This is a genomic window from Mesorhizobium sp. WSM3873 (genome assembly GCF_001672445.1).
Classification (GTDB): domain Bacteria; phylum Pseudomonadota; class Alphaproteobacteria; order Rhizobiales; family Rhizobiaceae; genus Mesorhizobium.
The window spans coordinates 1-196,202 of the sequence record NZ_LYTM01000005.1; the positions used below are offsets into that span (position 1 = coordinate 1).

The 196,202-nt window shown below is 60.1% G+C and carries 155 protein-coding genes, 31 pseudogenes and 1 riboswitch; of the genes and pseudogenes, 90 read left to right on the top strand and 96 right to left on the bottom strand.

All coding sequences use genetic code 11. The annotated features are described in order from the left end of the window. From A9K71_RS04565 to A9K71_RS31885, 4 genes are all read right to left on the bottom strand, one after another. Positions 1–1,973 (bottom strand): amino acid adenylation domain-containing protein (locus tag A9K71_RS04565; protein WP_245299517.1); only part of this gene is annotated, 1,973 nt, incomplete at its 3' end. Between the two features lie 736 nt (positions 1,974–2,709). Beyond that, positions 2,710–3,096, bottom strand: a complete 387-nt coding sequence (locus A9K71_RS04570) for an ectoine synthase (protein ID WP_066991018.1) — start codon at positions 3,094–3,096, stop codon at positions 2,710–2,712. A 576-nt stretch (positions 3,097–3,672) separates the two neighbouring features. Beyond that, positions 3,673–5,592 (bottom strand): potassium transporter Kup, encoded by a 1,920-nt coding sequence (locus A9K71_RS04575; protein ID WP_066991021.1) that lies wholly within the window; start codon positions 5,590–5,592, stop codon positions 3,673–3,675. Positions 5,593–5,643: 51 nt separating this feature from the next. Beyond that, positions 5,644–6,195: a hypothetical protein gene (locus tag A9K71_RS31885; protein ID WP_197504180.1), complete on the bottom strand. Its 552-nt coding sequence runs from the start codon at positions 6,193–6,195 to the stop codon at positions 5,644–5,646. A 767-nt stretch (positions 6,196–6,962) separates the two neighbouring features. On the opposite strand from A9K71_RS31885, the gene A9K71_RS31125 reads away from it, so the two are divergent. From A9K71_RS31125 to A9K71_RS04630, 14 genes and pseudogenes are all read left to right on the top strand, one after another. Beyond that, positions 6,963–7,127 carry a hypothetical protein gene (locus A9K71_RS31125; RefSeq protein ID WP_156752582.1) on the top strand — a complete coding sequence of 55 codons (165 nt, stop codon included), beginning with the start codon at positions 6,963–6,965 and terminating at the stop codon, positions 7,125–7,127. 131 nt (positions 7,128–7,258) lie between these two features. After that, positions 7,259–7,849 (top strand): annotated as a pseudogene (locus A9K71_RS32975) (ATP-binding cassette domain-containing protein); the annotation flags it as partial. Continuing rightward, positions 7,835–8,897, top strand: a pseudogene (locus A9K71_RS32980) (DUF4158 domain-containing protein); the annotation flags it as partial. The pseudogenes A9K71_RS32975 and A9K71_RS32980, both read left to right, overlap by 15 nt. A gap of 261 nt (positions 8,898–9,158) precedes the next feature. Next, positions 9,159–9,257: a winged helix-turn-helix transcriptional regulator gene (locus A9K71_RS29775; RefSeq protein WP_082980336.1), complete on the top strand. Its 99-nt coding sequence runs from the start codon at positions 9,159–9,161 to the stop codon at positions 9,255–9,257. Positions 9,258–10,386: 1,129 nt separating this feature from the next. Beyond that, entirely contained in the window at positions 10,387–10,854 is a 468-nt protein-coding gene (locus tag A9K71_RS04585) for a GIY-YIG nuclease family protein (protein WP_156752583.1), read from the top strand. Then, entirely contained in the window at positions 10,851–12,101 is a 1,251-nt protein-coding gene (locus A9K71_RS04590; protein WP_066991027.1) for a DNA sulfur modification protein DndB, read from the top strand. Before A9K71_RS04585 ends, A9K71_RS04590 begins: the two co-directional genes overlap by 4 nt. Further along, positions 12,101–13,324: an HNH endonuclease domain-containing protein gene (locus A9K71_RS04595; protein WP_082980338.1), complete on the top strand. Its 1,224-nt coding sequence runs from the start codon at positions 12,101–12,103 to the stop codon at positions 13,322–13,324. The genes A9K71_RS04590 and A9K71_RS04595 overlap by 1 nt, the downstream gene beginning before the upstream one ends. A gap of 10 nt (positions 13,325–13,334) precedes the next feature. Then, positions 13,335–14,285, top strand: a complete 951-nt coding sequence (locus A9K71_RS04600) for a DUF4007 family protein (RefSeq protein WP_066991033.1) — start codon at positions 13,335–13,337, stop codon at positions 14,283–14,285. Continuing rightward, positions 14,278–17,742 (top strand): hypothetical protein, encoded by a 3,465-nt coding sequence (locus A9K71_RS04605; protein ID WP_066991036.1) that lies wholly within the window; start codon positions 14,278–14,280, stop codon positions 17,740–17,742. The genes A9K71_RS04600 and A9K71_RS04605 overlap by 8 nt, the downstream gene beginning before the upstream one ends. Continuing rightward, complete coding sequence (locus tag A9K71_RS04610) at positions 17,739–18,557, top strand: phosphoadenosine phosphosulfate reductase family protein (protein WP_197504181.1); 819 nt, start codon at positions 17,739–17,741, stop codon at positions 18,555–18,557. The genes A9K71_RS04605 and A9K71_RS04610 overlap by 4 nt, the downstream gene beginning before the upstream one ends. Beyond that, positions 18,554–20,413, top strand: a complete 1,860-nt coding sequence (locus A9K71_RS04615; RefSeq protein ID WP_066991042.1) for a hypothetical protein — start codon at positions 18,554–18,556, stop codon at positions 20,411–20,413. The genes A9K71_RS04610 and A9K71_RS04615 overlap by 4 nt, the downstream gene beginning before the upstream one ends. After that, a complete protein-coding gene (locus tag A9K71_RS04620; protein ID WP_082980339.1) occupies positions 20,410–21,978 on the top strand; it encodes a hypothetical protein in 1,569 nt (522 codons plus the stop codon). The genes A9K71_RS04615 and A9K71_RS04620 overlap by 4 nt, the downstream gene beginning before the upstream one ends. Position 21,979: 1 nt before the next feature. Then, positions 21,980–27,217, top strand: a complete 5,238-nt coding sequence (locus A9K71_RS04625) for an FtsK/SpoIIIE domain-containing protein (RefSeq protein WP_066991047.1) — start codon at positions 21,980–21,982, stop codon at positions 27,215–27,217. Between the two features lie 5 nt (positions 27,218–27,222). Continuing rightward, entirely contained in the window at positions 27,223–28,362 is a 1,140-nt protein-coding gene (locus tag A9K71_RS04630) for a cysteine desulfurase family protein (RefSeq protein WP_066991050.1), read from the top strand. A 231-nt stretch (positions 28,363–28,593) separates the two neighbouring features. On the opposite strand, the gene A9K71_RS04635 is transcribed toward A9K71_RS04630, so the two are convergent. Next, positions 28,594–29,349 carry a hypothetical protein gene (locus tag A9K71_RS04635; protein WP_156752584.1) on the bottom strand — a complete coding sequence of 252 codons (756 nt, stop codon included), beginning with the start codon at positions 29,347–29,349 and terminating at the stop codon, positions 28,594–28,596. 98 nt (positions 29,350–29,447) lie between these two features. On the opposite strand from A9K71_RS04635, the gene A9K71_RS04640 reads away from it, so the two are divergent. After that, a complete protein-coding gene (locus A9K71_RS04640; protein ID WP_082980340.1) occupies positions 29,448–29,864 on the top strand; it encodes an HIT family protein in 417 nt (138 codons plus the stop codon). A 110-nt stretch (positions 29,865–29,974) separates the two neighbouring features. Further along, positions 29,975–30,100, top strand: coding sequence for a hypothetical protein (locus A9K71_RS32830; RefSeq protein WP_280940511.1), 126 nt, complete (start codon positions 29,975–29,977; stop codon positions 30,098–30,100). Positions 30,101–30,126: 26 nt separating this feature from the next. Here the strand turns inward: A9K71_RS32830 and A9K71_RS32325 are convergent. Both A9K71_RS32325 and A9K71_RS32330 read right to left on the bottom strand, forming a co-directional pair. Next, positions 30,127–30,279 (bottom strand): annotated as a pseudogene (locus tag A9K71_RS32325) (helix-turn-helix domain-containing protein); the annotation flags it as partial. A gap of 2 nt (positions 30,280–30,281) precedes the next feature. Continuing rightward, a pseudogene (locus tag A9K71_RS32330) lies at positions 30,282–31,059 on the bottom strand (transposase family protein); the annotation flags it as partial. Positions 31,060–31,255: 196 nt separating this feature from the next. Here A9K71_RS32330 and A9K71_RS04650 point away from each other — a divergent pair. Further along, entirely contained in the window at positions 31,256–31,771 is a 516-nt protein-coding gene (locus tag A9K71_RS04650; protein ID WP_066991055.1) for a hypothetical protein, read from the top strand. Between the two features lie 41 nt (positions 31,772–31,812). Here the strand turns inward: A9K71_RS04650 and A9K71_RS04655 are convergent, their stop codons facing one another. Both A9K71_RS04655 and A9K71_RS04660 read right to left on the bottom strand, forming a co-directional pair. Beyond that, positions 31,813–32,529, bottom strand: a complete 717-nt coding sequence (locus A9K71_RS04655; protein WP_066991058.1) for an SMC-Scp complex subunit ScpB — start codon at positions 32,527–32,529, stop codon at positions 31,813–31,815. A gap of 3 nt (positions 32,530–32,532) precedes the next feature. Beyond that, positions 32,533–33,468: a DUF1403 family protein gene (locus A9K71_RS04660; protein WP_245299518.1), complete on the bottom strand. Its 936-nt coding sequence runs from the start codon at positions 33,466–33,468 to the stop codon at positions 32,533–32,535. Positions 33,469–33,745: 277 nt separating this feature from the next. Between A9K71_RS04660 and A9K71_RS04665 the strand changes: the two genes are divergently transcribed. Then, a complete protein-coding gene (locus tag A9K71_RS04665; RefSeq protein WP_245299519.1) occupies positions 33,746–34,789 on the top strand; it encodes a tyrosine-type recombinase/integrase in 1,044 nt (347 codons plus the stop codon). Between the two features lie 31 nt (positions 34,790–34,820). Here A9K71_RS04665 and A9K71_RS04670 read toward each other — a convergent pair whose 3' ends face one another. From A9K71_RS04670 to A9K71_RS04680, 3 genes are read right to left on the bottom strand one after another with little or no spacing between them, the layout of a single operon-like run. Next, positions 34,821–35,390: an RES family NAD+ phosphorylase gene (locus A9K71_RS04670; protein ID WP_066991064.1), complete on the bottom strand. Its 570-nt coding sequence runs from the start codon at positions 35,388–35,390 to the stop codon at positions 34,821–34,823. A gap of 8 nt (positions 35,391–35,398) precedes the next feature. Next, on the bottom strand, positions 35,399–35,737 hold the full coding sequence (locus tag A9K71_RS04675; protein WP_038655373.1) for an antitoxin Xre/MbcA/ParS toxin-binding domain-containing protein: 339 nt from the start codon (positions 35,735–35,737) through the stop codon (positions 35,399–35,401). 4 nt (positions 35,738–35,741) lie between these two features. Beyond that, complete coding sequence (locus tag A9K71_RS04680; protein ID WP_066991067.1) at positions 35,742–37,034, bottom strand: hypothetical protein; 1,293 nt, start codon at positions 37,032–37,034, stop codon at positions 35,742–35,744. Between the two features lie 228 nt (positions 37,035–37,262). On the opposite strand from A9K71_RS04680, the gene A9K71_RS04685 reads away from it, so the two are divergent. Both A9K71_RS04685 and A9K71_RS04690 read left to right on the top strand, forming a co-directional pair. Next, the gene (locus A9K71_RS04685; protein WP_066991070.1) at positions 37,263–38,360 is read left to right on the top strand and encodes a hypothetical protein; all 1,098 of its coding nucleotides are present in this window, start codon (positions 37,263–37,265) and stop codon (positions 38,358–38,360) included. Between the two features lie 9 nt (positions 38,361–38,369). Continuing rightward, a complete protein-coding gene (locus A9K71_RS04690; RefSeq protein ID WP_066991072.1) occupies positions 38,370–39,539 on the top strand; it encodes a tyrosine-type recombinase/integrase in 1,170 nt (389 codons plus the stop codon). A gap of 334 nt (positions 39,540–39,873) precedes the next feature. Here A9K71_RS04690 and repC read toward each other — a convergent pair whose 3' ends face one another. The 4 genes and pseudogenes from repC to A9K71_RS32340 all read right to left on the bottom strand — a co-directional run. Next, on the bottom strand, positions 39,874–41,079 hold the full coding sequence (gene repC, locus A9K71_RS04695) for a plasmid replication protein RepC (protein WP_066991398.1): 1,206 nt from the start codon (positions 41,077–41,079) through the stop codon (positions 39,874–39,876). A gap of 156 nt (positions 41,080–41,235) precedes the next feature. After that, positions 41,236–42,270 (bottom strand): plasmid partitioning protein RepB, encoded by a 1,035-nt coding sequence (gene repB, locus A9K71_RS04700; protein ID WP_066991076.1) that lies wholly within the window; start codon positions 42,268–42,270, stop codon positions 41,236–41,238. Continuing rightward, a complete protein-coding gene (gene repA, locus A9K71_RS04705; protein ID WP_066991080.1) occupies positions 42,267–43,448 on the bottom strand; it encodes a plasmid partitioning protein RepA in 1,182 nt (393 codons plus the stop codon). The genes repB and repA overlap by 4 nt, the downstream gene beginning before the upstream one ends. 1,171 nt (positions 43,449–44,619) lie before the next feature. Then, positions 44,620–45,299 (bottom strand): annotated as a pseudogene (locus A9K71_RS32340) (hypothetical protein); the annotation flags it as partial. A gap of 121 nt (positions 45,300–45,420) precedes the next feature. Here A9K71_RS32340 and A9K71_RS04715 point away from each other — a divergent pair. Next, positions 45,421–45,810, top strand: a complete 390-nt coding sequence (locus A9K71_RS04715; protein WP_066991083.1) for an MbcA/ParS/Xre antitoxin family protein — start codon at positions 45,421–45,423, stop codon at positions 45,808–45,810. Further along, complete coding sequence (locus A9K71_RS04720) at positions 45,807–46,325, top strand: RES family NAD+ phosphorylase (protein WP_066991086.1); 519 nt, start codon at positions 45,807–45,809, stop codon at positions 46,323–46,325. Before A9K71_RS04715 ends, A9K71_RS04720 begins: the two co-directional genes overlap by 4 nt. A gap of 42 nt (positions 46,326–46,367) precedes the next feature. On the opposite strand, the pseudogene A9K71_RS32345 reads toward A9K71_RS04720, so the two are convergent. The 3 genes and pseudogenes from A9K71_RS32345 to A9K71_RS04730 all read right to left on the bottom strand — a co-directional run. Then, positions 46,368–46,520 (bottom strand): annotated as a pseudogene (locus A9K71_RS32345) (integrase); the annotation flags it as partial. A gap of 20 nt (positions 46,521–46,540) precedes the next feature. After that, positions 46,541–46,708 (bottom strand): annotated as a pseudogene (locus tag A9K71_RS29785) (ATP-binding protein); the annotation flags it as partial. A 122-nt stretch (positions 46,709–46,830) separates the two neighbouring features. After that, on the bottom strand, positions 46,831–48,348 hold the full coding sequence (locus tag A9K71_RS04730) for an ISNCY family transposase (RefSeq protein ID WP_066991092.1): 1,518 nt from the start codon (positions 48,346–48,348) through the stop codon (positions 46,831–46,833). Between the two features lie 88 nt (positions 48,349–48,436). Here A9K71_RS04730 and A9K71_RS04735 point away from each other — a divergent pair. Next, positions 48,437–48,913: pseudogene (locus tag A9K71_RS04735) on the top strand (IS21 family transposase); the annotation flags it as partial. A 214-nt stretch (positions 48,914–49,127) separates the two neighbouring features. After that, positions 49,128–50,420, top strand: coding sequence for an LLM class flavin-dependent oxidoreductase (locus A9K71_RS04740; RefSeq protein WP_245299520.1), 1,293 nt, complete (start codon positions 49,128–49,130; stop codon positions 50,418–50,420). 1,155 nt (positions 50,421–51,575) lie between these two features. Here A9K71_RS04740 and A9K71_RS04750 read toward each other — a convergent pair. From A9K71_RS04750 to A9K71_RS31910, 3 genes and pseudogenes are all read right to left on the bottom strand, one after another. Continuing rightward, positions 51,576–52,385 carry a class I SAM-dependent methyltransferase gene (locus A9K71_RS04750; RefSeq protein WP_156752586.1) on the bottom strand — a complete coding sequence of 270 codons (810 nt, stop codon included), beginning with the start codon at positions 52,383–52,385 and terminating at the stop codon, positions 51,576–51,578. Between the two features lie 229 nt (positions 52,386–52,614). Next, positions 52,615–52,777 (bottom strand): annotated as a pseudogene (locus A9K71_RS32985) (integrase); the annotation flags it as partial. 24 nt (positions 52,778–52,801) lie between these two features. Next, positions 52,802–52,969, bottom strand: a complete 168-nt coding sequence (locus A9K71_RS31910; RefSeq protein WP_197504182.1) for a hypothetical protein — start codon at positions 52,967–52,969, stop codon at positions 52,802–52,804. Between the two features lie 179 nt (positions 52,970–53,148). Between A9K71_RS31910 and A9K71_RS29800 the strand changes: the two are divergent. The 4 genes and pseudogenes from A9K71_RS29800 to A9K71_RS04770 all read left to right on the top strand — a co-directional run. Continuing rightward, positions 53,149–54,094 (top strand): annotated as a pseudogene (locus A9K71_RS29800) (ISAs1 family transposase); the annotation flags it as partial. A 237-nt stretch (positions 54,095–54,331) separates the two neighbouring features. Further along, positions 54,332–54,555: pseudogene (locus tag A9K71_RS29805) on the top strand (transposase domain-containing protein); the annotation flags it as partial. After that, positions 54,555–54,889, top strand: a pseudogene (locus tag A9K71_RS04760) (hypothetical protein). The pseudogenes A9K71_RS29805 and A9K71_RS04760, both read left to right, overlap by 1 nt. 931 nt (positions 54,890–55,820) lie before the next feature. Then, a complete protein-coding gene (locus tag A9K71_RS04770) occupies positions 55,821–56,918 on the top strand; it encodes a pyridoxal-phosphate dependent enzyme (RefSeq protein WP_066991111.1) in 1,098 nt (365 codons plus the stop codon). Positions 56,919–57,033: 115 nt separating this feature from the next. Here the strand turns inward: A9K71_RS04770 and A9K71_RS32350 are convergent. From A9K71_RS32350 to A9K71_RS32375, 8 genes and pseudogenes are all read right to left on the bottom strand, one after another. Further along, positions 57,034–57,228: pseudogene (locus A9K71_RS32350) on the bottom strand (transposase); the annotation flags it as partial. A gap of 55 nt (positions 57,229–57,283) precedes the next feature. Continuing rightward, a complete protein-coding gene (locus tag A9K71_RS32355; RefSeq protein WP_245299521.1) occupies positions 57,284–57,496 on the bottom strand; it encodes a transposase in 213 nt (70 codons plus the stop codon). Between the two features lie 123 nt (positions 57,497–57,619). Beyond that, positions 57,620–57,799 (bottom strand): transposase, encoded by a 180-nt coding sequence (locus A9K71_RS32360; protein ID WP_245299522.1) that lies wholly within the window; start codon positions 57,797–57,799, stop codon positions 57,620–57,622. A gap of 531 nt (positions 57,800–58,330) precedes the next feature. Continuing rightward, positions 58,331–58,528 (bottom strand): hypothetical protein, encoded by a 198-nt coding sequence (locus tag A9K71_RS04775; RefSeq protein WP_066991114.1) that lies wholly within the window; start codon positions 58,526–58,528, stop codon positions 58,331–58,333. Then, a complete protein-coding gene (gene ehuB, locus A9K71_RS04780; RefSeq protein ID WP_066991117.1) occupies positions 58,525–59,415 on the bottom strand; it encodes an ectoine/hydroxyectoine ABC transporter substrate-binding protein EhuB in 891 nt (296 codons plus the stop codon). The genes A9K71_RS04775 and ehuB overlap by 4 nt, the downstream gene beginning before the upstream one ends. 261 nt (positions 59,416–59,676) lie before the next feature. Continuing rightward, positions 59,677–59,886 (bottom strand): hypothetical protein, encoded by a 210-nt coding sequence (locus A9K71_RS32365; protein WP_245299534.1) that lies wholly within the window; start codon positions 59,884–59,886, stop codon positions 59,677–59,679. A gap of 56 nt (positions 59,887–59,942) precedes the next feature. Further along, a pseudogene (locus A9K71_RS32370) lies at positions 59,943–60,065 on the bottom strand (hypothetical protein); the annotation flags it as partial. A gap of 108 nt (positions 60,066–60,173) precedes the next feature. After that, positions 60,174–60,707, bottom strand: a complete 534-nt coding sequence (locus tag A9K71_RS32375) for a transposase (protein WP_245299523.1) — start codon at positions 60,705–60,707, stop codon at positions 60,174–60,176. Between the two features lie 198 nt (positions 60,708–60,905). On the opposite strand from A9K71_RS32375, the gene A9K71_RS31915 reads away from it, so the two are divergent. From A9K71_RS31915 to A9K71_RS04815, 6 genes are all read left to right on the top strand, one after another. Then, complete coding sequence (locus tag A9K71_RS31915; protein WP_197504199.1) at positions 60,906–61,691, top strand: hypothetical protein; 786 nt, start codon at positions 60,906–60,908, stop codon at positions 61,689–61,691. Between the two features lie 315 nt (positions 61,692–62,006). Continuing rightward, entirely contained in the window at positions 62,007–63,176 is a 1,170-nt protein-coding gene (locus A9K71_RS04795; protein WP_066991124.1) for a M24 family metallopeptidase, read from the top strand. Between the two features lie 138 nt (positions 63,177–63,314). Beyond that, entirely contained in the window at positions 63,315–63,974 is a 660-nt protein-coding gene (locus A9K71_RS04800; protein WP_066991405.1) for an amino acid ABC transporter permease, read from the top strand. After that, a complete protein-coding gene (locus A9K71_RS04805; RefSeq protein WP_082980343.1) occupies positions 63,964–64,626 on the top strand; it encodes an amino acid ABC transporter permease in 663 nt (220 codons plus the stop codon). Before A9K71_RS04800 ends, A9K71_RS04805 begins: the two co-directional genes overlap by 11 nt. Before the next feature lie 25 nt (positions 64,627–64,651). Further along, positions 64,652–65,434 (top strand): amino acid ABC transporter ATP-binding protein, encoded by a 783-nt coding sequence (locus A9K71_RS04810; RefSeq protein ID WP_280940513.1) that lies wholly within the window; start codon positions 64,652–64,654, stop codon positions 65,432–65,434. A 178-nt stretch (positions 65,435–65,612) separates the two neighbouring features. Next, a complete protein-coding gene (locus tag A9K71_RS04815) occupies positions 65,613–66,356 on the top strand; it encodes a GntR family transcriptional regulator (protein WP_197504185.1) in 744 nt (247 codons plus the stop codon). A 1,072-nt stretch (positions 66,357–67,428) separates the two neighbouring features. On the opposite strand, the pseudogene A9K71_RS31145 reads toward A9K71_RS04815, so the two are convergent. Continuing rightward, positions 67,429–67,551 (bottom strand): annotated as a pseudogene (locus tag A9K71_RS31145) (IS630 family transposase); the annotation flags it as partial. 427 nt (positions 67,552–67,978) lie between these two features. Here A9K71_RS31145 and A9K71_RS04820 point away from each other — a divergent pair. From A9K71_RS04820 to A9K71_RS04850, 5 genes and pseudogenes are all read left to right on the top strand, one after another. Further along, positions 67,979–68,860: a GHMP kinase gene (locus tag A9K71_RS04820; RefSeq protein WP_066991130.1), complete on the top strand. Its 882-nt coding sequence runs from the start codon at positions 67,979–67,981 to the stop codon at positions 68,858–68,860. A gap of 39 nt (positions 68,861–68,899) precedes the next feature. Continuing rightward, on the top strand, positions 68,900–70,525 hold the full coding sequence (locus A9K71_RS04825) for a pyridoxal-phosphate dependent enzyme (RefSeq protein WP_197504186.1): 1,626 nt from the start codon (positions 68,900–68,902) through the stop codon (positions 70,523–70,525). Between the two features lie 429 nt (positions 70,526–70,954). Continuing rightward, positions 70,955–71,645, top strand: a pseudogene (locus A9K71_RS29820) (transposase); the annotation flags it as partial. 686 nt (positions 71,646–72,331) lie between these two features. Further along, positions 72,332–72,760 (top strand): aspartate 1-decarboxylase, encoded by a 429-nt coding sequence (gene panD, locus A9K71_RS04845; RefSeq protein WP_066991139.1) that lies wholly within the window; start codon positions 72,332–72,334, stop codon positions 72,758–72,760. A gap of 157 nt (positions 72,761–72,917) precedes the next feature. Further along, the gene (locus tag A9K71_RS04850; protein WP_066991142.1) at positions 72,918–74,018 is read left to right on the top strand and encodes a D-alanine--D-alanine ligase; all 1,101 of its coding nucleotides are present in this window, start codon (positions 72,918–72,920) and stop codon (positions 74,016–74,018) included. A 256-nt stretch (positions 74,019–74,274) separates the two neighbouring features. Here A9K71_RS04850 and A9K71_RS04855 read toward each other — a convergent pair. Both A9K71_RS04855 and A9K71_RS31920 read right to left on the bottom strand, forming a co-directional pair. Beyond that, positions 74,275–75,366, bottom strand: a pseudogene (locus A9K71_RS04855) (transposase). 1,080 nt (positions 75,367–76,446) lie between these two features. Beyond that, entirely contained in the window at positions 76,447–76,746 is a 300-nt protein-coding gene (locus A9K71_RS31920; RefSeq protein WP_245299524.1) for a hypothetical protein, read from the bottom strand. Positions 76,747–77,073: 327 nt separating this feature from the next. On the opposite strand from A9K71_RS31920, the gene A9K71_RS32380 reads away from it, so the two are divergent. After that, the gene (locus A9K71_RS32380; protein ID WP_245299525.1) at positions 77,074–77,271 is read left to right on the top strand and encodes a recombinase family protein; all 198 of its coding nucleotides are present in this window, start codon (positions 77,074–77,076) and stop codon (positions 77,269–77,271) included. 312 nt (positions 77,272–77,583) lie between these two features. Beyond that, complete coding sequence (locus A9K71_RS32385; RefSeq protein ID WP_066991151.1) at positions 77,584–78,510, top strand: hypothetical protein; 927 nt, start codon at positions 77,584–77,586, stop codon at positions 78,508–78,510. Here the strand turns inward: A9K71_RS32385 and A9K71_RS29835 are convergent. Further along, positions 78,449–79,025: pseudogene (locus A9K71_RS29835) on the bottom strand (DDE-type integrase/transposase/recombinase); the annotation flags it as partial. The gene A9K71_RS32385 and the pseudogene A9K71_RS29835 overlap by 62 nt on opposite strands. A gap of 34 nt (positions 79,026–79,059) precedes the next feature. On the opposite strand from A9K71_RS29835, the gene A9K71_RS29840 reads away from it, so the two are divergent. Both A9K71_RS29840 and A9K71_RS04890 read left to right on the top strand, forming a co-directional pair. Next, positions 79,060–79,362, top strand: coding sequence for a hypothetical protein (locus A9K71_RS29840; protein ID WP_156752587.1), 303 nt, complete (start codon positions 79,060–79,062; stop codon positions 79,360–79,362). 429 nt (positions 79,363–79,791) lie between these two features. After that, positions 79,792–80,913, top strand: coding sequence for a P1 family peptidase (locus A9K71_RS04890; RefSeq protein WP_066991157.1), 1,122 nt, complete (start codon positions 79,792–79,794; stop codon positions 80,911–80,913). 80 nt (positions 80,914–80,993) lie between these two features. Here A9K71_RS04890 and A9K71_RS04895 read toward each other — a convergent pair. From A9K71_RS04895 to A9K71_RS04930, 8 genes and pseudogenes are all read right to left on the bottom strand, one after another. Next, positions 80,994–81,544 (bottom strand): annotated as a pseudogene (locus A9K71_RS04895) (transposase). Between the two features lie 269 nt (positions 81,545–81,813). Further along, positions 81,814–82,815, bottom strand: a complete 1,002-nt coding sequence (locus tag A9K71_RS04900; protein ID WP_066991160.1) for an ABC transporter ATP-binding protein — start codon at positions 82,813–82,815, stop codon at positions 81,814–81,816. Beyond that, complete coding sequence (locus A9K71_RS04905; RefSeq protein WP_066991163.1) at positions 82,808–83,815, bottom strand: ABC transporter ATP-binding protein; 1,008 nt, start codon at positions 83,813–83,815, stop codon at positions 82,808–82,810. Before A9K71_RS04905 ends, A9K71_RS04900 begins: the two co-directional genes overlap by 8 nt. Further along, positions 83,812–84,744 (bottom strand): ABC transporter permease, encoded by a 933-nt coding sequence (locus A9K71_RS04910; protein ID WP_066991166.1) that lies wholly within the window; start codon positions 84,742–84,744, stop codon positions 83,812–83,814. Before A9K71_RS04910 ends, A9K71_RS04905 begins: the two co-directional genes overlap by 4 nt. Beyond that, entirely contained in the window at positions 84,741–85,736 is a 996-nt protein-coding gene (locus A9K71_RS04915) for an ABC transporter permease (protein ID WP_066991417.1), read from the bottom strand. Before A9K71_RS04915 ends, A9K71_RS04910 begins: the two co-directional genes overlap by 4 nt. 6 nt (positions 85,737–85,742) lie before the next feature. Beyond that, the gene (locus A9K71_RS04920; protein WP_066991169.1) at positions 85,743–87,416 is read right to left on the bottom strand and encodes an ABC transporter substrate-binding protein; all 1,674 of its coding nucleotides are present in this window, start codon (positions 87,414–87,416) and stop codon (positions 85,743–85,745) included. Positions 87,417–87,997: 581 nt separating this feature from the next. Further along, positions 87,998–89,422: an amidase family protein gene (locus A9K71_RS04925; protein WP_066991171.1), complete on the bottom strand. Its 1,425-nt coding sequence runs from the start codon at positions 89,420–89,422 to the stop codon at positions 87,998–88,000. Positions 89,423–89,697: 275 nt separating this feature from the next. Next, positions 89,698–90,219: pseudogene (locus A9K71_RS04930) on the bottom strand (transposase). Between the two features lie 292 nt (positions 90,220–90,511). On the opposite strand from A9K71_RS04930, the gene A9K71_RS04935 reads away from it, so the two are divergent. After that, the gene (locus tag A9K71_RS04935) at positions 90,512–91,741 is read left to right on the top strand and encodes an acetyl-CoA carboxylase biotin carboxylase subunit family protein (protein ID WP_066991420.1); all 1,230 of its coding nucleotides are present in this window, start codon (positions 90,512–90,514) and stop codon (positions 91,739–91,741) included. Between the two features lie 731 nt (positions 91,742–92,472). Here the strand turns inward: A9K71_RS04935 and A9K71_RS04940 are convergent. Further along, positions 92,473–93,529, bottom strand: a pseudogene (locus A9K71_RS04940) (IS110 family transposase). 252 nt (positions 93,530–93,781) lie between these two features. On the opposite strand from A9K71_RS04940, the pseudogene A9K71_RS04945 reads away from it, so the two are divergent. Further along, positions 93,782–94,815, top strand: a pseudogene (locus A9K71_RS04945) (IS110 family transposase). Between the two features lie 591 nt (positions 94,816–95,406). Here A9K71_RS04945 and gfa read toward each other — a convergent pair. From gfa to A9K71_RS05000, 11 genes are all read right to left on the bottom strand, one after another. Continuing rightward, on the bottom strand, positions 95,407–95,976 hold the full coding sequence (gfa, locus tag A9K71_RS04950; RefSeq protein WP_066991174.1) for an S-(hydroxymethyl)glutathione synthase: 570 nt from the start codon (positions 95,974–95,976) through the stop codon (positions 95,407–95,409). 70 nt (positions 95,977–96,046) lie between these two features. Continuing rightward, a complete protein-coding gene (locus tag A9K71_RS04955; protein ID WP_066991177.1) occupies positions 96,047–97,174 on the bottom strand; it encodes an S-(hydroxymethyl)glutathione dehydrogenase/class III alcohol dehydrogenase in 1,128 nt (375 codons plus the stop codon). A 228-nt stretch (positions 97,175–97,402) separates the two neighbouring features. Next, positions 97,403–98,281 carry an alpha/beta hydrolase gene (locus tag A9K71_RS04960; RefSeq protein WP_156752588.1) on the bottom strand — a complete coding sequence of 293 codons (879 nt, stop codon included), beginning with the start codon at positions 98,279–98,281 and terminating at the stop codon, positions 97,403–97,405. A gap of 25 nt (positions 98,282–98,306) precedes the next feature. Next, the gene (locus tag A9K71_RS04965; RefSeq protein ID WP_082980347.1) at positions 98,307–99,524 is read right to left on the bottom strand and encodes an FAD-dependent oxidoreductase; all 1,218 of its coding nucleotides are present in this window, start codon (positions 99,522–99,524) and stop codon (positions 98,307–98,309) included. Positions 99,525–99,586: 62 nt separating this feature from the next. Continuing rightward, a complete protein-coding gene (locus A9K71_RS04970) occupies positions 99,587–99,904 on the bottom strand; it encodes a 2Fe-2S iron-sulfur cluster-binding protein (protein WP_066991182.1) in 318 nt (105 codons plus the stop codon). Between the two features lie 11 nt (positions 99,905–99,915). Continuing rightward, positions 99,916–101,139 carry a cytochrome P450 gene (locus A9K71_RS04975; RefSeq protein ID WP_082980348.1) on the bottom strand — a complete coding sequence of 408 codons (1,224 nt, stop codon included), beginning with the start codon at positions 101,137–101,139 and terminating at the stop codon, positions 99,916–99,918. Positions 101,140–101,615: 476 nt separating this feature from the next. Next, the gene (gene ehuA / locus A9K71_RS04980; protein ID WP_066991190.1) at positions 101,616–102,431 is read right to left on the bottom strand and encodes an ectoine/hydroxyectoine ABC transporter ATP-binding protein EhuA; all 816 of its coding nucleotides are present in this window, start codon (positions 102,429–102,431) and stop codon (positions 101,616–101,618) included. Position 102,432: 1 nt separating this feature from the next. Beyond that, complete coding sequence (gene ehuD, locus A9K71_RS04985; RefSeq protein WP_066991192.1) at positions 102,433–103,098, bottom strand: ectoine/hydroxyectoine ABC transporter permease subunit EhuD; 666 nt, start codon at positions 103,096–103,098, stop codon at positions 102,433–102,435. A gap of 3 nt (positions 103,099–103,101) precedes the next feature. Next, positions 103,102–103,767 carry an ectoine/hydroxyectoine ABC transporter permease subunit EhuC gene (gene ehuC, locus A9K71_RS04990; RefSeq protein ID WP_066991195.1) on the bottom strand — a complete coding sequence of 222 codons (666 nt, stop codon included), beginning with the start codon at positions 103,765–103,767 and terminating at the stop codon, positions 103,102–103,104. Between the two features lie 61 nt (positions 103,768–103,828). Beyond that, entirely contained in the window at positions 103,829–104,674 is an 846-nt protein-coding gene (locus tag A9K71_RS04995) for a transporter substrate-binding domain-containing protein (protein ID WP_066991198.1), read from the bottom strand. Between the two features lie 167 nt (positions 104,675–104,841). Then, positions 104,842–106,014, bottom strand: a complete 1,173-nt coding sequence (locus tag A9K71_RS05000) for an amidohydrolase (protein ID WP_066991426.1) — start codon at positions 106,012–106,014, stop codon at positions 104,842–104,844. Between the two features lie 247 nt (positions 106,015–106,261). Here A9K71_RS05000 and A9K71_RS05005 point away from each other — a divergent pair, with 247 nt between their 5' ends. The 3 genes from A9K71_RS05005 to A9K71_RS05015 all read left to right on the top strand — a co-directional run bounded on the left by A9K71_RS05005 (position 106,262) and on the right by A9K71_RS05015 (position 109,227). Further along, complete coding sequence (locus A9K71_RS05005; RefSeq protein ID WP_066991201.1) at positions 106,262–106,717, top strand: Lrp/AsnC family transcriptional regulator; 456 nt, start codon at positions 106,262–106,264, stop codon at positions 106,715–106,717. A 298-nt stretch (positions 106,718–107,015) separates the two neighbouring features. Next, positions 107,016–107,975 (top strand): aminotransferase class IV, encoded by a 960-nt coding sequence (locus A9K71_RS05010; protein ID WP_066991203.1) that lies wholly within the window; start codon positions 107,016–107,018, stop codon positions 107,973–107,975. A gap of 67 nt (positions 107,976–108,042) precedes the next feature. After that, the gene (locus A9K71_RS05015; protein ID WP_066991429.1) at positions 108,043–109,227 is read left to right on the top strand and encodes a glycine C-acetyltransferase; all 1,185 of its coding nucleotides are present in this window, start codon (positions 108,043–108,045) and stop codon (positions 109,225–109,227) included. 65 nt (positions 109,228–109,292) lie between these two features. On the opposite strand, the gene A9K71_RS05020 is transcribed toward A9K71_RS05015, so the two are convergent. The 3 genes from A9K71_RS05020 to A9K71_RS05030 form a co-directional block, all read right to left on the bottom strand. After that, on the bottom strand, positions 109,293–110,462 hold the full coding sequence (locus tag A9K71_RS05020; RefSeq protein ID WP_066991206.1) for a Xaa-Pro peptidase family protein: 1,170 nt from the start codon (positions 110,460–110,462) through the stop codon (positions 109,293–109,295). Positions 110,463–110,654: 192 nt separating this feature from the next. Next, a complete protein-coding gene (locus tag A9K71_RS05025; RefSeq protein WP_066991209.1) occupies positions 110,655–111,086 on the bottom strand; it encodes a heme-binding protein in 432 nt (143 codons plus the stop codon). A 36-nt stretch (positions 111,087–111,122) separates the two neighbouring features. Beyond that, positions 111,123–112,361 (bottom strand): D-amino acid dehydrogenase, encoded by a 1,239-nt coding sequence (locus tag A9K71_RS05030; RefSeq protein WP_066991212.1) that lies wholly within the window; start codon positions 112,359–112,361, stop codon positions 111,123–111,125. Between the two features lie 45 nt (positions 112,362–112,406). Beyond that, a riboswitch (glycine riboswitch) is annotated at positions 112,407–112,503 on the bottom strand. Between the two features lie 1,248 nt (positions 112,504–113,751). On the opposite strand from A9K71_RS05030, the pseudogene A9K71_RS05035 reads away from it, so the two are divergent. Then, positions 113,752–114,387: pseudogene (locus tag A9K71_RS05035) on the top strand (plasmid pRiA4b ORF-3 family protein); the annotation flags it as partial. Here A9K71_RS05035 and A9K71_RS29850 read toward each other — a convergent pair. Next, positions 114,303–115,340: an alpha/beta hydrolase family protein gene (locus A9K71_RS29850; protein ID WP_082980350.1), complete on the bottom strand. Its 1,038-nt coding sequence runs from the start codon at positions 115,338–115,340 to the stop codon at positions 114,303–114,305. The pseudogene A9K71_RS05035 and the gene A9K71_RS29850 sit on opposite strands and share 85 nt — an antisense overlap. Next, positions 115,330–116,943 carry a hypothetical protein gene (locus A9K71_RS05040; RefSeq protein WP_066991215.1) on the bottom strand — a complete coding sequence of 538 codons (1,614 nt, stop codon included), beginning with the start codon at positions 116,941–116,943 and terminating at the stop codon, positions 115,330–115,332. Before A9K71_RS05040 ends, A9K71_RS29850 begins: the two co-directional genes overlap by 11 nt. 122 nt (positions 116,944–117,065) lie before the next feature. Between A9K71_RS05040 and A9K71_RS05045 the strand changes: the two genes are divergently transcribed. After that, positions 117,066–117,410, top strand: a complete 345-nt coding sequence (locus A9K71_RS05045) for a hypothetical protein (RefSeq protein ID WP_066991218.1) — start codon at positions 117,066–117,068, stop codon at positions 117,408–117,410. On the opposite strand, the gene A9K71_RS31160 is transcribed toward A9K71_RS05045, so the two are convergent. The 3 genes from A9K71_RS31160 to A9K71_RS05055 are packed head-to-tail and all read right to left on the bottom strand — an operon-like array spanning position 117,407 to position 118,726. Continuing rightward, positions 117,407–117,571, bottom strand: a complete 165-nt coding sequence (locus A9K71_RS31160; RefSeq protein ID WP_156752590.1) for a hypothetical protein — start codon at positions 117,569–117,571, stop codon at positions 117,407–117,409. The genes A9K71_RS05045 and A9K71_RS31160 overlap by 4 nt on opposite strands. Next, a complete protein-coding gene (locus A9K71_RS05050; protein WP_082980351.1) occupies positions 117,568–118,068 on the bottom strand; it encodes a hypothetical protein in 501 nt (166 codons plus the stop codon). Before A9K71_RS05050 ends, A9K71_RS31160 begins: the two co-directional genes overlap by 4 nt. 37 nt (positions 118,069–118,105) lie before the next feature. Next, positions 118,106–118,726: a hypothetical protein gene (locus A9K71_RS05055; protein ID WP_066991224.1), complete on the bottom strand. Its 621-nt coding sequence runs from the start codon at positions 118,724–118,726 to the stop codon at positions 118,106–118,108. Between the two features lie 88 nt (positions 118,727–118,814). Here A9K71_RS05055 and A9K71_RS05060 point away from each other — a divergent pair, with 88 nt between their 5' ends. From A9K71_RS05060 to A9K71_RS05125, 13 genes are all read left to right on the top strand, one after another. Continuing rightward, entirely contained in the window at positions 118,815–119,492 is a 678-nt protein-coding gene (locus tag A9K71_RS05060; protein ID WP_066991227.1) for a lytic transglycosylase domain-containing protein, read from the top strand. An 18-nt stretch (positions 119,493–119,510) separates the two neighbouring features. Next, a complete protein-coding gene (locus tag A9K71_RS05065; RefSeq protein ID WP_066991230.1) occupies positions 119,511–119,825 on the top strand; it encodes a TrbC/VirB2 family protein in 315 nt (104 codons plus the stop codon). A 3-nt stretch (positions 119,826–119,828) separates the two neighbouring features. After that, a complete protein-coding gene (locus A9K71_RS05070) occupies positions 119,829–120,122 on the top strand; it encodes a VirB3 family type IV secretion system protein (protein ID WP_066991233.1) in 294 nt (97 codons plus the stop codon). Next, a complete protein-coding gene (locus A9K71_RS05075) occupies positions 120,119–122,521 on the top strand; it encodes a VirB4 family type IV secretion system protein (protein ID WP_082980352.1) in 2,403 nt (800 codons plus the stop codon). Before A9K71_RS05070 ends, A9K71_RS05075 begins: the two co-directional genes overlap by 4 nt. Then, positions 122,505–123,665, top strand: coding sequence for a transglycosylase SLT domain-containing protein (locus A9K71_RS05080; RefSeq protein WP_066991239.1), 1,161 nt, complete (start codon positions 122,505–122,507; stop codon positions 123,663–123,665). Before A9K71_RS05075 ends, A9K71_RS05080 begins: the two co-directional genes overlap by 17 nt. A 9-nt stretch (positions 123,666–123,674) precedes the next feature. After that, complete coding sequence (locus A9K71_RS05085) at positions 123,675–124,409, top strand: type IV secretion system protein (RefSeq protein ID WP_066991242.1); 735 nt, start codon at positions 123,675–123,677, stop codon at positions 124,407–124,409. Between the two features lie 212 nt (positions 124,410–124,621). Next, complete coding sequence (locus A9K71_RS05095; RefSeq protein ID WP_066991248.1) at positions 124,622–125,629, top strand: type IV secretion system protein; 1,008 nt, start codon at positions 124,622–124,624, stop codon at positions 125,627–125,629. A gap of 72 nt (positions 125,630–125,701) precedes the next feature. Continuing rightward, entirely contained in the window at positions 125,702–126,421 is a 720-nt protein-coding gene (locus A9K71_RS05100; RefSeq protein ID WP_066991251.1) for a type IV secretion system protein, read from the top strand. Next, on the top strand, positions 126,418–127,218 hold the full coding sequence (locus tag A9K71_RS05105; protein WP_066991254.1) for a TrbG/VirB9 family P-type conjugative transfer protein: 801 nt from the start codon (positions 126,418–126,420) through the stop codon (positions 127,216–127,218). The genes A9K71_RS05100 and A9K71_RS05105 overlap by 4 nt, the downstream gene beginning before the upstream one ends. Beyond that, positions 127,219–128,691, top strand: coding sequence for a type IV secretion system protein VirB10 (gene virB10, locus A9K71_RS05110; RefSeq protein WP_066991257.1), 1,473 nt, complete (start codon positions 127,219–127,221; stop codon positions 128,689–128,691). It begins immediately after the preceding gene. A 38-nt stretch (positions 128,692–128,729) separates the two neighbouring features. After that, positions 128,730–129,710: a P-type DNA transfer ATPase VirB11 gene (gene virB11, locus A9K71_RS05115; RefSeq protein ID WP_348626975.1), complete on the top strand. Its 981-nt coding sequence runs from the start codon at positions 128,730–128,732 to the stop codon at positions 129,708–129,710. A 12-nt stretch (positions 129,711–129,722) separates the two neighbouring features. Then, positions 129,723–131,891 (top strand): type IV secretory system conjugative DNA transfer family protein, encoded by a 2,169-nt coding sequence (locus A9K71_RS05120; protein WP_066991262.1) that lies wholly within the window; start codon positions 129,723–129,725, stop codon positions 131,889–131,891. 302 nt (positions 131,892–132,193) lie between these two features. Then, on the top strand, positions 132,194–135,121 hold the full coding sequence (locus A9K71_RS05125; protein WP_066991265.1) for a TrlF family AAA-like ATPase: 2,928 nt from the start codon (positions 132,194–132,196) through the stop codon (positions 135,119–135,121). 247 nt (positions 135,122–135,368) lie between these two features. Here A9K71_RS05125 and A9K71_RS05130 read toward each other — a convergent pair whose 3' ends face one another. The 4 genes from A9K71_RS05130 to A9K71_RS05145 all read right to left on the bottom strand — a co-directional run bounded on the left by A9K71_RS05130 (position 135,369) and on the right by A9K71_RS05145 (position 139,617). Next, positions 135,369–137,624, bottom strand: coding sequence for a relaxase/mobilization nuclease domain-containing protein (locus tag A9K71_RS05130; protein ID WP_066991267.1), 2,256 nt, complete (start codon positions 137,622–137,624; stop codon positions 135,369–135,371). After that, positions 137,621–138,034 (bottom strand): hypothetical protein, encoded by a 414-nt coding sequence (locus A9K71_RS05135; RefSeq protein WP_156752591.1) that lies wholly within the window; start codon positions 138,032–138,034, stop codon positions 137,621–137,623. Before A9K71_RS05135 ends, A9K71_RS05130 begins: the two co-directional genes overlap by 4 nt. A 498-nt stretch (positions 138,035–138,532) precedes the next feature. Then, positions 138,533–138,940 (bottom strand): hypothetical protein, encoded by a 408-nt coding sequence (locus A9K71_RS05140; RefSeq protein ID WP_156752592.1) that lies wholly within the window; start codon positions 138,938–138,940, stop codon positions 138,533–138,535. Continuing rightward, complete coding sequence (locus A9K71_RS05145) at positions 138,937–139,617, bottom strand: ParA family protein (protein ID WP_066991278.1); 681 nt, start codon at positions 139,615–139,617, stop codon at positions 138,937–138,939. The genes A9K71_RS05140 and A9K71_RS05145 overlap by 4 nt, the downstream gene beginning before the upstream one ends. A gap of 299 nt (positions 139,618–139,916) precedes the next feature. Between A9K71_RS05145 and A9K71_RS05150 the strand changes: the two genes are divergently transcribed. Then, positions 139,917–140,348, top strand: a complete 432-nt coding sequence (locus tag A9K71_RS05150; RefSeq protein ID WP_245299526.1) for a hypothetical protein — start codon at positions 139,917–139,919, stop codon at positions 140,346–140,348. A 284-nt stretch (positions 140,349–140,632) separates the two neighbouring features. Here A9K71_RS05150 and A9K71_RS05155 read toward each other — a convergent pair whose 3' ends face one another. The 3 genes from A9K71_RS05155 to A9K71_RS05165 are packed head-to-tail and all read right to left on the bottom strand — an operon-like array spanning position 140,633 to position 141,952. Further along, on the bottom strand, positions 140,633–141,004 hold the full coding sequence (locus A9K71_RS05155; RefSeq protein ID WP_066991283.1) for a hypothetical protein: 372 nt from the start codon (positions 141,002–141,004) through the stop codon (positions 140,633–140,635). Positions 141,005–141,006: 2 nt separating this feature from the next. Beyond that, positions 141,007–141,321, bottom strand: a complete 315-nt coding sequence (locus tag A9K71_RS05160) for a single-stranded DNA-binding protein (protein ID WP_066991286.1) — start codon at positions 141,319–141,321, stop codon at positions 141,007–141,009. Between the two features lie 55 nt (positions 141,322–141,376). Continuing rightward, the gene (locus A9K71_RS05165) at positions 141,377–141,952 is read right to left on the bottom strand and encodes a hypothetical protein (protein ID WP_245299527.1); all 576 of its coding nucleotides are present in this window, start codon (positions 141,950–141,952) and stop codon (positions 141,377–141,379) included. Positions 141,953–141,980: 28 nt separating this feature from the next. Here A9K71_RS05165 and A9K71_RS05170 point away from each other — a divergent pair, with 28 nt between their 5' ends. Further along, on the top strand, positions 141,981–142,613 hold the full coding sequence (locus A9K71_RS05170) for a helix-turn-helix transcriptional regulator (RefSeq protein WP_245299528.1): 633 nt from the start codon (positions 141,981–141,983) through the stop codon (positions 142,611–142,613). A 60-nt stretch (positions 142,614–142,673) separates the two neighbouring features. Here A9K71_RS05170 and A9K71_RS31165 read toward each other — a convergent pair whose 3' ends face one another. Both A9K71_RS31165 and A9K71_RS05180 read right to left on the bottom strand, forming a co-directional pair. Then, a complete protein-coding gene (locus tag A9K71_RS31165; protein WP_156752593.1) occupies positions 142,674–143,423 on the bottom strand; it encodes a hypothetical protein in 750 nt (249 codons plus the stop codon). Between the two features lie 433 nt (positions 143,424–143,856). After that, on the bottom strand, positions 143,857–144,183 hold the full coding sequence (locus A9K71_RS05180) for a DUF736 domain-containing protein (RefSeq protein ID WP_065010517.1): 327 nt from the start codon (positions 144,181–144,183) through the stop codon (positions 143,857–143,859). 697 nt (positions 144,184–144,880) lie between these two features. Between A9K71_RS05180 and A9K71_RS05185 the strand changes: the two genes are divergently transcribed. Continuing rightward, on the top strand, positions 144,881–145,135 hold the full coding sequence (locus tag A9K71_RS05185; RefSeq protein ID WP_066991430.1) for a WGR domain-containing protein: 255 nt from the start codon (positions 144,881–144,883) through the stop codon (positions 145,133–145,135). Positions 145,136–145,366: 231 nt separating this feature from the next. Here the strand turns inward: A9K71_RS05185 and A9K71_RS05190 are convergent. Beyond that, positions 145,367–145,750, bottom strand: a pseudogene (locus A9K71_RS05190) (RES family NAD+ phosphorylase); the annotation flags it as partial. 323 nt (positions 145,751–146,073) lie between these two features. On the opposite strand from A9K71_RS05190, the gene A9K71_RS05195 reads away from it, so the two are divergent. After that, positions 146,074–146,391, top strand: coding sequence for a hypothetical protein (locus A9K71_RS05195; protein ID WP_066991300.1), 318 nt, complete (start codon positions 146,074–146,076; stop codon positions 146,389–146,391). A 356-nt stretch (positions 146,392–146,747) separates the two neighbouring features. On the opposite strand, the gene A9K71_RS05200 is transcribed toward A9K71_RS05195, so the two are convergent. Next, complete coding sequence (locus A9K71_RS05200) at positions 146,748–147,149, bottom strand: single-stranded DNA-binding protein (RefSeq protein ID WP_066991303.1); 402 nt, start codon at positions 147,147–147,149, stop codon at positions 146,748–146,750. 248 nt (positions 147,150–147,397) lie between these two features. Here A9K71_RS05200 and A9K71_RS31170 point away from each other — a divergent pair, with 248 nt between their 5' ends. Continuing rightward, positions 147,398–147,574, top strand: coding sequence for a hypothetical protein (locus tag A9K71_RS31170; protein ID WP_156752594.1), 177 nt, complete (start codon positions 147,398–147,400; stop codon positions 147,572–147,574). A 381-nt stretch (positions 147,575–147,955) separates the two neighbouring features. On the opposite strand, the gene A9K71_RS05205 is transcribed toward A9K71_RS31170, so the two are convergent. Together A9K71_RS05205 and A9K71_RS05210 are read right to left on the bottom strand one after the other, a co-directional pair. Continuing rightward, positions 147,956–148,234, bottom strand: a complete 279-nt coding sequence (locus A9K71_RS05205; RefSeq protein WP_066991432.1) for a DUF2285 domain-containing protein — start codon at positions 148,232–148,234, stop codon at positions 147,956–147,958. Positions 148,235–148,330: 96 nt separating this feature from the next. Next, complete coding sequence (locus tag A9K71_RS05210) at positions 148,331–149,257, bottom strand: zincin-like metallopeptidase domain-containing protein (RefSeq protein ID WP_066991306.1); 927 nt, start codon at positions 149,255–149,257, stop codon at positions 148,331–148,333. Positions 149,258–150,557: 1,300 nt separating this feature from the next. On the opposite strand from A9K71_RS05210, the gene A9K71_RS05220 reads away from it, so the two are divergent. Together A9K71_RS05220 and A9K71_RS05225 are read left to right on the top strand one after the other, a co-directional pair. Then, positions 150,558–150,860 carry a type II toxin-antitoxin system Phd/YefM family antitoxin gene (locus tag A9K71_RS05220; protein WP_065006339.1) on the top strand — a complete coding sequence of 101 codons (303 nt, stop codon included), beginning with the start codon at positions 150,558–150,560 and terminating at the stop codon, positions 150,858–150,860. Beyond that, entirely contained in the window at positions 150,857–151,330 is a 474-nt protein-coding gene (locus A9K71_RS05225; RefSeq protein WP_065006340.1) for a type II toxin-antitoxin system VapC family toxin, read from the top strand. Before A9K71_RS05220 ends, A9K71_RS05225 begins: the two co-directional genes overlap by 4 nt. 83 nt (positions 151,331–151,413) lie before the next feature. Here the strand turns inward: A9K71_RS05225 and A9K71_RS05230 are convergent, their stop codons facing one another. The 5 genes and pseudogenes from A9K71_RS05230 to A9K71_RS05245 form a co-directional block, all read right to left on the bottom strand. Next, positions 151,414–152,001 (bottom strand): hypothetical protein, encoded by a 588-nt coding sequence (locus tag A9K71_RS05230; RefSeq protein WP_066991312.1) that lies wholly within the window; start codon positions 151,999–152,001, stop codon positions 151,414–151,416. 478 nt (positions 152,002–152,479) lie between these two features. Further along, a pseudogene (locus tag A9K71_RS29855) lies at positions 152,480–152,814 on the bottom strand (hypothetical protein). After that, positions 152,811–153,696: pseudogene (locus A9K71_RS05235) on the bottom strand (hypothetical protein). Before A9K71_RS05235 ends, A9K71_RS29855 begins: the two co-directional pseudogenes overlap by 4 nt. After that, on the bottom strand, positions 153,696–154,166 hold the full coding sequence (locus A9K71_RS05240) for a hypothetical protein (protein WP_066991315.1): 471 nt from the start codon (positions 154,164–154,166) through the stop codon (positions 153,696–153,698). Before A9K71_RS05240 ends, A9K71_RS05235 begins: the two are co-directional and overlap by 1 nt. Before the next feature lie 90 nt (positions 154,167–154,256). Further along, a complete protein-coding gene (locus A9K71_RS05245) occupies positions 154,257–155,945 on the bottom strand; it encodes a ParB N-terminal domain-containing protein (RefSeq protein ID WP_066991319.1) in 1,689 nt (562 codons plus the stop codon). A 472-nt stretch (positions 155,946–156,417) separates the two neighbouring features. Between A9K71_RS05245 and A9K71_RS05250 the strand changes: the two genes are divergently transcribed. The 3 genes and pseudogenes from A9K71_RS05250 (at position 156,418) to arsC (ending at position 157,897) form a co-directional block, all read left to right on the top strand. Then, the gene (locus tag A9K71_RS05250) at positions 156,418–156,765 is read left to right on the top strand and encodes a metalloregulator ArsR/SmtB family transcription factor (protein WP_066991322.1); all 348 of its coding nucleotides are present in this window, start codon (positions 156,418–156,420) and stop codon (positions 156,763–156,765) included. Between the two features lie 32 nt (positions 156,766–156,797). Next, entirely contained in the window at positions 156,798–157,496 is a 699-nt protein-coding gene (locus tag A9K71_RS05255) for an MIP/aquaporin family protein (RefSeq protein ID WP_066991325.1), read from the top strand. Next, a pseudogene (gene arsC, locus A9K71_RS05260) lies at positions 157,493–157,897 on the top strand (arsenate reductase (glutaredoxin)). Before A9K71_RS05255 ends, arsC begins: the two are co-directional and overlap by 4 nt. A gap of 198 nt (positions 157,898–158,095) precedes the next feature. On the opposite strand, the gene A9K71_RS05265 reads toward arsC, so the two are convergent. Further along, positions 158,096–159,316: an ISNCY family transposase gene (locus tag A9K71_RS05265; RefSeq protein ID WP_197504188.1), complete on the bottom strand. Its 1,221-nt coding sequence runs from the start codon at positions 159,314–159,316 to the stop codon at positions 158,096–158,098. A 192-nt stretch (positions 159,317–159,508) separates the two neighbouring features. Here A9K71_RS05265 and A9K71_RS05270 point away from each other — a divergent pair, with 192 nt between their 5' ends. Further along, positions 159,509–160,294 (top strand): DUF3800 domain-containing protein, encoded by a 786-nt coding sequence (locus tag A9K71_RS05270; protein ID WP_197504189.1) that lies wholly within the window; start codon positions 159,509–159,511, stop codon positions 160,292–160,294. Position 160,295: 1 nt separating this feature from the next. Here A9K71_RS05270 and A9K71_RS05275 read toward each other — a convergent pair whose 3' ends face one another. The 7 genes from A9K71_RS05275 to A9K71_RS05305 form a co-directional block, all read right to left on the bottom strand. Then, positions 160,296–165,392, bottom strand: coding sequence for an N-6 DNA methylase (locus A9K71_RS05275; protein WP_066991328.1), 5,097 nt, complete (start codon positions 165,390–165,392; stop codon positions 160,296–160,298). A gap of 90 nt (positions 165,393–165,482) precedes the next feature. Next, a complete protein-coding gene (locus tag A9K71_RS05280; protein WP_066991332.1) occupies positions 165,483–165,881 on the bottom strand; it encodes a DUF3085 domain-containing protein in 399 nt (132 codons plus the stop codon). A 10-nt stretch (positions 165,882–165,891) separates the two neighbouring features. Next, a complete protein-coding gene (locus A9K71_RS05285; RefSeq protein ID WP_066991335.1) occupies positions 165,892–166,494 on the bottom strand; it encodes a DUF1419 domain-containing protein in 603 nt (200 codons plus the stop codon). Positions 166,495–166,637: 143 nt separating this feature from the next. Further along, positions 166,638–167,594: a DUF3991 and toprim domain-containing protein gene (locus A9K71_RS05290; RefSeq protein WP_348626976.1), complete on the bottom strand. Its 957-nt coding sequence runs from the start codon at positions 167,592–167,594 to the stop codon at positions 166,638–166,640. Between the two features lie 303 nt (positions 167,595–167,897). Continuing rightward, positions 167,898–168,083 carry a hypothetical protein gene (locus tag A9K71_RS29865; RefSeq protein ID WP_082980354.1) on the bottom strand — a complete coding sequence of 62 codons (186 nt, stop codon included), beginning with the start codon at positions 168,081–168,083 and terminating at the stop codon, positions 167,898–167,900. Between the two features lie 516 nt (positions 168,084–168,599). Next, on the bottom strand, positions 168,600–168,839 hold the full coding sequence (locus A9K71_RS05300) for a DUF982 domain-containing protein (RefSeq protein WP_066991344.1): 240 nt from the start codon (positions 168,837–168,839) through the stop codon (positions 168,600–168,602). A gap of 246 nt (positions 168,840–169,085) precedes the next feature. Continuing rightward, positions 169,086–169,376: a DUF982 domain-containing protein gene (locus tag A9K71_RS05305; protein ID WP_066991437.1), complete on the bottom strand. Its 291-nt coding sequence runs from the start codon at positions 169,374–169,376 to the stop codon at positions 169,086–169,088. Positions 169,377–169,799: 423 nt separating this feature from the next. On the opposite strand from A9K71_RS05305, the gene A9K71_RS05310 reads away from it, so the two are divergent. Continuing rightward, entirely contained in the window at positions 169,800–170,261 is a 462-nt protein-coding gene (locus A9K71_RS05310; RefSeq protein ID WP_066991347.1) for a MucR family transcriptional regulator, read from the top strand. A gap of 92 nt (positions 170,262–170,353) precedes the next feature. Here the strand turns inward: A9K71_RS05310 and A9K71_RS29870 are convergent, their stop codons facing one another. Then, positions 170,354–170,569: a cold-shock protein gene (locus A9K71_RS29870; protein WP_082980360.1), complete on the bottom strand. Its 216-nt coding sequence runs from the start codon at positions 170,567–170,569 to the stop codon at positions 170,354–170,356. A 348-nt stretch (positions 170,570–170,917) separates the two neighbouring features. Here A9K71_RS29870 and A9K71_RS29875 point away from each other — a divergent pair. The 7 genes and pseudogenes from A9K71_RS29875 to A9K71_RS05345 form a co-directional block, all read left to right on the top strand. Beyond that, a pseudogene (locus A9K71_RS29875) lies at positions 170,918–171,315 on the top strand (MFS transporter); the annotation flags it as partial. Between the two features lie 296 nt (positions 171,316–171,611). Beyond that, positions 171,612–171,908 carry a co-chaperone GroES gene (groES, locus tag A9K71_RS05320; RefSeq protein WP_019863563.1) on the top strand — a complete coding sequence of 99 codons (297 nt, stop codon included), beginning with the start codon at positions 171,612–171,614 and terminating at the stop codon, positions 171,906–171,908. A 62-nt stretch (positions 171,909–171,970) separates the two neighbouring features. After that, positions 171,971–173,626: a chaperonin GroEL gene (gene groL / locus A9K71_RS05325; protein WP_066991352.1), complete on the top strand. Its 1,656-nt coding sequence runs from the start codon at positions 171,971–171,973 to the stop codon at positions 173,624–173,626. Between the two features lie 626 nt (positions 173,627–174,252). Then, the gene (locus A9K71_RS05330) at positions 174,253–176,214 is read left to right on the top strand and encodes an EAL domain-containing protein (RefSeq protein ID WP_066991354.1); all 1,962 of its coding nucleotides are present in this window, start codon (positions 174,253–174,255) and stop codon (positions 176,212–176,214) included. 341 nt (positions 176,215–176,555) lie between these two features. Beyond that, positions 176,556–176,924 (top strand): hypothetical protein, encoded by a 369-nt coding sequence (locus A9K71_RS31925; protein ID WP_190234421.1) that lies wholly within the window; start codon positions 176,556–176,558, stop codon positions 176,922–176,924. Between the two features lie 22 nt (positions 176,925–176,946). Continuing rightward, on the top strand, positions 176,947–179,367 hold the full coding sequence (locus A9K71_RS05340; RefSeq protein ID WP_066991358.1) for a bifunctional diguanylate cyclase/phosphodiesterase: 2,421 nt from the start codon (positions 176,947–176,949) through the stop codon (positions 179,365–179,367). Between the two features lie 630 nt (positions 179,368–179,997). Beyond that, positions 179,998–180,459, top strand: coding sequence for a phasin (locus A9K71_RS05345; RefSeq protein ID WP_066991360.1), 462 nt, complete (start codon positions 179,998–180,000; stop codon positions 180,457–180,459). Positions 180,460–180,726: 267 nt separating this feature from the next. Here A9K71_RS05345 and A9K71_RS31175 read toward each other — a convergent pair whose 3' ends face one another. After that, entirely contained in the window at positions 180,727–181,161 is a 435-nt protein-coding gene (locus A9K71_RS31175) for a hypothetical protein (protein ID WP_156752595.1), read from the bottom strand. Between the two features lie 58 nt (positions 181,162–181,219). Between A9K71_RS31175 and A9K71_RS05355 the strand changes: the two genes are divergently transcribed. Continuing rightward, the gene (locus A9K71_RS05355) at positions 181,220–182,869 is read left to right on the top strand and encodes an MFS transporter (protein ID WP_066991365.1); all 1,650 of its coding nucleotides are present in this window, start codon (positions 181,220–181,222) and stop codon (positions 182,867–182,869) included. 850 nt (positions 182,870–183,719) lie between these two features. Here A9K71_RS05355 and A9K71_RS29885 read toward each other — a convergent pair. Then, positions 183,720–184,079, bottom strand: a pseudogene (locus A9K71_RS29885) (flavin reductase family protein); the annotation flags it as partial. A gap of 126 nt (positions 184,080–184,205) precedes the next feature. Between A9K71_RS29885 and A9K71_RS05360 the strand changes: the two are divergent. After that, entirely contained in the window at positions 184,206–184,418 is a 213-nt protein-coding gene (locus tag A9K71_RS05360) for a hypothetical protein (protein ID WP_066991369.1), read from the top strand. Between the two features lie 401 nt (positions 184,419–184,819). On the opposite strand, the gene A9K71_RS05365 is transcribed toward A9K71_RS05360, so the two are convergent. Next, the gene (locus A9K71_RS05365) at positions 184,820–185,284 is read right to left on the bottom strand and encodes a ProQ/FinO family protein (protein ID WP_066991372.1); all 465 of its coding nucleotides are present in this window, start codon (positions 185,282–185,284) and stop codon (positions 184,820–184,822) included. Between the two features lie 564 nt (positions 185,285–185,848). Then, on the bottom strand, positions 185,849–186,361 hold the full coding sequence (locus tag A9K71_RS32990) for a hypothetical protein (RefSeq protein ID WP_348626977.1): 513 nt from the start codon (positions 186,359–186,361) through the stop codon (positions 185,849–185,851). A 675-nt stretch (positions 186,362–187,036) separates the two neighbouring features. Between A9K71_RS32990 and A9K71_RS05375 the strand changes: the two genes are divergently transcribed. The 6 genes and pseudogenes from A9K71_RS05375 to A9K71_RS29895 form a co-directional block, all read left to right on the top strand. Continuing rightward, positions 187,037–188,461 carry a trehalose-6-phosphate synthase gene (locus tag A9K71_RS05375; protein ID WP_245299531.1) on the top strand — a complete coding sequence of 475 codons (1,425 nt, stop codon included), beginning with the start codon at positions 187,037–187,039 and terminating at the stop codon, positions 188,459–188,461. 478 nt (positions 188,462–188,939) lie between these two features. Next, entirely contained in the window at positions 188,940–189,893 is a 954-nt protein-coding gene (locus tag A9K71_RS05380; protein ID WP_197504196.1) for a LysR family transcriptional regulator, read from the top strand. A 132-nt stretch (positions 189,894–190,025) separates the two neighbouring features. After that, entirely contained in the window at positions 190,026–190,874 is an 849-nt protein-coding gene (locus A9K71_RS05385; RefSeq protein ID WP_245299532.1) for an AraC family transcriptional regulator, read from the top strand. Between the two features lie 132 nt (positions 190,875–191,006). Continuing rightward, a complete protein-coding gene (locus A9K71_RS05390; protein ID WP_066991381.1) occupies positions 191,007–191,882 on the top strand; it encodes a hypothetical protein in 876 nt (291 codons plus the stop codon). Between the two features lie 364 nt (positions 191,883–192,246). Then, positions 192,247–192,945, top strand: coding sequence for a glycoside hydrolase domain-containing protein (locus tag A9K71_RS05395; RefSeq protein ID WP_066991384.1), 699 nt, complete (start codon positions 192,247–192,249; stop codon positions 192,943–192,945). Positions 192,946–193,444: 499 nt separating this feature from the next. After that, positions 193,445–193,736: pseudogene (locus A9K71_RS29895) on the top strand (IS1595 family transposase); the annotation flags it as partial. A 130-nt stretch (positions 193,737–193,866) separates the two neighbouring features. On the opposite strand, the pseudogene A9K71_RS29900 reads toward A9K71_RS29895, so the two are convergent. From A9K71_RS29900 to A9K71_RS05405, 3 genes and pseudogenes are all read right to left on the bottom strand, one after another. Then, a pseudogene (locus tag A9K71_RS29900) lies at positions 193,867–194,105 on the bottom strand (transposase); the annotation flags it as partial. A gap of 59 nt (positions 194,106–194,164) precedes the next feature. Then, complete coding sequence (locus tag A9K71_RS05400) at positions 194,165–194,776, bottom strand: 4'-phosphopantetheinyl transferase superfamily protein (RefSeq protein ID WP_065012153.1); 612 nt, start codon at positions 194,774–194,776, stop codon at positions 194,165–194,167. Positions 194,777–194,988: 212 nt separating this feature from the next. After that, positions 194,989–196,202, bottom strand: a 1,214-nt coding sequence (locus tag A9K71_RS05405; protein WP_245299533.1) for a thioesterase domain-containing protein, incomplete at its 5' end; no start/stop codon positions are given.

Here is a 196,202-nt window from a genome sequence, read left to right on the forward strand (position 1 = left end):
CGGTCCTGGCGCGCCACAACCACCGCCTCACGCACCCAGGCATGCTCGCAAAGCCGCGCCGCGATCTCGCCCGGCTCGATGCGGAAGCCGCGGATCTTCACCTGCTCGTCGTTGCGGCCCAAAAACTCCAGATTGCCGTCCGGCAGATAACGCCCCAGGTCGCCAGTCTTATACAGCCGGTCGCCCTCCACAAACGGGCTGGCGATGAATCGCTCGGCCGTCAGCTCGGGCCGGTTCAGGTAGCCACGCGCAACGCCTGCGCCGCCAATGTAAAGCTCGCCCACCGCCCCGAACGGCACAGGCGCGCCATGGCCGTCAAGCAGGTACACCCGCGTGTTCGCTATCGGACGGCCAAGGGGAGGCAATTGGGGCCAACATGATGGGTCAGCTGCAAGCCGGTGCTCGGCAATGACGTTGATTTCTGTCGACCCGTATTGATTGATCAATCTCGCCTTTGGATGTGCTTCGAAGAACGCCTTAAGCCCTGGAGTAGCCTGCAGTTGCTCACCCGCTGTATAGATCTCACTTAGAGAGGGCAGTTGCACTTGCTGCCCGCCCCAGACCTCCGCAAAATGGTTCAATGCTACGAATGGAAGGAAAAGCCGCTCGATCGCCTCCCCCTTCACGAACTCGAGCAAGTCGGAGAAGTCCTTGCGGGTTTCTTCCCGCAAGAGCACGAGCAGTCCACCCTCCTTCCAGCAAATGAACAATTCCTGGGAGGACACATCGAAGTTCAGGGTCGCGAATTGAAGTGTGCAAAGTTTTGACGTGCCAACCCCCGCGAGCGAGTTCACAAGCGACCCGTGGGACATTTCGACGCCCTTTGGCGTTCCGGTAGAGCCTGAAGTGTAGATTACATAGGCGAGATGGCGTGATGTGAGGCCAAGCGTGCGCGGGTCCGGGTCCGAAGGCGCGCGCTCGGCCCAGGCCGGGGTGGCCGTATCCAGATCGACCACCGTCACATCGGTCAGCACCTCGGGGCCGAGTGCTGCGCGTCCGGCCCCGTCGCAAACTAGCAGCCGCGGCGCGGCATCGTCCACAACCTGCCGCAGCCGCGCGCTGGGATAGGCCGGGTCCAGCGGTAGATAGGCGCCGCCCGCCTTGAGGATCGCCAAAACCCCCACCACCATCGCCAGGCTGCGCTCCAGGCAGATCGCCACCGGCTGATCCGGCTTGACCCCAAGGGCGATCAGATGATGGGCCAGTCGGTTGGCCCGCGCGTTGAGCTCGCCGTAGCTCAGGCGCTCGTCGTCACAGACCACCGCCGCCGCCTCCGGCGCTTGGCGCACCTGCGCCTCGAACAACTCATGGATGCATCGGTTCGAACGATAATCGGCCGCCGTCCGGTTCAGATTCTCCAGCAGATAGGTGCGCTCGGCGGCCGGCAGGATATCGATGCGGCCGACCGGCTGCCCCGCATCGGCCATCACGCCACACAACAATGTTTGCAAATGCTGCGTCATACGGTCGATCTGCGTCGGTGCCAATCGACTTGCATCAAAGTGCCATCGAAAGCTCCCATCCAGAGTGCAAAGCTCGAATGTCAGCAAATCACCGGACAGGGTTGTCTCAGAACTCGCGTTCGAAGCTAGATCGCTAGCGGCAGAACAGCTATCTGCTGTAATCGTAATGCCAATCGACCAGGGCTGGTGTGATCGTAGTGCCTCCACACCTCGCAATGTCGGGCAGCGCGCGATAAGATCCCGCGCGAAGCTGCCGTGCTCCGTCAGCCGAGCGAATTCGGCCACCACCGCCCCGCGCACTTCCTCAAAATTATGTGCAAGATCAATGGTAACTTCGATCGGCACGACAGAGGCGATAAGCATCTCCACCGCTTTCGAACTGGCCTGCCATCTATCCCATGCAGGCGTGCATCCCAGTTGAAGCTCTGCTTCTCCCGTGATGCGGGCGAGATAGATCAGCCAAGCCGTTACCAAGTATTCCGTGCGATCGAATGGCGACAGCTTGGCCAAAGCACTTGGAATGACGCCCGAACTCGACTGCCATCTGGGCGGCGTCTTAGCCACGGACGACGACACGAAGGGAAGCTGCGATGTTTTAAACTGCTCTAGCCGCTGTCGCCAAAAATACTCTGAAGGGGCCAGCTTCTCATGGGCGGCAGTTATGCTCCGCACCTCATCATCGCTTAATATCGGAAGGCGACCACCTTCATCAAGATTGCAGTGTCCCGCCAAGCTCCCTCCGTCACCAATACCGTCGCCGACAGTATCGCAGTTGCCACCGTTCCCTCGTCTGAGTTTCCGGTGAGCGTGGTCAGCGGACGACTTCTCCTCAGTCCGTGCTTTTTTTAGAGGATCACGCATGCATCGTGCCAAAGGCGAAATCGTTCGCAATGAACATGATAGCAAGAACACTGCTATGTGGCTTATCCGACATCGCCGGACATCGTACCTTTGAGCGCGCTTTCAATCGGCACAAGCCTTCCAGAATCTCCCCGATGTGTTCGCCGAAGCAAGCGGAGCCTGGAACATATCACTGTCCCCGCTTGCGGCCGCGTAGGTAGGGACCCTTCGTCGAAAGCCCCCGTTTACAATGAAGACCAATGAGAAAGCGGAGCCGATGTGAACGAGATAACAAACAATTTTTCCGCTGAGGTCGGCGGAATGCGATGCGGATGGTGTTGGGTCGCTAAGGTGGATGTTCCTCGCATTGAGCGGCGGTTTGATATCTGTCGTTGGTTTATTTTGTTCAATATGCCGAGCCTGCCGGGTCGTTGAGACTGTGGCGCTCGGTTCCGTTGAGGGGCGGGTTGAAGATACTTACGAGGATCAGGTCCTTGTCTCGGCCCCCGCGCAGAAGATGCTTGTCATGCTTATCAAGCACATAGATGTCGCCCTTGCCAATGGGGAAGACATTCCCGTCCATGTCCTCGACCTCGCCCTCTCCGGCGATGCAGTAGCAGGCTTCGAGATGATTACGGTATTGCAGAAGCGAGACCGTGTTAGCGCGCACCACGGTGTGGCAGATGCTAAAACCCATGCCGTCCTTCTCGGTCAGAAGGCGGTGGCTAGTACCATTGCCCCAATCGACGAAGTGATCGGTCGCTTCAACATCCTGCAGGCTACGCACAATCATAGCACTATCCCCTTTTGTATTCCGCAGCCGAGCCGGAAGTAGGGCGCGTACTACCGTGATGTTGCCACTTCTGCGCGGTACTGCCGCCTGCGTTGCATGTTTCAGAATGCCCTACCGGCCACATAAAGTGTTTTCGGTCGCAAATCTGGCAAGTTGTTTCCTTCCTTCGCTGTGCCTCGCCACACGAATACAACTCCGCAGCCTGTTACGGAGCAAATCTCGTGCCACCCTGGTAGAGAAAGGGGATAGAAATTGGGGCTGTTTTTTCAGATAATTAGAGAGTGGAAGGATTAGCAGGGCAGCGAAGCCAATCTTACAAAGGACTTGCGGCACATCGATTACGTTCAAATGAATAAGTTGCTGCCCTGCGAGGTCGTTTCAGCGCATCTCGAGTGGTGGGTCGGCAAGACAATGGGGAACGGGAATGATCGCAGGCGTAAAGGGACGGCTTTGGGGCCGGAAGCTTCGGGCCGGGAAAACCGGACCCAAGTTGGGCGCAAGCATTGTTGGCCTCCGCCCGGTCAGGCATTCACCGGCTCGGAAAATGCCAATTGATTCTGCTCAACCGCGGCATGCCTAAACGGCCACCTGCGTCCCGATCTCGACGACACGTCCGGTTGGGATCTGGAAATACTCCGTCGCATCGGCCGCCGAGCGCGCCAGGCCGATGAACAGCCTGTCCTGCCAGACCGGCATTCCGGAATTGGGCGATGCCTTGAGCGAGCGCCGCGACAGGAAGAAGGATGTCGTCATGATGTCGAACTTCCAGCCCTGCTTGCGGCAGATCGCCAGCGCGCGCGGAATGTTAGGCTGCTCCATGTAGCCGAAGGTCAGCGTCACCCGCATGAACAGCTCGTTGACCGTCTCCATCTTGACGCGCTCGCTGTCGGGCACGACCGGCTGCGGTGCCGTCACCACCGAAAGGATGACATTCTGCTCGTGCAGCACCTTGTAGTGCTTGAGGCTGTGCATCAGCGCGGTCGGCGCGCTCAGTGGATCGCTGGTCAGGAACACCGCGGTGCCCGACACCAGATGCGGCTTCTTCTTCAGCAGGTTGCCGGCAAGGAAATCCAGCGGGATCTCGTTCCGGCGCGTCTTTTCGAACAAATAGCGGGTGCCGCGGATCCAGGTCCACATGGTGAGCACAATAACTGCGGCAATGGCAAGCGAGGACCAGCCCCCTTCAAACACCTTGACTATGTTGGCGGCAAAGAAGCCGGTATCGACGAAGGCGAACACCGCCATCAAGGCGACCGCGACGCCGAGCGGCCACTTCCAGATGCGCGTCATCACAACAAAAAGCAGTATATTCGTCACCAGCATGTTGCCGGTCACCGAAATACCGTAGGCCGAGGCCAGTCTGCTCGATTCACCGAAGCCGACCACCAGCAGCATCACCACCAGCGCCAGCAGCAGGTTGACGCGCGGCAGGTAGATTTGGCCCGACTGTTTTTCCGACGTATGCAGGATCACGAAACGCGGCAGCATGTTGAGCTGCACCGCTTGTCTGGTCAGCGAGAAGGCGCCGGAGATCACCGCCTGGCTGGCGATCACGGTCGCCGCCGTCGCCAGCACCACCATCGGGATAAGCATCCAGCCTTCGTTCATCTCGAAGAAGGGATGACCGACGACACCGCCATTCGCCAGCACGAAGGCGCCTTGCCCGACATAGTTGAGCAACAGGCAAGGAAACACGATTGCCAGCCAGGCAAGCACGATCGGCTTGCGCCCGAAATGGCCGAGGTCGGCATAGAGCGCCTCAGCGCCGGTGACGGCGAGAAAAACCGCACCAACCGTGACGAAGGCGACTTCGGGCGAGTTGACCAGGAACGACACGATGTAATGCGGGCTGATTGCTAGCAGGATTTCCGGGTCGTCCATGATGTGGTTGAAGCCGGAAAGGCCGATGGCCAGGAACCACAGCGCGGTAACGGGCCCGAACACCAATCCTACGCCGCCGGTGCCAAACCGCTGTACCGCAAACACGATCGCCAGGATGGCCAGTGTCAGCGGCACCACATAGGGCTGGAATGTCGGCGTGACGACATTCATACCTTCGACCGCCGACAGTACCGAGATTGCCGGCGTAATGACTGCGTCGCCGAAAAAAAGCGCCGCGCCGACGATGCCGATGCCGAGGATCACCGCCGAGCGGGTCGGGAAACGGTTGCGCGCCAGCGCCATAAGCGACAGCACTCCGCCCTCGCCTCGATTGTCGGCGCGGAGCACGAACATGATGTATTTGATCGTCACGGTGATCGTCAGCGACCAGATGATCAGCGACAGCACGCCGAGGATGTCGCCACGGTTGGCGACGTTGCCACCGGCTGATGCATGCAACGCCTCGCGGAATGCATAGATCGGGCTGGTGCCGATATCGCCGTAAACGACACCGAGTGCGCCCAGCATCAGCACCTTGGTGCTGTGCTGCTCGACCTCAGAATGGCTCGATTGTTCGACAGGTTCTGCCTCGTTACCAGCATTGGTAAGGGCCATGGACGACACTCCGATAAGCGCGCGGTGCTCTACGCTTGTTGCACTGCAATATCAAGTCCCGCAACGTAATGTCTGCCGGCATCGCCTGTCGTTGCTCGCCTTGGCAGACTCGCCAGCCCGAAGCCCTACCGACGAGCAATAGCGCACCGGCAGAACCCTCAGCGCCCAGATCAATGAATGGTTCTCGGCCACAGTGCCCCCCGCGATGCGACCGATGGCGACCAGGGTGTCGGGGCGCACAAGGATGGCGGTTTCCTGATGCCGTTGCTCCAGTGTGATCGCACCGTTGCTGCGCAAGCCATTTACATGCTCGATCCTAGCGAGACGTGGCCAATTCGAACGCAGGGCCAAGCCGCTCACCGGCCGCACTTTGCGGCGCAGATAACGATTCGATCGTCCGCATTCCTCTGTCTTTCCAGGAGACGGCGTGGACATCATGCCGTTCCTCACCGAACCCGCCCCATCCTGGGACAGGAAAGCAGACGAATTGCTGGCAAAACGGTTCGCCGCAGGCCCTGCGTCGGGCGCGGAGCAACTCCAGGCGGTGACCATTCCCGAATAGCCGCCGCCGATGACGATGACGATGATGGAACCTTCAGCCAAGGCAGCTCAATTCGAATCGTTGTGAGCGACCCGCTTCGGACCCCATTCGATTGCCGGACCAGACATGCGTTGACGGGCAGTATTCTGAGGGTGTTTGCGCACATGTTCATGGTGGCCACAATGGAGATCGCCTCAGAAGCGGCGCCCATTCGGAAGCATTAGAACCTCCGCGAAGCTTCCTGCGCCGTTGGCATGAGTCTTGATGTTCTCATTTTGCACGGCGGCGATCTGCCTTCCGGCAGTCGACCTTGACTGATCTTCATGTATTATAAGGAGAAAACGATGAATACCGATATGTCTGTATATGGCGTGACCGAGCTAACGCGGGAAGAGGCATCCTCAACTTCTGGCGGGTGGCTTCTCTGGGCATTGTCTGGAGCTTTTAGCGTCGCAGTCATAATCGCTGGCATTCTAGAACTAACAAAGAAAAAGTCATAGGCCTACTACTGGTCACTAGCTGGGCTAGGGGAACAATATCTTACCTCCCCTGACGTATCCATCTACAATGGAGAGAGCATCCTTTCCAGACGGCCAGAACGATCTTTGGTCATCTTTGTCGGTTTTGTCGAGTTCGTGACACTGTGCTGTTCGCCCCGATGTGCAGCCCCGCTCACCACTAAGCCGTTGAAACAAAATGCATGAGCGCTGTTTTGCGGTTTCCTGTGCAGTTGGCACGACCTTTGATGATCTCGTTGTGCGGCGGCACACGCTGCTACGGTGCATTATTACTTCATCCTGTGATTTCGAGCTCTAGGAAAGGAGAAAAAATGAAGACCAATATGCAAGCCTGTGGTGTGACCGAGTTAACGCGCGAAGAAGCATGTGCAACGTCCGGAGTGTGGTGGTTCTGGGCAGCGGTGGCAGGATTTGGCGCAGTTGCTGCGTTAGGACTGGCTATAGCAGCCTTGGAAAGATACCTTAAGCATCATTAAGACGATCGACAATATTCGCAACTGCATGGGGTTAGCCTCGGTCACCTCCAGGCAGGTGTCGTCTGGTTTGTCGCATAAGCCGACGCACTCTCAGTTGGGTTGGGAATAAGCTACAGAACGCCTTTTTGGCCGGAGCTGTCTCCACGATCAAGATCTCCGGCATGGAGAGCTTCGCGAACTTCAAGGTGGAGACCCGCTTCATCAAGATGCTGCATTTCGTCTACAGCTCCGGCCTGATCTCGATCTTTGGAGACAGTACCTCGACTTTCCTCGCAATTGTATTCACCATCGTGCTGCTGTGGTTCGTAACGACGCTTGCCCTCGATCAAACCGTCACGCCCGGCGAATTACTGTCCTGCTACACCTTGCTGGGCTATGTCACCCGGCCGGTTGCCAGTCTGATCCAGACCAACCGAATCGTTCAGGATGCTTTTATCGCGGCGGATCGCCTGTTCGAGATCTTCGACCTGGAGCCGGAAAGCGGTGGCGGCATCAATGCCGACAAATCCGACATTGGCGACATCCACCTGGAGAAGGTCACGTTCCGCCATGGTAGCCAGCTCGAGCTTTTCGAGGATCTTAGCGTCACCTTCCGTCGGGGGGAAATGACAGCGGTGGTGGGGGAAAGCGGCTCGGGCAAGAGCACCCTTGCGGCGCTGCTGCAGAATGTCTACCCGCTTGAGGGTGGACACATACGGATAGGCCGCTATGCGCGCCGTGAAGAAACCCGCCGCGACCACACGGCCCGCTTGATGGTGTATCTGGGTACGAGAAGCGCGACAGGGCAAGACCATCGAGCCGCTCTATTGGCTGCGATTCAAACGGCCACGATCTCCGACGACGGTGCTGCGATAGCCAGTTCCCTTGTCGCCACGTTTCGTGAACGTGGGTCTCTTCTGCCCGCCATCGACACGATCGAACGCATTGGTCTTGCCGCCCGCGCCATTGCTCGTCGACGGGCAGAAAGAGCGCTGATCGAAGAAATCTCGGTCGATACGCTTCAATCATTGGATAGGCTGTTGGAGGTTGATCCGGCGATCGGCCAAACCCGCTTTCATTGGCTGCGCTCGGCACCCGAAGCGCCAGGTGCGTCAAACCTGGTCGGGCCGACAGAACGCATTGCCTTCCTGCGCAAGCTGGAAATCGACGCGAAATTGCAAGCGCATATCATCTGGACGGTGGGACCAGATGATCCGTGAGGGTAACGCCACGCCGGCATGGCTGGCCAGCGATTTCAATGCGAGTCGCCGGCACGTTTTGATCGTGGCGCAGGTTATCAAGCTCGGCCAGAAGCTCACCAACCATGCAGTGTCGATGTTTATCAAGCTGATGGGTCGGCTGTTCTCGCAAGCCAATAATCGCAAGAAGCAGCGACACATGGACTGCAGACCGAACACCGCTAAAGCCCTGCGCATGTTCCTCGACACGATCACTGCCCTGCAGTCCGCCAACGACTATGGTCGGAACGCGTTGGAGGTTCTAGATCAGAAAATTGGATGGCATCGGCTGCTCCGGATCAAGCCTGAGCTCGAATCGATGGTCGAGGACAACGAGGCGTCGCCCTTGGCCTTGGCGGCCGAGCAATATGCAACCGTAAGCAAATATGCCGGCGCGTTTTTGCAGGCGTTCACGTTCCAATCGACGCGGCGACACGATCCCCTTCTCGCAGCAGTTTCACTGCTGAAACGGCTCTATGCCGAGAAGCGGCGGGCACTTCCGGATCGCGTCCCGGTCACCAACCTCAGCCAAGCCCATCGAAGGCTCATCTTCGGACGGGAGAACGCGATCTGCGGCCAGTAGGCCCCAGCCGCCACGCAGGCGGAGACCTCTTCGGCTGCCCGGCGGAACGCATTCCTCAGGGAGGCGCCCTGCCGATCGTAGAAAGCAGCTCTCATTCTCGGTCTCCTGACATTTGCCAATGACCAAAGGGATATCGATGGCACAAGTGTTCTTGCAAGTAGGCAATATTTTTGCCTATAGGTGTATAATGTAGATCCTTGGAGCTTCGCCTATAACTGTGCGGCGGAGGTGATGGTCGACGTGGCCGGCGGAAAGTGGAAACCGCTGATCATCTACGAACTCCTCAACGGCCCCCGACGTTTTGGTGAACTCCTGTCGCTTGGCAGTTAATTATGAGAATGGCTTTTCAACGATTTCAATGAGATTGTCGCGCACTTGATTTGAGAATGTGCACTTAACTTGATAATCGAGCAGGGTCATTGGCATTTAATGTGAGAAATCAGCGTCAGCAACGTGGCGGCGTTCACTTTGCTAAGGACGGCGGATGAACTTCAAAGAATGCACGGCCTTCGCGCTAATACGATGGCAGTTACATTGAGAACCCGAGCCTACGCCATTCTCACAATTAACAGCACAACATGACTGAAACGACCGCATTCTCGCAATTAACTGCCAAGCGACATCTGGAATCAGCACGGCAGATTGAGCAGGACATCAACACCCATTCCTAGTCGCCCGGCCACGTCGCCGGGGCATCATCAAGGCGTTGTCGAGCCGGGCAATTGGCATTTAATGTGAGAAGCAGTGTCGGCAACGCAGCGGTATCGAATTTACTCAAGACGGCGCATGAAATTCAATTCATGACCTTCACGTTGATGCGGCTGCAGTTAAATTGAGAATCTGAGCTACCCCATTCTCGCATTAGCTGTCGAACCTAACCGAAACGACCGCATTTTTACGATTAGCTGCCAAGCGATACCTGCCACGCGCGGCCCGGGAGCACAGCTCGGCATGCGTTTGGTGTTCGTCTGTTGTCCGGTCAAAAGCAATGCCGCGGCCGTTCCTGTCGGGACCGAGGTCGGATCTCAGATCAACTTCCGCATCATTAGCTCGTCTTTGATATAGGCGTAGTACATCGGCGCAGCGATAAGTCCCGGGACCCCCAACCATGCCTCCATCACAAGCATGGCCAAGAGAAGCTCCCAGGCCCAAGCTTTTGCGAGCGTTCACAAAATATTCGAGCTTGTGGATGATGACGAGGAAGGCGAGCGTTGCCAATGCGACCGCCGGTGAGCGTTGGCAACGCCTGACCGCGCGGCCTTTCGCGGGCGCACGCCGCGATGCACGATTTTGACATCCCCCACGACCCTCATTCCCCCTACGGACGTGCCCTCGCAAGGCGAGACATGATGATTGCCACCAATCGCGATCCAAGTCGCACTTGCGCAAGCGTAGAACATCCTATTACCAATGGCTCGCCAAGCGGTATGGCCAGGGGGGCGAATCGTTGGATGCATTCTTGGAGGAAATCGCGGCCGATGAGCTGCGGATCATCCGGTGCGCGGTTTATCCCGGCCGTTGGGCGCAATTTTCGCAAGACCATGGGCTCAATTGGCAGGTGGTCCCGTTTCGCGCGGGCGGTGCAACATGCGTGCCCGAGAGTTCAGGGCTCTACTGCTTCATCGTTGGCAACAGTCTGGGCGGCCTGCCGCAAGTCCTGTTTCCGCTATATGCCGGCGAGACCGAAAATCTGCGCAGCCGCTACATGCAATATTTGACCGAACGTAACAGTGAGCGCGGTCGCAAGCAGGTTCGAAAATTCCTGAATGTTTTCTGGGGCGAGGCCGAATTCTGCTTCGCCGAGCATGAGGCCGCCAAGCCGCGATTGCGAGAGATCGAACGTGCGCTCAACGACAGTCTCCTACCTCCCTATTCGCTGCGCGATTTCAGCGCTGAAGTGAAAGCAAGCCGGAATGCATGGCAATGAGTAGCGCCCTCTATCTTCCCGCCATCCAAGGCCAGTTCGGCAGCTGGCTTTATTATGCAGCGCTGATGCGACTCGCCGATCTTCAGAAGCGGGTGCGCTATGCCCGCGAGATTCACGACAATCCCAAGCTGAGCGAGATGATCCAGCGCAGCCTAGACGACAAGACGCGCGCGCAAGACATTTCGGATTATCTGATCAAGACCCAGGATCGGTTCTTCAACTCACTCGTGGTGGGCGTCCATGGCGGCCACCCCCAATGGCACCCCTTCGATGTAGAGGTGCGCAATAACGCGCATCGCCTGTCGGATATCGACGACAAGGATCGCGAAGCTCTCGGTTATCTCGAATTCAACGGAAAGGAAAATCTCTTCGCGCTCGACGGCCAGCACCGGCTGGCGGGCATCAGACGCGCGCTCGAGAAGAACGCCGAGATCGGCGATGATCGCGTGTCGGTCCTGTTCGTGGCCCACCAGACTGATGCCAAGGGGTTGCGGCGAACCCGCAGCTTGTTCGTGGCTATCAACAAGAAAGCGGTCCCGGTGGCGAAGCGCGACATAATCGCGCTCGACGAGGTCGATCTGGCCGCGATCCTCACCCGGCGGTTCGTAGACGAGCAGGTACTATTCAATCAAGGTCAGATCGACGTCGACCGTTTCACGCCGAGCATTCCCGCTCAAGCGCCCGCCCTGACCTCGATTGGTCATTTTTACGACCTCATTAAGCTGGTGCTGGGCGACATCGGTGCAAGACGTGGCGACGACGAACTGAAGCTCGCCACGCGCGTCCGCCTGCCCGACCGCACTATCAACCGCTACGCGGATGAAGTCCTCGATTATCTCGAGCGGCTGATCGCGCTCGATTCCGAGCTTGACACCGCGATGCGCAGCAAGAGTTTCGGCGAGCTGATACCGGCTGGACGCGCCGCACCGAAAAATCGGCTGATGTTTCGTCCGGTTGGTCTCACGATAATGATGCGGCTGATCGCCTCTATGCAACGGGAGCATACGCTCGCCGCCACTTTCAAGCTCGTTACGAAGGTCCCGCTCGAGCTGACCAAGGCGCCGTTCAAGGGCGTGATCTGGGATGATCGCCGCAACCGGATGATCACCGCCAACGCCTCGCTCGCCCTCGCACTTCTGCAATATATGCTCGGGGAACGGCAGGCCGATGCGAAGCTGCGCGAACGCCTTGCCGTGGCACAAGGCGTACCGGGCGCCAGCGTCCGCTTGCCTGCACGGTTCAACTGATGTCAGAGGCTGCCGCAGACCTTACCGTCGCCGAAATCCCGCTATCCAGTCCCGTCTTCGCTCCTACGCTACGCACGGGCGAGCTCGGGGCCGTGTTCCGGGACACAACCTCCTCGTACAAATTCTTCTGGCTGCTCGCGATCATCGATCTGCTGCCGGAATTCGATCGGCCGTTGCCCGCGGCCCGGCTGGTGCAGGCGATGGTCATCCGCGCGTGGGCGGCGGTGGCTCTCTTCCGGCTGTCGTTAGGCAAGGTCGACCGCCTGCAGGACTGCGTGCGCGTTCTCCAGGCCAGCTCGGGCCTGCCGGCGCGAACCTCGGCCGCGCGGCTCTCCCGGACGCTCGGCGCTTGGCCGACACTTCCCGACTGGGTCGATGAGCTTGCCCGTTTCGTGCCCGGCCGCTTCCTGGGCAGTTGGTTTCCCCAGGCCGCACGCGCGACCCCATACGATCGGCGCGGCTCGCGCGAGCTCGTGGCGGTGTCGGATTGTGCCTTTGGTCGAGCCGATAGCGGCCCCTATCGGCTGATCGAAACACGCGGCGCGGTGCTGGTGGAGCTCGCGCCGGGCTGGCGCGATTGGCTCGGGGCGAACCGCGCGCTCGTGCTTGGCTTCGCCGAGCAGCAGCTCACGCGGTACCTTCAGGCGCGCAACCCCAATGTTCCTGGTATCGTCAACAAGCTCGAGCTGCCGCGCCGTCGCTCGCTTGGCCCGGCTCGGGCGTGGTGGGCCGAGATCATCGCTCAGGCTGGCGAGCCGGCATTGGCGGACATCTTCAGCGGCGAGACGCTCGATAAGCGTTTCGAAGTTGATCATTTCCTGCCCTGGTCGTTCGTGGTTCATGACGAATTCTGGAACCTGGCCCCAATCGTGCCGGGGGTGAACCGCAACAAATCCGACCATCTCCCGGCGCTCGACTTGTATCTGCCGCGACTCGCCGCGCTGCATGCCCGCGTGCTCCGCCGCCCCGGCCTTCCACGCCGCCTAGCCCAGGCCTATGCCGACTTTCTCGGCGTCGATCCGTCGCAACTGATGGGGCTTACCCCACAATGGATCGAGGACCGCTATCACCAGTTGGTCCGCCCCCTCGCACAAATCGCCGCGAATCAAGGGTTTCCAACAGGTTGGCGCAGTGTCTCTGAGGACGGTGATACACAGGAAATTGCCGCCGAGGGTGGTGGTCAAACCATGCGTCTGCTAGGCTCGCGGGGGGACATGAGGTGAAGGGTAAAACGTGAACAAGGCTACAGCAGATTCGCAGTCGTACCGGTTTGGCGGGCACCAAAGCTTCGCGCTCCGGACCGCTTGGCTGCCCAAGGCCGCGCAAGCCGTCCAGGAGGGCGACGATGTCTTCAGTGATCCGCTGCGCGGGGTAGTTCGGCTTGGCCTCGGCAAGAACATGGTCGAATCGCTGCGCGTCTGGATCGAGGCCTACGGCATCGCCGCCCGCAAGGACGGCAAGTGGGCGCTTACACCGCTTGGCGAGGCATTGCTCGGCCCCGGCGGCTATGATCGGTTCCTTGAGGACGAGCAGACGCTCTGGCTACTCCACTGGAACATCGCCACTCTACGCGAAAGTCCGTTCTTCGCCTGGGAGTTGCTGATCAACCGCTGGAGCGAGCGGTTCTTCACTACGTCGGAGGTCATGACCGCGTTCGCGCGCGAAGCCGAGCGCGCGGTCCGCCCGCTGTCGAGTATCAGCGCGCGGCAGCATTTCGACGTTTGGCTGCATACCTATTTGCGGGGCCGCAATGGCCGCGGCGAGGAAGGGATTGATAGTCCCCTGTCGTCGCTCGGCCTGGTGGTTCGCGCTGGCGATCGCGAGACTGCGCAGGGTCGCCGCGAACCAGTCTTCGCCTTCGATCTTGATCCCAAGCCAATAATCAGCGACGCCCTGTTCGCCTATTGTCTGCATGACTGGTGGAGCAATACCTTCGAATTCGAAGAGACCGTTTCGCTTTCCTCGATCGCTTTTGGCCATGGCGCACCGGGGCGCGTTTTCCGCATGCCCGAAGAGGAGGTGCTGGCGCGTGTGATGCGACTTGCCTCCGGCCGCGGCGCCCGAATCGAGCTCATTGAGAGCTTCAACCAATTTATGTTGCGCCGCGCCGCGTGCCCGGCCGCGACGCAACTGCTGCGCGATCTGTTCCGCCAGCAGCCCGCTGCGGAGTTGATTGATGCTTGATGCCGGGACCCGCACGCCGGATTCACGCTTCGAGGCCCTGCTGCAGGTGCGCCCGCATCATCTGCGCTCGGTGCAGATCGAGCGCGATTTCGCCGACCCTCATGCCAGCCTCTATTATGTGGTGACACCGTTCATCCGCGCCACCGCGCAGCGGCTGGCTGCCGGTTTCCGCAGTGGCTCGACGGAACGCGCCTGGCGTCTGACAGGCGACTATGGCTCGGGCAAATCCAGCTTTGCGCTGGCGCTCGCGCGGCTTGGGCTCGCCGAGAAGAAGCTGCTACCCCAGGAATTGCAGGACTATAGCGCCACGCGGCGGCTCGAGCCTGTGCTCGTGGTGGGCGAGCGCGAGCCGGTAGGCCAAAGCGTCCTGCGCGCTTTGCGTACCACGGCAAAGCGGCGCTTTGCGCGCATCCCGCGCGCGCTTGACACCGCGCTCAATGTGACACCCGAGCCGCCGCACGTGGTGGCGGCGCTGGACGCGTTGCGCGCGGCGCTTATCGCGGACGGCAAGGCGGCTGGCCTGCTGGTGATCCTCGATGAACTTGGCAAGAATCTAGAATTCGCCGCGACCCAGCATGAGGCCGACGATATCTATCTCCTGCAGCATCTGGCTGAGCTCGCAGCGCGCAGCGGCGATCAGCCGGTGATGGTGGTGGCGATCGTGCACCAGGCGATCGCAGGCTATGCGAGTCAGCTTACTAGCGCGCATCGCCGCGAATGGGAGAAGGTGGCGGGCCGCTACGAGGAAGTGGTGTTCTCGCCGCCGCTCGAGCAGGCCGCAACGTTGATCGCCGCCGCGCTCGACGTGGATGTCAACGCCTGCTCTGCGCCGCTGGTGCGTGCCGCCGAGCGCACAATGGCGAGTGCGCTCGACCAGAATTGGTATGGCAGCGGCGTCAGCCGGGCCGCGATGGTCGACCTCGCGCCGGCATTGCTTCCACTCGATGCGACCGTACTCCCCGTGATCAGCCGGGCAATGCGCCGCTTTGGCCAGAATGAGCGGTCTCTGTTCAGCTTCCTCTCCTCCACTGAACCGTTCGGACTGATGGCCCATGCCCAGCGGCCGGTAGACGGGTTCAGACCGTATCGGCTGCACGACTTCTTCGACTATCTCTCCGCCAATTTCGCCAGCCTGCTCGGCTCGGGCGCCCATGCCACGCGCTGGAACCAGATCCGGGAGATATTACGCTCGGCCGAGACGCGAGCACCAGACGAGGAGGCCGTGCTCAAGACGGTGGCGCTCCTCAACCTCATCGACGACCCGTCGCTCCCGCCCACGCGTGAGGCCGTGCTCCTCGCCGTGGCCGGGATGGACAAGCGTGCGAACGACCGCGCCAGGGCGGCGATCACACGGCTCTCGCACGAAGCCCGCATCCTCTATGACCGCGGTGTCGCCGGCGCTTTGTGCCTATGGCCGCATACCAGCGTTGATCTGGACCAGGCCTTCGCTGCAGCCGAGCGGGCGATCGGTCCGATCGACAAGACGTTCGACCATTTAAAGCGACTTGTGCGCACCGACCCGATCGTCGCGCGGCGCCATTATGTCGAGCGGGGCGCGCTTCGGCATTTCGAGCTCATCTGCCTCGACAGCGGCCGCTTCGAGCAGGAGGTCCAAACCGCAATCGAACCGGACACTCATGCTCCGGACGGGCGGGTTGTGCTGTTGCTCTCCGCCACCGAGCAGGCGCGTGAGGACGCCTGGGGCCGGCTTGCGCATTGCACACTTCCCGAGACGACCGTCGTAGGTCTGCCGCGCCCCACCGCCGGTCTCGACCCGCTGCTGTGCGATGTGCTCGCCTGGCGCTGGGTGCGCGATCATGTCCCGGCGCTGGCCGGCGACCGCATCGCACGCACTGAGGTTTCGCGGCAGCTGGCACTTGCCGAGGAACGTCTCACCCGCACCCTCGGCGGCCTGCTCGATGTGCGCGGCAGTGCTGCGGTCGGCATTCGCTGGCGCGATCGCGATGGTGAGCGCCAGTTCGCCTCGTCGCGTAGCTTTGTCTCGCATCTCTCCGATCTGTGCGATCGCGCCTTTTCGCTGTGCCCACGGGTCAGCAATGAGCTCATCAATCGCCGGACCTTGAGCACGGCTGCTGCGCGCGCGCGCAGCCTGCTCATCGAAGCGCTCGCCACCAACGCCGATCAGCCCGGCCTCGGCCTGTCGAGTCAGAACACCCCACCCGAGCGCGCGATCTATCTGTCCGTGCTGCAGAAGGGCGGCATCCATGTGCAGCGCGAAGGCCGGTGGGAAGTCCGCATCCCGGAAGGGGGTGAGGACCGGCTGAATTTCGCGCCGGCGCTCAACGCAATCGCGCGTATTCTCAAGGCCGTGGACAAGCCGGTGGGCTATGAAGTGCTGGCAACCCGCCTGCGCGGCACGGATTTCGGTATGCGCGACGGGCTTATCCCGCTGGTGATCGCGATCTATTTGCGCGCGACCTGGCACGAGACCGCGGTCTATGAGGACGGCACATATCTCGAGCAGGTGGGCGGCCCCGAATTTACCCGCATCACCAAAGAGCCCGAGCATTTCGAGTTTCAGCATTGTGCGATCGAAGGAGTGCGGGCCGAGCTTTATGTCCAGCTTGGCGCAGCGCTCGAGACCCGGCTGAGCGAACGCCCAGCGTTGCTCGACATCGTTCGGCCGCTGATGACCTTTGTCGGCAAGCAGCTCCCTGACCATTCGCGCCGGACCCGCCGCCTGTCCCCCGCTACGCTTGCTGCGCGCGGCGCGCTGCTCAGCGGACGCGACCCCAGCGCCCTACTGTTCACTGACCTTCCCAAGGCGTTCGATATCGAGGCGATTGGCCCGGAGACGCTTCCTGGAAGCGAAGCGGTGGCCCGCTATGTGAAAGCGATGGCCGGGGCGATCCGCGAGCTGCGCGACGCCTATCCACGCCTTCTCAATCGCCTCGCCGCGGCGATCGGCGCGGCCCTTGAGACCGACGAGGACCTTCCAAAACTGCGCCCGCCGGTCCTCTTGCGCGGGCGCGCGCTCGTTCCCGCGCTGGTGGAGCCTGAATTGCGCGCATTCGTGCTGCGACTCGCCGATGAGAAGCTCGACGACACTGCTTGGCTCGAGTCGATCGCCAGCTTCGTCGCCCGCAAGCCGGCTGAACGCTGGACCGACAGCGACGAAGAGGAATTTCACCAGCGGCTCGCCTTCTTCACTCGGCGCTTCCGTCAGGTGGAGACGATTCACTTCCCAGGCCAGGGCGATGACGACAGCGCCTATCGGATCGCGGTGACCTGCGCTGATGGCCGTCAGATCGAGCGGATCTTCCGCACCACTGCCGAGCAGGAAGCCGCCATCAAGCGCGCCGAGACTGAGCTCGCGCCGCTGCTGGAGCGCACTGGCCGGATCGGACGGATTGCAGCCGCGCGATTGCTTCTGGCCGCCGCTGACGACGAAGACGCCGACGTAGAGACCTCATCAAAGGTAGGATCGACATCGTGATCAATTGGGACGGCCCCTCAGTTCGCCATATTCTGAGCCTTTCGGGCGGCAAGGACAGCACTGCGCTCGCCATCCACCTGCGCGACCGCGTGCCGAACATGGAATATATCTTCCATGATACGGGCAAGGAACTGCCCGACACGGTCGCCTATATTGAGCGGCTCGAATCCTATCTCGGGCAGCGTGTGATCCGCACCACCACACGTCAGGGGTTCGACGACATTCTGCGCACCAAGGGGGGCGTTCTTCCCTCCGGACGGCGGCGCTGGTGCACCGACTACCTGAAGCTCAAGCCGTTCGAAGCCTATATCGGCGACGAACCCTGCGTCAACTATGTCGGCATTCGCGCCGACGAGGAACGGGTAGGCTATATCAGCCACAAGCCCAATATCCGCGCGGTCTTTCCGTTCCGCGACGACGGGATCGACTATGCTGGCGTTGTGCGCATCCTGACCGATTCCGGGCTTGGCATGCCGCCATATACCGCGTGGGGTCGCACTCGCTCGGGCTGCTTCTTCTGCTTTTATCAGCAGAAGATCGAATGGGTGCGCCTGAAGCAGCATTATCCTGAGCTGTTCGAAGAGGCTAAGGCCTATGAAAAGCCCAACCGCGTGAACGGCCAGGTCTTCTATTGGACCGACGAGCCGCTCAATCAGCTCGAGCGCCCCGAGCGCATGGCGGCGATCGAGGAGAATTGGGAACGCAGCCAGCAGCGCAAGCGCGCGCGGCGCACCCAGCGACCACTTGTCGACGTGCTCGGTGGCCTGGAGACCGAGGCCACGCCGCGTGACGGCTGCATGATTTGCCAACTATGAGCGGTTCACCGCAGGGGCATGCCACGCCGGGTGAGCGCTGGATCTCGTTTCTGCGCAGCTATGGTCCGATCAACAAGATCGACGGCATGTATGCCGAAACCGTAGCGCGGCAGGCGCAGGCGCATGGCGTAGCACCGCTCGCCTTCGAGCATCCCGAGGCGGAGGCGCTCGCAAAAGCGATCGCACCGGCAGAGGGGCGGCTCACCAACATCATCCTGACCGGAACCGCGGGCGATGGAAAAACAAGCCTGTGTAGCGAGCTGTGGCATCGGCTGACCGGCGACGAGAGCCGTAAGGCCGGGCGGGACCGCAGCAATTACGGCAAGGTCGCGCTCGAGACGCCGGATGGCGAACGTACGCTTCACTTCATCTTTGAGTTTAGCGGCTTCACGCCTGAACAGCGCCGACCCTGGATGCCCGAGCAGATTGACTTACTCAACCGCTTCGCGCGGTCGGTGTTCGATCCTGAACCGCGCGAATATTTCGTTCTCGCCGCTAATGACGGCAAACTCGTCCAGGCTTTCGATTCGCTGCCGGATAGCGCCGACACGCGGGTCAAGCCGCTCATCGAGACGCTGCTAACACGCGACCACCGCAGCCAGGCGGGCGCCGCGCTGCTGTTTCTCAACCTGAGCCGCATGTCGACGCGCGAGCTGCTGGAGCGCGCACTCGATTGCCTACTCGGCCGCGCGGAATGGGCGTGCTTCGACGACGAGGCCAGCGATCCCGCGTTTAGCCCTGCTTCGCCCCTCACTAGGAACTTTCAACTACTCCATGAGCCGCGCATTCGCGAACGGCTGCAGGGGCTTGGCGAGTTGTGCGACAGCAATGGCTTTCACGTTTCCATCCGCGAGGTCCTGCTGCTCCTTGTGAACGGCCTACTTGGCTATAAAGGCGGCGACGGGGTGGCACGCCCCGATGCGCTTCGCGACATGGTGCGCGACGGCCGGCACCATGATGCGTGTCTCTACGACAATCTGCTCGGCGCCAATCTGACCGAAGCGAGGCGCGAGCGCTTCGCGGTCTTTCGCTTCCTCACCGGGTTTCGCATCGGACTTGAGACCAGCAATGCACTCGATGCTCTTCTGGTTTTCGGACAGAATGACGCCGACCTCCAGCCACATCACCAACGTCTGCTTGCCGACGACACGCAATATGGCGTGAACCCGGTGTTCGAGCGGCTGCGCGAAGCCTATCTCGAAGCCGATGAGGATCGCGGGGCGGCCGATGAGTTTCACGCCGGGCTGATCGCAGAGCGCCGGCGGCTGTTTTTCCGACTGACCGAGGAGGATCCGAGGTTCGATCCCTGGCAGTTGAGTGTCTTCCAATCGGCCGGTGCCTATCGCAGCCAGCTTCTCGCTCCCTTGCGCGCGAGCCGTGCAGTCAATCCGGGGCTGATCGCGCGGCTCGTTCAGGGGCTGAACCGTGTCTGGACCGGCATGCTCGCCGGCGCGCTCGACAAGCTCTATCTCACCACCGGCCTCGACTTCACCACCGCGCGGGTGAGCGATCTCTATCTCAACGCTGTTCCGATCGAACTCGACTTCAACGGCTCGGGACTCAGCTTGGGCTTCGACCCGGATCGTCACGTCCCAGTGCTACACGTCCATCTGCGCCAGGATCACGACGCAGCCCTGCCGCTCACGCTGATGCGATTCGAATTTCTGATGCGCGTGGCACACGGCGCCCTGCCCTCGAGCTTCTCGAAAGAATGCTATGAGGACATCATCTCCTTCAAGACCCGCGTGCTTTCCGACTTCTACCGGATCAACCAGGGTCGTTCGGTGCTGTTGTCGATCCTGAGTACCGGCGCAGATGGCGCGTTCGCGACGCGGCAGCTTGGGATACGGCTATGAATTTCCTGGCGCAAGGCAATCGGGCCGAAGTTGCCACAGCATCGGGCGCGCCTGGACAAAGTACCGTCTGGGTGGAGGAAGCGCTGTTCGGCCATCGCTTGTGGCCCCGCCAGACGCCCTGGCTGCTGTTTCTAGAATTTTTGAACGTGGCGGAGGCCTTTCATCGCATGGACGCGGACGCCGCCTTTTCGCCGCGCGCGCCCGACACGCTCCACCCTTACAAGATGCGTTTCCGCTTGGGCTTGCGCGCCATCCTCTTCAGCAATGACGAGATGGAGCGGATCGCAGCGACATCGGACGACAGCGACAGCCAGTGGAGCGAATGGCTCGAAACGATGCAGGGCCTGAGCGCGGGTACCGACTTCGGCTACCTTCGCGACCGCTTCAGCAGCTTTCGCGATTTCGCCGAACTAGTGGGTCTAGTGCGTCAGACCACACTCGAGAACGAATCGAACCGCCGTAGTTCGTCGCGCTTCATCTTCCCTTTCGGCGTGGACGCGCTCTTCAGTGACGCCACCTACAATGAAAAGACCGGCGCGATCACCGCTGACTTCAACAATTTTGGCCGTACCGGCGAAATCCTTTACATGATGGCGAGCCGCGCCGAGCGCGGTTTCGAGCTCCGCGCGCCGTTCGCCGCGCTGTTCGATCTGGAGCAGCCCAAGAACCGGCTGATAGCCCGGCTTTCCGCACCTGGCGATGATGATCCCAACCGCGACCAGAAAGGCGAGACCTATCTCCCCTACCGGCAACATCCCGCGTTCAATCGGTTGGCGGATGACTGGCTGGCGATCTTCGCGCTCGGCCTTCCCGCGCAGGACGCGTTTGCGCATCTCGTTCCGATCGGGGCGTTCCATGTCATCCTCTACCAGCTCGAGACCGCCGCGGCGCTGGCGGGCCGTGCCGTGCGGCCGCCGCTGGTATGCGAACTCATCGCGCTGAAGCGCGAATTCGTGCGTCAGCGCTCGATCGTCTCCTACCAGGACAATGACAGCCTGACATTGCGCGCGCTCGACGGAGCGATCGACAGGTTTGAGGAGGAACCGGAATGGATGGCGCTGCTGAGCGACGAGGTCTCCGATCAGGAACGTGCCGATCGCGCCGCGGACCTGATCGAAGCACGCTTCCATTATCGCGAGAAGGCAGGCCGCGGAACGGCGCCGCACGACCTCATCGCCAATCTCCGCCGCGAAGTGGAAGAGAAACACGAGGTGGGCGCCGGCCGGGTCCACAGCAGCTATGCGCGGCAGATCGGTCTTGCCTCGTCGCGCGGTACCAATCGCACACGCTACGCGCCCAATGATGCGCTGCTCAAGACGCTAGTCATTGCCCGTGTTGCTCAGCGGCTCGAATTCAAACGTTTTCTTGCCGACCTCCACGAACACTATGGCCTCGTATTCGGTGAAACCGAAGCACGCGCCGCGCTAGACCCGGTGGAATTCGACGCCGCGGCGTTCGAACGCAACCGTGCTCGACTCGAGGCGCGGCTCGCCAGTATGGGGCTGTTGCAGCGTCTGTCGGACGGCTGCGCCTACGTCGTAAATCCCTTCTCGGTGGAGCGCTGATGTGATCGATGGTTTGACCCTCATCGGCCGCGTGGGTCGCGACATCATCCGCACAGGAATCGATCGAGCGCTGCAGGATCGCGGCACTGCGCGCTATGTTCTCTACGGCATCGAGCCCAGCGAGATGGCGGCGATCGTCCTTGCCATACAGGAGGACAAGGGCCTTTGCCAGCGGCTCGACATTTGTCTCCCGGCTTATGCCTTTGCCGATATCAAGGGCATCGCGCCCGAGCATCTCACCGAGATTAACACCACCGATCTGCGCCACGCCGAATGCGACAAGGAAGCGCGGCTGCTCGCACTGCTTGATGAATCGCAGGCACAGTCTCTTTCGCAGGTGGAGCCGATCGATGCGGGCACCCTGCTTTCGCTCGACCATCTCGACCTCTGGTTTGGGCATAGCGGCGCAGCCGCCGAGATTCTCGACGACGATCGCGCGATACAATGGCGTGCCGCAATTAAAGCGCTGGTGGAACTCGACCGCGTATCGATGCGCCAGCTGGCTGACTATCTCGTGGCCGTGGCGGCCAATCTCGACGCCGGCACTCCCTTGCCTGCAGCGCTCGGCAGCGCGCTCCCCAAATTGCATCTTCCACGCTTCGACCAGCTATTCGACGATATTTCGCCGGCGCGACGCGGCCATTATTCGCAGTGGCGCGCGCGCTTCGTCGCGCATTGGAAGCGCGATTGCTACGTTTACAAGCGGGACCAAAGCCAGACCCCTTTTTCTACCACGCGGCTGCGCGAGAAACTCGACAGCATGGCCTCGATCTTGCCCGGCGACGTCTATGCTGTGCTCGCCGCCTATATCGAGGCGCCGCCGGGCATCGGTCCTGCTTCTTTCGCTCCATTCGAACTCGACTGGCCCGATGTCCGGCTGTTTTTCGAGGAAGCGCAGCGTGCCGACGCCAAGTCGATCGGCACCGAGACCCGTGCCTTCTACAAACTCGCGCGTGAAGACCGGCTAACCCAAAACGAGTGGCGTTATCTTGATGAGCTCGCAGATGAGCGCGGCCGGAACCCCAGTAAGGATGAGCGCGATGAGGAATTCTACAGCGACCACATTGTCGAGATCCGTCAGGAGCCAAGGCTCGCTGCCTTGTGGGATCGCTTCATTTTCGGCCCTGAAGTCCCCTGCACTGACATTGTCGAGGGGCTGCTCCAATGCGTGCGCCGGCTCTATCGCCCGGCCGCCCCCGGCCGGCAGACGCTCGTTGTTGAAGCAGTGGAGGACGAGAAGCGAGCTTTTCTTTCGCTCAATGAGGATATCTGTGCGATGTTCGCCGCCCGCTATCGCGGGCTCGAAGCTGCGCTCGAAGGCTTGGTGAGCTTTAAGCGCGTGCTCGCGTTTCGCCATGATAGTTTCGCCGAGGAGATCGCCGGCCGACGGCGTGGCGCGCAGAGCACCGCGCGCAAGGCCCGGCAGCTGCGTTTCAAAGTGCGCGTGGAGGAAGACGGCAGCAGCGGCGCCTCAGTCCGGCTGGTATGGGAAGGATCGCTCGACGCGGTGGGTGTCGGCCTTGCGAGCGACCTCGAGCGCTTGCAGGACAACAGGGCGCGCACTACGCTCGTACGGTGCTCGGCCGGCTATCGGCATCGCGCCCGCGCCAGCCAAGTCGGGATCAATCTGCGCGACCTCTCGGGGCTCGACCCGGCTGCCCAACGCAATCGCGGGTCATTCGTGCCGGTGAGTTCGCGTTGTGAATCGCTTGCGCTGAACTGGCGCCGGGCGCTCGGCGAGGCGCGCAAAGCCGGTGTACTCGAGATGGACGCCGCTGACCAGCTCGCCAGCGCGTTCGATGCCTTTGAAAAGGCTTATGAAGGCGCGCTTGCCGACTGGACTTCTCTCGGCGTCAGGTCGCCGTCGCTGACTGATCAGGCGCAGGCCTACGGCGCGCTCATCGAAGCCGTTTGCGTGCGCCTTGCCACTCACCCCATCGTGGTGGAAGGGCTGCTTCGACCCTTGTTCGAGATCGGTGTGGCACCGATCCAGGGGATGACCAGCGCTCGCTCGTCGGTCATTTTATGCCCGTGGCATCCGTTGCGCCTCGAAGCGCTCCACGCTCAGCTCGCAAAGTTTCGTCGTGCGCTCGAGGCGCTGTTTGCTCCGCAGGCGCCTGAATTCGCCGACGGCGGCACGCTGTTCTTCGAGGAGCTTTCGCGCAACCTGCACAATCCCGCGCGCCCCGATCTCACCATGACCTGGCCGAGCGCTCAGCCCGTGCTCATCAGCGAGGTGGATGCGCTCCATGGCTATTCGCTGCTCGAACGCCCGGTTACGCGCGCCGGCGCCGATGCGCCAAGTAACGAGAATGTGCTCCCCACCGCGCGGCAGATTGCCGACCTCGCGCAGGTCTATCTCCAGCTCCAACCACACGAACGCGATAATCTGTCGATCGTGTTGTTCAATTGCGACGCCGCTGCCTTGCCCCAGGCGGTGGTAGATGCCGTTCGGAAGGATGCCGAGAAGGAAGGCGAAGAGGCGATGTGCCAAGTGGTATTGAGGCACACCGACGGTAGACAGCTTCGCGCGCTGTACCAGCAGCTCGTCCACCGCGAACTCCAACAGGACGGACTGCACGCGAGCGAAGCAGCACGCGATTTCATGTCGCGGCTGCGCATCTCGATCCTGGTCAACGAGCAACGCCCGTCACCGAGCAGCGATGGGCCGCCGTTTGATATCGTCTTCTGCCACGACGTGATCTCGCGCCAGGCCGAGCTCGGCTGGTCGGACGTGCCACGGATCGAACGACCTGCGATCGACATCGACCCAGCGCAATGGTCGCGACGCAAGGCAATAGGGCGTTTCGACCGCGATGCGGTGCTGCATCTCACCTGCCCTGCGCAAACCCCGGCGGCCTGGAACTATCTCGATGGGCTGGCGGTGCTCGCCGACGCAGGGCTGGCGCTTGCCGCGCGCGAGCGCGGCTTCTGCCGCGTGCCGGATCGGCGCACGGTGCTCCAGTCTGACGAAACCCGGCAAGTGCTCGACGAAACGCATCGCCTCGGCACTTGGGTCGTCAATTTCGACGACCTGCTCGACCGGCGCCAGCTTCTCAACAGCGGTATCTCGGTCATCCGCTACAAGCATGCCGCAGGCAGCAATCGCTCGCTGATCATCTCGTCAAAGGCGTCCGATACGCTGCTCCGCGCAACCTTATGTAGCCGCCTGCGCAGTCTCGATGCCAGCTATGATGCCGAAACCGCCGGCGTGCTTGCCGGCAGGCTCATCAATGACGCTAATTCCGTATCGGGGGATATCGTCCTGCGCGCGGCGCGGCGCGGGACCAGCGCGGGCGAGCTCATCGGCGTGGTCCTCAGCAAATATCTGGTGGATCACGAGCTTGGCGACCGGCCGCGGGCATGGTTGTTCCTCGACGATTATGCGAGCTGGCTCGGCCAAGTGGAAGGCCGCATGGCCGATCTGCTGTGCCTCGCTCCCTCGACCGATATCGACGGCAACCGCTTCCTTGACGTTATCGTCACCGAGGCCAAATTTGTCTCCACGACCAAGCTGCGCGACAAGGCCGATCACAGTCAGGTCCAGCTCAAGGCTAGTCTGCGACGCTTCGAAAAGGCGCTGTCGGTCGAAGGCGAGCCGGCCGACGCTGCGATCTGGCGCGCGCGGCTGGCTGAGATGCTACAGGACGCGCAGCGCGACGGCACCAGCGTCGACCCGAGCTGGCGCACGGCGATCCGCGACGGCCAATGCACAATCCGAGTGGCCGGCTACAGCCATGTCTTCAGCCACGGCCTTGGCGACGCTGAGATCGGCTCTGCCGATCACATGATCGGCGTGGAGGGCACGCAATCGGGCTATCAGGAGCGATTTGCCCCCGCCACGGTCCGCGAGATCGTGCGGATGTATACCGACAATCGCGATCCCACACCCCTCCGCCAGCAACTTGGCGCAATTTTGCTCGGCGAAACTCTCGAGCGCCGGCCGCCGCAGATGCCGGCGGCTCCGAATCGCGCCGACGCTAGCGAGCCTACTGAGCCCGTCATTCCGTTCGGAAGCGGTCAGGCATCAGACGCGCCCGCCCCCGCCCCCGTTCCGGATCCCACGCCTGGATCGGATGCGACCCAAAGATCGCAACCCTCGCTTGGCTTCAGGGCATTGCTCGAACTCTGGGCACAGGACCGGCCGTCGCAGGAGAGCGACATGCTGTGGCTGGAGGATACGGCGCAGCGCTGCCGCGCAGCGCTGTTGCGCTACGGCATGTCAGCTCGGCTCGAGCAACAGGTCCTGACCCCCAACGCAGCGCTTCTTCGGTTCCGAGGTTCGGACGATCTCACCGTGGCGAAGGTCGAGAATAAACGCGAAGAGCTTGAGTCGACGCATGGTCTCGAGTTGATCGGCGTGCGCGCCGAACCGGGGTTCGTGGTGGTCTCGATCAAGCGACCGCATAGGATGACGCTCGGTCTGCCCGAGGTCTGGGCTGGCTGGGAGACGCATAAAGGTGCCGCCAATGCAAGGCTGCTGATCGCTGTCAAGGAGGATGACGGGAGTCCATTGTTTCTCGAACCCGAGCCCGCGCCACATACGCTGGTGGCCGGTAGCACCGGCAGCGGTAAGTCGATCCTCGTCCAAAACATCATCCTCGGGATCGCTGCCACCAACCGCCCCGATCAATCCCGCATCATCCTCATCGATCCCAAGGCCGGGGTTGATTATTTCGCTTTCGAAACGCTTCCGCATCTCGATGGGTCAATCATCGATCGGGAAGAGGACGCGCTCACCCGCCTCGATGCGCTAGTGGTCGAAATGCAGCGCCGCTATTCGCTGTTCAAGGAAGCGCGGGCCTCAAATCTCGCCGCGTACAACAAGGCGGCGAGCGAGCCTTTGCCGCTCATCTGGCTGATCCACGACGAGTTCGCCGACTGGATGCAACTCGACAGCTACCGCGCGCGCGTGGAAGCAGCGGTTAACCGCCTCGGTGTTAAGGCGCGTGCGGCGGGCATCTATCTGATCTTCGCAGCACAGCGCCCCGACGCCAGCGTCTTCCCGATGCAGCTGCGAAGCAACCTAGGAAACCGGCTCATCCTGCGGGTGGATAGTGCCGGCACCTCGGATCTCTCCCTCGGCATTAAGAATGGTGGGGCCGAGCGCCTGCTCGGGAAGGGCCATCTCGCCGCAATCATCGGTGGCGGGACCACGCCGATCTATGCCCAAGTCCCGTTTATCGACACCGATCGTCTCCAGCAGCTCGTGGCGGCGCTGGTGCGTGATCTAGGCTGACGCGCATGGAAATCAGCGCCTATCTAGACAATAATGCGACCACTCGCCCCCACCCTGAGGTGGTGCAGGAGATGCGTTATTATCAGGAGACATTGTTTCTCAACGCTTCCTCGACTGCCGGCGAGCTTCTCGGAGCGTCGCGTCCGCTCGACAAAGCGCGTATCGCGATGCTCGATCTTCTTGGCGGCGCGGCCGATGCCGATCAGATCGTTCTCACCTCAGGAGCGAGCGAGGCCAATAGCTGGATCATGTTCGGCGCCCTCGGACCGGCATCGCACGCGGTGACCTGCGCCAGCGAACATTCGTCGATCCTGACTGCCGCGCGATCAGCCCAGGCGCGCGGGCAGAAGATCGATGTTCTGCCGGTCAATGAGCATGGTCTGGTTGACCGGGAGAGCCTAGCCACCGCACTTCGGCCAGAGACGCGTCTCGTCTCGATCCAGCTCGCCAACAACGAAACCGGCGCAATCCAGCCGCTCGCCGCCATTGCCACGCTAGTCCGGGAACTGTCGCCGGCGGCTTTGCTTCACACCGACGCCACCCAGGCGGTGGGCCGCATTCCGATCGATCTTGCCAACGCGCTCGCGGAGGTCGACCTCCTCTCCTTCTCTGCTCATAAATTCCACGGCCCCAAAGGCATTGGCGGGCTGTTCATGCGCGACGGTGTGGCGATCAATGCGCTGATTTCGGGCGAGCAGGAGAAGGGCCTTCGTGGTGGGACGTCGAACGTGCCGGGGGCGGCCGGACTGGCGGTGGCAGCGCGCCTGGCCGCACTTGGGCTTTCCGAAATGGCAAAGGTGGCCCAACTGCGCGATCAGCTCGAGGCGCGACTTTTGGCCTTGAGACCCGATGCGATAATTCATTCCCGCTCGGCGGTGCGCCTGCCCAACACAAGTTCGATTGCCTTTCCCGGTGTCATGGCTGACGAAGTCACAGAGCAGCTCGCCCTGGGCGGCATCTGCATCGCCACCGGGTCGGCCTGCAGGGCGGGCGCTACCGCGCCCTCGCACGTGCTGACGGCGATGGGTGTGTCGCTCGACGATGCGCGCGCTACTCTGCGTTTCAGCCTCTCAGTCAAAACGACCCAGGACGAGGTTGATCGAACTATAACGGCGATCGAGCCATTGCTACGCTCTACTCAATGATGCGATCCAGGCTGCGCCCGCCGCGTGCATCTCCGACCGTCTCAGGTAATTGTAAACGACACGGCCGCGCAAACTCAGAGGACGCGCACCATGGAGCCGTTCGCCGGCGGTTGCTTCTGTGGCAACGTCAAAATCGTGGCGTCGGGTACCCAAAGGGAACGCCGTGAATGAGAAGCTCTTGTTCTGACCCCGGCCTTGTCGTTGCTGAGCGTACTCTCAGCGCGATGCCCTCTATTTGAGCCGTTCAGCTTCTGGCCAGCCCCGCGCGCCGTCCCCGCGGTAGCGGAAATAGCTTGAGAGCCAGCGCAGGAAAATCAGCTCGACGACGAACCAGACAGGCCCCATTGCCAAAGCGACCCAAAAGAGCGGCGCGAACGGAGATGGCGGCAGGCGAAGCCAGACGAGTGTGGCAGCAAATTGCAGTACGCCGATAATTGCGAAAAACAGTCCGTAGCCAAGTTCGGTCAGCATTTTGGCAAGCGCCCGGCGCAGGGTCAGGGATGGGGCGAAATTGACATCGTACTTGTTGATATCAGCCACAAGTTGTTTCAGCCCGGCGGGAGTGCGATCCCCGGTGCCTGAGGCCATGCGGATACATGCGGAATAGAGCCCTGCGTAGCGCATTAGGTTAACGTAGCCCTTGATGGACCGCGACATGAAGTTAGACACAAACGCGAACGAGACGGCCAACACGGCCATCAAGAGAAGCACGTCTGCGTCGGATACGTTCTGGAGTATCCCGGCAATTCCAAGGCGCTGTGAGGTGCCGCCAGCGTCGGTCGGGTGCACTTGCAGCGGAGAAAGGTACGTCACGCTGAAGAGTACGGCAGCGGTTATGATGCCGATCGACCACGTAATCCCCTGGTTGAGGTAGACACGATTACTATTGAGGAGTGTATAGACGCCGCGCAAATAATGTTCCGAGATCCATTTCAGATTCTCGTTCTCGATCTCACTCAATGATAGTGCTTTTTCCTGCGTGCCCACGAGTCGTCCCCCCACCTTCGCCCTACATTTCGCGCAACAAGTTGCCCCAAGCAAGCTCTATCCTATGGTACGGTTTTGAAGACACAGAAAGAAAAGCGATGACGGAGCAGGCTGACAACGCGGCCGGCAGTATTTCGGAGCTGGTATCGCGCTTCCACGATAGGCGGCGATGGATCGGGGAGAACAGTCTCGCCTTTGCGATCGCCGATGCATACCCGGTAAGCGAGGGTCATACCCTTGTGGTTCCCAAGCGGCGGACGACTTCGACAGCCGAGCTTTCACCAGAAGAGCTGCTGGCCTGCTTCGAACTCATCGAGTTGCAAAAACGAAAACTGGCCAGCGAGAACGGTGCCCAAGGATTCAATATTGGCGTCAATGAGGGACCGATTGCGGGCCAGACAGTCGAGCAGCTGCATTTTCATTTAATACCGCGCTACCCTGGCGACGTTACCGATCCAGTGGGCGGTGTCAGGAACATCTTCCCCGGCAAGGGCGACTATCTTAGAAAGTCGTAGCCGTCGGCCGCCATGCGTCATTTGCGACACCAATCATCGGTGCGTACCAACAACCTTCACCTCCCCGCGCCCTTCAGCCAGGGTCATTCGCCATCGCCCCAGTTGCTGGAATGGTCGACGCGCTGCGCCGTGACTACGCCAACACGACAGCGATGATTTTCGGCAAGCCGCCGGTGTCTGAGCACGTCATGAAATCAACGCGGATCCTTGACGATGCTGCTAATCGCGCAGCCTGAGGCGTAAAAGCGAACCGGTGATTTGATCACGTAATCCCCCAACCTTGGTACCGCTTTCTTCCGGTGATCTCCCGCAAATTCAATTCGCCGACGAGACCGACCGCCCCCTGGCGGCTGACATCCAGTTCCTTCTGGACCATCGCCGTCGACACCAGCGGCCGCGCCAGCACCAGCTCGACGCGAGCCGGTCCCGCTGCGGGACGCAGGCTGCCCAGCCACGGTGAAAAATAGTCCAACGCGAACATGCTGACGCCCTGCGGCGAGATGCGCCTCTCCATCCCAGGCATGAATGCCAGCAAGACCCGTATAGATCATCGTCGAAGCGGGGCAAATCGTGCGCCAGCCGGTTCCATTCTGTCGCCGGCACCTTCAGTGTCCTCGCGTTTTGCTGAAGGTTATGGTCGATCACCGCGAGCGCGACGCATCGCTCCAGATCGGCGAAGCAGAGACGGACTCGGCGCTCTGCGGGATATTCGTCGCGGTCAGCCACGGATCTGCCCGTAGAGCCGGGCTGCGTCGCAAGAACGGCGTTGAGCTTTCCGAGCAGCCTTTCGACCACGCCGCCCTGGTGGACGCGGCCGCGATCCCGGTAGTGGATCCGAATGCCGTGGTCCTCGCACCCGCGCTGGAAGGCATTCCCTTTGAACTCCTTGGCTGAGTCGGTGACGAGCGACCGTGGTCGACCGAACATCGGCCATCCATGCTCGATGCCGCGCGCGGCCAACCATGCCTCCCTAGGACACATGGCGTGCGCCAGGCAGAGCGCGACCGACAGCGCCGACGGCTTCTCGAGGGTGAGGCAGAAAGCCAAGAATGCAGCGGGTGGCCACGTCGGTGAGGATCGTGAGATATGCCCGGCCGATGAACGTTCCGCCGCCGTCGACGACCTCCACGAAGTTGATGTCGGTGGGCGTGTGATCGATCTCGCAGACATCGAGCGGGCGTGCCGCATGGATGTATCGCGAGAACGTCCGCCGGAACCGTTCGACCTGGATGCAGTATTGTCCCCAGTGCCTTGCCGGCGACGAAGTGCCGTATTTTCGCCGTCCCTGGCGGCTGGCGACGCGCATCTCGTGCTTCGTGCATGGTCGCGGTTTTCGGGATCGATGTCCCGCCTGTCGAAGCGGGATTGCATCCTTCGACCAGACCGAACTGATGCCGCAGCACTTCTGCGCCCGATGCGCCTTCGATCTGCGCACGGCATCGAAGGTCTTCGTCAAAACGTCGGCACGACGGCTGGAACGGTCGATCGACGATATCTGCAGGGTGGCGATGGCCAAGGGATCGATGACGATCGGCGGCCTGACTTCGCGCCTGCTGGGCGCGCCTATCGTTGCAGGCGTCTCATTGGGGAAGACGCTCACGAACCTGTCCACGTCCTCGCGCATCCGCTGCTTCGAATGGCTCGCGGACAAGCCTGTCAGCTGGTTGATGACAGATGAAGACGATGCTGTTGCCCGGCGGCGTCGGCTCGTCCTGGCTGCAGGCGGCCATGACCGGTTGATTGCGCACTTCTCGGATTTCATGGACAAGCATCAAGGATCGCCGAGGTCTGTGCGGTCACCCCCGACCGGCGCCGACCTTGCTGCACTGCTCAAGGCCTATTCGCGCGCCACTGACGATGCGATCAAAACGAAGCGTCACCGTGTTCCTGCGGTCCCACGCGGATAGGATTGCTGCCCGCGAATCACCCATCCCTGGTGATCGGCATGCTATTCATCACCGGCAACGCCCGCATCTTCTTCCCCGTCACTGGAAAACCCCGGCATGATGTCGCCCGCCAGCAGCTTCTCCTTCGACAGCAGGCCTGCATCCTCAAGCGCTTCGATGTCGGGGAGATCGCGCAGAGTGTCGAACCCGAACTGCAGCAGGAACGCCTTGGTCGTGACATACGTGTATGGCGCGCCTGGGGTCGGGCTGCGTGGGCCTGAGGCGATCAGGCCGAAGCCGCGCAAATTGCCGATCAGGTCGCGGCTGATTTCCTTGCCGAAGAAGGAGGACAGTTCGGCACGGGTGATCGGCTGGAAGTAGGCGATCGTCAACAGCACGAGTACCTCCGACTGCGAAAGGTTCTTTTGCCCCTGCTCGCCGGTGCCCAAGGCCGCGTGAATAGCGTCGCCGTAGGCAGAGCGCGTCAAATGCTTCCAGCCGCCGGCGACCGCCACCAGATCGTAGGGCCGGCCGCGCAGTTCCTCGCGGATATCATCGATGATGAGATCGATGTTGCAGCTCTTGCCGACGATACGCGCCAGGGTGTCACGTGTCACCGGCTCGCTGGCCGCGAAGATCGTCGCTTCGACTCTGGCCATCCACTCGCGCCAGCGAACCTCCGCCGGCAGGTGGTCGAGATCGCGATCGAACAGGCGGTCGCCTGATCGATGGTCATCTGACCGGCCCTGCCCTCGCCTCTTGCGCGCCGCTTCAGCCATTTCCTAAAGCCCGTAGATGCGGAACGTGGTGCGGCCGGACAGCTCGCGCACGGCGCCGAGATCGACCAGTCGGTCGAACAGGCGCCGCAGGCCGCGGTCGCTCATCCCGGCGATTTCTTGCGACGCCACGAGCGCATCGTCGGACAGCAGCTTTTCGACGACACGGTCCGCACCCTTCGCGCGCAGCTTCGGCGCGACGGCGAGCAGCCGCTCGGCGCGGCGGCCGAGCTCGGTCGAGAGGTCGATCGCCCGCAGCGCTGCGCGCGCCTGAGCCACGAGCAGGCCCTGCACCCTCTCCCCGCCTGGCGCCTGATCCCTCTGCGTCAGACTGGTTGTTCTCACTCGCACGCCACGCGTGCTCCCGCCCGATGCAGGCTGCGCTCCCAGAAGCGGCACCGCATGCGGCCAACCCAATCTTTGCGCGAGCATGGCGTCGGCGAGCCACGAACCCAAATAGCGTCCGAAGCCATGGCGCCCGGCGCTCGCGAAAGCACCGGTCAGCATCTCGACAACCCCCTTTGCCGCAAACAGCTGGCCGATCTCGTCAACCAGATCGGTGACGGCTTCGTCGCCGCCGGCATGGCCAAGTTCCTCATGCATGGCGGTGAGGCCTGCCTCCGTCAGCAGATGTTCCGGAGGCCGCGCCGCCAGGCGGCGCCAGGCCAAAAACGTCCGGCCAGCGGGCCCGACATCATCGCCCGGGCGGGTGAGCAGCATGGTGTCGCGCAGCGCGGCCTCGTCCTCGGTGCGGCCCGCCTGGCGCACCGTCGCCGCGGCCGCGCCGAGTGCCAGACGTTGCCGCCAGGCGCCGGCCCATCGCTCCTGCCGGCGCACGAGAGCATCGAGCGCGCCGAGGACGGCGCCGGACGCAATCGCAGCATCCTCAAGGGTTTGCGCCGTCTCGACTGCCCTGCGCAGCCAAGATGGCACAGTCGCCATGGGCCCGATCGGCGCCGCGCCGAGCGGCTGGACCGCGTGGTGAGGGGACGATCTGGGGCGAAGAATCATTCTCAGCAGCATGATTCATGGCGGCGCTTTTGACAATCAGTTTCAAGCCAAACCGCCGCCCCTGTCGACAGCGTTTTATGTCCGATAAGGTTCCATTACCGGACATATTCTGATAGGCTCGCAAATCATGGAAAATCCCCCGCCCAAAGCCGCCAGAAACGATCTCCCGGCCGAGGATCCGCTCGACGGCGACCCTCTTGGGAGCGAGATGCCTGATATCGTCGACCTCGTCATGGAGATGGGCCAGCCCACACCCCGCGTACCGGCACACGTCGAGGATCTGGTCGAGACCGCCCGGGAGTATGCCGACAACGCTAGCTCGGAGAGCACCCGCGACGCCTACGCGAAGGATTGGAAGCATTTTTCGTCCTGGTGCCGGCGCAACGGCTTCGATCCCCTGCCCCCGGATTCCAAGGTGATCGGGCTCTATATCAGCGCCTGCGCCGCCGGCGGCGCCAAGCTCGGTGCCCCGGCTCTGTCCGTTTCGACCATCGAGCGTCGACTCTCCGGCCTTTCCTGGAATTTTACGCAGCGCGGCCTCTCCATGGACCGGGCCGATCGCCACATCGCCACCGTGCTCGCCGGCATTCGCCGCAGGCACACCAGGCCACCGCGCGTGAAGGAAGCCGTCCTCGGCGACGACCTCATCGCGATGCTCGCCACGCTCGGTCACGATCTCAGGGGTCTCCGCGACCGCGCCATGCTCCTCCTCGGCTTCGCCGGCGGCCTGCGCCGCTCCGAGATCGTTGGGCTCGACGTCACGCGCGATGATAACAGCGACGGCGCTGGCTGGATCGAGATCCTTCCGGGCAAGGGCGTGCTGGTGACACTGCGCGGCAAGGGCGATCGCTGGCGCGAAGTCGAGGTCGGCCGCGGCTCCAGCGACCACACCTGCCCCGTGGTCGCGCTCGAGACCTGGATCAAGTTCGGCCGCATCGCGCGGGGGCCTCTCTTCCGCCGCATCTTCAAGGACAACAAGACCGTTGACGTCGAGCGGCTCAACGACAAGCACGTCGCCCGCCTGGTCAAGCAGACGGTGCTTGCCGCCGGTATCCGCTCCGGTCTGCCGGACGCCGATCGCGGCCTGCTGTTCGCCGGGCATTCGCTGCGGTCCGGGCTCGCCTCGTCGGCCGAGATCGAGGAGCGATATGTGCAGAAGCAGCTCGGCCATGCGTCGGCGGAAATGACCCGCAAATATCAGCGCCGGCGTGATCGGTTCCGGACGAACCTCACCAAGGCGAGCGGGCTGTAAGACAAAAGTCCGCCTCCCCTGCCCTACTAGATCAAGATTTGCCTCCGCGTTGTCGTCGCTCGGCGTCTCTTCGCCTTCTCCAGTCGTCCCAATCGACGGGCTCCGAGCTGACGACGCTGAGGTCCGCCGGCGTGAAACGCTCGGTAAAAACAATGAGGTTTTGGCACGGCCAGCGCGCGCTCGGCGCCAGTATGCCGTCGAACCCCAAGAAAGCGGCCGCATCCCCGATTTCCTGTGTGCGCTCGTAAGACAGCGATCCGTATGTCTCAGGCGTGACGCCAAGCGCCTTCAATTCGGCCAAGTTAGCGATCCGGAGCGTCCTTTGAGTGCGGACCGATATCCTGTGGAGGACCGACCGGATCTTTGACGGAAAGACAGGTTGGCGGCTTAGGTGAAAATGAATCTCCTCGAGGGAGCCTTCCCGCTCCAAAGAGGTGTAGAGCACATCGAACGAGCCCGGATCCCAACGGGCCCCAGCTGGATAGCCAAGCAGCGGCTCGCGCTCCTCGCGGACAATGCGCCAAACATCCCCCTCGAATGACACGCCCTTGTGCGTATCAAGCAGATCAAGCAGTTCGAGATCTCGCGCCCGTCGCTCCACGCGCCGCCTCAGATGTAGGCGCCGGCGTCGAGGCGTTCGATCACCGCCAGGACTTCCTGGGTACGATCCGCATTGATGAGATCAATCGCGCGCTCGTTGTTGAGAAGGGGATGACGTGAATGCAGCCAAAGCCTTGTTTCATCTGCGGTGTAAAAGTCGGATAGGCGATCAACAACGTACCGCAGGTCGGCAATAACCGTCTGGGTTCGAAGATTTGGAGAGCCGTTGCCATGCGACCATCGCGATACCGTCGCGGTCGACACATCGACAATGTTGGCGATGTCCTTGCCCTGCAGGCCTCCCCGAGACCGAAGATCGTCCAGAATTCGTGCTACTGCTGTGCTCATGTTGTTACCTGCGGTGCGAAGCTAGGCTCGCACCCCTCCCCTGCCGCCGCGGTGGGACAGGAGCCCTTGGCTGGCCGGCAATCGTGCCGTTCAGGGCATCCAGGACCGCATGCATCTTTTCCAGCCGGTCGCTACTGCGCTGCAGCAGCTCCGACAAGCCTTCATCCGATATCTTGAGCTTCGCGGCCGACCGCGCGACCCGTTCCGCGGCAGCCAGCTCCTTCTCAAGAAAATGCTGCGGACGTCGCGCGTCGGGTACCGCTGACAGTTCCCGGATCTGGCGAGCGCGCTGGCGCAGATAGTGCGCCTTCGGATCCTTCAACGTGTCGCTCAGGCCATTCGGACAACATGACCGATCGTGGCAACACAGCAGAGGTTTGGCTCCTTGTGCAGCCATCAGCGCGTCGACCTGCTTCACGCTGAGAAGGCGATCCAGGCCGCCGATCAGAACCCGCTTCTCGCGTCCTCCGCCGCCAGTCTGAGGCGGCTTCCCCCAGTCACTGGCATCGAAGCGCTCCTTTTCGGCAACGCCATGACAAATTCCACCGGCGGCACCGAAGGCCGCAATGGCGACACCCACAAGACCACCGACTCCATCAGCGACGACAGGAACCTCCAGCCTGTGAAAGTCCATCATGGCTGCGATGTACCGTCGCAATCCCATCGGCGTGGCGTCGGCGCCAAAGCCCGAGACCCGGAACCACAGATTTTCGAACGGCACAGTCTTCAGCGCGGTGATGAACGCCCGTCGTTGGGCGGGATCGCGAAGGGAGGCGTTCTTGATCATCAACGGGTAGTCGATGCCGATGTGTTTCCCTCCTTCCGCATCGAGCGCCCGACGCAGCGCGGCGGTGGCCTCGCAATCAAGGGCAAGAAGCTGGTCCGTCGAGCCCTCAAGAACATGCGCGGGTGCCTGTACGGCATGAAAGCCCTGCCGCACCGCAAAGCGGGCTATCTGGCCGATGACGTCCCGGTTCGCGTTTGGTCGCAGATCGTCGGGTGTCAGAACGCTCTCGGGGTTTGCCCAGGGCGCCGACCTCGCCGCTCCACCAAATCGGCCAATTGACGAAAGCTCGGCGACATTGGTGTCGAGGATCAGTTCTCCGCCGACCTCGGTGAGGGCCGTCAGAAGATCATGTTGCCTCAGCGCCGCTGACGCTTCCACCACGACCCGATCAACCATCATCTTTCCCGACCCAAGAAGGGTCTCGAGTTGCCGGTGACCACTGGTTCCCACGCGCAAAAAGTGGCCGACCGGTTTCGGCTGGCCATGCAGGTAGACGACGTTCTCGTTCATTTTCGTGCTCCTGCTGCTATTTACGTTTTGATTTCACGAATGTCAATCGTGAAATCGATACGCAACTTTTGACTAAATCACTATCGATAATGACCGCTTATCGATAGTGATTGATCTCGCCGCCCAAATCAGTCATTTTCGGCCCCAGGATGGCCGCCGGCGACGTCCCGCGCGGCCGAGAATGACGCAAGGCGCGGCCATTCCGCCGCGCGAGAGAGGGCGCCCGGCATGTCCGACCAAAAACCCGTCCGCCTGCCCGACCCCGCTTCCGTCGCAACGGTGCTCGCATCTCTGGAGGCGCAGGCGGCCGACGCCGGGCTCGCCCCTGCCCTCAACAAGGCCTTTCCAGGCTTTTCGTTCTCGACCGCGCCGGTCGACGACTTTTACTGGCGCGGCGACGCCCGCACCGTCTTGTCCGCCGATGGCACCCGCCTCGGCGACCATCGCGCCTGGGTGGAAAAAGAGCTGGCCGAACTCAACGGCGATCTCACCGCCTTCTGGAACCGGCATCGCCAGCCCGGAGAAAAATTCGCCGAATGGCGCGGCGCCAGCGCCTTCGCCTTTGCGCCGACCGGTCCGGGCGTCGCCGATTTTATCCAGCTCTCGCTCGGCCGCGAGATCGAGGTTTTGGCCGGCCCCGTAGTCGATCCCGATTATCGCCCCTATAGCGCCGACGATCTTTTGCAGCCGACCTGGGTTTCTCGTGATTCCGCTGCCGAGGCGCAGCCGCTCGCAGGACCAGTCTACCGGCTGCGCGGCCGCGCCGGCGGCGGCATCGTTCACATGCGCAGTTTTCTGGCGCGCGGGGCCCACGTCGAACGCGAGCAGCGGGAGGCGCGCCGAACCGAGCTCGAGAACAGCGTCCTTCATGAGGTAGGGCCCGCCGGCACACGAGACATCCCGTTCCTGGAAGCCAGTCCCGGGTGGTTCGATTTCGTACCGCGCGAAAACCGCTTTTTTGCCGACTGGGAGCGGTCGAGCGCTTGCGCCCACCGGATTTTTGACCATTGGGCCTTCGACATCCACGACTTTGAGGAACGCGGCCGGCGCGAGATCGGTTTTATCCCGCGGCCGCTCAAAATGCCCGCCGGGAAGCTGGCGTTGGGAGTCAATATCTCGGTGCACCGGCTCATGGAGCGCACCGAGGCGATCGACGCCGAGGTGGGCCTGCCCTTCGCCTGGTTCTTTTTTTTGACGCACGGGCACTGGGTCGATCCGGACGTTGGCGATGCGATCGCTGAAGGCCTGCGCCAAGGACGGGTGCGTTTGCCCGATCGAGACGCCGCCGTGCTGCTCGCCTGGGCCGACAAAAAATATCTGTTCTGAGCCGCCGTCATGGATCTTCGCCTGCCAAAACCCGTACCCGACCAAAAACTGCGCCGCGCGGAGGCGCTCGATGCGCTGGATTCGGTGCTGCCATTCGACCGGCGCGATTTTCTGGCCGAACTTTTGACCGACGACGACGTCGCAACCCTGCGTCATCTCGCAAAAGAAGGCATCGGCGATAATTCGCTGCGGGCGCTCGCTTCCGACCTTGGCTACCTCGAGGCTTGGTGCCGGGCGTCCACGGGCGAGCCTCTGCCCTGGCCGGCGCCGGAAGCGCTGTTGCTAAAGTTCGTCGCGCATCATCTATGGGATCGAGCCAGGCGCGAAACCGATCCAGCGCACGGCATGCCTGGCGACGTGACGGTCGCCCTTAAGGAGGCAGGGCTTCTGCGAGTCGACGGTCCCCACGCGCCCGGCACGGTTCGCAGGCGGCTGTCGAGCTGGTCGACGTTAACTAAATGGCGTGGACTGAAAGGAAACTTCAACGCTCTGGGGCTGCAGAGCGCCGTAAAGCTTGCCGTGCGCGCCAGCGCCCGACCGCGCGGCCGCAAGAGCAAGAAAGCCGTGACCGCCGACATTTTGACCGTGCTGCTCAAGGCCTGTGCCGGCGACCGTCTCGTCGACGTCAGGGATCGCGCGATCCTCATCACCGCCTTCGCCTCCGGCGGCCGGCGTCGCAGCGAAATTTCGGCGCTGCGCGTCGAGCAGATCGTCGAAGAGGAGCCGGTACCCACCGATCCCAAGGCTCCCCACGGCGAAAAACTGCCGTGCCTGTCGATCCGGCTCGGCCGGACCAAGACGACACAAGCCGACAGCGACGCCTTCGTGGTGCTGATCGGCGGTCCGGTGCGGGTCCTGCGGGAGTGGCTGGAGCGTGCGAACATCAGCGAAGGCGCCGTGTTCCGCGGCATCGACCGTTGGGGCAATCTCGAAAAGCGGGCCCTGACGCCGCAGGCGGTGAACCTGATCCTGAAGCGCCGCATCGCTGAGGCAGGCCTCGACCCGCAAGCCTTTTCCGCGCATGGCCTGCGCTCGGGCTACCTCACCGAAACCGCCCGCCGCGGCATTCCGCTGCCGGAAGCCATGCAGCAGTCGCAGCACCACTCGGTCCAGCAGGCTTCGAACTATTACAATGACGCGGAGCGGACGCTCGGCCGGGCGGCGCGGGTGATCATATAGATCCGGATGATGGTGCAGGTCGCTCGCGGCGCGCGCATGCCGTTTCGCGCGGAACGCGCCGTGCAACAAGCTCCCGCCCTTACGCTGCACGGAGATGTCGAGACCAAAGGCCATGCCCCGGCACAAAGTGCAAGATCCCAAGGCAACTGACCGCGGGAAACCGAACCTCGGATCCGGACCCGGCAGATCGATGATAAGCGCGTCGAGGCGCGGGATCGAATTGACCAGGACCGCCTTTGGAAACTATCCGGACAAGCGGAGTTCCGCCAGTGCCGTTCGCGCCGCGATGCAGGTCCTTCAGCTTCATACCGGACCCTTGAGACCGTCCCCGTGCTCACCCCGCCATCCTCGCCGTGGCGCCGTTCGCCTTCAGCGCCGCCATCAGCATCGGTCCGACCGAAAACGCCCCTGCCCTGGCCTTGTCAGTCAGCACGCGCAGGTATCCGCCGGCGGAATTGATGTGCTGAGCGCGTCGCAGGATGCAGGCAATCACGATCGCGGCGGTTTCCTGGCCCATCGCATGGCAGGCCTCCTCATACGCCGACGGCGAGACGCCAAGGTAGCCCCGCACCTGGGCGGCGGTAATCATGAAATCGCGCCAATTGCCGATGCCATCGACGGCGTAGTCGGCAATTTCGGGGCAGGCCTTCAGCACAAGCCCCAGCGGATAGGTTTTCGGGGGCTCTGCGGTTCTCGTCCGTGGCTCGGCCGTCGCCCCGCTTTTCTCGAAAGCAGGTTCAAATTCAAAAATAGAGTCGGTATTTGAATTAGATTGCTGCCGCTCGTTTTGAGAGTCATTGCCGCTCGGATTCGTGGATTTCATATGAATTGCCAGCAGCTTATCCACATCATCACGCAAGGAGGCCAGCTCGGCCACGATAGGCTCGAGCTCGGCAATGCAGGCTCGGCGCGGAATAGCCTCCACAACCTGGCGGAAACGCTTCCACAGGCCTCCCCAGTCACCTGGGACATCTTCGTCATAGGCCGCCTCGATCAGCTTGTGGATGTCACGCCGGTGCAAGGTAATCCGCTCGCGCATAAGCCTGAGCGCCCTGTTGTCGGCGCGAACACGCTCGGCCGCCGCCTCGAACTCATAAGCACGGGCCAGCAGCGGCGCCAGGGAAAAACCAAAGGCTTCCTCGATATCCCCTCCTCTGCCCTTGCGCGCGTAGCGCTTGCCGTTCGGGCTGTCCCGACGGATGATCAGCCCGCAGTCCACAAGGGCCGCCAGGTGCCGCCTGAGCGTGGCATCGGGCATTCCGTGCGCCCTGAGCGACAGCTGAGCGTTCGAGGGAAAGACGATCAGTCCGTTCTCCTCACTCAACTCACTGTCAGGATAGAAAGATAGCAGCGCATTCAGCACGGCTAGGGCACGATCACCGATGCCGACGATGCTCTTGCCTTCGCAGAGGTTGCGGTAAATCTGCCATTTATCGACGACCCGGCCCTTCGGGATCTCACGTGACTCGTTCTGCGCTGCCAGCATGGCAAGCGACATCGGCCGCCGCCCAAAGGGCGTCGTTGCAATACCCGTCTCCATTTCTTCCTTCGCCTTCAATTAGGCAAAAGAAATCTGCTCGCCAAAACGACGCCAATGACTCTTGACAGTGATTCGTGGAGATGCGATTCTCAGAGTGCTTAGTTCAGAGAGAGGCTTCCACGGCTTGCCGTTCGGGGGCCTTTTTCTTTTGCGGTTTCAGACTCCTTGTTTCGTGGTGGACTTGCGAAAGGCCTCAAACAGGTCGTCCAGTTGTCCGGCGATAAACGCTGCGAAGCGCGATCCTTCAGCCTCCCCCACGGCGATCACGGCAGTTTTTCCATTGTCTTTGAGGCGGACGCTGACCGTTTTGTCTGGAGCAGCCCAGGATTTCGTAGCAATCTTGGGCTCTGATGGCTTGGCCGGACCCGCAGGTTCTTTGATCGCATTAGTACCCGCCGGCAGCGTCTCAAGCAGCATAATGAATCTGTCATCGGACGTTGCCTCGCGGAATTTGTTTTTGTGAGTAAGATCGAAGGCTTTCGCGAGTGAGCCTTCTACGGAATAGCGGTTTGAGAATTCCTGCCATCGTCCTCGACCTATCCCGGGAGCTTTACCGATCGATTGCAGTATCTCCTTGTCGACCGAGGAGGCGATTTTGATCATCTCGGAGACGTGCGATTTTCCTGTCGACAACGAAGCGCAGATGGTGTCCCGTTTGTATCCTGCTTCCTGCTGCGCAAGCGCAAAAGCGCATTTTTCGATGTATGAAAGATCCTCTCGAGCGGTATTTTCTTCCCCTTGGAAAATAACTGCTTGTTCATCATTCAACTCGCGGACGGCCGCTTTGAAGGCGATCCCAAGCTGCTTGGCGGCCGCTAGTCTCCTCCGACCATAGACGATTTGAAACTCGCCATCCTTGCCTTGCACTGGCCGAACCAATCCAGGCACAATTTGACCGCGCTCCCGCATGGATTCTGTGATTTCAGCAATGGCGGAAATCTCGTAGGCGTCATCATATCGATCGGTGATAGATGACGGCCTTATTTTGTCGGGATCGAGTTCAATGATTTGCTCGCCTGACCTCAGTAACTTGTCAGCGATATCGCTTCGTTCTTGCATTTGGCGAACACCAGCCGCCACCTTCATCAGGTGCGGCGATGACGTGCGACGGCTGAGATTCTCCTCCGAATTCTCCTCCCCGAGTTGCCCCAAAACAGCAGCAAACATGCCCTTAGAGTCTTTACGGCTCACTGTTCACGCCTCCATGCCATTGTGATGAGGCTTTCTATTTCCGCGTTCGCGGCATTGATGGATTCGATTGCACGATCATAAGTTTTAGGTGCGGAGAACCTCGATCGTTGCACCTCATAGAGGCTCTGCTTCCAAGTAAGAGCGTCCGCGACCGCAGTGGATTTGGAGACGGAATTGAGCAGTAGATCCTCGCCAAACACTTGACGCATTAGCGCCTGCATATTGGCTTGCGGATGGTCGTTGGCCTCAAATTTTGTGATGAGGAATTTTGCGAAATCCCAACGCGCGCCGGCACCGGCCTCATCCAGGATTTGCATATAAGACGCAGCCAGCTCCAAAAACTTGCCCGTGGAGTCGACATCGAGCATGTGCGCTGGAACGGGGATTAGGACCCCGGTAGCGGCAGTGAGCGAGGAAAGCGTCAGGAAATTTAGTGACGGCGCACAGTCGAGAAGAACGATATCGTAGCGATCGACGATCTGTTCGAGGGCCTGTGACACTCGAAGCAGAAAATTGGTTCCACCGTTCTTGCGCATTTCAAGGGTAACGGCGGTTTCGAATTCTGTCAGCTCAAGGCCGGCGCAGATGACGTCGAACCCGATGATATGAGTCTGATGTACAATCTTTTCCGTCGGCACCGGATCATCAAACCGAATCGCCGAGTAAAGGGTGTCACCTTCTCGGTAGTCAAATCCCGGTAACGCTCCTTGCAGACTTGTTAACGACGCTTGGGGATCCATGTCGACTGCGAGAACGCGATATCCTCGTAGTGCCAACCAATGACCCAAGTGAATAGTGGTCGCTGTCTTGGACGATCCGCCTTTGAAGTTCGTGATCGCGATGATCTGGCAATCCTCGCCTTCAACACGACGAGGATTGATCCATTTCTTCCGTGCCTTTTCCGCCAGGTGCATCCGAAGGTCCAGCACCTGCTCCACAGAATATAGGCGCTTCCCGGTGGCCGTTGTTTCTGGCTCGGGTCCCTGCCCTTTTAAGGAGACCTGCCGTATGTAAGCTTCGGTCACTCCCAGCAATGCTGCCACTTCCGTCGAAGTGAATTTGCGCATCGTACGAACCGCGTCAGGAGGATACTGAGCCAGCGAAAGATTGTTGAGTGCCTTATCGAGTTTCGTCGAGAAGGTATTCATGAACTGAAGGCTGCTTAGATGCCGCGTCACCCAAATTCTCCTCTTGCACCCAGCGCCTATTGACAGCGACTGTGGTTAACAAGCTGTTAACGCCACGCCAACTACGCCAACTTTTCGAATTACGCGGTTTTTCCGTTACTGGGCTTATGCCCGATTCGCAGAATTCGGGCAAATAGACATAAGGCAGTTCCCAGCTGGGAACTTTCGCTATCGCTGTCTGCCCTATGCCGTCAAAAATGCGCATCAGGTGTTGAAAAATATAGCTATGAAGGTGGTCACGCAGCATGGGCGCACGGGCGAGCCCCTTGCCCGCCTTGTTCTAGTGGATAGTCGACGTCGGTGTGCCGGTTGGCTCTAGCTTCCGCGTGCGGCGGCGAGCGACCTACAAAGGCGCGGGCAGCTTTCGGCGCCTCGAGATGCCCCCACATTGGTGCGGCGGCGAAATTCCCATTGTGACGGCAGGCACGGTACTCGCGCAGTCCTAGGGTGTCACATCCTTCGCGTCGGAGACGATCGGATGTGTTTGTCATGCAGCCATGCCACGGCGCTTCCGATGTCACTTCGGCAATCGCGCCTACCAGGTTGGCGAGTTAGACGCCCCACGCCCCCCTTCCCTGCAAACAAGCATTCCGCGCCAAGCGGTTATCGAGAATGGCAACTCAACGGCTAGGATTTGTCGCCAGGCATCGCACGCGATTTGACAGCAATCAGCACCGTTGGCACGTGGGCGTCCTGTCCAAGCGCACCCCCCTCCAGTGCGTAGTCGATGGGGCAAGCAGGAGGCTGAAGTCGCCAGGCAGCCTACATCTGCGTCTAGTCCAACTGTGGTGAAGGACCCCGAGGACGCATCGAGAAGCAAACTTCTCGCACAACTCTTAAACCGGACCTCGCCGGTGCGGCCGCCCTCCGCGATGCTACATCAAACGCGACAAACGCTTCGCTATACTCTCCCATGGCTCGCCCTCCGTGCGTGAGGATCGGCTCGGCCCATCCGAGCAACCCTCATCTCTTAATCGCACGAAAGGGCGGGCCACCGATCTCAGCCCTGGAACATGAGGTCTAGCACGCACCACCCGTGCTTTAAGTTCCCAGCTGGGAACAGCTTTTCAAGTCGGAGGGATGCACGGCACCAAGAAACCCTGGACACTCATCAACTGTATGGTGGGGCATGTGGCTCTCGGGCGCATTGGCGCATCCCGTGTCACCTGCGGGTGTGGGCGTACCGCACCACAAATCCTGACGCCTTAGTTAGAACTCGAAACCGGTCACGCCGTCGCTGATAGTTGCGTGTCATCTCGGCGCTGGCGTGGTAGCTGCTTTTTGCACATAGCGCTCGTCGAGCTCGGCTGAGGACGCGCGCAACGATGGCCAAAAACTTTTGGCCGCGCTGGCCTCGGGAAAGATCCCCGCGCACGCCAGCGGCCAAAGCGGCGCGTCTGACCAGCCGCGCCACCTTCTGATCGTTCAGCCGCTCGGCTCCCACCGCCTTGCCCTGACCGGTAACAAAGCGGAAGGAGGGGGCCATGCGCGATACGGGCCAGCTTCAGCCAGGTCTGCAGGGCGACAACCGGGCAGGTGGCGTCGGACGAGCCGCGACCAATTTCGACCTCGCGCCAGCCGGTCTTGCCCCGCAACGTAACCGCCCATGTCTGGAAAGAATTCAATCCAGCCGCGACCGTCGTCGGTTTGATCACGCGCAACACCAGGCCGAGATCCCGAGGCCTGGGCCGTGATGTAGAGGCCGACGATTTGTGGATCTGGCGGCGGCGGATCAAACGTCTGACGCCGGCAGCAGCCGCAAAAATCCTTCCAGTCCGCGGCATAGGCGCGACGGGTGTTTGCCGAACTTGCTGCCTCGACATAGTCGCGCGCACGGCTGGCTCAATCCGCTTGCGTGCTAGGCAGCACCTCGAATTGGTTCGGTGCCGAGCTTGAAAGCTGCCCAGAACTGCCATATCTTTTGCACAAGAAATATGACTCTGCATGTGGTAGGAGGAATCGTATGAGCCAGGTACTCAAGACACTCGAGCAGAATGGACCTCTCATCTTGTCCTATATGGACCGCAACGGGAAGATTGCGATCGAGCAGGTCGCGGACGGTTTTGGCATGTCCAAGGGACAGCTGGCCCAGACCGCTGGTCTTGCTCGCGAGACCGTCTATCGATCACAGCGCAGCGCTACGGCAAAGACACAGGGACGCTTGCGGGAAATGCTTGAGATTATCAGCCGCGTGACGGATTGGGCGGGGGGCAAGGAGCAGGCGATGGCCTGGTATCGAGCTCAGCCGCTTCCAGCTTTTGGCGGACGCACTGCTGAAGCGCTGGTGAAGGACGGCAAGGCCGCTGCGGTCCGTGATTATCTCGATCACATGGCCGTTGGTGGTTTTGCGTGAGGTTCATCAGAACCTGCTACCGGGCACACGATCCACGTTGGGCATTCAAGCCGACTTCCGGTGAAGGAGCGGCGATCAGAGGTGCGCGATTCAATCCCAAAGGTGGGCCTGCGCTCTATCTGGCGTTGACCCTGATGACAGCGATCAAGGAAGCCAACCAGGGTTTCGCGCAGCGGATCGATCCTTGCGTGCTTTGCTCCTATGAGATCGATTGTGACGACATCTCGGATCTGACAACGGAAGAGGGGAGAGCAGAGTTTTCAGTGACGCACGAAGAGATGGCCTGCGCCTGGGCCACGGCTCATAGCGACGGCGAGCGCCCGGCGTCCTGGTCCATCTACGACCGGCTGCGGCCTCGAAATACTGCCGGCATCGTGGTCCCAAGTTTCGCGCCGAGCGCCGAGATGGAGGATCGCAACCTGGTCCTTTGGGACTGGGGTCCGGATCTGCCGCACAAGGTAACTGTATTCGACCCGAGCGGTCGGTTGCCTAAGGACCAGCTATCCTGGCGATAACGCACTCTCGGCATCCGAAGGGCAGGGGAGGGGTCTTTCGCCTTACAGGCCTGATGCTTTGGTGAGATTGACCCGCAAGCGGTCACGCCGCGGCTGATACCTGCGGGTCATCTCGGCGCTGGTATGGCCGAGTTGCTTCTGCACATAGCGTTCATCGACCTCGGCCGAGGAGGCGAGGCCGGCGCGCAGCGAATGGTCAAGAGGGGCGCGGCCATTTGCTTTCGCATGCTGTCGCCCTGGAGCACGATGCGGTGGGCGTTGTGCACGATCCGATCGAGAATGGCGTCGGCGACGGTGGGGTCTGCGATCAGGTCATGCCATCTGGCCACCGGGACCTGGGCGGTGATCAGGGTGGATTTGCGGCGATAGCGTTCCTCGACGATTTAGAACAGATGGAAGCGCTTGCGGCGCGACAATCAACGTGAGAGCTCGTATTGCCTCACCGAGGAGTGCTCCGAGCAACGCTGCCGTTGCCTCATCAGGATGTTCCCGTGGTCGCGATCCGTCACTCCGTCATTGCCTGGAAGGTCGCTGCTGACGAAGTTGTGCCGAACACCATCTCATGAGCCTTTTCCTTTCGCCATATTTTGACGCGACGTTGCAGCGTGCGCAGAAGGAGATCGGGATATTTCTCCGGGTATTCCGACTGCAGCCGCGCCAGCAATTCCCGGCTCGTTTGCCACGGCCCTTCTTCAAACCAGCCACGTAGCTCGTGGGTGACCCCTGCAAATGGATCAGGACGCCGCCGTTCCCGCTTCTGTTTTGGTTTCGGCTTCGCAGTAGGTCGTATTTCGCCCTCCCTCCATGCGGTTCGCAAGCCTGAAAGGAACTCATCGAGCGCCGGCTCGGACACCGCGGAATCTGATGTGGGTAATCGATCGGCTGAGGCCACAAGGCGCCGTTGTGCGGCTCGCATGTCGCTCAGCAGGCTGACAGGATCCAGCTGCGCAGCCATCTGCGCCAGCTTCGCGCGAACAGACGCCGGCGTCAGCGGGTGTTCCATCAAGCGCTGGCAGGGTGTCGCCGGAAGGTGATAGCGCTTGCGCACCCTGGCGCCGTCACGCGCCTTTTCCGCCAGCTTGAACGAGGGCTGGAAGAAGTTCACGAACAGCCGAACCGTCGAATAGAGCTGTGCAAGGGCCGCAGCGGCCTCAAGCCCCTCCAGCCGACGATACCCGACAATGCGCCGCACCACGGCGCCGTTCTTCTGCTCGACGAACGCCTGATCGCTCTTGCGGTAAGGGCGGCAGCGGGTGAACTCGATGCCGGCATCCAGACAGTAATCGCGTATCGTCTCGTTCAGGAACACGCTGTCATTGTCCGTGTCGAATCCGAGAAGCTGGAATGGCAGGAGCCGCCGTAATTCCGTCAGCACTTCGCTCAACAGCTTCTGCTCACGCACCAGCAAGGGCGCGCATTCCGTCCATCCGCTCGCGATGTCGGTAAGACAAAGCGTTTGTATGAAGCTTCCACGCGCCGCCGGTCCGCTGTGCGCCACCAGGTCGGCCTCGACGAAGCCAGGCGGAGAATCCTGCCAGTCGGAGAAGGTTCGGATCGGAACGCTGCGCCGCAGCGCGGTGGACGCTGTGCTGCGACGGCGTCTCGGCCCACCAGCGATGTCTCGAACCTCGCGAAGCGCGCGATCGATCATCGCCGCGCTCATCGCTAATAACCGGGTGCGGATCTCTGCTGTTAGATGAAGATGCCCATGGCGCTCCATCGCCTCCACCAGAATCGGAATCAACGTCTTCAGACGCTTGCCGCAGATGCGGTCCGAAGCCTCCCAGAGCACGATCAACGCTTCACGAACGGCATCATCGTAAATACGACGCTCGGGTCGAGGTCCCGAACGAGTCCCCGGCGAACCTTTGCGAAGCAGCCGCATTGCGTGCTTGCGGTGAAAGCCACTCACGGCAACAAATTCATCCAGAATCCGCCCCTTTTCGGCACGGTCGCCCTCAAGATAGCGCTGCCTTACCGCACCCACCAATTCATCGCGAGTCGCCATGCTTACACGCCTCATCAGATCTGCTCCTGCCACACCATCGTCGGGAGCAGATCTGATGAGGCAACGACTTAATATTCAGGAGCAATTCAGACGAGGCAATGCGCAGGTCCACGAACCCGGACGCATGGGATTGTCGGATTTCACCGACATGGGCTCCGCCGGGATCACGATCGCGGGCATTCCTCTCGATCACCGGCTCTATCATTTCCGGCTCGCCTATTCCGGCTTCGAACACGCCCATGTCGTGCTCGGCGGCGAAAGCTTCGTCGCCCTGGCGGAGGGAATGCAGAACGCGCTGTGGTCGCTCGGCGGCGTTCCGTTGGAGCATCGCAGCGACAGCCTGTCGGCCGCGTTCCGCAATCTTGACCGGGACGCCCGGGAAGACCTGACCCGCCGCTACGAGGAACTGTGTGGCCACTACCGCATGACGGCGACCCGCAACAATGCCGGCGTCGCGCATGAGAACGGCTCCATCGAGGGGCCGCACGGCCATCTCAAGCGCACCATCAATGACGCGCTGCTGATGAGGGGGTCGAGCGATTTCGACGATCTGGCCGCCTACCGCCGCTTCGTCGACGACTAACGCTGCCAAAGGGACGCTTTCGATCCCACATCCGGAATCCGCCACTAAGCTACATAATCTTGTGCCTTGTAGGACAGTTTGGGGCAATGTCAGTTTTGGTAGTCTAGGAAAATGTAGGAAAACCAGTTAGTTCGCTGGACGGCTGTGACCTGGCGCGTCCCTTGCAATGGTATCGATTATAGATCGAATACCAAATTCAAAAGGAAGCACAATGTCGCGTCAGATGAAATTCATAGCGTTTCTCATGGCTGGACCAACTTTCCATCACCACGGCATGTGGCGTCATCCAGAAACAGAGAACAGGTTTCTGGATCCGGCATTCTGGGAAACACTGGCTAGAACTCTCGAAATCGGCAGATTTGACGGATTATTCTTTGCAGATACACTGTGCTTCCACAGCGAAACCGCCATGGCACGGGGAGGGCAGATGTCGCTACTCGATCCTGTCCCTCTTATTGCGATGATGGCGCGGGCGACGTCGCGCATTGGGCTCGGCGTGACAATATCCACAAGTTTCCAAGAGCCATATGCGATAGCCCGCGTGCTTTCCTCGCTCGATGTGCTGAGCGGCGGCCGCATAGCTTGGAATATCGTGACTTCCTCATATCACCGGGCAGCGCAGAATTTCGGCAAGAACGCGCTCCTGGCGCGCGATGAACGCTACGACCGTGCCGAGGAGGTCCTGAAAGTCTGTCTTGACATGTGGACGGGTTGGGCCGAGGACGCGCTCGTTCTCGACAAGGAAAGCGGCGACTTCATTGACGAGGCGAAGATGCGCCGCACCGAGATCGCGGGAAAATTTGTTGGGGCGAGTGGCATGTTCACCGTCCCACCGAGCCCTCAGCGGCACCCGGTCATCATGCAGGCCGGATCCTCACCGCGCGGACGCAAATTTGCGGCCAGCTACGCCGAACTCGTCTTCACGCTGCAGCATTCGTTGCCAGACATGCAGGAATTCTATGCAGACATGAAAAGTCGCGTCGACAGCGAGGGGCGGAATCCAGATGATTGCTCCATCTTGGTCTCAGTGGACCCGATCCTCGGCGAAACGGAATCGATTGCCCGGGAGAAGCAGGCCTACATCAATGAACTTGTCGATCCTCGCGTCGGAATCCCATTAATGTCAGCCCATACTGGGGTCGACTGGTCACAATATCCGGTAGACAAGCCGATTAGCGAAATTCCGGCAGAGGTCGGCTCTCGTGGGTCCTTCGATGTTATTCTTCAGGGAACCAAAGCCAGCAATCTCACGCTCGGAGAAGCAGCCAAGCGCTTCGCAACAAGTGAGCTTTGTCCTCAACTCGTTGGCACGCCCGAGAGCGTGGCAGACGAACTCCAGGCATTCTTCGAGGAGAAAGCGTGCGATGGGTTCATCGTGACGCCCACTGAAATGCCCGGCTCCTTCGAGGCTTTCACGCGATCGGTCGTCCCGATCCTCCAAAAGCGTGGAGTCTTCCGCAAGGAGTATCCGGGCTCGACACTCAGGGAAACGCTAAAGGTGTAATGCCCGAGGTGCCGCGCAGACTTGCCCCCCCGGGGCAGCTGTCCGTGCTGCGGCGGCACTACCGCGCATCGGTATTGGCAGATTCGTGAGCAAGGCATGCTTTCGTTTCCTGAAGGCGTTTCCGGGGAGGATTCCGCTGCCGTCGATCTCTGGCAAACTACCGTTTTCTAGACACCATACGAGGTGGCTCTCGAATTGTGGTCCGATGGCCGCTTTTTGTTCAGAAACTATGTGCATGATTTTATTGTATGGAAAACGCTGTCAGTATGGTTCAAAGACCCGGTCTGGGCGCTGACGGCAGTCCAGCGGACTATCGCCGTTCAGTTCAGTGAAGCTGTTTCTTGGTCCAGGGCCTCGACAGTGCCCGGATTACCTTGGCGAACACGTACTCCTCCGAAATATCCGCTTCGGTAGGCCTCGATCGAGTCGTTGAAGTTTCCGGCATAAAACCACCATACCAGCTAGTGACCATCCTGTGGATCTTGGCGAAGAGCGCTGTGCCGAGTCTGATGTTTTCGCAGGTCTTTACGCGGCTTTCGGTTGCCTCGGACGTATCCCCGGCCCCAACGCCGGCCGGATACCGCGTCAGGCCGACCCGGACGATCGCCTTGCCGAAACACGCTGCGAGGTTCGAACCGCGCCTTGCAACCTTCTCTGGCCCGCGCGATGAGGCGGAGCTGGTTCGTAGAGTTAGGCTCTCGCGACACGGACGGCGTAGAGGCCACGCCATGAAGCGTTGGAAGAATTCGGTAATCCGCCGTCTGGTGAGACTGGCGAACGGAGAGCCAGCGGATGGCGCGGATTGACGATCGCATCCAAGCGCTCGCGGAAAAAACGCCCGTCCAATCGCTATCGGAAGAACGATCTCGTTTTCCAATATACCTCAGATCAATGGAAATCCCGAAGGCCATGAATTGGATTGTCTCTCAGGGCGGGCCATCGGCGCGATCGGCGGCGCTTTTGGCGGCGTTCGCCTTCCCGTCGCCTTCGCAAGCTGCCTGCATAGACCTGCAGAACCGACGCGGGGCGCCGGCAGTTCGACTGTGATCTTCTTGGACCGTCAGCGGAGTGGTGGAGGGGACAGCTTGCATCTCCCCTCTTAGCGGCTCCAAGTCATCCATGGTGATCGATTGCCCAGATACATGTGTAATCACCTCAACCGCGTTGAGCATGCCATGCGATAGAGCGAAATCGCAGGCTGGCCGGCTGCCACCTTCGGAACGTCTCCGCAATCATTTGCAGTATGGAATCCCAATGCTCAGGTGAGACTTGGCTTGGGATATCATGTCTCCCAGCCCAAAACTTGACAAACCGCTCTTCGCTCATTGATACAGCTTCGGTGGTAGCGAGTGAGATGCAGTTGCCCAGATTGGGATATTGATTGAGGAGCGGTTCGTAGGTGCCCATTTGACCGACGAGTGTAGTAACCGCCCGTCGTAAAGCGGGTGCCATATCGCGTATCCTATTTTCGATTTCGAGTTGAAAGGGATCACTCTCAAGATCTGCAAGAAGGGTCACAATTGTGAAAAACCCGCGAGGCCGCAGGATTCGCATGCTTTCGCGAAGTGCTTCGCGCGCGTTCGTCAAATGGAACGACAGGCTGTAGCAAACCCAATCCAGCGATGCGTCGGCGAGGCCCGTGCTTTCACCCGGTGCATTGATCCAGGAAACGGCAGGATAAGATGGGCCTAGCTTCCGCCCGACCGCAACCATCTGACTATCAGGTTCCACAGCATAGCCTGAAAGTCCCATGTCAGCTAAGGCATAGGCGATTTGGCCAGTACCTGCGCCGATATCCCCGAAGATCGGGCGCTCGGCTGAGTGCTTTACTTGATCAAGAAGATATTGAAGGACCCGCCGTGAATACGGTGGGAACGCCGGATAAAACTCTGCTATCTCGGAAAAACTTCCAAAAGACCGCCTATTAGAAACTTCCATCTTCTGCTCCATCACCTTTTCTTCCATCTCGCCACGCGCAACATGAACCCCGCCAGCCAGCTTCCGCGCTACCTCAGAAGCAAAGAGTTCAAAACTCGTGCCAACTTGGCTAATCAAGCCGATGCGAAGAATTTTGGACTATTTGCGCCGATTGCCTGCGATGAAAAGTGAGCGATCGGCCAAACAAGCTCGTGTCACAGCCCCGACAAACCCGACAGACTGTCAGATTGCCTCGTCTGAATTGCTCCAGAATAGCACATCGGACAACATGGGCACCGCGGCCGAGCATCAGCGAGTCTCAGGTCGAGATCGATGATCTCCGAAATCACCAATCCCGTTTGCGCGGCCAGCAACAGCAGAGTGTGATCGCGCCGTCCCGGCCATGTGCTGCGGTTCGGGCAGATCAGGATGAGCTTCAATCTCGGACCAGCGATGCGGGAAGATCAACGTTCGTCATCGCCGGCATCCATGATCCTTATGCCGCCCGCCTGCAGGATCAATTGTGCAAGGCGCGAAATCATCGCTTGTCGCTGTGGAGCGCTCATCTGTGTCAACCCTGGCGTTTCCAACGTCATGCAGAGCTGGTAGGGTCGCGCTGTCGTTCTTTTCATCGCATGCCTCCTCGATGACAGTTGCGTCATCCGAAAAGACTTGCGTGAGTCCATTGTCTTTGAGTACCCGGTCAAGGTCCATCGGCGCCTGTAGCAGGGCAATCGCTTCAGGTTAACGGGTGGTGCGTGTCGAGGGCGAATATGATTCATGAAGGACTTCGTGATCTGCGGAGCCCTCGATGTCGCGCCAACCTTGCCGTTCGCTTTCGATACTCGATCATTTTTCGGCGCTGTCAGATCCTCGCCAGCGTTGGCGGGTCGTCTACCCGCTGCGTGTGATCGCGCTTGATGCCGAGCTGTTCAAGGCCTGCTTCATAAGCTGGGTCGAGACCCTGCGCGACGGTGATCCCGAGATCATCGCCGTCGATGGCAAGACCTCGCGGCGCAGCCACGCGCGCGCCAAAGGCCGCGAGCCGCTGCATCTGGTCTCGGCTTGGGCGACCCGTCAGAGGCTCACTCTCGGCCAGCAGGCGACAGACGTAAAATCAAATGAAATCACTGCTATCCAGTTGCTGCTCGAGCGCCTCGAATTGACCGGCGCACTGGTCACCATCGACGCGATGGGAACGCAGGCGGCAATCGCCGATGCCGTTGTCGCGAAGGGCGGCGACTAGCTGCTCGCGCTCAAGGCCAACTGGCCCGCCACCTTCGCCGATGTCGAGCGCTTCTTCGCAGAGCCGCAGGCAGACCTGCTGCAAACGCCTGTCGAGACCATCGACAACCACCATGGCCGCCTCGAAGACCGTCGCCACACCGTCTGCCATACGGTCGACTGGCTGTTCTCCGACCGCCGCTATCCCGGCGAACCGCGCTTCCCACGCCTGGCTATGATCGGCATGGTCGTAACCCGCGTCGAACGCAACGGCAAGACTGAGCACGAGCGGCGCTACTACCTGTCCTCCGCCAAGCTCGACGCCAAAGAACCGGCTCCACTGGGTGCTCGATGTCGTCTTCCACGACGACCTTGCACGCCTCAGGACAGGACACGGACCGCAAAACATGGCCGTCGTCAAACACATGGCCATCAATCTCGTCCGAAACCCCAAGAACAAGCACAGCCTTAAGGTTCGACGAAAACTCGCCAACCTCAACGCCGACTATCTCGAAAAACTCATCCGCCAGAAAAACGCGTTAACCTGGAGCGATTCCCCTGGCGCCTGTAGCGATAGCCGCGGCTCTCCCAGCTCCATTGCGGCGCAGGTCGCGCGGTCAAGCATCCACCGCTCCACTGCCGTCGTCACTCCGGGTTCGTGCTCAACAACGACGACATCCGATCCACTGGCTGGCACCGACCATACAACGCGTGCCAGCGGTAGTGGATCTCGACTTCTTTATAGGTATGGGCACAATGAGCGAGTGACTGGAATCGGAAGAAAGAATTGGCTCTTTGCTGGCGCTGACACCGGCACGCAGACCGTGGTACGTGCCATGACGATCATCGAGACGGCCAAAATGAATGGCTCGATCCGCAGGCATATCTGGCCGGCGTGCTCGACCGCATCCACGATCACAAGATCAACCGCCTCGACGAACTACTCCCCTGGAATTGGTCTCCTGTTACCATCACCTGCGCCGAGGCAGCCTGATGGCTACGATCACCTACGTCTTCACCATCGGCCACGTCGCGAAAACACTTGGACAGTATCCTGAGCTCCTTCAGGCGATCGTCAGCAACGACGACAACCTGTCCTACGGCAGTATCATCAGCGTCTACGATAGCAGGGACGAGGCAATCACCGCTCTCACTGACGATGGGATTGACGAGCTAAGACAAATGCTCGCCCATGCCCGTCGTTCGACCGACGAATGGAACGACTTCTCGACAGCTTTGTCGACGACGAAGAGCTCATCGCACGCATCAAAGCAAAATCACCGCGGTACCAATCGGCCGGTTACATTGCGTCGCCAGCCGCATGCTGAACGTCAGCGTCCGATGAAGCAGATCGCCGATATCCTGGGCCACGCAGCCTTCGATGCTCAATGATTTACAAGAAAGTCGACCTTCAAAGGCACGCGGCAGTCGCCATGCCATGGCGGGGGCGCGGCACGACCTGGCCGCTCACGATGAAGGCGCGGATCGACTGCCATCTCGCCGAACGTCGGCGCCTTAGATTCGCACTTAAGACTTCGGGCAAGACGCTCCGTTCATCCGACCGCTTAGCCGATCGGTCTGTCTATGTCGCGACGGTGCTCGTGCCCGCCTGGGGTGAGGAGCAGCGCGGGATGCCACACCGGCTTCCTGGGCGCGCCGCCTGGAAGTGCTACCACCTTTGCTGAACATGTGAGTCGCCTCGATCTGGCAAACGAGTTTCCGGCAACTACCCATATTCGGGGAGCACACCGGCGGGATGGCGACGGTAGGCTGCTTTCCCCGAACGTGTCCCGGTCATCAAATCAGCCAAATATCGACGCGAGCAGACTATGACAAAGCTGTGGAATGGAGCTGGCCGTGGCCCCGCCACGACTAATGCAAACAAAATGGCTGGAATCGCACGCGCGTCGGCCAATCCTTCAAACGCACTGTCGTGAATTAGACCGTCTAATTAGTTGAAATGCAATCACATCTCCCTTTCTCCAGTTCGACCAATCCGAATTTGGCACGAGATTTGATCCATTCAGTGCAAAGCTGCGGGAGCTGTCTACCGGCACTTGCTTCACAGCATCGCAATGGAGGAGCGAAGGCAGAATGCCAAGTGCCAATTTGCTTCCATACTCCGGTGTCGTCGCTGTCCCAATTAACCGCGAAGTAACGATCCGTCATCTTGCTCCAATGCATACCGAACAACGGGGCCATAAGACAGTAGTTCTGCCTTTGGCTATCTCAAAGTCCTAAAATGAGGGCAATAGAATTATGGATGTACCTTCCGTAAAACCGTTTGATGCAGACGTAGTTGAAGAGCTTTCCTTCCCAAAATTCGTACAGGTCGCGAAAAATCTCGTCGCCGCGAAGTTCGACCTGATGAAATTTACACCTGCGAAGTATATTCTCGATACTGCCCTGGCAAGCGGACAGTTAAGAGCCGGCGGTCATGTTATTGAAAGCAGCTCTGGCACGTTTGCCTTAGCTCTATCCATCCTGTGTTCGTTGTATGATCTGCGCCTGACGCTTGTTACCGGTCCGACGTCACAAATCGTTCGCTGGAGACTCGAGAATTTGGGCGCAGTCCTACATACGGTCCACGCTAGCGAGAATTGCGAAGGTGGGATTCAGCAAGCGCGTCTGGAGATGTTGGCCGAGTTGCGCTCATCAATGCCCGATGGTTTTTGGCCGCAACAGTACACAAACCCGTTGAATTCTCTCTCTTATAGATCGATTGCTGAGCGAGCCCTCCTGACACAGCCAAAAATTGATTCAATCGTTGGTACGGTCGGTAGCGGGGGATCGCTCTTTGGAATTGCGTCCATCTTGCAACGCAAGAACTCGGATTTAAAGGTAATCGCCGTCGACCACAATAGGAGTGTGATTTTTGGTGCCCAGGCCAAACGGATCAGCAAGATGTGCCGGGAAACGTTTGAACAAATTCTCGCGATGGGCGCCGGAATTCCCATGGGCAATGTGAATTTTGAACTCTGCGACGAAGTCCACTGGGTGCCGGTTCCGAAAATGGTTCAAATGGTCCACGATTTCCATCGTCGAACTGGGATGCTTGTCGGGCCATCGAGCGGTGCCGCTCTTGCTGTCGCAGAGTGGCGTGCAGCTCAGGAGCCTTCGCAGCTCGTTTTGACCATTCTCCCCGACCACGGCGTCCGTTATGTGGAGACGATGTTTAATCCCAGATGGTTGAACAATTGGAACGAGGACCTTGCTCGTAGTTGGGTAGGGCCAAGGGATATTTCTTCGCTAGAACAGGTATCGGAGGGATGGTGCCGATTCAAGTGGGATCGACGCCGATACCGAGATGTCGCCGGAATCGACCCGGCGCCCCGTCCGGCCGGGTATAATCCGTGAGGTGTCGTTGGACACGCACTTTAATTGCGGATTTCAGAAAGATGTGACAGCGGATTCGCTGGTTCGCGGACATCCGTCCGCGCCTTCTTCAGGCCGCACGGATTCCAGCCGGCGACTAGGCTTCGTGGACAACGGGGCAGCATAGTTTGATTGAGGCGAGCGCCACGAAGCCAAGATAGGATCCCTTGGTCTTGTCGTAGCGTGTGGCAATACGGCGCCAGTTCTTCAGTTTGTTAAACAGGCGCTCGACGAGGTTGCGCCAACGGTATTTCTCGCGATTATGCGGGGTGGGGCGCGGCGGTTGCTTTTGGCGGGGATAACCGCCTCGACGCCGGCTTTGGCGATCTCTTCGCGGATGGCCGGAGTCATAGGTCCGCCAAGAGCGCCTCGATACGGTCGGCGATCATTCGAAACAGCGGGCCGAAGCCTTGAATATCATGCGCCTGGCCAGGTATCAGGACGAAGCCGAGAGGTCGGCTTTTTCCGTCGCACCGCGCATGGAGTTTGGTGGTGAAGCCGCCGCGCGATCGGCCAAGCGCCTCACTTTCCTGAGTCCCCTTTTTATGCCGACTGCACAATGATGTGCCCGGACAACGGTGCTATCGATCATGTCGGCGGTGGCATCGCGTTCCAGTGTTTTCGAGCAGCGCATCGAACACCCCTGTCGCGGCCCATCGCCGGTATCGGCGGAAGACGCTGTTCTACTTGCCATATCCATCAGGCAGATGACGCCATTGCGCCCCGGTTCGGGCCATCCACATCATGCCTTCGAAATAGCGCCGATTATCCTGCGCCGGACGGCACCCTCGACCGCGCTCTGCCGGCAGGAGCGGCCCGATCAGCGCCCATTCCTCGTCCGATACGCCAATCCGCTCGCCCAACGCTGCCTCCAAAAGACAGCCTTGAATCAAGGCCCGAGTCTAGACTAGCGTCAAGCTTTGTCCACGACGTCTTGGCCTTTTCGACCCAGCGTTGCTCGTCTTTCCTACGGCTCTTGATGTTGTAGGCCTGCAAATCGAAGTGGATGTCCGAGAGGCGGGCATTTAAACTTGGGCTCCCAGCCCACTGTTCTTTGACGCCCGGATCTTCTTGCTCCCGGCGCCTTACGTCCCGGACAGGCCCATCTAAGGCGCGGGATTTGAGGTGGTAGCGGCGAAACCCATCGAGGCTTGCGGCGAAGAAAAGCCGAGCCGCATCACAAAGCTGGATATTCGTCAGCAGTTGTGACCATTAATCCTTAGCCAGCCAGCCTTTGCAGTCGGTCGACGTCCATAACGTCCCGACATGCACCAATCTTCGTCGACAACCCCTTGCCCGGCGGCACCTGCGCTGGTGCTGCGAGGTGAGGGCTTGCAGATGTTCTTGTTCGTCGAGGTCGAAAGTGGTGCGATCGACCAATCGATTAAATTGACTCAGCGCACGATCGTTGCTTGCGGGTGAGATGAAGGGAGCTCTTCTCCGATGTTGCTGCTGGCATCGTGAAACTGCCCTTCCATGACGACCGCACGTCCTGATGCTTCAATATTCATAATCATCTTCCCCGCGATGTCGCGAGGGTAGGGAGAGACATAGGCCAACCGAGCGATGTTGGCCTGCGCGTTGTTACTCACCGATAGTTGCCCTGGCAAAGGGTCTGTGCAGTCATTTCGTCACCGGCCAGTTCAGACTTTATGAAACCGTACGACGACAGCTTCTCCCAGACGGTGCCTTCGGACTTTCTGGCGGCGAGGCTCTCGTTGAACCGATCACGGAAATCCGCATCATCAGGCCGGAATGCAATTGCCGAGTAGCCGAGCGCTTCTTTGCCATCGTTCATGATGCGTCCAGTGAATGGAGCGGCGCGCTCGAGACCCTGGATTTTGGGGTCGTTCAAAATGCCAAGGGCCGTGCCGCTGGTCATCAAGATCGCATCAACCCGATCTGCCAGAAGCGCAGCGACCAGTTCGTTGTAGTCTTGGAAGAGTTGGATCCGTTCCGCCGGCACCCCCAAGGCGATGGCGTTTTCCGTCGTGGATGTGCCGCGCGCATCACCCACACGAACCTTGGGGTTTTTCGCCATGTCGGCATAGCTGTGAATGTTCAAAGGGTTTCCCGCTTTCACGGTTGCCGCATCGCCAGTGGCCATGAAGGGTTCGGAAAAGCTGACTTGTTTGCAGCGTTCCGGAGTGATGTTCATGCCGGAGGCCACCGCATCTATGCGGCGCGACATCAGACTGGGGATTAGCGCGCCGAAGTCCATCACAACGAAGTCAACTTCCTTGACGCCAAGCGGCTCGACGACCGCCTTCAGAACGCCCGGATGAACGCCCGATACGGTGCCATCCTCTTTCTTGAAACCCCAAGGCCAACGGTTATGAATGCCGATGGTTAGTTTGCCTTCCCTCGCGACCTGCGACGTAAGCTTTTCCGCGTTGGCCACCATCGATGACAGACCGACTGAGAAAAGCGCTACCGTGATGAGCATTGCGGCTTTGCGATTGACGCTGAGGGTTCCCATCCGAAGCTCTTGCTGGAGTGTTGTTTGAATGATGACTCCAGTATATCAGGTATACCTACTCTGTCAACGCGCGCGTGATTGATTTGTCGTAAGCCATGAGTTGTCCGGGTTAGGTAGCACATGAGTTGTCCGGGTTCCTAAGAAACAGCCGCAGCAGGAGTGGGCTCCATCCTCTGCAGTGCATATCCAAGCGATTTGGCACGACGCCGATTGCTGAGAACCCGCTGCCGCTAGCGTTCTTCGTAAATAAGAGGCTCCTGGTCAGCGTAGTCCATGCGATGGCGAAGGGTTGTAGATGAGAACGGCGATCTTGCGCGCCGTCGCGGTGACAGCCTTGGCCTTGCCAATGCGGGAGGCCAAGCGGCGATAGAAGGCGCCCAACGCCGTCTGAGTGCGCCCCACCGCCGTCGCCGCCAGCCGCAGCAGGGCGGCCACTCGACTGCAGGAGCGGCGCGTGCGGGACGACAGCACCTTGCCCCCGGATTCTTGTTGTGCGACGCTAGGCTCAGCCAGGAGGTGAAGTGCTTGGAGGTCGGCCAAGCCGAGAGGTCCGTGCCGCACTCGCTGACCAGCTTGAGCGCCAGGTACGGCCCGATTCCATGGATTTGTGTAAGATCGACGCCAAGGATCGCATGCAGGGCCTCGCGCACTGGAAACCCCGGCTCACAGGCCTGTGGCCGCTTATAGCGGGGAGGCGGTAGCGCGGCTGCGGCGTTGGATGGGCGTCCTTCATGCGTTCCAAAACCACTGCGATCCGCTCATCGCACGCGGCCACCTTGACTTGCTTGGGCCAGAGCGAAGACATGCTCCTCCCGATCGTTGCCGACGAGAGCCGCCCGAAGAGTCTCGGCTGAAGCCTTGCAATGTGGGTCACGGTAAGTGCCCAACTTGTCCGGATCGCGCTCGCCCGCCACAAGGGCCCGCATAATGCGCAGCCCGGTGGCGCCCGTCACGTCCGTGACGACGTGATGGAGTTGCAAGTTCATTTCGGTCAGCGCCTTTTGCATGTGTTGGATGTGGGTAGCCGCCGCATCGAGCAGCCGCTCGCGCTGGCGCAGATAGCTCCGCAGCGTCGCGATCTCGCCGGTGGGCCGGAAGCTGGCCCGCAGCAATCCATATTCATGCAGACGCTGTAGCCATTCGGCATCGGAGACATCGCTCTTGCGTCCCGGGACCTGTTTGGCCTCGCGGGCATTGACCAGAATTACGTCAAACCCGTGCTGCTCAAGGATCTCGAAAGCGGGATCCAGTAAACGCCGGTCGACTCCATCGCCACTGTCTTGACTCCGCACTGCTCAAGCCATGCGGCGAGGCGATGCAGATCGGCCGTGAAGTTCCGAATGTCCGTACCGGCTCGGGATCGCACCGGGGCGAGACCGCGGCCACATGTATGGTGGCGCCGATGTCGATGGCAGCTGCATTGGGATGTGGAGCGGGCCAGGCGGCGCGGGGCGCATCGGCGCAAGCGGCCGAGGAAGCCGTGCGAGGGCATGATGCTGCATCAGGACGGCAGCCGGCACGCTTGGCTGGCCGACGCGCCGGAGCTGGACCTGATCGTGACGATGGATGATGCCACGAGCAAGATCTATTCGGCCTTTCTGGTCGAGGAAGACGGCACGGCCTCGAGCTTCCAAAGCCTGCTGGAGACGTTTGCGGCCAAAGGCCTGTCGTCGAGCCTCTACACCGATCGCGGCAGCCACTATCCACACGCCCAAGGCCGGGGACAAGGTGACAAGGTACGGCTGACCCAGGTCGGGCGGGCGCTGCAAAGGCTCGGCATCGAGCATACCCCTGCCTATTCGCCCGAGGCGCGCGGTCGTTCGGAACGGATGTTCTCGACGCTCCAGCAGCGATTGCCACGGGAACTGGCGTTGGCCGGCATCCGCGACATTGCAGCCGCCAACCGCTTCATCGCCGACAACTACCTGCCGCTCATAATGCCCGCTTCGCCAGACCGCCCGAGATCGCCGACAGCGCCTCGTTGCCGCCGATCCGGACCAATTGGCCGAGATCCTGTGCGTCGAAGAGGAGCGCGTCGTCGGCCGCGACAACACCATCGTCTTCGGCCGGCTGAGACTGCAATTGCCGCCAAGTCCGATCCGACACCATTTCGTCAAGGCCAACGTCAAGGTCCGCCGCTACCCGGACGGCAAAATGGCCGTGTTCCACGGCCCGCGCCGGATCGCATGGTACACTGCCGACGGCGCACTTCTCGAACCGAAGCTCAAAAGTGCTGCGTGAACCGCTTCGACGCCAAAACAGGAGCGGACAGATGATGTGCTACCAAAACCGGACAACTTGAAACGCTACCGACACGCGCGCGTGATTGATTTCGAATGGGCCGTTCTCGCGCAAGAGCCGATGGTGCTACCGTTAGTTGTTCCTGGCTGATCGTGTCCTACAACTCATCTTTTCAGGACCGGGTTCGATTGACGGATAAGGCTGCATTGAAACCGGGCTTGGCGAGCGGGGTCGTGGCACCGCAAAGGCATAATGAAAGGCACGGCTCTTGAACGATTCTACTGCGACCACCTTGACGATTAATTATACCTGGTATAATCAGCTCCGTTCATCAAATTGAGGCGAGATACATGTACGGTAGGCTACTCGTACGCACGGATGAGTACACGGGACGCATCGACAGGCTCCGCAAGTGCATGGCAGAGCAATCTTTTGATGCGTTTGTGATCTCAGACCAAGACAACTTTGAATATTTTAGCGGCTACAAGTCCCTGTTCTGGGCGTCCAAAGCTCGGCCTTATTTTCTGGTCGTTCTGAAAGACAGCGACGCGGTAATGGTCGTGGCAGCCGCTGCCGAAGCGAAGGCATTTTCTCAAACGTCCGAACTGCCTGCAGGTCTGGTGCACCGGCAGTATTCCGGCTTCATCGAGGGTGCGGTTGAGAAAGTGATCGAGGCTCTCGGGCAGGCCGACCTTCGCAGAATTGCGCTGGATTACGGATTCGAGAGTTTCGGCATCGGTTCCCTCAGTCTTGTAGACAAGCTAAAGGCCCAGTTTCATGCAGCTCAGCTTTTGGAAGGGGCGGATTTCATTTGGCCTATCCGAATGATCAAGACGCCGGTGGAAATTGCTCAGAAGCGACTTACACTAGAGATCGCGCATGACGCGTTCCACCATTGCCTGAAGAACTTGACACTGGGAACGACGGAAAAGCAGTTCGCTAAGGCATTGATGCTGGACCTGGTCGAGCGTGGCGCTGAATCGGTTCCATGGCTGCCGGTGCGTTTTGGACGCAAGGACTTCGCCTATAGTCTTCCGCCAACCGATCGGGCGCTGGCAAAGGATGATTTCATTTGGGTCGATATCGGTTGCCGCATGTTCGGTTCGATTTCCGACGTCAACCGGATTGCCAAGGCCGGGCGCGCCACCAACGAGGAGCAAAGCATCTACACGCAGGTCCGAAACATGACGATTGGGACCTTGTCTGCAATGAAGCCGGGCATGACCGGTGCCGATGTCTATGCCGTATTCGAAGCGTTTGCCAAGCAGACTGAGTTAGGGCTGCCGAGCGCAACCGCATCCCGGATCGGCCATGGGTCTGGACGCAACCTGACGGAGCCGCCCTCGATCGCGGCCACCTCGAAGGAGGTGATTCATGAGGGGATGATCATCCACGTCGAGCCGAAATACGAACTGGACGGTGGAGTATTCCAGTTGGAGGAGGTCGCCGTGGTGACGACGGACGCCGCCGAACTCATTACAAAGCTTTCCGAAGAACAATTCCCTGAAGTTCCGCTCTAGTTCCGAAGTATTCGTCTGACGGAACAATCGAGCCGGATCTGCCGGTCTTCTTCGTGAAACTCTGTTCTCATGCGGCGAGTCGTCCGATACCAAATATTCTTCGTCAGGAAGGAAGCAGATAAAAAGACGCGAGGGCCAGTGAGCTTCATCGACATCATGCGAGGGATATTCGACGGCTTCGACATTACCGCGGCCGTAACCATGCTTGGTCTGTGCTATGCGATCCCCTTTGCGCTGATTGCAGGAGTCCTGCAGCATTTCCTGCGCGGCTGGGCGCTTTTCGGCATCACCGCTATCATCGAATTCTGGCGCAGTTCATCCCTCATCGTGCTGCTGTACGCCTTCTACTATTCGTTGCCTGCCTTCGGGATCTACCTGTCTGGAATTGCCGTCGGGGCGCTGGTTCTGGGGCTCAACATCGGCGGATATGGCAGCCAGTCGGTCCGCGCGGCATTACAGGCGCTTGATCGGGGGCAGACGGAGGCAGGGCTAGCTCTCGGGCTGAGTCGGCTAGATGTGCTGCGGCTGATCGAATTGCCCCAGGCGATCGCCTCCATGATGCCCACATTCATCAATCTGGCAATCCAGCTCATCAAGGGCACCGCTCTGCTGTCACTGCTGACGCTCGCCGACATGACATTTCGCGCGAAGGAGATTTCGCAACTCAGCTACGATCCCGTGCGGATCTATTCAGGATTACTGTTGGCCTATTTCATTGTTTGCTACCCTGTGACAGTTCTCGGTCGCCATCTGGAGAAAAAGCTGGGCAAGGGGCGGAGACGTGTCAATGAGTTTTGACCTAGATTTTGCAATCGAGATCGTTCCGCTCGTCCTGAAGGGAATAGGCAACACGGTTCTTGTGGCAATACTGAGCTTCGTCGGCGCATCGCTTATGGGCTTCATCCTGGAAATGCTTCGCAGGTCTCACTGGATTGTCCGCCCGTTGGCGCAGCTGCTGATTGATACAATCCGCTCCACACCTGTTCTGGTCCAGCTCTATTTTATCTATTTCGTTCTGCCCTACTACGGAATCACCCTCCCTGCTTTCCTTACGGGCGTTCTGGGGCTGAGCATCTACTACTCCGGATACCTGTCTGAGGTGTTCAAGGCGGGTATCGGCGCTATCCCAGTGGGGCAGAGCGAAGCCGCTTTTAGTCTTGGGCTGAGTTGGCTCGACGCGTTGATTTTCGTCATTGCGCCTCAAATGCTGCGAAACGTGGCGGCGCCGCTAGGCGCATACTCCGTGTCGATTCTAAAGGCGACACCATACCTTGCGGTCATCGCGGTCCCTGAAATGTTGGGAAGCGCATTCGATGTGTCCTCGGCAACTTATCGCTACGCCGAGCCAATGGCTGTCGCCGGCGTGCTGTTCCTCGCTCTGGCCCTGATCGCCGTCGCGCTAGTCACCCAGTTGGAACGTCGCCTCGGGCTGACCGCACACACTGCATAATAAGACACAGATGAAAAGGCGCTTCATGATCGCGACAAATCGTCAAGACATGCCGGGTCATAGCGGCGAGGCAACGCAAGCGGCCATTCGGATTGAGAACCTGTCCAAATGGTACGAAGGTTTCCAGGTCTTGACTGACATCAATCTCGAGGTGGCCCATGGCGAACGCATCGTCATTTGTGGCCCCTCGGGATCTGGCAAATCGACGCTCATCCGATGCATCAATCAATTGGAAGTGCATCAGAAGGGCCGGGTAGTCGTGAATGGAGTAGAGCTCCGGCCCGGGATGAAGGGGCTAGCCGAGGTGCGGAGCAATGTCGGAATGGTGTTTCAGCAGTTCAATCTATTCCCGCATATGAGCGTGATTGAGAATTGTACGCTTGCCATGCGGCGCGTTCGCAAGATCGCCAAGGCAGAGGCGGAAACCATAGCAGTGGAAAACCTCGCACGGGTGCGCATAGCAGACCAGGCGCAGAAATATCCGAGCCAGTTGTCGGGGGGTCAGCAGCAGCGCGTCGCGATTGCCCGCGCGCTTTGCATGAGGCCTAAAGTGCTGCTTTTTGATGAACCGACCTCCGCACTTGATCCTGAAATGATCAAGGAAGTTCTCGACGTTATGACGCTATTGGCAAAGGACGGAATGACGATGGTTTGCGTGACCCATGAAATGGGCTTTGCACGCAATATCGCAGATCGCTTGATTTTCATGGACGCGGGCAAAATCGTCGAGCAGGGCGAGCCGAAGGAATTCTTTGGCAATCCCTCCAATGACCGCGTCCGGACATTCCTTGAGCAGATATTACATTAGTCGACTGGATGGTTTCGTGTTTGTCTCGGGGCTGGCTTGCGAAACCCATTGACTTCGGCGATATACTAGGTATACTTCTCTGTTGAAAGCATTTGTCTTGAGGTCCTCCTCGGTGTCCCGGCGATGATTCGGTTTGGTGGGTGTTCGAGTACGGTTGGAACAAAGATAGGGGATCTCTGTGGGTATTTCTCAGTTGCAAAGTGCGCCATCGCTTCACCAGGCGGTCCGGGCAAAGCTTCTGGAGCGGATAAAGGGCGGAGCCTATCAGCCCGGTGCGCTCATCCCGTCCACAGCAATGTTGAGCGAAGAATTCGGGGTCAGCGCCATTACGGTAAAACGGGCGCTGCGTGATCTGCAATCCTTGGGAATGCTGACGTCTATTGCCGGGAAGGGGACCTTCGTAAAGGACAACAAGCGCTTTCTTCTCGAGCTGGATGCTTCGATGTCCTGGCTTGTAAATGCCAACCTGCGACTCCTGTCGATCGCCCGGGAGAAGATTGCAGAACCCGCAATGCAGACATTCGAGCCGCCGCAAGCGGCGATGCTTTGCGTTCGCAAGATGGTTTTCTCAGGTGATAATGCTCCGATCATGTACGACGCCACTTATCTGTCGTCAGATGTCCATGGAGATATTGTTGATGAGTTCGGGGCGGGATTCGTAACCAGCGTGCTTGGTAGGCATAAAATTAATATTACACATATAAAAATAATAATTGACGCGGCACCGGCATCGGGAAAGGCGGGCGAGGTCTTTGGCATTCCTAGTGGGTATCCCATGCTTCGCCGGCTTTACTATATCACGACTAACAAGCCGGGAATGACAATTTACGGAATTACGGAATCCCCTTTCGACAAGCTGGCGTGCGTGTTTGATATTCCTTCCGTGCCGCGAACCGCGCAATTGTCTGAGTCTGTCAAGTGAACGCCGAGACGCTGAGAAAAACATCGCGTGTAATCGCGTGTAAATGTCGTTCTTGTAGCTCCGCTGCCAGGGAGCCGAAATGAACCGCATAGCGGTGTGTGGCAAACATCTGTGTCTCTCAGCTCCTATTTTGAGGCGTCCTCATGGCCATCAGAAAACGGGTTGTTGATTTCCGCTGAGAAGTGGATTCAAGGACGATACCACTCGAGGCTTCTACACTCCTGAATTAAGACCAGCGTTACTGTCCATGTGACCACCTTCTGAAAGGTCCACCGCATCCAAGTGCGCGGAGTAAAGGGCCTCTTCCTTGTAGCCGTGCGAGGTGGGCAAGCAGGACGACCCGCGCATCACGGGGAACCGCCCCCTCGCCCACGGCTCGCCCACGGACGGGGTTAGGTAATTCGTCCATTCGCCCGGCGCGCTTTGTCCCGAACAGGCTTCCAACGATCGTCAGATGCGTTGCAATGATCAGAGCGCCATGCATCTCTAGATAGCGCACGCCGCCATCGGAGAAACGGAGAAAGGCTGTGTACCGCGTCCCTGCACCTTGTGTCGCTTGCAGAGGAAGGCGCGAACACGGTCATAGACGCGGTCGTCGACTGCTCGAGGCTGGCAAACGCGTTCCGTAGTCGAAGTAGGCAGACCAGCCGCCAAAAGCCTGTTCAACTGGGTGCACACCACCATGGTTCTTTGTTGCCGGGCATCAGGAGATGCCGACCTTCGTCTTGATCCGCTGCACGCTCTTCTTGGACGGGCTCGCACCCAAGTACCAGTGGCCCTCTTTCCGGTAGTGGTGAGGACCAAAAGACCAAAAGTGTAACCGAGGAAGTCGAAGTGTTCCGTGCGGGCATCCTTCGCCGGAGAGTATGGCGCCACCGTCAATGAGACGGGATCGGGAAAACCAGATCTTGGATACGCGCCTTGAGCGCCAGATTGTTTTGGACCCGCTCCGCGAACCCCATACGGCCCCGCGGCATGTGACAGCCGCAGCAGAGGCCGGACACATGTCAGCACCCGACCACGCTCCGCGCTCTTCGAAGATTCTTCTTCACCAACGGGGGCGTCCACACATATCCATGACGAGGATGTCGCCCGGCCGGAGGGTCGGCGCGAGAACCTTCTCGACATAGAGGAGGAATCTCTCGCCGTTGATCGGCCCGTCGATGAGCCAAGGCGCTTCGACACGATCGCGACGCCCCATCTTGAATTCGTATGGCCCCGCCGAAACGACCGCTTGGCCGAATGACGGTCACCTACACTACTGTTGTTTTTGTCACGTTTGTGACAAGCACTATCCGGGCCGACTTCCTCAGACTTTCTCATTAAACGATTGATTAGCAACAGAAAGATAGCTTCTCAGGGTCGTTCTGTGCAGCTGGCACGATCTTTGAAACTGTTCGTCGTGCGGCGGTAGAAATTCCACCGATTTGATGTCGCGGGCAGCATTGATGTCGATGGGACGCACAAGGAAAGTAAAATGTAAGGTTCGCGTCGGATTGCACCGCAATTTGCGCGTCCCAAGAGCAAGCCCATAGCACTTATCGCCCTCAAGCGCCGGGACTTGATCGCCGGCAGCAAGTGTAGGTCTAACTCAGGTATTCAGGTATATTGCGAGGTTTTCCATGCGAGCAACAGAAGGATGCGGCGAAGCTATCGGTCATCATGGCGAGCTCATTCAAGGCATTTTTGAGGACCAATATGCTCATCCGCACCGTGGCCTGATATCGCTGCCTTGCCGCCACCTCAAGTCGAAGGCGAAGTTCAAGACAAACGGCGAAGAGTGGTTGTCCGTCACCCCGCAGCATTGCGAAAAGGCAAAACGCGCCGTGGAGCTCGCGCTCAAGACATTCGCCCGGATCACGATCGGCGGACATCTGACAATAGAAAGCAACATCCCTATTGGGCGCGGCATGGGCTCATCTACTGCTGATGTGCTGGCCAGCATCTTGGCCGTTCTCAATTACCTGGACCTCCAATCAACACCTCATCGCGTAATGGAAATCGCGGTAAGCGCAGAGACAGCATGCGATTCGACGCTGTTTTCGCAGCAAGCGGTGCTCTTCGCACATCGCGAAGGATTCGTGATAGAGTCGTTCAGAAAGCCGCTTCCGGCGATCGACTTCATCAGCATAGACACAACTCCCAGCCAAACTGTTGACACTCTTTTATTCAAGCCGGCTCAGTATAATCCGTTTGAGATCGGAGTCTTTCGGCCACTCCGGAGTGTTATGCGTAGAGCGATCAACGACTCCGACGTTGGTCTGCTTGGGCGGGTTGCTACCGCAAGCGCTCTAATAAACGAGAGATTCCTCCCAAAACCCCGCCTGCACGATATCGAAGCGATAGGCGCCCGCTATGGCGCTCTCGGCGTACAAGTTGCCCACAGCGGGACAGTCGTCGGCTTAATGTTCGACCCGGCGAACGAAGGGAGCACCGAAAACATGGATCTAGCGATGTGTGACCTTAGAAAGTCAGGTTTAGACCCTTCGATATTTCGGCACTGAATAGGGGCCTGGGAGCAATAAGTGGTTAGCCGGGCTCTAATGCGCAACCTTGAGGATTTCGAGTATCCCAGAGTCGTCGAGTTGAGAGATGGCCTGTGTGGCGCCAGCTTTTTTCTCATGAAGCTTCTTCCAGCCCGGTTCATCCTGGAACGGGCCGTGGAGCAAGGATTACTGAAAACAGGTGCCAGCATTTGCGAGGCGTCTTCGGGGAACTTTGGGCTCGCTTTGGCCATGCTTGGTGTACAGTATGGCTACAAACTTACACTGGTGAGCGACTCGTCGCTTGATCGGCACCTTCATACACGTCTCGTCCAGCTTAATGTGCACGTGGACGTTGTCGACAAGCCAGCGCGCGGTGGTGGATTTCAGCAGGCGCGCTTGGACAGGCTGACCGAGTATCTTACAGGGATACCCGGCAGCTATTGGCCCTCGCATCACTCAAATCCGGACAATCCGCTCGCCTACGCGAAATTAGCTGAGTTGTTAATCGACAGAGTGGGAAAGATCGACTGCCTGGTTGGTCCCGTCGGGTCGGGGGGGTCCATGTGTGGCACGTCCAAGTACCTACGAGTGCCATTCCCCGAATTGCATACCATTGGCGTTGATTCGCCACAGTCAGGTCTGTTTGGGCAACCCAGTAGCAAGCGACACCTTAGCGGGCTGGAAGCCAGCATCATTCCCTCCAATGTCGATCACAGACACTTCGACGAGGTGCATTGGCTGACGCCAGCAGAAGCATTTGATGCGACCCATCGGTTACACCGGGACCATGGGCTATTTATGGGACCTACCGGTGGTGCTGCATACAGAGTTGCGAACTGGTGGTCACAGAGGAACCCTGGTAAGAAGGTCGTCGCCATCTTTCCTGATGAGGGACATCGTTATGTCGAGACTGTCTATAACGAGGACTGGCTCGCGTCCGTTTCGGGATGGCTTCAGTCGATGCGCGAAGAGCCAGTGGCTGTCGCAGCGCCCACGGAAGAACTGACGGGCTGGTCCTATTTCGCCTGGGGCAGGCGAACACTCGACGAAGTGCTTTCCAGCCCGATGGACCGCGCGCCCGGACGTTCGTTCCTCCGGTCATCTTCCGGAACCCACTTGCCTCCGCAGTCGATAAAGCAAAAGGAACCCACTGGGGGGGGGCACCGCAGGGCGATCACGCCTACTTCCGAAGCGTGCGGTGCGACCCTGAGAGCTTTGTCTCGCTTTGATGACGCCGCGGTCATCCATCTGAAGCTAAATCCCGAGCAGGAACAGTTTGTGGACCCGTTGGACGTGGTGTTCTCGGAGCTTCGAAATAGCTCTTGTCCCGAATTTGAGCACCCCTTCTCTATCTTGTTCCGCGACGAAGCTGTTGGCTTTTTTGTCCTGCGTGAAAAAATGGCGGTGCCGGAATGGGCACCACCAGACGTGATCACATTGCACAGCCTTCGCGTGGGCTCTGCGTATCAATGCAGTGGATATGGTAAGGCAGCAATGAGACTTGCCGCCCAATGGATCTTAATCAACCGACCAGCCGTCGCCTGCCTCATGCTTGCAGTAAACGTCCGCAATATGACAGCTAGAAACGTTTACCTAAGGTCGGGTTTTTGCGATACGGGGGCTACTTACTGCGGCCCGGTCGGCACTCAAAACATCCTTAAATATATATTCGGTTCGGAATAATGAGCGGAAACCTTGAACTTTTGACTTTCCGGAGACCACGTAAACTGGGGGTCTCGATAGCTTTGACTGTTAAGCTCGTAAGCTCGCAGAGTTCGTCGGAGAGAAGCGATTTGAGCATGCTTCCGCCGTCGAGACGGCAGAGAACGCCATCCTGGATACACTTTGCATCGCTAATTGGGGCATAACTGCCGAGAATGCGAGGCCGCAAAGTCTCCCATCCGGCATTGGTGCCGCCCCTGCTGGTTCACGCCACAACCCTGTATCCCTTCTGAGCTCTTCTTTTAATCGCTCTGCGGCACGCGCTGTATGTTTCGAAGCAACTGCCTTGCTAGGCCGGTTCCGCCTCCGTTGCTCTGCCCCTGAAAACTGGATCGTTCGAAAGTGTGGTTTTCCGCGGTAACATCCCTTGGCTGGGAGGAGCGGAAGACGATGAAGGCATCGAAGTTCTCGGACACGCAGGAGGCGTTCATTCTGAAGCAGGGAGCGGACGGAATCCCCGTCGCGCAGATCTGTCGTCGGGCGGGGATTAGCCAGGTTCAACTGAAAGAAGAAATACGACGGGCTGCTGCCGACCGAGATGAAGCGGCTGAAGCAGCTTGAGGACGAGAACGGCAAGCTCAGGAAGCTGTTGGCCGAATTCCTCTCCCTGGACAAGGAGATGGACGTCATTCGCCGAAAACTGTGAGGCCTGGTCGCAAACGCGAGCTGGAGGCGGAGACGTGTGATGAGTGCAAGGTGTCGATCCGGCGGGCATGCCGGGTTCTGGAGTTCGACACGTCGACCTATCACTACAAGTCCCGCCGCCGCGATCAGGCCGGCATCGAAGCTCGGATCAAGGATCATCTGCGCCTCACGGGTCCGCTACGGATACCGCGCGTGCACGTAATGCTCACGCGTGAGGGCTGGGACATCAACATGAAGCGAACCTGTCGAATTTACAAGGACTTTGGGCCTGCAGCTCAGGAACAAGACGCCGAAGCGGCGTGTGAAGGCGAAGCTGCGGGAAGGCCGGGAGGAAGCCGTCGGCGCGAACGACGTCTGGGCGATGGACTTCGTCCACGATCAGCTCGCGACGGGCAAGAAGATCCGTGTGCTGACGGTCGTCGACACGTTCGCCCGTGGATGTCTCCGTATCGCACGAGACCTGAGCTTCGGTACCTCCGGGTCTCAAACTCGGGAGCGAGTTCTTTTTATCGTTAGGTGGCGGGTCTATTGCGAGAGTTTTTGATCTGGGTCTGATCGCTTCACCGTGCCACAGTCTCTCGCCAAACCATCGCCAGTCTTCCCGGCTGCAAAAAACCGTCGCCCTTCTATCGGTCCGGACAACCCATCCGATACCTCGTGTCGGTTTGTCGGGTCCGCGACACAGACTTGTTAAACCAATCTCTTGTTTGGCCTCAGGCTAAATAGCTGAAAGGCGGCAAATAATTTTTTCTTCGGCTCGATCAGCCAATTTTGGCACGAGGTTTGCGGCGTTCGTTACAAAGCGGCGGGAGCTGCCGACCGGCATTTATGTCGTGGGAACGCGATCCATGGAAGAAGGAAAGCAACATGTCGGGTCTGCCTCAGATCGCATTATACGGCGAGGGGGGCGCCGGGCAGCCCGGCAATGCCTTCCGCCTCGTAGCGGGCCAACCTACACCTGACCATCTTCTCCTGCAGGCGTACGATGGCCGAGATCTCCGTCGCGATGACCGCTCCCTTCGACCTTGTCGCAGCGCATCGATGGATCGCGGTCCTTGCGACTAGGACTGCTGCCGTCACTCGTCGGCGTGGCGATCCATAACGGAAAGAGGAAACCTGTAGATGAGAAAAATCGTTGCCGCTAAGCTTCATGGCATCACCGTGACAGACTCGGATCTGAACTACCACGGTTCAATAACTCTTGATCCAGATCACTGCGATGAGGCGGGTATTTTTCCGCTCGAATTCGTTGAAATCTGGAACAGGGCTTCAGGCGCGCGAATCAGCACGTACGTCATTTACGGTGAGAGGGGTTCTCGTTGCTGTGTGCTGAATGGAGCCGCTGCTCGCACCTGCCAAGTTGGAGATGAGATAATCATTTGCTCCTCGGCATATATTAAAAAGCATCAGATCGCAGACATGAAACCGCGAGTGCTGACGTTCAACCGAGACAATTCCGTCCGCGACCGCATGTTCTACGATGCTGGAGTCAGGAATGATGGAACTATGACGTTCGCGGTTCGCGACGGCTCTCCTGGCGGCAACGCCTAAAGGTCCCGAGTCGAGCCAATCGCTGATAGCTCCAGAGGTCGGACTAGGCACTGAGGGATACCAAGCAGAGATCCGTCCTGTTTAATCCAGACGCTCCTCGTGTTCCGAGCCCAACCATAAAGCTAACCCTGCAACTCACTCCGAAAGGTAATCCCGTATGCAATTGGCGCTCATGTACGGCGGCCGGTCGGTGGAGCACGACTGGTCGATTGCGATGTATAATCAAGTCGTCGACATCCTAAACAATGCTCCCGACGCGGATATTTCACCAGTATCCATCTACTACATCTCCAGATTTGGGGACGTACTCAGGCTCATGCTGGAAGGGGATCGTCTTCCAAAGCACGACGAGTTCGCAGCTCGCGCTGAGACGCATCCGCTTGCTTCTCTCGCTCACTTACTCAAGAGCGATGGCCTTTTCGTCTTTTCACTTCTTCAAGGCCAGGATGGAGAGGATGGCCAAATGCAGGCCCTTGCCCAATTCCACGACATTCCAGGTAGCTTTGGCGACAAGACTGCTGCCATGCTCTCAGCAGATAAATATCTGCAAGGCGTAGTTGCCAACCGACTTTGCCCTGAGTTGACTCCCATTCCGATGGTCCACGTCTCCCAAGGCAATCTCGAAGCCGGCATCTCAGCGGCCTTACGGCATCTTGCTGGCCCGTGTGTCCTCAAACCCAACACGCTCGGAGGGTCCTTCCTAACCGAGTGCACAGACGAGCTCTCGGAGGACGGCCTCCATTCCTATTCCGAACGGATCGCTCCGTATGACTCCTCGTTCTTGGTCCAGCGGCGAATTGTTGGAACAGAGTACACCTGCGGCGTCTTAATCGACCGCTATGAGATTACGGCGCTTCCGGTCGCGCGGATCAACAATCCCTCGGGCTTCCTCGGGTATGATGAGAAGACACAGAAGGGAAGCTACTCTGTTGAATTCCACGAAGGAGAGAACACCCTTCAAACTCGTATTGCCTCGATTTCCACGCAGATTGCTCGGGAGTTCAAGCTCCACACATTCGGACGCCTCGATTTCATCGTTGACGAGCAGCAACGTGTTTACTTCTTCGAAGTCAACGTGGTCCCCGGGCTGACGGCAGGAAGTATCTTTCCCAAAATGCTCGCAAAAGCCGGCTTCGACCTCTACCACATCATCCGGCTAGCTGCCTCCAATGAGATGTATCAACGGCGCCGAGAAGAGACTCGTAAGATCGAGACGAGCCGCATCCGCTACGGACTGCCATCAACAGTGGCATCCTAAACCCTGGAAAGGAGAATGGAATGTAGATCCTGAAACTTTTTGAAGCGGTCCAGAGGGTTCGACCTCCTCCAAGGCGCAGCCCGCTAGCCCGTTTCTCTCACCGCACCCGCCATTGAGCCGCGTTTTGGCCGGTCCGGACGCCGGCTTCGAGGTCCCGCGTCGAAGACGAGCGCAGCCGGCGCCGCGGTGTGCGGCGGCCCTGGGTTCTGCCAATGTATCCTGTGTTGTTGGCGGGAAGGGTTCCAGGTCCTGCGGCTCATCGGGCCGCGGCGCGTATTCGGGCGTGTGCCAAGGGAAATTCCTCCGTATGGGGACAGGCCGAAGCCAATGCCACCTTGAGCGGCGCACCGAGACGCGGACCTGTGCGCCGATTTTCAAGAGCTTCAGCCTGATCGTGCCGCAGGTGGCCTCGGCGAGCGGGGTGTGGGCGAGGCCGAGGCGGCGGAAGGCGCAGATCAAGACATAGGTAAACGAGGCAAGCCAAAGCCGCAACTGATTGGCGCATGGTGTGGGCACTGGTGCGGTCGGCGTAGAGGTCGAGCTGACATTCCTTGATCCGGTTCTCCATGTCGCCGCGTGCGCAGTAGAGGTCCTCGTAAGGTGCCCGTGCCGCCCAGCGCCCCGGCTTGAGCGAGGTGACGATGAAGCGCGGATGGCGCCCAATGTCGTCCACTCGGCCTTGGCGATGACCCGCCTGCGGCGAGACCAGCTGTCTTTGGTCGACCACATGAAGTCGCGAAAGACCGGGCCGCCCGGCCGCTTTTCCTGGATGCCTGGCTTGCTTCCCGGGGCAATCTTCGTTTCCAGCCGCTCGTTGCGGGCGAGGCCGAAGACATAGTCGACGCGCTTTTGCTCGCACCAGGCCAGGCGACTTGTCGTAGGCTTCCAGGAACAGCTCCACGAACAGGGCTTCCAGCGTCTGCTTGTCGTAGCTGATCTTGTGATAGCGCGTCGGCTCCCCGGCGCGGCCGTGCTCCAGCCGGTTCAACGTCGACTTGCCGGCAAGCACCGCACAGTCTTCCCGCTTCGGCGTCAGGCTCTCCGACAGAAGTGCGAGCACCGGGTCGTGGCGCAGCGTGTCGTGGTCGTCGACGTCCTCGTAACCGAGTGCGATCGCCGCAATGCGTTGCCCGACCAGGGTGCGTACGCTGTGAACCGTGAGGTCCGGATCGCGTCGGTCGACAAAGCACGAGGCCACACGATCGAACAGGCCAATGGCCTCGTCGGTATGGCGCAACAGAAGCATGCCGGCGTCCGAGGTGATGGCACCGCCATCGAAACCGGCGACAACTTTGTGGCCGTCAAAGCCTTCAAATTCGAGCTGCTCGGAGATGCAGTCTGTTTGCATCGGCTCTCTTCCGTGAATCCGTTAAGCCTTTGTTGAAAAGCAGTTTTACAGATTCGCAGAGCCGATGCAGCCTTACTTTGAGATATTCAGACTAGCCGGAAGCGAGTTTTTCATGGGCGACGGCAACGTCACCCGAGAAGCGTAGACAGCGGATGCTGAAGCCATGTGTCAGCCTCAAGATTATGTGCATGCGGAGGCCTTCGGCGTGGATGGCCCGGGGGCAGCATCGTCGGACACCAAGGAGAGGTTCTGGCGGCTCGGCCGGGGTCTTGGAGCAGGGCAAAGGCATGGGATGGATCGCCAGGGAACTGTGAGATCCCGCTCGCGTCCACGGACGCAGTGCGCCAGATAAAGGGACGCCGGCTGCCGCCGCCAGGAGCGCTTCGGCTATCGAAGGACGGAGGAGCGCGCCTGCAACCGAAACCACAGGGGAGCAGAAATGCGCGAGCGGGAAGTCGCAGCGCCTTCATAGTAGCGGTGAAGACGGGGAGCTCACCGGGACCCGACGGAGCGAAGGGAAGGCGTCACGTGTAGAGACCGTTGATCTGAAACATGGGAGGGGCCACAAACCTGTCCCCTGATCGTGTCCGATCATTCGGGGGCAACAACAGTCGGTTCGTAGGTTGGGTTTGATCCGCGATGAACTCGCGGGGTGAACGATAGCCGAGGGCCTTGTGCGGATGAAGGCTGTCGTACAACTCAGCGACGGAATGCCCACGGGACCGGCCAAGGCGAGCTTCTTTATCCATGGCATCCCTGGGCGGGTTGCCAGGTACACATTCATGAAGTGATCGATAAGCGTGACGCAGCGGTCTTCCGCTGCAGCATTTCCGGCCAGGCATCGGATCGGTGGTTGGAGGTTCCGGCGTGGATGTTCGATCGGGGTCGCAGCGCGAGCTGGCGTATCACTGCTGCTCCGCACGTCGACCTTGCCGCGCTCGGCGCCCTGGCGACACTGCTCCCGGCACCGGTGCCGCAATCGCAGGAGATGGGCGCAGCATTGGGCTCTCCCGACGCGAATCGGGGAGATGTCCATGCCGCGCCAGCCCACGACATACCAGTTGGTGCGGTCTGATCTTCTCATGCATCATGACGCACCTCCTCCCGTCCGGGGGAGCGGTCGCCGTCGACGTGATCGAGAATCAGGCTGACAATCAGCTTCGTCACTGATCGGCGGGTCTTGGCGGGCAGCGCCTGCCATTGCGGCGTCTGCACCGTCTCGGCGTCGTTCAGCTTCGAGAACACCAGCGGCCAACGGCCGAGATCGTCGTCGATCGTGTCGATGCGAGACCAACCGAGCGACGTCAGGCGATCGCGCATCGCATATTGCAGGGCGCTGCCCTCGCGATTGTGCAGGACCTGATGGGCTGACGACTGCACATACGGGTCGCCTTGCGCTCCAGATGGGCGGCGTCGCCCGCGCCGGTTTCGACCGGATGGTCGCAGAGGTCCGTCTCGGCAAGGTCGGGGCGGTTGCGGCACGGGAGGTATCGCGGTTTGCCCGCAATAGCCGCGACTAGCAGCAGCTCATCGAGATGTGCGCCTCGTCGACACTGTGCTGATCGACCAGGATCGGCTGCTGCCGGAATTGAAGGGCGTTCGCTCTCGGCCCGCTACGAAAAGGCCCGCCGCGGCGAACTTGTCGTTGCAGCCCCTGTCAGCTTCGTGAAGGTCCGTGATCGCCTGGAGAAGGATCCGGATCGCCGCGTGCAGAAGGCCATCACACTGGTGTTCGACAAGGTCGCCGAACTCGGCAGTGCTCGGCAGGCCTTGATGTGGTTCCTCGAGCATGGGCTGGATTTGCCCGCCAAGCGCAACAATGGCGATATTGTCTGGCGTCGGCCGAACTATGCCACCAGCCACTTGATGATCGAGAACCCGATCTACCGCGGCGCCTACCTATAGTAAGACGCGTGGTGCGCCCGGCTTTGGCCCATCCGCCGTTCGAACAGGTATCCGACACAGGGCGCGCGAGGAATGGCTGGCTCTAATCCCCGGGCAACCATGAAGGCTATGTCAGTTGGGAGCGGGCAGAGGCGATCCGCAAGAGGGTGAGCGACAATGTGACCACGGGCCGGAATCACGGAGCGCCCAAGCATGGCGGCGCGCTGCTGGCCGGGCTTGTCCGCTGCCGGCGCTGCGGCCGCAAGCTCACGGTGCGATACACGGGCGCCAAGCACAACATTCCGCGTCGACGATGCGATTGAGGGAGCACTCTTGCGTGTCGTCGAGCCCGGCGCGATGGCTGCCGCCGCCGAGGCCGAGGCGCAGGCAGCCGCGATCTGGAAGCTGCCCGCTACGCCGCCGACCGGGCTTTCCGGCAATATCACGCCGCCGATCCCGAAAACCGGCTGGTGCGATGGAACCGACATCGAAAGCAGGATCGCTGCCCATGATGCAGCGACTCCGAAACTGTCACCTGTGGTGGGAAAGGACATCGCCGCGCTTGCCGGAGATCTTCGCACCGTCTGGTCGGCGCCGACGACTGATGCCCGGCTCAAGAAGCGCATCGTGCGCACCGTCATCCAAGAAGTCGTCGCCGATATCGATGATGAAGCCTCCGAGATCGCCTTGCTGATCCATTGGATCGGCGGGGTCCATACAGAACTGCGTCTGCCGAAACGGCGACGTGGCCAGCGCAACGCGACCTCCGCCGAGATCATCGCAGCCATCCGGCAACTGGTGCTGATCGCGAGCGATGACCTGATCGCCGGCATTCTCAACCGGAACGTCCTGGTGACTGGGCATGGCAATCGCTGGACACGGGAGCAGGTCACTGCGCACAGGTGGCATCACAAGATCCCGGTCTTCCGCCCGGCGCTGGAGGGCATTGAGCCATACCTCAATCTGAACAAGCGCCTCCTCGGCGTCCCACCGAAGATCCTCAGGCTCGTCGCCGAATCCGGCGAGATCAAGGGTATCCATCCCCTACCGGACGGCCCATGGATCTTCAAGCGATCAGAACTTGGAAAGCCGGAAGCTCAGCGGATTGTTCATCGCGCGCGACAGAACCCAAATACCCGACAGGACCGCATCCCTATCAGAAAAACCTATTCGCTTCAACGATATAGACAGATGGGTGTTATGAAACAGGATTGTAGTAGTGTTCGATCCACAAAGGCAGGCGCTCCATTACGGTTCTGACATCGGGCAGCGGTGATAGGCGGATGTAGTCGCGCTTGATCGTCTTCACGAAGGCTTCCGCCATTCCGTTCGATTGAGGGCTCCGGACCGGCGTCGTTCTGGGCTCCAGGCCGGCCGATGTCACGTGCCATCGCCCTGGTCTCGTGGGCGATGTAGCCGGAGCCGTTGTCGCTCAGCCACTCGATCGTTTCGGGCAGCCGGTTGACCTGGCCGAAGTGGCTTTCGACGGCGGTGATGATGAGATCGCGCACGTCTTCGCCCTCGATGCCCTCGGTGGTGGCGACATGGGCGATGGCCTCGCGGTCGCAGCAGTTGAGCGCGAAGGCGACGCTAACCTTCTCGCCGTTGTCGCAGCCGATCTCAAAGCCGTCGGAACACCAGCGCAGGTTTGATCGGTCGACAGCGACCCGCCTACATGGCTCCGTCATGGCGGCGTTCTTCAAACCTCCGGCATGCCGATTGAGAAGCAGGCCGTGCAACTTCATAATCCGGTAGACCGTCTGCGACGGAAAAGGCCGACCACTTGTCATGCTACTCAGCGAACGGCAGATGGGCGACTACAAGGGCGCGGAGCTCATGCTGGATGCCGTCCCACAGGCCAAGGCGATGCTCGGAGACAAAGGCTATGATGCTGACTGGTTGCGCGATGCGCTGAGCGCACGCGGCACGTCCGGGCCGGCTATCAACGACGGAGCCGATTGGTCTTCGTCCGGATCTGGCGCACGGAAGGCGTGGTTGCGCAGCGGCCTCGGTGGGGAGACCGCTGCCCCGAAGGGGCATCTCCCAAGCCTCATATATTCGATTTCGCACTTCTCGGCGCTCGAGTGGGACTTTAACATTGCTTATGGGTAACCCCTAAACGGCTTGTCGGTTTGGTTGGCTAATGGCCAGCGATAAAGTGCAAGCGTTCAGTCCCGCGCTGTTCACTACAACGAAGTAGCTGCGAGAGCGGCGCCCCCTATGCGTTAGCTCGGCAGACGGGAGCCAAATGGTTTAGCCAGACCCATGATCGAACCATTTCATTGGCTCCCGACAAGTGACCGTGGCGGGTCGCCGATGGTCTGAATTTGGTACCCAACGTCGAGTCTTCCACGTCAACATCGCCCGTACATAGCGATGTCTTGCAGCGATCAGCATACGAGCCGCTTCGAGCGCAAGTTCCCAGCGCATCCGAGCCTGACGCGGTACCCAATTCGGAAAGGTCATGTACCGTGAGTCGCCTTTACTCGCTAAGTGACTCAGATAAGGAACCCCAAAGTAGAGGATACCCGTATGGAAGTCATGCGCCGCTTAGCGTCTGGAGCTTCGCCGAAACCGCGGGCACGAGACCTAGGCCTGCCGTTCCCCGGAGAAGCTGGCCCTTTCAACGCCATTACAGACGTTGCCGGCGTAGCGGTGGGCTACTCGACCGTAATCAGTGACTCGCCGGATTCGGGTAGAGGATCGGCGCGTACTGGAGTTACCACTGTTCTCCCAAGAGGCCGCACTGGGCCTCTGAGAGCGCCCGTCTGGGCCGGATTCCATTCGCTCAATGGAAATGGCGAAATGACGGGAACGCACTGGATTAAGGAGGCTGGTTATTTCACGGGACCTATAGGCATCACAAACACCCACAGCATTGGCATCGTTCATCAGTCGATCCTGCAATGGATGATCGAGAGGCCAGAGGCCGGTGTCGGAGCCTACAAATTTATTCTGCCTGTTGTTGGCGAAACATGTGATGCCTATCTCAACGACATGGATGCCTTCCATGTTGCCCCGGCACATGTAACCGAGGCTCTCAATAGTGCTTCCAGCGGGCCATTGGCTGAGGGCAACGTCGGCGGCGGAACCGGAATGATCTGCTTCGAGTTTAAGGGAGGCACAGGGACCTCGTCCCGGGTCGTAGAACTATTGGGCGCGAGCTATACTGTAGGGTGCCTCGTACAAGCGAATTTTGGGATCCGTCCCCTCCTGAAAGTGCTTGGCGTACCTGTTGGCGAACACCTTACTTCGAACCGGCTCTGGGTCGGCGAACAAGGCTCGATAATTGCCGTAGTGGCGACCGATGCGCCTCTAATGCCAACCCAGTTGGAACGACTTGCTCGACGTGCCGGGCTCGGAATTGGGCGCACCGGAACCCCGTCTGGGGATGGATCGGGCGACTTGTGTCTTGCCTTTTCAACGGCAAATCTGACCAAGAGTGAGTCGGCTGCGGCTCCAGCAGTAGGTGACCTCGCCTTCTTGCCAAACAACAGGCTCGATACACTATTCGAGGCGACCGCTCAGTCCGTGGAGGAGGCAATCATCAATGCCATGGTGGCAGCCGAGCGAATGGTGGGACGTGAGGACAAGCTTGTCACAGCGATCGACCACGGCGCCCTAAGAGAGGTCATGCGCAATTATGGACGATTGAGCGCATAAGTCCAACGGCAGTGAGTGGATGGAATCGGTTCTGTTGCAAATTTTCGTTGAGCCGAAGCAGGATGAGATGGCGGGCCGTGCTATGCGGCGGCAAAGATGTCGAACTGCTCGGCCACTGACGGATTAGGATTGAAGGCAAACCTCGCCTGTCGCTTGCGCATCATGTGACTTTGGCGGATTCGGATCGGCTTCAGCCGGCGCCGGCAGCGATCCTGCAGTTGATTTGTCGTGTCGCAAGAAACGATCGCCTCCTGGTTGGTCCGGCTGCCGTCGATGACGACACGATCGGGCCGGCCATGATGCTCCAGCGCTTTCCTGAAGAAGCGCTTGGCCGCAGGCAAATCCCGATTGTTCGCTGAAATATGTCGCCCATGCTGTCGATGGCACATTCATTCTCCACGCACCTTTGATGTAGGTCTCGTCGACATGCTCCTTGCCGGTGACCGCGCGCTTGCGCCGGTTGAAGCGCTCCAGAGCACGGGCGAGAAACGGACGACCCAACGGTGGATTGTCGAAGGATCGACGCCGATGCCACGCTCGACCATCATCTCCTTCAGATCGCGCAGGCTCAGCCCATAGGCGAACGCAAAAGCAGGATGACGGATCCATCGAAGTGTCGCCCCTTGAACATCTGAAGCTGAAAACTCCGAAATTAAAATTACTGAAGGGCTTTGACAGACAGCGGGTAACCAAGAGGTTGCAACAAAGCCGACCGATTTCGGCGGCGCGTGTCCACCGGTAGGGCCAACTCGGTGAGACCTAATATAGACGCAGCCAGTCGGTTGGCCCCGCCAAATCTTCGGGCTGCGCAGCGCCGAGAAATCGCCCCTCCCAAGCGGCGGATTGCAAACGAGCACCTCGGCTCGACGCCGGCGCGGTTTCAACCAAACCCGTCGGCCGTCACTTCGCCAGCCAGCACGCTGACAGGTGCTGTGGCCCCACTTGGATGGGTGGCGGCTCCTCCGCTTTACAGCGGTCGAAGGCGAGCGGGCAACGCGGATGGAACCGACAGCCCTTCGGCACGCGCGCGGCGCTTGGAACCTCGCCCTGCAGGGCCGGCACCTCAGCGCGACTTGCATTGCCGCCAATCTGCGGGGTGGCGTTGCGCAAGGCGACGGTGTACGGATGGCGGGGGTTGAATGTGATCTCATCGGCGCTACCGATTTCGACCAATTTTCCAAGATACAAGACCGCAATCCTGTCAGCGATCAACCAGGCAAGCGGCAGGTCGTGCGTGATGAACAACACTGCCATATTGTGCTTGTCGCGCAGGTCAACCAGGACCTGAAGAATCTGTGCGCGTATTGAAACATCGAGCATCGACACAGGTTCGTCAGCAACAATGAGCTCCGGCCTGACGGCAAGTGCTCCTGCGATCACGACGCGCTGGCGCTGCCCGCCGGATAATTCGTGGGGGAAGCGGGCGAAGAAATCACCGGGAGGATTGAGTCCGGCGGACGCAAGCGCCTCACTCACCCGGTCGGTGAGCTGGATGTTGGTTTCAACGAGTCGCAGCGACCGCAGCGGTTCCGCCACGATATCGAACACGGTGTGCCGCGGGTTGAGCGCTTGATAAGCATCTTGGAAGATCATCTGCACGCGATGCCGGTAAGGACGGAGGGCCGAAGAGCCACGTACTGAGGTCATATCCTCGCCCTCGAACAGCAACCTGCCGCCTGTTGGCTGTGCAAGCTTCGTAATGACGCGGCCCACCGTCGTCTTGCCGCTTCCCGATTCCCCGACGAGGGCGACAATCTCCCCCCGTCCGATGTTGAGGTCGATCCCGTCCACCGCGCGCACAGCGCCAGCAGGTCGGCCCAGGACACGGTCGAACAACCCGCCCTGGACAGGAAAATGCACCTGCAGGTTCTCCAGACGGAGGGTATCGGCGGTATCACGCATGGACTGCAACCTTGTCTTCTTGCGAGGACCGATGAAGGTGACAGGCGACGCGTCCCCGCTCAAACTTATCAAGGCTGGGGATTCCGGTCGCGCAAATCCCCATGGCCGACGGGCAACGCGGATGGAAGGCGCAGCCAGGAGGTCGATTGATCAAGTTGGGGGGATCACCGGGGATGGGCCGAATCATCTTTTTGCCGTTCGCCGGGTTGGGGATCGAGTCGATCAGCAGTCTGGTGTATGGGTGCTTGGGCTGGGCGAAGATCTCAGCAACAATTCCGTCCTCGACGATGCGGCCGGAATACATGATCATCACCCGATCACAAGCCTCAGCCACCACAGAAAGATCGTGGGTGATCAAAATGAGAGCAAGGTTAAGCTGCGATCGCAACTCCCCCAGCAGCTTCAGGATCTGAGCCTGTGTAATGACGTCGAGCGCCGTGGTCGGCTCGTCGCCAATGATGATCGAGGGGCGACACGCGAGCGCCATGGCAATCATCACCCTTTGGCGCATTCCGCCCGACAACTCGTGCGGATAGGCAGCGCCGCGATCCGCCGGAATGCCGACGAGCTCGAGCAGCTCCCTTGCCCGCGCTGTCGCCTCGCCACGCGACATGGCGAGCTTCATCCTGCAGGGCTCGGCGATCTGCTTAATGATGCGGTGAACCGGGTTGAGCGCATTCATTGCGCCCTGGAAGACAACGGACGTTTCGCTCCAGCGATGTGGCCGCATCGCCGCATCATCGTCGATCGGCAGCCGCTCTCCGCGATAGCGTACCTCGCCCTCGCTGACCCGCGCGTTAGGTGATAGCAGACCCGCGATCGCCATTGCAGTCGTGGTCTTGCCGCTGCCCGATTCTCCGACGAGGCCAACAGCCTCTCCGGCCCGGAGCGAGAAACTTACGCCGTCGATCGCACGTGATGAAACGCCCTTGAGCCCGTAGTCGACAGAGAGCCCATCGACCTCCAGAAGCGGTGCCTTCTCCCAGGAGGAGTTTGTCATGGAATAACCCTCCGCCGTGGATTGAACGTGTCGTCGAGGGCATTTCCAATCAGGACGAAGCTAAGCGAAACCGAAAGCACACACACGCCGGGGGCGCCGAGATACCACCAGGCTCCAGCACTCGCCGCACCGGCGCGCTGCGCCAGCGAAAGCAAAGTGCCCCATGAAGGCTGCAACGGATCGCCAAGCCCGAGGAATGAGAGCGACGTCTCGACATAGATTGAGCCGGCGACGACCAGCGCACCATTCGCTGCGATTTGCGGCACGAGATTGGGCAGGATGTGCCTAACCATGATGCTTAGATCGCCGCTGCCCACAACGCGCGCACGATCAATGAATGTTCGCTCCTTAAGCGACAGCGTCTGGCTCCGAACGATGCGTGCAACGAAGGCCCAGCTGGTCATGCCGATAACGACAATGATCACGAAAAGGGAGGGACGGAAGCCGAGGATTTCACCGCCGCGCCCCATCACCTCGAGGACCACGGGCGTGATGACCAGCGCCAGCACGAATGAGGGCATGACAAAAAAGAAATCTGTGATGCGCATCAGCCAAGTATCGACCCAGCCACCAAAATAACCCGCGGTCATGCCAACCGTGGTGCCGACGACGAGGCTGATCACAGTAGCCAGCAGCGCGATCGTGAGCGAGATCCGGGCGCCGTGGACGACCAAATTGAGCACGTCCCGCCCCACCTCATCGGTCCCCAGCAGATGCTGGCCTGATGGTGGCGCTAGGAAGTCGCCGGTTGCATTGATCGCAGTCTGAAGAGGCCCTACGAGGCTATTGGGCATCGCTGCCACCACAACAAACAATACCAAGCATACGAGCCCCACCTGAGCTCCGCCATAACCAAGAAACTGGCCTAGAAAGGTTTTGATAGCACGCGCCCGGCTGCGCCCATAATCCCGAACTATACTTTCACTCATTGTCGGACCCTGGGATCAAGAAGGCTGTAGGCAAGATCAGCTACGAGGTTGGCGACGACAATCGAAGCACCAAGCAACAGGAATATGCCTTGAAGGACAGGGTAGTCCCGGGCGTTGAGAGCCTCTACCGTCAGGCCGCCGATACCCGGCCAGGCGAACACGGCTTCGACGGTGATCGCACCTGCCACCACGTAGCCAAGATTGAGGGTAATCAAGGTAACGACCGGCAGCATTGCATTGCGAAATGCATGACGCATTAGCATCTGACCATTGGTCAGTCCTTTGGCCCGTGCGGTTACCATGTAGTCCTCGGTGACTACGTCACTCATTGCGGCACGAGCGACCACGACATATTGGCCGATAAGTCCGAGGGCCACGGCCGTGACCGGGAGCGCGAGATGCCGCAGATAATCAAGCGCCCAGTTCAGCGAACCCGTAATTGCGCCAGGTGAATATGCACCATAGCCCGGAAACCAACCCAACGCCGTGCTGAAAACCACCACCAGGAGCATGCCGAGCCAAAATGAGGGCGTAGAATAAAGCGCCAGCGAGGTTCCCGTGGCGATTTGGTCGACGGCTCCTCCTCTGCGCCAACCCGCATATACGCCAAGCATAACCCCGCATAGGATGGCGATGACCTGGGCTAGACCGACAAGAGCAATGGTGGCCGGCAAGCGCTCCAAGATCAGGTCAGCGACATGCCTGCCCCTGAACTTGAAGCTGTAGCCGAAATCGCCATGGAGAGTTGCCGACAAGTAATCGAGTACCTGGTCCGGGAACAGAGGCCGATCGAGGCCCCAGTTCTGGCGCTGCGTCTCCATCTGCTCAGCGGTCACGCTGATGCGCGCCCCGCCAAGCAGAAGCGATGCAGGGTCGCCTGGAATGACCCTGAACAGGATGAAGTTTAGCGTCGCCACGATCAGAAGCGTCATGGCCGCCCTAATGACGATGCGCCCGACGTGCCGGCCCGCCCGGCCCTCTCCTCCATGCATTGCCATTCAGACCGGCTTCAAGCGATCGTAGGGAAAGTAGCTCCACATCGACATGATGTCCTGCGTTCCCCAACCTTGGAAGCAATCATTTCGACGGGCTTCCAGTACGAAGGGGTAACAGAGCATGATATAGGGCGCTTCGGTGTAAATAAGGCGCGTTGCCTGATCGACCAGCTCCTGGCTCTTCTTGACATCGACCGTGACTTCGGCTTTAGCAAGGAGCTCGTCGAACTTGTCATTTTTCCAATACGATCTGTTTAGAGTGCCGATGCTCTTGCTACTCCCTAAGTTGAGGATGTCGTGGGGCGTGGGTGACAGCCAAGTCCCTGCAACGAGCAGATCCCAACCTCCGCCACCACCTTTCGCCGGTGCCGCTGTGCGGGCTGCGAGCGCACCGGACTCAAGCTGGGTGACAGACACGGGGATGCCAATTTGACCCAACCAACCCGAGATGAGCTGCACTGCCGCGATCGGCATCTCGAGGAGACCTCCAATTGTTCCGGTAATCAGCTCAAGCTGAAAGCTATTCCCTTCCTTGTCTTCCCGCACGCCGTCGCCGTTCGTGTCCCGGTAGCCTGCGGCATCAAGCCGGCGGCCGGCTTCGGCGAGATCGAAGTGGCGCCTGATGTCGCTCAACTCTGAATAGTAATCCGTCGCCACCGGCATGACCAGTCCCACGCCCGGGTCGGCGTGCCCGCGGAAGGCGCGATCGACGATGGCCTTCTGATCGATCGCGTAGCCGATCGCATCGCGAAACGCCGGATCTTGCAGGGCCTTTGTGCTGCCTGGCCCCTCCCCGGACGCGGTGTTGAAGGCCAAATAATTCCGCTGTTCAATACGCGATTGACCAACCACAATGTCCAGATTTTTTGAGAGGTCCTCCCACTGTGCGGCCGTGATGTTGTAACCATAGTCAAGGTTACCACTCTTTAGACCTTGAGCGATAGGATCCGCCGTGTTGAACATGTTGAAAATCATGCCCGCCATGGCTGGTTGCCCCGTCCGGAAATATTTGTTCGAGGCTAACCGGGCGAACTGACCCTGCTTAAACTCCGTCACAATCATTGGCCCCGTACCCACCAGCGGCGGATCATTGCGGAATGTGCTACGCGCGTCAGAGTAGCTCACTTTTTTCCAGACGTGCTCGGGGACGATCAGTACGATGTTATCGACCGGCCACCGGGTGGGCAGCTTGGTCACAATTTGTAGGGTCTCATCATTGATGGCTGTGATCGACTCAACGTTTTCCAACCCCGCAGTGTTGTTCCAGCCGATATTCAGTTCGTTCGGGGTTCCGATAGATTCGCGCAAATAGTTGTAGGTGAACGCGGCGTCTCGGGCCGTCGCGGGCTGGCCATCTGACCACTTCATGCCCGGCCAGATTTTGAAGGTCCAAGTGAGATTATCGTCCGCAACCGACCACTCCTTGGCGAACCCCTTTCGATCGGCGTGGCGCTGGGCGTCAACGCCCACAAGTAGATCATAGGTGAATGCAGTCGGCCAAAAGGAGTCCCAAGTCGCAAACGGGTTCATTGTGTCGGCAGCCCAAATCGCGGCGATGCGCACGATCTGATTGCTACATGACGATGCCATGGCCGTGGAGTTCAGGAGCCATGGCGCGGCCGAACTTACGAGCATCGCCTCTATCACCGCGCGTCGACTAAGTGACCAATTATTCATTTGTTCCCTCCCTTTATATACCCGTCATTATGGGCCGAAACTGTGTGTTTGCGTGTCAAAGGATAATGCTTGTTGAAATAGAAGGGTCATAATTCGTTCGGATTTGATCCAGCGCCTCGGAGGCGACGGCAGCGATGTCCCTTTGTAGAATGCCAGACCCTGAGTCCGGCGGGTGGCAGCCGTACGAGCCGGTTCAACCAGTATGGCCTCGCCAAGCCTTGCATCAAAGGGTATTGTCTCAACTCGTGCGTTGGCCAAGTTGAATGCCAGTCGGGTGTATTCCCGATCACGTGCAAATGGCCGCCACACCATCTCACCTGGGCTCAACCAAATGAGTATTTCTCGGTCGACGGCTCCGGCTCCGTCACGCTTGGAGGCTCTTTGGGGCCTCATTCGGATTGGCAACGCTAACTGCCTTCGCCACGCAGTATCCTCTCGGCGGCATCAACCGGCACTTGGCAGCCGAGCACCAAGTCGGCATCTGTGTTTTCAGTCCAATGATGATGATACCGCCGATGCTTGGCACGAAAAAAGCGTACGACAGCGGTGGTCGGGCGCGAAATCTACGCCAAGAGTCATCATCAACTGTTTCCCGCTCGAACCTCTGGTCGCCGTTTGCTCCATGGTTGGGCTTCCTCCAGATCGCGTGCGATCCGCACCAACGTGGCTTCATCACCAAAGCGGCCGACGAGCTGAATGCCGATCGGCAGCCCGCTGGCGCTTTGTGCCAAAGGCAATGAGACCGACGGTTGTCCGGTAATATTGAAAACGCCAAGGTACTGGTAGAACGCGGCCTCCGCATCCATCCATTCCTCTGCGGAGAGCGCCGGGTTGGTCGCACAGTAGATGCCACCATGTGGAAGGGCCACGGATGGCATCGTGGGCGTCAGCAGAATGTCATAGGCTTGGATCGCCTCGCCTACTCGCAGCCTCATCGCCCGGAGAGCCTCATGTACTTCTCCCGAATACTTTAACGGCAGATTCCGGCGGCTATGCTCATAAAGCTTGAGATTGACCGGCTCCAAAGTGTCTTGGTTGATACTGCGGCCGATGCTCCGCGCCGCCTTTTCTAGCGCACCCCCGCCGAGATCTGACTTGCCGAGTAATATCCTACTACATTCGTCCGGTTCGTAAGGCCGCTCGATGTCTGTGACCATGTGACCCATTTCTTCAAGAAGCGCGGCCACCGACTCGACTGCTTGCCGGATTTCTGGTTCCGTCTCAAATGAACCCCAATTGGTCCTCGCGACCCCAATCCGCTGAGTGCCGGCGGGTTGGGATAGTTCCTCCACATAGGAACGCTTCGGCTGGACGATGATGAACGGGTCGCCTGGAGACGGACCAGAGAATACATCTAAGGCGGCCGCCATATCGCGCACTGTGCGACAGAGAACAAATTCTCGCCCAAGACCGAACTGGGGATCGCTGGAAGTGCGCCCACGGGAAGGATTCAGCCCCACGAGCCCGCACCAAGCCGCCGGCTGCCGAGTAGATCCGCCACCGTCGCTGGCATGCGCGATTGGAGTGATCCCAGCAGCCACAGCCGCAGCCGCCCCGGACGAAGACCCGCCTGTCGTGCGTGCTAAATCCCATGGATTCCTAGTGATGCCATTGAGAATGGTCTCACTCATTCCGGATACGCCAAGTTCGGGTGTGGTCGTCCTTCCGAGAGTCCGCAACCCACCGGCGCGAGCTCGATAATAGAAATTGCTGTCGGTTTCGGATCGGAGACCTTTGAAGAGGCGACTTCCTCTCTCCTGCAGGCGGCCAGCTTCGGCGGCTCCGAGATCCTTACGAAGGAATGGCACGCCATTGAAGAGGCCTGCGTCCGCGCCAGGGACGGTCTCAGCATCCTCGTAGAACTCGATGACGGCGTTGATGCGAGGGTTGACTTCGTCGTAGGCCTCTCGCGCTAGGCGCGTCAGTTCCACAGCAGTCACTTCGCGTGCGCTCACGAGAGAGGCCAAGCCAGTCGCATCGTGCTCTAGGTATTCATTGAGCTTCATGCAGACACACCTTTCGCTGTAACATGCCGTCGCTCGCCCTCTGATCGCGGGAATGGGGCCAGGTTAAAGGAAATGCTGAAAATGTCGCAGCCATACGCCACCCAAATTGGTCTCGACGAGATTGCCTTCATCTCGAAATATGGAGCATAGTAGAGGCAGGTTTGCATCAAAATACATCGGTTTTTGAAGCACCGACCGCGCAAAGCGGTGCGGTTTGAAATAGGTTCTGTTGCAAATTTTCGTTGAGCCGAAGCAGGATGAGATGGCGGGCCGTGCTATGCGGCGGCAAAGATGTCGAACTGCTCGGCCACTGACGGATTAGGATTGAAGGCAAACCTCGCCTGTCGCTTGCGCATCATGTGACTTTGGCGGATTCGGATCGGCTTCAGCCGGCGCCGGCAGCGATCCTGCAGTTGATTTGTCGTGTCGCAAGAAACGATCGCCTCCTGGTTGGTCCGGCTGCCGTCGATGACGACACGATCGGGCCGGCCATGATGCTCCAGCGCTTTCCTGAAGAAGCGCTTGGCCGCAGGCAAATCCCGATTGTTCGCTGAAATATGTCGCCCATGCTGTCGATGGCACATTCATTCTCCACGCACCTTTGATGTAGGTCTCGTCGACATGCTCCTTGCCGGTGACCGCGCGCTTGCGCCGGTTGAAGCGCTCCAGAGCACGGGCGAGAAACGGACGACCCAACGGTGGATTGTCGAAGGATCGACGCCGATGCCACGCTCGACCATCATCTCCTTCAGATCGCGCAGGCTCAGCCCATAGGCGAACGCAAAGCAGGTAGCCAAAGAGTTTGCAACAAAGCCGCAACGACGGTTGAGATAGTCTTGTCCACATGCCATCTACCGGTGACGATCGCTGACCGGTCAAAGCGGCGCCCCTTGAAATTCACAACCCTCCGAAAATTCGTCGAGACGATCGGTTGCAACAGATCCTTCAACTTAATTTACAGAATCTTTGCGACTGCAGAGCACTGACAAGGGTATGTTTACCGCAAGGTCTGAGGTCCGCACGGCCAAGAAAGCTGTGCCGAACTATGCAGGACCGCCGCACAGCACGCAACGTGGGAGTCAACAGGCAATGGCAAGAAGAGCGCTCATCCTGGTTGAAGCTTCAAGGTTTAATGGTCCACGATACGTCAAAGCGGCCCAGCGTCTTGGTCTTCATCCAATTACTATGTCGGCTGATCCAACTCAGTACGACTATCTTGCGGCCGAAGGCATAGAGGCAATCCGTGTCGATACAGACAATCTCGATGCGCTAATCCGCGAATGTTCCCGGCTAGGTGAGAACTATGACATTGCCGGTATTACCGGCTTTCCGAACCCCGGCGAGTGGGTCTATGCGACAGCTGGCAAGCTCTGCCGGCATTTCGATCTACCGGGACCGAACCCCGCATCGATTGAACAATGCTGCGACAAATTCATTCAACGTCAGCTCCTCGCCGAGGCGGGCGTTCCCCTTCCTGCTTATCGCTTGGCAGCGGATGCGGCGGATGTTGAAAGCGCCGCCTCTGAGATCGGCCTGCCGGTGGTTCTTAAGCCAGCTGTAGGTAACGCCAGCAGCGGCGTCCGATTGTGCCGCAACGTCGATGAGTTAGCCGAACATACGACTTATCTGTTGGGCGGGAACCACATATGGCGGTCTTCACCGACGATACTGGTCGAAGAATTCGCATTAGGCCCATACTATTGCGCCGAGATAATGGGAGATGAGGTCATTGGGATTTACGCCGGTGAGTTCGGCCCCGAACCGTATTTCGTCTTTCGTGAATACACCCTACCGGCCCTACTGACTGATGAAGAGCAAGAGCGGATCGTCGAAGTTTCGCTGAGCTGTTTGCGCGCTCTCGGCCTTGGTTGGGGGCCGACCTGCATAGAATTTCGGTGGACGACGCATGGCCCTGTCGTCATTGAAGTTAATCCGCGTCTTGGTGGCGCGCCCGGTCCTCAACTGGTTCAGTTGACTTACGGGCTCGATCTCGTCACCGAGCACATCAAACTTGTCATCGGCGACGAATGGGATTTGCGTAGAAGGCATTCGCGCACTGCGGCCGCGCGGCTTTTAATTCCTGATCGCGATGGCACCCTCGATTGGATCAGTGGCGACAGTCGGGCGGCTGCCATACCGGGTGTAGCCGAGGTAAAATTCTATGTTGAACCCAAGACGCCAATCGTCAGGAAAGGCGATCTCCGAGACTGGATCGGATATGTCATCGCCGCTTCATCCAGCCGTGCGCAGACCGAGGCGATACTTCAGCAGGCCGTGGACTTAATCGGCTGGTCGATCACACCATTTCCGACCCCTTAATGAATAGAAACAACCTGCCGTCCGCGCATCATCGCAGGTGGCGCCAAGTAAGAGGTGATTGTAGCCGAAAATTGTTGCAACTGGGAGCACGAGAGGGACCCAGTTTGGTGGGGTGCGTGCCCCTCGACGGGCATCGATGTGCCAGAATGGTGGGTGTTTGACAGCCACCAAAACGAAGGAGTATCCCCGATGGAAGTCAGCACCATTAAAATCGATTTGGCGAAGAACGTGTGGTGCGTAAGACCGTATGTCCGCTTCTGCCGGTGAGGTGGCTCGCCCTACACTGGGCGTCCGAGGGTTGCTTCTCTATTCGGCGTGTTGAAGTCAAGCGCTTTTCGAGCCTTCCGCTTGGCCGGCATCTGAGGTCTTTCGCAGGGTCTTGCTTCTCTGCGGGATCGGCGCTCGGCCGTCGCCTTGATAGGATCAGAAGAATGAGGCGGAAACAATCTCGGACGCGTCCTGATCGTTGTTGTGATGCGACCGGTACTGCAACCCTCGCGAACTCACCTCATTCATCGTCCCGCCAAGGACGCTCTTTCCACCGGCTGGTGGAACTTATGGGGTGATCCTTGTCACGCTTGCTCTGCGATCATGTTTCATCTCCGTGTTCGACCGTTCCCAACCTGGTTTCGGCTCGGCCGGCGCGCGGGTGGCCGAAGGTCAGCGCGCCGCGACTTGCCCTTGACGGGCACCTGCGCGCGCCGGCAGGCTGCAAATGGTCGGGCGCACGATCAGGCGGCTTTCGGCATGATGTCTTGTCGCGTCCAACGAAACTCTGTGCCGTCGCGCCACATGCGATGCATGATCACCGCCAGCCGCCGAGCCAATGCGACAATGGCCTTCTGTCGGCCGCGCCGCCTGGCAACATTCATCGCCCACGCCCTCAGCCACGACCATTTCGTCGCGCGCGTTAGCAGTGTCCGCGCAGCTTCGTAAAGCAGCGTTCGCATCATGCCGTCGCCGCAGCGGGATATCCGGCTGATGCGGCGGCTTTCGCCCGACTCATGGAGCACCGACGTCAGCCCCAAGATCGGTCCGACCGCTTTGGAGTTGCGGAAGCGGGCCGGAATGTCGATGGTCGCCGTATAGGCCAGCGCCACCACCGGACCGACGCCCGGTATCGTCGTCAGCCGCCGGCAGACCGCATCATCGCGGACGATGGCCAGAAGGTTGCGGTGAAGCGCGGCAAACGTCTCGCGCAGCTTGCTGCGCGCCTCGAGCAGCGGTTCGACGATTTCGGCCAGATCGGGCATCCCTTCGGTGAGCTCTGGGATGCGGGGCTCGAACTTGACGGCGCCGACCATCCCAACCTTGAGACCGAAGTTGCGCAACAGCCCGCCGATGTCGTTTTCGATGGCGATTGCCTTATCCTGCAAGAGTTTGCGCGCCATCAGCAGTGCCCGGCGCTTCTGGCTCGTCAGCGTCTTCACATGCACCGGGCGAAACAGGTTGACCGGGGACCCGCATCATCTGGGCAAATGCCTCGGGCGTCAATGCGGTCGGGTTTGTTCGGTTGCGCCTCTAGGAAGGCCTTGGTGTGGCGGGTTTCGATCCACACCACCGGCAGGCCGGCTTCGGCCAGGCCGCTGAACAGCCATTGCGACAATGGCCCGGCTTCAAGCCCGATCCGCTCACAGGTCCAGGCAGGATCCGAGAGCACCCGCACAAGATCCTCGGGATGGCTCTCCACTTTCATCTCCCGGCAGATCTTGCCGGTTTCGTCGACGATGCAAATCGCGGTCTCTTTTACCGCTTTACCGCAACGTCCAATCCGACATAATGTTTCATGCTGCGCTTCTCCTTCTGATGCTTTTGGCTGCGGGCATGCAGACCACGTTTAACCATCAGCTCGAAGCGCAGCACCTTCAACCTATCCACCATGCATTGTCGCCCGAAGATAAGGCTCAAGCCGAATACATGGGGTAATCGCGGGAGCGAGTTTCCCAAGTCTTAGCTATGGAAGTGGGTGGCTGTTCCCCGACAGGATGGAATACGGGCTCACGATTCGCACCGGGCCCAGGCATCTCAGGGAGAACAGCCATGGAAGACTATATCGGCCTCGATGTTTCGATGAAAGAGACAGCGGTTTCCATTCGACGTGAAGGCAAGCGCGTCTGGCGTAGGAGGTGCGCCTCTGATCCAAAGGTCATTGCCGAGCTTGTCCGCAAGCGGGCGCCGGCCGCAAAGCGCGTCGTGTTCGAGACTGGCCCTCTATCGGTGTGGTTCTATCATGCGCTGCGCGCAGAGGGTTTGCCGGCGATCTGCATCGATGCTCGTCATGCCAAAGCAGCGCTCGACATGGCCGCGAACAAAACCGACGCGAACGATGCCGACGGTTTGGCGCATCTTGCAGAAGTAGGGTTCTTTCGTGAAGTGCGAGTGAAAGGCTTCGACAGCATGCTGACGCGCACGCTCGTGGCGGCACGCACCAGGCTGGTCAGGATCACGACCGAACTCTCAAACCAGATCCGAGGGCTCATTAAGACATTCGGACTGCTTGTTCCCGCCGGCAAAGGAAGCACGTTCGAGAGGAATGTCCGCAATCTCCTTGTCGACCAGGACGGGCTCACTCCTATCGTGCTGCCGATGCTGGAAGCCTGGCGCAGCATGCGCGTTCGGGCCGCTGAACTCGGGCGTCAGCTTGTCGCTGGTGCGCGTCAAAGCCGAGCGTGTCAAATACTCGTGTCGATCCCCGGTGTCGGCGTAATCACCGCGACTTCGTTCGTGACCGCCATTGAGGAGCCGGACAACTTCAAGAAATCTCGCTCCGTCGGCGCCTGGCTTGGCCTGACTACCCGACGATACCAATATACCAATCGGGAGAGGTCGACTATGATGGCCACATATCCCGGCGGGGCGATCGTCATTTGCGAGGGCTTCTCTACGAAGCTGCGACGGTCATCCTGACCCGCAGCTGCGCCGACAACAGCCTGCGAACATGGGGTCTAAAACTCCGGGAGAGGATAGGCTTCAAACGAGCCGCCGTTGCCGTAGCCCGCAAACTGGCGGTGACAATGCATGCGATGCTCAAGACCGGCGAGTTCTTCGACAGGACCGCTGGCGCGACAGCGTGACGGCTTTGAGAATCGCGTTCAGTCTCTGAGCGCGCCGAGACGTCCCTGCCGGGGCGTGGACAGAGCCATTCCGCTAGATGGGGTCGCACCGCTGGCTCAGCTGAGTGCGTCGAATACATTGAAGGCTCTCCCAGCGAAGCTCCATCATGCGGCAACCGATGTTGACCGCGAAGACAACCCTGCACCCGGCACACGCGTCTTAAGACGTGCAGATACTTGACGTCAACATTGCGATTAGACAACCCCATCTCGGATGGCCGAGCCGCCTCATCACAGGAGGAGATACTGGCTGAAGAAACCGGCTGTTCCATCAGCCGTTCCCTACCCGGACATGCGGAGCCGGTAACGGTTCGGTGTGAAGCTCTGGTGGGCTCAAGTCCTCACTGCGCTTAACAGGTTAAGATGTACCGTCGGGCGCGGCGTGGTACTGAAGGTGTTTTGGTGCGTTTTTTTTGCTTTGCGGACCTGCGCCTCCTCCCTCCTCCTTTCTCAGACCTGAGAAAGTCTCACTACATACTGCTTTCCACCTGGTAGCGTTGGCCCCATGGGGCCGGAGGGTATCCGGCCCCATACCTGAAATCTTGCAACCGTTCAGGCCGGTAGCGCGCCAGACTTCTTCCCCGTCCATGTGGCGATATAGTCCATCAGGCCGGAATTGAGGCAGTCATAAGGCTCGAGCCCACTCTGCTTCAACTGTGCGCGGATGCCGTCCATGCGGCTCGGATCGACACCGGACTCGATGATCGAGGAAACGAAAGCGGTGAAGCCCGGCGGCGACCAGCCGTCCTCCTCGAAGCGCTCGGGGTGGATGAAGGACAGGCCCTTGAACGGATGATCGCGTTCGACTGGGCCGTACATGTGGACGCCGCAGCCGGTGCAGGCATGGCGCTGGATCAGCGCGCTCGGATCGACAACCTTGAGCTTGTCGCCATTCTCGACGACGGTGACGTCGCCGGTGCCAGCCACGGCCACGACCGAGAAGATCGCGCCATCAGGCTTCCAGCATTTGGTGCAGCCGCAGGCGTGGTTGTGGGCGATCTGGCCCTTGACCTTCACTTTCACCGGGTTGCTGGTGCAGGCGCAGACCAGCGTGCCGCCGGCAAAGTCGGGCTTTTCCCGTGGCAGTCCATTGTCGATTTTAGGATGCAGTTTTTCCGGCATTTTTGTCTCCTCCCGTGTTGAACATCTGCATTTTCGGCCGCTGCATGGGTAGCCGGCGGCCTTCTCCTCCTCAGTAAACCACCACGCTCCTGATCGACTTGCCTTCATGCATCAGGTCAAAGCCCTTGTTGATGTCCTCGAGCTTCAGCGTGTGGGTGATCATCGGATCGATCTCGATCTTGCCGGCCATGTACCAGTCGACGATCTTCGGCACATCGGTGCGGCCGCGCGCGCCGCCGAAGGCGGTGCCCATCCAGGTGCGGCCGGTGACCAGCTGAAACGGCCGCGTCGAGATCTCCTGGCCGGCGCCGGCAACGCCGATGATGACCGACTTGCCCCAGCCGCGATGCGACGATTCAAGCGCCTGCCGCATGACCTTGGTGTTGCCGGTGCAGTCGAACGTGTAGTCGGCGCCGCCGATCTGGTCGGCGCCGCGCTTGGTCATGTTGACGAGATGGACCACGACATCGCCGTCGATCTCCTTCGGATTGACGAAATGCGTCATGCCGAATTTCTCGCCCCATTCCTTCTTGTCGTTGTTCAGGTCGACGCCGATGATCATGTCGGCGCCGGCCAGGCGCAGGCCCTGGATGACGTTGAGGCCGATGCCGCCGAGGCCGAAGACGACAGCCGTCGCGCCTTGCTCGACCTTGGCCGTGTTGATCACAGCACCGATGCCGGTGGTGACGCCGCAGCCGATGTAGCAGATCTTGTCGAAAGGGGCGTCGGCATTGACCTTGGCCAGCGCGATCTCCGGCAACACGGTGAAGTTGGAGAAGGTCGAGCAGCCCATATAGTGGAACAGCTTGTCCTTGCCGATCGAGAAGCGCGAGGTGCCGTCCGGCATCAAGCCCTGTCCCTGCGTGGCACGGATGGCGGTGCAAAGATTGGTCTTGCGCGACAGGCAGGACGGGCACTGCCGGCATTCCGGCGTATAGAGCGGGATGACATGGTCGCCCTTCTTGACCGAGGTGACGCCCTTGCCGACGTCGACGACGATGCCGGCGCCCTCATGGCCGAGGATCGCCGGAAACAGGCCTTCCGGGTCGGCGCCCGACAGCGTGAACTCGTCGGTGTGGCAGATGCCGGTTGCCTTGATCTCGACCAGCACCTCGCCATCACGCGGACCTTCGAGATCGACCTCCATGATCTCCAGCGGCTTTCCGGCGGCGACGGCGACAGCGGCGCGGGTTTTCATGATCTATATCCTTGATCTGCGCTATTGTGGTCGGTCGCTTCGGCAAGCCAGGTGACTAGACTTGCTAATGATGCTCAATTGCCTTTGAGGCTTGTTTAACGGATATTAGCTTGAACATCGGCACAGTCCCTTCAAAAGCTGCCAGGGCGTGGAACATGCATTGCAACTATCAGCAGGTTGTCGTGAGGATCTCCTCATTGGCCTCAGTCACCCGCCGGCAGACGCCGTTTAACCAACGATCTCTTTGTTGGCGATTTTCTTTTCGATCTGTTCCGTGGACAGTCCCTTCAAAGCCCACGCCACCGCGTGCTGGCCTGTGGCGTCCAGAACATGGTTGTTACCGAGTCCTTCGGTTCGGAAGAGGGTGACATCGTGCCCTAGCGCCTTCGCAGCCTGACAGTAGTCCTCAAGGTTCAAAAAAAGCGCTGACTTGTCCTTTTCGTCGCCAATCACAAACAAACGACGGCGAGGATTCATTGCGACCTTGGACAGATGCGCCACGGGGTCGTAAATATCCTCGGCTCCGTCGTACCCATTGCGCTCCGGGCTACCCCTGCGCAGCCCATCCAGGGACAGGCAAGCGGCTGAAAATGCGACACATTCCACATCCGGGAATTGTGTCAGCAAATAACTGGCTACAGTACCGCCGCCGGACTGTCCCGCAAACCCGTAGCGCTTGATATCGTGGCGTGCGATAAGCTGCCGAACAGCCCCTGCAACCAGCTCCATCTCGCGCATCTGCCGAGCCGAACTGTGTTTGCCTGAGGATCCGTACAGTCCCGGCCGGGCGATCTTGATGAACGGCATTCCGAGCGAAGACGCTGCCGTATTCGCGTAGGCTTGCTGCCTCGCCACGCTGTTGTCCTCGTAGCCCGCAGGTTCTCCAAACCACAAGCGATCGCCGTGAATATAGAAGACGGCCATTGGGGTCTGATCGGATAAACCGGACGACCAGTGCCGGATACAGTCGCCTGTTCCATCGACTTCAACCCAAAGGCCATTGCCGTACGCCAGACACTCAGCTTCAGTGCAGGCGGGCACGCCCTGCGCCACGCTGTCGACAGAAAATATCTCATCATGTAGCTCTAACTTAACTGAAGTAGACATGATGCTGCCTCTTTGTTATCGACGCCTAAGCCTTTAGGAGTGCCGATATATTGAAATCAACTTCTTGTAGGCCCCGTCGGGTAATATCCTTACTGCCCGCAAGAAGGCGGCGTGCCGCCATGTGGTCTCGGGGACGATTGACACTTTCAACGCTGACGCAGACGTCGTCGCGGAAATGAAACACAGAAATATCCGATTTCTCTCCGTACCGCGATTCAGAATCAGTCGCCCCGCCAGACAGACCCGCAATCTGGATTTTCGACTCGTACTGATCGGACCAGAACCAAGGAACCGCGTGGTAAACCTTGTCCCCTCCAGCTATCGCGTTGCCGGCTACGCGGGCCTGATCGATCGCGTTCTGCACCGATTCAAGGCGGATCCCCGCTCGGTTGAACTGACCAGTGAACGTGGCGCAGTCGCCCGCTGCAAATACATTGCTCCTGGAGGTCCGCGACCTATCGTCGACAACAATCCCGTTTCCCACATTCAACTCGAGCTGCTGCGCGAGCTCGAGATTGGGCTGAGAGCCGACTCCAACAACGACGATCTCCGCTTTCAGAATCGAGCCATCGTCCATTTCGATACGATTGATAAGCCCGCTGGGGCCTATGACAGGACGCACCTTCCGGGAAGTGATTAGGTTCACCCCGTTTTGGGCGTGAATTGCCGACAGCAATCTCGAAAGTTTTGGGGACACGGCTCGAGCCAGAACACGGTCCGCAGCTTCCACTACCGTTACCTGTTTGTTTTGCCGAACAAGGGCAGATGCGACTTCGAGACCGATGAATCCTGCTCCGATAATCACTACCTTTTCCGCGGCAGAGATCGCTGACCGGAGTTTTCGGGCATCTGCAACGCTTCGAACGTAGTGCACGTTGCCGGGGCAAGTATCGAGGCCAGGCAGCGTGCGCGCACGGGCGCCTGTTGCCAGGGCGAGGGTGTCGAATGGTATGACGATGTCGTTTGAAAGCGTCGCACGATTCTCATGTCCATCAATCGCGACGACTCTAGCGCTCAGTTCTACCTCAATGGCCTTGTCCCTGTAGAAGGCTTCTGCCCTTAGGGGCATGAGCTCCTCACTGGCGTCCTTGAGATAGGACTTGGAAAGTGGCGGCCTATGGTACGGGAGGTCACCTTCGTCGCTAACGATCATGATCTCTTCCGCGTACCCACTCTCGCGCGCCTGGCACGCCAACTCGGATGCGGCGTATGAACCGCCGACTATCAGTAGTCTTTTTCGCATAGGGCGTTCTTTCGCCGATGTTCGATAGTTGCAAATGTGCCGCAAAATGCGCCAGGTTTGCGTTAGAAGCCGGAACCCGGCGCTAGCCTTACAGTCAAACCGTCGAGATCTTCAGTCAGCTTCACTTGGCAGGAGAGTCGAGAGTTCTCCTGCCGCTCTTCGGCGATGTCCAGCATGGCATCCTCAACATCGCTGACTGGCTTGAGCTTGCTGGTCCATTCATCGTCCACATACACGTGGCACGTTGCGCATGCCGCACACCCGCCGCACTGAGCCGTGATGTTGAGGCCTGCATCGCGGATGACACTCATAAGTGTTTTTCCGGCCACGTCCCCGATTTCGACCCTTGTTCCACCTTGGTCGTATACGACTATCTTCACCGTGATTTACCTCAAAACAGAACATTCAGTGGGCCGTAGGACCGGTGGGAATAGTTTCTGAAGCGTGGTGGCTCCATGGAAGGATCAAGCCGCAGATCCGGAAGCCGGGCGATCAAGGCCTTCATGCCTTCGCGCATCAAAAGCCTAGCAAGGTGCATGCCTGCGCAGAGCCGCGGTCCAACGTTCAGGGCCAGATGGTCATTCGGCGCTTTTCTGTTGAGGTCCAAGGCGTGTGGGCAACTATAGTGCTCCGGATCTCGGTTGGCGGCCGCGTGTAGATTGCAAATAACGTCGTCCTTCTTCACCGAGACGCCCAAGACCGATACGTCGCGGTTCGCTACCCGGAACCGCCATTGAACGGATCCTAAAAGCCGCAACGTCTCTTCCACAAAGGCGTTAAGGGTCGGACCCTGATCGTACGTGACGGCCTGGCGGGCTTCGGGATTCGTCAGATAGAGGTAGACAGCGTTGGCAATGGCGTTTGCCGTCGTTTCTCCCGAGCCAATGGCAGAATCTCGCGTGTTATGGAGAACTTCCGTTACCCCGAGGCCAGGAAAATCCTTCTCACCCTGAGACCAGAGCAAACTTATGAAATCGTCACCGCGCTTGTCTTTTCGTTCAAGGACGAGGGGGAGAAACAGCTCGTTCAGCCTGTCCGAGGCTTGCTGAGCCTTTTGCATCAATTCGCCAACGGCATTTTTCATGCCGATCCAAGCCACGATGTCCTTGTGCCACTCCGCAACCTGCGTGACGAGCGCATCGTCCTTCCACGGGAGCCCAAACATCGAGGCCATCACCCGCTCCGGAATGGCCTGTGCATACTCAGTAACGAGTTCGGCACTCCCTCTTTTCTGGAAGCGGTCTATCGCATCGTTGATCACGGGCAGCACGTGATCAACACGGTACTTTGTCATGGCACTGGGGCTGAGCAGCTTGAGATAAACCCGCCGCATGGCCGCGTGTTTCTCGCCGGTCATCACCGAAACGCCGGTCGCCCCGCCATTGATTTCAAGCGTCTTTGGAGATGCGTCGACGTACATGATCCGAAACGTATCTTCGTCGCACTCGATGATCTTGCACGCGTCGTAGCTCACGGCGAGCCAGCAGTTCATGCCGGGGTCCCACACCAAAGGGCCACGTTTCCTAAGTTCATCGTAGCTTGGGAACGGGTCTACGTTTGCCAGCGACAGCATTGACCAATTGGGAGAAGAGATCGGAGTCAAGGCGGGTGTCATAATGGGTTCCTTGATATCAAAGATAGCGTCTTGTCGATTCCAGGTTGCGAGAGTATGCGGTCATCAATTGTAGGCTCGCCTTTCGGGAGACCTCTTCCGGGTTGGCGTTGGAGCTGCGCGTATTGCTCCTTGTTCGTCTGACATAACCACGCACCACGTTTCCACCTCAAACGCCTCATCCATTGCCAAGCTGTCATAAGCCCGCCCTAGGGCTCCAACAGGCCCTTTGTAGCTTCGGCCGATCCGCCAGGCGCGATCAATTCAAGGAAGCGTCACTAGGTGCAAATTAGGCCATCCACGGCCTACATTCGTGCCAAAAGGTGATGCTTATTGAAATAGGCTCTGCATAGTCCTGCGTGGCGTGAAACGTATCTGCAGAAAGCAGCGTCCAGCGGTCTTATATAGGCAACGAGCATTGGCCGCTTGCCGCTCCATTTCGTGCCCGCGGCAATCATTCGGGCCCAGGCAGCTCCTGATCAGACGGCTTCCTTTACGGCGTGGAGAAACTGCTGGGTCCTTTCCCTTTGCGGATTAGAAAACAACTCTGCTGGAGTACCTTGTTCCTCAATCTTGCCGCCGTAGAAGAAACACACCCTGTCAGAAATGTCGCGAGCGAACCCCATCTGGTGCGTCACCATCAGCATGGTCAGATTATGTTCCGCGACGAGCTTTCTAATGACGTTGGTGACCTCACCAATAACTTCTGGATCAAGCGCGGACGTAACTTCGTCAAACAGCATAACCTTCGGCCGCATTGCCAGCGCGCGGGCGATTGCTACCCGCTGCTGCTGGCCGCCTGACAGCCTCGAGGGATGCTGATCCATTTTGTGCACCATGCCTACCATTTCGAGCAACTCGACACAGCGGTCACGAGCCTCGGTTTTTGGCATTTTTAGCACCTGGACTGGGCCCTCCATGCAATTCTCCAAGGCGGTCATGTGCGGAAAAAGATTGAAATGCTGAAAGCACATGCCGATATCGGAGCGACGGCTACGAATGTATTTTTGGCTAGCTGGGACCAGCACCCCATTCTTTTCCATGTGGGTCAGGGGCTTTCCGTCGACGTAAATACATCCCCCGTTGATTGTCTCGAGCGTCATCAAGACCCTCAGTACGGTTGTCTTGCCTGATCCTGACGGGCCTATGATGGTGACCGTTTCACCTGCCGCCACATCAAGGTTCAGGTCTTCAAGCACAACGATCGGCCCGTAGGCCTTTCGCACCTTTCTGAAACTCACGATGGGCGTGGAATCGCCAGCGAGCTGCAGGGGCATGTTCATAAGGTCGGTCATGTCAAGTTCCTAACCTATGGCGGATATACCGTTCCAATAGATTCACCAAGCCGGCTGAAGGCAATGAAATCGCTAGGAATATCACTCCGACCAAAGTGTAAGGCTCTAGGAAACGGTAATTCTCGGTGCCGATAGCGTTGGCCGTGTGCATCAGCTCTGCGACACCTATCACCGAGAGCATCGGGGTGTCTTTGAATATACCAACCAGATAGTTACCCATTCCTGGAATGCAGAGCGGGATGGCCTGAGGGATGACGATACGAACATAGGTCTGTTTGGTGGACATGTTCAGCGCGGTTGCCGCCTCCCATTGCCCACGCGCGACCCCCTCAATCCCGCCGCGATAAACTTCGGACAGGTAGCAGGCATAGTGGAGTCCGATGGCTAGCATCCCTGATATCCATGGACTCAGCCGCACTCCAAATTGTGGGGCAACGTAGAAAACGAAAAAAACCTGAACGAGGAGCGGTGTCGAGCGGATAAACTCTATCAGTTCACGAATGAGCCACCGCAGGAATGTAGCATTGCCACGCTGAACAAGGGCAAGTGCTAGACCCAGCACCATAGCAATAGCATAGCCGGACAGCGCGGCAATGAGGGTGTTGCCCGTGGCGTGTATCAACCGCGGTAAGATTTGCCAGGTGAAATCCCAGTCCCAATTGAACATGACTCAAGCTGAGCCCAACTTGGAGCGCATTCGTCTCTCGAGACTGCGCATACCGGGAGTCAGCAAGAATCTCGCCAATATGTAGTAGATGACCAGCGCTGCGCCGAAAACTTGGGCCGACAGAAATGTCTGGCCGTTGATCTGTTTGGCTTCGAACATGATGTCCGCAACCGATATCAGGGATACGAGGGCCGTGGCCTTCAACAACTCGATCAAGAGATTGCCCCAGGCCGGCAATGCAATCACCAGCGCCTGGGGGAGGATGACGCGGCGCATCCGCTGGGCTGGAGCCATATTGATGGCCAATGCGGCTTCCCACTGCCCCCTTGGCACTGCAAGAACGGCGCCTTTAACCAGTTCGGCGCCGTAAGCCCCGATGTTCAAGCCAATCGCCAAACACCCTGCGGTAAACTTCTCAATTGTAAGGCCGAAGAGCGGAAGCACGAAAAAGATCCAGTAGAGCTGGACCAATAGGGACGTGCCTCTGAACAGTTCAACGTAGCAAACGGCGACCGCTCGCAGAAGGGGCGTTGGCGCAAGCTTGCAGAGGCCTGCAATCATCGATAACGCGATGCTTAGAACCGCCGAGCATGCGAAAATAAGGATTGTCTCCCAGGTGCCTGATAACAGCCGGGGCCAGTACTGCGCAAGAAACTCTAGAAAACCCATAATCTATCCGCTAGCAGGACCGGGATGCGGGCTCCCAGCGGGTGCCCGCATCCGCCGTACCTTACCGGTTTGAGCAAGCCCACTGGGTCGTGGTGGGACCAGGAAGATTAACCTCGGACAAGCCGTACGGCTTGACGGCCTCGATCATCCGAGGTGTCCCAACGTATTTTTTCAAGGCCTCGTTGAACTTGGCCAAGAAATCAGCGTCCTCGGTGCGAAACCCAATGCCCACCCAGTTCTGTGTCCAGTCGGGCAAGTCCGCGGGATTTGTAGCTTCAAACTCGCCGTTCGACCCATCTGCCATCGCCTTTACTTCGAAATAGGTCATTCCGCCGGCGTCCGCGCGGCCCGATTTGACCGCGGCCAGGACTTCAGACGGTCCTGGAACCTGTGTGATCTGGTCGTCGCTCACGCCTTCCTTTTTTGCTGCCTCGATCAGGTTTGCACCTGAATAGGTGACGAATGCAGCGTTCTTCTGAAGGATATCCTTGTAGTTGTGGATGCCCTTGGGATTTCCGGCGGGCACCAGAAACGCATCACCGGTCTTCGCAATTGGCTCAGAAAATGCAACGTTCTTGCAGCGGCTTCCCAGGATGTACATTCCGCCGGTGATTATGTCATAGCGGTTGGCCTGCAGGCCGGGGATAAGGCCGCCCCAATCGGTAACGGTGGTCTCGAAATTGGTCAGGCCCATGTCTTTCAAAATGCCGAGCGCGACGTCGTTGACGAAGCCCTTTGGCTGGCCCTTGTCGTCCGGAAAGGCATAGATCGGCACGTTCGAGAACCCGATCCTGATCGGCTGACCGGCGGTAATGCGGTCTGAAAGCGGACCTGCGGTTACCGAGTAGGCGCCTGCGAACAAGGAAATACCAGCTGCTAGGATGGCTGTTCCCATTTTGGTTTTCATTTTGCTACCCTCTTACTGCCACGATTGATCGTGGTTGATTGCGGCTGCCTGTGGCAAAGATGCAACCGACCGTACCTGGGCATCATGGAGCACTCTTTGCATGCTATTTCGCCAAATGTGCCCGATGGGCGAAACACCCCAACCATAAGTCTGGCTTTTTTGAAATGTTAGCTACCTTTCCCAAGGACAGCCTCCACGACGTTCACCCAATAGTCCACGCCGTACCGGATAGCGTCATCGTCAAAATCGTAGGCGCCATTGTGCAAAGCGGCCGATGGGCCATTGCCGATGAAAATGAGGGCCCCTGGGCGTGCCTGCAGCATGTAAGCGAAATCTTCTGCAACCATCGCCGGCCTTAATCTGTCGTCTACCGCTTCCGCGCCGGTGCATCGAGCCGCGCTAATGGCAAGAGCAGTGGCAGCGCTATCATTCACGGTCGCTGGAACCGATCGGCGGTACCGGTAGGCAATGTCGCCCCCGAAAGCTTGCGCGATTTTGCGCGCAACGATCTCGATCTGGGTCTCGGCGAAGTCACGCAGGGAAGGGGCCAATGCGCGGACGGTTCCAGCCAGTTCAACTTCGTCGGCAATTACATTGTAAGCATTCGAGGCCCGGAGCTTCGTGACTGAAATCACCAGCGACTCGATCGGATCGGTGCTGCGCGACACCAGTCCTTGCAGGCCAGTGATGACTTGGGCGGCGATAACGACCGGATCGACCGCTAGGTGCGGTGCTGCGGCGTGCCCGCCGCGACCTTTTACAACGATATCGAAATCATCCTGGGAGGCCATCATCGGGCCTGCGCAGATCGCGAATTTGCCTACGTCGATCCCTGGCCAGTTGTGCATTCCGAAGACCTGGGAGATGCCAAAACGGTCCAAAAAGCCGTCTTCGACCATCTTGAGCCCGCCCGAGGGCAATTCGACCTCCTCGGCCGGCTGGAAGATGAGCGCGACGGTGCCTCTGAAACTCCTTCTTTGGGAAAGGTACTTTGCAGCACCAAGCAGCATCGCCGTGTGGCCGTCGTGACCGCAGGCGTGCATCTTCCCGGGGGTCCTGGAGGCCCAATCCTTTCCAGTCACTTCATGGATGGGCAATGCGTCCATATCTGCACGGAGGCCGATAGTCGGCCCGTCGCCGCCTTCGCCCCGGATGAAAGCGACCACGCCGGTGGCGGCTATGCCGGTTTCGATATGGTTGATTCCAAAGGACGCCAACTTGTCCGTGACGAACCGTGCGGTCTCATGCACAGCGAAGTCGAGCTCGGGGTTTTGATGCAGATGCCGGCGCCAAGCTGTGGCCTCGTCGGCCAGATGATAAAACGTCTCGACTGGGAACATGCTGACTCCATTCATCGAGCCTGTCGGCCGACGAGGGCCATATCGGCTGGTTGTGCAGATTTACCGGAAGCGCTTGGAACATTTTGGGCAAAACGCGCATCAGCCTGAAATGAAACGATCACGCCTCCACCACGATTGCAATGATGGTCCCATTTGCATGGGGTAGCGTTTCGTTGCGCGTCCGATCTTGCAACGAGCATTTCGGATCGCTAATGCCACATGGTGGTTTCGCATCTGAGGTGCAGGGATGATAGATGATCTTGACCGCCGGATACTCGGGGCGCTTCAAAGAAACAACAGGCTGTCGTTTTCCGAGCTTGCGGACCTCGTGGGTTCGTCCGCTGCCTCATGCATGCGCCGTGTCAACAGGTTACGCGCCGACGGGGTTGTTACCGCGGATATCTCTTTAGTCGACCCCAAGGCGCTCGGGAAATCGTTGACAGTGGTCGTCACCGTGGAACTCGACCGCGAGCGCTTGGACCTCGTCGACGACTTCAAGCGAGCGATGAGGGCGGCAAAAGAAGTCACTCAATGCTATATGATCACAGGCGATGCCGACTTTGTTCTCATAGTAGCAGTAGAGGACGTCGAGGCCTTCGACGTTTTTGTAAAGACCAAACTCTACACAAATCCCAATGTGCGCAAGTTCAAGAGCATGATTGCGCTGGACCGAGTGAAGTTTGAGCCCCGGGTTTTAGTGTAGCCCTTTCAAGGCTGAACATTTCCACCACTCCCGCCCGGTTTTTGAAGCGTGCATTGCGGCCGGCGCGCCACTTTGATCGCAATCAGCGCATCGAAGTCTGCGATTTAATTGGTCGCGGGTGACCGGCGGTCGGCCCAAAAGGCTTCGTTCGGGTCGATACCAGCGGCGCCGTGTGCTGGCGGTCTGAGGTGCGCCAACATTCGAAATGCTGGCACGTGGGGCCGCTGAGCGGTTTGCGGCGATAAATCGTGATCGGGTGTGCGAGCGCCTGGATTGAAAAGATTTGGAGGACTCAGGAATGACACTTGCTGCAGCCGAACCTGCAACAGCTCTCCCGGCCATAGAGCAACGGCACCTGGATCACCGACAGTATCCCCATGGCGTAGCATTCATGGACGGTCAGTACCTGCCTATGTCCGAAGCCAAAATATCCGTCTTGGATTGGGGCTTTCTGCATTCCGATGCCACCTACGACACTGTCCATGTATGGGACGGACGGTTCTTCAGGCTGGACCTGCATCTGGACCGGTTCTTTCGCGGCATGGAAAAGCTCCGCATGAAGCTTCCCTACAGCCGCAGTGAGATCGAAAAAATCCTGTCAACCTGCGTGGCGCTATCTGGGCACAAGTCGGCATATGTCGAAATGGTTTGCACGCGAGGTGGCTCGCCCACCTTTAGCCGTGACCCGCGCCGGTCGGAGAATAGGTTCATCGCATTCGCGGTGCCTTTCGGATCGGTCGCCAACAAGGAACAGCTTGAGCGCGGCCTACATGTCGCCATCAGCAACACCGTTAGGATTCCGCCCAAGTCGATCGATCCGACCATCAAGAACTATCACTGGCTCGATTTGGTGAAAGGCCTGTTCGATGCGTACGACTACGGTGCCGAAACTGCATTGATCGTCGACATCAACGACAACATTGCTGAAGGGCCTGGCTTCAACGTTTTCACCGTCAAGGACGGCCGCCTGAAGACACCGGCTTATGGCGTCCTTGCCGGCATTACCCGGCAGACCGTATTTGATCTATGCGGCAATTTGGGCCTCTCCGTCAGCGCCGGCGACATTGATCGCGACGAGTTGAAGGGTGCCGATGAGGTTTTCATCACGTCTACAGCGGGCGGGATCATGCCCGTGTCCAAGATTGACGAAACCGTTGTAGGGGACGGCAAGGTTGGCGCTCTAACACGCCAGCTGACAGACCTGTATTGGGAGAAGCATGCCGATCCGGCATGGTCGACCGCGGTAAATTACGCATAGTACCGCGATATATTGTCGAGCGTTCCTCCCCGGCGCGGGGAGGGCTGTGCTGCCGAGAGTCTGCCCGATGACCGACGCTTTCATTTCCCATCTCTCGAACGAACTCGCCGGCCTGAAATCGGCCGGCCTCTACAAATCCGAGCGGGTGATCACGTCGACCCAGTCGGCCGAGATCGGGGTCGGCGGGCAGAAGGTGCTTAATTTCTGCGCCAACAACTATCTCGGCCTCGCCGACAGCGCCGAGCTGCGCGCGGCGGCTAGCCAGGCGCTCGACCGCTATGGCTATGGGATGGCGTCGGTGCGCTTTATCTGCGGCACGCAGGAGGAGCACAAGGAACTCGAGGCGACGATTTCATCGTTCCTCGGCATGGAGGACACCATCCTCTATGGCTCGTGCTTCGATGCCAATGGCGGCCTGTTCGAGACGCTGCTCGGCGAGGAGGATGCGGTCATCTCCGATGCGCTGAACCACGCCTCGATCATCGACGGGGTACGGCTGTCGAAGGCAAAGCGCTTCCGCTATGCCAACAACGACATGGCCGATCTCGAAGCGCGGCTGAAAGAGGCGCGCGATTGTCGGTTCCGGCTGATCGCCACCGACGGCGTCTTCTCGATGGACGGCATCATCGCCAATCTTCGGGGCGTGTGCGATCTCGCCGAGAAATACGATGCGATGGTCATGGTCGACGACAGCCACGCGGTCGGCTTCGTCGGCAAGAACGGTCGCGGCTCGGCCGAGCATTGCGGCGTCGAGGGCAGGGTCGACATCATCACCGGCACGCTCGGCAAGGCGCTTGGCGGCGCTTCCGGGGGCTACACCTCTGGTAAGAGGCAGGTGGTCGACTGGCTGCGCCAGCGCTCGCGGCCTTATCTCTTTTCTAACACGCTGATGCCGGCGATCGCCGGTGCCTCGATCAAGGTGTTCGACATGATCCGCAACTCCGATGCGCTGCGCGAGCGCCTCAATGCCAACGCCGCTCGATTCAGGTCACGGATGGGCAAACTCGGCTTCACGCTGGCCGGGGCTGACCACCCGATCATCCCGGTGATGCTGGAGGACGCCAGCCTGGCGCAGGAAATGGCAGCACGCATGCTCAAACGCGGAATCTACGTCATCGGCTTTGCATTCCCGGTTGTGCCCAAGGGACAGGCACGCATCCGCACGCAGATGTCGGCGGCGCATTCCACTGAGGACATTGACCGTGCGGTTGAGGCGTTTGCGGAGGTAGCAAGGGAACTTTCGGTCATATGACCTGCGGTCTCTAACTACCTCGCCGCCAAACAGAGCTTCGGGCGAAAGCCTAGACTAGAACCCCATCAGCGTATCTGCGCTAGCTGCTTCGGCGCCCGAACTGTGAGCAGTTGAGCCTTTCCTTCAGTGACCACGACTGTTTCCTCGTGCAGGACGATTTTACCGGCCTCGTACTCCAAGGCAGGCTCAATGCAGAGCACCATGCCCGGCTGCAATATCGTATTGTCCTCAAGTCGAATTGACGGCGGTTCGGTCAGTCGCAACCCAAGTCCATGCCCCATGCGCCCGTTGCTATTGAGGTCCGCCCCACCCGACGAGAGTGCCTTGGCCATCTGTTCAAAGACAAATCCGGCCGTAACCCCCGCTGTTGCCGCTTGAAGCCCAATCTGGTGCGCTTCCCAAACCTTCTCTTGAGCATACCGTAGGGCATCTGTAGCCCTGCCAATCTGGTAGTTGCGATCGTAATCGCAGAAATACCCGTCGAAGGTCGTACCCGTGTCGATGAAGAGCAGGTCGCCATCAGCGATTGGCCGGTCCCTTGGCCCGCCCGTAATCTCGAAAGGCCCGCCGACGTCGGATCTGCAAATGAGGGTCGGGATAGCGCCGGCGCCGCCCATATTGAGGCGACCGCGGAATTCCCGAAGGATCGTACGTTCAGTATCGCCGATTTTAACGAAATCGGGCACTTGGGCGTATACGGCACCCGCGATGTCGACAGCCTTTTTGATTTTACTGACCTCGGCCGCGCTCTTGATCATGCGGAGCTGCCAAATGAGGCTTGCGCCATCAACAATCTCGACGCTTTTCAGATCACCGATGATCGCATTCAATTGCGTTACCGGCATTCCCAGTCGCAATTCGAAACCAAGCTCAGCCCCGACCCGTCCGTGTCGCCGGGGCAGGTCGGATATCGCAGCGACAACGAGAGATGTGCCTTCGTCCTCGGGCCGAGGCGAAGGCCAGGCTCTGATTTCCTTAATCCACGTCTTCTCGATGATAGCCCTTCCGATCTCGGGAATAATCGCAAGGGGCGCCCCTGTAGCAGCCACCAATACGAACCAAGGTCGGGTGTAGCTCTCCCAGAACGTGGAATCGACACCGATGAAGTACCGGATGTTGTCCATCGAAGTGAGCAACAAGCCGTCGAGGCGGTGTTGACCCATTAGCCGCTGAGCCCGGGCGACACGCTGTTCGAACTCGGTCGGCGCAAAGCCGTAGGAGGCCTCTAGATCCATTCTATAACTCTGTCTATCCAAACGTTCTCGGCCGTGGCGGCTGCATCTACCCACTATCGTAAAGGCGCTCAGTGCACGAAGGATGCCAAAATCGCGCTGGCGCCGCAGACGCTATTTCAAATGTGCCTGATCACTCGCGAGATCTGCGTCGCTTGCCAGATGAGCTCAAGGGCCTTTCGTTGGTTGCCTGAATCAGGCCGCATGAGCATTCAAGCCCCCAATCTCGATTGCCTCCACGGCCACTGCTTCATCGTTGTCAGATGTATCTCCGGTAACCCCTACCGCTCCAAGCAACCGACCGGCCTGGTCTCGCACTAGGACGCCCCCGGGGACGGGAACAATCTTGCCGCCTGATATAGCGGTCAGGCCGGATACAAAGTGAGGGCGGTCAGATGATGCTTTGTCGAGCCAGCGTGAGCCAAAACCGACGGCCAAAGCACCGTAGGCCTTGCCGAACGCAATTTCAAAGCGGAGCATTGAAGCCCCATCCTGCTTCTGAAACGCGACCAAGTGGCCGCCAGCATCCAGAACCGCAACGCTCAGGGGCTTAAGACCCTTCCCGCTTGCCGTCGAGCACGCCCGATTAATGATGGAATTGGCAACTTCCAATGTCAGCTTGGTCATTTGATTTTCCCTTGAGCTTGTTAGTAGGGGCGTCTTCTATGCCGCAAAACGAGCATCGACCGGAATATCCGCAGCCACAATCGTGGCCAGCATGGCCGATGTTGCGGCAGAAAGCGTCCACCCCAGATGCCCGTGACCCGTATTGTAGAAGACACCTGGAACCCGGCCTTTGCCGACCCGCGGCATCATGTTCGGCATCATCGGCCTCAGCCCTGCCCACGGTACAACGTGTTCAGTTGCGACTTTCGGGAACATCATCCGCGTCCAGTCAACCAAAGGTCTGATGCGATCTTCGCGGATGTCGAAATTGACGCCGTTGAACTCTGCGGTCCCTGCTACGCGCAGACGCGCTGCACCGAGGCGGCTGGTCACAATTTTGGCCCGATCGTCCAGAATGCTTACCCAAGGCGCCGAGGAATCTGCCGCAGAGCCATCCAAATCCACCGTAATTGAATACCCTTTTACCGGATAAATATTGATGCGATCCCCGAACATCGCAGCGATATCGCGACTATTTGTTCCCGCACACACTACAATGCCGTCGGCTTCCAACGTCTGATCGGCGCCACCAGTTGTGCAAACGAGGTTAAAGCAATTCCGGCGTTCAATCCGGGTCACCGGAGCGTCATATATAAATTGAGCGCCACGCTTTGTGCAGGCCTTCTCCAAGCCCGCGCAGTACTTGTGAATGTCGCCGGTAGAATCCGACGGGGTGTAAAAACCTCCATAAAAATTGCCATGCATTGCAGGTTCAATCCCGGCAAATTCGCTGGGCGTCACCGAATGCCGGTCGAGGCCACCTTCGTTCAGCATCTTATTCACCTTCAACGCATGGTCGAAGCCGGCTTTGTCCCAGTAAACATGCAGGATCCCGCGACGTACGTGATCAAAGTCGATCCCTTCACGGTCAGCAATCTCGAAGAGGTGCTTACGGGCCGCGATAGCCAGGCGGGTCGTTTCAATCGTGTTCTCGCGGTATCGCGAAATATTGGACACGAACTCCAGCAGCCAGCTGTACTTGTGCCACGACGGGGCAGGGTTCATGAGGAGTGGCGCATCCCGCCGAAGCATCCACTTGATTCCCTTGAGGACGGTCGACCAGTGATTCCAGACTTCGGCATTGCTCGCGGACAGCTGGCCGCCGTTGGCGAACGACGTTTCCATCGCGGCATAGCGACGCCGCTCAACCACAGTGACGTCGTAGCCTTGCTCCAACAAAGCATAAGCCGTCAACACACCGGCAATTCCGGCGCCAATTACAATAATTTTAGGCATTTTAACTCCGAACAGTACAATGGGTGCGAGGCCGGCCCGCGGTGAATCCCCAAATCTGTCTCGGGTACCTGAGAGCTTAACCGGACCTGCCGGCTTTCCCCTTCGGTGGACGCTCGAAGCGTCTCTCTCCAGATTGTTCGGCGGTGCGGTCACTTTTGCCTGAGAGTTTCCTTGGGGGGTTGCTCCGTCGGCGTCGGCAGTTGCCGATCTCTCCCGTCCAGCCTTTCGAACACTGCAGCTATACGATGATAGCCATACCATTGATCGCCATTTCCACATCTGTGCTGAAATGTACGGACCATTTTTCCGGTTTCTCTGACTGATATGAGCCCAATGTGCCCAATTTCAAGAAATCGGCTCAGAGTGGTCCTAGCACGCCGATAAGCGGTTGACACCGCACCTACATGAGATCAGTTCGGCTAAAAGCTGAGCGGAGGCAGTGCTGCTCGCCCATCTGGCTCGATTTAACATAATGGATATTATCGGCACCTCGGCACCGCAATAAGACATTGATTTCGAATGGGGTTTGTCAGTTCCATAATATGCGCCTGAAGGATCGCAGGGATTCGACCTAAGAGACCGCTCTTAGGGCGTGTTACGACGCATATATTTCATGCACATTTGTAAGCGCTGCCTGCAATGCCTTTGTCGGCTTTGCGAAGCGAGCCGCCATATTGGAGGATCCAACCTCCGCCATGCAGTGGATCGCTGCGTGTAAGGCGGGCAGCGAAAAAGTGCAGGCGTAGAATTCCGCGGCTTTGTAACGCTGGTGCAGGGGCAATATTGTCGAGACTTCATGGCTGGCCAGGGATCGACTGGACGCGAGCGATCAAGCTTAGCCACGGGGACGCAGCCGAATTTCGGCTGAGGAAATAGTGCGGCCTGTCGCCGCCGGGTGGAGGGGAGCGTGATGTCGGGCTTGAGCAGATTTGAGAGACCAGTCGTCGTTCAGGTCAGCCGTCACGGCTCTGAGCGCATTGTGCTCGATGCGCGGCGATTAAGAGCCAGAGGGTTCAAAAAGCGAATCTGTAAGAGTGGCGGACGGGGATTCAGCTCCTGGCAGAGGCGGAGAACAGCAGTTGTGACGACCGATTTTGGATCACGCATCAATACCTACTCTTCGAGCCAATGCAGCCCGGCTATGAAGGTGCCGGATGTTGCACCGGAATGGGCGAACTCTGGCGGCATGCCTGGTGCCATCCTCTCGGCATTCCAAGTGCCGGCATGCGGTCGATAGCGCCGAAAAGGTCGGGAGACTTCAGGTGGCGCATCAACGGTTGGCACAGAGGCATCCCGGCTTCCTCCTGAAAGCGGCTTTTGGGCGCGACCGCCGCATTCCACCCCTCGGATAGGGCCTTTCACCTTCTGGGCGTAGACCAAGCGATGGCCTGTCGGAATTGAACCGAGGATTAGCCGCACCCTCGAACTGCCGATGGCGCTCAACCTTGCCCAACTCCACGAGGTGCTCCAGGCCTCCTTTAGTTGGACCGATAGCCATTTGCACCAGTTCAACATCGGCGGCATCATCTATGGCGCGCCGGAGTTCGACGACGACGGCTTCACCGCCAATCGCATCTTCAAGGCAACCGAGTTACGGATGGTCGATTTCGTTTTTTCCTACGATCCCGACGAGCAGCCCATCACGATCCGCTATGAGTACGACTTCGGCGACAACTGGCGCCATCTGCTCCGCCTGGAACGCCTTCCGCGCGAGGCAGGCGTCAATTATCCTCGCTGCATTGCAGTTGGCCGGTCAGGGCCGCCAGAGGACGTCGGCGGCCCGCACGGCTATGCCGAGTTCCAAGAAGCATGGCGCGACAGCGGTCACGAAGTGCATAAGGCCATGCGCCGGTGGGCCGGCCGCAAATTTCATCCCGAAGACTGCGACCTCGACGCCATAAACAAGGCGATCGCCAAGGCAGTGCGCGCCGCGCGAGGAAACTACCGCTTCCGCCGCCAACCCAGGGCAGAGTTGTCCGCACACGACAGAAACCGTTTCAAGCTCAAACCGGCCAACAAAATGTAAGGCGGCATGGCAAGCGAATAGTGACCACAGTTCAATGCCAAAAGAGTTAGCCTGGCTCCGGCGTTCTCCAGCCTCTGCATGAACCTCGCCGAGAGCGCCGGCAACACCACTTTGTCTCTCTTGGCCAACACGACGTGAAGATCGAGATCAGGCCGTGCCAGACTATGTGTGTAATTCTCTAAGTTAAGTGGGCCCCAGGCCCTTCTGAGATCGGTCAGCTCAATCTCAGGCTCAAGGCTATCGCGTATCGATCGTGTCGCGCGGCCCGTCCAGACCATGTCCGCTAGACTCCCCGCCGTCAGGAACAGCGAGGCTTTTGACACGGCCTGGTCGCGCGCAGCAATCAACCCCGCGACCCAGGACCCTAAGCTCATACCAAGAACCGAAATCTCTCCATAGCCTTCGCTTTTCAACCAACGTATGAGCTTTCGCCCATCCAACACTGCCTGCCTTACAGATTGGATCGTTCGACCGAGATTAGGGCTAAGCATATAGTCGGCGTGCACGGAGCCGGGACGGCTGCGTTCGAAGTGATAAGGCATAGCAATCTCGACAACCGTGACGCCACGCTGCGAGAAAAAGTTGGCAATCTGACGATTCCGGGCGCTTGCATTCCAATGGTGAAAAATCACCATCGCCTGATCGAACGAACCGCTTTCTGTGACTTTCGCCCAAACAACATTGTTCGGTTCGATATCAGTCGCAATGTCCGACGGAAATTTTAGCCACCCATCTTTCCATTCAAAACAATCATCGCTCTCACTCGGCTCATCGAAAAAGGCTGGATCAGCCACGGCCTGGTCGGCAAGGACACAAAACTCCTCGATGCTTGCAATCTTCCCCGCGCCCGGAAAGGCGCGGTCCGCGTCAAGGATGAAGTCCGTTGTCTTCTTCCCTACCTCACCGCGTCGCGCACGCCGCTCATCCCAACGATCAAGCCAGCTATGATACACTGTGATTTTTTCCTAATTCGCTTGCTCGCCATCGACCAAATCCGGGATCAAATAGGCCGTATGTCGCGAGCAGCACTCCAACGCCCAGCAGGATCGAAAAGCCAGCAAATGCATCGATCAGCAAGTAGCCAGCCACGAGTAACGCCACGATCGCCGACATCTTCCACAAGAGAACCTGAACCCGACTTCCGCCGCCTAAACGTATGGTCCCGTACACAAAAACAACACAGGTCGAAATAACGATAAGAAAGCTGCTGTAATGCGTCGGCATCCTATAGGCGATCCCGTCGCCCACGTCGTTGCCTCCATAGAAGGCTGACGACATATCGCCGACCAACCAAGCCACGATATCTTCTCCACGCGATGTCAGGTAAGCACTCTGGACCTTCATGACTATGGCGATCAGAACCCCCAAAACAGTACACCGAAAAATTCCGCGCATCACTCTGAGGCTGGCTTGGTTGTGCTCGTGTTGATAATCCACTTCCGGCTGATTACTCGCTGCTTCTCCAATTCTCCAAAGATCATGGATGACCGTATAGAGCAAAATGAGACCTACGAAGAACAGATAAAAGCACAGGCACATGTATAGGTAAGCGAGCCCGGTGAATACGATCGCTTCTGGAACCGATATGACCTCAGGGCGCACAATCGCTAACGAGCCCCAATCCGTCGCATAGTGGCCACCGCCCTTCATCAGCGGGAGCAAACACACGCCGATCCACTGAAAAAGACCGGCGAACAGCACACAAATCAAAAAAACCGCCCAATATGAAAACGAAGAAGCTTCTACGCTGCGCGCCCAGGCATCGTCGCTTTCCATCTTATTGCCATTCCCCACAAGCTTTGGGCGGCCTTCATCTTTCCAAAAGGTCACTAGCTCGGTCACGAAGGCAAAAAACAGTGGCAAAAAGACCATGAAGACGAATGTCCAGTTCGCTGTCCAAAGAAACCCAACCTGCTTGACGACGCCATCCGCCCGGCCATATGTCACGCTGTGAATCCCGGTAATATATGACAAAAACCCAAGAGCGGTGACACCCGCAAACACTGACGCTGGTAGATTCAGGGGAGATCCGTGAGTAAAAAACGCCTCCGATTTCCTCGCCAAACTAAAACGCCGCCTCGGCCCCTTGGCGTCAATATCCCGTTTTAGCTCTGCCGGAGACGCTGTGTCGTCATCGAAGGTCGCAGCCAGTGCTGTATCTGGAATCTCCCGTGCAACGCTGCTTCCGGCGCTCTTCGATTCTCGTCTCTTGGCCGCTAACCTCGATTGCGCCGCACTGAGCTCCATCTGCCATTCGCTGGTGGCCACCGGATCACCGCAGCCAAAAATCCTCGCCAGCCAACGAATGTTGGCAGCGCTAATACCCTTGTCGTTCTCTTGAAACCAAAGCTGCACTGTTCGCAGATCGACCCCGATCCGGTTGGAATCAATTTGTGAAATCGCCTCTGCAAGAAGCTCGGGCGTCCATGGGCCTGCAGGAAATCCATCCTTGCCCAACGGCTGACCCGCACCCGCAGCCGCTAACCGTTTGAATATTTCCTTGAAATCACTCCCATCTCTCGGTGGCGGGAGAAATAACTTTTCATTCTTAAACAACGACTTGCAGGCTCTGATTTCGCTTCGTTTCGTATCCTATCGTGCCATCGTTCCTGATCAACGTATTTTTCAACTCGATGCAACGGGCGAGGGGCGGGCCGCGAATTACTCGGAGCAGGACAATGGCTGTTGAACTGGCATGCAGCAACGGAGAGGCGCAAAAGGCGGAAGGAGTCGTGGATCTGGTCGCGGCGCACCGCCGCGCCATTTCAGCGCTGGAGTGTCTCGGGAAACGTTTGATGCACGCCGGAGAGGCCGAGGCGGCGCTGATCGGTCCGCGGCTTGACGCTGCCATGAAGACCGAGACGGTTGTTCGACGGCAGGCAGCGATGGCGCCGGTGGCTAATGTCGGCGAGCTGAAAATCAAAGCCGCATATTTTAAGCGGCTCATCAACAACGGTTGGTGCGACGTGGATGCGGACGACCTGCAGGAACTGCTGCGGTCATTTGCCGAGTTGCCGATCTAAGAAAAGAGAGCGGAAATCCACGACATGAGCGCGTGCCATGCGGCATAGGTCAGCGCCGGCACCGCGATGATGGCGATGAATGCGAGCGCCCCGGCTATGGCACCGTGCGTGCGGCCCTCGACCGGGTAGTAATAACGGCTCGATTCATCTTCGTGGTTCATTGCTTGCGCTCCCCTGCCCGTCTCAGCAGAAGTTCAATGGGATGTTGAAACTTCGTCGCCCAGAGACCATCAGCTTTCATCTTCGCGTTGAGCTCAGCCACCAGATAGGTGGCGCTGACCGCCTTGCCTTTCGCATCAGTAGCGGCGAAGGCGTAGCCGGCCGCGATGAGCGCGGTGCCGAGGTCGACCGTATCGCCGTCGAGTTTCGCGCCACATACCACAAATGTGGCTTTGTCGAGCGCCAAGGCGATCGGCTGGCAGGTCACGGCCGCCGTCGAAAACAAGGCGGCCAGGTGCGCGAGCGAGACGTTGCCGCAATCGAGCTCTTTGCCATTGGCATCCGCGGCGATCGTGCCCCGCAAGCATGATTGCACGCCATAAAGCCGGTAGAGCTTGCCATCGTCGCGCCACGTATCTCCGGTCAGCAGCTCGACGCTTTTCGACACCAGGAAGGGCGCGGCTGTCGCGCTTCTTGGCTCGACGCCTGCGGCGCTCACGGCGTGGGCGGTCGCGAGTGAGATAAGCGCTGCGAGGCTAGTTCGCTTCATCGGTCTGGAACTGTTTGCCGAGATCTAAGGCATGTTCGAGATCCGGCCGCAGGGACTTGCCGTCCTTGTTGCGGCCGATCGCAGCCATCTCGAAGAAAACCATGGAATCGTCGTCATAGGAGACCGAATAGGGATCGTTGGCATTGCCGGCCCCGACGAGCGCAAAGCATGAAACCGCGTCCGGCACCCCGGATTTGCTTTTGAGGACCAGCGTCTTGCACAACACGGCCGAGGCGCGGGTGTTATAGACAGCCTCGTCATAGTCCCGCACGGCCTTCGTGCAATCCCACTGCTGAGCCTTGTAGGTGATCTTGGGCTTCGGGCAGGCCGTAAGCCCACGCAGCCGGTAGGTGACGCCGTTGATGACGCGTTCGGTCGCGGACGTGATCTCCACCGGTTTTGCCAGCGCTGTCACCTCGCGCTGAAAAAGGCCTCCGCGTGCGTCGTAGCGCTCGTAGACGAAGGTCTTTTCGCCAGGCTTTGCGAACTTCTGCAGATACGCGGTCGAGGGCTGCTCGAACGGATGCGGCTCGTTGGTGCCCAGATCGGCGGCGCCTACGACGGTGCTGTGGAGCAACAATGCCGCGAGGAAGAAGAACTGCTTCATCGGAAAAATGGCCTCTATCCTGCTTCTCGTATTGACACTTTACTTTGGCACCATGTACCCATAGTAAAGTGTCAACCTTGGTGGCGCAATGAAAAACCGGATCGCCCTTGCGCTTTCTCTCTCAGCCGTCATGGCGCCATTAGGCGCCCATGCGGACAACACGAGTTCGACGCGCATCGCGGTGGCATTTGCTCTGCCTGCCCACCCGGCGGTTTCGACCCGTTCGGCCGCTGAGAACGGTTTGCCGATCGGTGGTGGGTGTGCGCCGACGGATCGCGGGCGGGCCGCGGCCTTGGTGCGCCAGATTGCTGAGGAAGAGGGCTTCGATCCCGACCTGACCGAAGCGGTTGCCTGGGCGGAAAGCGACATGGGCGGCAATCAAGGGCCGTCCCGCGCGGGCGCGCTCGGCATAATGCAGCTCATGCCGGCGACAGCGTCCCGTCTCGGTGTGACTGACAGGTGTGACGCGAATGCCAATATCCGTGCCGGCGTCCGCTATCTGAAAGCGCTTTATGATGAGTTCCGTGATCCGCTTTTGATGTTGGCGGCCTACAATGCAGGCGAGCAGAACGTCTACAAGGCCAAAGGCATCCCGGTGAACGACGAGACCACGAAATACGTGGTCAAGGTGCTCAATCGCTGGAAGCTCGGCAAGCTGATCAAGGCTCCCCTTCCCAACCCTGTTGATCATCGTCCTGCAGCCGCGACCGACGCGGTCGATGGCGTCGCCTGGCAAGACGGTCACGTCATGGATTTTGGCAACTGAAAAAGGAGCGAGACGAGGATGGATTATAAAAAGGCGGGCAAGTTCGCCCTGCAGTTTGTGGCCGCCGCGGCGATCGGCATGGCGCTGGCGCCGGCGAGCGCATACGCGCAGTCAGCTGCCCCGGTCGAGGGCGTGCTGGAATGGTTCGTCGGTGTGCTGCAGGGCAGCATTGCCCGATCTTTCGGGATCATAGCGGTTTGCTTTCTCGGCTTCCTCGCCATGACCGGCAGACTGGTGTGGATGATGGCGCTTTCGATCATCATCGGCATCGCTCTGGTGTTTGGCGCCGCAGCCCTGGTCGATTCCATCCGGTCCACCGCTGGAGGCGCGTGACCGATGGAGGATGAAGAGGTCTATGTCGAGCCGGTCAGCCTGCCTCTGACGCGCCCGCCGATGAAATGGGGTGTGCGCTACGAGGTGTTCGCGCTTAACGGCATGGCTGCAGTCATCGGATTCATTGCGACCAGCAGCTTCACGCTTGGCCTCGGCCTATTCAGCGCGACGCATTTGATCAGCGCTTATCTGTGCCAGCGCGACCCATACATTTTTCACATAGTCGAGCGCCGGCTGTCGAAGCGGGGCGCGGTCGCCAACTCAGGCTTTTGGGGTGCGAGGAGCTATTCGCCGTGAGCGTGAACGCCGACCTGAAATTCGCCAAAGCGCGCAAACGGGAAAAGCCTGTCGAGGCGCATGTCCCCTATTTGCGCCATGTCGACGACAACCTGGTCGTCACCAAAAGCGGCTTTCTCGTCGGGGTCATTCAGCTTAGCGGCCTGCCCTTCCAGACCATGGATCAGGCAGAGCTCAACAACCGCATGTTCAATCGCAACACGACATTCCGCAACCTCTCCACGTCCCGTTTTGCCGCCTATGCGACCATCATCCGGCGTCACGTCACGCCCGAGATCGAAGGGGATTTCGACAACCCTTTCGTGGCGGAGCTCGATGCCCGCTACATGGATGAGCTGGGCTCGAAGAACCTGTTCGTCAACGAGGCCTTTTTGACGCTCATCCGCCGGCCGATGGTCGGGCGCGTCGGCTGGGTCGACAAGGCGCTCAACGCGTTCCGCATCAGCACGGCCGGCGAAGAGACACGTGAAGAGGCCATGGCCGAACTGCACGATGTCCTCAATGGCGTCACCAAGGACTTTTCGGCCTATGGCGCGCGGCTTTTGGGCGTGATGACGCGGCGCGGCAGCCTGTTTTCCGAACCTGCCGAATTCATCGCCAAGATCCTTGCCGGCGGCGCGGATGTCGAAATGCCGCTGCCGCGCATGAGCTTGGCGAGCGCCTGTGCGACCCGGCAAATCTTCTTCGGCAAGTCCGCTCTGGAGATCAGGGGAGCGCAGACAAGCAAGATTGGCGCCATGGTGTCGATCAAGGAATACCCGCCCTTCACCGCACCCGGCTCGCTCGATGGCCTGTTGCGGCTGCCGCATGAATTCATCCTGACGCAGTCCTTCGCGATTGAAGACCGCGTGACGGCCATGCGCCGCATCAACACGATCTCGAACCAGGTCAGCGGTTCGGATGAGGCCGGGACCACGGTCGAGGATTCCGTGCACGCCGGCGCTGACAAGCTCGCCGGTGGCGAGGTCGTTTTCGGGCAGCACCACATGACGGTGATGGCGCTCGCTGCCGACGTCCAAGCGCTAAACCGCTCCATGTCCGACATCACGGCCGAACTGTCGCGCATGTCGATCGTGCCGGTGCGGGAAACGCTCAACACCGAACTAGCGTTTTGGGCACAGCTGCCCGGCAATTTCAGCTACATCGCGCGCCGCGCCCTGATCTCGTCGCTGAACTTTGCTGGGCTGTTCTCGGGTCACAATTTTCCCTCGGGCCAGCGTGAGGGACTGCACTGGAAGCGGCCGATCGCGCTCCTCGAGACGACCAGCCAGACCGCCTATTATTTCAACTTTCACGTTCACGACGTCGGCCATTTCACCGTTTTCGGCCCGACCGGTTCGGGCAAGACGGTGGTGCTGTCGTTCCTGATGGCCCAGGCGATGCGGATTTCGCCGCGACCCCGATGCGTCTACTTCGACTATATGCGCGGCGCCGAGCTCTTCATCCGCGCGCTCGGCGGCCGCTACGAGGTCATGGAGCCGATGCAGGCCACCGGCTTTGCGCCGCTCCAGCTCGAGGACACGGCGGAAAACCGCACGTTTCTCGAAGGGCTATTGCGCTATATCCTGACCCCCGACGACGGATCGCTCGACGTGGCTGAAATGCGCGTGATCAACACGGCCGTCGACAAGGTCTACAAGATCCCGCGCCAACAGCGCGCGTTCGAGTTGCTGCCGGAGGTGCTGCGCGGCTCGCTGACGCCCGGAATGAACGACCTCGCGGCGCGAATTGAACCGTGGCTGAACCCTGGCGACAAGGGCTGGCTCTTCAACAACCCTGTCGATCTCGTCGATTTCTCGAAGCCGGTGGTCGGGTTCGACATGACCAAGATCCTGGCCGACAAAAAATTGCGCTCGGCCGCCCTGCTCTACATCTTCCATCGGCTCGAAGAGATCATGGACGGCACTCCGCTTCTGATGTTCCTCGACGAAGGCTGGAAGCTGCTCGATGACGAGGTGTTCGCCGCCTTCATCAACGAGACTTCGAAAACGATCCGCCGGCGCAACGGCGTCGTCGGCTTTGGCACCCAGACGGCCGAGGATGTGGTCAACTCGTCGATCTCGTCCTCGCTGATCGAGCAGACGAAAACCAACATTTTTTTCCCCAATCCGAAGGCGAGCAAGGATTCCTACATGGCGCGCTTCTCGCTGACGGCGAAGGAGTTCGAGTTCGTGCGCCGGACCGCCAAGGAGACGCGCACATTCCTGGTCAAGCACGACAGCGATTCCGTCGTGGCCAAGCTCGACCTCTCGGCCATGCCCGACCTCATCAAGGTGCTGTCGACCAACGAAACCAGCATCAAGGAATGCGAACGGCTGCGCGAGACTTACGGGCAAGAGCCGGAAGCGTGGCTGCCCTACCTTTGTGGATGGGAAAGCGAGCATGAAGAAGCGGCTTAGAAGCGCGATTGTCGCGGCCGCGATTATGCCGGGGCAGATGGCGGTTGCCCCGGCGCTGGCGCAAATCGCGGTCATCGACAATTCCAATCTGGATAAGCGTGCGCAAGACGAGCAGCACAGCGCAAAATCGCACGATTCCAAATCCGACGAGCAGGAGAAGAAAAAGAGCCTCGTTTGCACCTATACGAACAAATACAGGTCGCAAATGTTCGGCCGCTCGCCTGGCGAAGCGCTGAGCCGCGACGCCGAAAACGCCAAGCTCATCCGCTACTATGCGCAAAAATATGGCGTTCCGGAGGGGCTGGCGCTGTCGGTCGCCTACCAGGAATCGCGCTTGGACAGCTGCGCCGGCTCGCACACCGGCGTCAAGGGCGTGATGCAACTGACAAAGGGAACGGGCCGGCAGCTCGGCTTCGATCGCGACATCAACGAGCAAAACATCGAGGGCGGCGTCAAATATCTCGGCAAAGGCGTCGCGCAGTGTGGCGCCAGCAACTACAGTTGTCTGGCGAGTTTCTATAACGGCTCGAACGCCGCCGAACAGGCTGGGTGGGCCTCGGGCGTCGGCCGATGGCACGGCTATTTCAACAGTTACGTCTCTAGCGGAGAGGCGCCGGCGGCGTCCCCGCCGGCGATCAGCATCGTGACCTCGAGCGGACCGGGCGGCGCTGCTCAGAATGGGGCCCTCGATTCCGTCTCCAAAGCCGCGGCCGACCTTGACGGAAGCTTCGCACAGATGACGGCCAATTCCTCGCGGATCGACGCGCTTGCCGGCGGGGTCGGACAGGTTGGCGAATACAAGGATGCCTGGGAGCTCAACTCGTCCGCTCGAGGTCTCAATGCCGACGTGACCGGCCAATATATCGGTCAGGCCTCGGACTTCACCGCCCTGCTCGGTCAGTTTCTTTCGTTGAACAACGTCGGAGCCTCGCAGACCGCGCGGATCATTGCCGCGCCGCAAGGTGGATCCCCAAATCCCTTTTCATGCGACCCGGCCGAGCTTGAACGCCTGCGGATCGATCGAAGCCAATGGCTACCCTGTGCGAGCCGGAGCGCCGAGAGCGGTTCGGGGAACGCGCAGTCCGTGCCAATCAACGCCGATCCAAGCGGCGCAGCGCGCGCGATTGAAGCAATCCAGGAATAGGAGGCTGATGTGAGAAAAATCGCTATCGCAGCAGGGGCGGCACTTCTGTCGAGCGCCGCTCATGCGCAGATCGCCGTCATCGACAATGCGAATTTGGACATTGCCCGCCAGAACGCCGACAATACCAATTCGATCATGGGCTCCAACAAGGACATCCTTGAGAAGAGCAATCAGATCCTGCAAGCCCTGACAGGAAGTCGTAACGGCTCTCTCGGTATCGGCCAAATGGGCCTCGGCGGCAACATGTCGATTGCGCAAGCCCCGAGCTTCGGCTCGATCCTCAATGGCGGCGCCCTCTCCTTCGGCGGGCTGTCGCCGCAAATCCAGAAGATCGCCGGAGCGGTGATCAACGGCCTGCAGCTGGTCAAACAGCTCCAGCAAATCACCGGCGATGGCAGCAGTGCCGTCAACACTGCCTATAGCGGCAGCGTCAACGTCGCCTCGCTCTTGAGCGCCCTCACCTCGCAGGCCTCCCAAGGGGTGGCCCATCGCGAACAGTCGTTGCAGTCGGCCAGCGGCCAGATCGGACAGGCCGAGGACGTCAAAGGCTCGGTCGATCAAAACACGCGCATGCAGCTTGAGAACGCGCGTGCGGTCAACGAGCTCATCGGCGTGCAGAATGGTGCCGTCGCCGCACTCAACGAGGAAATGAAGACGCGGCTTTTGCGGCAAAGCCAGGTGCAAAAGCTGATGACGCCGGCGCAAATCAATCCGTTCCAAAATTTTGGCACAAGCGGGAACTGATCGTTGTCGTCAAAAGCGAAAAGGATGCCAGATTTGTGGGGCTGGGCCGCCGTGGTCGCTCTGGGGGCGATGAGCGTCACAGTGGCCGGGTGCGCCCGGCCAGCTCGCGAGCTCAAGGCGCCCTGCGCTCCGCTGGCTTATGTGGGCGATGCGAGCTGCGGGCCCTTGAAGCCGGTCAACGCCCCGCCCTTCGATCGTGTTGTCGAGGATGGATGAACGGCCTGGCGACAAGCATTCTGGGAGGCATCGACGACGTGGGAAAGGGCTTTGTTTCCAGCGTCTACATGCAGCTTGGCTATGCGCTGGGGGATGTATACGCGCTCATGCTTACCGTCTACATCATCTGGTGGGGTTACTCGATCCTCAGCGGCCGCGAGACGATCTCCCCGATCGAGTCGGCATATCGCCTCGGACGCGCGGTGGTCATTTATCTGCTGCTGAATGGGTGGGGCACGTTCTCCGAGACGATCTACAAGCTGGTGCAGGCCGTGCCGAGCGAAATCGGCAAGATCATCGTCGGGGCCGTCTCGCGCGCCACCGGCAACCAGCTCTCGGATCAGGATGCGATCCCGGCCCTGATCGATAACCTCTACCGCGGTGCCCAGGACGTTGCCAATCAGGTCTACAGCGGCACTTTTTACGACATATTCGGCGCGCTGCTTTCCACCATCGTGCTTCTGGCCGCCATCATCTTTTCGGCGCTGGCGATCGCCGCAATCATCGCGGCCAAGATCATGCTGTTCATCACTTTGGCGCTGGCGCCGGTCTGGATCGTGCTTTGGCTCTACCGGTGGTCAACGCGAATGAGCGAGGGCTTCATTTCGCTGACCACCTATCTGATCATCCAGCAAATCCTCATATACGGCTTCCTGGGCTTTTATTTTTCGCTGGTCAATCTTGCCTTGAACACTGCCACGTCGGGAGGCGCCAGCGTCGACAACAAGATGTCGATGGTCCTGCCGCTCGTCCTGGTCACGATCATCGGCATCTATGTGCTCATGCAGATCCCGGCGATCGCCTCGATCCTGAACGGCGGCGGGTATCTAAGCACGGTCGGCGCATACCGCTCCTACGGCAATGTGCCCAGCAATGTTGCCCGCTATTCCGGAGCTAGGTTTGTCGCAACCCGGTGGCAGCGGCTGAGATCATCCCGCAGCAGCGAGGCGGCTCGGTCATCCATTCAGCAGGCGGCGCGCGATAACGCGAGACCATTGGCTTAGAAGCGCAGGCATCCGCCTGAGAGGCGCGGCTTCAGGGCTGCAGTGGGAGTTTGGCAATAAGGCTAAAGTAAAGTGACAAAAATACAGGCAAGCATCCCCGCCGAGACCGGCAAACTCGTTGACGAGCGCTACTATCAGGCCGGCGCGACCTGGGAAGACGACACACACCGGTCTCTGAGACGTTCGCGCACGCTGGCCTGGCTCGTCAGCGGCGTCGCGAGTGTGGTTGCGGGGCTGTCGTTGCTGACGCTCGTGCTCATCCTCCCGCTCAAGCAATTCGAGCCCTATGTGATTGAGGTCGACAAGACAACCGGATATCTCGAAGTTGCGCGCGCGCTCAAACCCGGCGATCTGTCGCAGAATGAGGCGGTCACGGCCGCCAATCTCGTTCGCTATATTCGCGCCCGCGAAACCTATGACGCGCGCGAGATCAAGCAGAACTACGATCTTGCGCAGCTTTATTCGACGGGAACGGCGGCCAGGGATTTGACTTGGGCTTACACGCCTTCCAACGCCCAATCGCTCGACAAGGTCTACGGGCGCAACGCCACCGTTTCCGTCGACGTCAAGTCGGTGTCCCTGCTCAACAGCACGACCGCGTCGGTGCGGTTTTCGACCACGACGCGTCGCGAGAATTCTTCCACGACCGACAATTGGGTGGCCGTGGTGAAATTCCGTTACACGACGACGCCGATAAAAAACGAATGGCGCTTCGACAATCCGCTCGGCTTCCAGGTGATGGAATACCGTCGCGATCAGGAGTCGGCGCCGACGGCAGGGAGCGCGCAATGAAAACCCACATTGGGGCTGTCCTGTCGCTGCTGATGTTGCTCGGCTCGGCCACCTCAGCTGCGGCGCGCGACTACCGTATCCGCTACGTGCCTTTCGACAACGACAATGTGACGACGGTCAATGCCGCGCTCGGCGTCTCCACGATGATCGAGCTCAGCCCGTCCGAGGTGATCGAGACGGTTTCGGCCGGCGACACGAAAGGCTGGTCAATCGTGCCCAAACGCGGCTCGCGCTTTCTGTTCATCAAGCCGCTCGAACGGGACGCGTGGACGAACGTCAATGTCATTACCGACCGGCGCGTCTATTCGCTGTTGCTCAAAGCCACCGACAGCGACCGCGACCGTGCGTCCTTCCAGGTCCGGTTCAAATATGCGGATGAGGATCAAGACGCCCGCCTGCTCTCCTTGGCCCAGCAAAGCGCTGCCGATCCCGATCTCAAGAACCTCAATTATGCCGATCTCAACTACAATTACGTCTATGTCGGCGATGAGGGCCTGAAGCCGCGCGTTGCGTTCGACGACGGCACCAAAATGTTCATCGAGTTCACAGGCGACATTCCGGCCATCTTCGTCGTCGACGAAAAAGGCCATGAATCGCTGGTCAATCAGCGCACCCAGGGAAAATACACGATCGTCGACAAGATCGGCCGGCAATTTACGCTGAGAGCCGACGGCAAAACGCTCTGCCTCTACAATCGAGCCCGGCCGTCCAAGGCGGATCCCGTCTCCGCCGTCTACGGGCCGAAGAAGCTCGCGAGGCCCGACCCCTTCACTTCCCCGACCGCGAGGGGACGATAAATGAGCAACATCGACTATAACGAGCTCGATGGCGGGCCGACCGTCGCCAGGCGCTATGCCGGCGTGGGCAGAAAAGCCGCCATGGTCGCCGCAGCGCTGATTGTTGCGATCGCGCTGATCTGGATCAATTGGCCCCGCGAGCCGCGTTCTCGCGATGCCGCCTCGGACGCGAGCGACAATTTCAACCCACCTGAATTTCACCCGCCGGCGCTGGCCGAGACGCCACAAGCGGCCGACAACACAATCGACCAAATCGTTGTTCCGCCGCCCGCGGAAGGCGAAGCCAACAAGCAACAGGCCGACAATGTCGACCAGACGGTTGAGCAGGGCGCTGATCTCGATGCGCAGCGGCGCGCCATCGAAGCCCAATTGGCAGCCGAGCAGGCGCGCCGCAAAGCCGAAGAGGAAGAGGCCCGCCGCAAGCAAGCGGCTGACGAGGAGGCCCGCCGGAAGGCCGAGGAGGCTGAGCGCCAAAAGGCAATGTGGGAGCGCCTGCGGTCGAACCAGATGATTACGAGTGAGGAACCAAACTCGGCCGCCGGGCACGATCAGCCGGCCCAGGCGCAGATCGCCGCCGACGGTCAGCTTGTCCCGGTGCCGGGCGCCGACAACGATCCGAACAAGGCTTTCCTCGCGCAATCGGAAACACATTCGAACGCGATGGCGAAGGCGCGGGTTTTCCGTCGCACCGATGCTTTAATCCCTGAAGGCACGATGATCCGCGGATTTCTGGAAACCGCCATCAACACCGATCTGCCCGGCATGGTTCGCGCGGTGGCGCGCGAAGACGTCTATTCGCTCGACGGCCGTCGCATTCTGATCCCGAAGGGGTCTCGGCTGACCGGCGAATATCGTTCGGGGATTGCGCGCGGGCAAAAGCGTGTGTTCATCGTCTGGAACCGCGTCATCCGTTCCGACGGCGTCTCGGTCGACATCGCCTCGCCTGGCGCCGACCGTCTCGGACGGGGCGGTCTCGGCGGGCGGGCCGATACGCATTGGCTTGAACGCTACGGCAATGCGATCATGCTTTCGGTCGTTGGCGGCGTTTCGGAGTACCTGTCCTCCCTAGCCGATAATGGCAGCGACAGCCAGCAGCGGCAGGTGACAACTACTGACCCCGTTACGGGACAGACGGTCACCACCACCTATGGCGGCTCCGGTTCGCAACGCGACGCCCGCGGCATCGCCTTCGAAAAATCCTCGACGGCGCTGCAGCAGCTGGCGCAAGAGGCGTTCCGCGACACACAAAACATCCCGCCGACCATCTACGTTGACCAGGGCACGCCGATCATCGTCTTCGTGCGCCGGGATCTGGATTTCTCCGAGCTCTATGCGGATCCGGTAGAAGAGGAACTGGCGCGACTGAAGCGCGGCGGAAAGCCGGCAAGAGCGCTCGATCCGACGCTGCTCTTCATGACGCCGAAGGCTGAGGCTGATCCCTATTATCCAGGCTACGGGACTCCGGTGAGATGAATGTGCAGCCTGTGCCGAACCCTTGGGCGCGCGCACCGGTGCTGCGCGCCGAACTGGAACCGATCTGGCCCTACATGGAGGAAGAAGCGGTTTCTGAAATCGCCATCAACCGACCCGGCGAAGTTTTCATCGAGCGCCTGGGTACAAAGGAGATGGAGCACGTCGTCAAACGCGAGCTCACCAGAAACTGGATCCGCTCGGTCTCGGTTGGCGTCGCTTCGGCCACCAACCAGGTCGTCAACGAGGTCACGCCGGTACTGTCGGCAGCTCTCCCCTCAGGCGAGCGCTTTCAATGCGTGCTGCCGCCGGCGGCACCCGACGGCGGCGCGATCTCCATCCGCAAGCAGGTCATCATGGACATGACCCTTGGCGACTACGCCAAGATGGGCGCCTTCAAACAAACCGAGATGGGTAGTGGCCTGGCGCTCTCGGCCGAAGAAAAGCAGCTCGCCGAGATGCTCAACGACACCTCGCCGTTGAAGTTTCTGGAATACGCGGTTCGCAATCGCATTTCGCTGGTTGTCTCCGGCGGCACGTCGACCGGCAAAACAACCTTCCTCAATGCGTTGCTGAAGATCATCCCCTCTCATGAGCGCATCATTACCATCGAGGACACGCGCGAACTCAAGCCGGCGACGGGCAATACCGTGACGCTGCTTGCCTCGAAAGGCGACCAAGGCCTTGCCAGGGTTACGCCGCAACAGCTGCTCGAGGCGTCATTGCGGATGCGGCCCGACCGGCTGCTGCTCGGCGAGCTGCGCGGTGCCGAGACATTTTCCTTCCTGCAAGCCATCAACACCGGCCATCCCGGTTCCCTGACAACCGTTCACGCCAATTCGGCCCGCTCGGCCTATGAGCGCCTGGCCCTCATGGTCATGCAAGGAAATGTCGGGCTCTCTCGCAGCGAGATCCTTGACTACCTGCGCGAGGTGATCCCGGTCGTCGTGCAAATGGTGCGCGGGGACGGCGGACGCCGATCGATCAGCGAAATCAAGTTCACGAAGGCTGAGACGATGTGACGGGGGCGCATTATGGAAAAGATCGCCGGCAGGACTTTTCTGGCCTTGATGGCTGTGGCGCTGGGCGCGTTGCTGTTTGTGGTCGCATACGCGGCGACCGACTGGTACAGGACCGGATCGCATTTTCTCTTCGACAGCATCAATGCGGACCCGCGGCCAGTCTTCGGCTACGCTTGGACGGACCTGAGAGCTGGACGCTTCGCAAAGCTTCAATACGCCGGTGCCGCGGCCGTATTCGGCTTCGTCCTGCCGCTCGCCGTCGCATTCTTGATGCGGCCGCCCGAGCGCAACGACGCAAAATTCATGTCGATGGCGGACGTTCGCCGAGCTGGCCTGCTGAAGCCGAAGGGCATCTTCATCGGACGAGCCGGCGGCAGACTGGTCAACGTCTTTGCCCCGCACCGCGATCGGCGCACCGGCAAATTGCGCCTGACGCGCCCCAGAGTTCGCGGCGGCAAGAAACTTTGGATCGACGGCGATGACGTCGGCGGCTTCGTCATCGGACCGCCAAGGTCGGGCAAGGGCGCAGCGCTGATCATTCCGAACGCGCTGATGTGGCCCCATTCGCTTGTCGTGCTCGATCTGCGCGGCGAGACCTATGAAGCTACGGCCGGCCACCGGGCCACCTTCACCCAGGTCGTCCGCTTCGCGCCGGCCGACCGCGACGGCAACACCGCCTTCTATAATCCGATGGACTTCATTTCGCTCGATTCGGCGCAGCGGGACATCGACCTGCGCAACATGGCGGCCGCGCTCTTTCCACGGCCGCCTGCGAACGCCGATCCCTATTGGGTCAACGATGCCCGCCTCCTCTTTACCGGCATTGCCTCTTACGTCATGGAGTCCCAGCAGATCGCCGACGAAAACCGCAGCTTCGCCACCATCCTTGAGATCATGAACGGCGCCGATGAGCCGATCTTGGAGTTCCTGGCGAGCCTGCGCGACACCCGCCGGCATGAAGTGTCTGATTTCACGCTGCAGACGCTGCTGCCCTACGCGGACATGGCGGAGAAGCAGTTTTCCGGTCTCTACGCCGGCGTGCGCACCGGCATGGCGCCCTTCCTGAACGAGCGATTGATGCGGGCAACCTCGCGCAGCTCCTTCGACATCCGCAATCTCAAGAGCGAGCGGGTCTCGCTCTATCTCGATTTTCGGCGCGAGCAGATGGCTTCGCTGGGCCCGCTGTTCAATGTGCTCATCACGCAGATGATGAACTTCATGTCCGAATCCATGCCACGCCCCGGCGAGCACCAGGTGCTTGTCCTGCTCGATGAATTTCAGAACCTCGGCAAGCTTGAGAATGTGACGGACATGGCGACCGTGCTTGGCGGCCACGGCGTGCCGATGTGGTTTTTCGTGCAGTCGCTCAAATCGGTCGACGATATCTACCGCAAGGAAAGCCGCGAAACGCTCATCAACGCTGCCCGGGTCCAGATCTTCTTCGGCGCCCAGGAGATCGACGATCTGCGCTACGTCTCCGATCAGATAGGCGAAACGGCTGAATTTCAGAAGGACGTTACCAGAACCCAGGCGAGTCTTTTCGACACCTATTACACGCGCTCCGTTCACAGCAAGCAAGTGCGTCGGCCGCTGATGCGTCCGGACGAAATTCGCACCATGGACAAGAGCAAGGTCGTCATTCTGCCGCGCGGCGAAAATGCAATCCTTGCGACCCGCAATTTCTATTTCGCTGATCGGGAGCTCTCCAAGCGGGCGTTCATGACGCTCCTGGAAAGGGCGAACGCAAAGCACGCCAAACCAGTCGCTGCCGCCGCTCCCCTCCCCTCCCCACCCGTCCAGTCGATCGTGCCGGCTGGGCCACGCTACCGCTCCGGCATCACACGGTCGCGGCTGCAGCGCGGTGCGACGTTCGCTGCAAAGGTTGGGCGTGCCGAGCCCCCAGTCGCTCGCCGTCGCCTGCCCGCCTCGCACAAGGCAGCCGGGATTGAGGCGAGCCTCATCCCGCCGGCAGCGGCGGCGCCCGCAGCGGCCAATGCCGTCGATTTTTCGGCTTTGGCGGCCCGGGCGGCGGCGACCAGGATCTCGCCGCAAAGAGAGGCCGTGATTGCGGCCATTCTCGCCGAGGCTAAATCTTTCCGTCCGCAGTCGACCGACCCCGAGACGTTCGACCGCAATTTAAGCGTCGTCGCAGAAGAATTGCCGGACGTTGTGGATAATTAATTCCGCCGACAAGCGTAGCGAGGCGATGTCAATCCATGCAAGGCGCAATCTCAGCCAAAGTTGGATGTCTGGGTTGCATAGGGTACGGAAACCAGCAGCGAAGCGGCGAACAAACCCGATCATCGACCACAGTCCGTCGTCGACCGAGAAGCCCAGGTCATCCCGGACAAAAGGCGATCTATGTAATTGGAATGGACAATGTGCTGAGCCGCCAGCAAGCATAAACGCGAGTGGAGCAGAAGCGAATCACTTGCTGAAGTGCCGACTGCATTGCACAGTTCTGGCGGGGGGCAGAAGTCACCATGTTGTCAAAAGGTTCTGACTGGCTGCGGTGGGAGCCACATATCCACGCGCCAGGTACCGTTTTGGAAGACCGCTATCCGGCCGAGGGATTTGAGGCCTATCTCAATGCCCTTGAGTCTGCGACGCCGGCGATGCGCGCGATTGGCATCACCGACTATTGCGTTACCGCGTCCTACGAGCGGGTAAAAGCGGCCAAGGATGCCGGCCGCCTGAAGCAATGCGATCTTCTCTTCCCCAATGTCGAGTTGAGGCTCGAGATAGGGACCGTCAAGGGCCATTTCGTCAACATCCATCTCCTCGTCAGTCCCGAGGATCCGGGGCACGTTGAGGAACTGAACAGGTTTCTGCGGCATCTGAAGTTCTCGACCGCAGATGACGAATACAGCTGTACGCCCGACGACCTGATGAAGCTCGGCAAGCGTATGGATCGGTCGATCACTGACAACGCCGCGGCGTTACGGGCGGGGGTCACCCAGTTCAAGGTTTCCCGCAGCGGACTGCAGGCAGCCTTCAGGAGCATGGAGTGGGCTCGCGACAACATCATCGTTGCCGTATCGGGCAATGCCGATGGGACCTCAGGCGTCCGGGAGGCCGCCGACCGGGCGGTCAGACAAGAGATTGAAAAATTTGCCCAGGTTATCTTTGCCAGCAGCCCCAAGCAGCGGGATTTCTGGCTTGGCTTAGGCCCTGCAGCAACGCCCCAAGAGATCCAACACGACTATGGTGCCCTCAAACCTTGTCTATGGGGATGTGATGCCCATGAAATGTCGCTCGTTGGCAAGCCTGCGGAAGATCGCCTTTGCTGGATCAAGGGCAAGGCAACGTTTGACGGCCTGCGGCAGGCCTGTATCGATCCCGATAGGGCCTATGTAGGCCCGAATCCGCCTGCATGGTCATCAGAGTCGCAGACAATCAGCCACATCGAGATTCTGGATGCGCCGTGGGCCCGCACCCCGGCCATCGGCCTGAATCCGGGACTGGTAACCATCATTGGGGCGAGGGGGTCCGGTAAGACAGCGCTTGCCGATATGATCGCAGCCGGATGCGACGCCTATGTTGAGGACGAAGAACGCCCGTCGTTTCTCGAAAGAGCAGGTGAGCATCTGAAGAACGCTAAGGTCTTGGTCCACTGGTTGAGTGGGGAAGCAACGTCGGCGAAGCGTCTGGATCAACCTGGCGCAGACTGGGATAGTTTTCCGCGGGTCCGCTATCTGTCGCAGCAGTTCGTCGACCGGCTTTGCTCTCCAGAGGGCATGCCTCAGATGATCAAGGAAATTGAGCGGGTCATCTTCGAAGCCCACACGGATCGCGACGGCGCGGTGAATTTCCACGAGCTGCTGGAGCTCCGCGCCCAAGGCCTTAGGGAATCGCGGCAGCGAGAAGAGTCTGCCATCAGCGCGATGTCTGAACAAATCGCGCTGGAGCGGGAAAAGATTCTGGCCGTCGACGGTCTCAAGAAGCAGATTGCCGAGAAGGAAACCGTCATCAAAGGGTATGAGAAGGACCGATCCGCCTTGGTCCCTTCGACGACCAGCGCTGCGGTCGCCCAAAGGCTCCAGCATCTCCTTAGTGCCGCCGACAAGGTCCGGGGTTACCTCCGCTACTATGCCAAACAACAGGCTGGACTGGAGAACCTTCAGAACGACGTCGTTGATCAGCGGCAGAACCGGGCGCCCCAGCATCTTCGCGACCTGAAAGAGGCACATGCCGCGAGCAAGCTCGATGAAGCTGCTTGGGAGAGGTTCCTGCTCGACTTCAGCGGCGATGTAGATGACGCGATCAAAGCGAAAGCCGCCCAATCCACCAAAGAGCTTGCCTACTGGAAGGGCTCTGCGCCCAAGCTGCTGGAAAACGGAAGCTATGTCGCTGACGATGCCGACCTGGTGAGGATTCCCCTGGCGGTTTTGGAGGCGGAGATCGAGCGGATTCAGAAGGTCGTCGCTGCCGACCGGCAGACTGCCGACAAACTTGCTCTCAACGCCAAGCGGATCGCAGAGGAGACCGCCAAACTTGCTGCTCTGAAAGAGAAGCTGACAGACTGCGAGGCGGCCTCGAAGCGCCGTAGTGATTTGATAGATTCGCGCAAGAAAGGTTACAGGCGCTGTTTTGAGGCCATTCTCGCCGAAGAAGCTGTGCTACGGGATCTCTACGCGCCGCTCATGGTGAGACTGGCCACCCAGGGCGGGACCTTGGGTAAGCTTTCATTCACTGTCTCGAGGGTCGCCGATGTGAAGGCGTGGGCTGACAAGGCCGAGAAGGAACTCTTTGACCTGCGCACCGGCCCCTTTCGGAGGAAAGGCACGCTGCTTGACGATGCCACAAAGGAGCTGAAGGGCGCTTGGGAGTCTCAGGATGCGGACACCATCGCCAGTGCGGTCGAAGGCTTCTGGGACAAACATCGGGAGGAGTTGCTCGAACCGAGCCCGCGAGACCCAGTGGAACAACGCAAATGGTTGAAAACGTTTGCGCAGTGGCTCTACAGCTCGGACCACATCTCCATCGAGTACGGCATCAAGTACGACGGCGTCGACATCCAAAAGCTTTCCCCGGGAACCCGCGGGATTGTCCTGATCCTCCTGTACCTCGCGTTGGATGATGCTGATGACAAGCCTTTGGTCATTGACCAGCCGGAGGAGAATCTGGACCCCAAATCCATCTACGATGAACTGGTCCCACTTTTCCGGAGCGCTAAGCGCAATCGTCAGGTGATCATGGTCACGCATAACGCCAATCTGGTCATCAACACTGACGCGGACCAGGTGATCATCGCCAACGTCTCGGAAATGAGCGGCAGCGGCCTCCCGGGCATAACCTACCGGTCTGGCGGTCTTGATGAGGCGGATATCCGCAAAACGGTGTGCGACATCCTCGAAGGCGGGGAGGCCGCGTTCCGCGATCGCGCGCGAAGGCTGCAGATCAAATTCTGAGGCTCCCACGAGCGGAAAGGTTTCGTTTCAGCAGCTTTGCGCACAAGGCCTATTTCTCATTGGTCAATCCTTGGAACTGATTGCCGTTATAAAGGATCGTGAATTTCGATCCCTTCGGGGTGCCACACCTCCAGTGCTGCTACTCGCTGCTGCGTTGCCGGTCGAAGACGAGGCCTTGAGCGCCCAAGTCCATTGCTGAATTCAGGCATGTCCCTTTCCCGCGGCGGGCCAGGTTGCGGCCCACGCTTCAGCGCTCGTATTCGTCTTCCTGGCTGCGCTGTGTCTTGCGATCCTGCTCCTCGGCCTGCCGGCCCTTTTGCTTGGCTGAGTCTTTTTGCTGCTGAACGCGTTGCCGCGCCTTCTCGGCATGTTGCGCCGAGGCCCCGGGTTGACGCGTGTCGTCTCGGGCCGGCAAATCGCGGCCGCGCGCATCTCTTTCAGGCGCGGCCTCGCCGGCGCCCCCCGCACCCTTTTGCTGCTCGAACTGGAGCCGAGCGAGACGATCGTGCATCTTGTCGTTCACGCCCTCACGGTATTGCTCGAAACGCGTTTGCTCGGCGTTGGGGAGCGTGTCCCGCATCTGATCCAACGCTTGATTCACACGCGCCATCTTCTGCCGCATTTCCAAAGGTGTCTGCGCCATTTCGGTAGCTCCTATCAGCCTGGTCAATTCTTTCATGCCGGGATGGGACAAGAAGGACGAGGTCCCCGCCGGTCCCCGGCGATCTTTGAAGACGCCAGCGGCCGGCTTCTCGCCTGCCCTGTGCGCATGAATCTGGAGGACATTCTTGCCGATCGCCTCGGCTGCGGTCAGGGCCTGGCCGGTGACGCCAGCCGCACGCATCACGGCGGCCGTCTGCTGCCACACGCCGGCGATCGCTCCGCCATTGGCGACGAGCAATCCGCGGTCAATTCGACGCTGCTGCTTGTCCTCCACGCGCGCGACGGTCTTGTCACTGACCTGATAGCGCGCATCGTGCTGCGCGCGTTTGTAGGCGCCCGCGTGTTCCTTCGTATAAGGTCGGCTCATTGCGTGATCGTACCGGCCGGTCGCGACCATCGCGATGCCGTGTTCGCGCGCCTTCTCAGCGTACGTTTCCCGCCAGGCATGGAGATCCGCCTTGTAGAATGTCAGCCGCTCGCCGTCGGCCGACCACGCCTGCACCATGGCGTGGATATGGACATGCCTCGTCTCCCCATGATGTGCGAGCACGAATTTGTGCCCGGGCGCGCGCTCCTCGAGCACCGCACGCGCGGCCGCCATGATGGCTGGCGCGTCCGTACCGCCCCGGGCAGAGAAAAGCAGGTGATAGGCATTGCGCCGCTCCCGGCCAGAAAGTTCTGGCCGCCATAGCTCATAGATCGCCGCGGCCGCCTTCGTCGGCTGTTTTTTGGGAACCGCCTGTCCATTCGCCTGGCGAACCTGATCGTGCGATCGAATGAATTTTTGCAGAAAGTATTGCGCCTTACGCTCGTTACCGACGGCCGCCGCCACTTCCGCTGCGGCGCGAATACCGGCCTTCCCCATCGCTTCGCGCAAGCCGGCTTCGATCTTGTCGAGCGCTTTGCTGCGTGAATTTGCCCGCCCGGCCGCAAGGACCTTGGCAAGGGGTCCGGCGCGTTGGTCGGTGTGGCCATAAACATCAACGCTGTCGCCCGTGCGAGCATAGACGAAAGGCTTTGATCTGAAGGCCCCGTTCAACGCCTCACCAAGCGCTTCGTCCGTGACGTCGCCGGCGAGCTCGAACCGCACTTCGATGAAATTCGTATTCTCCAGCTGGGGCTCGAATGTCTGCGTGAATCCATGTAGAAAGCCGCGACGGTCCTGCGCGTTGGCAAGCCCCTGTCCGCTGTCGGTGAAGATCTCGATATCACGCTTCTCGCCCTGTTCATTGACGCGTGTGCCGATATAGGCAAGCAAGGCGCCGGCTTGCTTGCCATCGGCCGCGCTCGAAAGAACCTTGAACACGGCCGGCTGCGCGCCCGCAGCATAGGCCGCTCGCGCCGCAACGGCCCTCGCCTCACGCGTCGACCGGGCGAAGTGTCGAGCGGACGGGAGCGCGCCCGACCTTCCGCCGCCGCCGCCACGGCGCCGCCATTCTTCTTCCTCTTCCTTGACGAAAGCGCCGAGCGCGAGGTCGAAAATCGCTATCGCGCCTTTTGCGTCGCTGGTTGAGCGCAAGCTCCCGCTGGTGCCCACAGACGGCGGTTTCGCGCTGGGCGGTCCGCCTCGACCTGAGGACGAAACAGGTGCCTTCGCGACGCGGGGGCTCGCTCCCGGGTGCCTTGCGCTCGCCGTCGACCATTGCGCACCAGCCATAGGCGACGCCGAGAGGGCCGGGGCGAGCCCGCTCGCACGGATGTTCATCGCTTGACGATCGGCCGTCTCCCGGCCGGCCGATTGCAAAGGCTTATCCTCCTCGAGGTCCTCGAGATCGCCGGCGCCGGGTACGCGCAAATAGCGTTCGATCTCGGCAGCGTATCCGACGAGACGGCCACTCATGCCTTGCCCTCGCTTCGCTTGCGCGGCCTCGCAATCATCGCCTTTAGTTCTTCGCGGAAACGACGCACGAGCTCGCCAAGGGCGATCAAGGCGCGCTCGAGGTCTTCGTCATACGGCACCCGGCCCTCGTTCATCGCGCGGACCGCCTGGTTGAAATTCACACCGACACGGCGAAGCTGGTCGGTGGCCTCCTCGATGGATGGTCGCAGTTCCCCCGTCGCTGCCGGCAGAAAGCCCGCCTCGGACCTCACAAGGCGGCGAACGACTTCGCTGACCGTCACCGATTCCCCATCAGCCATAGTGCGCAGCCGCTCCAGTTCGAGGCTTGAGAAGCGCACATGCAGGACTTCGCCATAGCGACGGGATGCGTTCTGACTTTCTGCTTGGCCACTGTTGGGTCTCATCTTCAAGCCCGCTTGCGGGCGCTAAGGCCCTTGGGCCGCGCCGCTATTTTTTCGTGTGTAACACAAAAAAGGCTATCCTGCCAAAGACAAAAACCAACATCACCAAATATCTTTGCGGTGGGACTCCAAATCACCACAGCTTTCGTTTCAAAAAATCATCTGCCACATGTTATCAGCGGAACATGCCCACTCGGAAACATCTTGTATCGTCAACTTAGCGACAAGCCGACTTAGCGACATGTTTCTTTTTAAGTATGTTACCTTGCTGCGGAATCATCATGCTAACATGGAGACAAATCGCATAGAGCAGGGAACGTGAGCGCGAGCGACCGGGAATCGCGGGACCCTTGTGGGTTAGGTAAAGCGCATAAGCTGAGTCACGCGCCCCAGGGCCGGCGAGCACGGCTGATTTGCGCCGGGCCGAGCATCGATGGCCCGGCCTCGGCCGTGTGGCCCGCAGCGCTCTCTGGAACCTTGTGGGGACATGCCCGGGGGCGGGCTGTCCTAATCGTTCGGCAGCTTGTGCTTATGGGCCTTGATGTAGTCCTGCACCGCCTGGCGCAGCAGCTCGGTCATGCTGTGGCCGTTGCTGATGGCGAGCAGCTTGAATTGCCGCTGTTCGCCGGCCGTAAGGTAATAGCCGCAGCGCACCATTTCCTCTTCGCGGATCCTCCTGCCGGCAACCGGATCCTTTTTCTGGCCCTGTCGCAACATTTTGCGGAAGTCCGGCCGATGGACCGCCGGCGCAGCTTCAGCCTCCGCTGCCACCGCGGATGCGGCGGCAAGCGGCTGGGGGGCGGAATCGGATTTCGGAGCGATGAACATACTCGGTAGCGCCGGCGGCTCAGTTATCGCTCGCATCATGCGAGCCTTCTTGTCGTCTTGTGTGTCCGGGAGGCTTTTCTCGGTCATGCCGCCTGCCTCATTGCTTCGGTGAAGGTCTTGAGGACATCGTCGAAGACCCCTTCACTTTCGGCAATCGCCTTCGGGTCGGGCTGGTCTGGGCTGTAGAGTGTCTGGCCGCTTTGCAGGTCCCGATAGGCGACACGGTTTTGCAGCGCATGGTCGGCTATCGGCGTGCCGTTCGCCTGGATGATCGCGCGCAGTTCGCTCAAGGCTCTCGCCTTCGCATCGATGATGGTCTGTTTCGTCAGGACAAACACGGCTGGCAGCGGTCGGCCGCGTGTTTCGACCGCGAGCGGAATGTAGTGGTCGGTGATCTGGATTGCTGCGGTCACGTCGTCGAGCGCGAAGAAGATCGGCACCACCACGATATCGGCGGCAAATAGCCCGGCCATGAGGTTGTCGTTGGTCGTGCCTTCGGTGTCGATCAGCACCACGCTACGCTCGCCATTATGCAGCTCCGCCGCCTCCAGGATCTCGCTCGGCCTCGTGGCGCTGACGAGCTGGAGTGTCTCGGGGCGATTGCCGGCCTCCTTGAGCATCTGGGCCCACCGGCTCATGTTCTGGCGAACGTCGCCGTCTATGAGTGTCACCGCGTAGCCTCGCTTAAGGGCGACGGATGCCAGCGCGCGTAGCAGGGTCGATTTGCCAGTGCCACCTTTGGCGATAGCGGCAGATATGATCATAGCTCAGGGGACCTTCGATGAACCGCTTTTATGCCAACCGCCTGCCCGGCAATTGTCATAACTGAACCCAAAGTGTAGTGTCAATTTATGAGCGATCAACCGGACAGGACAGTGATGTTCAGGGCAGCTTTGGCCGAGATCTCGACGCGCGACGGCTGCGAGGCCGCGCTGATGCGGCAGCCGCCACGCTGGCGCATTACAGCGCGCTTGCCTCCGTCGGCATGATGCGCCAGCGTGGCGGCTGATCTTGATGGTGCCGAACAGTAAGGTGTGCGGAACGTATGATTAGGGCAATATTGGTGGCCGTAGCGGCGGCTGCGAGCGTCGGCGCCGCCGCTCCAGGGGATCAGTCCAAGGCGACCGGCAGCAATCCGATGTGGCCCGCCGGGCTGCGATGGGATTGCGCCACGGCAGCAAAAATCGTGTGTGAACGCGACGGCTCCTGCAAGGTCGCAAAAGGGGATGCTTCATTCCTGCTCAACTACGACAACAACAACATCGAGTTTGCGAGCGGCAATGTGCGCATCAAGCGGCATTATCAACAAACGGTGCAGGCAAGCCCTCTCCAAAGCGAGGTCAAGGTGGAGCTTGCCGACAACCGCGTCATCTGGCTGACGGCGGTGGACGCCAGTCGCACCTATTCCGACGCCTGGGTGGGTGCCCTCACTGAATTGAAGGGTGGCGCCGTCCTTTTGGAATCCCAAGGCGTCTATTGCACCCCACACAAGTGAACGCCGCGAACCGGGCCCGCGCCAGGGACGGCAGGGCTTCCCGCCAGCGGCCCGTTATCTCCGGCCTCCGCCGTCCCTACGGCGCTATTGGAGGCGCGCTCCGGCTCCGGCTCTTTGGGCATGGGAATTGCGGCGACACAAAAGAAGATGCTTCGACGGGACGGACCGGATTGCGGGTCAGATAGGCCCGGTGCCACCAGCGGGCGATAACCGCAGGAAGGATTTGGAGGGGCGTACTGATCGACCGCAGAGCTGCGGCGAATCCGGACCTTCGCAAGCAGACATTATTGCAGCTGCACTGCTTGCCAGCCATCGGGTCCCCTGGAGAACGCGACAACGCCATCACCTTCGCCTTTCCAGGATGTGCGAAGCTTGTACTTCACGGCGCATTGCACGCCGGGTCCCATGATGTTCTTCGAGCACTCTCCGATGCGCAACGTCGCTTGATCAGTATTTTTCGCTCGCCGGAAAGCGCCCAAAGCCTCGGCCGGCGATGGAATCTCAAGGCCGGACGCGGCCATTTTCGCACACAGCGCCGGCTCGGACGCAATCGCCGCGGAGAGCTGGCCTTGAGTCGGATAGAATGCGAGCGTGCCGCCTATGCCGACCAATGTTCCGGATGCCGCCGCCATGACAAGGGCCCCCGCATTGAACATGATTACGGCTTCGGAAAAACGTTGAACGTCGACGCGATAAGGTCCGTCGTATAGACGGTTTCGCCGTTGCGTTTGAAAGAGTTGTTGCTGATGCGGCCTTCGACCAAGACCACATCGCCGGGCTTGGCGTTCTCCGCCACCCAGGCGGCTTGCTTCTCCTCCAGGACCGTCACCTGGACCCAATCGGTGGCTTCCTTGGGATGGCCTTGTTCGGCGCGCCAATTGCGATTGGTGGCAATGTTGACCCTCGTGCTTTTGTCGAAGGGCGCGACCGACCCGACATTGCCATGAATGGTGAACCTGTTGACGCTTTTCATCGGGGTAACTCCCTCATTTCGTGCAACTAATTTAGCCAGCCGGGGTGACTCGGGATCATGGTCTGCTAAGGTTGAACCAGATGCGCTGCCGCAGCCCGTTCGCGTCGTCGTAGTCGATGTAGTAAGGCTTCGCGCGGCGCGGGCGTTGAATGTCGTAATAGGTGGTCGTTCGATCGTTATGGGCTCCGCTGGAGACATTGGTAAGCTGGACCGGCACGGTGCGGTCGCCGAGCTGGATTGTCCCCGTCAGACTTCCGTCGGCCTGATCATGCCGCGCTCCAAAGCTGGCAGGCTGACCGAGATTGCCAGCCGCGATTCGGCACATGCTGGCCTGCTCTTGCCCCGGGTGGTCGCTGGCCGGCGCGTAAGGCGTCCACCCCTGCGGGCAGGCCTCGTACGGGTCGTAATTGGCGGCGGACGAATTGGCCTGCGGACAAGTCGGCCACGAAAACCCGGGCAAACCCATGGTGTCGATCAGCCGGTCAATGGGTGGATGACAAGACGGCGTGCCCTGCCAGTCACCAGACAGGCAAAGCAGGACCTGACACCCCCACTCGGATGCGAATGTTTGGGACGGAACAGACGCGGCGCCTGCAATCGCGACAGCACTTACAACGAGATATTTCAGCATGGTGATGGCACTTTTCTTCTGAGACTTTTTGACACTTTACTATGGATTTTGCTCAGGGAAAAGAGCGGACCGAACGGGCGGGTTCGTGAGAATACATAGATTCATGCTGCCAAACGAAGCGGGCGAGGTGAACAACCCTCTTCGGGACAATATCGCGTGGTTCCTCGACACCGAGCGCCGTAAGCGAAAGCTTCGCCACCAACACATGGCGGAACTGTTCAAGACATCGCCTGGTCAAGGGCTGGCATACCGCACCTACATCCGCACCATGAGAAAACGAAACAACGTGACGCTGCGCACGGTCGAACAAATGGCCCAGGCGCTAGAGGTGTCGATCGCGACACTTCTCGTCGGCGGCGCCGAGCTGGAACCGTGGGCGCACAAGCTCACCGAAAAATCGATCCGCGCGCGCCTTGCCGACATCATCAACAGCGAGCGTGAGCGCCGCAATCTGCTCCGCTATCAAATGGCGGAGTTACTGGGCGTCTCGGAGATCACTTTCACAAAGCTTGAGCGCGCGGCTGGCAACATCAGTGTCGATACGATCGCCGCCGTCGGCGATGCGCTCGGTCGCGATCCGGCAACCTTCCTGTTCCAGGAACGCCGACAGCCAGCACCAACCGGCTTGAACAGGCGCGGCCGATCGCCAAGGCTGCTTTAAAAACAGCCGCGTGCAGCCTTTAGGGGTTCGGCGGCAAGCGTGGTTTTGGCGACTAAGGCGTCAGCCGGTCGGCAATGCGTGACTGGGGAATGGCTTCGGCCCATCCGGCGGCCAGTCGGATCGGCTGCCAAACGGTCGTCCGCTCTGTTTATTGCGGGAGCTTCCTGTGGACGCCGCTTTTTTGAAGCCTGTCGGATAAAATTTGAGGCCGAGTTTGGGCCGAAATTTCGCGATCCAGTCGATCTGACGACGATGCACGACAACAATGTGATTGGTGAGGTTCCTGGCTCGCCACTGCCGGCGCTCGGTGATGCGCAGCAAGCCGAGCCTGCTTGCTTTGCGCAGCGCATTGCGAACCGTGGTCGGCCCGACGCCGGCGCGATCGCCGATTTCCTTCACCGATCGGTCGCATCTGCCGTGCTGTCGGCAGTCCGACATGACGATATAGAGCGCCGCGCTCTCCCCTTCGGTGAACGCGCCGGCGAACTCGGGCCGGACAGCCTGCATGCGGGCAAGACGCCGCTTGCGCCCCCACCGCTTAGGATCTCGGGAGCCGCGGGCAGCCTCGCGCCGGCTTCGCTCGCTGCGCGCGCGTTGCGGATAACAAGAGCGAGGCAGCGATCGACCACCAGCGGGGGCCTTTTTGAGATCGCAACGTTGTCGTTCAGCCTTCTCGCAAAGCCGCTCCGCATCGTCCTCGCCCAGCGACTCCTCGCCGTAGAGCTTCCATATCTGCCGGCAAAAATCGTCCAGCTCGGCCAATGACCGAATGTTCGTGAGCCATAGGCTCAACGTTGAATAGAGATCCATTTCTTTCCCTTCGCCAGGTCGTGCAAAGCCGTGGCGCGGAAGCGCAATTTCTCTTGCAATGACGGGAAGGTCGGGCTACGGTCTCGCAAAATCTTCGGGCGAGATCAGGAGCGCCAACTCCTGTAGCCTATTCCCTGGAAAAGCCGGCCTCCGCGCCGGTTTTTTTGTGCTCGATTTTTCCTCCGCTCAGACTCACTCGGCATGTTTGCAAGGCGCAACGCCCGAAGTAAAGTATCAAAAGTACACGGGCGGTCGTTGAGATCGCCGCCTGACTTGGGCAAGAATTCCCCGGGCTCAGCATGCAAGCCGGTTCGTATCTCCTACGGTTTGCCCGAGGTCGCTCCCATGCACGTCCAGCTATCGACCTGAGGCGCTGAGCGGCCGGGCCATCTGAATGGCGCCCCGCCGTTTGCGGAGCGCCATCGCGTCTTCGTCAGTCGCCGTTACGACGGTTCGGCCGAGACCAGATGAGGTTGTAGTTCTGGCTGCCTTCGTCGGCGACGAGGTTGGCGTAGATTGGGGCGGTGAAGCTCGGATCGTCGAGCTTGAGGCCCAGATAGGCGCGGCCCTCGTTGGACTGTTTGGACCAGCCGGCCCCGATTTCGACTCGACCGACGAGCACGCGGTGGCTGGGTGCGTTTTCGCCGCTGGCGCGCGTATCGGGAACGATACGGACCTTCTTGGCCTGGAGGGAAAGGGTGACGATCTCGCCGTGAAATTCGTTTTCGCCGGCCTGCTGGAAATTGCCGATAGTAGCCATGTTCGTTCTCCTGACTGGTTTGTCCGAAGCCGCCCTGTGCGGCCTCGATAGCTGTCGTGAGACGACGGTCCGGCCGACTGCATCCACTGGGCCGCAGCGGAGCGGAGGACGGCGAAAGCCGAGCTTGTTGTCCCGCGAGGAATGCGGCGAAGCCGCAGGGGAAGAAGGTTGGCGATGCCGTTGCAGGCAACGGCCGGACCGGCGTCAGACCCAGCCCTAAGAGAGGCCGTTCAGGGAGGGTCCGGGCATCCGTTCCAGAAGAACGATACTGGCGATATCGGAATGTCCGCCATGCATCCGGCACAAGCGGCACGATCGATCCGCCCCGAAATCAGAGGCACGAGGTCTGGGCCTACCCGGTTGCCCCTCCAGCGGCCGCATCTTGATCCCGCCCTGCCGCCAAAGGTTCAGGCGATGAGAGCAGTCTTTGATGTCGAGAATTAACAGCAACGGGTCTCCTACTTGGTTCCGGCGGGGCTGATCAGGCCCAGGCGCCGAATTGCCACGCGCTTGCTCGTCACGGTCCAACGCCTGCGCCTTCGATCACGCATAGTGCGACGACGAGCTTGCTGGTCACCGCGGTGATCATGACCTCCTGAAGCGATCGCGCGCACTCATAACCGCAATGAATCGGTCGAGCCGGTTGGATTCAAAGAACTCGTTGGACGCCGCTTCCAAGCCAAGTGAGGCTGCGGCCATGGAAAACGAAGGGGCAGGGCCCGTTCATCTTCGGCGCATCGACCCATCTAAGAACATGCGGCGGTTTTATACGCTTGCGATCCAACCGACCTTGTTCGGCGGAGCATCCGTCATCCGTAACTGGGGCCGCATAGGGACCAGCGGCCAGTCGATGATTGAAACCTTCGATAGCGAAGACGGTGCGGCCACCGCATCAATGAAGTTTCAGCGCGCCAAGCGCCGTCGCGGATATCGCAACTGTGATCCGGACTAGCGGCTGGCGACATCGCGCAAAAGATCGCAGGCGAGCACCGCCTGTGACGGCGTGTTGGAACATAACGCAGTGCAGCGCCGCGACTATTCGGGCACGGTTGTCAGCAATATGACGCGGCTCATCGAGATGGCAATGACCCGCGCACCAAGACAGCAATAACCCCTGCTTGAGGCGGCCATGCCGCGACATTCAGGACTACGCGCGCTCAAGGTGTCCCAGCCGCATCAGACCTCAGGAAACCGCAAGCACGGTGCTGGTGTCATACCGGCGGACGAAGTCCACGCACGAGCCGTTCCAATGGTAGCAGTAGTGCCGTCCCTGCTTCGGAATACTAGCGACATCTGGCCAGAAGGCGCCGATGCAGCTTCCCCCTGGCATCCTCACGCTGTTCCACGTCAGTCCGTCGCTCCCAGCCGCCCGCAGTCCGAGCCCCTCGACTTGCGAAGGGCCATAGTCGTTCGGGTGCAAGACTTCGGGAACGGCGTTCACGTCGTCAAGGCTCAGGTCCACGCTCCCGATCAGGACCCGGAAGTCGGAAGTCCAGCCAGGATCCTCATGGGTGGCGGCCATGAATCTCTCGTGATGATGGATGGTCTCGGGCAGCGCCACCGCCTGGCGCAAAAGCTATCCGGTCCTAAAACCGTCTGGCGATGCGCGTCGGCGCGGCAGTTCACGGTTGGTGACGCTTGCTACCGAATAGCGCATGAACCTTAGCTGCGGGAGTTTCTGACAGTCGCGCCGTGACACAAACCGAGTGCGCCCCAATCGACCTCGTCCAGCTCATGTCCCGGTATCGCCCGAAAACCAACACCGGCTAGTCTTACGACCATTGAGATGGCGCGCGTTGTCGGATTCACCAGCCGACGAGCATCGGTTGAGCCTTCGTTTTATGTGACAAAGCGCTCTATACTGCACACTCACGATCAGGGAACACGAAGATGATCGCGACCAACACCATCAAGGCCTCGCGAGGCCAGGCTTCGGAAAAAACGCGTCCGGTCACCAGGGCGCCAGAGCTGGCTGCGGCGCTCGAGTGCGCCAGGCAGGCATGCCTGCTCGATGATGAGAGAACCGAACATCTTTCCTTCCGCGCACCGAAGGCCTTGATCGAGGCGGCCAAGCGGGACAGCGGCATCCAATCGCCGACCGAACTTGGCATTTTCGTGCTGGCCACCCTCGCCCAGCCTGACCCCGTGGCTTCGTTCCTCAAGCGCACGCATGCTAGCCTTGGCCCGGGCCAGAAGCTTGACGTCTGATCTGCGCGCGGCACGTCGGCGCTACATGTCCGACGAGGAAAGAACCAGTTGAAGCCGCGATCACCAAACAGGCTGATCGCGGTTGCGGACGTCGATCTGGCCGGCGCCGGTCCTCGTGCCGAACACCAACGTCTACATCCTGTTCGCCTCAGGGAAATTGCCGGACGCGGGCAACTATCCCATCAGGGCGCAAATGACTCCCGTCAATGCCATGCAGGCGTTCACATTCGCCGATCATGTCTCGATATGCCTGCGGCGATATCGCAGCCTCCAGGCAGTTGATCCTCCGTCGGCGGAAGCATCGAAACATCGCCGAGCATGGCCCCGCCTTGCAGGCGGGGCCATTCACTGCTGGCTCAGAAGGGAATCTCATCCCGAGCTTCGGTCTGGTCGCCGGCGCCGTCGCGCTGCTTCGGCCAGGCGAGGAAGTCGATGCCGTCGGCGATGATCTCAGAGCTGTAGCGCTCGATCCCGTCGCCATCGGTCCACTGGGTGTAGTGGATGCGGCCGCGGACCGCCACCTTCATGCCCTTCACGCAATGCTTCTGCACCGTCTCGGCCAGGCCGTTGAAGCACTTGATGCGGTGCCATTCGGTGTCCTGCTCGGCGTAGCCGTTCTCGCCCTTGACAACCTTGCCGTCGATGCGGCGGGGGCGGGAGGTTGCGAGCCGGAAGTCGGTGATCCTGGTGCCGCCGCGGGTGGTCGCGGTTTCGAGGTCGTTGCCGATGTTGCCGGCGAGAAGAACGATGTTGGTCATTTCCTGTCTCCTTTGCTCGTCCGGGGGAGAAGTCCCTCCGAACGAGACCCGGCCAAGGCCGTCGGGAGCCGCCTGCAACCGGAGCGGAACGCGCCAGGCTTGCCCCCAACGCCCGGAGTGGCGCGGGCAGGCGCGAAGCGCCAACACGGTCCGGCGCCGCGGGGGTTGCGGTCGGAAACCGAACGGACTTAGGGGCTTATTTCGTTTCGGAGGGATTTTTTTGCACCGGCAGCGAAACCGGAGACAGGATGGCGGTGAAGGATCGACGCCGGCACCATCGCGGCGACGCCTTCGATGCCGGGCGCGGCGCAGCGGGGTTCATCGCTTCCGGCGACCTCCCGATCCCTGCCCGAGCGATGGCGGCTGTGTTCGAGCGAACGGCAGCGTCGCAGCAGGCCGAAGGCAATGCGCCACGCTCAGCCTAGTGGCGAGGTGCCGAACGTCTCCACGGGAAGGCCGAACGGATCCCGGCTCCGCGCATGCAGCCATTCCGAAACCGGAGAAGGGCGTCGCGGCGCGTTGCGGAACCGCCCCGATCGAGCCAGGCCTCCGTCGCTCGCCGGCGGACTCGCACCAGCCCAACACGACCCTGCGACACCCCATCCTGCCCGTGCGCGGATCGCCCCTCTCCGCGGGGCTGTCCGAAACGCTTCGAACCGATGTTCCCGTCATCCGGTGCGTCAGTGATGCGGGCCAATGACAGCTCTGCTTCCGCATCGCGGCCGTGCGCCGAGGCGGCAGCCAAGCCACGAGGGATCAGAGCTGCACGATCATCGCGGCCGTGCCGGCGCGACCGTGATGGCGCTTTACTGCAGGGGGTCGCGATCGCCGGCAAGGAGTTTTCGGTAGCCGGTTGTCGTCATCCATTTTGCCCGTCTTAAATGGTTTTCCCAACAATGGCGGGTGCGCTCTGGCTCGGCCACAGGGTCACGGTGAAGCACAATCCGGGCGACCTCCTGCCAGTCAGCGCCGTCCGCCTCGGCATCGAGAAGGCGCATGTAGATCACCTTGTGCCGGTCATCGTAAGGGGTGATCCTGTCGGACCAGGGCACTTCGTCAGCAACATGCGGGTCTAGCTCAGGCATCAGCTTTCCTTTCTCGGGTGCTCTCGTCCACAGAGATAGGACAAACTTGGGGACCATTGGCCGACATACCACACCCAGACGGAGAAGAATGGAACATCAGGCCGCGTCACCCATCGTCTGAGACTGCGGCTGCAAACCGTGCAGGTAGGCGACGGCGCGCTGTGCATGCGCTGCAGCTGTAAAGATCGCTCGGTGGTCCCCGTCGAGCAGCTTGAGCCACGAGGCCACGTAGCTTGCGTGATCCGGCCGCGGCTCCAGCTCAGGGACGATCCCGAGGTCCGCGCAGATCATTGCACTCCCAATTTCCACCAAAAGCTCTTCGCGTGCCCTGTCCGTGCAATCCTTGTGGTATCGGCTCAGGTCCCGATTGAGACGATCGGGAGCCGCGGTCCAGTGCAGGGTTTCGTGTGCCCTCACAGCGACGAAAGACGCCATGTCCCTGAACAGCTCCGGCCGAGGCAGCTGCACATGATCGGTGACCGGGGAGTAGAACGCCTTGTCGCCGCCATAGCGGACCACCGCGCCGGTATTGTCGAAGAAGCGATCTGCATGTTCGATGCGCTCGACGGGCCCAGCCGTGGGCTCCGTTGCTGCGTAGTAATGCGATGGCAGCTCGTCGATCTGATCCACGCAAAAGACCGTATAGGTTTTGAGATACGGAATGCCGCGCTCGACCTCGTCGCCATTGGCATCGACTTCGGTCTTGCTGAAGCTGCCGGCATACACGACCGTGGTTCCGGTTTCGCCCTTGCGGACATGGCCGCCCAGTTCGACCGATTGCTTGAATGTCATCCAGTAGGGTGAAACAAAGCCTCGCGTGACCGCTTCGGACCACAAAAGCAGCGTGTTTATACCCTGATAGGGCAGCCCGTTGTGGCGTAGCGGCCTGGTGACGCTGCCACTCGGATGACCCGCACTCCATGGCTTGACCCATGGGCGTACACCCTTTTCGAGATCGGCGACGATCTTCTCGGTGATCTTCGCGTAGATATCGGCCCGTGATCCTTTTTCTTTCCTGCTCATTTTCCTGAACCTCCATTCTGGAGGCCGCGTCCATCGCGGCCCCGTCACGGCGGTCCGTCAGCCGGGGCGATCAGGAGGCGCGGGCACCCGCAGGGCCGAAACGACTGTGGAGGACGGCGAAGCCGTTGCGTGCGGCGCCGGACCCGGCAGGAGCGACCTCCGGGACGGGGCACGAAGTGCGGACAGGCGCGAAACGCGCCAACACGGTCCGGAGCCGCGGGGCTTGCGAGCGCCGCGCGAACGGACTTAGGGACTCAATTCGTTTCGGAGGGGCTATTCCACTGGCTGCATGACAGTAGATGGGATTGGCACAGCGGTTTCCGCGCCGGCAAACATCGTCGGAGCCTCGATGACACAAGCAAATCCGGTCCAATCCCGGCGCCCTGCGGTGGTCACCTGTGGCTTGAGAATGGCGCAAGGCAAAGCGGCACGCCAAGGATAGCAGGCGGGGCTAGGTGCAACTGCAGCAGGGCCACCAAGTCGATACGGCCAGGCCGAGCGTCGGCCGGGTGAAGTTTCGAGGCGGGCCGGCCCGTGAGACAGGTCAAGATGCCTGCGGCGTGCCCTGCGGTCGGGCTCTTTTGCAAGCGTATAGACCTGCTTGCATCTTCTGCCACGTGGGAACACGATCGCGGTGCTCCATCAACAGGGGGCACGGCCCGACCTGCTCACGTTGTGTCACCCCTCCCGGATAAGCAGGCCGGGCCTCGTATGTCCGGCTCGTCCAGCCAAGCTTTCGTGACGGAAGAGCTCTGACCTGAGCGTGGCGAAGAATGGCAGCTCGCCGATAGCGCGACAGCGCCCAGGCTACTTCGACGACAAGACCTTCAGCTCGGGCGACCGCAAGATAACGCGGGTGGCATCAGGCTCTCCGCCTCTTCGAAATGGCCTGTAGCAGGTCCGCTTCGTCCGTAATCCCGTCATCGAAAGCCTGGAAAACTTCCCTGGCCAGGTATTCCCGCTGTTCCCTGTCTTTCTTGGCGAGACGGCACCCGTTGCACAGCTGATCAAATACCCGCTGGAGCATGTCCAGCTCAGCGGGCCAGTAGATACCGCGGTAGCGCGACAATGACATTGCTGCCACCCCAAACGCCGGCTGGGGAATTATAACAGGACAGGCATCATTTCGAACCAACTATCTCATCGTGTCTGGGACGTTGGATGCAGTGTGCAGTTGCGATAGCCCCAGCAGCGGACGTGCTGGCGGCCTCGGTGTCTTCTGCCTCCGTTGCGACCGAATACGCTGGCACGAGCGCTTTGCGCGCGTTATATATCTGACCAGCTGACTAGGTATGAGATTATGGGCAAGCGGACAGAACTGACGAAAGCGAAGCGGGCAGCGCCCCGCGCGGCGACAGGACGATGGAAACTCGAGGACGCGAAGGCGCGCTTCAGCGAGGTGGTGCGGCACGCCCGCGAGGAGGGGCCGCAGCGGGTGAGCGTGCGCGGCCATGATGCGGTCGTGGTGATGAGCGTCGAAGAGTTCGAGCGCTTGGCGCCTGAGAAACCCCGTCCGCCGTTCGTGCAGTTCATGGAGAGCCTGCATCTCGGCGGGCTCGATCTCGAGCGCGAGCTGGATCACGGGCGGGATGTGGAGCTGTGAGGGGCTGGCTGCTCGACACCAATGTCGTGGCCGCCCTCATCAATCCGCAGGGCGCGCCGTCTGTGAAGCGCTGGGCCGAGGGACAGGACGAGGAGACCTTCCACATCAGCGTGCTGACGCTTGCCGAATACGACAAGGGCATCCACAACCTTGCCGCCGATCACGCCGAGCGGCCGCGCTATATAGCGGCCCGCGATGCGCTGGCGGAGCGCTTCGGCAGGCGCGTCCTGTCGCTCGGGGACACGATCGTCCGGCGCTGGGGCCGGATTTCCGGCGAGGTCAAGCGCGTAAGCGGACATGCGCCGCCGGTCATCGATACAATGCTCGCTGCGAGCGCGCTCGAACACGATCTTTATCTGGTCACGCGCAACGTGAAGGACGCGCGGTCTTCCGGCGCAATCGTCTTCGATCCGTGGAATGACGATGCGCAAATGTTCCCACTCAGCCCGCTGAGTGGCAGGGAGAGATAGCGGCGGAACAAAAGACGGTCCCATCAGGAACTGGCCCCAGCTTGCGGGATGGTGGGCGAGGCTGAGGCCTCGCCCTGGCGGGCTCAGCCGAGCGCCGCCAGCTGGAGTTCGGCGGCCTTGCGGTCGACGCTCTGGCCGGGGTTTTCGATGGCACGCTCGAAGGGCTTCCAGCGCTCGCCGACGACCTGCTCGTAGGCGGCGACCGCGCCCTCCGCCGCCATGCGCAGCGCGTGGGACTGGACGCCCATGTCGGCTGCGAACTCGCGCTTGCGCTGGGCGGCGCTGTCGAAACCGACCGGACCGTCGAGATCCTCGTCGCGGGTGTCGTTGGCAGCCTTGGCGGTTGCGTCTCGGGCCTCGGTCACCGCGCGGCTGTAGAACTGGCCGGCGCCGCGCGCCGAGCCGACGAAGGCGCCGACGATCCGCTGCAGGTGGATCTGCATCGCCCTCTCGCCCAGGCCGTCATTGAGGGCCTCGGCTGTGTCGATGATGAGCCTTTCGTGAAGATCGCGGATGCCGTCGCTGTCGAGAATGGGCAGGCCGAAGCTTTCGGCAATCAGGCTGGCCTGGCTTGCGTCCGGACAACAGAGCCGGACCATTTCGAGGGTAGTGCCCTTGCGCAGCGGCACGACGCGGGCGGACTGACGGGAAGTGCGAGCGGTCTTGGTCATGGGATTTCCTTTGCTTCGGTTCCGCCGAAGGTTGTCGCCGGCTCCTTGGCCGGCGCTCCCTTCGGGCGCGGTCCAGACAAAACCGGCGGAAAGACGGGCGCTTCAGGGTCCGGGAGGGCCAGATCGAGCATGGTGGGTTTGCGTCCAAGCAGGGCTCACCAGCCCTCGCGCGGGACGCGGGCCCGCCATGTCGAGAGCGGCTCTCCCGGCCGCCCTGCGGCGCGGAACGCGGCCTTGAAGCGCACGGCCGCCGGTTTAGGACCGCACACCGAACGAAGGGAGCCCCGGCCAAGGAGCCTGACCCTCGACATGAGAACAGAAGCACAGCTTGCCGTGACACCACCGCCTCCGCTGCAGTCTGGTGGGGAATTGTGCCGGTCGCGTCACCACAAGATGAGCCGGCTTGTGCCCCGACAATTCGGCCGAGGCCGCTGCCGAACAAGGCACCTACCTCCCCTCGCGGCAGACAGGCTGATTCTCACGCCGCGCGACCATCGAGACAACCGCCATGCCGCTCGAGGAAACGGGCGATCGCAAGATCCTGTCGCGCGAGCTTTCGGGACAGCGCATCGATCTCCGGCTGGCGCTCCGCCGTGAGGGCGGCAAGATGCGACCGGTAGCGCTCGAGAAAGGCGCTCCCATCCCGATCCTTCCCTCGACGATAGCTCGACTCGCGCGACCGTAGTTTCGGCATCAGTGCCGTCATGCGTCGATTGATCTGCCGGTCGATGAGGTCGAGCTGCCGCTGGACCTGTCGGCGGGCTTCTCCTGCATGCGCAAGAGCTCGGCACGGCGGTGGGACGGTAATCTCATGATCTTCGCCTGCCCTGCCAGCCGGCAAAGCTCGACGGGCCGCCATAGACGACGTGGCGGTCAGGATCGATGACGAAGCCGAACCGGCCGATCACATACTCGTCGGCGGGGACGAGGAAGCGGCGTTCCTCGCTGCCGACGCCACGCCTGCCACCCGGCGTGGCGATGACCTCGACGAAGCTCTTTTTGTAATCCGCCCTGATTGCGGAGACCACGATCCAGTCGGCGGCGTGTTCCGCCTCGAAGGCGCGTCGATCTTTCTCGCGGGATTGGCCGGCCGCAAGCACGTTGCCGGTGATCTCTTCCCACGCATCCGGAAAGCTCTCCTTGATGATGCGTTCCGCGCTTCGACGCTCAAAGCTGGTGAAGAGATCGGGGAAGGTGAAGGCGACGATCGCCCACACTCGTCTTCTTCATAGAAACCATGCGCCGCGCAGCCGGGCGTCGACCTTGCAATTGCGTTCGGGCGAGAGATGGAACCCCCCATGGCTCGCGGTCGAATGACAGGTAACGCCGTCGGCGAAGACGGTGGCGCCCTGCGATGGCCCCCCACGGCGTTTGCGCTGTGGACCTGACCTCCTGTCGTGCAAGCGCACGCTTCTCTCGGGCGTGCTCCGCCTGCTCCAGAACTTTTGCCCGGAACGCCGCCTCGTCGGCGAGCTCGCCGCAATGACCGTAGAAATCCGAGCGCGTCCACTCGGCGAGCGGGCGGCGGATACGCCAGCCGGTCGCCAGATAGTGCCGCCCCTCGCTCGCGGGCAGCATGGCAAATGTCGTATCGACCAGGCGGGCGACGGAGACGCCGTCAGCGCTGCGGCCGAACTCCACCTCCGGAGAGCCGGAGATGGAGTTCTTGTTCGAACGTCGAGGAGTATCGGTCATCACGCGGCCCTCCCCTCGACATGGTCCGCCGCGATCTCATCCGCCGTGATCTGATCGAGCACCGCGTTCGGATAAAAGTGCCGCGTCAGCCATTCTTCGGCATCGGCGCGATTTGGGGCGAGATGGACCAACTCGGCGTCCTCGCCGCGCCGGTCGAGCACGCGGACCGCGCCCATGGCCGGCCGTTCGAGAAGCGTGAAGCGTAATCGGCTGTCCAGCGAAAACGTCCGAAGCACGCGCACCGCGACGACACCGCCCGAACCGTAATCGGCCTCGTGCAGCGTGAAGCTCGCCGGCAGGCTGATAGTGCCAACGACTGCTTCACCCTGCTTGCGGATCAGACGACCCCTGCTGTTGTTGGACTGCCATTGCGACAGCTTCTTGCGGTGCCGTTCCGGCGGCCGCGGCGTGGCGTCGGACCAGGCGATGAGCGAGCCGATTGGGGCCCGGAAGATGCGATGCGCGGACATGCAAGTCCTCCATGTGCTGATTGTCAAAACAGGACCGCCGCCGGCGTTTGCCGGCGGCGGGATGGCGATCGGAAGGAAGAATTGGGGCCGCTATTCGGCCGCTTCGCGGAAAGCGTCCTCGCGCTCAGCGCCGCCAGCATCCTCAGCCGCCTGCGGGTCCTCGGCGTGTTCGCCGGGATCGTCTTCCCCGGTGGCTGCCTTGCTTGTCAGCCAGGACGAAAGTTTTGCCCTGTCCGGTGCGAACAGGGCCGCTGGATGAACGAAGCGCCCCTCCCTGAAGTGCTCGACGAGTGCTGCGCGAGTGTCCTTGACCTTCTGGCGCGGCAGGACCGGCGTGTCCTTGCAGGATGCTTCGAGCGCCGAACGCGACAGGCAGGAGAGGAATTCCTCGCTCCCCATGTTGGCCAGAAAATCATCCGCGCCGATCGCATCGCCGGCCACGCGCGCGACAATGCCGCTGTTCGACCTGTTCTCACGGCAGGAGAGCACGTCAATCAGCAGCGACCGCACCGCGGCACGCAACTCGTCCATGTCGAACTCGAGGACGCCCTCCGGATTGAACAAGCGCGCTGCGTGTTCGCCGAGGCTTGCCGCCCCAAAATAAGAGATGTCGCGGGCGCCGGATGCGACGCTGACATTCTGGCCGGCGAAGGCCAGAACAAGCAGCGCCATCAGCGTGTCGTCCTCGATCGGGGCGCGGGCAAGCGCCTCATGCAGCGCGTCGGTGCGCAAATCGCCGATCATCTCGATGCCCTTGCGGGTGACATCCGGGCGCGACGCCGAGACGATGCCGGCGTCGTCCGCACCGTCGGTGCCGGCGCCGCTATCGCCCTTGGCCTTGGCCTTCTTGGCCTCGGGGAGACGGTAGTGCACCGACTGCACTTTGCCGTCGCGGTCGAGATACATCGCCGTGCAGTCCGACTTCGCGGGCTTGCCGTAGACCCGCTCTGCCTTCTTCGGCAGTTCCGGCTGGCCCCAACCGTTGACTTCGACGAGCATACCCTTCCTGGGCAGATTGTTCGTCATCCACTCCTGCTGGGCGCCGAGGAAAGCCTCGACGTCGGTCGTATACCGGCTATCCTCGTCGGCTGGCGCGAACAGGTCCTCGACCCAGGCGATGCCGTAGGCCTGCGCCAGGTCGTCGCCGAAGCTTGCATCGCGTGCATACATGCGGGTCTTTGTGAGGCCCTGCGCCACACTCCACCACGACACCTGCGGATCGGCCTTCGACGGCTTGTGCTTCTTCCAGACTTGCCTTTGGTCTTCAAGCGAGGCGGAAGCGATCGTGCGCAGCTGGCTTTCGTTGGGCATGTCGCCCCTGGCCATGTGGTCGAGCATGGCGGGAAGGACGTTTGCCAGCAGGCGCAGTTTTCGGATTTGGCGCAGCGGCTGCGCGAGCGCAACGCCGATTGCCTCCTCGGTCCAGCCGAGCGCGACCAGGCGTTCGATCGCCCGCCACTGGTCGACGGGATTAAGGGGTTCGAACGCGACGTTCTCGATCATCGAGCGCATGGCACCCTTGTTGCTTGCGGCTTCCTCGACCAGGACCTCGATTTCCTCGAGACCCGCGGCTATCGCCTGCTTCACCCGGCGATGGCCCGCATTGATGATATAGCCATTGCCGCCGTCGACCTCGGCCGCGACGATAGGCGGCTGCACGATGCCGACCGCCTTGATCGTGGCCAGAAGCAGCGCGTCGGCCTGCGGTGAGGACTTTGTCTGGCGCGTGCGGTCGGGGTTTTCCTTCAGCGCGCGCGGATCGACTTTGATGAGATGCATGGGATGTTCCTTTCGAGATTGAGCCGGCCGTTGGAGCCGTCTTTCCTGGTCTTCTTCCCGAAGACACCTCGGCAACCGCGGAGCGGGCGGGCCGGCGCAACTGCGGCCGAGCATCCCTGCCTGGCCGGACCAGCGGGGCTTTCAGCCCTGCGCAGGACGACGGGCCGGGATCGCGAGCGGCGCGGTTGAGCGTAAGCGGCGGCGGCCAGCCCGATCAGCGACCAGCCGTTCCTTCCTTCTTTGTTCTCCCCCCGGTACTGCCTGCAACCGCCCCGTCCGGCGGAATGCTCGCGAGCCAGGACCGCGCGCCACCTCGTCCTTTGGGGTAGCTGACCGCCTCCAGCCTGTGGGGTGGCCAGCGCGTCGGAAAGTTGGATCGGACGGTCCATCGCAGCGCAGAGGCCATTTCCCGGTTGTTGAGGGAGAGTATCTTCGCTATTCCTCGTTTCGATATTTCAAGGATTATTGAAACGTGGATGAACATCGAGCCCTGATCGTCTTTGGCGCCCTGTCGCAGGAGACGCGCCTGCGCGTTATGCGACTGCTTGTGGTGGCTGGGCCTGATGGCATTGCCGCCGGTGCGCTGGCCGAGCAGGTCGAGGTCTCACCGTCCAACGTCAGCTTCCATCTCAAGGAGTTGGAGCGCGCCGGCCTCGTCACGCAGCGGCGCGACGCGCGCTCAGTCGTCTACAGCGCCGAATACGACGCTCTGTCCGGCCTGATCCGCTTCCTGATGGAGGATTGCTGCTCAGGCCGTCCCGAAATCTGCGCACCCGCGCTCGCCGCCGCCTGCTGTCAGCCCGGCACCAGGACCCGGTAATAATCAACTCACTTCGTTCCAGGCAGCATCACATGACAGTATTCGATCTTCCGCGCCAGTTCGCCGCCGAGTTTCTCGGCACCGGCCTGCTGGTGGCGACAGTCGTCGGTTCCGGCATCATGGCCGAGACCCTGACGCATGACACGGCCCTGGCGCTGCTCGGCAACACCTTGGCGACCGGCGCCATGCTGGTCGTCCTGATCACAATCCTCGGGCCGATCTCCGGCGCCCACTTCAATCCGGCCGTCTCGCTGGTTTTCTGTCTCAATCGGTCGCTGCCTGCCCGCGATCTTCCGGCCTATTTGGTGGCCCAGGTCGCCGGCGGCATCGCCGGTACGATCGCGGCGCATCTCATGTTCGCTTTGCCGGTGCTGGAAGTCGCGACGAAGCTGCGAGCCGGGCCGGCGCAATGGTTCTCCGAGACCGTGGCGACATTCGGCCTGGTCGCGGTTATTCTTTCAGGCCTCCGCTTCGAGCAACGCGCGGTGCCATGGCTGGTCGGCCTCTACATCACCGGCGCCTACTGGTTCACCGCCTCTACATCCTTCGCCAATCAGGCCGTGGCGTTGGCGCGTTCGATTACCAACACGTTCTCCGGCATCAGACCGATCGATCTGCCGGGCTTCATCGTCGCTGAGCTGCTCGGCGCCTTGATCGCGCTGGCACTGATGGGCTGGCTGCTGCGGCCCGAGATCATTCGGCAAACCCAGCCACAGAAGGCACAGTCATGACGGTCACCATCTTTCACAATCCCGTCTGCGGCACCTCGCGCAATACGCTCGCCATGATCCGCGCCAGCGGCGAAGAGCCGGTGGTGATCGAATACCTCAAGACGCCGCCGAGCCGCGAGCGGCTGGTCTAGCTGATCGCGGCGATGGGTATCACCCCGCGCGAACTGCTGCGGGAGAAGGGCACGCCATACGCCGAGCTTGGCCTCGCCGACCGCAAATGGAGCGACGCCGAGCTGATCGATTTCATGCTTGCCCACCCGATCCTCATCAACCGGCCGATCGTCGAGACGCCGAAGGGCACAAGGCTATGCCGGCCTTCGGAGGTGGTGCTGCCGCTGCTCGATGATCCGGTGCGCGATTTCGCGAAAGAGGACGGGGAAAACACCTACACGCCGGCCTGATCGGCAGCTGCTCTGGCGTCGCGACCGGGCAGAGAGCACGACGCGCGAGGAAGATGCATGACCAGATTTGATTTTCGGGTCGAGGATCGTCATTCAACACTGGAGAGCGGCAGCTGGATTGAGGCACTATCGACAGAGCGGTATATATCGGGCTGCCACCTGTCGGTAGCTAATCAAGTTGTCCGGTTTGGTAGCACATCATTTGTCCGCTTCAGTTTTGCGTCGAAGCGGTTCACGCAGCTTGCCTGATGGGGCAAGTGTCTTGGATTGCGGCGCCGTCGGGCCTGTATCGAGCAATGCGGCGCGGCCCGTGGAAGACTGCGAGCGTGCCATCCGGGTACTGCCTGATCTTGACCGTGGCTTTGACGAAGTGATGCCGGATCGGACTTTTCGGCAGCTGCAATCGCAGGCGCGCGAAGGCGATCGTGTTGTCGCGGGCAACGACGCGCTCCTCCTCGATGCACAGGATCTGGGCCAGTTGTTGCGGATCGGCGGCGACAAAGGCGCTGTCTTCAACCGCGGCCGGCCTGGCGAAGCGGGCATTGTGAGCCGGCAGGTGGTCTGTGCGATGAAGCGATTGGCGGTCTCGATATCGGCAATTCCAGCCAGCGCCAGTTCTCTCGGCAGCCGATCCTGCAAGGTCGAGAACATTCGCTCCGAGCGCCCCCTGGCTTCAGGGGAATAGGCCGGAATATGTTCGATACCCAGCCTCTCGAGCGCCCGGCCAACCTGGGTCAGGCGGATCTTGTCGACAGCTCCGCCGGCCTTGAGCGTCACGAAATAGTGGCTGCCGCGGTCGCTGTAGAGGCTCGACGGCAATCCCTTGGCGACGAACGTCTCCAGAAGCCCCCGAAAGCTCGACGCCGTGCCTTCCTCCTCGATCAGGAAGGCCGAATAGATCGTGCTCGTCGCATCGTCCATCGTCACGATCAGATCCAGCATCGGCTCACCCGCCAGCCATCGATGCCGGCTGCCATCCTGGTGCAGGATCATCCCCTCGCACGGCTTCCTCTCCCGCTTGCGCCGGTGAGCACCGCGCCGCTTGGCCCGTTCCACCAGACCCGCCGCGTGAAGCTGCGTCTTGATGAAGGTGTAGCCCCAGCTGAAATGATGATCGCGCAGCAGGTGCTCGTGGAAATGCTTCACGTTCCAGCCAAGATAGCGATGACGATAAAGCTCCAGCATCTCCTCGATCGCTTCCGCAGGCACCCGACGCGTCGAAAGCTTGCCCAGACGCCGGTCCAGCAACCCTGCCTCCCCAGCCTCTTCATAACGGTCCCGGTAACGCCGGAATTGCCGCTCCGACATGCCCAGCAACTCGCCGGCCTCCATCATCGAAAGATCGCCGCCATTCCAGCGGCTCAAAACGTCTCGAAACTTCTGCATTCTCCGGTCCTGTAGCCATGCTGTCCGCTTCATCCCCAGCCTCCATTCGCTGGCGATAAAACCGGACAACTCATCTGCTACCTAATCCGGACAACTCGTGTGCTTACGACAGTATATCGGGCTGCCACCTTGACAAGCGCAGGCAAAAACCCTAGCTACGGGACCGTGAGGCGCAACGGATTTGTTGCCCTCTTTCCGAGACCCACGCCAAAAGCGTGGGTTTTCGTGCTTCTGGGGGGGTACGATCTGACCTACATCGCCTATCTCGATGAATTCGGCCATATCGGTCCCTATGTCGATCGCCAGGATGCAAAATACAAGGAGAGCCCGGTTTTCGGGTTGGCCGGGCTCGTGCTGCCGATGAATGAGGTGCGCGGTTTCGGCACGTGGTTCTTCCAAAGAAAATGCGAGCTTCTGGATTTTGAGATCAAGAGGGCTGGCGTCCATCCGGCGATTTGGGAGAAGAAAGGCGCAAGCCTCTACACAGTGACCAATGTCACCAAGTATCGTGAGCTTCGCAACACGACCAACCGGCTTCTGAACAAGATCGAGACGATCGGCGGCTTCGTTTTTTATGTCGGGCTTCAGAAGAACCTGCCGCCCGACAAGCACAATCCGAACTACCTCTACAACCGGGTGCTGCTGGAAGCCATCAAGCGGATCGACTCCTTCTGCGCGGAAGACTGCGATCCCAAGGGCCACTTCATCCTGGCGCTCGATGAGCACGACCAGCGCCAGAACCTCATAACCGCGGCGGCACGCAGCATGTATGGCGCCGGGGAGCCGCGAAAGCGGCTCATCGAGCCGCCATTCCAGCTGGAGAGCCACCGATACCAGACCTTGCAGGCCGCCGACTGGATTGCCGGCCTGGTTGGCCGCTTCGGCGCATATTGGTGCGACAAGGACGCCTACGCCGACTACAAGGTATTTGCCAATCATTTCGAGCACCGGCTGCACCGGGCAGCCAAACGAAGCGGTATTCGCACCAATGCCCCGAGGGCAACGCAATAAGTCAGGCGGCGACGGCATCCGCGACGACTTCGATGTCGGCCGCGAGGGCTTCTTCGACCTCGGCAAGCTGCCGGCGCTTTTCGGCCAGCTCGCCGGCGAAGGCGAATTCTCCGCCGTCGCGGGACTGGTAGGAGGCGAGACGGCGCCGGGCTTCGGCGAGACGCTGCCGATAGCGTTCCCGGTCCTGGTCGAAACTCGACAGGGCATGTTCGAGCCGGGCGACCGCGCCGAGCGGCGTTACCGTCACCGGCAGCTCGATCTCATCATCGGCTCCGGTGAGCTGGAGGACAGTGGTGTAGCGATAGCCGTCCTGCCCGAAGCGCTCGCCACAGAATTGCAGGTCGAACCCGCCGATCGAGGCGATGAGGGTCTCGCCGTCATGCCGTAGCTGAACCAGGGTGAGAATCTCCTTCATCAGTGCCCGGCCGGCCTCCTTGCGCTCGGCGTAAGACCTGTCGGTCACGCTCATGGCAAAGGCCTCACCGGCTGTCGGAACAAGCCGCTCCCTGTCCTTGCCGATTTCCACGATACGGCGCGTCGAATGCTCGATGTCGCGCTCGGCGTCGCGGATCTGCCGGCGCACGGCATGCTGGTCGTCGATATGGGCGGCGCGCAGGCGCTCGAGCCGTGCAATGTCAGCCTCGAGACCGGCCTTCTGCATCAGACGCTGATCACCAGATGCAATCGCCTTGGCCATGGCGAACTGGTTCGCCTGCCCTTCGCCCAGGTCTTCAAGCCGCCGGATGGAAGTGTCACCGGAGAGTGCTGCGGCGATGAAGCGGGCCTTGCGCTCGTTGTTCTGCCACATGGTGGCGTCGAGCGAGCCTTCCGTCGCATAGGCGAAGATCTCGACCTCGTCATGCTGGTTGCCCTGGCGGACGATGCGGCCCTCACGCTGCTCGATCTGCGAGGGGAGCCAGGGCACGTCCAGGTGATGCAGCGCTTTCAGACGAAGCTGCGCGTTGACGCCGGTGCCCATCGTCTCGGAGGATCCGATGAGGAACCGCACCTTGCCGGCGCGCACAGCGCCGAACAGCCGCTGCTTGGCTTCAGATTTCTTGAAATCCTGCATGAAGGCGATCTCTGAGGCGGGAACGCCCAGGCGGATCAGCTCGTCGCGGATCCAGCGATAGGCGGAAAACCCCCGCGTCTTTTCGACATTGATCGTGCCGAGATCGGAAAAGATCATCTGCGCGGCGCCGGCTAGCTCGTAGGGTTTGCCGTCGGGACGGACATAGGCGCTGTCCGCCGTTTCCTTCCAGATGCGGAAGGCGTTCGAGACAAGAAGATTGAGCTTGTTGTCGGGCTCGTCGTCGTTGTCGGGATCGACCAGCCGCAGATCGATCGCGGCATGGCGCCCGTCGGTGATGACCGAGAGAAGAATATCGTCGCCGGGCTCCGTCGGCCGGTCGCGCATCTCGATCGCCTTGATGCGCTCGGCGAGCACCAGCTGGTAGCGCTTGAAGGCCGGCGTGGGCTTGGCAGTCAGGATCTGGCGGCGGCCGGTCGAGACCGCGGGCACCTTGACATAGTCGCGCAGGTCCTGCGGTATCACGACATCGGCAAAGGAGCGGAACATTGCGATCAGCTCGGGGACGTTGACGAAGCTGGCGAAGCGCGTCACCGGCTTGTATTTCCCGGAGGGCTGAAGCTCCAGTTCGGTCGTCACGTCGCCGAAGGTCGAGGCCCAGGCATCGAACTCATGCAGGCCGCGTTCGGCGAGCGCGCCATGGCCGAGATAGCGCTGCACGGAAAACATCTCGCCAAGCGTGTTGGTAATCGGCGTGCCCGAAGCGAGCACGAGCGCCCTGCCCGGGTTCTTGGTCTCGATAAGCCGGGATTTCACATAGAGGTCCCAGGCGCGCTGCGAGCCATTGGGATCGACACCCTTGAGCGTCGACATGTTTGTGGCGAAGGACAATTTCCGGAATTCCTGCGCCTCGTCGACGACGATCTGGTCGACGCCGATCTCGGAGATGGTGAGAAGATCATCCTTGCGCGTGGCAAGACCTTCGAGCCGCTCCTTCAGGCCCTCCTTCAAGCGTTCCAGCCGCTTGCGCGAGACGCGGTCGTCGCTCTCGACCTTGGTGAGCAGGCTCTCGTAGAGCTCAAGCTCGTCCTGGATCATCTGCTGTTCGAAGGCGGATGGCACACCGATGAAGCGGAATGCCGAATGGGTGATGACGATCGCGTCCCAGTTGGCGGTCGCGGCGCGGGAGAGGAAGCGGTGCCGCTTGGCCAAGGAAAAGTTCGTCTCGTCGGCGACGAGGATGCGGGCACTGGGATAAAGCGCGAGAAATTCTCTCGCGGCCTGCGCCAGGCAGTGGCCGGGAACGACCAGCATGGCCTTGGCGATCAGGCCCAGGCGCTTCTGCTCCATGATCGCGGCGGCAATCGTCATCGTCTTGCCGGCGCCGACGGCGTGGGCGAGATAGGTCGAGCCGGCCGAGACGATGCGCCAGATGCCGCGCTTCTGGTGCCCATAAAGCGAAAAGGCGCCAGAGGCGCCCGGAAGCCGCAGATGGTCGCCGTTAAATCTTCGCGGGACGATGTTGTTGAAACGGTCATTGTAGGCACGCGCCAGGCGGTCGGTGCGATCGGGATCGGACCAGACCCAGTTCTGGAAAGCGGTCTTGATCTTCTGCAGCTTCTCTTTTGCCGCTTCCGTGTCGACGACATTGAGAACGCGGCGCTCGATCTGGCCGTCCCGGATGGTGTCGAATATCTGAGGGACGCGGCTGTTCAGCGCATCGGCCAGCAGTTCGCCGGCGTGGCGGCGCTCGGTGCCCCATTCCGATGTTCCGGCGGCAATCCACCCAAGCTGACGGGCCTCGACGGTCCATGAGGCAAGTTCGGGCATGTGATGGATCTTTATCTCGGCACCCATGCTCTCCTTGACGAAGGCAACGACATCGGTGGCCGGAATCCACGGCGCCCCGAGTCGCGCTGTAATGTCGGAGGGGCTGAGATCGGCGGGCTGCACCTCCCTGAGGGCCGCGACATTGCGTTGATAGCCGGGATCGAGCGATGCCGCGGCCTCGGCGGTCTTCAGCTTGTCGCGCACCGCGCCCGACAGATAGGCATCCGCTGTCTGCCAGGACCCGTTGGCCGGATCGCGGAAAATGGCGCTGCCGAGTTCGGCGACGACAGTGTCGGTATCGGAATGCAAAAGCTCGGCGATGTGATCTAGATCGACGCCGCCGCGTTCGTTGAGAACCACGGCGAGCGCGTCCACGGCCGAGCTTATGAGCGGCGGCGACGGCGGCGCGATCACGCGCTCGGTGAAGATCGGGCCGGGCCGCGCGGTGTCGGATTCGAGATCATAGTCCTCGATCGAGGCGACGAGCCAGCAATCGGGGTCATCCACAAACGGCTGCAGGTTCGGACGGCGATGCGTCTCGCGCACCTCACCGGTTTCCTCATCCTCGGTGGTCGAGACGACGGTGGTGTTGATCGGGCCGAAATCCCTGACAAAGCTTGACCAGGCGACGCGCAGGGCGACCTGCGCTTGCCGAAACGGTCGGTCGAGCTCTTGGCACCTCAGCACCGCGCGCACGGCATCGCGGATCGGGACCAGTTTCTGGATGATCCGGACATGCTTTTGCGGGATGCCGTCGCCGGCGCGGCTCTTGCGAATGCTGACCGGGACCGGCTCGCCGTCGACGACTTGCATTAGCCCATGACGGTGGTCGACGACGAAGCTGCCTTCGCGGACATGGCGGTCGGACCGCTCGCCGTCGGCCGGCGCGTCGTCGTCCTCGCCGTCGCGGTCGATCGCCTCCGGCTCGCCATCATAGAGCGATTGCGGCAGCAGCGAGATTGTGGCCGTCAGCGCTTCGTTGAGATCGCCGGCGGGGCGCGGCAGGCAGGTATAGGTCTTATCGGGACCATAGATGCCGCGGCTCAGCGCGTGGGCGCCGAGCACGAAGTCCGGATGACGCGCGAACCAGCGATTGACGCGGATGGCGCCCTCGTCTTCCGTCGCCGGCCGGATTTCCTCGAGATCGAGCCAGGCAAGGTCGCCTTCGGGGTTGCCCGCCTTGCGCTTGCGGAAGAACAGGATGTCGACCACGACGTCTGTTCCGGCATCGGCGCGAAAGCTGCCCTCGGGCAGGCGGAAGGCGGCGATCAGGTCGGCCGATTTGGCGATCTGCTTCCGGCACATGCTGTCGGCCTTGTCCAAGGTGCCGTGGCTGGTCACGAAGGCGGCGAGGCCGCCCGGCTTGAGCAATCCAAGCGCCTTGACGATGAAATAGTCGTGCAGCCGCAGGCCGAGCGATCGGTAGGCAGGGTCGGAGCGCACGGTGCGTGCCGAAAAGGGCGGGTTGCCGATGGCAAGGTCGAACGAAGCAGGGAGTTCGGTGCGGGCGAAGTCTGCGTTGACGATGCGCGCCTGCGGCTGCAGCAGCCGGGCGATGCGCGCCGTGACGGGATCGAGCTCGACTCCGGTGACGTGGCAACGGTCGTGCAGCTCGGGCGGCATCAAGGCCGCAAAGAGTCCCGTGCCAAAGCCGGGATCGAGAACACGGCCGCCGCACCAGCCAAGCCGCAGCAGGCCCGCCCAGATCGCCCGGACGATGAACGCCGGCGTAAAATGCGCATATTGCGTGCAGCGGGCGAGTGAAGCGTAGTCAGCCCCGCCGACCAAGTCTTCCAGTTGGGCTCCGATCTCCTGCCAGCCGTCGCGAAACTCGATCTCGCCGGGGCGGCGAAAGACGCCATTGGCGAGCTCGGTTGCGCCGAAGCCGGTGAACCGGATCAGCCTTTGCTGTTCCTCGCGCGTGGCCGGCCTCTGCGCGGCCTCGATCTCGGCCGAAAGCCTGATCGCCGCGATGTTGTCGCGGGCCCGCTCCTTCCAACCGCGCGCCAGATCACGCTCGCCAATGAGATGAAAGTTCGCACCCAGTTCCCGCCGGGCGCGTGCCGACGCGCGGGCGGCGGTCGCAACCGGCAGAGACGGTGCCGGCGCGGAAGGCGGTCGATCGTGGTCGCAGTTCGGGCCGGCGTCAAATCCGGACGTGAAAGCGGTCACGCCGAGGCCGAGGCCGGATGAGGTGTTGCCGAAGAGGTCGATGGTCAAGGGGTCGTCATGCGCCATTGGAAAGGCTCCTGTGCTCGAAAGGCGCGCGCGAAACTCCCGGCCGAACAGGGTCGGCTAGGCGAAACGCGGCGCCGGTTTTTGGGAAGGTCAGCGGGTGATCAGCGAGAGCGCGATTTCGGCCTCGGTGAGCGCGATGGTGAGATGTGTTGCGCGCCGATGGCGGTCAAAGAGCGGGACAAGCCGCTCGGCCTCGATGAACTCGATGCCGTCATCGGCCCCGAAATGCCGGCGCTTGTAGTCCCACCAGTCGGGATGGCCGTCCGGGTGGCATTGCTCGGAATAGACGACGAGGGGACGCGCTCCCTCGGCGAGCTTGCCGTTGGAGCATAGATAGACACCTTGGTCGCCGACCAGCCAGACGCCGGACTTCTCGCCCTCGCCGGGCCTTGTACCGTAATAGGGGTTGCGAAACCCGCCATTTTGCGCCGCATCGGCAATGCCCTGATCGATCACCTTGCGGACCGCCACAATCGGAAATGTAAACATCGTCCCCACCTCACGCCGCGACGTCGAGGGGCAAGTGCCTGAGATGCACGGGCAGCTTGGCGGCGATCTCCGCGTCGGTCAGATCCTCGAGCAGCTTGAGCACGGTGCGCCCGCGGTCATAGACGAGCAGAGTGCGCTTGCCGCGCAACTCGGGCAGCCAGTCCTCGCCGGCATAACCGCGATAGTCGTCATGCGTGCTCGACCAGATATGCTCGAGGCGCTCCTCATGCGTCATCGCCTTAACCGGCCAGGACTCGCGCTCCACGATCGCGGCCCGCATGCGCTCGGGCGAGCCCTTGTCGGCGAGATCGCAATAGCTGTGGAAATAGCGGACGCGGCCCTCGATGCTCAGCCGGAAAAACACGCTGGTGACGCTGCCGGTGAGGAATTCGCTGAGCGCGAACATCTCCGGGCGCATCCAGAGCGGCGGCAGGATGCCGAGCATGTAGTCGTGTCCGGACTGGTCCAGCTCGAACCATTCGTTCCGGTAAAGAGCCCCGGCATCATCCGCGAAGCGGTTGGGCCGGTGCGCATGGCGATCGAACAAGCGAAATATCTGCCGGCGGTCGGCGATGCCCTGGTAGATCTTGCGGATGGGAGAGGTGGCGTTCATGGGGGGCTCCTTCTTAGCCTCGTCGGGCCGGAGCGCGGCTCATCATCTCGATTGCGCCATCGTCTTCAGCCCTTCCTGACCCCTCCCCCGCGGCCGCCTCCCCGTCCGGGCGGGTCAAGGGCCGGCGTCAGCCGGGCGAAGCTTCACCCTTGACGCGGCCGGCGGGCATGCGGCAGCCGGGTTTTTTGTCCCCCTCCTTCTCCCTTCTTCTGGAGTTTTCGCGCACGCAGGTCCTCGTTCCAATCATCGGCGACGGGACGCAGCCGCTCGAAACCGCACCCCGCCTCCACCGCGACCGCTTCGAGCCGCCCGGCATAGACGTCGCCCTGGGTGTTGTTGTCGGTCGCGGCGACAAGAAGAGCGCCGTTGCGCGCCGCAAGCCCGCGGATCGCCGCCACGGTCGCCGGCGCCCAGCCGCCACCGGTGCTGAGATAAAGGCTGCCGGGCCGCAGCTCCTCGATCGCGGCAAGGCTCATGGCATCGATAGCCGCTTCGGTGACGCAGAAGCGGGTTGCCTCGACAGCGCCAAGACGAAACAGCAGCTTGGCGCCGCCGCTCGCAAACCCCCGCCATTCAGGACCGCGCTCCTCCCAGCCGGTGAGCACGCCGGCCTCATCGGTGTGCGCCGCCCACATGCTGCCGCGCGGACCTTCCCGGAGCCGCTCCTGGCGGATCGCCACGCGGATGACGGTTTCTGTCAGACGGCGTTCCTGGCGCAGGTAGCGCCAGGTCATGGACCCGGGCCACGGCCCGCGGCGGCTTTGCCAACGCTCGGAAATGGAACGGTCCGGAGGATGTTTGTGAGGAACTCTCGTCCAGAGGGGCTCGCTGGGAACGAAGCCGATCAAATCCGCCACATGATCTAGCGCTTCCACGAAGCGGACACCCTCGAGGCGCTCGACCAGGCGGAACACGTCTCCCTTGGCCTCCGACAGTGGATCGAACCAGCCTTTGCCGTCGTGAATGACGATGATGATTTCGGCGCCGCGCCGGAATTTTACGGCGCGTCTAGTGCTCTCCTTCTGATCGACCGCGAAGCCCGCCCGCTCCAGCACCGCAGTACACAGAACGCCACTTCTGAGTTCCTCGACATCGCTCATCTCCATTCTTATCCCGGCGCCCATGAGGTTCCGTCCCTTCCTGTTCGGTTTCCTTTCCCGCGAATCCCGCGGGACCCGACCCCAAGGCCGCGAAGAGCGACGGAGGCAAGGGCGCGGCCGGGCAACTGAGGAATGTTCGGAGCACTGTGATTTTCCCAGCCGCGGCGCAGCCTCCCTTGCCGCCGCTCGCTCGCAAGCGGCACCCAATCGCCGCGCATCGGCCCGCCGATCGGCAGGCCGTTGGATCACGGTCGGTGCAATTTGGGCTTTGTGACGGGGCGGGCCGCCAAGCTCCGGGCCGGCTCAACGAGCCGGCCTGATCTGGAATGGGTCGTATTCGTGAAGGATTTCGAGATCATCGCCAGGCTCGATCTCATCGCTGCGGAGCACACCGATCGCGTTGCCGGATTTGAAGAGGATGACGGGGACCATCAGGGTGCGGGCGAGGTCCAGGGCGTGGTGTTGAGCCAGGGCAAGATCGTGCGACATTTGAGGGCCTTCCACTTTGAGCGAGGCCAATCCCCGCTCGATGGCTCCCGTCAGTGTCGTGGGCCGGTCGCGATCACCGCGCGGGCTTTAGCCAAGCGGCCGCAGCTTGCTAGCGGACCCCTTGAGGGTTGATCGTGGAAGATCCGGAACAGGACCAGGAAAGCCATCGCAGAAGAGCGGGGTTGGGTTGCTCCTATGGATAAGCGCTGGTGCATGCCGATCTTGCGAACTGGATGAACGCCAAGGCTCTGTGCCGCTGGCTGGTTGTTCAGGTTAGCATCCGCCGCCAGCCCGTGCGATCCTCAGAGGTCGCACCACGACATGGCCCGAACCCGCTGAATTAGCGGCGCCTGCTCAGCCACGCTCCCCAATGCAGCGCCTTGGAACCAGAACCGCGCTCGCCGCTGGCGCTACGAATGTAGCTCGCTCGGCTGCCGCTCGTCCAACGCCAGGCGCGATCATGGCGCTGGCGGATCGCAATGGAGAAAGAAGGGACGCAATGCGCGTCGTAAATTTTCAATCGCTGCGCAGGATTTTTGCTTCAAGCGCCGCTGCGACGAAAGCTCGGCGGGCGGCCGGTGGATGGCTCTCACCGCGCAACACGCGCAGACACGCGTCCATCGCTGCCTTGCGCTTTTCCGTTTCACGCGGGAGATCCCGCAGCAAGATCGTGGCCGCGTCATTGACATCGAACACGACGCGCTCCGCGGCGTGGCGGCTTACCTGGACCACGACCGGCCGCTCAAATCTGCTCAACTCACCGTTCCCCTCAAGTCGTGCGGCAAGGTCCGCTCGGCCCAGCTTTATGCCTCACCCGAGGTGACAGAGACAGGCAAACCCGAAAGCCCAACTCGATCCCTCGGCGGCTATCCGATCGCCATAAGCACTGTCATCCCGGCTTTCCGGAATTACCAGCGATGATGGAGATTCTTCCGCCCTTGTCCGCGCTCGGTGAAAATCTGAACGGAATACCCCCAAGCTTGGCTACAATCCAAACCGTCCCTACGCGCGCCGCTTCTTGCAGGCGGCGATCCACTGCATGGCAGAGATTGGATCTTCGAGGATGGCGACCTGCCTGGCGAAATCGATAAAAGCATGGTGCGCGGCGGTCACGGGCTTGTGCCCATCCTCTGCGTCATAGCAAGCCCGAAGAGCGGTCTGGTGGGTCAGATCTCTTTGATCCTCAGGCCAGTCATTGAGGAAATCGATGGCGTCCGCAAGGCTCGCAATCTCTTGGACGATGTAGGTCGCACGCTTCACGAAAATAGGGCTCCCGAAGTCCTCTGCATCCATGCGCTCCTCCCACTTGGCGAACCCCTGCTTTGCACGAGCATTCCGCTCGGCAACCATCGCAATGTGCTGTCCGGACCGAGACGGTTCAAGGGGCTGGATCGAAGATTTCTCCTTGGCGCAGGTGCCTAGGGAAGGTTGCGGGATCAGGGCATCAAGATGCGCAGCGCAGGTTGATTTTCGAGGCCGTCAAAGACGGCGAAACGAAACTCATTCTGCTCGAAAGCAGTTTCATGAACCGCAAAACCCCTCGGCGGGTCCGACCGATTTTTTGCCGGAAGCTGTCGGCATCAGGGTAGAACCATCGTGTGCCTCGGCCCGCAATTTGGGACCCAGTGCTACGGGAGCCCTGACTTTGATTGCATTCTATGGCTGCCTTCATTAATAAAACCGATCCGCCGCCGTTTATCAAAGCAGGAGCATTGCGTGACAGAAGAAGCCGAAAACAATACTGACGCCCTTATCGAGCTTACCGCCGAAGTAGTGTCGGCCTATGTGTCGAACAATCCGCTCCCGGTAGGTGAGCTTCCGGCTCTAATCGGCCAGGTGCATACGGCGTTGAAGGGCACGATGGGCGGCCTGGTTGCGAAGCCTGAGGACCTCAAGCCTGCCGTTCCCATCAGGAAGTCGGTCACGCCCGACTACATCATCAGCCTGGAGGATGGAAAGAAGTTCAAGTCGCTGAAGCGGCATCTGGCGACCCACTATGGTCTGACGCCCGAAGAATACCGGGCGAAATGGGGACTATCGGCAGACTATCCGATGGTTGCCCCGAACTATGCCGCCGCGCGCTCAGCTTTGGCGAAGACCATGGGCCTCGGCAGAAAACCCAATGAGGCCCAACAGGCCGCACCGGCAAAGAGGAGCCGCAACAAGGCGGCCTCCTGACATCGTTCGCTCGTTCTTCGGCCATGTGCCTTTTGAAAGGCGGAGATCCCGCCTTTCGCCAATCGTTCTGGCCTGAATGGTGCCAAGGACGATTAGCGTACTTTGCTGAGATTGCCGGCCGAGGACTTGCCGGTGCGGCGGTCCTGCTCGATTTCGTAACTGATCTTCTGACCATCGGCGAGCGATGACAGACCTGCACGCTCGACAGCAGAAATGTGGACGAAAACGTCCGGGCCGCCCGCATCGGGCTGGATGAAGCCGAAGCCCTTGGAGCTGTTGAACCACTTCCGGTTCCGATCGCCATCTATGGTGTTTCCTCTTTAGCATTGCAGTGTCGCCTGGCCCTAAGCCAAACCGTCTCGGATGATAAGCGCGGATAGACGCAGCTAATGAGGTCGCTCCGGCGAATTGAGTGGCGCCTGCGCGCTGATCGCGCCAACCGGGCGTTCGTTAATTCCCGTAGGACGATCGATTGGCGCTTTGGCTATGGGACAGGTATCTCCAGCAGAACGGTTTCATATTGGCTTTGAAGCAGCCTTCGAAAATTACTTCGGCTCGGCACCTACAATGCCCTCATCCTGCCAATCTCCATATGCAAGTGCACCAAAGGAGAGATCTCCAATTTAACTTCTACACGAAAAGAGAGGCTCGGCCCAATGAGCAGGGTGGCGCGCGCGGACGCGGCTTCGGTTTCGTCGGCGACGTTCGCTCCGCTGGAGAATCCCACCTTTCGTGTTATCTGGCTTGCCGCACAGGTGTCGAGCCTGGGCTGGCTGTTCCAGACCGTTGCGGTCAGCTGGCTGATGGCAACCATTTCGACCTCGGACGTGATGGTCGCTCTGGTGCAGACCTTCACGACGCTGCCCGTATTCATTCTGTCGATCTTCGCCGGGCCATCGCCGACAATTTCAGCCGCCGCCATGTCATGGCGATCGGCTGGTGCGTGATAGCCTTGTCATCGATCATGCTGACTGCTCTTGTAGCGATGGGATATTACAATCTCTGGATGATCCTCGCCCTGAGCTGTCTGGCCGGTTGCGGCGCTGCCTTTAGTCGAGTCCGCCGCCTGCTCGGCCGTTAATTTCACATAATTTCACATTTTTTAACACAGACGAAAGTCGGCCCAGAGCTGACGGCCGAAACGCGCTTAGGCAGCGGGATGCGCCCGTAATGGAGGCCAGGCTTCCGTCTCGATTCCAAATCTTTTGCTCTTCGGCTGTCCGCTCATCCGTCTTGACCAGGACGAACCTACAGCCTATCTCACCGCCACGTTGGCACTCTCCACTGGCGAGTGCTAACCGGGCTCCGGCAACGGAGAACCTTTCAACCTCCGCACCAGGGATATCCAAAATGGCAAAGTCGAATTTCCGGCCGCTGCATGACCGCGTGGTCGTTCGTCGGGTCGAATCCGAATCCAAGACCGCGGGCGGGATCATCATCCCCGATACGGCTAAGGAAAAGCCGCAGGAAGGCGAGATCATCGCCGTCGGTTCCGGCGCCCGCGACGAAGCCGGCAAGCTCGTCCCGCTCGACGTCAAGGCCGGCGACCGCATCCTGTTCGGCAAGTGGTCGGGCACTGAAGTCAAGCTCAATGGCGAAGACCTTCTGATCATGAAGGAATCCGACATCATGGGCATCATCGGCTGAATTTCGGCCTGTCCATCAACTGAGTTTTCGGGCTCTTCCCGAGCCCCTGTCAGGAGCTAACCATGGCTGCAAAAGACGTAAAATTCTCCCGCGACGCCCGTGAGCGCATGCTGCGCGGTGTCAACATCCTCGCCGACGCGGTGAAGGTCACCCTCGGTCCCAAGGGCCGCAATGTCGTCATCGACAAGTCGTTCGGCGCCCCGCGCATCACCAAGGACGGCGTCACCGTCGCCAAGGAGATCGAGCTTGAGGACAAGTTCGAGAACATGGGCGCGCAGATGTTGCGCGAGGTCGCTTCGAAGACCAACGACATCGCCGGCGACGGCACCACGACCGCGACCGTTCTGGCGCAGTCGATCGTCCAGGAAGGCAACAAGGCGGTTGCCGCCGGCATGAACCCGATGGACCTGAAGCGCGGCATCGACCTCGCCGTCACCGAGGTCGTCGCGACGCTGATCAAGAACGCCAAGAAGATCAAGACCTCCGAGGAGGTTGCCCAGGTCGGCACCATCGCCGGCAATGGCGACGAATCGGTCGGCAAGATGATCGCGGAAGCGATGCAGAAGGTCGGCAACGAAGGCGTCATCACCGTCGAGGAAGCCAAGACCGCCGAGACCGAGCTGGAAGTCGTCGAAGGCATGCAGTTCGACCGCGGCTATCTCTCGCCCTACTTCGTCACCAAAGCCGACAAGATGGTCGCCGATCTGGAAGACGCCTACATCCTGCTGCACGAGAAGAAGCTCTCCAACCTGCAGGCCATGCTGCCGGTCCTGGAAGCCGTCGTGCAGACCTCGAAGCCACTGCTCATCATCTCGGAAGACGTCGAAGGCGAGGCTCTGGCTACGCTGGTCGTCAACAAGCTGCGCGGTGGCCTGAAGATCGCCGCGGTCAAGGCTCCGGGCTTCGGTGACCGCCGCAAGGCCATGCTGGAAGACATCGCCATTCTCACCGGTGGCCAGGTCATCTCGGAAGACCTCGGCATCAAGCTCGAGAGTGTCGGCCTCAATATGCTCGGCCGCGCCAAGAAGGTGTCGATCTCCAAGGAGAACACCACCATCGTCGACGGCGCCGGCAAGAAAGAAGAGATCCAGGGCCGCGTTGCCCAGATCAAGCAGCAGATCGAGGAGACCACCTCGGACTACGACAAGGAGAAGCTGCAGGAGCGTCTGGCCAAGCTCGCGGGCGGCGTCGCGGTGATCCGCGTCGGCGGCGCGACCGAGGTCGAGGTCAAGGAAAAGAAGGACCGCGTTGACGACGCTCTGAACGCGACCCGCGCGGCCGTGGAAGAAGGCATCGTTCCCGGCGGCGGCGTCGCGCTGCTGCGTGCTTCGCTGGCCATCACTGTCAGCGGCGCCAACTCCGACCAGACCGCCGGCATCGCCATCGTTCGTCGCGCGCTGCAGTCTCCGGCTCGCCAGATCGCGGCCAATGCCGGTGCGGAAGCCTCGATCGTTGCCGGCAAGATCCTCGAGAACACGGGCCCGACCTTCGGCTTCAATGCCCAGACCGGCGAATATGGCGACATGATCGCCATGGGCATCGTCGACCCGGTCAAGGTCGTGCGCACGGCTCTGCAGGACGCGGCCTCGGTCGCCGGCCTGCTGGTCACCACCGAAGCCATGATCGCCGAGGCTCCGAAGAAGGAGTCGGCTGGCGGCGGCATGCCTGGCGGCATGGGCGGCGGCGGCATGGGTGGCATGGGCGGTATGGATTTCTAAGGTCCACGCATCTCAACAATCTCGAGGGGCGGCAGCGATGCCGCCCTTTTCTTTGGGGCGAACCTTGGTCCGAAAAAACGACGGCGCGAACCGACGAGCAGGCTTGCTTCGCCTTCGAGGAGATCGAGACCGGCATCTCTGCGATCCACAGCGAACTCGCCTACGTCCCGCAGCGCTGACATGATCGTGGAGAAGGCCTCCTGTGTGCCGGACCTCGGGACGGCTCGTCGAGTTGCCAGCCTTCAAAGGGTGAGAGCTCAGCATGGCTGCAGGGGGCTACCGGATCATGACGATGCTGCCCGGCTGATCCGACCGGGGAGAGCCAAAGGTCCTCAGGGCGCATAGTGTAGATTTTCTGTGCCAGCGTGCTTTGGCAGCAAAGCCTGCGGTTCTTTTGGTTAACCGACTACAAGGCGGAGGGCGAACGGGCATAATTGGGATCAGGTTGGGTCGGCGATGTCCTACGGGAGCATCGCGTTTTCACTATCTTCGAATTTCCAAAACCCTTGGCTTCCCAACTGGGCTGTCCAAATTTGCGGTTGAAATTTACTTTTTCAGAATTGTTCGGTGTTAGGGGACCGACCAATACGCAGCTGACTACTCTACCGCGGGGGAGTGAAGGAGTGATGCAGCGTCTGTCTGCCGCAAGGCTCGGCGACCTTCTGGCGGGAGACCTGCGTGTTTTTGGCGGGCCCTCAACGATCGAACCGCTTGCCGGCCGCATCAGGGCGGAGCAGGTCAGTATCGTGCTTCGCAGCACGCTTCTTGGCATGGTTGCGAACATACTCAATGCGGCCACTTTTGTTATCGCGGTTTGGGGCTCGCCCGACCAGACGAAAGCCATCCTCTGGGCGAGTGTGATCATCGCCGCCGCTGGGTTCGTAGGCCTAAGAGCGAGATCATCGTTTCAGTCAGTCAAACCAAGGTCAGTGTCTCGCCGGACAACGCAAAACCTGGTGCGAAACGCCTTCCTGTTCGGCACTTGGTGGGGTGCACTTCCCGTTCTGTTCTTCGGAGGAGCAACGAGTGCCGCCCAGGTTGTCATTACCTGCCTGAGCGCTGGCATGATCGCAGGCGGTGCCGCTTCTTTTTCCACGATTCCTATTGCGGCCGTCGCGTATACGCTGCCGATCTTCGTCGGTTCAGCGGTTGCGATTGTGTGGCTGGATGGAGCCGTCAATGTGCCCGTCGCAATCCTGATGGTGAGCTACGCCATCACGCTGTTTCGTGCCGTGCTTGCTCACGCGTCCGAATTTACCCGACGCTTCATTCTGCAAGCGGAAAGCGAAAATGCCATTCGCAGGGATGTTCTAACGAGTTTGCCAAACCGGTTCAGCTTCAACGAGCGGCTGGAAAACGCGTTGGTGGACGCAAAGCAGTTTGACCAGCACTTTGCGTTACTCTTGTTCGATCTTAACAATTTCGACGAGGTGAACGATCGCTTTGGCCGCGCAATAGGGGATGCCCTTTTGGTCGAAGTGGCTGCGAGACTTCGGAAATCGACGCGGGAGAGCGATGGCATCGCGAGATTGGAGGGCGACGAATTTGCTATAATCGTCACGTGCGATATTAGGCCAGATCAAATCAGGTCCTTAGCCCAACAGATCATAGATGGCATGCGCACCCCTTTCATGATTGAAGCACGCGAAATATATTGTAGGGCCTCTATCGGTATCGCTTTGGCGCCCACTGATGGTTTGGATGCCAATCAACTCCTGCGCTGCGTCGACACCGCGCTACACAGGGCTAAGACGCTGGGGACGGGTTCCATCCAGTTTTTCAGCGCAAACGACGATGAAGCTGCCACAAGGCGCCATGCCCTTGAACGCGATCTGGCATCTGCGCTCGCCAGCGACCAGCTTTGGCTTGCATTTCAACCCTTTCTCGATCTCGGGAGCGATCGCATCCGAGGTTTTGAAGCGCTTCTGCGATGGCAGCATCCGACCCTTGGCGCGATCGCTCCCTCGGAGTTCATACCTATCGCTGAAGAAACGGGTTTGATTCACTCCATCGGACACTGGGCTGTCAAAACGGCTTGTTCGGCGGCTGCGCGCTGGCCGCGCGACTTGCGGGTCTCCGTCAACTTGTCGGCAGTGCAGCTTAAAAACAAGGCCTTGCTAGATGGAATTTTAGAGACCTTGGCTGAAGCCGGTTTGGAGCCCCGGAGACTGGAGGTCGAGATTACAGAAAATGTTCTGATTTCGAATTTTGAAGAAACAATTTCGTTATTACAATCGTTAAGTTCGTTATCCGTAACAGTTGCTCTTGACGATTTTGGTACCGGCTATTCATCACTCACTTATCTTCGTAAATTGCCTCTTTCGCGGCTCAAGATCGACCGATCTTTTGTCCAGGATTTGCTCACCGATGCGGACTGCGCCGCGATTGTGAGATCATTGATTGAGTTGGCGCATGAGCTTCGAATTGAGGTAACGGCCGAAGGCGTCGAAACTTCTGACCAGCTCGACTATCTGCGCCGCGTCGGATGTGATGAAGCTCAGGGCTATTTAATCGGGAAACCTGTCCGGATTGACGACATTCCTGGCATTGCTGCGAGGCCGTTTGGTCAGAAGCAGGTAATCGAATAGCAAGACCGGCACCTTGGCGCGATGGTCTGGTTGTCTCGAATCTCGACGAGTACGGCCGCCTTGCTCAGGGAGGCTGAAGGTCGCAATCCTTGTGCAAGCACTAGCAGTAGCCCTGTGACGAAGCGTCAGATCGAGGTGATCACGTCGGTCGAGCGGCGCCGGCGCTGGTTTCGGGAGGAGAAGGAGCGGCTGTTCGCGGCGACGTTTGAGGCTGTGGCCAGGCACGGGGTACGTCGAGACGGCATTGCGTCGAGATTTCACGATCACAGCGGGAACCGCGCTCGGCTCGGGAAGAAGACGAACTGGGCCTATTGCCGCATAATCGCCTTGGGGGCGCAGAGATGACCGGCTTAAGCAGATTTGAGAAGCGGGTCGTGTTCGGGTTAGCCGCCATAGCTCAGAGCGCATCGTGTTCAATGTTAGTGATGCTGCCGCTATCCTGCTGCATGATCTTCATCGACAGACCGAGAAAACGGAAAGGCAGCGACACGCCTGTCTGCAGGGTATTGCGTAGTGAGGCCCATCCACCACCTGCTCGAAAAGCTTTCGATGCAGCCGCGCTTGAAGCAAGATCTGCGCAGCGATTAACCCTTGCGCTGGATCTCGATCTCTGCCGGCGATTCGTCGACCGCAAGCGCCAGCTCGAAGCGGATTTTCCGCTTAAGCGCTTTATTCAAGTTTTGGCCGTAGATTTCTCCCCAGACGGGTGATCATCCTGCCTGGGGGAAGAGCATGTTGAAAGTCTACACTTGCATTGCGACGCAGCATGATCTGCGTCTGGTTGCGCTGGCGGCCTTCATCTGCGCCCTGGCCTCTTTCACAGCTGTGAACCTCCTCCACCATGTCGGGCGCAGTGAAAGCGAAATGCGACGGGTCTGGCTAGCTGTCGCCGCGATCGCCACCGGCTTCGGCATCTGGGCGACGCATTTCATAGCCATGTTGGCATTCCAGCCCGCTGTGTCGAGCGGCTATAACATCGCCTTGACGATCGTGTCGTTGCTGGCCGCGATCGCGTTGACCGGCACCGGTCTCGCGATCGGCATCTCGCCGCGCATTCCACATGGGCGCTGGATCGGCGGTGCGGTCGTCGGGGGCGGCATCGCGGTGATGCACTACACTGGCATGGCCGCATTCGAGATCGAGGGCCGCGTCGTCTGGGATGTGCCGCTCGTCGCCGCCTCAATCATTCTTGGTGGGCTGTTCGGCGCAACCGCATTGCCGGTTGCCCTTCACTCGAACACGGTCAAGTGGAAGGCGCTGGGCGCGGTCGTGCTGACGGTAGCGATTTGCAGCCACCATTTCACGGCGATGGCCGCCGCCGCAATCATGCCAGACCCGCGCATTGTCATTTCCGCGACGGCGTTGCCGGCGGACTGGATGGCAACTGGCGTAGCCCTCGCTTCAATCGTCATCATCCTTTTGGCCATCATCGGCCTCGCCCTCGATGTGCGTGATCTGCGTCGCGCCGGCGAGGCAGCGCGTATGCAGGAGCTGGCCGACGCGGCCGTGGAGGGGCTGATCGTGTGCAACGAAACCGATATTGTGGCAGCCAATCGCAGTTTCGTCGCGCTTGCCTGCGTGGACGGCACTCAGCCAGCCGGCCGCGCGCTCGCGTCCTTCTTTCCCACGGTTTCGCAAGGCGAGCTCACGGGCACAGCGCAAACGCCGCTGGAGGTGGGACTATGCGCGACGGACGGCAGCACGGTCCCGGTTGAACTGATCCGGCACAGCATGCTCTATGCCGGCAAGCAACACCATGTTCTTGCCGTGCGCGATATCCGCGGGCGCAAGCGGGCGGAGGAGGAGATCCAGTTCCTTGCCCACCACGATCCCTTGACCAAGCTTCCAAACCGCACGAGCTTCAACGAAAAGCTCGAGGCCGAGTTTACCACGCATCGCAGCGCTGAGCGGTGCCTTGCCGTCCTCTTCCTCGATCTCGACCGCTTCAAGGAGATCAACGACCTCTTCGGCCATCTCGTTGGAGACGCCGTGCTGCAGTGTGTGGCCGAGAAGATCAGTGGCGTCCTTAAGCCAGGGCAGATGGTTGCGCGCTTGGGCGGCGACGAGTTCGCTGTGATCGTTCCCGGTCTGCCGAGCGCCGCCTATGCAACGCGCACCGCTGAAGCCATCTTGGACGCATGCAATGACACGGGGGCCAACCTGCCCGCCGGCGTCACCATCGGCACCAGCATCGGCATTGCTGTGTTCCCGAACGATGCACCCGATCGGAAGACGCTTCTGAGCCATGCCGATGCCGCGCTCTATGAGGCCAAAATGCAGGGGCGGGGCGTCTATTGCGTTTTCGAGCCGTCCATGGGTGAGCATCTGCGCGATCGTCGCCAGTTCGAGCACGACGTCCGTCATGCGATTTCGCGCAAGCAACTGCGCCTCGTCTATCAACCGCAGGCGGAACTCCTGTCCAACAAAATATTCGGTTTCGAAGCGCTGCTCCGGTGGGATCATCCGGAACGGGGCGCCGTTCCGCCGGCGGTGTTCATCCCGATCGCGGAGGAGTGTGGCGCGATTCTGAAGATCGGTGAATGGGTGCTGCGGACCGCCTGCGCCGAAGCGGCAAGCTGGCAACAACCGCTAGCAATCAGCGTCAACGTTTCGGCCATGCAACTTCATGGCGGGAATTTGCCCGAGCTGGTCGGGGCAGTGCTGAAAGAGACCGGTCTCGATCCGTCCCGCCTCGAGCTGGAAATTACGGAAACTTGCCTGATCAAGGACATGGGGCGCGCGCTCGCCGCGCTGCGCCGGCTCAAAGGCCTTGGGGTCCAAATCGCAATGGATGATTTCGGCACCGGATACTCGTCGCTGTCGAACCTGCGGGCCTTCCCTTTCGATAAGATCAAAGTCGACCAGTCTCTTGTGCGGGCGGTGGATAGCAGCGATGAGGCGGCTGCCGTCATGCGTGCGGTCTTTGGGCTCGCTCGGGGCCTCAAGCTCCCGGTCCTGGCTGAGGGCGTCGAAACGGACGCGGAGCTGACCTTCCTGCGGCAAGAGGCCTGTGATGCGATCCAGGGTTACTTACTTGGCCGACCCTGCCCGATTTCCGACTTCGCTCAGCATACGAGCCGCAAAGGCGGGACGCCCGCTTCCCGACGGCTGGGCAACCAAGAACTGCGCCTGGTCAAGAACAGCGCGGCGTAGTGCAGAAGCGGGGTCACACGTTCGTACTCGCGCGTTCGGGGATGGGTGCATTGTTCCTCAGGTCAGGCGCGAGCGGAGGTCGCTATCGGGTTCGACCGTGGTCATGTCCGAAATATGCGACAAGTTTCGGATACCTGGCCTGGAAGCCTCTCGTTCAACTCGTCCTGCGCACCCGATGCGGCCGTTCGCGACAGGCGCTGGCACGCTCCGAAACACAAATCCCCATAGGCGCTCGTTTACGGCTCGCGGGCTCCTGCATGAGTTCTCGCGCCACCGCAAGCGCACCGGAACGTGCTCACAGCGCCTTCCGGTGACTGCAGCCGTGCATTCCGCCAAGAAGGCCAGCTGTATCGGTCGCGCGCCCGAGACAACGTAACACCTAGCGATGTCAACGGAAGGAAGCGCCAATAGTCCAAGACTTTCTTTTGGAAGCTCCCGATCTCCGCGTGCCGTAACAGGTAGAAGGCCCTGCGCCTGCGGGCAGCCTTCATTGGCGACCCCGATTTGGGCAACGCCGGGCGCAGCCAGCACTCGCGCAAATTTCATGTGGGCTTCATAAATCCGTTGCGACGGTTTCGTACCTTCAGGAGACGGCTTTGCTCTGAGGCCGTCCTGGAAAAGGATGGAAAAATGTCCAAGCTCCCTGGCAAGACCGAAACGATCGAAAACGTCGAATCCCCCGCCTTCGACCCGTCCGCGGCTACCGAGCAAGTTCGCGCTGTTGTCGACCAGGGCCTTGAGCAGTCGAAGCAGGCACTTTCCAAATTGAGTTCGGACGCCGAAACGACACAAAGGGCTTTTGAGTCGACCTTTGAAACAGCCACGACCACCGGCAACGAGGTGTCCCTGAAAATGATTGCCGCTTTGCGCGCCAATACCGAAGCCGGCTTCACGCACCTTGAAGCGCTGGTTGCCGTGAAGTCGCTGTCCGAGTTCATCGAACTGCAGACCGCTTTCCTTCGCGAACAGGTGGAAAAGTCCGCCGAACAGGCCAAAGGTTTCCAGGTTGTGATGATGAGGGCTAGCGAGGACATGTCCAAGCCGATCAAGGATGCCTTTGAGAAGGCTTTGAAGGAACGCAGGGCCGCCTGATGGTTGCGTTGCAAATTTTTGGCAGGGCGAAAGACCGTCCTGTGCTGGGCGCAATTCCGGCGATTGCCTCAAAGTGGATGTTGAATCACCGACGAAGCCCGTAGCCACATCACAATCGATTCATCGACCGCAGGACGGTCTCTAGTGACCGCGTCATAGAACATGAGCCTGCCCAGCTTGCGCAATGATTTTGCCGCTCAACGAGCTCGTCGAACTCGTCGCTGCGTTCAGGGCGCACGACAGAATTGGCTGCCGCCATGCTGGCGATCAACCCGTCCCAGCCAAGGGAGGTTGCGATCGCGGATGCGAAACTGGTGTTGCTTTCAGGGGCAGACAGAAGCGCCGCGCAGCCGAGCTTGAGATGATCGCGGCCACCCCATCGAGAACGTCAGCCTCTTTCAGGCGGCGCTCCTTTCGGCTGATTTCGGCCTTGCGACTGTTGCTGCCGATCAGCCTAGAAAACATGTCGACCGCAAGATCGGTGATCGCTGCTTGCCTTTCGATGACGAAAGCGGTCAGCGTGGCGTAGTGACGCTCGGATGAAGCATGCTGAGTCAAACGACAAGCAAGAATCTGGGCTCCACCCAGGTGATGTCTTCGAAGGCAGAGTGAGCCGGCTCGGGTCTGGGTCTCGTCTGCAAAACACCTGTGGCCGCATTCGTCGGAGGCAAAAGAGTTTCTCTCAATTTTGCCAGCCGCCACGGTTCAGTCGAGATTACATGCGAGACGGCCGATAACGGAAAGCAAAGGCTCGCAAAAAATGAGTAGAGTGGCTGGATCAGTTGAAGATTTGGCTGCGCCGACGACGTTTGCGCCCCTCATGCAGCCGACCTTTCGTTCGATCTGGCTCGCTACCCAGGTCTCTTCTCTCGGCTGGTTGATGCAGACTGTCGCCATCAGCTGGCTGATGGCGACGATCTCGACTTCCGATCTGATGGTTGCGCTGGTGCAGGCTTCATCGAACCTGCCCGCTTTCATCTTGTCCGTCTTCGCCGGAGCCCTCGCCGATAATTTCAGCCGTCGCCGGGTCATGTTCGCCGGCCGCTGCCTGATGGTGATAGGATCTGCGATGCTGACGGCGGTTGTGGCGCTGGGCTTTGTCAGTCCGTGGATGATCCTCGGCTTCAGCTTCCTGATCGCATGCGGGGGTGCTCTTCACGATCCCGCCTGGCAGGCCTCGGTTGGCGATATCGTCGACCGCCGCGATGTCCCGGCCGCCGTGACCCTGCTCTCCGTCGGCTTCAACACGGTCCGGACCGTGGGCCCGGCGCTCGGCGGCATCGTGGTTGCCTCGTTTGGGCTTTTGGCAGCTTTTACCGTGACCACACTCACCTATCTGGTCCCTTTGGGCACGATATGGCGCTGCAAGTGGAAGGTTCGCTCTTCGCCTCTCCCGCGCGAGTCGATGAGGACGGCGATCTATGACGGGCTGCGCTTCACGGCGATGTCTTCGGAAATCAAGGCGGCGATCGCACGCGGAACCCTGTTTGGCCTGGCAAGCATCGCCATTCTCGCACTGCTGCCGCTGGTAGTCCGCGATCATCTGGGAGGCGGACCGCTCGCCTATGGCACGCTCATGGCAGGCTTCGGGACGGGCGCCGTCTTCGCTGGCATCTCCAACGGCACATTCAGACGGAGCTTGTCGCAAGAACGTCTGATGAAGCTCGCGTGCGTCGCCTGCGCGGCCTGCTCCCTCTCCCTTGCACTGACCTCTTCGATTCCGGTGGCCGCACTTGCGCTCGCCTTGGGCGGCGCCGGCTGGGTCACCGCCTGGTCCGGGGTTGGCGTGAGCGTGCAGCTGGCGAGCCCGCGCTGGGTCGTGGGGCGCACGATTTCGATCTACTATGCATTGATAGATGGCGGCATCGCGGCCGGCAGCTGGGTATGGGGCACGGTCTCCCAAAGCCATTCCCTGACGTGGGCGCTGGAGGGTTCCGCTGGAGCGCTGCTGCTCGTCGCCGCAGCTGGCATTCTGTTTCCTCTACGCGAGCGCCGCGAGTCCGAGCCCGATCCCTTGGAGGAATTCGACGCCCCAGCTGTCGCTCTCAATTTGAAGCCGAGAAGCGGTCCTATCGTGGTCAAGGTCGAATATCGGATAGCCGAGAAAAATGTCGAGGCCTTCCTCGAGCTCATGCGGCAGCGCAGGCATATCCACAGCCGCGTCGGTGCTCGGAACTGGACGCTTCAGCGCAACCTGCAGAAGCCCATGCAATGGACAGAGACATTCCGCACGCCGACCTGGACGGACTACCTTCGCCTCAACCATCGTCTCACGGAAGTAGACAAGGAATTGGACGAGCGTGTCTCCCGGTTGCAGGCGGGAGAGGCAGCGCCTCAAATGACGCTTTCGATTGAGCGGCCGACCAGCCCGCCTCGTAAACGCGCAATCCTCCCACTTCCCCGTCATTGAAGCCTGACCGTCACGTCTAGGCACCAGCGATTGCTAGTGTTGGTACTGCTAATGGTCGTGGCGAACGCGGAACAACCACCGGGATTCGATGGTCAGCGGCGCAGATGTACAACAGGCTGTCTCGCGCGAGTGGGTACGCAATATCCTGTTCCGCGACAGAAGCCAAAGACCAATTTCATCCGGTCACGACCTGGCTTCTACAGCGTGCCGGAAGCGGACACCATGAGGGTGCTGGGTTGATGTGGAAAATGCGTGGGGGCGGGTGGACGACGGCGCGCGATGGGCTTAGACGACGTTCGCAATCCCCCAAGTCCGCCGAGAGCACTATGAAGCAGCAGGCGACCCTTTGTCGTCGAGATCAGACAGAAGCGTGGCCTCGTAAAGCGGCCAGAGTCGATCTGGGTCGGCATCGACCTGGCAGCCATCTCGAACGATGTCGCGAAAGCGAACACGAAAGGTGCGGTCGCTGAGGCGACGCGGCAGCCGATTGGTCCTGGCGAAAATCTTTCCCAGCCCGTGTTCACCACCTCTGAAGAAGTATCCCAGGCCAAGGACATGATCATGCCCGACGCATCGCTTCCTGAGCGCGCAACGGTTGAGCAAGCGCCGGTTCCGGATGCATCGCACACACCGACTGGACGAACTCGCCGCAAGAAGCGGTGGCAGAAAGATGTGCCTTTGCCGCGAAGTGAACGATGGAAGCGGCGCCTGCCGTGGGCGCTGCGCCAGAGCCGGGCTGAGCGGTAGATCGACTGTTCAACGGGCCAGAAGGAGAATAAAAGCGCGTGGCTGCGGCCCACTCACGGCGTACCGCTCGCTCAAGACGATCCGTAAGCGCCATGATGATAGATCAGAGCCAGACCCGGCTCTCCGCTGACCACATCCCGGACGCTGCCGAGGACGAGCGCGTGGCTGTCGCGCACAATCGTGCCCTCGACGTGCAATCGACCGCGGCGAGCGAGTCTTCAAGTGCCAGTGCGCCGGTCGCCAGAGCAGACCAACTGGCTCCTTCGTAACGAGCCGAACCCTTCAGGCCACCGCGTCCGGCGAACCGCTCGGCGATCGCCATCTGGTCGGCTCGAAGCACGTTGACGCAGAAATGCCGATGCTGGTTGATGGCTGCCCACGTTGACGAGTTCAGGTTGATGCTGACCACCATCACCTCGGGTTCGACAGACAAGGGATGGGCGGTGGTCGTGTCCGCTTTGTTGACTGTCTCGCCGCGCTGTTTCGTCTCCTCGCGTTAGCGGAAGTTAAATTTCGAGCGTTTCAGCTTGCCGCAAATTAGGGTCTCGATGGCATGTTTGCATGACTTTTGGGGCGGGCAGGAAGACTGATGCGCGGACGGGGATGGATCAAGGCCTTGCGTCAGGATGAGGCGCGGCAGATGCGTGTGCGCATCGCGGAACTGGAGCGCAACCTCATGGCGACCACGCCACAGGGGCGCCATCGACGTTTTGAAGCCGGGAATGAACTTCGCATTGCGAAATTCCGCCTCGAGCGGCTCGAGGAATGCATCGCCGGAATAGCGGAAAAATGTGGGGCTTAGCGGATCTCGCCGCTCTCGAAATTGCCGCGGTCCGACCGAACTGTGCCCCCGATGCTATGATCACAAAGCTGGTGGTTTGACGCCGGTCGAGAGCATCTCTTCAAGCAGCGCTGGGCGGCAGACGCGCAGGCGGCAGGATGAGTCTGCCTGGAGACAAACGCAAGGGGTTGGTTGGTGCGGACGAGGGGCAAACGCCTTCCGGAAAAGGGCTTTCCCTCCCACGCGTATCTTCCACAGGTAGGCAGCTGCACCCCGTGCGCCATCCTGCAGGACACAGCTACCATAGCGAGGCAATCCCGGTTGAAGAGGCGTCGTTTGACTCGGAGATGTTGCTCTGGGGCATCGACCTCTTCATCATGGCTATTACTCGGAAGCCCTGAGTCTTGGGAGATCTGTGGCGCTCAAGCCATCGGCTTTCGGAAAGACCGGCGACGCTTCGTCTCAACGACTATTCCAGCCGTATTTTTCGCGTTGAACACGGCCGTTTGCTTCGGCTTCGGTTGGGGCGGGGCATCAGGCACCCTTGGCTCCGGCGTCTTCTTGGTCTCTTCCTTGTTCTTGCGGGCGCACAGCAAAGCCTTGGCGCTCGCCGCCTCCGCATCCGATACCTCGCCGGCCGGCTCGCCATCAAGATCGACCCGCACAGCGCCAGCATTCAGTCTCGCCAAGTACCTGGGCATGCTGGTATAGGCGCGCAGGGCTCTCCTCAATTCATCATCTGACAGTTCGCCGTCCAGCACGCGAATGTCATGATGGATGCCGATCCTAAGCGGCATGGGCGCTTTCGGATTGAACGCCGCAGGCCACTTTGCCGATAGATGCCGGAAAAGCTGTGCGGGCGATTTCCCTCGGTTGGGGGTCGTCATGATCAAGCCTCGCCCGATTTGTTTTGTTCCCAGTTCGGACGCTCCGTAGCACCCATATATGCAATGATTGTGGACGCCTGAAATAGTCGCCGGGCAGGGGCAAAGCAGCGCATCCTAGCTTCTAGATGAATACCGTTGCCCTCCCAATCTCCTCGCGACTTCTGAGGAACGGAAACGATCAATCGGACGACCAACCTTCCGAACGCGCAAGAACTGTCGGCTATGCCGTTGGGCAAAGGACGGCTGCCCCGAGTTAATCGGCGGCAACTTGGCATGGGAAGACAAAACAACTCCAATCTAGAAGCCAGCCGCGAAACGCTAGGCTAACGCCTAAGGTCTGGAGCTCGCCTTCTGCTCAACGCCATCACAAGGACGGCATTGAGCAGCGTAACGAATATTCCATCCTGATGATGCCAAGCCGTCATGGACGTGTCGATCTGGTACTCGATTAGCGTATGAACGAAAAAAGCTTGCAGTTTTTTCGACACGCCGCCGCTCGAAAAGTTCCATGTTTGCCTTTGACAACGGCTGCCTTGGTCATGGGAGCTTCCCGTACGGCGGCGGCTATTGCAACCGATCGCTCTGAAGCTGCCCGCAGCCGCTCGTCGCTAGCCACCGCGCCCGCGCCAGGTGGGATGTCCAAGCCAGACGTGCCCGTTCCGGCTGGCGCTCTGCGTCAATGTTCAAGATGGCTCGTGCCACCTTGCGCCAGTCGAGGCCCATCGCCTCCGACATCAGCAGGACGTCGTAAGTCTGAAAGTGCGCCACGTCGTAAGGTGTGACCTCGGCCAACTCGGGTGTTTCATTATCGATCCAGGCCTCCTCCTCCTTTGGGGGCGCGTCGATGTAGCGGCCAATCGAGGCCAGGTGCGCCGCAATCTGGTAACGCAGGTGATCGCGGCTCCCGTAGCGCGCATCGATTTCGCCGAGCTTCTTGTACAATCCCCTACGCTTGCCGCGCGGAACATCGGTATCGCCCAGGGAGTAACAACTCGGACCGACGGCGCAGATATCGCAGCCCGTTGCGACCACGTCCTGCACGAATGCGGGAATGTCCTTTTCTTGCATGCGCTTCATTTCAACAGGCCTCTTCTGATTTCACATTTCCTTATCACAGATCACCCAATTTGCAACCCTGCCGTGCAATCTTGGGCGTCACTGCGGCACGCGAGCACCTTCCCTCACAGCTCAGCCCAGTGAATCCGCCGCGCGCGCCTCACCCGGAGCCCGGAAGAATTAAGTCTTCCCTGTGCAGGAAGAACCGACGCGCGAAGAACTCAAGATTTGGGTATTGCTCCCTTCCTGCGCAGCGCTCTGCCGATAGCGCAGCCTGTCGGGGCAGAAGGCAAGGAAGGTAGCCCGCAAGTGTCGGAGAAGCTGCGGCTTCCAGATTGGCGCCGCTCACACGGTTGCTGAGGCCGGTTTACACCATCGAACACTATGCCGACCGAGGAAGAGTGGGCGAAGCAGAAGCTCCGCCCGGTGGACACCCCAGCCCTCGCCGACCGCTAACTGAGCTCGGGCGAATGCGAAGACGTGGGGACAAAGCTCTGGGATAGTTGGGAGGATGATGCGCTCGTCGCGAACCCGGAGGCGCCGGTCTGCCAGACTAGTGGTCGTAGGGAATCGGCCCACTTAGTGGCTATTTGTGTTCGCTATTCTGCCATACGCCTAATGAGATTGTCCCACCTGATGACCGTCCCTAACTTGGCTGAGATCGAAGCCAAAAGCTGTCAGTCAACAGGAGTGACCATGAAGAACCTTATGGGTGTCGTTGGGGACGGTGGAGATGGTAGACTGGTCATTGTCTCCAACAGGGTTGCGTTGCCCGACGAGCACGGGTCACTGCCCCCGGGCGGGATGGCCATTGCGCTGAACGCCGCGCTCCAGCAACGAGGCGGCCTTTGGATGGGCTGGTCGGGGAAGGTGAAAACCGAGAAGAACCAGGTGTCACCGACGATGCAGGAGGCCAACGGCATCACCTATGCCCTTGCCGATCTCTCGCAGAAGGATCTGGACGAATATTACTACGGCTTCGCCAACAGGGTTCTTTGGCCGGTCTTCCACTGCCGTGTCGACCTCGCCGAATACAACGATGCGAGAAAGTCAGGATACTACCGCGTCAACCGACTCTTCGCAGAGTCCTTGATGCCGCTCCACCGCGAGGACGACGTCATATGGGTGCAGGATTATCACCTGATCCCTCTAGGAAAAGAACTGCGCGAGCGCGGCTGCCGCAACCGGATCGGCTTTTTCCTGCACATACCATGGCCGCCGGCGGACATCCTCGCCACCGTGCCGCTCTGCGAAGAATTACTGGAAGCGCTTTCGTTCTATGACCTTGTCGGCTTCCAAACCGACGACGATCTTGACAACTTCGCCGAATGTCTACGCCGCCGAAACTTAGGGCTGCTCATGAAAGACCGTAGCTGCCTAGTCAAAGGGCGGGAGTTCCGCTGCGGGGTTTTTCCAATCGGTATCGACACGGCCAAGTTCGAAAGCCTCGCAGAGCTAGCGACGCGCGACGGGGATCTGCAGGAAATTTACAAGACGACTGCTGGCTGTGACGTCGCCATTGGTGTCGACCGATTGGATTATTCCAAGGGCATCGATCAGCGCATCATGGCGTTTCGCCATTTCCTTGATCGTAACAGCCATCGCGTCCGCAAGACGCTACTGCTGCAGATTACCCCGAAATCCCGCGGGGAAATACCGGCCTATCTGGCGCTGCAAAAGCGCATCGCCGAACTGGTGGGAAGTGTCAATGGGGAACTTGGAACCATCGATTGGGTACCAGTACACTACACCAATCGTTCCCATGGCCCGCTGCAACTGGCCGGCCTCTATCGACTGGCACGCGTTGGCCTGGTGACGCCGCTCCGCGACGGCATGAATCTGGTGGCGAAGGAATACGTGGCTGCGCAAGACCCAAGCAATCCGGGCGTCCTCGTGCTCTCGCAATTTGCCGGCGCCGCTGGCGAATTGGAGGGAGCGGTGCTTGTAAATCCCTATGACCCAGAGGCTGTGGCGGCCTCCACGGAAAAGGCATTTCGCATGTCGCCAGACGAACGGAAAGACCGTTGGAACGCAATGAAGCACAGTCTCATCGGGCATGATGTCTATCGATGGTGCGACGGCTTTCTTGCTAAGCTGGAGGCGGCGGACTTGCCAGCATGAGGCTGATCGCGACCAAGTGAATCAGGGCAGCATTCCGGCCTCGCCGAGGCGTGGTTAATGTGCTGTGGTGGATGGCGATGACCGCAGACCAACTACCCAGTTAGGTTGTACCCGATTATGCTGGCACGGGAGCGAAGAACTCGCGGCTGCGGTCACACATCAAACTAGTTGAGCCGATCCGCGCAAGAGGGCTCTCGTCCCCGGGTCCGTCGGCGTCGAGTATTCGACTGTCTCGCTTCGCTGATCGAGACCCATGTATTGAAGATGTCGACCACCCGGTTGGTGGACATTGCTGATGTGCTAAGCAGCATCGACTACACCGCACGCCAGATCTCAAGACGTAGCGTGAGCACATTCCACATTAAAACAAGAGGAAAAAGACATGGGTGAGCTCTCTTGCGGTTGGCAGATTTCTTCAAACACGCGTGAGCGGCCCCGACTGATTGTCGAGGGAGCTCGCGCCCCACGGCAACAGCAAATGCTGGCATCCATTGACCTGAATTTACTGTTGTCTCTCGAGGCGCTGCTGGAGCACCGCAACGTCACGCATGCGGCTCGGCACGTGCGCCTGAGCCAACCGTCGATGAGCCGAGCGTTGACAAGGCTGCGTGGCATTTTCAATGACGATCTTTTGGTTCGCGGCTCGAGCGGCATGGTCCCGACGCCGCAGGCCGAACGGTTGGCCCGAATGCTGCCGCCGGTGTTGGATGCGCTTCGCGGGATGGTGAACCGCCAGGGGGAATGGCGATCAAAGACGATAATGGCGATACCCGACCATCAAGCCCTGATCTTGCTGCCGCCTCTCCTACCCCTGCTGCGCGAGCACGCGCCCAATCTCGACATCGTCACCGGCTCGTTTCTAACCGGCGCGCTCCGGCGCCTTGAGCAAGGCGAGATCGATCTGGCCGTTGGGCAGACCGGTGGCACGCCACCGGGCTTCTTTCGGCGCAGGCTCTATACTGACCGCTTCGCCTGCCTGCTACGTTGCGACCATCCAGCCTTGGCGCAGGAATGGACGATCGAGGCCTTCGCTGCCCTGCGCCACGCTGCTATTGACTCGGATTCTAAGGGCGGCTTCGGACGGGTGCATGACGATCTGGCAAATTTACACCTCCAAGATCGCGATCCGGTGCTGGTTTCCAACCTCCTGACGGCCGCTGTAGCCATCGCGGCGACCGATCTGGTGCTGATTGTACCACACCGCGTCGCTACACGGATCGCCGCCTTGCTCCCCCTAGCGATTGTCGATCCGCCGGTGGAACTGTCGCCTTACGAGGTTGGGCTGATTTGGCACGAGCGTTGCCATCGCGACCCAGAACATCACTGGCTGCGCCGCAAGATTGCCGCCGCAGCGGCGGCGGGAACAGAGATGGCGCGTCCATCGACAATGAGAGAGCAAACGGCTGATGCTTCGCCAAGGGAAGAAGCGTGATGCGATCGAGGTCTGGCACTATCTTCAGGACCGAGCCAGTTCATTACCCCCCTCGTCCATCGGACGCGGTGCTGGTTCCGCTGTCCCAACTCAGAGAAACCGACGCGCGCTGACTTCGAGCGAGCATCTGCTGTGAAGAAGGTATTCACACTTACAGCCAACTACACAAACCAAGACCCACCTTCTTCGACCGCCGTTCGGCCGCATCAAGGCTTTCGCAGGCCAAGTCCTCAAGGTGTTACCGAGGTGCATGCATCGATTCTGGCCGCGTATCTTGGCCCGGACCCTTTAGCAGGTAAGTGTTTGTCACAAATTGCGAGTTCTCGGATCTTCGGCAATCTGCCCAACGATGTGCGGCAGATCGATATCCTTGAGCACCGTTTGTTGCGGCCAGGGCGCTGCGCGCAAATCGTCATCATCGATTGCCGCGAATGGGAGCAACATGGGTACGGTCATGCGAAGCTCTCGTCCGGACTGGTGCAACTCGCCCTGGTTTCCGAAGGCAGGCTGGACCGAGAGGCGGTTTTCTCCGACGGGTATTCCGATTACCTGTTGTGGCCACTGATCGAGCAGGAAGTTGTGAGCAGACTGACCGCCTGCGTCGCTCAGATCGCGCGGCGTTCTGCACCGCTATTCTTCTCAGCCGACCCCCTCGTTCAGAAGGCTTGCGATCTGCTGGTACAGCGTGTCGGTCAGCAGATCGCCCTCAGCGAACTGGTGCGCATAGCCGGGACCAACAAGACAACGCTCGTCAACCGCTTCGAGGCTGCCTTTGGCTGCGGGCCTATGACCTGGTTACGGCACTACCGGATGATGGAGGCTGCCGGCCGCTTGCGAAGCGGGCATGAAAGCGTGGCCGAGGTCGCTGAATCCTTAGGCTACGAAAACAGCAACAATTTCTCCACGGCGTTCAAAGCGATTCATGGGCTCTCGCCGCTGCGCTATCGCAAAATGGCGGCGCGCAGAGAAAGGTCTGCCTGAGGCAAAGGTGGGGATCGGAACAAACTGTTATACAGCCAGTGAAGACACGCGAAGATCACCTGATACTCAAGCGTTTACGCACTCCAGGCACTTTGCGACTTTCACAGCAACGGTCAGAATAGGAAGATAAGCATGTTGAACGCGGTCGCAGCGCATTTTCAAGGGCATGAACAGAGCTATTCGGACAAGAACTATGAGGTGGCGAGCGCGTTTTTCGGCGCCAAGTCCCTTCTTTTGGCCCAGCCAGGTGCTGCGCGCCCCAGTGACGACACGATCGCCAACGATCAAGGAACAGTACAGTTTCACCTCATTGGTCAGAAGACCGATGACCCGGCGTACAGCGGCATCATGAAAGAAAATCAGGACAACCTTCTGGCAATAGGAGGACTCATTCACGACTACATGCATACCCATCATCCTAAGGTTGATGCGGAAAAACTTGACATCAACACATGGACGAACGTTGTGGGCAACATTCCCGACCTTTCGATGGGAGGGCAAAAACAGAAAGGTTACTCAAACAAGTTTGCTGGGACCTCCGTCTCAGCCACGTTCCTCTCCTTGATCGCGAAGGCGATCGTCACTGACGGGGCGTCTCTGCTAACGGATTTCGAGTCCTTCCTCACTGAGATGGGCAACCTGACCTTCAGCGCCAACAGCAAGTCGCAGCAGTACAAGGCTCTGACATGCACCTACCAAAGCTACCTTCTCGATAACGGGGCAGGCGGATATTACGACTACGGAGCAATTGTTTTGCGAGAAGTCAAGTTCAATGAGTACTTCCTTGATCTAAAATATTCTTGCTCGTCGGCTCGGTACGTCAACGTCGACATAAGCTATAAAGAGGTTACCAATATCGTTCAGACTCGCCGGATCCGCAGCGGCGGCCCCGATTACAAAAACTTCCAGGAGATCGTGAATAAGAACGCCACCGAGCAGTTTATGAATGCCAAGAACTTCTTTAACGGTGGCTCGACCCCGCAGCAAGACATCACGCCCCAGGTCTGATTCTAATGATTGGTCTCGAAAGCAGCAGCGCACCAACCGACGGTGTCAATTCGAAGGAACCTCGCCAGCGTCATAGATCAGGTCCGGCTGACAGCGGTGCCGACGAACTCCGGCCCCGCTTCTATAAGAAACCAACTATGAAGGCCTGAATCTGTCAAACAAGGATACGCAGTCCACTATCGCGCAGGTTTTCGGCCGCTTCGGCCCGCCGAGCGACTCACCTTACTACCTGCGCGTCTTGCCCTGATCCGTATGCCAGACGTTACATTCAGCCAAAAGGAGCAGCACGCTCGTTGAATATGTGAATACCGCAGATTTCGTCAGCGGAGCGAAGTCGGTGGTGCGCTTTGTAGCGGGAAAGCCCATGCCCTATCATGAAGACTTCGCGAAGGCGGACGGATGGTCCGCAGCGGATGTCAGCGTCCGTCTCAACAATGCGGCAGGCCGGAAATTTCTCACTTTCTTGCGAAGATCGGGGGTGACCACGGTCATTCGGTATTACGCGAGTTCCGCGAGGCCAAAAACCATCACACCAGTGGAGGCCAAACTACTATCTGGGCACGGTTTCGGAATTCTGCCGATCTTCCAGGACAGCAGCCGCCATATTTCCAATTTCTCGAGCTCGATCGGCACTGCGAATGCAAAGAGTGCTATGGGGTTCGCAAATCGCGTCGGTCAGCCGAAAGATAGAGGCAGTACGATTCTTTTCGCCGTCGATGGGGACTATCCGGCTAAGCAGATCGATGGTCCTATCCTCGCGTACTTCCACGCGATTAAAGATGAGATCGACGGCACTTTCGCCATCGGCGCGTATGGTTGCGGTGCGGTGCTCTCAAAACTAATGGCGGAGGGATTGATCACGGTTCCATGGATATCTATGTCGCACCTGTTTCTTGGAACCGAGCAGTTCTTCTATTCCAACCGATGGTCGATGCGGCAGGTACCTCCAGAGGTTACCCATGGCCCCTCTGGGGTGGGCTATGATCGCAATATCGTTCGGGTTCCTCGGAGGGAGATCGGGGCCTTCCAAGTTGATGAGTCGGGCGAAGGCTCGCTGGCCTAGGCTGGCGAGACGGGCGGCTCGTAGACGCGGCAAGCTGAAAACGTTGTCGGATTTTATGTTCGCAGAGGTCTCCGACGTCAACGGCGAGTGTAAAGTTGTCGCGGAATCTCGCAAATCGTCTCTCCACGCGCTCGCCCGCTACAATCGAGCGGCGCGGCCGCCATCATCATCCCCGGAACTACTGCAGCGCCGTCGACCCACGCCCAACCGGCGGCCGAGATTGGGCACCAGTACCAGGCCGGCTATGAGGCCGAGGCCGCCCGCCGCTGGAGCTCAAAAATCTCGCGGCTCTCCCGGTAGTACCCCCGCGCAGAGAGCAGGTTGGCGGGTTTGCCGTTTTTCGGCCGTTCGGGTCAGGGTAGGTTCCATAGACAATTCGCCTTGCTGGATATCGTGTTGTCATATCGAGCGGCATCGTCGCACGCTCGTCAACTAAAGACAGCTAAAGGCTTGTGGTCATGGCCTTCCCATGCAGAACGGTGATCTGGAGGGGATGAGAATGCCTGAAACGATGCTCGCGGCGCTTGCCAACATTCGGACCGTTGAGGAAATGATCGTGGCCTTCCGGGGATCCTTCCGGGATGAACAGCATTGCCGGCGATTGCTGGAAATTAGGTGTGGCCAGAAGACAGAACCTGTCCGGCCCGTGGTTATAAGCGTTCGATCGCGCTTGCCGGCCGCGATACCCCGCTGCATTCGACCAAGCTGACCTTGCGTGTTTGGCTGAAGCCATGTGGCTGATGCTCCAGTCGGACAAGCGCTTGTCCTCGGTCCGGCTCGCCGAGATCCTTGTCTTTGGTTGATAAAGGCAGCGTGTCTGCGGGAACAGTTCGTGTTCCGGCTCCCTGTACTTTCGGGCTGCCAAAGGACTTTGCGAGCCAAGTTAGCTCGTTGCCGCAGGCAGTTGGCTTCTGGCGCGGCATCCTTCAACGCGGCATTGTCGAGCATGGTGTCGGCCAGAAGCCGCTCAGCCGCGTGTTCTCGTCCTCAAGAGCCTTCAGTCGCCGAGCCTCGGAGACATCCATCCCGCCAAAGCGGCCCTTCCATTGTGATCGCGGCGTCGCTGACCGCGTGCTTGCGGCACAGATCGCGAACCGACACTCCGTCCTCATGTTCCTTCAAATTCCGATGATCTCTTGAGAAAAGCGGCTACTTTTCATGTCCAAGTCCTCTCGACGGGCCAGAACGAACGTCAACCGGATTAGATCAGCGGGCAAGGTCACCATTTCGGCCATGAATACGCCAACCCGATTACATTGTTGGAAATAAGTAACTCGAGCGAAAACGTGCAATTTGCCTTCGCCACGTACCCTAATCGCGCAGAGATATCAATTTCCACATCCTGGAATTCAATGAAATGATTGTACAGTGGAAAACACGCCTTATACACCGCCTCCTTCAAAACGAAGAGGTCCCGCCGCTTGAGCAGATGTAGATCGTACATGCGTTGCTCGTTAGGGGTGGCAATCAATTCGATCAGGTTCTCCGGCAGAGGTTCATTAGGCTCAATGTCGATGCCGAGAGCCGCAATCCGTTTGGTCCCTGCAATGGCGGCGGCGGCTACGGTATCGTGGTGCGCCAAAGATCCGACGACGCCGGGTGGCCAGATCGGAACACCTGAGCGCGTCTTTAGGATCGGCAGTAGTGGGAATCCCAGTTGCCCAAGGAGTGTTCTGGCGACTACTCTTGCAGCACCGCTTTGGCGGCGAACTTTGGTAACAGCGCGTCCCAACGAGGTAACTTCGGAATCGTACAAGGTGGCTTCGTCGCCCGCTTCTATGGGACGGATGCCGACGAGGATGTTCTGTTGATCAATGGTGATAGTCTCCATTCTATCTGGTCCCCTTTGAGCTTTTCGGATGACAAGCTCAGCTCATGCAGCTTGGCCTTGAAGTTGCTCGACTCGGTCGTCGACCAGTAGAGGCGGCAGACCAAATATGCTTCCCATCTTTGGATCACCGAGCCAGAACTCTCCGACATTTGGGGATTGTCGCGATCCGAGACTGAACCTCGTCTGGGTGCCAGAATCTTCGGTGCAGTTCGCTAGGGATCTTTTTCAAGAACCCCGGTTAAAGGCGTAGAAATCGCTCGGGCCAGAGCCTTGCGGTTTTCCAGAACACTCATCATCGTCACGTGGTCGCCTACAATCGGTAGGGCAGTAATGGCGTCCGGACTCAAGACTCGGTCCCAGCCCCGCATAGGCGAACGTGCCGCTGGGCATAATGAACTCTTAGCTTGTCGTGCCCGAGAACTGAAGAGAGCCTCGGTGGCATAAAACTGATGTATCTCAACTGGCAGGGTTGGGACTTGGTACGCCTGCAGCGCCTCGTGAAACCGGGCGGTCCTTTCATACATCAAAACATCGTTATGGAGATTACGATCCAGAGGTATTGCCCCAATTTGCTGAGCCTTTTCGAGCAGCTGAGCGATTGAACTTTGTCTAGCAAATTGCTCCAACACTTCGAAGCTCTCATCATCTAAGGATTCAAAAGAATCCAGCACCACGTCTCGTACCATTTGTATGGGTGATATTTTTGTCAAGTTTGCAGGTAGCGTAACATCGATCAACGCGATGAAAGAGATAGCTTCATCGCGACCCAGTAAGAGCTGGGCTATGGCGTAAGCCAAGATTCCGCCTGATGAGTATCCAGCGAAACGATACGGACCCCGCGGCTGGATCTTTCTAATCGCCACGATGGTCTCCGCGGCTATCGCCTCAAGAGTTGGTGGACCAAGGTTATTGAAGGGGGGCCATGGCAGAGCGTAGACGGGACAGTCTACGTCCATTTCCTCCATCAACCTGAGGACGTAGGAACAATCGCCAAAACCTGTGGGGACAAAGAAGAGCGGTGGCTGCGATCCGCTTGCCTGTACGGAAATCACTCCAGGAGTCCTGGGCTGTGGCTCCAAATGAACCTTCGATGCAAATTCCTTCAGAACAGGGGCTCGGAAGAGGTCGGCGGCGCTAAAGTTCAGCCCAACATCTAATGCTCGACTGAGTAACTGCACCGCCAGGAGCGAGTGGCCGCCGAGTTCGAAGAAATTATCGTGGCGCCCGATGCGCTCGATCCCGAGCAGCTCCGCCCAAATCCCGGCCAGCAGCGTCTCGACCGCGCCCTGCGGCGCTTCATAGGCGGCGTGCGCATAGGCCTCGTCGGCCGGCGCCGGCAGCGCCTGGCGGTCGAGCTTGCCGTTCGGTGTCAGCGGCAGCCCATCCAGCCGCACGAAGGCCGACGGCACCATGTAGTCGGGCAGCC

What these genes read in the sequence shown, in the direction of transcription:
- A9K71_RS04570 (WP_066991018.1), bottom strand. Translation starts at nt 3,096, where the DNA reads ATGATTGTGCGTAGCCTGCAGGATGTTGAAGCGACCGATCACTTCGTC.
- A9K71_RS04575 (WP_066991021.1), bottom strand. Translation starts at nt 5,592, where the DNA reads ATGGCCCTTACCAATGCTGGTAACGAGGCAGAACCTGTCGAACAATCG.
- A9K71_RS31125 (WP_156752582.1), top strand. Translation starts at nt 6,963, where the DNA reads ATGAAGACCAATATGCAAGCCTGTGGTGTGACCGAGTTAACGCGCGAA.
- A9K71_RS29775 (WP_082980336.1), top strand. Translation starts at nt 9,159, where the DNA reads ATGGTCGACGTGGCCGGCGGAAAGTGGAAACCGCTGATCATCTACGAA.
- A9K71_RS04590 (WP_066991027.1), top strand. Translation starts at nt 10,851, where the DNA reads ATGAGTAGCGCCCTCTATCTTCCCGCCATCCAAGGCCAGTTCGGCAGC.
- A9K71_RS04595 (WP_082980338.1), top strand. Translation starts at nt 12,101, where the DNA reads ATGTCAGAGGCTGCCGCAGACCTTACCGTCGCCGAAATCCCGCTATCC.
- A9K71_RS04605 (WP_066991036.1), top strand. Translation starts at nt 14,278, where the DNA reads ATGCTTGATGCCGGGACCCGCACGCCGGATTCACGCTTCGAGGCCCTG.
- A9K71_RS04615 (WP_066991042.1), top strand. Translation starts at nt 18,554, where the DNA reads ATGAGCGGTTCACCGCAGGGGCATGCCACGCCGGGTGAGCGCTGGATC.
- A9K71_RS04620 (WP_082980339.1), top strand. Translation starts at nt 20,410, where the DNA reads ATGAATTTCCTGGCGCAAGGCAATCGGGCCGAAGTTGCCACAGCATCG.
- A9K71_RS04630 (WP_066991050.1), top strand. Translation starts at nt 27,223, where the DNA reads ATGGAAATCAGCGCCTATCTAGACAATAATGCGACCACTCGCCCCCAC.
- A9K71_RS04640 (WP_082980340.1), top strand. Translation starts at nt 29,448, where the DNA reads ATGACGGAGCAGGCTGACAACGCGGCCGGCAGTATTTCGGAGCTGGTA.
- A9K71_RS32830 (WP_280940511.1), top strand. Translation starts at nt 29,975, where the DNA reads ATGGTCGACGCGCTGCGCCGTGACTACGCCAACACGACAGCGATGATT.
- A9K71_RS04650 (WP_066991055.1), top strand. Translation starts at nt 31,256, where the DNA reads ATGCCGCAGCACTTCTGCGCCCGATGCGCCTTCGATCTGCGCACGGCA.
- A9K71_RS04655 (WP_066991058.1), bottom strand. Translation starts at nt 32,529, where the DNA reads ATGGCTGAAGCGGCGCGCAAGAGGCGAGGGCAGGGCCGGTCAGATGAC.
- A9K71_RS04660 (WP_245299518.1), bottom strand. Translation starts at nt 33,468, where the DNA reads ATGGCGACTGTGCCATCTTGGCTGCGCAGGGCAGTCGAGACGGCGCAA.
- A9K71_RS04665 (WP_245299519.1), top strand. Translation starts at nt 33,746, where the DNA reads ATGCCTGATATCGTCGACCTCGTCATGGAGATGGGCCAGCCCACACCC.
- A9K71_RS04675 (WP_038655373.1), bottom strand. Translation starts at nt 35,737, where the DNA reads ATGAGCACAGCAGTAGCACGAATTCTGGACGATCTTCGGTCTCGGGGA.
- A9K71_RS04680 (WP_066991067.1), bottom strand. Translation starts at nt 37,034, where the DNA reads ATGAACGAGAACGTCGTCTACCTGCATGGCCAGCCGAAACCGGTCGGC.
- A9K71_RS04685 (WP_066991070.1), top strand. Translation starts at nt 37,263, where the DNA reads ATGTCCGACCAAAAACCCGTCCGCCTGCCCGACCCCGCTTCCGTCGCA.
- A9K71_RS04690 (WP_066991072.1), top strand. Translation starts at nt 38,370, where the DNA reads ATGGATCTTCGCCTGCCAAAACCCGTACCCGACCAAAAACTGCGCCGC.
- repC (WP_066991398.1), bottom strand. Translation starts at nt 41,079, where the DNA reads ATGGAGACGGGTATTGCAACGACGCCCTTTGGGCGGCGGCCGATGTCG.
- A9K71_RS04715 (WP_066991083.1), top strand. Translation starts at nt 45,421, where the DNA reads ATGAGCCAGGTACTCAAGACACTCGAGCAGAATGGACCTCTCATCTTG.
- A9K71_RS04730 (WP_066991092.1), bottom strand. Translation starts at nt 48,348, where the DNA reads ATGAGGCGTGTAAGCATGGCGACTCGCGATGAATTGGTGGGTGCGGTA.
- A9K71_RS04740 (WP_245299520.1), top strand. Translation starts at nt 49,128, where the DNA reads ATGTCGCGTCAGATGAAATTCATAGCGTTTCTCATGGCTGGACCAACT.
- A9K71_RS04750 (WP_156752586.1), bottom strand. Translation starts at nt 52,385, where the DNA reads ATGGAAGAAAAGGTGATGGAGCAGAAGATGGAAGTTTCTAATAGGCGG.
- A9K71_RS31910 (WP_197504182.1), bottom strand. Translation starts at nt 52,969, where the DNA reads ATGAAAAGAACGACAGCGCGACCCTACCAGCTCTGCATGACGTTGGAA.
- A9K71_RS04770 (WP_066991111.1), top strand. Translation starts at nt 55,821, where the DNA reads ATGGATGTACCTTCCGTAAAACCGTTTGATGCAGACGTAGTTGAAGAG.
- ehuB (WP_066991117.1), bottom strand. Translation starts at nt 59,415, where the DNA reads ATGGGAACCCTCAGCGTCAATCGCAAAGCCGCAATGCTCATCACGGTA.
- A9K71_RS31915 (WP_197504199.1), top strand. Translation starts at nt 60,906, where the DNA reads ATGATGCTGCATCAGGACGGCAGCCGGCACGCTTGGCTGGCCGACGCG.
- A9K71_RS04795 (WP_066991124.1), top strand. Translation starts at nt 62,007, where the DNA reads ATGTACGGTAGGCTACTCGTACGCACGGATGAGTACACGGGACGCATC.
- A9K71_RS04805 (WP_082980343.1), top strand. Translation starts at nt 63,964, where the DNA reads ATGAGTTTTGACCTAGATTTTGCAATCGAGATCGTTCCGCTCGTCCTG.
- A9K71_RS04810 (WP_280940513.1), top strand. Translation starts at nt 64,652, where the DNA reads ATGATCGCGACAAATCGTCAAGACATGCCGGGTCATAGCGGCGAGGCA.
- A9K71_RS04820 (WP_066991130.1), top strand. Translation starts at nt 67,979, where the DNA reads ATGCGAGCAACAGAAGGATGCGGCGAAGCTATCGGTCATCATGGCGAG.
- A9K71_RS04825 (WP_197504186.1), top strand. Translation starts at nt 68,900, where the DNA reads ATGCGCAACCTTGAGGATTTCGAGTATCCCAGAGTCGTCGAGTTGAGA.
- panD (WP_066991139.1), top strand. Translation starts at nt 72,332, where the DNA reads ATGAGAAAAATCGTTGCCGCTAAGCTTCATGGCATCACCGTGACAGAC.
- A9K71_RS04850 (WP_066991142.1), top strand. Translation starts at nt 72,918, where the DNA reads ATGCAATTGGCGCTCATGTACGGCGGCCGGTCGGTGGAGCACGACTGG.
- A9K71_RS29840 (WP_156752587.1), top strand. Translation starts at nt 79,060, where the DNA reads ATGGGCGACTACAAGGGCGCGGAGCTCATGCTGGATGCCGTCCCACAG.
- A9K71_RS04890 (WP_066991157.1), top strand. Translation starts at nt 79,792, where the DNA reads ATGCGCCGCTTAGCGTCTGGAGCTTCGCCGAAACCGCGGGCACGAGAC.
- A9K71_RS04900 (WP_066991160.1), bottom strand. Translation starts at nt 82,815, where the DNA reads ATGCGTGATACCGCCGATACCCTCCGTCTGGAGAACCTGCAGGTGCAT.
- A9K71_RS04905 (WP_066991163.1), bottom strand. Translation starts at nt 83,815, where the DNA reads ATGACAAACTCCTCCTGGGAGAAGGCACCGCTTCTGGAGGTCGATGGG.
- A9K71_RS04910 (WP_066991166.1), bottom strand. Translation starts at nt 84,744, where the DNA reads ATGAGTGAAAGTATAGTTCGGGATTATGGGCGCAGCCGGGCGCGTGCT.
- A9K71_RS04915 (WP_066991417.1), bottom strand. Translation starts at nt 85,736, where the DNA reads ATGCATGGAGGAGAGGGCCGGGCGGGCCGGCACGTCGGGCGCATCGTC.
- A9K71_RS04920 (WP_066991169.1), bottom strand. Translation starts at nt 87,416, where the DNA reads ATGAATAATTGGTCACTTAGTCGACGCGCGGTGATAGAGGCGATGCTC.
- A9K71_RS04925 (WP_066991171.1), bottom strand. Translation starts at nt 89,422, where the DNA reads ATGAAGCTCAATGAATACCTAGAGCACGATGCGACTGGCTTGGCCTCT.
- A9K71_RS04935 (WP_066991420.1), top strand. Translation starts at nt 90,512, where the DNA reads ATGGCAAGAAGAGCGCTCATCCTGGTTGAAGCTTCAAGGTTTAATGGT.
- gfa (WP_066991174.1), bottom strand. Translation starts at nt 95,976, where the DNA reads ATGCCGGAAAAACTGCATCCTAAAATCGACAATGGACTGCCACGGGAA.
- A9K71_RS04955 (WP_066991177.1), bottom strand. Translation starts at nt 97,174, where the DNA reads ATGAAAACCCGCGCCGCTGTCGCCGTCGCCGCCGGAAAGCCGCTGGAG.
- A9K71_RS04960 (WP_156752588.1), bottom strand. Translation starts at nt 98,281, where the DNA reads ATGTCTACTTCAGTTAAGTTAGAGCTACATGATGAGATATTTTCTGTC.
- A9K71_RS04965 (WP_082980347.1), bottom strand. Translation starts at nt 99,524, where the DNA reads ATGCGAAAAAGACTACTGATAGTCGGCGGTTCATACGCCGCATCCGAG.
- A9K71_RS04975 (WP_082980348.1), bottom strand. Translation starts at nt 101,139, where the DNA reads ATGACACCCGCCTTGACTCCGATCTCTTCTCCCAATTGGTCAATGCTG.
- ehuA (WP_066991190.1), bottom strand. Translation starts at nt 102,431, where the DNA reads ATGACCGACCTTATGAACATGCCCCTGCAGCTCGCTGGCGATTCCACG.
- ehuD (WP_066991192.1), bottom strand. Translation starts at nt 103,098, where the DNA reads ATGTTCAATTGGGACTGGGATTTCACCTGGCAAATCTTACCGCGGTTG.
- ehuC (WP_066991195.1), bottom strand. Translation starts at nt 103,767, where the DNA reads ATGGGTTTTCTAGAGTTTCTTGCGCAGTACTGGCCCCGGCTGTTATCA.
- A9K71_RS04995 (WP_066991198.1), bottom strand. Translation starts at nt 104,674, where the DNA reads ATGAAAACCAAAATGGGAACAGCCATCCTAGCAGCTGGTATTTCCTTG.
- A9K71_RS05000 (WP_066991426.1), bottom strand. Translation starts at nt 106,014, where the DNA reads ATGTTCCCAGTCGAGACGTTTTATCATCTGGCCGACGAGGCCACAGCT.
- A9K71_RS05005 (WP_066991201.1), top strand. Translation starts at nt 106,262, where the DNA reads ATGATAGATGATCTTGACCGCCGGATACTCGGGGCGCTTCAAAGAAAC.
- A9K71_RS05010 (WP_066991203.1), top strand. Translation starts at nt 107,016, where the DNA reads ATGACACTTGCTGCAGCCGAACCTGCAACAGCTCTCCCGGCCATAGAG.
- A9K71_RS05015 (WP_066991429.1), top strand. Translation starts at nt 108,043, where the DNA reads ATGACCGACGCTTTCATTTCCCATCTCTCGAACGAACTCGCCGGCCTG.
- A9K71_RS05020 (WP_066991206.1), bottom strand. Translation starts at nt 110,462, where the DNA reads ATGGATCTAGAGGCCTCCTACGGCTTTGCGCCGACCGAGTTCGAACAG.
- A9K71_RS05025 (WP_066991209.1), bottom strand. Translation starts at nt 111,086, where the DNA reads ATGACCAAGCTGACATTGGAAGTTGCCAATTCCATCATTAATCGGGCG.
- A9K71_RS05030 (WP_066991212.1), bottom strand. Translation starts at nt 112,361, where the DNA reads ATGCCTAAAATTATTGTAATTGGCGCCGGAATTGCCGGTGTGTTGACG.
- A9K71_RS05045 (WP_066991218.1), top strand. Translation starts at nt 117,066, where the DNA reads ATGGCTGTTGAACTGGCATGCAGCAACGGAGAGGCGCAAAAGGCGGAA.
- A9K71_RS31160 (WP_156752590.1), bottom strand. Translation starts at nt 117,571, where the DNA reads ATGAACCACGAAGATGAATCGAGCCGTTATTACTACCCGGTCGAGGGC.
- A9K71_RS05055 (WP_066991224.1), bottom strand. Translation starts at nt 118,726, where the DNA reads ATGAAGCAGTTCTTCTTCCTCGCGGCATTGTTGCTCCACAGCACCGTC.
- A9K71_RS05060 (WP_066991227.1), top strand. Translation starts at nt 118,815, where the DNA reads ATGAAAAACCGGATCGCCCTTGCGCTTTCTCTCTCAGCCGTCATGGCG.
- A9K71_RS05065 (WP_066991230.1), top strand. Translation starts at nt 119,511, where the DNA reads ATGGATTATAAAAAGGCGGGCAAGTTCGCCCTGCAGTTTGTGGCCGCC.
- A9K71_RS05070 (WP_066991233.1), top strand. Translation starts at nt 119,829, where the DNA reads ATGGAGGATGAAGAGGTCTATGTCGAGCCGGTCAGCCTGCCTCTGACG.
- A9K71_RS05080 (WP_066991239.1), top strand. Translation starts at nt 122,505, where the DNA reads ATGAAGAAGCGGCTTAGAAGCGCGATTGTCGCGGCCGCGATTATGCCG.
- A9K71_RS05095 (WP_066991248.1), top strand. Translation starts at nt 124,622, where the DNA reads ATGAACGGCCTGGCGACAAGCATTCTGGGAGGCATCGACGACGTGGGA.
- A9K71_RS05105 (WP_066991254.1), top strand. Translation starts at nt 126,418, where the DNA reads ATGAAAACCCACATTGGGGCTGTCCTGTCGCTGCTGATGTTGCTCGGC.
- virB10 (WP_066991257.1), top strand. Translation starts at nt 127,219, where the DNA reads ATGAGCAACATCGACTATAACGAGCTCGATGGCGGGCCGACCGTCGCC.
- A9K71_RS05120 (WP_066991262.1), top strand. Translation starts at nt 129,723, where the DNA reads ATGGAAAAGATCGCCGGCAGGACTTTTCTGGCCTTGATGGCTGTGGCG.
- A9K71_RS05125 (WP_066991265.1), top strand. Translation starts at nt 132,194, where the DNA reads ATGTTGTCAAAAGGTTCTGACTGGCTGCGGTGGGAGCCACATATCCAC.
- A9K71_RS05130 (WP_066991267.1), bottom strand. Translation starts at nt 137,624, where the DNA reads ATGAGTGGCCGTCTCGTCGGATACGCTGCCGAGATCGAACGCTATTTG.
- A9K71_RS05140 (WP_156752592.1), bottom strand. Translation starts at nt 138,940, where the DNA reads ATGACCGAGAAAAGCCTCCCGGACACACAAGACGACAAGAAGGCTCGC.
- A9K71_RS05145 (WP_066991278.1), bottom strand. Translation starts at nt 139,617, where the DNA reads ATGATCATATCTGCCGCTATCGCCAAAGGTGGCACTGGCAAATCGACC.
- A9K71_RS05155 (WP_066991283.1), bottom strand. Translation starts at nt 141,004, where the DNA reads ATGTTCAATGCGGGGGCCCTTGTCATGGCGGCGGCATCCGGAACATTG.
- A9K71_RS05160 (WP_066991286.1), bottom strand. Translation starts at nt 141,321, where the DNA reads ATGAAAAGCGTCAACAGGTTCACCATTCATGGCAATGTCGGGTCGGTC.
- A9K71_RS05165 (WP_245299527.1), bottom strand. Translation starts at nt 141,952, where the DNA reads ATGCTGAAATATCTCGTTGTAAGTGCTGTCGCGATTGCAGGCGCCGCG.
- A9K71_RS31165 (WP_156752593.1), bottom strand. Translation starts at nt 143,423, where the DNA reads ATGGATCTCTATTCAACGTTGAGCCTATGGCTCACGAACATTCGGTCA.
- A9K71_RS05180 (WP_065010517.1), bottom strand. Translation starts at nt 144,183, where the DNA reads ATGGCTACTATCGGCAATTTCCAGCAGGCCGGCGAAAACGAATTTCAC.
- A9K71_RS05185 (WP_066991430.1), top strand. Translation starts at nt 144,881, where the DNA reads ATGGAAAACGAAGGGGCAGGGCCCGTTCATCTTCGGCGCATCGACCCA.
- A9K71_RS05195 (WP_066991300.1), top strand. Translation starts at nt 146,074, where the DNA reads ATGATCGCGACCAACACCATCAAGGCCTCGCGAGGCCAGGCTTCGGAA.
- A9K71_RS05200 (WP_066991303.1), bottom strand. Translation starts at nt 147,149, where the DNA reads ATGACCAACATCGTTCTTCTCGCCGGCAACATCGGCAACGACCTCGAA.
- A9K71_RS31170 (WP_156752594.1), top strand. Translation starts at nt 147,398, where the DNA reads ATGGCGGTGAAGGATCGACGCCGGCACCATCGCGGCGACGCCTTCGAT.
- A9K71_RS05205 (WP_066991432.1), bottom strand. Translation starts at nt 148,234, where the DNA reads ATGCCTGAGCTAGACCCGCATGTTGCTGACGAAGTGCCCTGGTCCGAC.
- A9K71_RS05210 (WP_066991306.1), bottom strand. Translation starts at nt 149,257, where the DNA reads ATGAGCAGGAAAGAAAAAGGATCACGGGCCGATATCTACGCGAAGATC.
- A9K71_RS05220 (WP_065006339.1), top strand. Translation starts at nt 150,558, where the DNA reads ATGGGCAAGCGGACAGAACTGACGAAAGCGAAGCGGGCAGCGCCCCGC.
- A9K71_RS05230 (WP_066991312.1), bottom strand. Translation starts at nt 152,001, where the DNA reads ATGACCAAGACCGCTCGCACTTCCCGTCAGTCCGCCCGCGTCGTGCCG.
- A9K71_RS05240 (WP_066991315.1), bottom strand. Translation starts at nt 154,166, where the DNA reads ATGTCCGCGCATCGCATCTTCCGGGCCCCAATCGGCTCGCTCATCGCC.
- A9K71_RS05245 (WP_066991319.1), bottom strand. Translation starts at nt 155,945, where the DNA reads ATGCATCTCATCAAAGTCGATCCGCGCGCGCTGAAGGAAAACCCCGAC.
- A9K71_RS05255 (WP_066991325.1), top strand. Translation starts at nt 156,798, where the DNA reads ATGACAGTATTCGATCTTCCGCGCCAGTTCGCCGCCGAGTTTCTCGGC.
- A9K71_RS05265 (WP_197504188.1), bottom strand. Translation starts at nt 159,316, where the DNA reads ATGAAGCGGACAGCATGGCTACAGGACCGGAGAATGCAGAAGTTTCGA.
- A9K71_RS05275 (WP_066991328.1), bottom strand. Translation starts at nt 165,392, where the DNA reads ATGGCGCATGACGACCCCTTGACCATCGACCTCTTCGGCAACACCTCA.
- A9K71_RS05280 (WP_066991332.1), bottom strand. Translation starts at nt 165,881, where the DNA reads ATGTTTACATTTCCGATTGTGGCGGTCCGCAAGGTGATCGATCAGGGC.
- A9K71_RS05285 (WP_066991335.1), bottom strand. Translation starts at nt 166,494, where the DNA reads ATGAACGCCACCTCTCCCATCCGCAAGATCTACCAGGGCATCGCCGAC.
- A9K71_RS05290 (WP_348626976.1), bottom strand. Translation starts at nt 167,594, where the DNA reads ATGAGCGATGTCGAGGAACTCAGAAGTGGCGTTCTGTGTACTGCGGTG.
- A9K71_RS29865 (WP_082980354.1), bottom strand. Translation starts at nt 168,083, where the DNA reads ATGTCGCACGATCTTGCCCTGGCTCAACACCACGCCCTGGACCTCGCC.
- A9K71_RS05305 (WP_066991437.1), bottom strand. Translation starts at nt 169,376, where the DNA reads ATGGATGCAGAGGACTTCGGGAGCCCTATTTTCGTGAAGCGTGCGACC.
- groES (WP_019863563.1), top strand. Translation starts at nt 171,612, where the DNA reads ATGGCAAAGTCGAATTTCCGGCCGCTGCATGACCGCGTGGTCGTTCGT.
- groL (WP_066991352.1), top strand. Translation starts at nt 171,971, where the DNA reads ATGGCTGCAAAAGACGTAAAATTCTCCCGCGACGCCCGTGAGCGCATG.
- A9K71_RS05330 (WP_066991354.1), top strand. Translation starts at nt 174,253, where the DNA reads ATGCAGCGTCTGTCTGCCGCAAGGCTCGGCGACCTTCTGGCGGGAGAC.
- A9K71_RS31925 (WP_190234421.1), top strand. Translation starts at nt 176,556, where the DNA reads ATGACCGGCTTAAGCAGATTTGAGAAGCGGGTCGTGTTCGGGTTAGCC.
- A9K71_RS05340 (WP_066991358.1), top strand. Translation starts at nt 176,947, where the DNA reads ATGTTGAAAGTCTACACTTGCATTGCGACGCAGCATGATCTGCGTCTG.
- A9K71_RS05345 (WP_066991360.1), top strand. Translation starts at nt 179,998, where the DNA reads ATGTCCAAGCTCCCTGGCAAGACCGAAACGATCGAAAACGTCGAATCC.
- A9K71_RS05355 (WP_066991365.1), top strand. Translation starts at nt 181,220, where the DNA reads ATGAGTAGAGTGGCTGGATCAGTTGAAGATTTGGCTGCGCCGACGACG.
- A9K71_RS05360 (WP_066991369.1), top strand. Translation starts at nt 184,206, where the DNA reads ATGCGCGGACGGGGATGGATCAAGGCCTTGCGTCAGGATGAGGCGCGG.
- A9K71_RS05365 (WP_066991372.1), bottom strand. Translation starts at nt 185,284, where the DNA reads ATGACGACCCCCAACCGAGGGAAATCGCCCGCACAGCTTTTCCGGCAT.
- A9K71_RS32990 (WP_348626977.1), bottom strand. Translation starts at nt 186,361, where the DNA reads ATGAAGCGCATGCAAGAAAAGGACATTCCCGCATTCGTGCAGGACGTG.
- A9K71_RS05375 (WP_245299531.1), top strand. Translation starts at nt 187,037, where the DNA reads ATGAAGAACCTTATGGGTGTCGTTGGGGACGGTGGAGATGGTAGACTG.
- A9K71_RS05380 (WP_197504196.1), top strand. Translation starts at nt 188,940, where the DNA reads ATGCTGGCATCCATTGACCTGAATTTACTGTTGTCTCTCGAGGCGCTG.
- A9K71_RS05390 (WP_066991381.1), top strand. Translation starts at nt 191,007, where the DNA reads ATGTTGAACGCGGTCGCAGCGCATTTTCAAGGGCATGAACAGAGCTAT.
- A9K71_RS05395 (WP_066991384.1), top strand. Translation starts at nt 192,247, where the DNA reads ATGCCCTATCATGAAGACTTCGCGAAGGCGGACGGATGGTCCGCAGCG.
- A9K71_RS05400 (WP_065012153.1), bottom strand. Translation starts at nt 194,776, where the DNA reads ATGGAGACTATCACCATTGATCAACAGAACATCCTCGTCGGCATCCGT.